Genomic DNA, 229152 nt, shown 5'->3' on the forward strand with positions numbered 1-229152 from the left:
GACCACACGGATCATGGTCGCCACCGAGGCAATGCAGTTCATGTGCGGCGAGGCGTTGCCTTCAGCGCTGAACAGCTGCTCGATGACCGCATACGGCTCGGAGCCGCGCGCAAAGCTCATGATGGGAAAAGCCGCCAGCTCGGCCAGGCTCAGGGTCTCGTCGCCTATGCCCAGCTTGGGGCTGCCCACCCAGGCCATGGCGAACTCGCCCAGCGACAGATTGGCAATGGCAGCGCCGGACACGGGCTTGGCCTGCAGCGAGACATCGAGCTGGCCCTTGAGCAGTTGCTCCGACATATGGATGGTGGTGTCGCAGGCAATCTCCACCTGCAGCCGCGGATAGCGCTGCTGCAGCAGCGCGAGAAAGTCGGGGAACCAGCTGTGCACGATGGATTCGATGGCGCCGATGCGGATCACGCCCGCATAGGCCTGCTTGTCCAGCATGTCCTCGCGCATCTCGCGCATCAGCCTGAGCATGCGCTCGGCATGCACCAGGGCCTTGGCGCCGTCGGCCGTGAGCGTGACCTCGCGCACGCCGCGGTCGAACAGGCGCACGCCGAACTCCTGCTCCAGCGTGGCGATGCGGCTGGAGACGGCGGCCTGTGTGGTGAACAGCCGCTCGGCCGTCATGCGGAAGTTGCGCAGCTCGGCCAGCAGCACAAAGGTTTCCAGAAACCGTAGATTCATGGGCCGATGTTAATCACCGCCTGCGGCCTTGCCCACTTTTCGGGTCATATCGATATAGCCCATTCGCAGAACGCTTGCGTGCACAATGCTCTGTGTCTGCGCAGACCGCCTGCGCTGCGATCCACTGTCCCACCATCCCTTATTCGCGGAGGTCCGATGAGAGCTGACAACATTCTGCAAACGATTGGCGACACGCCCGTCATTCACATCAACCGTCTGTTCGGCAGCAATACCAACGTCTGGATCAAGTCCGAGCGCAGCAACCCCGGCGGCTCCATCAAGGATCGTATTGCGCTGTCCATGGTGGAAGACGCCGAGAAATCCGGCGCGCTCAAGCCCGGTGGCGTCATCATCGAGCCCACCAGCGGCAACACCGGCGTGGGCCTGGCCCTGGTCGCGGCCGTCAAGGGCTACAAGCTGATCCTGGTCATGCCCGAGAGCATGAGCATCGAGCGCCGCCGCCTGATGCTGGCCTATGGCGCATCCTTTGACCTGACGCCCAAGGAAAAAGGCATGAAGGGCGCCATCGCCCGCGCCCAGGAACTGGCCGCCCAGACGCCCGGCTCCTGGATTCCCCAGCAGTTCGAAAACCCCGCCAACGTGGCCGTGCATGAGGCCACCACGGCCCAGGAAATCCTGCGCGACTTCCCCGACGGCATCGACGCCTTCATCACCGGCGTGGGCACAGGCGGTCACCTGTCCGGCGTGGCCAAGGTGCTCAAGGCCAGGTTTCCCAACCTCAAGGTCTATGCGGTGGAGCCCGCCGCCTCGCCCGTGATCTCGGGCGGTCAACCCGCGCCCCACCCCATCCAGGGTATTGGCGCCGGCTTCGTGCCCAAGAATCTGGACGTCAGCCTGCTCGACGGCGTGATCCAGGTGGAGGCCGAGCCCGCACGCGAATACGCGCGCCGTGCCGCTCGCGAGGAAGGCCTGCTGGTCGGCATCTCCTCGGGCGCCACGCTGGCCGCCATTGCCCAGAAGCTGCCCGAGCTGCCGGCCAGCGCCAGGGTGCTGGGCTTTGCCTACGACACGGGTGAGCGCTACCTGTCTGTGGAAGGCTTTCTGCCCAACGCCTGATCGCAACCCTCAGCCATGAAAAAACGCCGCTTGTTTGCGGCGTTTTTTCATTCAAATCGATCTCCAGCCCTTTAGGTACAAGCGCCAGAAGCTATCAATTTCAAGAGACTACCGCTTTACCAAGGGCAGTCATCCAGACGCTCGTAGTCCTGCACGGTGGTGAATTCCGAAGAAGCTTTCCTGCCCGCGCTCTTGTCGGCCGGACCTTTGCTGCTGACCTGGAAATGCGTGGCAGAAAAACGCCGCACCTCGATCACGGCGGGCGGCGCCTTGAACAAGGACTGCTTGGCCGCCGACTTGCGCAGTATCTCCTTGCTGGGCACGGGGCAGCTGAGCTGCAGCACCGCCAGCTCGTCGCTATTGGTCTGCAGCAAGCCCTTGCAGCTCATGCTGTCGTCCTGGGCCAGAAAGGCCTGCAAATCTTCCGCAATGTCCTGAGCCGTCAGGCAGCCCTGCTCAGGCGCGGATGACGCAGCGCCTTGCTTCGGCGCAGGCTCGGTACGGGTCCTGACCTGCCACAAACCCGGCTCTATGGACTGCAAGACCTTGAGCTGGGCCATGCCCCCCCTCGGCCGCAGCACCCGCGGATTGCGCCCACACCGCGCCGGCACAGCAAAGACTTGCCGTCAGCGCGGCGGCTGGAAGAAATCGGGTTGATGTGTTGTACATGGCCGAAGTCCGGGTCCATGCGGGCCTGATCTGCGTCATCTTTTATCCAGCGCCACAGCGGCCAGCATGCGCACGACCTGCGCCATGCGCGCATAGTCCAGGCGATCCCAGGTATCCGTGCTCTGGTGGTAGTGAGGGTTGCGCATGAAAGAGGTGTCCGTGACCATGATGGCCGGATAGCCGAGCCGCCAGTAATTGAGGTGATCCGAAAAATCCACACCCTGCACAAAGCGCGGCGAGTTCAGCGAATACACGCCCAGCGGCTGACCGGCATCGGCCGCCGCGCGCATCACGGACTTGGCGTGACGCATGGCACCAAAATTCTTCAGCTCGCCGATCAGCGCGATGAAATTGGCCTGATCGGGATAGAACCAGCCCAGCGCCGTCAGAGGATAGCTCTGGCTGCCGGGCGCATCGCTGTAGTAGCCAATCATCTCCACCGACAGCATCAGACGCACGGCGCGACCGCTGTCCTGCAGCGACCTGGCATGGCGGTAGCTGCCCATATCGTCAGTGCGAAAGTTGGGCGGCTCCTCCAGCGTGTAGAACACCAGCTCCACCGGCTGCGTCGGCGGGTTCGCTGCCAGCACCCGGGCCAGCTCCAGCAGTCCGGCCACACCGCTGGCGTTGTCGTCGGCGCCTGGGGTGTGCGTCTCCGGCGTGGGCCCGGCAGCAGATGCCGTGCTCACACCATGGCTGTGCTCATGCTCGGTCAAGGCGCTGTCGTAATGCGCCCCCATGACCAGCAAGGGCGCAGCATTGTCCTGCGGGCCAAAGCGGGCGATCAGGTTTTCGTACTCCCGGCCATCCACCTCGAAGCGCTGCCGCTGCGCCGTCACACCCGACTGCGCCAGCTGGGCCGCAATATAGTCCGCGGACTTTTGCAGAATTTGCGGCTGGTCAAAGCTGCGGCCCAGAAAATCCTCGCTCAACACCCGCACATGCGTCTGCAGGCGTTCAGGCGAAATCTGCAGCCCCGCAGGCAGGGAGACGGGTGCAGTCTGCGCCACGGGCTGGGCCAGCATGCAGCCGCCGATACCGCTGACGGCCACCAGCGCGGCAAGCAGGGCCGCCGTGCCTCTCACCCATTTGCGGGATGTGCGGGGCGTGTGGGGCGATGAAGATGCGGGGCGGGATGGGATGGATTGCGGCATGACAGAGGTGGCTGCGGATTCAAGGGCACATTGCATAAGCGGTCATCCACGCCACTTTGCACCAACTGAGCCGGCTCCCCTACCATCGGCGCCAGAAGTGCCACACGCATGTACCGGGAGTATTGCCATCTTGTTCCGATTTTTTGAAAAGCAGGTTCCACCTTATCCAGCACAGGAGCCCAAGGTCCCGCCCAAAGGTTTTTTTGCCTTTGTCTGGGCCTGTACCCAGGGCATGCGCGGCTGGATTGGTCTGATGACCCTTACCTCGGCACTGCTGGCAGCCTACGAAGCAGTGCTGTTCGCCATCATGGGCCGCGTGGTGGATTGGCTCGGCACGGTCTCGCCCGCCAACTTCTGGGCCGAACAGCAGTCCACGGTGCTTGGCATCGCCGCCATCCTGCTGGGCAGCGTGGTGCTGCTGGCCCTGCACACCACCGTCATGCACCAGGTGCTGGCCATCAACTTTCCCATGCGGCTGCGCTGGGTGTTCCACAAGCTGATGCTGGGCCAGAGCATGTCCTTTTATGCGGACGAATTTGCCGGCCGCATCACCACCAAGATCATGCAGACCGCGCTGTCGGTGCGGGAAGTGGTGTTCATGGTGGTGGACGTGTTTGTGGGCGTGGGCGTCTACATGATCGGCATTCTGATCCTGGCCGCCAGCTTCGAGTGGCGGCTGATGATTCCGTTTGCACTGTGGTTCATCGCCTATGCCGCCGCCTGCTTCTATTTCGTGCCGCGCCTGGGCCATATCGGCAAGGAGCAGGCCGATGCGCGCTCCATGATGACGGGCCGCGTCACCGATGCCTATACCAATATCGCCACCGTCAAGCTGTTTGCCCACACGCGCCGCGAAGCCGAATATGCGCGCAATGCCATGGAAGCCTTCAAGGCCACGGGCTATGCGCAGATGCGTCTGGTCAGCCTGTTCGAGATCACCAACCACCTGATGATTGCCCTGCTGCTGCTGGCCAGCGGCGGAACGGCTCTGTATCTATGGACGCAGGCTCAGGCCTCCGCCGGCGTGGTGGCGGCCGTGATTGCCATGGCGCTGCGGCTGATGGGTTACTCGCACTGGGTGATGTGGCAGATGACGGGCCTGTTCGAAAACGTAGGCACCATCCAGGACGGCATCACCACGCTGACCAAGCCTCGTGCCATCGTCGATGCTCCCGACGCCAAGCCGCTGCAGGTCACGCGAGGAGCGATTGCCTTCGAGGATGTGAGCTTTGGCTACAAGGTGGGCGGCAAAAAGGTGCTGGACCATCTGAACCTGCACATCCGTCCCGGCGAGCGCATCGGCCTGATCGGTCGCTCGGGCGCGGGCAAGTCCACGCTGGTCAATCTGCTGCTGCGCTTTCACGAGCCGCAAGGTGGGCGCATCACCATCGACGGCCAGGACATCCGCAGCGTGACGCAGGACAGCCTGCGCAGTGCCATCGGCATGGTGACGCAGGACACCTCGCTGCTGCACCGATCCATGCGCGACAACATCCTCTATGGCCGCCCCGACGCCAGCGAAGCCGAGATGCAGGCCGCCGCCGACAAGGCAGAGGCGTCGGACTTCATTGCCACGCTGACCGACCTCAAGGGTCGCAGCGGCTATGACGCCCAGGTGGGCGAGCGCGGCATCAAGCTCTCGGGCGGCCAGCGCCAGCGCGTGGCAATTGCGCGCGTAATGCTCAAGGACGCTCCGATTTTGCTGCTCGACGAAGCCACCAGCGCGCTGGACAGCGAGGTGGAAGCTGCCATCCAGGAAAGCCTGGACTCGCTGATGGACGGCAAGACCGTGATCGCCATTGCCCACCGCCTGTCCACCATCGCCGCCATGGATCGCCTGATCGTCATGAACGAAGGCCATATCGTGGAGGAAGGCACACACCAGCAACTGCTGCAGCGCGGCGGCATCTACGCAAAGCTCTGGGCGCACCAAAGCGGCGGCTTCCTGGCCGACCAGGACGAAGCCGTGCAATAAGCCGGCCCAGCTGGCATGACTTGTGGCGCTTGATATGCGGCTCATCAGGCTCTTTCTTGAGGGCACCAGCAATTCGAAGGGGAGCCTGGCTCCCCTTTTTTGGCTGCGCTGCAGCAGCCATGCAATGCCCGGCACGGCGCCATGCCTTCGAGCCCTATCCATCGCTGTAGACGCTGCTGCGGATAGCCGACCAGCAGCGGCCAGCCGAACGGCCGGGCGGCTTGTCGGCGGAATGTCTAGTCCTGATCAATGGATTGTGTTGTTGGGCCGAAAGTCTCAGCGCTACAATCGACCGCATGTTGCGTGCAATCCAGAGACTTTCTCTGCGGAGCGCATTGCTGCTGCTGATCATGGCGGCGCAACTGCTGATACCGCTGCTGCACGGCCACTTCGGGACTCCGAATCAATCTGGCCTGCATGTGCACACGACGCCTTCCAGAATTGCTGATTCTCATTTCCATCTGTTCACTGGACACGACTCTCTCAGTGACCACGATGTCCATCAAGCTCAATCCGAGCCTTTTGAAGTTGACGTGCAGAATGCATTGCAACCGCTAGACTTGGTCCCTGTCCCGCTGTTGGCCGTTATTGGCCTCACTCTGCTGACTTGGGGTCTGCGTGCCTCGCTCATGCGTTGCACTGCCGCAAGGCCCACATCCCCTCCCGAGCCGGCGCACAGGCTTTCACGCTGGCAAGGTCGCGTCATACGACCATCCCCGGCCCAAGCTCCGCCTCAGTTTTCCTGACCTCCCAAGCCTTTCACAGGCTTGCCAGCATCCATGCATACGCACGGATGCATGTCTTTTCTTTTTCCGGAGTCAGGAATGCTCTTCCACCAATGGCTGTTGGCCGGCGCACTTGCGCTGCCAGTCGCAGGCATGGCCGCCGAGGCCGTGTCTCTATCCCCTGAGCAGGCGCGTACCTTGGGCGTGCGCTTCCAATCCATCCAGAGTTCTGGCGAGCTCAATATCTCGGCTCATGCGCGTGTGGTTCTGAAACCCGATGCCCAGGTTGTTGTGGCTGCGCCTTATGCGGGGGCGCTGCCACGTGTGCTGGTAGCTGTAGGCCAGTCCGTGCGAGCGGGTCAGCCCGTGGTGACTTTCACCAGCCCTCAGCTTTATGAAGCGCGTCGCGCAGTGGCGGAAGCCGAGTCACAGTCGCGGCTGGCACAGCAATCCCTGACGCGAGACCGATTGCTCCATGAAGACGGCATCATCGCTGCCAGTCGATGGCAGTCAACACAGGCACGAGCCACAGAGGCTGCGGCCATGGCACAAGCCCGACGCGCCGAGCTGGCTGCCAGTGGTGTGAAACTGGCTGGGAATGAGGCGCAGTTGCTGGCAACGCGTGCCGGCATTGTGACTGAAGTAATGGTCCAACCAGGCGCGCGTGTCGATGCATCGGCACCCTTGGTGAGAGTGGCTGATCCCAAGGCGTTGGAACTCGATTTGCTACTGGGTCGAGAGGTCCCACTGCCCGCCGTAGGTGACAGTGTGCAGGTCATCACTCGCGGCGCCGCAGGCCGTGTCGAGGGTATTGCGCCAGTTGGCGACGGTAGCGCAGGGATGCGTGTGCGTGTTGCGCTAACCAAGAGCGGGGATCTGCGCTTGGGAGAAAGTGTTACAGCCCTATTGACGCTGAAGGATTCAGACACGGACAAGGCGCAGTCGAAAGCAGGCAACCGTCTGCGCATCCCCGCCTCGGCACTGGTGTACTGGCAAGGCCAGACCGGTGTGTTCATCCGCACGGACAAGAGCGTGCGCTTCGCCCCCTTGTCGGTGGAAACCAGAGACGAAGCTACAGCCGTGGTGCGCGGAGTGCTTCCAGCAAATGCGGGGATTGCGATTGCAGGTATCGCTGCGCTCAAGAACCTGCTGTCCGGAGGTCAGTGATGCTGGCCAGGCTGATCGATTTTTCGCTGCGTCAGCGGGCTCTAGTGCTACTCGCAGCACTGGCACTGGCACTGGCCGGCGCCTGGGCCTATGTGCATCTACCCATAGATGCGTTCCCCGACATCTCACCAACCCAGGTCAAAGTGATCCTGAAGGTGCCGGGCATGACGCCTGAAGAGGTGGAGCAGCGCGTCTCCACCCCCGTGGAACAGGAGCTGCTGGGTCTGCCGCACAAGACCATCGTGCGCTCGGTTTCCAAGTACGGCATCAGCGACGTGACTGTGGACTTTGCCGAGGGTACGGACGTTTACTGGGCTCGCCAGCAGGTCTCCGAAAGGCTGGCCGGCATACAGCGCGACCTGCCTGCTAGCGCAGAAGGAGGGCTGGCCCCCATCACCACGCCGTTGGGCGAGATGTTCATGTTTACGGTTGATGGCGAGAGCTACTCTCTGGCCGAACGCCGACGTGTGCTGGACTGGGTGATACGGCCGGCCTTGCGCACTGTCGCCGGCGTTGCCGACGTGAATGCCCTGGGTGGCGTGGTACGGGGCTACGAGGTGATTCCCGATCCTGCGAGGCTGCGCGCGCGTGGCGTGGCCTTGGAGCAGTTGCGTCAGGCACTCGACACCAACAATCGCAACGATGGAGCAGGCCGACTGGACCGAGGTGAGGAGCATTGGGTGGTACGCGTGGAAGGTGGCGTGCGCGGGCTCGACGATTTGCGGGCCGTCGTGATCGTTCCGGCCAGAAACGGACAGGCCGCAGCCACGGTAGGTGATGTGGCCACGGTACGCCTGGGCGAGGCCACTCGCAACGGCGCCGTGAGTCGTGATGGCCAGGGCGAGGCCGTCCAGGGACTGGTTCTGGGACTGCGCGGCGTGGATGCTCGCAGTCTGGTCGATGCAGTGCAGGCCAGACTGGACGAGCTGGTACCGCGCCTGCCCAAAGGGATGAGCATCCAGGTGTTCTATAACCGGGGCGAACTGGTTTCGCGTGCCGCCGGCACCGTAGTGCGCGCATTGGTCGAAGCCAGCGTGCTCGTAGTCGTCATCCTTTATCTGTTCCTTGGCGGCGTGCGCGCTGCATTGGTAGTGGCCGCCACACTCCCTCTGTCCATGCTGGCCACATTCCTGCTCATGCGCTACGTGGGCCTGACGGCCAATCTGATGAGCCTGGGTGGTCTGGCCATCGCTTTGGGCATGTTGGTGGATGCCTCGGTGGTGGTGGTGGAGAACATCGAGACAGCACTGGCTCACAGTCAAGAAGATGCGTCTTCGGCAAAGTCCGTGGACCGTTTCGGCCTGATCCGGGATGCCGTATCGGCAGTGTCTGCCCCCATGCTGGCAGGCGTTTCCATCATCGCCATTGTGTTCCTGCCGCTGCTGACGCTGCAAGGCCTGGAAGGCAAGCTGTTCGCGCCAGTCGCCCTGACCATCGTTCTGGCCCTTGGCGCGTCTGTACTCATCGCATTTACTGTGGTTCCGGCGCTGGCTTCACTGCTGCTGCGCTCGCATTCCAGTGATGCCCCCTGGCTGATGCGAAAGCTGTCCGGCGGCTTTGCCTGGCTACAGGCCTGGAGCCTGGCGCACCGGCGCACGGTGTTTGGCATCGCACTGGCGACGCTGGCCGGCGCAGCGGCCCTGTATCTGTCAGTGGGAAAGACCTTTATGCCAACCATGGACGAAGGCGATCTCATCGTGCAGCTGCAAAAAGCCCCGTCAATTTCACTGACCGCATCGCTGGATATGGATCAGCGCGTGCAACAAGCCCTGCTCGAAGGCGTCCCGGAAATCCGCTCCATCGTGGCGCGCACGGGCTCGGACGATCTGGGGCTGGACCCCATGGGCCTCAACGAGACCGACACCTTTCTGGTGCTCAAGCCACGTGCTGAGTGGCGTGGCAGCAAGGAAGATATTGCAGATGCCATCCGCCGCGTGATGGAAGGCTTTCCGGGCCTGATCTACGGCTTTACGCAGCCCATCGAGATGCGCGTGTCCGAGATGCTGACCGGCTCGCGAGGCGACGTGGCCATCAAGATCTTCGGTACCGACCTGACCAAGATCGATGCCGCGGCCCAGGCGATTGCTGCACGCATGCGCACCGTCTCCGGCGCCTCCGAAGTCATTGCCCCCAGCAACAGCGGCGTGCAATATCTGCAAGTCGTTCTCAATCGTGCTGCACTTGGCCAATCCGGCTTTTCCGGTGATGCCTTGCAGGCCCAGTTACGCGCATTGATTGAGGGCGATCGTATAGGCATCGTGCCCGAAGGCATGGTACGTACGCCGCTACTGCTTCGTGGCGGAACGACACTGCGGCAATCACCCGAAGGCCTGGCAAGCCTTCTTGTGACCGCCCCCGACGGGACCACTTGGCCACTCACTTCGCTAGCGACACTTTCCCCTCAGGACGGACCGGTACGTATCGACCATGAGGACGGAGCGCGCTTCGCCGTGGTTCAGGTCAATGTCGAAGGACGCGATCTCGCAAGCTTCGTAAGCGAGGCCCGGGCATCTGTGACTGCCGACCCCGCACTCAAGGATCTGCGCATTGTCTGGGGCGGCCAGTTCGAAAACCAGCAGCGCGCGGCCGCCCGCCTTGCGTTGGTCGTTCCTGTGGCGCTCTCGGCGATCTTCGTGTTGCTGGTTCTCACCTTCCGCTCAATGCGACAGGCCTTGCTGGTCATTGCCAACATTCCGTTCGCACTAGTGGGAGGCATGGCCGCATTGCGCATAAGCGGCGAATACCTGTCGGTGCCCGCCTCTGTGGGCTTTATTGCACTGCTGGGCATTGCCGTGCTCAACGGCGTGGTGCTGGTTTCGCACTTCAACGCACTGCTGGCGTCAGGCATGGAGCTGACCCAGGCTGTACGTCAAGGCGTGCGCGACCGCCTGAGGCCTGTGCTGATGACGGCCTGCATCACGGCCCTGGGCATGGTGCCGCTGCTGCTGGCTACTGGCCCTGGCTCGGAAATTCAGCGTCCGTTGGCCGTCGTCGTGGCGGGGGGATTGATCAGTTCCACGGCTCTGACCCTGCTGTTGTTACCACTGCTGTTTGAGCGCTTTGGCGTAGCACGCAGTGCTAGGGAAGTTCAAAAATGAAAGCTGCAAACGCTTTCTGCAACAGAGCCCACGGTAGCTCCAAATCGTATTTTCGGAGTTTGCCTATGAAAAATCGTCTGCTTCATGCCTGTGCCACAGTTCTACTTTTTACGAGTGCAGCCCAGGCTCAGAGCTACCTGCCTTCGGAGGCGGCGGTGCGCATGGCGGTAGAACAGTCGCCTACCGTGCAAGCAGCCGACGCAGCACGAAGGGGTGCTCAGGCTCGAGCCGACGGTCTGCGCGTGGGCCCCCATGAAACAGTAGTCCGAGCTAGTGGTCAGCGCCGTTGGACCCATGATGGCTCCGGCCAGCGATTCACCGAAGGCCAGATTGCCATCGAGCGACCGCTACGACTCTGGGGCAAGGCAGCCGTCGACGCCGAGCTGGCCGAGGCAACCCGGACCACCGGCCTGCTGGCAGCGCAGGACGCCCGGCACGAGACTGCACGCCAATTGCTGGCCTTGTGGTTTTCGGCTCAGCGCTCTGCTCAGGCCCGCCAGGCGGCGCAGGACAATGCCGATGCCGCTGCAGAGCTTGCAAGCATCACCGAGCGCCGTCTGCGCGCGGGCGATGCGGCCAGGCTTGAAGCCGAGCTGGCAGCCGCCGAACAGGCCCGCATGCAGGCTGCGCTGGCCGCAGCAGAGGCCGCGCGGGCCTCGGCGCAGGCCGAGCTCTGCTCACGCTTTCCCGACCTCTGCCCTCTGGCCGGCATTTCAATCGACGCAAGCGCGCTGCCCGCACTCCCGAACGGATCGGAGGCTCAGCTGCGCTCACGCTACATAGAGCACAGCCATGAGTATTTGCTGGCCCTGTCCGAGGAAACTCTGGCGCAGCACCAGGCCCGCCGCACGGATCTCGAGCGCCGCCCAGACCTCACTATCGGTGTGTTTGCCAGCAGTGAGCGTGGTGGTGCCGAGCGCATTGCAGGCCTCAGCATCAGTCTGCCACTGGGCTCCGCCCACCGGGCTTCCCAGGCTGCGGCCGCGCTGGCCGATGCCGATGCAGCACTGTCGCGTCGCCTGGCGGTAGCCAGACGCCTGGGGGCGGACTTCGATGTGCTCTGGAGTCAGCTGAATGGCAGGCGAGCTGCAGCCGCGGCGCAGGTCCGAGCGGCGACGCTTCAGCGCAGTGCGACCGACCGCGCAATGCGCGCCTATCGTGCCGGCGAGTCCGGCTTGGCCGAGCTCCTGGCTGCGCGCCGTGTGCTTGCCGACGCAGCGCTGGCCGAGCGCATGGCACGCATGGACACGCTGGAGAGCGATAGCCGCCTGCGCCTGGACCTGCATGAGCTCTGGGACTTTGACGATTGATGCCTCGCCAGACAGTGCGATGCCTCCGTGTGCCGGCACCTGCGGCTGCCGGCGCTGATCGGGCCAGGACCGAGAATGTCGGCCCTGCCAATTCCTGCCGGCTCGTCCCGGCCAGCGCCGGAACCAGGGACACCAATGACGCCATGGGTGAAGTCTTGCAAATCGAAGCCGAACAACCAGGCGCTGATAATGCGAGACAGCAAGAGGTCAATGCAATGAGCCCCACCTACGGCAAACTGAAACCCATCGATTACGCACAAGCCTCAATGACTTTTGCTCTCAAAGATGGCTCGATCTCCGGAGTTCAGAACCCTGAGACAACAGAGCTGATCAGTGCGGAGCGCTTCAGCGAATTCATCAATCACCTCTACGATGCGGCTTCTTTGCCGCAGGCCTGGGTTCCCTGCCTGGAGGTGATTCGCACGCATATGCGCAGCAATTTTGCAGTGCTGATCATCCGCCAGACCGAGGGAGACAATATCGGTTTGGTGGTCACCGCATCCGGAGGGCTCGAGGGCTTGCTTACGCACGACGTCTACAGCGAGCACAGTCCTTTCCTTGGCATGCCCAAGGAGCAATTCACGACCATTCCGGACCTCATGTCTGAGCACGAGTGGCGCAGCTGCATCTATTACAAGGACTGGTGCCGTCTGCACAATATTTTCCATGTGATGGCTGCAGATATCGTGACCACGGATGGCAGTGTCTACGGCCTGCGGATCACGCGCCCCGAGTCGGAGCCCGCCTTCAGTCAGCGGGATCTGGATCTGGGGCGCATGCTCATGCCGCACATCCGCCGTGCGCTGAACATGCATCTGGCACTGCACCATGATCGTCAGGTCATGTCGCTGTACAGCACCGTCACGGCTCGCTTGATGGTGGGTGTCGTCATCCTGGACCAGAATGGCCGATTGCTGGAAAGCAATCCTGCGGCCAAAGGCATTCTCGATGCTCAGGATGGACTCAGGATCTCCGGCGGCATGCTGGAGGCTGAATATGCCAGCGACAACCGAAAGCTCCAGCGCTTGGTCAAGGATGCCTTGCTGTCATCCCAGGCATCGACGTCCGTCATGACCGAAGGCATCTCGATTGCCCGCCCTTCGGGTCAGCTCAACTGGGGGCTTGTGGTCCAAAGCATTTCCTCGGGCGAAAGAGCGGAGGGAAAGAGCCGTCCCTGCGTCGCCGTGTTCATGCGCAACACGGATGGCAAAGCCGATCCTTCCACACATCTGGCGCAGCAGCTGTTTCAGCTCACCTCTGCAGAAACCTCGCTGGTGATACAGCTGACCCATGGTTTGACACTGGAGGAGGCTGCCAAAGAGCTGGGCATTCGCCTCAATACCGCAAGAGCTCACCTGCGCTCCATCTTCTCCAAGACCGGCGCACGCCGTCAGAGCGAGCTGGTACGGTTCTTTCTCAATAGCGCGGCCTGGCTGGGAAGCAAGAGCGACTCCTGATCCTCGCGCAGCAACCGCGCCCCAGGCCTTGTGCGGTCCGTCCTCATCGCCCTGAAGCAGCGGGACAGGCAAGGCTCCTCAGCGGTCTGCGGGCCGCCAGGGCGCTGCCGCAAAGGCCTCGGTCACCCATTGCCTGAATGCCTTCATGACGCCGGTGTTGTACCGCCCCGATGGGCGCACCAGGTAGATGCCTCCGGCTTCCCCCAATGTCCATTGCGGCAGTATGCGGACGAGTTCTCCAGCATGGATGGAGGGCATGAGGTGCCAGTCACTGCCGGCGATGATGCCCACACCTTTGAGAGCCGCATGAAGCAGCGCTTCATTGTCGTTACTGAGGATGGAGCCACTGACGCGCACCGATTCGGCAACACTGGCGACCTTCTTTCCTGCCGGCTGAACCAGCCGCCATTGCGGAAAGTCCAGCAGGCCGGTGTAGCCCAGGCAGTTGTGATGAGCGAGATCCGCAGGCCTGCTTGGCGCTTCATGGCGCTCAAGATAGCTGGATGATGCACACAGAAGGCGGTACTGATCACATAGCCGCGTGGCAACCAGCCGGCTGTCCGCCAGATTGCCGATACGTATGGCGGCGTCAAAACGCTCTCCCACAATGTCCACGATGCGCTCGCTGTACTCCACTTCAAGCGCAACCTCCGGGTAGGCCAGGGAAAAATCCGCCAGCATGGGGCTGATCCACCGCCGCCCCATCGTCGCAGGCATGGACAAGCGCAGGCGCCCCCGTATTTCCTGCGCTCCCTGCGCCGCTTCCTGCTCTGCATCCCGAATCAGATGGGCAGCCTGGCGCAGCTTTTCGACAAGTCGCCAGCCCTCGTTGGTGAAATGCAGTTGGCGCGTGGTGCGCTCCACCAGGCGCACGCCCAGTCTGCGCTCGAGAGCCTGCATGCGCTTGGAGAGCACCGAAGGGTGACGCGCCAGCAATCGTCCCGCAGCGGCAAACGAACCCTGGTCTGCCAGTGCGACCAGCGTGGAGAGCTCATCCATGTGCTGGCTGTCGAATATCTCCATGGTGTCTGTAGCGATTCAGGGGGTGAGGATGATCGAGCCTTGCGAGCGTCCTTGCTCCAGGTCTGCGTGCGCCAGGGCTGCGTCCCTGAGCGCGTAGCTTTTCCATATGCGAGGCGTGAGTATGCCGCCTGCGATGGCATCCAGCACGTCCTGCGCACGGCTCTGATACTCCTCTGTCGTTGCCGTATGCGCGGCCAGAGACGGACGGGTCAGAAACAGCGAGCCCTTGGCATTGAGCACGCCCACCTCGACGGCAGGCGGCAGGCCCGATGTGGCACCAAACGACACCATCAGCCCTCTGGGTCGCAGGCAGTCCAGCGAAGCCAGGAAAGTGTCTTTTCCGATGGAGTCGTAGACCACATCCACCTTTTGGCCCTGCGTGGCCTGCATCACCTGGGATGCCAGTGTCTGCGCATCAAAGACAAACACCTGGTCGCAGCCTGCCGCCTTGGCGCGTTCCACGCTGGCGGGCTTGGAGACGACGCCCAGAACCTGGGCGCCCAGATGCTTGGCCCAAGCGCACATCAGTTGCCCCAGAGCCCCCGCTGCGCCATAGATCAGCACTCGGCTGCCCTGCTTCACCTGGCCGGTGGTCTTGAGCAGGTACTGGGCCGTGATGCCCTTGAACAGGACCGATGCGGCAGCTTCGTCCCCAAGTGCGTCCGGAAGCCTGATCAGACGGTCAGCGGGGAACAAGCGCGCGCTGGCATACGCGCCCAGCGGCCCGGTGGCGTAGCCGACCCGATCGCCTGACTTCAGGCCCGACACCCCCGAGCCCACGGCGGCCACAATACCCGCGCCCTCAAGGCCCAATCCCGAAGGCAATGCAATCGGGACCATGCCCTTGCGCTGATTGACATCCAGAGGATTGACACCGATGGCGGTCTGCTCGAGCAGAACCTCGCCCGGCCCCGGCAACGGCAGATCCAGCTCTTCGAGCTGCATCACTTCGGGTGCACCTGAGCTGTAGATTCGAATGGCGAGGGCCATGGCTTTTCCTTGCGAATGATGAAGCAGCCATCGTATTCGTGCCATCTGCGTGCATCAATATGAGCTCATGCACATAATAAGTGCATGTGGTGCAGCAATATCCGCCTCAAACCCTGAGCTTGCTCCGAAGTCTCGAAGCAGAGTGCCACTGTCACGCCGCCTGTTGCGAGACAGGATAGCCAGTCAGCTGAAGAAGAATCAGACGCTTGAAGCGAAAGAAGATTTACAAGAAAGCTTGATCGATGAGCATAGAACTCCCCAAACACGCGCAGCAGCAGGCCATTGCCTCCATAGAACGCTATTTCCGCGAAAACATGGACGAACCCATAGGCAATATGCAATCCGGTGCCCTGCTGAATTTCTTTCTCGCGGAAATAGGCCCCAGCATCTACAACCGTGCCGTGGCCGATGTGCAGGAGAACCTGCAGGCCCGGCTGCAGGAGCTGGACTATGAAGTGGGCAAGGAAGAATTCAGCTACTGGACGGCCAAACGCACAGGCAAGCGCTGAAATGATGCCTGCCCGACGCCTGCAAGCAGCTTTGCGGCCAGGTCAGCCGGCACCGACTGTGGCGGCGTTGGAGAAACTGGCTCATGCCCTCAGGGACGAAGGCATGAGCCAGGCCGCGCTCTACCGCCTGTTCCAGGCCGAGCATGCACGCTCGGACCTCGACGAACTGCGCCTGGATGCTCTGGCCGAGACCATGGATTTGATCTGGGGTGGCGGCTGGGCCAAAGGCCATGCATTGTTCGAACAAGAGCTTTCGCAAGCACGGCTGGATAGCGAATAAGACGGCGCCTGCACCCGCCAGTCGGCCCGGCTGACATACCATCGCCGCATGCGTCTTCTTCATACCTCCGACTGGCATCTGGGCCAGCACTTCATGGGCCGCAGCCGTCAGGCCGAGCATCAGGCCCTGATCGACTGGTTGCTCACCCAGGTCCAGACCCATGCCGTGGATGCCGTGCTGATCGCCGGCGACATCTTCGACACCGGAGCCCCACCCAGCTATGCACGCGAGCTGTACAACCAGCTCATCGTGCGCCTGCACGACGCAGGCACGGCCTTGCTGATGCTGGCGGGCAATCATGACTCGGTCAGCGTACTCGATGAAAGCCGCGAGCTGCTGTCTTACCTGGGCGCCCAGGTGGTCAGTTCGACCGGTGATGAGGCCCGGCATGTGGTCACGCTGCCGCGGCGTGGCACAGCGCAGGAGCCTGGCTGTATCGTCTGCGCCCTGCCCTTCATCCGCCCGCGTGATGTGCAGCAAAGCCAGGCCGGTCAAAGCGCACAGGACAAGCAGCAGGCACTGCAAACCGCGATTGCGTCCACCTACCAGCGCGTGTATGCCGCCGCCCTGCAGCAGCAACAGGCGATGCAGGCCGCCCAAGGCAAACTGCTGCCCATCATTGCCACCGGCCATCTGACCACGGTGGGTGCCAGCAGCAATGAATCGGTACGTGAAATCTATGTGGGCGCACTGGAGGCCTTTCCGACCAATGCCTTCCCGCCGGCCTGCTATATCGCCCTTGGCCATATCCACAAGCCGCAGCTCGTCGGCGGACTCGATCACATCCGCTACAGCGGCTCTCCGATCGCCCTGGGCTTTGACGAAGCCAGACAGGCCAAGCAGGTACTGCTGGTGGATCTGGATGCCGACGGGCTGCAGGCCGTCACCGCCCTGCCCGTGCCGGTGTTCCAGCCCATGGCCTCCATCGCCGGCACTCTGGCGCAGATGCCAGAGCTGCTGAAGTCTGCCGCCGCGCAAACCCGCAACAATCTGCCTGTCTGGCTTGAAGTCACGGTAGAGGAGGACGACTATCTCACCGACCTCACAGCGCGCGTGCAGGCCATGGCCGAGTCGCTGTCCGTGGAGATTCTGCGCATCAAGCGCCAGCGAAGCCAGGCTGCTGCACCGCTGTCCGGCGAGGCCCGCGAGTCGCTGGATGAACTCACCCCGCTCGATGTGTTTGCGCGCCGACTGGCCCAGGAGAGCCTGGAGCCGCCGCTGCAATCGGCGCTGACCGAGCGCTATCGACAGGTGCTGCACGGTCTCCATGACGAGCAAGGAGCAGCGGCATGAGAATTCTCAAACTGCGGCTGAAGAACCTGAACTCGCTCAAGGGCGAGTGGAACATCGACTTCACCGCAGCCCCTTTTGTCGACAACGGCCTGTTTGCCATCACCGGCTCCACGGGCGCTGGCAAATCCACACTGCTCGATGCCATCTGCCTTGCGCTCTATCACCAGACGCCCCGGCTCGACAGCATCAGCGGCAGCAACGACATCATGACGCGCCACACCGGTGAGTGCGAAGCAGAGGTGGAGTTCGAAGTCAAGGGCGTGGCCTATCGCGCCTTCTGGAGCCAGCGCCGCGCGCGCGGCAAGCCGGACGCAGCCCTGCAAGCTCCCAGGGTGGAGCTGGCACTGGTAGCGGACGGCAGCATACTCACCACTCATGTCAAGGACAAAACCCGGCGCATCGCCGAGATCACCGGGCTGGACTTTGCGCGCTTTACCAAGTCCATGCTGCTGGCCCAGGGAGGCTTTGCCGCCTTCTTGCAGGCCACGGCCAATGAACGCGCCGAGCTGCTCGAAGAACTGACCGGCACCGATATCTACGGTCGCATCTCGCAGTCCGTTTTCGAAAGAGCGCGCGACGCCCGCCAGGCCCTGGAAAAACAGCAGGCCCAGGCCCAGGGCATGCAGCTTCTGGATGCCGGCACGCGCGAGCAGCTGCTGTCCCAGGCCGCGCTGCTGCAGACCGGCTTGACGGATCTGCAGGCACGCCACCGGCAACTTCAAACCGTGCAACGCTGGCAGGCACAGACCATGCAGGCCATGGAGGACGTGGAACAGGCGCGCAATGCACAAGCGAACGCCCAGCAAGCGCTGAGTGATGCCGCGCACGATTTGCTGCGTCTGCAGGCCCACGGACCTGCGCAGGCAATCCAGCCCATGCACCATCGCTGGCAACTGGCACAAGACCAGCAAAGCGAACAGGCCGCGCAATTGCAGCAACTGCATACCCTGCGGCTGCAAGCCCAAAGCGTGCAATGGCATCAACACCAGCAGGCCCGGCAATTGGCTGGCGATCAGTTGCAGCAGTCAAGGCTGCAGCTGCAGTCTGCACAGGCCCAGCAGGCTAATTTGGCCGTATGGCTGCAGACCCATGCCAGCCACGCCCTGCTGGGTGAAAACCTCAGCGGCTGGCGCGAGCAGCTGCAGCAAGGCCAGCAACTGCAACGGCAAACCGTTCAGGCAGAAGGCCAGATGACGCAGTTGCAGAAGCTCGCCCGGCAACTACAGCAGCAAGCAGATGAACAGACGCAGCAATCCACGCAGTCGACACGGCAAGTCTCCCTGACGCGGCAACAGCAGCAGGCCGCAGAGCAGGCCCTGCAGCAGCAACTGGTCGCGCACGGCAGCTTGCCTCAGTTGCGCAGCCACTGGCAAAACGCAGAGCGCCAGCTGCATCACTGGCAGCAGTTGCAGGAGCATGCCGCGCTGCGCCAGCCCCTGGACGTGCAGCAGCAGCGCAATGCGCAAGCCTTGAACTCCGTTGGTTCCCGCATTCAGGAGCAGCTGGCGCAACGCGATGACTTGCGTGCGCAGTACAAGGCGCTCAAGGAAAAGGTGGCCGACAAGCAAGCCCTGCTTGACCAGGAGCGCCTCATCCAAAGCCTGCAAGAGCACCGCGCCGCGCTGCAGCCCGGCGAAGCCTGCCCGCTGTGCGGGTCTCAGGATCACCCAGCCATCACCGAATACGCGGCGCTGGATGTATCAGCCACTGGCGCTGCGCTGCAGCAGGCACAGAGTGAACTCGAGTCCCTGCAGCGCCAGGGCGAGCAGCTGAACACCGCGCTGGCCACTGCCCAGGGTCAGCAGCAGCAACAGCAGGAGCAGCACCAGGCCATTGCCCAGCAGATTGAAAAATGGCTGGCACGCTGGGCTGACTTGCGCGCGCAGAGTGTGGTGCCGCCGGACGAGGCTGCATGGCAACAGCCCGATGCACTGCGCACCGCTTGCGCTGAAGCCGGGCAGCAGATTGCGCAGCTGCAGCAGAACCTGGCCGATGCCGAAACTGCCGAACGCCAGCTGCAACAGGCCAAAGAGGCCTTCCAGGCGGCCCTGCAACACCAGCAGCAGATCGAGCATGCACAGGCCGGCACCCGGCAGGCTCTGCAGAGCAATCTGACGCAGCAGGAGCAGACCGCTCAGGCACTGCAAGCCTTGATGCAGCAGGCCTGCGGCCTGCAGACCCGCTTGCAGCATGCCCTGCAGACGGCAGGCTATGCATTGCCCGAGAGCGCGGACACGACAGACTGGCTGGCTGCACGCCAGCAGGAATGGCAACAATGGCAGCGCCAGCAACAGGCAATGCAAGAGCTGAGCCAGCAGATCGACCTGCTGCAACGCCAGGTAGAGCAAGCCGCGCAAGATGCAGAGCACTGGCTGCAACGCGGCCAGGCCCTGCCAGACCTGTCCGCCGACGCCATCGCCTATACAGTGCCAGCCGCCGCCACGCTGCATGACTGCAAAACCATGCTCGAGCAGACAGCGCAGCAGCTGGCCAAGCTGCAAGGTCAGACAAGCCAGGCACAAGCCACGCTCGAGCAGTTGCAGCAATCGACGCGGCAGGCCCAGGCCGAATGGCAGCAAGCGCTGCAGGCCAGCCCGTTTTCCGACGAGGCTCAATACACTGCAGCCCTGCTGTCCGATGCCGAACAGCAAGGTCTGCAGGCACTGAGCAACCAGCTTCAGGGCGCGGCACAACGCACGGCGACCTTGCAGGCAGACGCCAGCCAGCGCCTGACCGTACTGCAAGCACAGGCGCTAAGCGATGAAGCACCCGAAGCCATTACCGAGCAGATTACCCAGCTGGAGACCGAACGCGCCCAGCAGGCCGAGCAACTGGGCGCCCACCGCGCCCGCCTGGCGGACGACGACCAGCGCCGCGCGGGCCAGCAAGCCCTGCTGGCCCGGATTGCCGAGCAGGAACAGGACAGCGATCTCTGGCAACACCTGGACAGCCTGATCGGCTCCGCCAAGGGCGACAAGTTCCGAAAATTTGCCCAGGGGCTGACGCTGGACCATCTGCTGCATCTGGCCAACCGGCACCTGGAGCGCCTGCACGGCCGCTATCTGCTGCGGCGCAAGCCCACGGGCGAGCTGGAACTGGACATCGTGGACGGCTGGCAGGGCGATGTGGCGCGCGACACGCGCACGCTTTCGGGCGGCGAGGCCTTTCTCGTCAGCCTGGCACTGGCGCTGGCACTGTCGGATCTGGTCAGCAGCAAGACCTCGATTGACTCGCTATTCCTGGACGAAGGCTTCGGCACGCTGGACGGCGACACGCTGGAGATCGCCCTGGCCGCACTAGACGCACTCAACGCCAGCGGCAAGATGATTGGCGTCATCAGCCATGTGGAAGCGCTCAAGGAGCGTATTCCGGCGCAGATCCGCGTGGAAAAAGCAGCCGGAATCGGCTACTCCAGACTGGTGATCTGAAGCCTGGCTCAGGTGCCGGGCGGAGGTGGCGGCATCATGCCGCCGGGCCGCCCCGGACCTCCTGGCCCAACCGGGCCGCCTGGCGGCATGGAGCCCTTGACCTGGCAGGGCCTGTGGGCAGTCTCGCTGCGCACCACCACGGTCTTCGATGCCAGCATCACCCCGCCCAGGTTCTGCACATCGAAGACATAAGGCGTCTTGTCCGGCTCCTGCCCGACCACGTTGTCCACATCCAGGCGGGTATCGGGCTGGCCCTTGTCCTTGTAGAGCGGCGCCTGCGCAAAGATCTCGCTGTTGAGCGCATCGCTGAACAACAGCTGGCTGGTCAGCCACGATGCAGCGCTGTCCGCCGGATCGTAGCTGCCTTGCTGAATGCGAAAGTGCACATGCACGGCGCGGCCGCGATACCAGCCGGGGTAGCAGCTGTCGAAGCGCGCCACGCCATTGCCGTCGGTGCGCTGATAGCCGCGAAAGAACTGCTTGTTCACATCGGCGGCATCGTTGTTGCACATGCGGTGAATCTGGCCCGAGTAACCGCCCGTGTGATTGGCATGCCAGATCTCCACAATCGTGCCCGCCACCGGCTCGCAGCGATCGTTGACCACACGGATCTGCATATGCAGCGGGAGGCCATCCCAGCCATCGCTGACATCCATGCGCTCGGGCGACAGCGTGTGGCAGGGGCCTATGGTGGCCTCGCAGGTAAGGCGGCAGCCGCCCGCCAGCCCGGCGGCAGCAAACGGATTGATGCCGCGCACGGCAGCGGTGATGGCCTTGGTGCCGCCGCTGAGCCATGGAACAGCGGCCTTCGCCGTGCCGGCCGTGGCCGGCGCTGCTGCCGAACCGATTGCGGCGGGCGCGGCACGACCGGGCAATGGCATGAAGGGCAGTGCCCCCAGCAGGGCTGCGGATTGCCGCAGCCAGCTTCTGCGCGAGGTTGCGCGCGCGGCCGGTACAAGCGTTTCGGATGAGGAGTGCGGCTGTGTCATGGGCGGCAAGGACTCGTCTGTGAATCGCACCATGCTAGCGCCGCAGCCACCAACGCAGTCAGCGACTGCCTCATCTTTACCGATGCTATACAAAAATACGATCCATGCCTTTACCGTAAAGCGCCATACGCTACGTTTTTTGATGGTTTCACCGATCAGGCGCCAAGGTCACCCCGCCCACGCCGAGCCGGCCCAAGGGCTTTGGCTTACCATCCAGACCCTTGCTTGATAGGTACAAGCCATGATCCGGATCGCAGAACTCAAACTCCCTCTCTCGGCGGTTGAATACCACCCCGAGAACCACACCGAATACCAGCCCACGGACAAGCTCACGCAGCTTGCGGCCGAGCGCCTGGGAATTGCGGCCGCCGCCATTGCCGAGCTGCATGTGCACAAGCGCAGCTTCGATGCGCGCAAGGCAGAACTGCTGGCCGTCTACATCGTCGACATTGCGCTGGCCGACGAGAGCCAGGAGGCCGCGCTGCTGACGCAGTTTGCCGACCATCCCCATGTCAATCCCACGCCCGACATGAGCTGGAAACCCGTGGGCCAGGCCCCGGCGGATCTGGACGAGCGCCCCGTGGTCGTGGGCTTTGGACCCTGCGGCATGTTTGCCGGGCTGGTGCTGGCCCAGATGGGCTTCAGGCCCATCGTGCTGGAGCGCGGCAAGACCGTGCGCGAGCGCACCAAGGACACCTGGCGCCTGTGGCGCAAGCGCGAGCTGACACCTGAGTCCAATGTGCAGTATGGCGAAGGCGGCGCCGGCACCTTCTCCGACGGCAAGCTCTACAGCCAGATCAAGGACCCGCGCCATCTGGGCCGCAAGGTGCTGACCGAGTTCGTGACCTATGGCGCGCCGCCTGAGATTCTCTACGCGGCTCACCCCCATATCGGCACTTTCAAGCTGGTCAAGCTGGTCGAGGGCATTCGCGAGGAAATCGTGCGCCTGGGCGGCGAAATCCGCTTCGAGCAGCGCGTGACCGATGTACAGATCGAAGAGGTCGACGGCCAGCGCCAGTTGATCGGCCTGCAGGTGCTCGACCAGGCCACCGGCCAAAGCTATGCGCTGCCCACCCATCATGCCGTGATGGCTCTGGGCCACAGCTCGCGCGATACTTTTGCCATGTTCTACGAGCGCGGCGTGGCCATGGAGGCCAAACCCTTCTCCGTGGGCTTTCGCATCGAACATCCGCAAAGCGTGATCGACCGCGCCCGCTGGGGCAAGGATGCCGGCCATCCGCTGCTGGGCGCTGCCGACTACAAGCTGGTACACCATGCCAAAAACGGCCGCGCCGTCTATAGCTTCTGCATGTGCCCCGGCGGCACCGTGGTGGCCGCGACCAGCGAACCCGGGCGCGTCGTCACCAACGGCATGAGCCAGTACTCTCGCGCCGAGCGCAATGCCAATGCCGGCATGGTCTGCGCCATCAGCCCAGAAGACTACCCGCAGGACGCCGAAAGCTTTGCCTGGGCCTTTGACGGCAAGACCTTTGGCGTCGAAAAGCTGCAAAAAGGCGAGCATCACCCGCTCTCCGGCATTGTGCTGCAGCGCCAGCTGGAGTCCAAAGCCTATGTGCTCGGCGGCCAGAACTACAGCGCGCCCGGCCAGCTTGTGGGCGACTTTGTGGCCGGCAAGCCATCCAAGGAGTTCGGCGAAGTTCAGCCCTCCTACAAGCCCGGCATCAGTCTCGGCGATCTGCACCAGGCCCTGCCCGCCTATGCCATCGAAGCCATGCGCGAGGCCCTGCCCGCCTTTGGCAAGAAGATTCGCGGCTACGACATGCAGGATGCCGTGCTGACCGGTGTGGAAACCCGCACCTCGTCCCCGGTCAAGATCGGCCGCGGCGCCGACTTCCAGAGCGACAACACGCGCGGTCTGTACCCTGCCGGCGAAGGCGCCAGCTACGCGGGTGGAATTCTGTCGGCCGGTGTGGACGGCATCAAGGTCGGCGAGGCCGTGGCGGCGGCGATCCTGGGCGTGGCCGTTCCCTCGTCGGGTGCGCGCGGCTCGGGCGGCGCGCTGTAAGCCACCCGGCCTGCCTCGTTGCTCCCCAGGCATGCCAGCCCCCGGCTGACTGCCTTTGATGGGCGCGAGCACACCGGCGGTCATGGCTCTTACAAGTTTTTGGACGCTGACTGACATTGCCCGAGGTCTGGCATCGGTACGCTGAGGGCTTCATCGCACGTCAAGCGTCACCATGAAACCTCTGCGACTCGCCCCTGCCTCTGCAACCCTGGGACTGGCCTGCTGGCTGGCTGCCGCCAGTGCCGGCGCACAGACCAGTGATTCCACTGCTGCAGCAGACACTGCCGCCGGCAAGCCCTCTGCGCTGTCGGGCTGGATGTTTGGCTACGCCCCCCTGGACTGGCATTTTTCCGATGCCAAGAAGGAAAACGATTTCGAGCCCGACGAGCAAAAGCATGCCTATGTCTGGCTGATCCAGGCCGAGAAGGAGCTGGACGAACGCCATATCGCGGGCTTTGCCTATTTCAAGAATTCATTCGGCCAGCCCAGCCAGTACGCCTACTACGGCTGGCGCTTCAGGCCGTTTGACAGCGTGCCTGGCCTTTTCTTCAAGGTCACGGGCGGCATCATTCACGGCTACAAGTTTCCGTACAACAAGAAGATCCCGTTCAACAACCGGCATGGCTGGGGCATCACGGCCATTCCGGCCGTGGGCTATGACTTCAATCGGAACTGGGGAGCCCAGATCAATGTGCTGGGCAATGCCGGCGTGATGTTCCAGCTCAACTACACGGTTCGCTAGGTCACCAGGAGCGCCCTGTCAGGCTCCGCGCAGCCTGGCAAAGTCGGGCGCACGCTTTTCCAGAAAGGCCGCAATGCCTTCGCGGGACTCCTCGCCGCCCTGGGCCTCGACCATATGATCGGCCTCCAGCGCCAGTTGCTGCTCCAGGCTGTGGCGGTGGGCCACCCGGCACAGAGCCTTGATACGCGCGGTCGCCACCTCCGGCCCCTGGGCCAGTTGCCGCGCCAGTTCCAGCGCTTGGGCCAAGGCCTGGCCCGGCTCCGCCAAACGGTTGACGCAGCCATGCGCATGCATGCGCTCGCCGCTGATGCGCTCGCCCGTCAGGCAGAGCTCGGTCAGCAACTGACGGGACATGAACTCGGCCAGAAACGAGGTCGCACCACCGTCGGGGGTGAGGCCGACCTTCACATAGGCCACCGAGAAAACCGCCGACCTTGCCGCCACCAGCATGTCGCAAGCCATGGCCAGAGACAGGCCTGCACCCGCAGCAGCGCCCTCCACCGCCGCGATCACGGGCTTGGGGCAGTCGCGTATGGCACGCATCAGATGGTTGAGATCCTCGAGCCTGAGACGGCGTTCGGCCAGCGGCATCTCGCGCCGCGTCGCCAGCTGGTTCAGATCGCCGCCAGCGCAGAAATGACCGCCCTCGCCCGTGAGGATCACGGCGGCCACCGAGGCATCGGTGCCGGCCGCACGCAGCCCTTCCATGACCGCGTGGTAATACTCGGGCGACAGCGCATTGCGCGCGGCCTGGTTGTTGTTGGAGAGAACGAGAACAGCGCCTTCGCGGCGGGTGACAAGAGCAGGATTCACGGCAAGCCTCCTGCACCCGACTCTAGCGGCGCAGGCACGGACCGCCTAGCGGGCCAGTGCCATCTCTTGTCACCTAGCGGACGCCCTCAACGGCGCGGTCCCCAATGGCCGCCGCCATGATGCCAGCCACCAGGGCCATGGTTCCAGCCCCCTTCATGCCAGCCGTAGCCGGGACGTGGCGGCATGGCCCAGCGACCGGGACGCCAGTTGTAGCGTCCGCCGCCCCAGCCCCAGGAGCCGCCGATCCAGACATAGGCCGGCGAGGGAGCCACCGGAATCACCTCGTTGATCAGGGGAGGCGGGGCCATGGGTGCATAGACGTCGCCTGCGACCACCTCGGTTCCATAAGCCGGATAGGCCGGCGCCACCACACAGCCCGTAAGCAGGGCCGCCGAGCCGCCCAGCAGCAAGACCGGCAGCAGGCGGCGGGTCATGGTTTGAGAGATGAAGGACATCACAACTCCTGAAAGTCCGGGGACATGTATATGCTCTTACAACGCAAAAGCCCCTGTCGGTTGTTGACAGGGGCTTGTGAAGCAGCGGTAAAGACCGGCTACTGCCGTTTACACATGTGTACGCTTAGCGGGCGTTTTGCAGTGCAGCAATGCGCTGCTCGATGGGCGGGTGGGTAGAGAACAGCTGGCCAATGCCGCCGGCAATGCCCATGGCCGCCACGCTCTTGGGCAGCTCGCCCGGATGCATGCCGCCCAGACGGGCCAGCGCATTCATCATGGGCTGCTTGCGCCCCATGAGCTGTGCGGCACCCGCGTCGGCACGGAACTCGCGCTGGCGCGAGAACCAGGCCACGATCATGGCGGCGACAAAGCCCAGCAGGATATCCAGCACCACGGTGGTGATCATGTAGCCGATGCCGGGGCCCGAGCTTTGCTCGTCGTTGCGGCGCAGGAAGGAGTCGACCGCATAGCCGATCACGCGCGAGAGGAAGACCACAAAGGTGTTCATCACGCCCTGGATCAGCGTCATGGTCACCATGTCGCCATTGGCGATGTGGGCCACTTCGTGACCGATCACGGCCTCGACCTCTTCACGCGTCATGCCTTCCAGCAGCCCCGTGGACACGGCCACCAGGGCCGAGTTCTTGAAGGCACCAGTCGCAAAGGCGTTGGGCTCGCCCTCATAGATGCCGACCTCTGGCATGCCGATGCCGGCCTTTTCGGCAAAGCCGCGCACGGTGTTGACGATCCAGGCCTCATCGGCGTTGCGCGGCTCGTTGATGACCTGCACACCCGATGTCCACTTGGCCATGGGTTTGGAGATCAGCAGCGAGATGATGGCGCCGCCAAAGCCCATGATGAAGGCAAAGCCCAGCAGGGCGCCCAGGTTGAGGCCGTTGGCAGTGAGGTAGCGGTTGACGCCCAGCAAGCTGGCGACGATGCCCAATACCGCCACCACGGCGATATTGGTCAATAGAAATAAGGCAATACGTTTCATCGAGGGTGTACTCCACACAGGGGACAAAATGGCCAGAACCCCTGAGGCACCGCCTGTGCAGGACGAATGCGCATCAAGCCAGCTCTCTTTCTGGCAGTACCCGTTGTTGTGTTGTTTGTGCGGTACGTGGGGCTCGGAAAACTAGAGAGTCATCATAGAAGGAAAAGTTCTGGTTCTGCAGGCACCAGTCCGGGATTCCCAATATGGGAATTGGTAGATAGGGCTTGCTGGCGAGATTGCAAGACTGGGTCCGCAACTGATCGTCCAGCCAGCCGTCGGCCTCGGCCGGCGACGCCAGGCCCGGAGCCTGCTCCAGCGGCACGCAGATCACATGTGCGGTGATGGCCTTGCGCGGCCGGACCAGCTTTTCCAGCAGGGCATGGCCTATGGGCAGAAAGCGCGCCTGCTGCCACAGCGCACGCCGGGCCACGAACAGCTCCTGCCAGCGCTTGTCGCGCAGCGAATCGCACAGGGCCTGCGGCGCGAGCAGCAAGCCGCCGTTTTCGTCCAGCACCGTGATCGAATCGCGCAGGCGCCCGCGCTGCGCTCCCACGCCCTGGCGCGCGATCTCGGCCGCCTGCAGCGCATTGAGCCGCTGCTTGAGCAGCGGCCAGTGCAGCCAGATCAGGCCGTTGAAGAAGTCATGCAGATTGTCGCGCGTGGGAATGCACTGCTCACGGTGGATGAAGGCCTCATAGGCCTGGCCGGGAGGCAGCTGCAGTTGATCGACGAACCGCCATCCCGGCAGCAGTCCGTGGGCTGCAGCCACCTCCTGCAAGGCCCTGGCCACGCCGGCACCATCCAGCACCTGGTCATGCACCTTGCGCCCCAGCTCTTGCAGCGGTGCCAGCCAGGGCGCCTGCCAGTCAACGGCCCAATCCACCGACTGCATTGCGGCTGGCTGCATCAAGGCAGCACCTCGTCCTGATGCCCACGCAGATCGCGCACCGCCACGCGGGCCGTGCCCTCGTCGCGCAGCTCGAACACCTGGGTCGCGGCCATGAGCTTGGTCAGCGAGGCATAGCCATAGTTGCGTGCATCAAACGACAGCTTGTTGCCTATATGCGTACCCACCGCCGCCACACGCGCCCAGCCGGCCTCGTCCTGGGTGGCCTTGACGGCATCGCGCAGCATGGCGATGAGTTGCCGGTCTTCCTTGAGCATGTGCGAAGGCACGCGCAGCGTGGTGCAGGCGGGTGCGGCCACACCGGTGCCGCCAGCCACCCGGCCATTGCCGGCGTTGGGGCTCGATCCCTGCGGCTGGCTTGCCGCAGGCACTGCACGTGGCACTGCATCGGCCTCCAGAGCCTCGCGGCGTTCGCTGCGGCTGACAATGCCATCGCCCAGCTCCTTGAGCGCATCGAAATACAGAAAGCGCGAGCAGGCGTTGACGAAAGCCCTGGGCGTCTGCTCCGCACCGAATCCATAGACGGCAGCGCCCTTGGCGCGCAAATGCATGACCAGCGGGGTGAAGTCGGCGTCCGAGGAGACGATGCCGAAGGCATCGGGCTTTTCGGTATAGAGCAGCTCCATGGCATCCACCGTCATGGCCATATCGGTCGCGTTCTTGCCCTTGGAGTAGTCGAACTGCTGCATGGGCCGCACGGCGTACTCCAGCAGCTTGCTCTGCCAGCCATGCAGACCGGCCTTGGTCCAGTTGCCATAGGCACGGCGGATATTGATCAGGCCGAAGGTGGACAGCTCGGTCAATATCTCGTCAATCATCTCCGCGGGCGCGTTGTCCGCATCGATCAGCAAGGCAATCCTGGGCTGGACATCGTTGGGCATGCAATCTCCTGAGCGCTGTTTGGCTAAGCCTAACCGAGGCCATGCTCAAAGCCAAATTAAAAAAGGAGCAGCTTGCGCAACTCCTTTATTGATTTCAGACCGAAAACACTTGTGATTCAAGTGAACACAGGCGCTTGCAGCTACTGTTTTTAATCCAGCATCTTCCAGGGCAGGGCTTCGCCGAAACGTAGCGGCTTGAGCTGCGCCCCTTCGCCGTATTCAAAGCTCACGGGCGGCGTCCAGCTTTCCTTGACCAGGGTGATGGTGTCGGTGTTGCGGGGCAGGCCGTAGAAGTCGGCGCCGTTGAAGGAAGCAAAGGCTTCGAGCTTGTCCAGGGCGCCGGCGCCGTCGAACACCTCGGCATACATCTCGATGGCGGCATGTGCGCTGTAGCAGCCGGCGCAGCCGGTGGCGGCTTCCTTCAGGTGCGCGGCGTGAGGAGCGCTGTCCGTGCCCAGGAAGAACTTGCGGCTGCCGCTGGTGGCGGCCTGCACCAGCGCCAGACGATGGGTTTCGCGCTTCAGGACCGGCAGGCAATAGAAGTGCGGGCGCACGCCGCCCAGGAAGATGGCGTTGCGGTTGAACAGCAGATGCTGGGGCGTGATGGTGGCCGCCAGGAAATCATCGGCTGCGGCCACGTATTCGGCGGCTTCCTTGGTCGTCACATGCTCCATGACGATCTTGAGCTCGGGGAAATCCTGGCGCAGAGGCTTGAGCTGCTGCTCGATGAACACGGCTTCGCGGTCGAACAGGTCGATGCTCTGATCGGTCACTTCACCGTGCACCAGCAGCACCAGGCCTTCGCGCTGCATGGCCTGCAGCGTCGGGTAGATCTTGCGCAGGTCGGTCACGCCATGGTCGGAGTTGGTCGTGGCACCTGCGGGATAGAGCTTGCAGGCCACCACGCCGGCCGCCTTGGCTCGCACGATTTCCTGAGGCCCCAGGTTGTCTGTCAGATACAGCGTCATCAGCGGCTGGAACTGGCTGCCTGCAGGCACGGCCGACAGAATGCGGGCGCGGTAGTCTGCAGCCATCTCCGCCGTGGTGACCGGGGGCTTGAGGTTGGGCATGATGATGGCACGGCCCATCTGGCGGGCAGTGTGCGGCACCACGCAGCGCATGGCATCGCCATCGCGCACATGCAAGTGCCAGTCATCGGGGCGGGTAATCGTGATGGTCTGAGTCATGGCCGATATTGTCCCATCTTCGCTGGCGACAGGCCCGCACTCAAACCCATTCGTGCCCTGCCCCGGGCCTGCGCATAGCGCGGTCATGGACCCACCTCTTGGGTATTTCCCAGGCATTTCTCTGGCATTTGGCGCTGAAATCCTCAAAAATGAGGTCAAGGAGGAAGTCTCATGTCTGTTCCTCAAGCTCTGGCCGGGACACCATTCCGGACCGACTTTCTCAGCGCCAGCGATGCAGCCCGGCTGGTAGCGCGCATCGGCATCACCCAGGTGCTGCGCCTGATCAGCCAAGCCCTGGAGGCCGACTTCGGCCGCTGGCAGGACTTCGACAAAAGCGCGCGCACAGCCGCCCATTCAGCCAGCGGCGTGATCGAGCTGATGCCGGTGGCCGATGCGCGGGACTACGCCTTCAAATACGTCAACGGCCACCCGCACAATCCGCGTCTGGGACTGCCCACGGTGATGGCCTTCGGCGCGCTGGCCGATGTCGCCACCGGCATGCCGCGCTTTGTCAGCGAGCTGACGCTGACCACGGCCTTGCGCACTGCCGCCACATCCGCCATGGCCGCGCTCCATCTGGCGCGCGCCGGCAACCGCAGCATGGCGCTGATCGGCAATGGCTCGCAAAGTGAATTTCAGGCTCTGGCCTTCATGGAGCTGCTGGGCGTGCGCGAGCTGCGCCTGTTCGACATCGACCCTGCAGCCTCGCAAAAGCTGCTGCGCAACCTGCAGCCGTTCCTGCCCGGCTTCTGCGCCACGGCCATCGTCTGCACCAGCGTGCGGGACGCAGTGGCCGGCACGGACATCGTGACCACCGTCACCGCCGACAAGACCCGCGCCACCATCATCCCCGGGCATTTGCTGGAGCCTGGCATGCATATCAATGCCGTAGGCGGAGATTGTCCCGGCAAGACGGAGTTCGATGCCAGCGCCCTGCAACGTGCACAGGTCTTCGTCGAGTACGAGCCGCAGACGCGCATCGAGGGCGAGCTGCAGCAAATGCCGGCCGACTTTGCCGTGACCGAGCTCTGGCGCGTGCTGCAGAAGCTGGCGCCGGGCCGGACATCGGATGCCCAGATCACCCTGTTCGACTCCGTGGGCTTCGCACTGGAGGACTACTCGGCGCTGCGCACCATGCACAGCCTGGCACGAGCCGCGGGCCTGCTGTCTCAGATCGAGCTGGTGCCGGAGCTTGCCGACCCCAAGGATCTGTTTGCCATGGTGAGGCAGGCATCGAATCCCCAGATCATCAATCTTGCGGCCCGTAAGACGGCCTGAAGCGGAGCGGCTCATGGCATACACATCGTCCACACTGATCGGTCTGCCCACCGATATCGGCGCCTCGCGCCTGGGCGCGGCCATGGGGCCCGATGCCCTGCGTGTGGCCCAGCTGGGCCCGGCTCTGGAACGGTTGGGCGTGCAGGTCAGCGATCTTGGCAATCTGAGCGGCCCCGCCAACCCGCGTGGCGCGCGCGATGCCCAGGGTCTGCGCAATCTGGCCGAATGCCTGAGCTGGAACCGGATCGCCCATGACACGGTGCTGCAGGTGCTGCAGCAAAACCGGCTGCCCATACTGCTGGGTGGCGACCATACGCTTGCCACAGGATCCATCAGCGCCGTGGCCCGCCATTGCCGCGCCACGGGCAAGCAGCTGCGCGTGCTCTGGCTCGATGCCCACTCGGATTGCAACACCCCCGAAAGTTCGCCCACGGGCAATCTGCACGGCATGCCGGTGTCAAGCCTCTGCGGACTGGGGCCGGCGGAACTGGCCTCGCTGTCCGGCGCGACTCCCGCCCTGCCCGCCTCATCGTTCTGCCAGATCGGGCTGCGCAGCGTGGACGAGAGCGAAAAGCACATGATCCGAGAGCTGGGGCTGGAGGTCTACGACATGCGGGCCATCGACGAGCTGGGCATGCGTGAAGTGATGCGCCGCGCACTGCTCACCTTGCTGGGACGCAACGACAGGGACATCCACCTGCATCTGAGCTTTGATGTGGACTTTCTCGATCCTGACATTGCTCCCGGCACCGGCACACCGGTACGCGGCGGCCCCACCTACCGCGAGGCCCAGCTGTGCATGGAAATGATTGCCGACACCGGCCGTCTTGCCTCGCTGGACATTGTGGAGCTCAACCCGGCGCTGGACCTGCGCAACCAGACGGCGGAGCTCGTGGTGGACCTGGTGCAAAGCCTGTTCGGCCAGAGCACGCTGATGCGCCCCGCGCTGCAAGCGGCGCCGCGCTGAGGCAGGCACAGCACGAGCCACAGGGGGATCAGCCGCCGGCCGCCGGCCGCCTGGCGCAGGGCCTCGAGGTCGTGGATGGTCACGCACCCGTAGGCTGCATTGATCACGCCCATCTGCTCCAGCGTGCGCAACTCCTTGTTCACGGTCTGACGCGAGACCGCCACCATGGCTGCCAGATCGCCCTGCGAGATGCGCAGGTTCAGGGCCTGGCCGCCTTTTCGATGGCCTTGCCGTGGATCAGCGCCAGCCGCGCCAGCGCATCGGCCACATGTTGGCGGTATGGCCCAGAGCCCGGCGTTGCTGGGTGGCGATCTGCTCATGCAGGCGCTCCAGTACCAGCATGCAGACATCGCGCCACAGCGCCGGATGCGCATCCAGCACGGTCATGAACGCCCCGCCCGGTGCACGAGCACCGTGCCCTCCTGCACCACAAAGTGATAGACGAAGCAGGTGTTGCCCAGCATGCGCACCAGGCTCACGATCTCTCCGGGGCCGTGCAGGGACAGCACGAAGCGCACGCCCGCCGCATCCACGCCCTCCACCGCCAGACGCCCCGAAGCCACCACCAGCACCTCGCGGCGCGATCGCTCGCCGACCATGAGAGGCGTTCGCTTGTCATAGCGCCTCAGCCGCGCCACGGCCACCACTTCGTCCAGCACGTCATCCGGCCAGTGCCTCATCAGCGGGCACAGCCTCAGGGCACGCTGTATCAGCGCCACGGAGTCGTCTGCAGGGTGGTGTTTGCGAGGCATGGATCTGCGTGCGCGGGAGAACAGGCTCCGGGTTAGTCCCGGGCTCGAGTGCCGCCAATTGTCAAAGCGTTGACAGAGTGCCAACCGCACTGGTTCGGATAGTAGCAGTCACACCGCAGCGCAAGGCTATGCGCCCGTGCAAAAGCACAAACACAGGAGACATATCGTGAAGCACAAGCAATGGCTGGCCGCCGCAGCCTGGACCATATTCGGCAGTGCCGCCTGGGCGCAGAGCAGCGTGGAGATCTTCGGCGTCATGGACGTTCACCTCAACAGCGCCCGATCCGGGGCCACGCGGCTGACACGCCTGGAGGACGGCGGCAGCGCCGCCTCGCGCATAGGCTTTAGCGGCTCCGAGGAGCTGGGCGGTGGCTGGCGCGCCCGCTTCATGCTCGAGGCCGGGGTCACCGGCAGGGGCACCATTCCCGCCCCTTCCCTGGCCTTTACCCGCCAGTCCTTCATCGGCCTGAGCGCGCCCTGGGGCCACGTCGAGATGGGCCGCATGTACACGCCCATGTTCAGCGCCCTGTTCCGCGCCGATCCATTCAGCATGAATGCGCTGTTCTCTCCCACCAACCTCGGCTATAGCACCGACGGCCAGCCGCACCTGAAGGCCTTTACCGCGCGCGGCAGCAATCTCGTGCGCTACCGCCTTCCCGAAGGCCAGCCCTGGGTGCTGGACCTGGCCTACTCCTTCGGCGAGGTGCCCTCGCCCAACAGCAACAACGCCCGTCTCTACGGCGGCACCGTGGGCTGGAACCAGAAGCCCTTCTTCATGGCCTACAGCGTCCAGAACTCCACAGAAGGCAGCGCTGCAGCGCCCGTGGCCACTCCGCGCACCAGCCGCTACCAGACGCTGGTGGTCAGCTGGGAGGCCATGCCTAAGCTGCGCCTGAGCGGCAGCTACAGCCGAGCCAGCATCAACCAGGCCGGTACGGGCAACGCCCACCTCCTGCAACTGGGCACGGAGTGGCGCGCGACCTTCACGTCCAGGGTGCTGCTGTCGGTGGCACGCCGCAAAGTCGACGGCTCCGAACGCCGCCAGACCGCCTGGGCCCTGGGCTACGACCACTACCTGAGCAAGCGCACCATGCTGTACGCGCGCTGGCTGCAACTGAGCAACGAGGGCGGTTCCTCGGTATCCATCGCCAATGTGCCCGTGGTGGCCGACAGCGGCAACGGCGTGCGTTCGTTGGCACTGGGCGTTCGCCACAACTTCTGACAGAGGAACTTCATGCAGCCATCCATGGACTTCGATTTCGCCGGGCTGGATGCCCTGTTCTCGCCACGCTCCATTGCCGTCGTCGGCGCCACCGACTCGCCGCAGCGCATAGGCGGCATTCCGCTCGACTACCTGCTGCGCTTCGGCTACACGGGCCGCCTGCATGCCGTGAACCCGCGCGTAGCCACGGTGCAGGGCCTGCCCGCCCACGCGCGGCTGACCGACATCCCCGAGCCCGTGGATCTGGCCATCGTGGCCGTACCCCAGGCCCATGTGACTGCGGTGCTCGAGGACGCGGCTGCGGCCCGCGTGCGCTCCATGGTGCTGTTCTCGTCGGGCTTTGCCGAGACCGGCGCTGAAGGCGCTGCGGCCCAGCAGGCCCTGCAGGAACGCGCCCGCGCAGCCGGCATACGCCTCATAGGCCCCAACTGCCTGGGCTTCATGCGCCCCGGCCACCAGACCTATGCCACCTTCTCGCCCGCCCCCAATGCAGGCCGCGTCAAACCCGGACGCATATGCCTGGTCAGTCAGTCCGGGGCCTTTGGAGCCTATGCCTACAGCATGGCGCGCGAGCGCGGTCTGGGCCTGTCCCTGTGGGCGACCACGGGCAACGAAGCCGACGTGCAGCTGGCCGACGGCCTCGCCTGGCTGGCCCGCGATCCGGAGACCGATGTCATCATGGCCTACATGGAGGGCTGCCGCGACGGCGAGCGCCTGCGCGCGGCCCTGGCGCTGGCGCGCGAGCCCGGCAAGCCCGTGATCATGTTCAAGGTGGGCACCAGCGAGCTGGGTGCGGCTGCGGCCGCCTCGCATACGGCATCGCTGGCCGGCAACGATGCCGTCTATGACGCCGTGTTCCGCCAGTACGGCGTGCTGCGCGCACACACCATCAGCGACTTCTTCGCGCTGGCGGCCAGCGCCTCCATCGCGCCGATTCCGCGCAACCGCTCCCTGGGCCTGCTCACCGTCTCGGGCGGCGTGGGTGCCATGATGGCCGACGACGCCTGCGCCGCCGGTCTCGACGTACAGCCCCTGTCCGAGGCCGCACAGCGCCAGTTGCTCGAATGGGTGCCGTTTGCCGCGCCACGCAACCCCGTGGACATCACAGGCCAGGTCACCAACGACGTCACCCTGCTCGAGCGCAGCGCCGAGCTGATGATGCAGGACCGGAACTTCGCGAGCTGGCTGGGATTTTTCGCCGCGGGCGGCCTGTCCGACGCGTTCTGGGCCGTGCTGCGCTGCCTGGTGGAAAAGCTGCGCGCCGCCCACCCCGACACGTTGCTGGCCATCTGCACGCTGTGCTCCGACGCGCGCCGCGCCGAGATGGAAGCCCTGGGCGGCCTGGTGTTCTCGGACCCCAGCGCGGCCATACGCTGCATAGGCGCCCTGGCCTCGCTGGCTGATGCGCCGCGCGCCGCGCCGCTGCAGTCGGCTTGCCCGGCCCCGCCCACGCTGCAGCTGCCCGCGGGCAGCCTGTCCGAAGCCCGCAGCATGGAACTGCTGGCCAAGGCCGGCATGCCCGTAGTGCCCCACCTGCTGGTGCGCACCCAGCAGCAGGCGGCGCAGGCCGTGCAGGCCCTGGGGGGCACCATTGCGCTGAAGGTGGCCAGCGCCGACATCGCGCACAAGTCCGAGGTCGGCGGCGTGGCGCTGAACCTGCACACGGCCGTGGATGCGGGCGCCGCCTTCGAGCGCATTCTCGCCAGTGCGCGCCAGGCACGGCCCGAAGCGCAGCTGGACGGAGCGCTGGCCGCGCGCATGGTGCACGGCGGCGTCGAATGCATTGCGGGCGTGCACCGCGATCCGGTGTTCGGCCCGGTGCTGATGTTCGGCCTGGGCGGCATCCACGTCGAAATCCTGCGCGACGTGTCGCTGCGCGCACTGCCCATCACCAGGGACGATGCCCTGGCCATGGTGCAGGAGCTGCGCACCTTCCCCATCCTGGCCGGCGCGCGCGGCAAGCCGCCCGCGGACCTGCAGGCGCTGGCCGATGCGCTGGTGGCCCTGGCCGACTTTGCCCAGCGCTGCGGCGACACCCTGTCCAGCGCCGAGATCAACCCGCTGATCGCCCTGCCCCGGGAGCAGGGCGGCTGCGTGGCGGTCGATGCGCTGGTGATAGGCGCCGACCGCTGCACAGTCCCAGCCCGCTGAGCGCGGCCCGCATGTCCTCTGCCCCAACCCAAGGATTCGCATGAAGACCCATCACACCCAAGCCCCGGCCGCTGGCGGCCGCAACGACGGCGCCATGCAGGGCCTGCCTGCTGCATCTGGCGGGCCTGGCTCCCGCACTTGCTCCCGTATTCGCCCTGGCTCCGGTCGCCGCACGCGCCCAGGGCAGCTACCCCAGCCGCCCCGTGCGCATCATCGTGCAGTTCGCGGCCGGCGGCTCCTCCGACATCCTCGCGCGCGCCCTGGGCGACGGCCTGTCCAAGCGCCTGGGCCAGCCCGTCATCGTGGAAAACCGCAGCGGCGCGGGCGGCATCATTGGCACGGACCACGTGGTCAAGAGCGCTGCCGACGGCTACACCCTGCTGCTGACCGTGCCCGGCCCCATCGCCGCCAACCTGGTGCTGTACAAGAAGCTGCCCTACGACCCGCGCACCGACCTGCGCATGGTTTCGGACGTGGCCGGCCAGCGCACCGTCATGGCCGTGCACTCCTCCGTGCCTGCCAAGACCTTTGCCGAGCTGATCGAGCTGGTGCGCAAGGCGCCCGGCGACTACGCCATGGGCTCCTGGGGCGCGGGCACGCAGCCGCACCAGATACAGGCCTTCATGGAGCGCAAGTATGGCGTCAAGGTACTTCACGCCGCCTACAAGGGCGAAAGCCCCATGGTCTCCGACCTCATCAGCGGCATGATCCAGATGACCTCGGCCTCCATCTCCACGCTCAAGCCCTATATCGAGTCCGGCCGGCTGCGCGCCCTGGCCGTGCCCGGCACCAGCCGCGCCACCGCCCTGCCCGACGTCCCCACCTTTGCCGAACAGGGCTTCAGGGACGACGTCTACACCTTCATGGCACCCACCTCGCTGATGGCTCCGGCCAAGACGCCCGACGCCATCGTCGAGCGCATAGGCCGCGAAGTGGCCGTGGTGGTCCGACAGCCCGAGATGCTGCGCCGCCTGCAGGAAATGGGGGCCGACCCCATAGGCAACACGCCCGCCCAAGCCGCCAGCGACTACCAGTCCTACCTGCCCGTCGCCATTGCGCTGACCCAGTCCACCGGCGTGCAGCCGAACTGAAGCCCCGCACTCTTTCCCGAACGCCTTCCTGTTCCTTTTGCAAAGGTAGATTCCATGACCCAGTCCATCACGACCCTGCAGCACGCGCGCCAGGCCCTGGCCCGCTCCATAGGCCAGGCCGCCTTCGTCTACGGCTACCCGCTCACCGAGACCTACCGCACCTGCGCCCCGGCAGCTCGGCCGGCTCGGATGTGCGCGCGCCCATGAACACGCTGCACCATGCGCCGCGCCCTTCCACCCACGAGGACCGCGACGTGGTCACTCCGGCCAACGACCTGCTGTATTCCATGGCCTGGCTGAACCTGGAAGGCGGCCCCATGCTGCTGACCATTCCGTCCTCGGCCCGCCATCCAGGGCGCTACTTCGTGCTGCCGCTGTACGACGCCTATACCGAGAACTTCGAGAACCTGGGTCCGCGCAACTGCAATCCCGAAGGCGAGACCGTGGTCCTGCTCGGCCCCGGCGGCCAGGTGCCGGCATCGATGTCCCATCTGCGCGCGGTGCACTGCCCCACCCACCTGGTCTGGCTGATAGGCCGCATCCTCGCGGGCGACGAGAGCGACTGGCCCGCAGCAGCTCGGGGCGGCTGCCGTCCCTGCCCGAGGTGCCCTCCATGACCGAGGCCGGCTACCCATTCAAGAACTACTCGTGGTACGGCATCTTCGCGCCGGCCAAGACCCCGCCGGCCATCGTCGCGCAGCTCAACGAACAGGTGCTGCGCGCGCTGCGCGACCCGGCCCTGATCCAGCGCATGCGCGAACTCAACTTCTCGGACCTGCCGCTGACCACGCCCGAGCAATTCACCCAGACCCTGCGCCAGGACCTGGACGACTGGAGCCAGCTGGTCAAGGAAACCGGCGTGCAGCTCGACTAGCGCGCCGGCCTGGCCCTGCCTGATGCAGGCAAGTTCACATTAAAAAATAGGAGCTGTCATCGCTCACCAACCAATAAATCTGAATACTTTTATATCCATATTTGTTGATTGACAAGCGATTCCAGCTCATCTTTTTTTCAAACCTTCTCATGACCGGACCATGAAAAAAGGCGCTCACGAGGAGCGCCTTGGGCCCAGAGGGCAGCAGCATCAATGCTGCAGGATCTTGTTGAGGAATTCCTTGGTTCGCGGCTGGCGATTTTCGGGATGGCCGAAGAACTCTTCCTTGCTGCAGTCTTCCAGAATCTTGCCGCCCACGTCCATGAAGATCACACGGCTGGCCACCTTGCGCGCAAATCCCATTTCGTGGGTCACGCACATCATGGTCATGCCTTCGTTGGCCAGGCCCATCATCACGTCCAGCACTTCGCCCACCATTTCGGGGTCCAGTGCCGAAGTGGGTTCGTCGAACAGCATGACGATGGGATCCATGGACAGAGCGCGCGCAATGGCCACGCGCTGCTGCTGACCGCCGGAGAGCTGGCCGGGGAACTTGTCCTTGTGAGCGGTCAGGCCCACGCGGTCCAGCATCTTGAGGCCACGGGTCTTGGCGTCGGCAGCACTGCGGCCCAGCACCTTCATCTGTGCGATGGTCAGGTTCTCCGTCACCGACAGGTGGGGAAACAGCTCAAAGTGCTGGAACACCATGCCCACGCGGCTGCGCAGCTTGGGCAGATTGGTCTTGGGATCGTGCACTGCCGTGCCGTCCACAAAGATCTCGCCCTTCTGGAAAGGCTCCAGCGCATTGATGGTCTTGATCAGCGTGGACTTGCCGGAGCCCGAAGGGCCGCACACCACCACCACCTCGCCCTTGTTGATATTGGTGGAGCAATCGGACAGCACCTGAAAGCTGCCGTACCACTTGGAAACGTTCTTGAGTTCAATCATTTTTCACTCCGACTTTTGTCAGTGATCCATCGCAGCGCCTGCAACGGGCTCGGTCAGGCCAGCCCGCAGCCGAGGCCGTCGTCCCCCTTGAGGGGGAGGGCGCGAAGCGACTCAGGGGGTGTTTCATCGAATAATGGCGATCTTCTTGTGCAGACGCTTGACGAACCAAGACAGTGCAAAGCAGATCACAAAATAGGTCACGGCAGCCGCCAGATAGGATTCGATGGGTCGGCCGAAGTTCTTGCCGGCGATTTCGAAGCCCTTGAGCATGTCGTAGGCACCGATCGCATAGACCAGCGAGGTATCCTGAAACAGGATGATGGTCTGGGTCAGCAGCACGGGCAGCATGTTGCGGAAGGCCTGAGGCAGCACCACCAGACGCATGTTCTGACCATAGGTCATGCCCAGCGCCTGGCCTGCAAACACCTGTCCACGTGGAATGGACTGGATGCCGGCACGCATGATTTCAGAGAAATATGCTGCTTCGAAAGCCACAAAGGTGATGATGGCCGAGGTTTCAGCGCCGATGGGCTTGCCGATGAGCATGGGCATCAGCAGGAAGAACCACAGAATCACCATCACCAGCGGGATGGAGCGCATGCCGTTGACATAGATGGTGGCAGGCAGGTCCAGCCACTTCTTGCCTGACAGGCGCATCAGCGCCAGCAAGGTGCCGAAGAAGATGCCGCCCAGCGTGGCGATCAAGGTCAAGGACACGCTGAAATACAGCCCCTTCAGCACAAAGTTGCTGAACAGGTCCCACGAGAAAAACGACCAGTCGAGGTTGAGATTCATATCAGTGGCCTCCACCGCTGGCTGCAATCAGGCCGGGAACGCGAGAACGCTTCTCGATGAAGGCCATGATGCGGTTGATGATGAAGGCTGAAATCACATACAGACCTGTCACAGCCATATAAATTTCGACGCCACGGGCCGTCTCTTCCTGGGCCTGCATGGCGAACATGGTCAGTTCGGCCACGGACACGGCAAACGCCACGGACGAGTTCTTGAACACGTTCATGGCCTCGCTGGTCAGCGGCGGAATGATGATGCGAAACGCCATCGGCAGCAGCACATAGCGGTAGGTCTGGAAGGTCGTGAACCCCACGGCCATGCCGGCATATCGCTGGCCCCGCGGCAAAGCCTGAATACCGGAGCGCACCTGCTCGGCGATACGGGCAGAGGTGAAGAAACCGATAGCGAACACCACCAGCACAAAGCCCGGCAGGGACTTCATTGCAGGGAAGATGGCCGGAACCACGTGGTACCAGATGAACACCTGGACCAGCAACGGAATATTGCGGAACAACTCCACCCAGGCATTGCCCAGGCGCACTATCCACGGACGATCGGGCAAGGTACGCAAGGTACCAATGACTGCGCCCAGCACCAGAGCGATGACCAGCGACAGCAATGCCACCGACACAGTCCAGCCCCAGGCCGACATCATCCAATCCAGATAGGTGATGTCACCGTTCTTGCCAAAACAACTCTGCCCGACCTCTTGGGTAATGGTGTCCTGACAGAACACCTGCCAATCCCAACTCATACGAGCACCTCTTTCATTCTTGGTTTATGAGGGCAAACGCTCACACCGGCCCTCGCAACAAAAAAGCCCCTTCTAACCGCTTGGCAGAAGGGGCGGTACACCTATAGGCGGGATTACTTGACTTCGTAAGCTTCCATGGGCTTGTCGTTGGGGTGAGCCCACGCATCCTTGGTCGCTGCCGACAGTGGCAGACCCACCTTCACGTTGTTGGGAGGAATGGGCTGCAGGAACCACTTGTCGTACAGCTTGGTCAGAGAACCATCCTTGATCTGACGCACGATGGATTCGTCCACAGCCTTCTTGAAGGCGGGATCGTCCTTGCGCATCATGCAGGCGATGGGTTCCACCGACAGCACTTCACCCACGATCTTGTAATCGTTGGGAGCCTTGGACTTGGAGATGTTGGCAGCCAGGATGGAGCCGTCCATGATGAAGGCATCGGCGCGGCCGGTTTCCAGCATCAGGAAGCTGTCGGCGTGGTCCTTGCCCATGACTTCCTTGAAGGTCAGGCCGTCAGCGCGCTTGTTCTTGCGCAGGGTCTGCACGGAGGTCGTACCCGTCGTGGTCACGATGGTCTTGCCGTTCAGATCCTTGATGCCGGTGATGCCGGAGTTGGCACGGGTGGCAATACGCACTTCTTCCACATAGGTGGTGAAGGCGAAGGCTGCATCCTTCTGGCGAGCCGTGTTGTTGGTTGTCGAGCCGCACTCGAGATCCACGGTGCCGTTCTGCACCAGGGGAATACGGTTTTGCGAGGTCACGGGCTGGTACTTCACTTCCAGCGCGGTCAGGCCCAGTTGCTTCTGGATGTCCTTGAGGATGCGCTCACCCATTTCGGTATGGAAGCCTACATATTTGCCATTGCCCAGCGTATAGCCCAGGCCGGACGATTCACGCACGCCCAGAGTGACGCTGCCGGTGGACTTGATCTTGGCCAAGGTGTCATTGGCCTGGGCAAACACGGTGCCAGTTGCCAGTGCGGTTACGGCGATGGCCAACAAATGCTTCTTCATACGGATCTCCTATTGGTAAGGACCAAAAACGCTTGCCACTCCTTAACGCATCGCCCTTTGTGAGGGTAGACAGGTTGCGTTAACAAATGTACTGCACACATTGTGCAGTCATGAAGATGGCTGAAATGCAATCATTTCTAAGACTTTTCCCGTAGGTAATTCAGGATGGCAACCACCTACTCACCGCCTCAATCTTGTATTGCAAAGCAGCACCTCTTTTTGTGCAAGCTGCGAACTCTAATGCTTTCGTGATTTCACAAGCCAATGCCGATGGCAAAAATCCTTATGCGCAACTTGCATATTCAGTATTAACCCGATGCATAACATTAGGGTTTTCACCAGGAAAATGCCTGAAATCACGACAAGCTGGTCACACAAGCAAAAAAAGGGCCAACTGGCCCTTTTGGAAGAAAAGCAACACTCGATCAGGTTACACAGCCTTGACCTCGCCACCCGCAATCTCGCCCTGCTCCTTGAGGAAGTTCCAGAGCGCGGCCGCTCCTCCCTGCGGGGCATCGCCCGTGGGTTTTTCCCGATAGGCCCGTACTTCCATGTCCATCTGAAAACCGGTCACGCCTTCCGGCACGGCACGCACCAGTCGACCGGACTCCAGATCGCCGCGTACTGCGCTGTAGGGCAGAAAAGCCACGCCATGACCTTCCAGCGCCATCGCCTTGAGGCCTTCGGCCATATCGGTTTCATAGACGCGCTCAAGGTGCACGGCCTCGGCCGCCTCCTTGAGGATCAGCTCCGTCACGCGACCCAGATAGGCACCAGCGGCATAGCCCAGGTAAGGCAGCGGCTGCCCCTGGCGGCCGGGCAGGACAAAGATGGGGTTGCCGTTCTCGTCCGGCTTCGAGTAGGGAGCCAGCACCTCATGCCCCAGGCTCACCATCTCATAGCGCGAAGGGTCCAGCTGGAAGGGCTGGGAAGAGTGGTAGTAGGCAATCAGCAGATCGCAGCCACCTTCCACGAGACGCATCACCGCATCATGCACATTGAGTGCAAACAGACGGCTGCGGAAAGGGCCGAACTTCTCGTGCACGGCCGAAACCCAGTTCGGGAAGAACGTGAACGCCAAGGTATGCGGCACGGCAAAGCCCACCATGCCCTTGCCCGCACTGACATGGGCACGCAACATGGTGCGGGTGCTCTGCAAGGACTGCAGTATCTCCAGCGCCTGCTCGTACATGGTCTTGCCTGCTGGCGTCAGGCGCGTCGGATACGAGCTTCTGTCGACCAGATCCGTGCCCGCCCAGGCCTCCAGCGCCTGGATACGGCGCGAGAACGCAGGCTGCGTAACGTGGCGCAGCTGGGCCGAGCGGCTGAAACTGCGGGTTTCAGCAAGGCTGACAAAATCTTCAAGCCATTTGGTTTCCATAGACTCTCATTATCCGCTGCCCTGCACCAAAGCTGTGCAACGGAGGTAATCCTTGTTGGCTAGTAAACGGGACAAAACACGGACTCGACGATGAGCCATGCCTTGGTCAACAGACCCTAGGGTAATGCCTGCCGCCGGACGTAAGTGCTGCGACATAGATACCTTGATAATATTTGTTCACATCTATCCGGTGTGTCTACTCGCTCCAAGCCATCCCGGCGCACAACGCCGTGAAGGTCAAGGAACAACATCAGGACTTACGCAAACAAGAATGCAACAACGGCCTGCCTCCTGAGGCAATCGTCTTGCCTGAACCCGTTTTGCGTAAGTCGTGAACATAAGGGCATTCTCATCGAGTGCGCGCGGATCACGCCATTCAGGCGAGCTGCCCTGACTCCTGTGTGTTTTTCTGACTTTCCGCGTTCATGTCCTCCACTCCTCCCGAGACCGATGGTGCAGCCGATGTCGGCACGCGCCCGGACGAGCCCCGTTCCCTGCGCATTGAAGACTGGCTGACCGTGATCATCATGGCCGCTCTGGCCCTGATCACGTTTGCCAATGTGCTGGTGCGCTACTTCACCAACTCCTCCTTCGCCTGGACCGAGGAAATTTCCGTCTTTCTGATGATTTTGCTGGCCCTGGTCGCAGGCTCTGCCGCCGTGGCCCGCAATCAGCATATCCGCATCGAGTTTTTCTCGGACAGCGGCTCCGTCCAGCGCCGCAAGGCACTGGCCCGCTTCGGCTCTCTGATGGTGGCGCTGCTGTTTGCCATCATTGCCGTGCTCAGCGTGCGCGTGGTCTGGGACGACTTCCGTTTCGAGGAGACCTCGCCCGGCATCGGCCTGCCCCAGTGGTGGTATTCGATCTGGCTGCCCGTGGTCTCGGCACTGATCACCGTGCGCGCCATCGGGCTGTTCATCCGCCAGGGCAAGCCCGGTGCCTTCCCTGACGAGCCCGTGGAAAAAGACCACAGCAAGGAGATCGCATGATCGCCACCTTGCTGTTTGTGGCCTTTCTGGGCCTGATGTTCATCGGCGTGCCCATAGGCGCGGCCCTCGGTCTGGCCGGTGCTGCCGCGATTGCCCTGGCCAATGCAGATACGCAGTGGTTCGGCCTGCTGGCCGTGCCGCAGAATTTCTATGCCGGGCTGGGCAAATATCCGCTGCTGGCCATTCCCATGTTCGTGCTGGTGGGCTCCATCTTTGATCGCTCGGGCGTTGCCTTGCGACTGGTGAACTTTGCAGTGGCCATCGTGGGCCGCGGCCCCGGCATGCTGCCGCTGGTGGCGATTGCCGTGGCCATGTTCCTGGGCGGCATCTCCGGCTCCGGGCCGGCCAATGCAGCGGCCGTGGGCGGCGTGATGATTGCCGCCATGAGCCGCGCCGGCTACCCCAAGAGCTTTTCTGCCAGCGTGGTCGGAGCGGCCGCAGCGACGGACATCCTGATTCCGCCTTCGGTGGCTTTCATCATCTACTCGGTGCTGGTGCCCGGTGCTTCGGTGCCGGCCCTGTTCGCGGCCGGCATGATTCCCGGCGTGCTGGCGGGTATTGCACTCATCATTCCCGCCGTGTGGATGTCGCGCAAGCACAAGATGGGCGCGCTCGAAGCCTCCATGCCGCGCCCGCCGTTCTGGAAGAGCCTGCGCGAGGCTTCCTGGGGTCTGGCAGCTCCGGTGCTGATCCTGGGCGGCATGCGCATGGGCTGGTTCACCCCCACAGAAGCCGCCGTGGTTGCCGTGTTCTACGGGCTGTTCGTCGGCATGGTGATTCACCGCACCATCGGTGTGCGCGATCTCTTTCCGATTCTGCGCGAAGCGGGCGAGCTGTCGGCCGTGATCCTGCTGGTGGTGTCGCTGGCCGGCATTTTTGCCTTCTCGCTGTCCACCCTGGGCGTGATCGATCCGGTGGCCAATGCCATCGTGAATTCCGGTCTCGGCGAATACGGCGTGCTGGGCCTGCTGATCCTGCTGCTGATCACCGTGGGCATGTTCCTGGACGGCATCTCGATCTTCCTGATCTTTGTGCCGCTGCTGCTGCCCATCATGAATCACTACCACTGGGACCCCGTCTGGTTTGGCGTGATCCTCACCCTCAAGGTGGCACTGGGCCAGTTCACGCCGCCGCTGGCCGTGAACCTGATGGTCAGCTGCCGCATTGCGGGCGTGCGCATGGAGTCCACCGTGCGCTGGGTAGGCTGGATGCTGCTGTCCATGTTCGCCGTGATGATTCTGGTGATTGCCTTCCCCCAGCTTGCACTGTGGCTGCCCGCAAAGATGGGCTATTGATTCCGGCAGTTGCGGCCCTGGAGGCCGTAACTGCTCATTCCTGCTTTCCGGTTTTTTCGTTTCTAAAAGGGAGACAAACCAAATGAAACTTCGTACCTTCCTCGCATCCGCCGTGGCGACCGCCGCCGCACTGGCCTTTGCATCGCCCATGGCCATGGCCCAGGCCAAGTACAAGAGCGAATACCGCATGTCCCTGGTGCTGGGCACGGCCTTTCCCTGGGGCAAGGGCGGCGAGCTGTGGGCCGACAAGGTGCGCGAGCGCACCCAGGGCCGTATCAACATCAAGCTCTATCCCGGCACCTCGCTGGTGCAAGGCGACCAGACGCGTGAGTTCTCCGCGCTGCGCCAGGGCGTGATCGACATGGCCGTGGGCTCGACCATCAACTGGTCGCCCCAGGTCAAGTCGCTGAACCTGTTCTCCATGCCCTTTCTCTTCCCCAACTTCAAGGCCGTGGATGCCGTGACCCAGGGCGAAGTGGGCCAGGAAATCTTCAAGACCCTGGAAAAAGGCGGTGTGGTGCCTCTGGCCTGGGGTGAGAACGGCTACCGCGAAATCTCCAACTCCAAGCACGCCATCAAGACGCCTGCCGACCTCAAGGGCATGAAGATCCGCGTCGTGGGCTCGCCCCTGTTCCTGGACACCTTCACGGCCCTGGGCGCCAACCCCACGCAGATGAGCTGGGCCGATGCCCAGCCGGCCATGGCCAGCGGCGCCGTGGACGGCCAGGAGAACCCCATCGGCGTGTACATGGCGGCCAAGCTGCAGTCCGTGGGCCAGAAGCATCTGACCATGTGGGGCTATATGAACGACCCGCTGATCTTCGTCGTCAACAAGGACGTGTGGGCCAGCTGGACACCGGCTGACCAGGCCATCGTCAAGCAGGCTGCGCTGGATGCCGCCAAGGAAGAAATCGCCATTGCACGCAAGGGCCTGGTCGAGGCCGACAAGCCCTTGCTCAAGGATCTGGCCGGCCTGGGCGTGACCGTGACCACACCGAACGCCGCCGAGCGCGAAGCCTTTGTGAAGGCCACGCGCCCCGTCTACGACAAGTGGAAGAGCCAGATCGGCGCACCGCTGGTCGACAAGGCCGAAAAAGCCATTGCCGCCAGCCAGAAATAAGCTCCCCCTGAGCCGCTACGCCTAGGCTGCCCCGCGGCTTCCCCCTCTCTCTTCGGGAGAGGGACGACACCCTCGCTGCGGGGCGGCCCTTGCTTGGTGTCACTGGTTTGGTCCGCGCCAGCTTCATGACGCCGCAGAAAGTCAAAATCCCCGCCAGAGCGATCTGCGCGGGGATTTCTTATTGCTATGCATATCAAAGCTGATAGCGCTTATTAACAAATGATTTCAACAAAAAATTTATCTGAAATCCTTGAAAATCAAGCGCAGAAAGCTTTCAATTTAATAGCACACATTGCTTGCCATCAGATTGGCGAAACCAGCGGTTTGCCGTCCAGGTGGTTCCGCATATTGGCGATGAAGCGATCCACCGAGTTCTGCACCGCCTCGGGCGACCAGCCACCCACATGGGGCGTCAGCACCACGGCGTCAAGGTCGATCAGCTCCTGCGGCGGCAGCGGCTCGCTTTCGTAGACATCCAGCCCGGCACCGGCCAGACGGCCTGCGCGCACGGCGTCGGCCAGCGCTGCGGTATCGACCACCGAGCCGCGTGCGATATTCACCAACACGCCTTTTTCGCCCAGTGCCTCGAGCACCTCGGCATCGATCAGATGGCGGGTAGCCGCGCCTCCCGGCGTGGCCACCAGCAGCACATCGGCCCAGGCGGCCAGCGCCAGCAGGTCGTCGAAGTACTGGTGCTCGACTCCCTCGCGGGGCTTGCGGTTGTGATAGCCGACGGGCATGTCGAAGGCGGCAGCGCGCCTGGCGATCTTGGCGCCGATCTGGCCCAGTCCCACAATGCCCAGACGCTTGCCCGAGACATTGGCGGGCAGCGGCAGGGCCGAGCGCCAGATGCCGGCACGCGTGGCCTTGTCCAGCTTGACGATGCCACGCACCGCGGCGATCAGCAGACCCATGGCGTGGTCGGCCACGCAGTCGTCGTTGGTGCCCACGCCATTGCCGACGGCAATCCCGTGCGCCTTGGCATGGGCCACGTCGATGTTCTCGTAGCCCGCGCCCATGGCGCAGACCAGCGACAGCCCGGGCATGCGCTGCATCTGCGCGGCCGACAGGCCCGTCGCGCCAATCGTGCACACGCATTGCACGCGATCACCGTGGGCGGCGATTGCGGCCTCGGCCTGATCGGCCTCGGGCGCATAGATCACATCAAAGTCGGCAAAGGTCTGCTCCATCTGCTGCAGATGGGCGGGGACCTGGAGATTCAGAACTAGCAGGGCAGGCTTCATGGCGGGAACGCGGCGCTTTCATGGAAAACGCCTATTTTGAGCAGGCTGCGCCAGCCCTGCCCGCGCATGGTCAAAGCCTGCCCAATCCGCGGGTCACAGATCCAGCACCAGACGGCCGGACTTGGCTCGCGAGCAGCAAGGCAGGAACTGGTCGTTGGCCGCCTGCTCGTCTTCGGTCAGATACATATCGCGGTGATCAGGCTGGCCCGAGATGACGCGCGTCAGACAGGTGCCGCAGACGCCCTGTTCGCACGAGGTCTGAACGCAGACGCCTATGGACTCCAGCGCCTGCACCACGGTCTGCGCCGGCGTGACGCGCACCACCTGGCCGCTGCTGGCGACCTCCACCTCGAAGCTTTCGTCGTCGGCCCGGTGCTCCACTTCAGCGGCAAAGAACTCGTAGTGCAGCTGCTCGGCAGGCCAACCCGCCTCTCGCGCCGTGTCGAGCACGGCGTCCATGAAGCCCTTGGGTCCGCACACATACAGATGCTGACCCTGCTCTCTTTGCTGCAGCAATTCGCTCAAACCCAGCGACGACTTTCCATTCACGTCATCCACATGGATCTGCGCCTTGTCAGCCCATTGCGCAGCCTCGATGGTCTGGGCAAACGCCATGCGCTCGCGCGAGCGGCCACAGTAGTGCAAGGCGAACTCCGCACCGTCACGCGCCAGCTTGCGCGCCATGGCCAGAATCGGCGTGATGCCTATGCCGCCTGCCAGCAGCAAATGCTTGCGGGCCGGCGCATGCAACTCGAAATGGTTGCGCGGGTGGCTGATGGTGAGCTGCTGGCCGGCCTGCAGTTGCTCGTGCACAGCGGCCGAGCCACCGCGCGAGGCAGGCTCGCGCAGCACGGCAATCACATAGCGATCCAGCTCGGCGGGATCGTTGCTCAGCGAGTACTGGCGCACCAGCCCTCCGGGCAGGTGCACATCGATGTGCGAGCCGGCGCTGAACGGCGCCAGGCTGCCGCCTTCCAGAGCCCGCAACTCCAGGCAGCAGATACCGGCGGCCTGCTCCTGCTTGTGCGCAATGCGCACCTCGAACGTGGTTTCAGTCTTCATCTCGGGTACTTCTCTTTTGCTTGTGCGTCGCTAGGCCACCGCCTGCGAGGCTTGCGCGCCGGCCTGGCGCAGCCTCTCAATCACGCGCCGCGCACGGTTGGGCCCCACATCCACGTGGATATCCACCACGGCGCGTGAACCAAACCGTTGCTGGTTGCGGAACTGGGCTTCGATGACCACCTTGTCTTCTTCGAAAGTGGCCGCCGTCTGATCGATCACCAACTGTGTCGTGTCCTGCATCTGCGGATGCGGATTGGTCGCAATCGTCCAGAAGTAATGCGCGCTGGTCTCCGTCTCCGGGGTCACGCCGTGAAAGCCGCGCATATGGAATCCTTCGCGCGCCGGATTGTCCAGCCTGTCCTGGCCGGCATCCATGGCACCGGTCCAGATACGCACATGCGAGGGGTGGAATTCCACTTCCTGCCAGCGGTCGATGCGGCCCTGAAAAGGCCAGGCCTGCGCATAGGTGGGCGGGGGATCGGAGTCCGGCATCCAGCGCACGACCTTCACGCTGTCCCCGTCCTGGCTGACCTTGAGATCCGCGTTCATATGGACCCTGGCGTTGCCGCCGATGGTCTTGAGATGCACATAGCCCAGATGGCTCAGATCCAGCAGGTTGTCGTGAATCAGCTGATACGGAGCATCGTAGTGGTACACGCCGCCGCCAAAACGATATTGCGGGTCGCTGTGCACGGCATAGGCCGGCGGCTCGGTGCCCGGCACGGACTCCGGTGTCGCGCCCATCCAGATCCAAAGAATCTGGTCGCGCTCGCGCAGCTCGAAGGACTTCACGCAGGCCTTGGCCGGAATCCGTTCCTGGCCCGGTATTTCCAGGCACTGCCCCTCATGGCTGAAGAGCAGGCCATGGTAGCCGCAGCGCAGACCCGCAGCCTCCACCGTACCGCAGGACAGCGGCAGCTCGCGGTGGCAGCAGCGATCCTCCAGCGCCGCGACCCGGCCATCCGCCGTGCGGAACAAGACCACGGGCTGGCCCAGCAAGGTGCGCGCCACCGGCTGCTCCTTCAGCTCCCAGGCAAAGCCTGCCACATACCATTGATCCAGCGGAAAGGCCGGCACGGCCGCGTTCATGGGTTGAGAAGTCTGGTTCATCGAAGTCTCCCTGGTCAATGAGCGGCTGCAACTGTCTCGGACACAGCGCGCCTGTCTGCAGCCTGCGGGCCGGCAATGCGGTGCATGGACACGATGACGGCAGCCAGGACAAACGCCATGCCATAACCCAGGTACAGCTGATCGGGCGACCAGGCCGCATCCAGCAGGCCGCCGGCCACCAGCGGCGACACAATCGCACCGATGCGGCCGATGCCTATGCCCCAGCCCACACCGGTGGCGCGCACATCGCTGCCGTAGACCACCGGCGCAATCGCATAGAGGCCGGCCACGCAGGCATTCACGAACACGCCGATCAGGAAGGCCAGCGTGTATGACATCCAGAGCGCACCGGAGCTTCCCACCAGAAAGCACAGCAGCACTGCCGTCACCAGCATGAAGACCGCCAGCGCACGGTGAATCGCAAAGCGCGCAGCCAGCAGGCCCAGCAAGGTCGCACCGAGAATGCCGCCCAGGCTCAGCAGCACGCCCGTGGTCACGCCCTGCTCGGGCGTCAGGCCCGAGGCCGCCAGCAGCTTGGGCGTCCAGCTCATCACGAAATAGAAGCCGAACATCACCGAGAAGAAGGACAGCCAGACCAGCACCGTGGGGCGCAGCAACTGGGGAGACAGCAGCTGCAAAGGGCCCATGCGCTTGCTTTCACCACTGCCTGCCACCACGGCCTGAGTCAGGGAGCCCAGTGCGGGCAGGCCCATCTTGCGGATCAGTGCATTGAGACGCTGCAGCGCATTGGCGGGCCGCTTGACCAGCAGAAAGTCCAGTGACTCGGGCAAGGCAAACCAGGCCAGAACCAGCACCGCGAGCGTGGAAAAGCCGCCGAACATGAAGACGGAACGCCAGCCATGGTGCGCGAGCAGCCAGACCGCGATACTGCCGCCGATGGTCGCGCCCAGCGCATAGCCGGTCGATTGCAGCGTGACTGCCAGACTGCGCCAGCGCAGCGAGGCATATTCGCTGGCAATCACATTGCTGCACGCCAGAATGCCGCCCACGCCCAGGCCCGTGATCACGCGCAGCACCGCCAGCTGCGTGGGCGTCTGGCTCCAGGCCGACGCCAGCATGCCCAGCCCGGACACGGCCAGGCACAGCAGGATCAGGGGGCGGCGCCCCAGCTTGTCGGCCATGGGCGCCAGCAGCAGCGAACCTGCGGCCATGCCGAAGAGGCCGGCACTGAGCAAAAAGCCCAGCTCCGAGCCGCTGAGCTTCCAGTGCCCGGACACCGCCGAAGCCGTGAAGGCCATCACCAGCACGTCAAAACCATCAATCATGTTCAGGGCCATGCATACCGCGATGACCGACCATTGGAAGGTCGTCATGGGCCGCTGGTCCAGATGCGCGCGCAAATCCTGTTCCATCGTTGTCTCCTTGTTTCTTATCATTCATTCAGCATACTGAATCACATTCAGTTTACTGAATGAAACCTTGATCCAGCACAAGTGGATTCCCTAGTCGTGCCGGTTCACAGCCGGCGCTGGCCGGCGTGATCGTGGTGAAGCCGCCGCGCCAGAACGGGCTGCTAGCCGTTGATCGCCGCTTGCTCGCCGGTTTCAGTGCTGTCGTGCAACTGCACGAACTTGCGCAGCAGGCGCTTGAACTCCGCCTGCTCCTCGGGCTCCAGCGCGGAAAGCATGCGCTGCTGCAGCTCGTAGACATTGGGCACAAACGCGGCCAGCATGGCTTCGCCCTCGGTGGTCAGGCTCAAACGGCGCTGACGCCTTGGCAGCAGCTCGCGATGAATCCAGCCCTTGCTTTCCAGACGCGCAGCGATATCGGCCGTGGTCGAGTTGTCGAGTGCGACAAGACGCGCCAGCGTCACCTGGTCGATGCCCGGAGACTCTTGCAGCATGCGCAGGATGGCGTACTGAACCGGCGTCACATCGGGGCCCAGCACTTCTCGAAACAGCAGCGCAGCAATCTGCTGGGCTCGTCGAATCAGATGACCTGGCTGGTCGTAGAGATCCAGGGAAAGCGGGTTGGGTGTGGTGGGCGATTCCATGCAGCAGCGTAGCAAGGGCAGCGCTGACTATGGACAGCGCTGACTCCGATTCGGGGAGCTGCAAGATTACTCCATCTACAGACATGATCTGCCCCGCCTGCCGCCGCTCAAGCCAGCGCCGCAACGCCCGACTCGTTTTTTTCCTCGTCGATCAAGCGCTCGATGATCTTGCGCGACTGCACGCCGCCGGCATCGATATTGAGCTTGAGCAGCTGACGCTGCGGATAGTCCTCGAGATTGCGCTGCTGCAGCTCCAGCATCTCCAGGTCTTCGCTGAAGATCTTGTGCTGGCCCTGCTTGATGGCCGCCGTCACCGATGCATCGCCGGGATTGAACTTGCGCGCCATGCCCCAGAAGTACCACATGCTGCCATCGGTCTCGGGCGTGATGAAGTCCACCACCATGCTGTAGACCTTGTGCTCGTCCGCGGCGTCATAGCCGCCCTTGCCGGCATGTGCCACACCCACTTCGATCAGCACATGGCTGGGAGGGGTGAAGCGGCAGACCTGCCAGCGATCCACAGGCACTTCATCGGCCAGGCCATTGCTGCGCAGAGCCATCTTCCAGAACGGAGGCGCCTCGATGTTCTCCATGAAGCGGCTGGTGACCACCTCGCTGTCGCCTATGACCTCGGTCTTGCAGGGCGTCTCGTCGATCTCGGCCTGACCGATGCTGCTGGCATGCACATAGGTCTCATGGGTCAGGTCCATGAGGTTGTCGATCATCAGGCGATAGTCGGCCTTGATGTGGAACAGGCCTCCGTCATAGGCCCACTCGGGGTTGTCATGCCATCGCAGATCCGGGATCAGCGCCGCATCGGCCGCCTCCTTGTCGCCTGGCCAGACCCAGACAAAGCCGTAACGCTCTTCCACCGGATAGCTCTTGATCGCAGGAAAGCCGCGCACGCGCTGACCGGGCATGGCAACCGTCTTGCCGTCGCAGCCCATCTCCAGCCCATGGTAGCCACAGACCAGCTTGCCTTCGCAGACGCGGCCCAGCGACAGCGGCGCGCCGCGGTGCGGGCAGAAATCCTCGACGGCGGCCATCCTGCCTTCCAGGGCGCGGTAGAAAACCATGCGCTCACCACAGATCTGGCGCCCCAGCGGCTTGTCCGTGACTTCGGCAGCCGTGGCAGCGACATACCAGGTGTTGCGAGGATAGGTGGGCTGTGCTTGCTTGCTCATCTTGGGTGTCTCCTTGTATTTATCGTCAGTGTCTGGTGCGGGGGCAGTCTGCTGCGCCGAGCGACGGCCTCGGACCGGCCGTCAGCGGCTGGCGCGAATCAGTTGCGCACCGGGTACGCGCGTGGTCTCGGGCGAGCGCATGGCTTCGCGCAAATTGCGCCGCGCAATGCGCGAGTGCTCTTTCATCAGCGCCTCGGCACGCGCGCCTTCGCGGTGCTCGATCGCGTCTATCACTTCGCGGTGCTGCTCCTGCGCAAGCATCAGGCTGCGCAGGGCGCGCGGCGACTCGGAGTCGGCCACCACAAAGCCCGAAGGGGACGCAAACGGCAGGCGCTTGACCCGCTCCAGCTCGCGCTGCATGAAGCTGCTGCCCGACATCTCCAGCAAGATGTCGTGAAATTCGGAGTTCAGGGCCACATAGGCGGAAAACGCTTCGTCGCCCCAGTTCTGGGCATCCAGCACACGGTCGATGGCATCCAGACAGCGCGTGGCTCGCGCCAGCAGGGCTTCATCCACCCCGCGCTCGGCCGCCATGCGCGCCGCCAGGCCTTCCAGCGTGCCGCGCAGCTCGATGGCGTCCGACACATCGGCCTCGGACAGCACGCGCACCTTGTAGCCGCGCCCGCCAGCCGTGGCTTCCAGCATGCCCTCCTGCTCAAGCCGCATCAGCGCTGCGCGTATGGGAGTACGGGAGATGCCCAGACGCTCCGCCAGCACCAGCTCGGAGATGCGCTCGCCGGCCGCCATCTCGCCGGCAAGAATCATTTCGCGCAGCTGCAACTGCGCCTTCACGACCTGGGAATGGTTTTCTTCCGCTGCAGCAGCGGGGGCAATGGAGGGTGGCATGTCTCGCGGGGTATTTAGTTTTTGGTAGACGGAAGAAATGTATACATAAAAATCAAAAAACAGCGATTTAATTGCAATTACAAGGGTAAACACCTAACAACATGTATACATACAAGCAAAGCCGTCAAAAAAGAAAGCCACCCGAAGGTGGCTTATCAAACGTCTGGCAAAAGGTGACCGCACTCAGGCAGGAATCTCCGATGACTCCGCCTGGTTGAGCTGCATATTCCACATGCTGGAGTAGCGCCCTCCGGCGGCAAGCAGCTCTTCGTGCGTGCCGCGCTCGATGATGCGGCCGCTGTCCATGACCAGGATTTCATGCGCCTCGACCACGGTGGACAGGCGGTGGGCAATGACCAGCGAGGTCTTGCCTTGCGCCGCGCTGCGCAGCTCGTTTTGGATGGCGCGCTCGTTGGCGCTGTCCAATGCCGAAGTCGCTTCGTCGAAGATCAGGATCGGCGGGTTCTTGAGCAGGGTGCGCGCAATCGCCACGCGCTGCTTTTCACCGCCCGAGAGCTTGAGACCGCGCTCGCCCACACGCGTGGCATAGCCCTGGGGCGTGCGCTCGATGAAGTCATGAATGCGCGCAGCCTTGGCCGCTGCAACCACCTGCTCCTGCGTGGCGCCCGGCTGGCCATAGGCGATGTTGTAGGCCACCGTGTCGTTGAACAGCACCGTGTCTTGCGGAACAATGCCCACGCAATGGCGCACGCTGCTCTGGGTCACCGTGCGGATGTCCTGTCCGGCAATGCGCACATGGCCGCCCTGCACGTCATAGAAGCGAAACAGCAGACGCGCCAGCGTGCTCTTGCCCGAACCCGAGGGGCCGACCACGGCCACGGTCTTGCCTGCAGGAATGGTGAAGCTCACATCATGCAATATGGGCCGCGCGCTATCGTAGGCGAACTGCACGTTTTCAAAACGCACCTCGGGCGGAGGATTGGTGATCTGCAAGGGCTGTGCGCCAGGCGCATCGGCCACTTCGCGCTCTTTGTCCATGAGCGTGAACATGCGGTTCAGGTCGGTCAGACTTTGCTTGATCTCGCGATAGATCACGCCCAGAAAATTCAGCGGGATATAGAGCTGGATCATGAAGGCATTGATCATGACCAGATCGCCCAGCGTCAGCCTGCCGTCGACCACGCCCTGCGTGGCCCGCCACAGGATGGCCACCAGCGCTGCTCCGATGATGAGCTGCTGGCCGCAGTTGAGCATGGACAGCGTGGTCTGGCTCTTGAGCCGCACGCGGCGCAGGTTTTCAAGGTTCTCGTCATAGCGCGCGGACTCGAACTGCTCGTTGTTGAAGTACTTGACGGTCTCGTAGTTCAGCAACGAATCAATGGCCTTGGTATGGGCCGCCGACTCCTGGGCATTGGCCTCTTTTCTGAAGCGGGTGCGCCACTCTGTCACGGTAACCGTGAAGCCGATATAGAACACCAGCGCTGCCAGCGTGATGACGGCAAACCAGATGTCGAAACGCACGGCCAGAATGCCCAGCACCAGCGCCATCTCAATCAGCGTGGGCAGGATGGAGTAGAGCGAATACGAGATCAGCGACTCGGTGCTGCGCACGCCGCGCTCGATGTCCCGCGTCATGCCACCGGTCTGGCGCTCCAGATGAAAGCGCAGGCTCAGGGCATGCAGATGCTCGAAGGTCGACAGCGCGATCGAGCGCGATGCGCCCTGCGTGGCCTTGGAAAAGACCAGATCCCGCAGTTCGGTGAACATGGTCGAGGAAAAGCGCAGCAATCCATAGGCCGCCAGCAGACCCACGGGGACCACCAGCACGGCCTGCGCCTGCCCGGGCTTGATATCCAGCGCATCGACCAGATGCTTGAGCAGGATGGGCACGCCCACATTGGCCAGCTTGGCGCAGATCATGAACACCAGCGCTGCCAGCGCATGCCATTTGTAGCGCCAGATATAGGGAAAGAGGCGACGCAGCGTGGCGCCGTCTGACTGGTTTGCCGCTACCGCGGCTTCTTCTGGGGTTGCAGGTAACTGTGAACGCATTGTGGGGCTGTGTCGCCCTGCAGGCAGTCGGAGCCGCGGTAGAGGGCGTCTATTTCTATGACGGGAATCTGGGTACCCGCGAATTCTGCCTGTCCCGTCACTTTTGCGCTCACCCAGACCAGGGTGAAGGGCTGCAGCAACTGTCTGTCATAGGGGCCAGCACCGCAGGCCTTGAAGAAGCTTGCATCGCGCGGCCAGGTCAGAAAGCCCTGCTCGCTGAACTCGGCATGCAGCAGAACCATGCAATCGCGCTGCTCGCTGGCCGACTCTATGGTGCGCAGCCCGCCAGCCCAGCAGACACGCGCATTCAGCGCACCGGCCTGCAGGGCCTGCCTGGGAGTCATTGCAGTGAAAGGACCGGCCAGCGCTGCCGCGCCGGTCAAGGGTTCCGGATGGCAAGAGGGCTGCACGGCCTGCACAAGCGGCTTGAGCGGCGTTGCAGATGTCACAGCGTCTCTGTCCAATATTGGGGCTTTTACCGGATGGCTGCTGCAGGCCGCAAGCACGACACTCAGGCATCCGAAGATCCACCACAAACACCGCTGCATAGTTACCCCCTACTTACTTGCCCGAACCGTCGTTAGTGGCTTTTTCTCGCCAACCTGGTAGAAACCCGATGTTGAGGGACAATTCAATCTTTCCATTCGTGTCACAGATTTCCATGCCCCCCCGTTCGCCCGACCTTCCCAGCGTTGCCCTGCCCGCCGACAAGGAACTGGTTCTCAAAGTCGTGCCCATGCCTGCCGATGTCAATGCCAATGGCGACATCTTCGGTGGCTGGGTCATGGCGCAGGTGGACCTGGCCGGCTCGGTGCTGCCGCAGCGCATCAGCCACACCCGCATGGTGACCGTGGCCGTCAACGAATTCATCTTCAAGCAACCCGTGCGCGTGGGCGACATTCTGTCCTTTTATGCCGGCGTGCAGCATGTGGGTCGCACCTCGGTCGCCGTGGATGTGGAAGTCTTTGCCGAGCGCTTTTCCGACCAAGGCAAATATGTGAAGGTGACCGAGGCTCGCCTGACCTATGTGGCCATTGATGCTACCGGCAAGCCCCAGTCTCTGCCGGATACCGAGCAAACACGTGCCTGGCGTGAAAAAATCCAGGCTCAGGCAGCCGCCAAGAGCTGATACACGTCATCGAGCATGAAAAAAGCGACCCCTGAAGGTCGCTTTTTTCATAGGCTGTGCGCAGAGATTCAGACGACTGCAGCGCTACCCGTCGTTTCGGTGCTGCTGGCCACAGTCCCCACCTGACTGCTGGTGCTGCCGGCACTGCTCTTGCTCCAGGCCGAAGCGGAGGCATTGCTGGCACTGCTGGTGCCGGAACGGGTTCCCGCTTCGATCTGTCCCGTCAGCTCGCCACCCTCTTCGATCACCACCTTGCCATAGCGGATCGTTCCGCTGACCTTGCCGGAGCCATAGATCACCAGCTTTTCACGCACCGTGAGGGTGCCGTCGAACTTGCCGTGGATTTCTGCAATATCGATCTCGGCCGTGCCGTGAAACGCCCCCTGCTCGGCAATCTTGATGACGCGGGAGTTCATGGTCGCCTCGACCGTTCCTTCCACGACCAAGGTGTCGCAGTCCGTGATTTCCACACCCTTGAGCTTGATGTTCGGACCGACGGTCAGCTTGCTGCCTCCGTTTTCCTCAGCAACAGGCGCGGTGGGAGCTGCAGTCGCAGCCGCACGCATGGGGCTGGATGGTGCCGTGCCAAGGCCCGCATTACTCAGGGAGCTGGCGCCCGATGTCGCAGCGCTATTCGCTGTCGAAAGCCCGGTGACGGAACTGCGTGAAGGAAAGTTATCGTTATCGCGTTTGCCGAAGAACGGGTTTTGCACAGCCATGGCAGGAATCTCCTAGTCAGAAAGTGCCATCCTATGCAGCATAAGTAGCAACATTTACCGTCATCTCGCAATAACGGTAAGCAAAGCTTTCACAAGTTTCAGTTACTTGCATGCATTGCCTGATCTCACACAATGAAAGATTTGGCTGCATCCGTGCAGGCGTTCACTTGCCTGTCTTTGAACACTTTTTGCTGCCAGTCCATATTTCGCTGGCGCTCTACGCGCTCGTTTCAGAGATCGTCAAGAGACGATATAGGCCGCTGTGCCGGTAGAGAGCAGTTGGCCATCCTCCGACAGAAACTCCATCTGGGTGTTCGCCACCCGCGAGCCCAGGCGCAGCACTCTGGCAGTGAGCAGAAATTCCCTGCCGATGCCGGGACGCATATAGTCCACACGCAGATCGATCGTGCCCAGTCGGGAAAAACGATGCAGTCTTTGCGCGGGCGTATCGTCCATATGCTTGGCCGCAATGGCCGCCATCACTGCCAGCCCGCCCATGGAATCCAGGCCGGCGCTGATCACGCCGCCATGAATGCGCTGATAGGCCGAATGTCCGATCAGATCAGGTCGCATGGCGATACGCCCCTGCACCAGCGTGGGCGTGATCTCGCCGATCTTGAGCCCTATGGTCTGATTGAAGGCCACGCGCGTTTCAAAGATCTCGCGCAAGCCGGAGATGAACTCCGGCTCGAACTGCACGGCCTCGGCAGCCTCCTGCGCTGAATTGAGGGACGGTACGGGCCTGGATGTCATAGGCAATCCTGAAAAACGGTCAAAGAAAAATCGCCCTGCAACGGGCGATTCTCAGATCGGCACTGGTACAAGCTGGCGAAACTGAGCTGGATTCGGCGCATGCCGAAATCAGGATGACGCTTTGGGTAAAATCGCCACCCATCGCTGCGCTCACCTTGCTGCCGCAATGCCTGACTTCAGCACTGGCTGAAGTCAGGGTGGCGTTTTTCCATGAAGGCCGTCAGTGCTTCCTTGGCCGCAGGCTCGCGCAGCATGCGGGCGAAGACTGCGCCTTCTTCCACGATACGCTCGCCCACTGCCTTGGCCTGGCCGCCCTTCATCAGGCGCTTGGTCTCGATCAGCGAGGACAGGGGCTTGCGCGCCAGCTTCCTGGCCTGGGCCTGTGCCACGGCATTGCATTCGCTGGGCGGCACCACGCGGTTGATCAGGCCTACCTCCAGAGCGGCTTCTGCCATGAAGGGCTCGCCCAGCAGCAAGGCTTCGGCGGCGCGGTGATAACCCAGCATCTGGGGCAAGAGCAGGCTGGATGCAGCTTCGGGGCATACGCCCAGGTTGATGAAGGGCAGCGAGAATGCGGCGTTATCGCCGGCATAGACCAGATCGCAGTGCAGCAGCAGTGTGGTGCCAATGCCCACGGCCGGACCACAGACGGCAGCAATCAGAGGCTTGGGGAAGGACGAGACTTCCTGCAGGAAACGCCACACGGGCGCATCGGCCCCCATTGCACCGGGGGTTGAGGCCTGCTTCAGGAAGTCCGCAATATCGTTGCCTGCGCTGAAGATGGCGATGTCGCCCTGAAACACCACCACGCGCACGCCTGCGTCAACCTTGGCGGCGGCCAATGCATCCGCCATCTGGGTATACATGGCCTCGGTGAAGGAGTTCTTCTTCGCCGCACGGTTGAAGGTGATGGTGCACACGCCCTCTTCGGTGTGCACCAGGATGTCCTGGCTATCCTGGGTATTGCTCATGATCTTGCCTTGTGAATGATGTGAACAGCTTGCCGGTCTCGGCGCGCTATTCCTTGTAGTAAACAATCTGGTGGCTGGTCGCCAGCATCTGGCCGGACTGGCTCCACAGCTGGGCCGTCTGGTCAAAAAAGCCGTTGCGGAACTCCTGCCCGCGCGCCTGCGCCAGCAGCAGTCCGTCGCCCGCCTCGGCCAGTTCCTCGCGTCCGGCATGGAAGTAGACCGTGATGGACACCGTACCCGCTGGCACGCGCTTGGAGCGACGCAGCCACGCCCGCGGAAAGAACACGTCGGAGACCGCAGCCAGCGACGCGAAATCCAGCGGACGCGGCGGATTGTCTCTCACCCAGAGCCGCGTCAGGCTGTCGCGCTCGGCCCCGTCCTCCTCACGCGGCAGGATTCCGTCCACAAATCGCATCTCATAGCGGGTCAGCCACTCTGAGGCCTTGAACAGCGGCGGCACGCGCTCCACCTCGGCGGCAGCCCGGACCTCGGGCATGGGCATATCGCTGACGCTCCAGGTCTGACGGCGTACCGCGGTCACGGCCGTGGCCGTGGTCACGATCTGCGGCTGGCCCTGGGCATCGGACTGGGTAATCGTCAGCAGCCAGTGCTGGGTGGAGCGGTTGGTTCGCACCGGGTTGGCGTCGATCTCGAAAGCACCCGGCCCCACGGCTGCCGCATAGTTGACGGTGATGGACAGCGGATCGCCCAGGCACTGCGGATGTTGCTGAATGGCCTGCACCAGGCTGGCCGCCGTGATGCCGCCGTAAGGGCCGACCATATTCCAGTAATCGGGCGAGGCCGTTCCCTGGTACTGATTGGGCACTCCCGTAGCGCTCAGCGCCACGGCACGATCAAAGGGGTGGAGGTCTGTGCTCATGATTGGCAGTGTTGCCCAAGGGCGGGAATGAAAGCCGTCAAACAGGTGACTCAAGCGGCCCGAACAAGGGTTTGCCTGGGCCACGGTCACCGTCGCGCCAGCTCTGCAGCAATGGCAACAGGGGCTGCCACAGTAGCTCACGCATCTCTTCCTTGAAATACCCCAGATGGCCTATGCGTCCGGCAGGAGCCAGCCTCGGGTCCACTCGCTCCAGCGTGCTGGGCGCACTTTTGTACCAGTCCACCAGCGATTGCACGCTGGCCAGCGACATCATTTCGTCATCCTCGAAATACAGCGCATGCAAGGGGTAGTGGGCTGCCGCATAGGCCTCGGCCGCCCAACGCCCCTCCACCCCCATGGCGTACAGAGGATTCAGGCACCAGCGACGCCATTGCCAGATCACGCCTGCCGGCAGATCGCCCACGATGCCCAGCTTGCGCCCGGGAAACGCGCCGTACAAGGCAGTGACCAGCGGAGCGACGCCCCACCAGAACAGCCGGACCATGCGCTTGGTTGGCGCAGCGTTGTCGCGCCAGTAGCCACTGCCGCTGCCAACGGACAGCAAGCCGTTGATGGGCAGGGGAATGGAGGCCAGGCCCGGCAATTGCGAGCCCACGCTATGACCGATCCAGATCAGCGGCTGCAGGGGAAACTGCTGCTTGAGATGCGCTGCCACCAGTTCGCAGTCCTTGGCCCAGTCCAGCAGGTCGGCCCTGGCGTCGCGCAACGGCACTTGCAGCGACAGGCCATGGCCACGGTAGTCGAAGGTCGTGACGCCATAGCCGTGCTCCGCCAGCCAGCGGGCAAAGGCCTGGTAATAGCTTTGCTGCACGCCCATGGCGCCAGCCACCACCACCTGCGCCAGCGGCGCTGTCGCCCTGGGCTGACACTGGCGCAGCACCAGATGGGCCGAACCCACGGAGATGGGCAAGGCCATCTCCGTCCATTGCACGGCGGCTTGTACCGGAACCTGCACGGAGGCTTGCGACTGGGCGGTCTGCATGGCAGCTGCGGCGTTCAGACGCGCTCGAAAATGCCGGCCGCGCCCTGACCCATGCCCACGCACATGGTCACCATGCCGTACTTGAGCTGCTTGCGTTGCAGCGCATGGACCACGGTTGCGGCGCGGATGGCGCCGGTCGCCCCCAGGGGATGGCCCAAGGCAATCGCGCCGCCCATGGGGTTGACCTTGCTCTGGTCCAGGCCCAGGGTGTTGATGACGGCCAGGGACTGTGCTGCAAAGGCCTCGTTGAGTTCGTACCAGTCGATATCGTCCTGCTTGAGACCCGCATAGCGCAACGCGGCGGGAATGGCCTCGATAGGGCCAATGCCCATGATGGCGGGCGGCACGCCCTTGCTGGCATAGCTGACGAAGCGCGCCAGCGGCGTCAGGCCAAAGCGCTTGACGGCATCCCCGCTGGCAATGATCAGCGCGCCCGCACCGTCGCTGGTCTGCGAGCTATTGCCCGCCGTGACCGTGCCGCGCGCTGCAAACACGGTGCGCAGCTTGGCCAGACCTTCGAGGCTGGTATCGGGGCGCGGGCCTTCGTCCAGACTCACGGTGCGCGTGCTGGCCACGGTCTCGCCCGTGGCGATGTTCAGCGTGCGGTCGGTGACTTCGATCGGCGTGATCTCGGCCGCGAAATCGCCGGCCTGCTGCGCCGCAATCGCGCGGCGGTGCGATTCGAGTGCAAACGCATCCTGCGCCTCGCGCGAGACCTTCCACTGCTGGGCCACCTTCTCCGCCGTCAGGCCCATGCCGTAGGCAATGCCCACATCGCCATCGCGCTCGAAGATGCTGGGCGAGAGGCTGGGCGCATTGCCCATCATGGGCACCATGCTCATGCTCTCCACGCCGGCGGCAACCATCACATCGGCTTCACCGACGCGGATGCGGTCCGCCGCCATGGCTACGGCCGACAGGCCGGAGGCACAGAAACGGTTGACGGTGATGCCGCCGATGCTGGTGGGCAGTCCCGCCAGCACGGCACCGATACGCGCCACGTTCAGGCCCTGCTGGGCTTCGGGAATCGCGCAGCCGCAGACGATATCCTCGATCGCCTTGGGGTCCAGGCCAGGCACCTGGGCCAGCGCCGCCTTGAGCGTGGTGGCCAGCAGATCGTCGGGACGGTAGTTGCGGAAAAAACCCTTGTGCGAGCGACCGATGGGCGTGCGCGTGGCAGCAACGATATAGGCGTCTTGTACTTGTTTCATGACCAAATTCCTTGGTTGTCTCTTAGCTCTTTAACCTGTGTGCAAGGCTTCAATTGCTTCGCGGCGCATATCAGCAGCCAGCGAGCAAGGGCCGCCCCGCGGCGTTGCTGGCGCCCCTTCCCGCAAAGCGAGAGAAGGGGGAAGGCGCGCAGCGACTCAGGGGGATGCTCATATCAATTGCGTACCGGTTTGCCAGTGTTGAGCATTCCGAGAATGCGTTCATGGGTCTTGGGGTGGGCAATCAGATGGCAGAAAGCCTTGCGCTCCAGGCTCATCAGATAGGCCTCATCCACCAGCGTGCCGGCATCGACATCGCCGCCGCAGACCACATTGGCGATCAGGCTCGCAATATGCTGGTCGAACTCGCTGATGAAGCCGCCGTCGCGCATATTGACCAGCGAGCCCTTGATCGTGGCCTGGCCGCTGCGGCCCGCCACGGGGAAGCTGCGCTTGTGCGGCGCACGCCAGCCGCCAGCCGCCATGGACTTGGCTTCGTTGATGGCGACAAACAGCACCTCGTCCTTGTGGGCCACGACGATGTCGCTGTCCAGCAGATAGCCGAGCTTGCGCGACTCCAGCGCGCTGGTCCCCACCTTGGCCATGGCTGCGGCCGTGAAGCCTTCGGTCAGGAAGGGCAGCAAATCCTTGCCGGTGCTGGTGGCGGCATTTTCGGCAGCGCGACGGGCGATATAGGTCAGGCCGCCGGCGCCGGGCACCAGGCCCACGCCGACTTCCACCAGGCCGATATAGCTTTCCATATGGGCCACGCGACGCGCCGAGTACACCGCCATCTCGCAGCCGCCGCCCAGCGCCAGCCCGTGAATGGCAGACACCACCGGCACCTGTGCATAACGCAGGCGCAGCATCAGGTTCTGCAGCTCCTGCTCGATGCTCTCGATGGCGTCCGCTCCACCGATCACAAAGGCAGGCATGGTGGCTTCCAGGTCCGCGCCCACGCTGAAGGGTGCATCGCCGGACCAGATGACCATGGCGTCGAAGTCGCTCTCGGCCGTATCCACCGCCTCCATCAGGCCTTCCATGACTTCGGGGCTGATGGCGTGCATCTTGTTCTTGATGCTGGCGATCAAGATCTTGCCGTCCAGCGTCCAGGTGCGCAGCGCCCTGGTTTCGGCAATCGTCGTGCCAGCCGTCTGCCAGTCGGGCAGATCGGTTTCACCCAGCAGTTTCTCGGGGAACAGCTGGCGCTCGTACACCGGCAGCACACGGCGCGGCACGAACCTGTTCTGCGCAGGACTCCACGAGCCATTGCCCGTATGCACGCCGCCGGCCTCGGCCACCGGACCTTCGAAGACCCATTGGGGCAGCGGCGCCTTGCACAGCGCCTTGCCGGCGTCGATGTCCTCTTGCACCATCCTGGCCACCTCCAGCCAGCCGGCTTCCTGCCACAGCTCGAACGGGCCCTGCTTCATGCCGAAGCCCCAGCGCATGGCCTGGTCCACATCGCGTGCGCAATCGGCAATGGATTGCAGGTGCACGGCGGCATAGTGGAAGCTGTTGCGCAGAATGGCCCAGAGGAACTGCCCCTCCTTGCCCTCGGCATTGCGCAGCAGCTTGAGTCGCTCTGCAGCGGGCTTCTTGAGCATGCGGCCGTAGACCTCATCGGCCTTGCCGCCTGCGGGAATGTAGTCCTCGCTGTCGAGCTCGAACTGGAAGATGTCGCGGCCGACCTTCTTGTAGAAGCCCTTCTTGGTCTTCTGGCCCAGGTTGCCCAGCTCGATCAGCTTGGCCAGCACGGGCGGCGTGCCGAAGCTGCCGTAGAAGGGGTCGGTCTCCAGGCTCAGATTGTCCTGCAGGGTCTTGACGACATGGGCCATGGTGTCCAGACCCACCACGTCGGCAGTGCGGAAAGTGCCCGAGGAAGCACGGCCCAGCTTCTTGCCCGTGAGATCGTCCACCACGTCGAAGGACAGGCCGAAGTTCTCGACTTCCTTCATGGTGGACAGCATGCCGGCAATGCCGATGCGGTTGGCGATGAAGTTGGGCGTGTCATGCGCACGCACCACGCCCTTGCCCAGCGTGCTGGTGACAAAGGCTTCAAGCTGATCCAGCACCTCGGCCTGCGTGGTGGGCGTGTTGATCAGCTCCACCAGCTGCATATAGCGCGGCGGGTTGAAGAAGTGGATGCCGCAAAAGCGCGGCTTGATGGCGTCGGGCAAGGCCTCGGACAGCTTGGTGATCGACAGGCCCGAGGTATTGGACGCCAGCAGCGCATGCTTGGCGACGAAGGGCGCGATCTTGTGATACAGGTCCAGCTTCCAGTCCATGCGCTCGGCAATGGCCTCGATCACCAGATCGCAGCCCTTGAGCAGCTTCATATGCTCTTCGTAGTTGGCCGCCTGGATCAGCTCCACATCATCGGCCACGCCGATAGGCGAAGGCTTGAGCTTCTTGAGATTGGCAATGGCACGCTCTGCAATGCCGCTCTTGGAGCCTTCCTTGGCGGGCAGGTCAAACAAAATGACCGGCACCTTGACGTTGACCAGATGGGCGGCGATCTGCGCGCCCATCACGCCCGCGCCCAGCACGGCGACTTTTTTCACATTGAATCGGGACATGAGCTATGTTCCATTAAGGGCCAGCGGCCTTGCCACGGACAAAACACGGGACTGGGGCGCTGGCTGTTTTTTGTCTTGAGATTTACTGAACGCGAATCCAGGTCTGGGTACGCCAGAAAGGACCGATGGAGCCACGCACCTCCAGCTTCTGGCCTTCATTGACGGGCGTCAGACGCACGGTATAGGTCTTGCCGTTTTCGGGATCGAGAATCCTGCCACCTTCCCAGACCTCCTTGCCCTCGACCTTTTTGACGCCGCTGATCAGCGTCATGCCCACCACGGGCTTGTCCTTGAGCTCGTCCTTGCACTCGGTGCACAGCGCATTCGGGTCTGCGCCCTTGCGCAGCAGGGCCTCGACCTTGCCTGTGACCACGCCGCCGGCCTCGGTGATCTTCACCTGCGCCTTGGGCGTGTTTTCCTTTTCATCCATGCTGCGCCAGGTGCCTACGGGCGACATCTGCGCCCAGGCGGCCGACATGCTGCCCGCTACCAGTACAAGAGCTGCTACCGCTTTGATCTTCTTCATTTCCGAGTCCTTTATATTCAAAACAAGGTATGAATAGGCGCATGAAGCTACTCTTTCGATAGCGAAGCAGCATGCGCCTGCGCAGCATCAGGCCAGGGCCGCGTCGCTGTCCATCAGCGACTGGCTGCCGGCGCGCGCGGTGCGCATCAGCGTCGCCGTCTCGGGGAACAGCTTGGCGAAGTAAAAGCGCGCGGTCTGCAGCTTGCCCTGGTAGAAGGGATCTGCATTGCCGGCCGCGATCTCGCGCAGCGCCACCTGGGCCATGCGGGCAAACAGGTAGCCAAAGACCAGATGGCCGGCCACACGCAGATAGTCCACGGCGGCTGCGCCGACTTCGTCGGGGTTCTGCATGCCCTTGAAACCGATCTCGGTGGTGAACTTGGTCATCTGCTCGCCCAGCACGGCAATGGGCGTGATGAACTCGCTCATCTTCTCGTTGACGCCTTCTTCTTCCACCAACTGGGCGATCAGCTTGCCGAACTTCTTGAGCGTCGCGCCCTGGTTGCCCAGGATCTTGCGACCCAGCAGATCCAGCGCCTGGATGCCGTTCGTGCCTTCGTAGATCATGTTGATGCGCGCATCGCGCACAAACTGCTCCATGCCCCATTCCTTGATGAAGCCGTGGCCGCCGAAGACCTGCTGGCTCAGGGTCGTCGCCGCCCAGCCGTTGTCGGTGATGAAGGCCTTGACGATGGGCGTCAGCAGGGCCACCAGCTCGCCGCTGTCCTTGCGCACCTTCTCGTCGGGGTGGTGCAACTCCTTGTCCAGCAGCAGGCCGCAGAAGGTGGACAGCGCGCGGCCGCCTTCGGCATAGGCCTTGGCCGTGAGCAGCATGCGGCGCACATCGGGGTGGACGATGATGGGATCGGCCGGCTTGTCCTTGGCCTTCACGCCCGACAGGCTGCGCATCTGCAGGCGATCCTTGGCATAGGCCAGCGCATTCTGGTAGGCCACCTCGGTCAGTCCCAGCGACTGGTTGCCCACACCCAGACGGGCCGCGTTCATCATCACGAACATGGCCTGCAGACCCTTGTTGGGCTCACCCACCAGGGTGCCGATGGCGCCGTCGATATTGATCTGGGCCGTGGCATTGCCGTGAATGCCCATCTTGTGCTCCAGCGCACCGCAGAAAATCGGGTTGCGCTCGCCCAGCGAACCATCGGCCTGCACCTTGAACTTGGGCACGACGAACAGGCTGATGCCCTTGGAGCCGACGGGCGCATCGGGCAGACGCGCCAGCACCAGGTGCACGATGTTGCTGGTGAAGTCATGCTCGCCGGCCGAGATGAAGATCTTGTTGCCGGTGATCTTGTAGCTGCCGTCCGCCAGCGGCTCGGCCTTGGTGCGCAGCAGGCCCAGGTCGGTGCCGCAATGGGGCTCGGTCAGGCACATGGTGCCGGTCCACTCGCCGCTGGTCAGCTTGCCCAGATAGGTCTTCTTCTGCTCCGGCGTGCCATAGGCATGCAGAGCCTCATAGGCGCCATGCGACAGACCGGGATACATGGTCCAGGCCTGATTGGCGCTGTTGAGCATTTCATAAAGCGCCGAATTGAGCACGAAGGGCAAACCCTGGCCGCCATACTCCGGATCGCAGGACAGTGCCGGCCAGCCACCCTCGATGAACTGCGCATACGCCTGCTTGAAGCCCTTGGGCGTGGTGACCTCGTGGGTCTCCTTGTTCAGCGTGCAGCCCTCTTCGTCGCCGGAGATATTCAAGGGAAACGTGACATTGGCCGCAAACTTTCCCGCCTCCTCGACCACCGCGTTGATGGTGTCGGCATCAACCTCCGCGTACTTGGGAATCTGCTGATAGGTCTCGGTGACCTTGAAGACCTCGTGCATGAGGAATTGCATGTCACGCAGTGGCGGGTTGTAGCTGGGCATTTGTCGTCTCCTGTGATGGTTGCGCGTTGAACGGTTTGCTTTTGGGGTTGGAACTGACGCGGGTTGTGAATGGCGTCAGGCGGCTGGCGGCTCGCTGGCATAGCGCGCCAGAATGTTGTTGAAGCCTGCATGAGCCCGCTCTATCGAGCCCTCGCTGTGCAGAAAGCGCGCCTCGTAATGCAGGGCAAGAATCAGGCCGTGAATTTCAAACAGCAACTGGCTGGCATCGGCATCGGCACGCAGATCGCCGCATTCCTGGCTTTGCACAATGGTGCGGCGCATGGCGGCCAGCCAGGTGCCGACGGACTCGGCCAGCGCATCGCGCACTGGGCCCGTGCGATCGTCGAACTCCACCGCTCCGCTGATATAGATGCAGCCGGAGTCGATCTCTATGGAGGTGCGCTTCATCCAGTTGCCAAACAGCGCGCGCAGACGCGGAATGCCGCGCGGCGCCTCGATGGCGGGGTAGAAGACTTCCTGCTCGAAACGGTCGTGGTACTCGTGCACCACGGAAATCTGCAATTCCTCACGCGAGCCGAAATGGGCAAACACACCTGATTTGCTCATGCCCGTGAGTTCGGCAATCGCGCCAATGGACAGGCCTTCCAGCCCAATATGGGTGGCCAGATTGAGCGCAGCCTCGACAATCGTGGCCTTGGTTTGCTGACCTTTTGCGAGTGATCGGCCCGCAGACTTGGTGGCAACCCCCTCCACGGCCTTACTGGGGCTAACCGCAGCTTGCGCCTCGGCGTGCAGCTTGCGAGACTTTGCGCTGGTCTTCCTGCTCGCAGTCCCCCCGCGACCAGCCGGGTGCGCCACATCCCGACCTGCGGGCGAAGTTGAAGAACGGGAAGCGGAGAACGAGGCCATGAAACTCTCAATAAAACGAACGTTCGTTCTATTTTGCACAATTTCCGGCCGGTTTTGAATCCATCAAGGGTAAATACTTAGCCCTTCCTGCCCTGGTTTCTCGCGGACTTTCTCCCGGCAGCCGACCACAAAAAACGCCGCCAGTCCAAGGACTGCGGCGTTCCTGAAGGATTGTCCGGGAAGAGACTCAGACCACGACCATCATGGCCAGGCTGGCATCCAGGTGTTCGGTGGGCAGGCGGCGGAAGCCCGAGCGGGCATAGCGCTGCAGACGTCCCAGCGCAAACGAAGTCAGCACACTGGCCGCCACCGATGCTTCGGCCGTCGGTGCAGCAGAGCCCATGGCGCCTGCGGCAGGGCGCAGGCATTGACGCAAGGTGGACTCGATACGGTCAAAGAACTGGTTCATGCGGGTCTGCAGACGCTCGTGCTCGAAAACAATGGCGTCGCCGACCATCACGCGCACCATGCCGGGATTCTTTTCGCCGAACTGCAGCAGCAATGCCACCACGCGGTTGGCATTGCGCACGCCCGTGACCGGATCATGCGCAGCGTCGGGCACATCACGGCCCACGATCTGCTGCACCAGCGTGAAGACGGACTGCTCGATGAACTCGATCAGGCCTTCGAACATCTGGGCCTTGCTGGCGAAGTGACGGTACAGAGCCGCCTCGCTCACGCTCAAATGGGCAGCCAGGGCCGCCGTGGTAATGCGGTCCGCGCCCGGCTTTTCCAGCATGGAGGCCAATGCCTGCAGGATTTGCTCGCGGCGTTCACCGGGCTTGGGACGCTTGCGCGCAGGAGCCATGGCGGGAGCGGCAGGACTGTCCTCCGCGGGATTTTCAATATTGGAAACAGGCGACAGGACTTCAGACTCAGACATAGGCGACTCAGTATTTATTAGCAATTTTCTCACAGCCAGTTGCACTGTTAAGCACACGACTATCCTTACCGGCAGGCGTCAGGTGCGTCAAACCAACCTTAATAAACAGCAGGCTTGCGGTCTCCACCCCAACTTTCACCCCCCGCTCTCACCAACACGCAAGCGTAACCGAGAAATTAACCTTTGAGAGCTTCAGATACCTCATGACTGCCTTCTGAAACTGATTGAACCGGAATTTCAAGTCTTACTAATAAGCCTTTACCGAAACTTCCATCTGCAAAACTCAGTACACCTTGATGCAATTGCGTTATTTCATCGGCAATTGCCAGGCCCAGACCGGTGCCTTCTTCAATCACCCCCTGGGCGCGATAGAAACGCTGGGTAATCTGGCTGCGCTCTTCCTCGGGCACGCCGGGCCCGTCATCGTCAACCTCGACAAAAGCCCATTGCTGCACACCTGCCATCTGCAGCAAGCTGGCGTCGTCCGTGCCCACGGGCCGGGAGCGCAGACCGCAGCGCAAGGTGACGCTGCCGCCTCTGGGCGTGTACTTGATGGCGTTTTCCACCAGGTTGGAAACCAGTTCGCGCAGCAACCAGCTATGGCCCCAGACCGATGCTGGCTCGACCTCGAGGCCAAAGTCCAGATGCTTGATCGAGGCACGATCGATAAAGGTCTCGAGCATGCTCTCGCAGAGTTCCTTGAGGTCCACCTCCTGCAGTGGCTGCACCTCGGCATTGCGCGCATCGGCACGCGACAGGGCCAGTAGCTGACGCGCCAGCTGGGAGGTGCGCCGGGTTGCATCGCGCAGTTGCTCGATCTGCTCCACCGTGAGCACGACCTGCGCCTGCTCACCCGTACGCTTGGCCAGGCGCCTGGCCTCCTGCCCGCTCAGGGCCCAGGCCTCCACCTGGGTCTGCAGGGCCGCCAGCGGCGTGCGCAGTTGATGGGCCGCATCGGCGACGAAACGGCGCTGGCCTTCGGCCTGGGCATTGACCAGGGAGAACAGGCGATTGAGCGAGCGCACCAGCGGGCGGACCTCGGCTGGCGAGGTCTGCTCGTCGATCGGGCTCAGATCGCGCGGCGAGCGGCGCTCCACCGCCTGAGTCAGCTTGTGCAGCGGCTTGAAGGCCCGGCTCACCGACCAGTAAATGGCCACGGCCGCGCCCGCAATCAGCAGCAGATTGGGCAGCAGCACATGCATCAGCAACTGGCGCACCCATTGCTGGCGCACATCGCTGCTGTCGGCCAGCATGACGACCATCTCGCCGGCGCCATAGGTTTCGGCCTTGAGCACGGCAACGCGATAGGTCACACCGTCGTGCTCCTGGCTATGGAATTCCGCCGTGCCGGTCGCCGGCACATCGAAGTTGATCCAGGTATCGCCTGCCACCACATTGCCTTGCAGATCGCCCACGGCATAGCCTGCTTCATCGCCCTGATTGCGCAGAAAGTCTTCGACGCTTGGCGTCAGCGACACCAGCGGCGGCGTACCGTCCGCAATCGAGGGCGCAAGCACCGAATCGGCCAGGGCCGGCAGCAAGCGCAACAAGCGCTGGTCATGCTGGGTGGAGGCCTCATCCGCAGCGCTGTAGCTGAACCAGCCACCCATGGCCGCCAACAGCATCAGCGGCACCAAAAGCAGAACCAGCAGCCGAAAACGCAGATTGGCAGTCATTAATGTTTATTGAATGAGAACTCGGAGTATTCAATTTTTATAGCTTCAAGCGCTCTATTAATAACCAATTCAGATATATAAATAACCAAACTCCATATCAATCAAGCGCTGACAGCTATCAAATAGAGAATCAAACGGATTCAGGCATCAACTCCAGCCGATAACCGAAACCGCGAATGGAGCGCAGGGCCACGCCATGCGGCTCCAGTTTGCTGCGCAGGCGGGACACATAAACTTCCACGGCATTTGGCGTAATTTCACGGTCCCAACCGGTCAGGGCCTGAAGCAGCTTTTCCTTGCTGGCGGGCTTGGGGGCATTGAGCAGCAGATACTCCAGCACCGTCCATTCACGTGGCCCCAGATCGATGGGCAGCAGTTTGCCTTCGGTTTCGCCTTCCTGCGGCAGCTGGCGTGCGCCGGCGCGGCGGCCCGCCGTATCCAGTTCGATACAGCCAAAGTTCAGGACAGCCGAAGTCGCCGCCTGGGAACGACGCATCAGCGCACGCAGGCGCGCCAGCAACTCGGGCAGCTCGAAAGGCTTGACCATATAGTCGTCAGCGCCCCAGTCCAGGCCTTGCACCCGGTCCTGCAGCGCATCCCGCGCCGTGAGGATCAACACCGGCATGGCCTTGCTTTCCACATCGCTGCTGCGCAGACGACGCGTCAGCTCCAGGCCGTTGATGCCCGGCAGGCCGATATCGATCACCGCCACATCGAACGCTTCCTGGGCCAGCACTTCCAGCGCACGCTCGGCACTGCCCACCCAGTCCACCGCATAACCGGCATCGGAAAGACCCAGCTTGATACCGCTGGCCACCATCACATCATCTTCCACCAGAAGCAAACGCATAAAGTCCTACCTCGCTCAAAAACAAAAGCCGCCCAAAGGCGGCTTGCGGCGGAGTCTTGAGCGCGACTCCACCCGGGAAAGCCCTGCGGCGATGTTAACGCCATATGTGAAAAGTCACTCGAGAAGAGCAACCACATGTCAGGGCCAGACAGGCTCATCAATGGCTGCGAATCATCGTGCCATACGCTTGGTCCGTCAAAATTTCCAGCAGCATGGAATGCGGCACGCGTCCATCGATGATGTGCACCGCATTCACCCCCGCCTTGGCAGCATCCAGAGCACCCGAAATCTTGGGCAGCATGCCGCCGGAAATCGTACCGTCGGCAAACAGCGCATCAATCTCGCGCGCCGTCAGATCCGTCAGCAGATTGCCGGCCTTGTCCAGAACGCCCGGAGTGTTGGTTAAAAGCACCAGCTTTTCAGCTTGCAACACTGTTGCGAGTTTGCTTGCAACCACGTCGGCGTTGATGTTGTAACTTTCGTTCTCCTCACCAAAACCGATAGGGCTGATCACCGGAATGAAAGCATCGTCCTGCAGTGCCTTCACCACACTGGGGTCGATGGCAACGATGTCGCCCACCTGACCCACATCGTGCTCGATGCTCGGATCCTTGTTGTCCAGCATCTTGAGCTTCTTGGCACGAATCAAGCCACCATCTCGCCCCGTCAGGCCCACGGCCTTGCCGCCGGCCTGATGGATCAGACCCACGATGTCCTGCTGCACCTCGCCGGCCAGCACCCACTCCACCACTTCCATGGTCTCTTCATCCGTGACACGCATGCCCTGAATGAATTCACCCTTCTTGCCAAGACGACCCAGCGCCGCTTCAATCTGAGGCCCACCACCATGAACCACCACAGGGTTAATACCCACCAGCTTGAGCAACACCACATCTTCCGCAAAGTCGGCCTGCAAGGCAGGATCGGTCATGGCGTTACCGCCATACTTGATGACCATGGTCTTGCCATGGAACTTGCGGATGTAGGGCAGTGCTTGCGCGAGGATTTCGGCTTTGTCGCGGGGGGCGATCTGGGTGGTGGGGTCAATGGTGGTCATAGATCAAGGCTCTGTCCCATGGGACAATGTTCAAGTCAGATGGGCTGCATTGTGCCGCAAATGCTCTTGGAGACGAGCAAGATGCCAACTTCCCCGAGTCAGCCTCCCACGATATAAAACAATTCCACGTCCACTCACTCCATGAATTCGATTATTTTCTCTGTTCAAGAGTTATTCAGGTACGACGCGTTCCTTGCAGGTCTGGCCTCGTTTATTACCTGCGTGTTGCTGGTTACCACCAAGAAATGGCATGGCAGTCTATCCATGGATACAACAGACGGCTTGCAAAAATTTCATACCAACCCCACACCTCGAATTGGCGGTATTGCGATTGCCATTGGGGTATTCGTAGGCTATGCAGTATCCAGCCACGGTATCGCTGCAGCAGAAAAACGCGCTATTCTCAGTGCCATACTGCTTGCAGGCATACCAGCCTTTGTTTTCGGCCTCATGGAAGACATTACAAAAAAAGTCTCCGTCAAGGTGCGCCTTCTCGCCACCATGGCTTCCGGTGTGCTGGGCTGGGGTATTACAGGCACATCACTGACACATGTGGATATCTGGGGGATAGATTGGCTTTTGAGCTTTACACTTATCTCAGTCATATTCACCGCCTTTGCCGTCGGCGGTGTTGCCAACGCCATCAATATCATCGATGGCTTCAATGGCCTAACCGCAGGTACAGCCATTATTATGCTTGCTGCCTTTGGATTTATCGCACGCCAAGTGGGAGATATCCCACTGGCCTTCACCTGCCTCATTATTGCAGGTGCAGTCATGGGATTTTTTTTAGTGAATTGGCCGGCAGGAAAAATCTTTCTGGGTGATGGCGGCGCCTATTTTCTGGGTTTCATGCTGGCATGGATATCAGTTCTCCTACCCGAGCGCAACACCTCTGTTTCACCCTGGACCAGTCTGTTGATCTGCTCCTACCCCATTATTGAGGTCGGATTCAGTTTTGTCAGAAAGACGATTCGAGAAGGCTACCACCCCAGCCAGCCCGATGGCGTGCATCTTCATATGCTGGCCAACAAACGCTGGGCCAAGAAAGCATTCTCCAGCTTTTCCAAACCTATCCAGAATGGCTTGACTTCACCCTTCCTCTGGATGTATGCGGCCGTACCCTGCCTGATGGCGGTATTAACCTACCAAAACAAATGGCTGACGGCCAGTTGCTTTTTCATTAGCGTTATTTGCTATCTGGCGTTCTACAGCAAGCTGGCCTATTTCCGCTGGATTCGAAAAAAATAAAATAATTATAAAAAATAGCAAGGTTACATAACCTTGCTATTTTTTATAATATAGATCAAATAATCCGTTTTCTAATAGCTGAGAATATATAACAAATCATAAAGAAACAGCTATGAAAAAACGATAAACCGACATTCCTTCTATAAATTTTCCATTGCCAGCTCAGGTTCTTTGTTTTTTTCGCAGACAGAGATGTCTTTTGAACCCTATATTCTGCTATCGGACCATCACTCGGCACAAGATAGGCAAATTGGGCCCTCCTAACCGCCTGCAGCCAAAAAATATAATCCTCATGCCCTTGAGGTAGAAACCTCAAATCCTTGACCAGCTCTCGGCTGACCATTCCGGTCAGATTCCCAATAACATTCCCCATCAACAACCGACGATAACTAACTTGTGCCGGAGGATTAACAACATTCAGTAACTCATGATCAGCAAAACGACGATAAGCGCCATAACTCACAAGCGCATTCGTTTCTTCCATGAATGTGGTCTGCTGTTTCAATTTTCCCGAAAGCCATCGATCATCGCTGTCCAGAAAAGCCAAATACTTCCCTTTAGCTTGTTCCAAGCCTATATTACGAGACTTTGCAACCCCTTGATTATATTGGCTCACAAAAACTTTAACTCTTGCATCCTTTTGAGCCCATGATTTTGCGATGTCTTCCGTCAGATCAGTTGCCGCATCTACTATTATTAATAGTTCCCAATTATCAATTGTCTGCTTTAAAACTGATTCCACAGCCTCATCAAGCGTATTTTGCGAATTATACGCCGGCATGATAATTGACACCAAGGTTTTTATATCAGTCATTGCTAGAAATTCTGTTCAACCGATGTAAATATTCTCCGCCAATCGTCTCTTTCGCATAATTTTTATAATATTTTTCCCATAAATTTCTGGCATTCCTTCCTTTAATACGCAAATCGTCAATATCCAATTGATCTGCCCAATTCAGTAAAGACTCAATCCCTTCAGATAGAGCCCATCCTGTATTTTCATTGACAACTTTATTACCCGGGGGGGTTCCATACGTAGTTAGCAATGGGAGCCCCAAGAGCAAATGCTCATAATACTTATTAGGGGATGCAAAGCGATGATTGGGCACAGTTAAATAGTAAAACCCCACAACACAATGCATTCCTGATAGCTTTTCCATTCCTTGCTCATGGTTCAAGGCGCCATAGAATTTAACATTAGAATAAGATCTTGATTTCTCCAAAATTTTCTCTTCAAGAGGTCCATAACCGGCTAAATGCAGTTCGAATTTTTCACTCCCAGCAAATACTTCCAGTAAATTCTCCAAGCCTCTGTGTTGTTTTTCGAGAACTCCAAAATAACCTATTTTAATAGGCTTATTTTCCTCTACGACCAATTCATTAATTGGCCAAGATACATCAGGAACATTCTCAATAATCATCAAATTCTCAGCAGCCTTTAGAGCATGCTGCTCTAACCGCGCCTCATCTGCAAGTATAGTCAGATCGGCACGTTGCGCCAGTTTTCTCTCAATCAATGAAATAAGTTTTCCGGAGACACCCTTGATATTTCTAGTATCGGCATAGTGGTCATAAATATCAAAAACTATCGACTTATTAAAAATACGGCAAAATATATATGCTGAAATGACACTATCCAGATCAATAGCATGCACGATTGAAATACTTTTTCTCAAACTCATAAGAGTTTTGAAAATAAAAACATTCCAAGCCATCAATGCAAATACATTGCGCCAACGCCCCCCAAGAGCAGCGTTACGCCTAAATAGGAAAGTTCTATCAGGGTCAACATCTGAGGATGTTTGACCACGAGCCCATCCGATATAACTGATGTCAAACTCAGATCGCCTAAGTGCCCTAACATACTTCCCCATACGTGCATCTAAATGAGGTAAAAAAGCTCTAACAAAAACAACATTCATACAGATTAATATCCTAGATATTATTATCAATCAAAATCCAAAGATCTTAACATTGGTTAACTTATCTCCAGATTCATCAATAACTCGAAGATAAATCATATAATAATAAGATGCTGTTCCGATGATGACCAATAAAGCTTTCAGAGAAGCTCTATTGAAAGCACTCAATTTATTGAAAACACAACTAAAGCACACAATAAAATAAGGTAAGAAGTAGGCAAAAATCCGCCCTAAATGTTCACCATAAGGAGAAAGAAATGCATATATCACTCCTCCCGAAAACAGCATTACACAAGAAAATTTTTGCTGCTCACTTTCTATTTTTAATTTTTTCATAACAAATATCAAGGCAGCAATCAATAATTCATAGAATAAGAATATTTTCAATCCTGCATTATCTGACAAGTTCTCAAAGTAAGAAAAATAGTATCCTTCAAATCCAAGAGAAGAAATGTAATTAATTACATATGAAGACATCAAGTACGCAATTGCTGAAAATATCAGAAAATTATAAAAATTTAATATTCCAAAGAAAAACTTTCTTAATTTCTCAAATGAAAAGAAAAAATTAATAAATACTAGAAGAATAGCAGGAAAATGAAACCCAACACCAATAAAGGAGTAAATTATATACTTTACCCTTTTTCTCCAGCTGATATCTCCGACTAGAAGACTTGAGGCAAAGAAAACAATAGCCATTGCAGTATATTGACGCACAATATCCAGCGACCTCAGAAAAAGCAATGGAAACGTTAAAAATACAAAAAGAGATACGCCATCCAAAGAATTGAATTTTTTCAAACCCCAAGACATGAAAAATACAAATATAAAAGAATTAAGTATGAAGAAAATTTGCGGCTCTTCGAGATAATTTGATATATCAATAAATAGTTTTGAAAACCTTTCAATTCGATCCGAGTCTTGCACCCCATTTATCAAATCAACATAATTCCAGTAATCAAATCCAACGTTTACTCTTAGGGCAGAAAAGATTAGCAATATAAGTAACACATAATACAAAAATACTTTATTCTTATCATTATTCGTATCAAAAAATAAACCCAGGACACCTAAGAAGTATATTGCATTGAAATATATCATAAGCAATTATTATTGATATTTTTGTTTTATAAAGTCACATATCCTATAGGACGCTTTACCATCGCCAAATGGATTGCATATTTTCCTGAACAGAGTTAAATATTCAGCATCATCCATAATATTTTTTGCGCAGTCGAAAATTCGATCAGGATCTGTTCCCACAATTATCGCGGTCCCTGCATCAACGGCCTCAGGTCTTTCAGTCGTGTCCCGCATTACAAGAACAGGCTTACCTAAAGCCGGCGCTTCTTCCTGTATCCCTCCTGAGTCCGTTAAAATCAATGTACTTCGGAGCATAAGGTAAACGAATGGAAGGTAATCTTGTGGCTCAATCAAATGAATATTTTGCTGATGCGATAGCAATTCTTCGACAGGCTCCTTCACTTGAGGATTGAGATGGACTGGATAAATAAAATCAACATCTTGATAGACATTTGCCAACTTAGAGATTGCACTGCAGATTTTTCTGAATCCATCTCCAAAATTTTCCCTTCGATGCCCAGTGATTAAAACCACTCGTCTTTCAGGAGATAAGAACTTAAATGACTCACTTAGCTCTCTGCTCAACACAGTATCTAGTTCTATTTTCCTCTTAACTTCAAGCAATGCATCAATAACAGTGTTTCCAGTTACCACAACCCTATCGCCCGGAACTCCTTCATTGAGCAGGTTAATTTTTGCTTGCTTTGTAGGTGCAAAATGAATATTAGCCAGATTCCCTGTTAAAACTCTATTAGCTTCCTCAGGCCAGGGAGAATAAATATTCCCAGTTCTAAGACCTGCTTCCACATGGCCAATATCTATTCTTTTATAAAATGCGGCTAATGATGCTGAGAATGCTGTCGTCGTATCTCCATGAACCAAAACCAGATCGGGACGCCATTCTTCAAAAACCTTACTCATTCCGAGAAGGATTTTGCTTGTTATCATTTCCAGCGTTTGATTAGGTTGCATGATGTTCAAATCATAGTCAGGTTTAATATTGAACAGAGATAGCACCTGATCCAACATCTGACGATGTTGACCCGTAACACAGGTTTTAATTTGAAAAGAACTACTCTTTTCAAGAACTTTTATTAAGGGTGCCATTTTTATGGCTTCGGGACGCGTACCAAATACAGTCAATATTTTCATATAGTTAAACAATTAATTAAAGATATAAGACATCATCGGCTCAATAATATTCCGATTTTTTTCTGAAATAAAATTCTCATTTTATTTTTTACACCAAGATCACAGAACCATATTATTCCATCTTTCTTAGCATCTACGGATATACATCTTTCGACAATAGCGGTGACCAGCTTTCTATTCATTTTATCGCGATCTTTAAATCTGCTGGATATTTGAGATGCGTGTAAGCCAGCAAACCCCCTGTAAACTGAAAACTCAGTATCCACATCAAACCCATTATCAACGCAATTTTTGATGATATTTATTTTTGAGTAAATGTTCTTCAAATTAATAAATGCCGAACTATTCAGATAAAATAAGTATGTAGGAACATACTCATCCATTAGTCCCGAAGAAAAAGAGAATTCACTCTTTCCATAAGGACCAACCAATATTGATCCACCCATAGAAAAATTCAGAGATTTATTTATTTTTTCTGAAAACAACTTCATCAAATGAGAACTTCTATGCTTGTTTGAAATAGTATCATTAATAAAAATACATCCCTCAACTGAAGAATCTATTTTCTCAAATCCTGCCGAATAACCGCCAAAATCGAAGTATGTGTCGTCGAAGAATTCAAACTCAAAATCAGTTCTATTCTTTTCATTCATCTTCATAATATCTTCAGCCTTGCAATTCCCAGATGATGAAATCATCACTATCGTTGCAGTTTCGGAGGTGAGATTGCCATTTACAAGTAGTAACGCCTGATATAGGAATGCCAATCTCTTCTTATCATGAGCTACTGCAACTATTTTAATCATATTAAATCTCTATATATGGGCGCCGCTTTTTTTCTAGAATATAGAGTGCTACGAAATCAAAAAAACACCTTACGCTCCATGAAACAGCAGCACCTATTACCCCAAAATTCTTTAATAGAAAATATAAAAATGGAAAATAGAATACAAACTCAGCCAAATGCAAAAGTGCAGTACTTCTTGCATCACCTGATGCCTGGATAGATGCATAAGGAACCATGGCAGCACTATTAAAAAAAACACCAATAACCAAAATACAAAAGACGACCCAAGAATTTTCAGAGAAGTCTCGCCCCAGCCATACATAAAATCCAAATTTTGATCCTAAAACAAGAAACAAACAAACAGGTAGCATCAAAATAATCAGAAATTTAAATGATTTTTTATATATTTCTACCGCAGTCTTGGGATCACTGACAAAAGCAGCTGCCAACCTTGGGAAGAGTGCTGTAGTCAACGCAGTCGGCAATAATAAAACTCTGCTTATAATCTCATAAGGGATTGTATAATATGCAACCAGCCCAGCCCCTAAAACAGATGAGATCACAAACCTATCTGCAGTCACCATTAATGGACTCACGATATTTGAAACGGTCATCCAGGCCCCAAATGACATCAAACTTTTCAGGCTGTTTTTATTAAGCTCTCCTTTTATCCATTTCGAGGACATTTTTTTATTCACAACCCACAAATGGGCGAACATCGAAAAAATTCTGGCTACGATTAAAAGAACCACCATCGCAGCCAATGATTTCCCAAAAAAAATTACACTCAACGCGGGAAGGCCAAAGTTCGCCATTCCTAGAGCAATTCTTAAGATATTGACAATCCTGAAGTCTTCATAGGCCTCAACAACCCCCCTAAGACCTGTGGTTAAGGTTGCGATAGGAATGCCAATAGCTGCAATCATTAAAGAGCAGAAAGCATCACTCTGTAAATCTGGACTTAGCTTCAGCCAATGAAATGCCAAAGGATCTGATATAAGAAGAAGAATTCCTCCGCCAAAAACCCCTGTAAAAAGAGTGAAGAACAATCCAGTTTTAGTCAGTCGATGTAATTCTTTTTTTTCATTAGAGGGCAATATTTCAGCAATTTTCTGAGTTAGAGCCCTTCCCAACCCAAAATCAAAAAGACTAAAGTATCCAATCAATGCCCATACCAGAGTCAAGACTCCAACGCGCTCGACTCCTACAACCCTCATTAGGTAGGGTATTGTTACAGCAGCAAGAAGAAGAGGCAAGCCTGTCCCAATGAGATTCCATAACGTATTCCGCTTTAATGACATGCAATCTAACCGTTTCCTTACCTAGTCTATTAATTAGATGCATATTGCATCCCTCGGGACATTTCGCTTCATATCCTGATGGATACTTGGTTTTAATAAAGCGATGTCTAGCTACTTGCAGTGAAAATAAGCTAATGGCTTCAAACGGATGGGCCCACATGCAGAACCCATAGGCCAGCAGAGAGTTCACAGCCTTTATCGATCAATAATTTTGAAATCTTTATATTCCCAATCTGGAAACTGAAAACTATCCGCTTGGATTTGATATGAATCAGAGCCCAGATGCGAAGAATATCCCCAATCAGGTAACTAATCATTATCTGCATCGTGCCACCTGCGATAGCTAATTCGCATGCATATATGTGGATTTTTATGGATTTGCAGGGCTATGTGATTCAGCGAGAAGGCTGGGCCGCCTGAGCTATTGCGACACCGATACATCCTCAACATCTTCTGCGTATGCTGTAAAAAATAATCTTGCATGCAATTTCACTCCTCCACAGATAGACGATCTACCTCTTCGAGTCATGGTGCATGGCCTGGCTTGTGCGCATACTCGGGAAAATTAGTGTGCCTATCATATGCAGATATGCACCATAATTCCCGGTTGACTGCATTAACTGCCGTGTACAAGCAGAAAATCACGAGCCAGGAACCGATGAGTAGCAAGTAGCAGCCTATGCAATCATCAGGATTGCTGCCATTAAACAGCTAGCTTCGCCAAATCCGCCACCCGGTTCATGGCCTCATGCAGCACCGCCAGCAAGCCCAGTCGATTGGCCCTGAGCGCAGGATCTTCGGCATTGACCATGACCTGCTCGAAGAACGCATCGACCGAGACACGCAATGCTGCCAGGGTTTGCAGACTGGCGGTGTAATCACCTGCTGCAAACTGTTGCTGGGCTTTGGGCGCCACCTGCTGCAGCACGGCATACAGATCTTTTTCAGCTTGCTCCGCCAGCAGCGCCTGGTTCACCTGGGGCTGAACGTCGGTTTCCGCCTTCTTCAGGATATTGCCCACACGCTTGTTGGCTGCGGCCAGGGCCGGAGCTTCGGGCAGCGCCGCAAAGGCACGCACGGCCTCCAGGCGTTTTTGCACGTCGGACAGGCGCTGGGGCTGCAGGGCCAGCACGGCCTCCACTTCCTGGGCGCTGTAACCTTGTTCGCGGAACATATTGGCCAGGCGGTCGTAGATGAATTCGACCAGTTGGGGCGTGGCGTCCTGGATCTTGTCACCAAAGGCAGGCAAGATGCTGACCAGCAGGGTTTCCAGATCCAGCTCCAGATCCTTTTCGACCAGCATGCGGATCACGCCCAGTGCATGACGACGCAGGGCGAAGGGGTCGCGGTCGCCGGTGGGAAGGTTGCCGATACCGAACATGCCGACCAGGGTTTCGAGCTTGTCGGCCAGGGCCACGATGACGCCGACATCGCCGCGCGGCAGTTCGTCGCCGGCGAAGCGGGGCTTGTAGTGGTCTTCGATGGCATCGGCCACGGCCAGATCCAGGCCGTCGTTCTGGGCGTAGTAGCGGCCCATGATGCCTTGCAGTTCGGGGAACTCGCCCACCATGTCGGTGACCAGATCGGTCTTGGCCAGCATGGCAGCCTGGTCGGCCAGACGGCCCAGCTCGGAGTTGCCCAGTTGCTGGGCAATGCTCTTGGCGATGGCGCGTACGCGGGCGATGCGCTCACCCTGCGTGCCCAGCTTGTTGTGATAGACGACCTTGTCCAGCTGCTCGACGCGGCTGGCCAGGGTCTTTTTGCGGTCCTGGTCGAAGAAGAACTTGGCGTCCGCCAGACGGGGACGCACCACACGCTCGTTGCCGCCGACCACGGCCGAAGCGTCCTGGGGCTGGATGTTGCTGACGATCAGGAACTGATGGGTCAGCTTGCCATTGGCATCCAACAGCGGGAAGTACTTCTGATTGGCCTTCATGGTCAGAATCAGGCATTCCTGGGGCACGGCCAGGAATTCCTTTTCGAATTCGCAGACCAGCACATTGGGACGCTCGACCAGGGCTGTCACCTCGTCCAGCAGGGCTGGGTCGTCGATGGGGCGCACGTCGCCGCCAATGCGTTCGGCAGCCGCCTGCAGCTGGCGGGCGATATCGGCCCGGCGCTCGGTGAAGCTGGCGATCACGGCGCCCTCTTCGCGCAGTTGCTCGGCATAGCTGTCGGCGTTCTGGATGACCACGGGGTCCACAGCAGCTTCAAAGCGGTGACCATGCGTGGCAGCGCCGGCGGTCAGGCCCAGGGCCTTCACGCCGATCAGCACCTGGGTGCCATGCATCACGACCAGGCCATGGGCCGGGCGCACAAAGTGCACGCTGGTCCAGCCGTCCTGCAACTGGTAGCGCATGACCTTGGGGATGGGCAGCTTGGCCAGCGCTTCGTCCAGCGCCTTTTGCACGCCATCGGTCAGCAGCACGCCCTTGGCCGTGGATTCGTAGAACAGGGCTTCGGCCTTGCCCTCGCCCTGGCGCTTCAGGGAGGCCACGGCGGATTCGTCGGCCCCCAGGGCCGCCAGCTTTTTCAGCAGTGCAGCCGTGGGCTTGCCCTCGGCATCCAGCGCCACGGAGACAGGCATCAGCTTTTGCGAGACAGCCTTGTCTTCGGCCTGGGGCAGCACTTCGGTGATGTGCGCGGCCAGACGGCGGGGAGAGGCGTATGCGGTCAGGCGCGACTCGGTCGATGCCAGCAGTCCCTGGGCCTTGAGCTGCTCGAAGATGACAGCGGCAAAAGCGTCGCCGAGCTTTTGCAGCGCCTTGGGCGGCAGCTCTTCGACAAACAGTTCAACCAGTAGATTCGATGCGTTCATGATGATTTTGATAGCAACCAGCACTTTCTAGATCAAGGCTGGCCGCTGAAATTTTGGGATATGGGTCGAAATGAAGCCTGAAGCCGCTTAAGCAGCCTTCTTCGCTGCCTGCTCTGCGGCCTTGGCCAGTTCGGCCAGCACCTCGTCGGCGTGGGCCTTGGGGGCCATGGGGAAGCCCAGGCGCGCGCGGCTGTCCAGATAGCTCTTGCCCACGGCGCGCGCCAGGTTGCGGATGCGGCCGATATAGGCAGCGCGCTCGGTCACCGAGATGGCGCCGCGGGCGTCCAGCAGGTTGAAGGTATGGGCGGCCTTGAGCACCTGCTCGTAGGCGGGCAGCGCCAGCTGGGCGTCGATCAGCTGATTGGCCGAGCCTTCATGGGCCGCAAAGGCACTGAACAGGAACTCGGCATTCGAATGCTCGAAGTTGTAGGTGGACTGCTCCACCTCGTTCTGGTGGAACACGTCGCCATAGGACAGGCCGTCGGTATAGACCAGGTCGTACACCGATTCCTTGCCCTGCAGATACATGGCCAGGCGTTCCAGGCCGTAGGTGATCTCGCCCGTGGCGGGCTTGCAGTCGATGCCGGCGACCTGCTGGAAATAGGTGAACTGGGTCACTTCCATGCCGTTGAGCCAGACTTCCCAGCCCAGGCCCCAGGCGCCCAGCGTGGGGTTTTCCCAGTCGTCCTCGACAAAGCGGATGTCGTTCTTCTTCAGATCGAAGCCCAGGGCTTCGAGCGAGCCCAGGTAGAGCTCCAGAATATTGTCGGGTGCGGGCTTGAGCACCACCTGGAACTGGTAGTAGTGCTGCAGGCGGTTGGGGTTCTCGCCATAGCGGCCGTCCTTGGGGCGGCGGCTGGGCTGCACATAGGCAGCCTTCCATGGCTCCGGGCCGATGGCGCGCAGAAAGGTCGCGGTGTGCGAGGTACCGGCGCCGACTTCCATGTCATAGGGCTGGAGCAATGCGCAGCCCTGTTCGGCCCAGTAGGACTGCAGTTTCAGAATGATTTGTTGGAAGGTCAGCATGACTTGTATACGTTCGCGCGTCAGCAATCACTGGCGATTGCGGGCGGCATCTTCATTAAGAGGTGTTCTGGGCGGTATCGACCGCATAAGCGGTAGATTCTAAGTCTGTGCCACTGTTCACGGGCGTAGTCTGTCTGCGCGGCCCCACAGCGGGCATTTTCAAGAAGCGGCCCGGGCCGGTGATTTCAAAATGTGAAAAGCAAAACGCTAGCGCTTACCGCCGATGAATAGACAGATGCAGCATCAATTGCCCCTGAAACTATTGGATATCGGGCGTAGTACGCTCACTTTTTAACAATTTCCGCGCAACTGCCATGCATCCCGGAACCGGCTGCCGCGGTTTGCCTCCTAGAATGATTCCTTTCCCGTCATCCTCTTTCGGAGCTCGTCATGGATTTCATGAAAATCATCACCAAGCAACTGATCGAAATCATCGAATGGACCGATGATTCGCGCGACACGCTGTCGTATCGCTGGCCCGATGAAGACAAGGAAATCAAGAACGGCGCCCAGCTCATCGTGCGTGAATCGCAGCAGGTGCAGTTCGTCTCCGAAGGCCAGTTCGCAGACCTGTTCAACCCGGGCCGCCATCTGCTGACCACGCAGAACATCCCGGTCCTGTCCACCCTTCGCGGCTGGAAGTACGGCTTCAACTCGCCCTTCAAGTGCGATGTCTACTACATCAACACGCGCTTGTTCACGGGCAACAAATGGGGTACCTCCAACCCCATCATGATGCGCGACAAGGACTTTGGCGTGATCCGTCTGCGCGCCTTCGGTACCTATGACTTCCGCATCACCAACGCCGCCCTGTTCCTCAAGGAAGTGGCGGGCACGGACCAGAACTTCCGCATCGACGAGTTTGCCGACACCATGCGCTCGCGCATCGTCAGCATCTTCTCCGAAGCCCTGGCCAAGGCCCAGGTGCCGGCACTCGATGTGGCCCAGCGCTACAGCGAGCTGGGCGACGCGCTGCTTCAGCTCATCAACCCGGCCGTCAGCGAGAAATACGGCCTGGAAATCACCAGCTTCCTGCTGGAGAACGTTTCCGTACCGCCCGAGGTGGAGCAGGCCATCGACAAGCGCTCCAGCATGGGCGCCATCGGCAACCTCAACGACTATGTGAAGTACCAGATGGGCCAGGCCATGGCCAATGGCGGCGAAGGCGCTGCGGCAGCCACCATTCCGGCCACCATGGCCATGGGCTTCGGCATGGCCCAGGAAATGATGAAGGGCATGCAGGGCGGTGGCGCTGCAGGCGCCCCGGCCGCCGCTGTGGCAGACCCCTTCTCGCCGGCCGCGGCGCAAGCCGCACAGACACCTGCCGCCCCGGCTGCCGCTGGTCTGCAGGTGCTGACTCCCGCCCAGGCGGCCCAGGTGCTGGGCGTGGCCGAGGCCGACGTACTGGCCGAAATCCAGGCCGGCAACCTCAAGGCCCGCCAGATCGGCAGCCAGTGGCGCATCGCCCAGGCTGCGCTGGACGAGTTCCTGCGCGGCTGATTCGCAATCCATGGCATCGGGTGCACGTCATGAATGAACACAAACCGGTTTTCATCAGCACCACTCCGGTACTGGCATCGCTGGACATGGCGCGCACCGTGGCTTTCTATGCCCGCGTCCTGGGCGCCAGAACCGTCCACGCCCAGCCCGGCGAGTACGCCATCGTCTCTCTGGGTGGACTGGAGCTGCATTTCTGGGCCTGCCAGGACCCGGAGATTCCCAGGCAGACCAGCTGCCGCATCCAGGTGGCTGGCATTGCCGCCCTGCATGCGCAGTGCCTGGCCGAGAATGCGGTTCACCCCAATGGCGGTCTGCGCCAGCAGCCCTGGGGCACCCTGGAATTCAGTCTTCTCGACGAGGATGGCAACTGCGTGACCTTCTACGAAACCCATCCCGCCGCTGCTGCCGCCTGAACCCTTTTTTGCCGTGGCCACACCCGCTTCCTCCTCTCCCTCTTCCGGATCTGCATTCACCCCTGTCTCCGAGACGGCGCCCCCCTCCATGGTGGGCCGGCATGTCTGCCCCGAATGCGGCGGCAATCTGGAGTGGAATGCCAAGGCACAGTCGCTCAGATGTCCATACTGCGGCACCGTCGTTCCCTGGAGCGAGCAGACACAGCCCGAGCTGGGACGTGCCGTGGTGGAGCAGGATCTGGCCGAGGCCTTGCGCAACCCGGCCAGCGGTCGCGGCTGGGGCTCGGACGAGCGCTACGAGGTGCAGTGCCAGAACTGCCGCGCCATCTCCGTGTTTCTCGGCAAGAACGTGGCCCAGCGCTGCGACTTCTGCGGCTCGCCGGCCATCGTCGCCCATGAGGAGCGCAGCGACGCCATCACGCCGCAGAGCATCCTGCCGTTCAAGATCAGCGACGGCCAGATTCGCGACAAGATCCGCCAGTGGTATGGCAGCCGCTGGTTTGCGCCCAGCAAGCTCAAGAGTGCCGCGCTGACAGACACGCTGCACGGCGTCTATCTGCCTTACTGGACCTTTGACGCCCATGCCAGCGCCCAGTGGTGGGCAGAGGCCGGTTATTACTACTACACCACCGAGTCCTATCGCGACGGCAACGGCAATCTGCAGACCCGCCAGGTCCAGCATGTGCGCTGGGAGCCGGCCTCGGGCAGCCTGCAGCATTTCTTCGACGATGAGCTGGTACCCGGCACCGTGGGCGTGCACGCCCATCTGCTGCGCCAGGTGGAGCCCTTCCCGACCACCACCGATCTCAAGCCCTACAGCCCGGAGTTCGTACGCGGCTGGACGGTGGAGCGCTACCAGGTGGACCTCTCCAAGGCCGCCAGGATCAACGAGGAAGATATGGACAGCCAGCTGCGCAGCATGTGCTCGCGCGAGGTGCCGGGCGACACGCAGCGCAATCTGCAGGTCCAGCGTCAATACTCGGGCCGCAGCTTCAAGCACACGCTGGTTCCGGTCTGGCTGGTCGGCTACACCTATGGCAGCAAGACCTACCAGATCGTGGCCAATGGCTATACCGGCCAGATTGCGGGCGAGCGGCCTTACAGCTGGGTCAAAATCCTATTTGCCGTACTGGCCGCCATCCTGCTCGTCATGCTGATTGCACCGCTGTTCGTGCAACAGTGATCGCCTGCCATACCTGCCAGAGACGCTGAGCAAGGGCCTGAGCCGGCCACGCCGCCCCCTCCCGCGTAGCGAGAGAGGGAGAAGCGGTGGGGCCGCCCAGGTGGGGCCGCCCAGGTGGGGCCGCCTAGGTGGGGCCGCCTAGGTGGGGCCGCCCAGGTGGGGCCGCTCAGGGAGTGACTACCAATTTCCCCAGACTTCCTCGGCCAGGCCAAACGCCGTGCTTGCGCCCGAGCCGCTGGTCACGGCCACCATGCGTGTCGCTGCATCAGGTGCTTTGACAAAACAAGGGGCTTCGGCACTGGAGGGGTAGATGCCCGTCCAGCGCTCCACGACCTGGGCCTTGTCGATATGCAGTGCCTCGTTCATATGTCGCAGCATGAGCCGGTCGACGGCTTCGCTGGCAAAAGGCTGGGGCGCGCTGCCGTAGTGGTGCGAATCGCCCACCACCAGCGAGCCATCGGCGCTCTGAACGGCAATCAGGTGGATGCCGTGCTTCAGGCTTTGCGCCTCCTCGCGCTCCAGCTGAGCGCGCAATGCAGCGGCTTCGGGCAGCGCGCTATAGCCCTCGTAGCGCACCAGGCTCAGATCCCCCATGACCGATCCCTCAAGCTTGAAGCCTGCTTGCGGCTGCACGCGCAGCATCTGCAACTGGCACAGCTGCACCTGGTTGTCAGTCCATTCACTGGCGAACAGCCCGCCTGGATCGGCGTTGTTGCAGACCACCACGCGTTCAGCGTGATAGCGGCCACGCGAGGTGGTGACGCGCGGCGTTGCCACCTCCGTCACGCTTTCACCAAAGCGGAAATCCACTCCCAGTGCCTGCTGCAGCCACAGTGCCAGTTGCGGGATGGCCGTGCGCGACTCCACGCGCAGCTCATGCGGGCTGTAGAGCACGGATTGCAGCCCTTCGGTGCGCAGCGCCGGATGACGCGCTGCGGCCTGGGCGGGCGTCAGCAGCTCGCAGCCCGCGCCCATCTCGGTTTGCATGAATGCCTCAAGCACCGCTGCCGCAGCAGGGCGGCGCGCCGTCAGCCACAGGCCGGCATGCAGGACATCGATACCGGCCTTGGGTGCAATCTCGGCCCAGACATCGCGTGAGCGCATGGCGCGCCGCCAATGGGCACCGGCGCGCTGGCCCGTGATGGTGACAAAGCCGAAGTTGCGAATCGAGGCGCCCAGGCAGGCACCGTCGCGCTCTATCACCAGCACGGAGCGGCCGCGCGTTGCTGCGGCATAGGCATGGGCCAGGCCGACAATGCCGGCGCCGACGACGATCAGATCATAGTTTTTCATAGCGTTACAGAAAAAGCAGACAAGCCAAGTCCCTGCCGCAGCGCCAAGGCGATGCAGCGAGAGACGTTCGGAGAATCAAGTGATGTGGAGAGCGCCTCAGCGGTGGCGCCAGTGCTGGGTACGCCGCTGCAGCCAGGCATCCAGCAGCGCAATCAGCAGGCGGCCGGCGGCTGCGGTCGCGAAGATCAGCGTGGCCATGGCCGCGGCGGGAGCGATATCGCCCGCGTCATCCATGGCCAGCACGGCCACCGAGGCCAGTGTGGTTTCGGGCGAGTACAAAAAGACCACTGCCGACACCGTGGTCATGGCATTCACGAAGAAGTAGCCCGCCACCTGCATCACTGCAGGCAGGCACACAGGCAGGTGCACGCGCCACAGCAGCGTCCAGAAGGGCACGCCCATGGAATCAGCCACGCGCTCGTATTCGGCGTCCAGTTGCTGCAAGGCTGTGAGCTGGGTGATGTGCGCCACCGAGAAAAAATGCGCCACCGAGCACAGCACCAGAATGCCCATGGACCCATACAGAAAGTGCAAGGGATTGCTGCCCGCATTGAAGAACAGGATATAGCCCAGACCCAGCGCCAGCCCAGGCACCGCCATGGGCAGCGTGGCCACCGCGTGCAACCACTGGCGCGCGCGGCCCCAGCCCGTGGGCCTGGCCACCAGATAGGCGCTCAGAAAGCTCAGCACCGCGCCCACCGCCGCCGTGGCCACGGCCATGGTCAGCGAGTTGGCATAACTGGCCCAGCCACCACCATCCATCAGGTCGAACTGATAGTGCTTGAAGCTCAGGCTCAAGTTGTAGGGCCAGAAGCTGACCAGGGATGCCAGCACGGCCACGCCCATCACCACCAGCAGCGCCAAAGCCAACAGGCTGCAATACACCAGCAGCGCGCCGTCGAGCGCTGCGCAGGGCTGCGGCACCAGGGGCACGGCCCTCACGCTCATGGCAGCGGCCTGCCGGGCCCGCAAATGACGCTCGGCCGCAAAGGCCAGGCCCGCGGGCACCAGCAGCAGCATGGCCACCACGGCACCCATGGACAGGTTTTGCTGGCCAATCACCTGCTTGTAGATATCGGTGGCCAGCATCTGCGTGTTGCCGCCGATCACCTTGGGCACGCCAAAGTCGGTGACCACCAGGACGAACACCACTATCCAGGCAATCATCAGCCCATAGCGGCTGGCTGGCAGCGTGACCTGACAGAAGCTGCGCCAGCGCCCCGCGCCCAGGGTGGCGGCGGCCTCATACAGGCGCGCATCGCCCGAGGCCAGCGTGGTGCACAGAATCATCAGCGCATGCGGAAACGTCCACAGCACCGAGCCAAGAATGATGCCAAACGGCCCGTAGGCCGAGTCGCCCGGCAGCCAGCTCTTGAGCAGTCCCTGGGCGCCAAAAAGATAGATCAGGCTGATGGCCATGAGCAGCGACGGCGCCAGCAGCGGCACCAGGGCAATGGCGCGAAAGAACCTGGCCAGCGGCATGCAGCTGCGCATCACGCCATAGGCATAGCCATAGGCCAGGGCCACACACAAGGTGCTGCTGACGGCGGACAGCCACAGGCTGTTGAACAGCGACTGGCCTACGCCCGGTGTTTGCGCATAGGCAAGGTATTGGGCCAGGCCCGAGAACTTGCCATCGGCCGACACAAAGCTGCGGCCCAGCAGCGCCCCCACGGGCAGTGCGATGGCCACCAGCAGCGCCCCCAGCAGGCCCAGCACCGACAGGCCCAGCCACAGCTTCTCCCAATGGAAAAAACGTGTTTGCCGTGGCGCCGCAGGGCCGCTGCCTTGCTGCCGGCGTGCTGCCGCTGCGGGCGCATAGCCCCCCACGCGCATCGCAGAAGAAGAGGCATCCATGCTTATGCCGCCTTTCGCAAGATCTCTGGCGCTGCCAGCGACTGCAGCGCAGCAGCTGGCAACTCAACCAGCACCTCGCCCTGCAGCCAGTCGGGCAGGCGCGCGTCATGGCGCAGCGGCCATTGCACATCGATCTGGCATTGCAGCGTGGGGCTGAACACTCGCACCAGCACCAGCGAGCCCAGGAATGAGGTCTCAACCACCCGTGCGCGAAACAGATTGGGCAGTGCTGCAGGCTGAGCCGGGTGCAGCACCACGCTTTCAGGTCTCACACCTACCAGCAAGGGATCACCGGCCTCAAAGCCGGCAGTACAGCACTCAAGCCGCCCCTCGCCCACGCGCACCGCATTGCCCGACTCGGCCACGGCGGGCAGCAAGTTCATGCGCCCCACAAAACCGGCCGCAAAGTGACTGACGGGTCGGGCATAGAGCTGCTCGGGCGAGCCCTGCTGCTCGATACGACCCTGGTGCATCAGCACCACCCGGTCGGCCATGGAGAGCGCTTCTTCCTGGTCGTGCGTGACCATCACGCAGGCAATGCCCAGCTGACGCTGCAACTGGCGGATTTCGCTGCGCAGCTCGGTGCGTACCTGGGCGTCGAGCGCGGACAGCGGCTCGTCCAGCAACAGCAGACGCGGGCGCGGCGCCAGTGCGCGGGCCAGCGCAATGCGCTGCTGCTGGCCGCCCGACAGTTGCGCCGGGTAGCGCTGCGCCTGCGCGCCCAGGCCTACCAGAGCCAGCATCTCCTGCACCCGGGCCTGCACTTGCGCCGCAGGCTGGCCCATGAGACCAAACGCCACATTCTGGGCCGCCGTGAGGTTTGGAAACAGCGCGTAGCTTTGGAACACCACGCCAAAGCCCCGGCGCGCGGCGGGCCAGCGCGTGATGTCCTCGCCCTGAAACAGGATGCGGCCCGCGTCGGCCTGCTCGATGCCGCACAGAATGCGCAGCAGGGTGGTCTTGCCGCAGCCCGAAGGGCCCAGCAGGCTGACGAACTCGCCGCCCTCCACCAACAGGTCAATGTCGCGCAGCACCGGGGTGTCTTTGTACTGCTTTGCGATATGTTCTATGCGCAGCATCTGCAATCACTTTCAACGTGCAAAAAATTCCAGAGACCTGCTGCGTAGAACTGGCGCTGACCCCGCTCAGAACTGCCGAACCAGGGCCGCCCCGCAGCGAGGGCAGTGTCCCCCTCCGGCGCGCAGCGCCAGAGAGGGGGAAGCGGCGGCGCCGCCCAGGCAAAGCCGCTCAGGGGGTGATTACTTTCTTTCCGCCTTGGCTTCGTACCGACGCGACCATTCGGCCAAGATACGATCGCGGTTAGCCGCTGCCCAGTTGAAGTCGTTCCTGGCCAGGCGCTTTTCCAGATCGGCCGGAATGAACTCGTGCTTTTCCTGGGCCTCGGGCAAGGCCAGCACGGCAAAGTTGGCGGCGTAGAGCTTGTTGGCATCGGGCGTCACCGCCCAGTCGGCCAGGGCCTTGGCCGCGTCCTGCTTTTTGCTGGTCTTCAGAATGGCCGTGGCTTCCACATCCCAGCCCAGACCTTCCCTGGGGAAGACGATGTCTATGGGCGCGCCATCCTTCTTGGTCTTGTTGGCCCGGTATTCAAAGCTCAGGCCCACGGGGAACTCGCCCGCGCCGGCCTGGCGGCAGGGCTTGGAGCCGCTGTGCGTGTAGACGCCGATGTTCTGGTGCAGCGCATCCATATAGGCCCAGCCCCTGTCCTCGCCCATCATCTGCAGCCAGGCTGCCACCATCAGATAGCCCGTGCCGCTGGACGCCGGGTGGGGCATGGTGATCGCGCCCTTGAATTCGGGCCTGGTCAGGTCGGCCCAGCTGGCAGGCGTGGGCAGCTTGCGCTTTTCGCCTTCCACGGTGTTGAAGCAGACGGCGGACGACCACAGGTCCATGCCCACCCAGGTCGGCGTGGCTGCCGCATCGCGCATGGTGGAGCGCACCTTGGTCAGGTTCCTGGGCGCATACGGCTGCAGCATGCCTTGCTTGTCCAGCAGCATCAGCGAAGTGGCGGCCACGCCCCAGATCACATCGGCCTGAGGGTTGGCTTTCTCGGCCAGCAGGCGCGCAGTGATGATGCCCGTGCTGTCGCGCACAAACTTCAGCTCGATCTCGGGATGGGCTTTTTCAAAACCCGCCTTGTAGGCCTTGATCTGGTCGGCCTCCAGGGCCGAATACACCAGCAGATCGGTCCTGGCCTGGGCAGCGGAGGCCAGGCCCAGCAAGGCCGTGGCAAAGGCAATCAGGGTGAAACGGCGAGTGGCGGGTACAAAAGCGTGGCGCATGGATAACAGTCCCTTGGATTGATCGTTGCCGCCCGACCAACGCGGCCGTTTGCGACATGAGGGAACTGTAGAAACTCACTGTGAAACGCTGGTGTCACAGAACTGAAATCTGCCAAGGATGTCATCAGCAAACTTTGTAGTCATCGCGCCGCGCCAGCGTCCGACATCGATATGCTATTGATTCGAAAGCATATTGCGCTTTATCTGCGTCATATTCATAGAGAAAACCATCTAGATACAACCGCATATAAGCGCAAGACGCTATTGAAATTAAAGCAACTCATCCGCATTACCGGCTGCAGCGTTCATGTTGAAATCCGGGTACAGCTTTCTTGAAGACTTGCTCATGTTTGCCACACAGCTCAAATCCTTTTTCTGGGTCGCCCGCCTCGGCAGCATCACCCAGGCAGCACGCCAGCTGGGGCTGAGCCAGCCCACGGTGACGGCGCAGATCAAGGCCTTGGAGGAGCAATATGAGGTCGAGCTGTTCACGCGCCAGAGCGGCAGGCTGGCCATCACCGATGCGGGCCTGAAGCTGCTGCCGGGGATAGAGAAGCTGCTGCTGCAATCGGCCCAGATCGAATCGGCGCTGCGCCAGTCGGGCCATGTCAACCAGGGCCAGCTGCGCATAGGCGCCACCGCCCCCTACTATGTTCTGGACATCGTCAAGCGCTATCAGCAGCAATATGCGCAGGTGGAGGTGAGCATCGTCAATGGCAATTCGCGCCAGATGATTCAGGCACTGGCCGAGTACCAGGTGGATCTGGCAACGTCTTCGCACCTGGACACCGATCCGCGCCTGCTGCGCCTGGAACTGGGGCGCGACCCGCTGGCCCTGGTCGTGCACCGGCAGCATGCGCTGGCCGCGCAGAAGGCCGTCGACATCAGGGATCTGGCAAAGAACACGCTGATCCTGCGCGAGCGCGGCTCCATGACCCGGCAGATGACCGAGCAGATGCTGGAAGCCGCCCAGGTCAGCCCGCAGCGGATTCTGGAAATTGCCAGCCGCGAGTCCATACGCGAAGCCGTGATCCGTCAGATGGGCATCAGTGTTTTTGCGCGGCACGAAGCATCGGCCCACCCTGAACTCGTCGTTCTCGATCTGGAAGGCGAGGTGCCTTGCCTGCCCGAATACCTGTACTGCCTGCGAGAGCGGCGCGATGCGCAGCTGATTCAGCCATTTCTGCAGCTGGCCGCATCAGACCAGACTTAATCGAAAAGTTCGGCCTGCTTGAATGCGGGCTGATTCCGGTCCTTTTCGGACAAGGAAAAATCGATATCGAGCTGGGGCCACGCAATGGCTATATCCGGGTCACTCCAGAGCAGACCCCGATCCGACTCCGGCGCGTAATAGGCCGTGGTCTTGTAGACAAAGTCCGCCGTGTCGCTGAGCACCACAAAGCCGTGGGCAAAGCCCGGCGGAATCCAGAGCTGGCGGTGATTCTCGGCACTCAGCTCCGCTCCCACCCATTGCCCAAAAGTGGGCGAGCTGCGGCGGATATCCACGGCCACATCAAACACCGCGCCAGAGATCACGCGCACCAGCTTGCCCTGGGCATGAGGCGGCAGCTGGTAGTGCAACCCACGCAGCACGCCCTTGCTGCTGCGGCTGTGGTTGTCCTGAATGAACTCGTGGTTCGTGCCCGTGGCCTGGTTGAAGAGATCCTGGCGAAAGCTTTCCAGAAAAAAGCCGCGCGCATCCCCAAACACCTTGGGCTCGATCAGAAAGACATCGGGAATGGCCAAAGGCGTGAACTTCATATGCGCACCTTTTCCTTGAGCACCTGCAGCAGATATTGTCCGTAGCCATTCTTGACCAGAGCCTGGCCCAGCTTTTCCAGCTGAGCGGCATCAATCCATTTCTGGCGATAGGCGATTTCTTCCGGGCAGGCCACTTTCAGGCCCTGGCGCTGCTGCAAGGTGGCAATGAATTGCCCCGCTTCGAGCAGACTGTCATGGGTGCCGGTGTCCAGCCAGGCATAGCCTCGGCCCATCAGCTCGACATTGAGCTTTCCTTGCTGCAGATACATGCCGTTGAGATCCGTGATCTCCAGCTCGCCCCGCGCCGAAGGCTTGACCTGCTTGGCCAGCTCCACCACCTGCTCGTCGTAGAAGTACAGGCCGGTGACCGCATAGTTGCTCTTGGGCTGCTTGGGCTTTTCTTCGAGCGACAGCACCTTGCCGTCGACATCGAACTCGGCCACGCCATAGCGCTCGGGGTCTTGCACATGGTAGGCAAACACCGTGGCGCCGTTCTGCCGCGCATCGGCTTTTTTGAGCAGCGGCTGGAAGTCGTGGCCGTAGTAGATGTTGTCCCCCAGTACCAGGGCGCTGGGAGCGCCGTTGAGGAATTTTTCGCCAATCAGGAAGGCCTGCGCCAGGCCATCCGGGCTGGGCTGCACCTCATACTGAAGATTCAGGCCCCACTGGCTGCCGTCGCCCAGCAACTGCTCGAAGCGCGGCGTGTCCTGCGGGGTGCTGATGATCAGAATGTCCCGGATGCCCGCCAGCATCAGCGTGCTCAGCGGGTAGTAGATCATGGGCTTGTCGTAGATCGGCAGCAGCTGTTTGCTGATGGCCAGGGTGGCGGGGTGCAGACGGGTGCCGGAGCCGCCAGCCAGAATGATGCCTTTGCGCTGTGTCGTCATGATGAATCAATGGATGGCTTCAAACGCCTTGCAGATAGGCAGCGAGTTATTGGAAAATTACAGAATTTCGCGCAGCATGCGCTCCACGCCTTGCTGCCATGCGGGCAGATGCAGTTGCATGGCCGCTTGCAGCTTTTGCGTATCCAGACGCGAGTTCAAGGGCCGCGCGGCCGGTGTCGGGAAGGCCGTGGTCGGCACGGCAGCAATGCTTTGCACCTTCCAGTCCAGATCCGGTCGCAGGCTTTGGGCGCGCTCGATCACATGGCTGGCATAGGCATGCCAGTTGGTCTCTCCTGCCGCAACCAGATGGTAGAGACCGCCATCGCCTTCATGAGCGCTCACATGGCGCACGGCATGGGCCGTGACATCGGCGATCAGATCGGCGCCGGTGGGGGCACCCCATTGATCGTTGATCACGCTGAGCGCTTCACGCTCCTGCGCCAGGCGCAGCATGGTCTTGGCAAAGTTGCCACCACGCGCTGCATAGACCCAGCTGGTGCGAAAAATCAGATGGCGGCAATGCGTGGCCGCAATCCGCTGCTCGCCCTCCAGCTTGGTGCGGCCGTAGACCGATAGCGGCCCGGTCGCATCACTCTCCTTGCGCTCCGCACTGCCGGAGCCGTCGAAGACATAGTCGGTGCTGTAGTGCACCAGCAGGGCGCCCAGGCTTTTGGCCTCCAGCGCCATGACCTCAGGGGCTTCGGCGTTCAGGCGCAAGGCCAGATCCGGCTCGCTCTCGGCCTTGTCCACTGCCGTATGCGCTGCGGCATTGACGATCACATCCGGGCGCACGCTGCGAATGGTCTGCGCCAGTGTCTGCAGATTGCCGATATCGCCGCACAGGCCATTCCCATCCACATTCACGCTCTGGCGGTCCAGCGCAATCACCTCGCCCAAAGGCGCGAGACTGCGCTGCAGCTCCCAGCCGAGCTGACCGTTCTTGCCCAGCAGCAGCAGCTTCATGCCAAAGCCTCGCCGGTGTACTGCTTTTGCACCCAGTCACGGTAGGCACCCGACTGCACATTGGCCACCCACTCGGGGTTGGCCAGATACCACTGCACGGTCTTGCGAATACCGGTCTCGAAGGTCTCGGCCGGCTTCCAGCCCAGCTCGCGTTCGAGCTTGCGCGCATCGATCGCATAGCGGCGATCATGGCCGGGGCGGTCGGTCACATAGGTGATCTGCTCGGCATAGGCCTTGCCATCGGCGCGCGGACGCAGCTCGTCGAGCAAGCTGCACACGGTCTTGACGATATCGATATTGGCCTTCTCGTTCCAGCCGCCCACGTTATAGGTCTCGCCCAATTGGCCGGCCTCGAGCACACGGCGGATGGCGCTGCAATGGTCGCGCACATACAGCCAGTCACGCACCTGCATGCCGTCACCGTAGATAGGCAGCGGCTTGCCGGCCAGCGCATTGACAATGACCAGCGGGATGAGCTTTTCGGGGAAATGCAGCGGGCCATAGTTGTTGCTGCAGTTCGTCGTCAGCACCGGCAGGCCGTAGGTGTGATGCCAGGCTCGCACCAGATGGTCAGAAGCCGCCTTGCTGGCCGAGTACGGGCTGTTGGGCTCGTAATTGTGCTCTTCGGTAAACGCGGGGTCCGTGGGTGCCAGCGTGCCATAGACCTCGTCGGTGGAGACATGCAAAAAGCGAAAGCCGGACTTGGCCTCGCCCTCCAGGCCATTCCAATAAGCGCGCACCGCCTCCAGCAGGCGGAAAGTGCCCACCACATTGGTCTGGATGAAATCCTCGGGGCCATGAATGGAGCGGTCCACATGCGACTCGGCCGCAAAGTTCACCACGGCGCGAGGCTGGTGCTGTGCCAGCAGTTGCGCCAGCTGTGCACTGTCGCCGATATCGGCCTGCACAAACACATGGCGGGCATCGCCCTTCAGGCTGGCCAGATTCTCCAGATTGCCCGCATAGGTCAGCTTGTCGATATTGACCACGGGCTCATCCACATGTGCCAGCCAATCGAGAACAAAGTTGGCGCCGATAAAGCCTGCACCGCCAGTTACAAAAATCATGGAAACAGCCTCAAATCAAAATTCGAATCATCGCGAGGAGCAATGCACTCAAGCCCAGCGCTTTTCAGCCATCACCAGCAAGCCATCAAAGATCAGGTTGTTGATCAGCTCGAAAGGCCTGGTCATGCTGGGAGACATTTTCCAGCCGGCACCGCCAGCCATGATGCACATGGGTTCTGCGCCGCAGTGTTCTGCCAGATGCTGGTACATGCGCTCCACCGCACCTGCGATGGCATAGGTACCGCCGCTGGTCAGTGCATCGCTGGTGTTCTTGGGAAAGCATCGGACTTCACCGGTCGGCACATGCAGGCCCGCAGTGCCGCCTTCCAGGGCCCTGAGCATGATGCCATGCCCAGGAATGATCAGGCCGCCCAGAAAATGACCTTGCGCGTCCATTGCATCGACCGTCACTGCGGTGCCCACCATAACCGTGATCAAAGGCCTGGCCTCGCCCAATTGCAACATGTGGTGACGCGCACCAATCATTGCCACCCAACGGTCCGCACCTAGCCTAGAGGGGTGGTCATAGCCATTGGTCACCCCTGCTTCTGCGATGGAGGGGACTACCCATTGAGGCTCGAGATTCCAGCCCAGCATGAGTTCGATCTGCTCGTGCACACGGCGTCTTGCCGTCTCACCGGCAACCACGCAGCCCAGCATGCGCTCTGGGGCCGGCAGTCCGGCCCAGGCACCTTCTGCCAGGCGCTCGATATGCTCCAGGAACTCCGCTCCATGGGCCAGCAATGCAGCACCTGGGCGATGATCTTCATACATGGCCCACTTCAAACGGGTGTTGCCAATGTCTATGGCCAAAAATGTCATGCGGCGGATTATCAGCACTTTTCCCCGTGCCAGACAGCCTCTTGTCACATTCATTACAGGCGGGCAGGAAATTGTCAAAGAAAGCGCAGAGTCCATATCCTGCAAGGATTCATTTCGATTTCCCGTTAAAGTGGACCGCTTTCTTCCACTACTTTTGAGGAGTCGAAACCATGGGTCTGTTCAGTTTCATCAAGGAAGCCGGAGAAAAACTGTTTGGCGGCAGCGACGCACATGCAGCGGCACCGGCCGAAGACTTGAATGTCAAGGCAGCTCAGGCGATCGCCAGCTATATCAATACCCAGAATCTGGGCGTCTCCGATCTGCAGATTCAATTCGATGCTTCTCAAGGCAAGGTCACAGTCAACGGCACAGCTCCCACTCAGGCTGTCAAGGAAAAAGTGACACTGTGCTGCGGCAATGTGGCCAATGTCCAGTCCGTGGACAACCTGATGGCGGTCACCAACCCCGAGCCCGAAGCCCAATACCACGATGTGGTGCGCGGCGACACCCTGTCGGCCATCTCCAGGAAGTACTATGGCGACGCCAACAAGTACAACGTGATTTTCGAAGCCAACAAGCCCATGCTCAGCAACCCGGACAGGATCTATCCCGGCCAGAAGCTGCGTATTCCGGCGCTGTAAATACGGCCCTGTAAATACAGTTACGCATAAAAGCGCTCCGAGGAGCGCTTTTTTATTCACGAAAAAGCTAGACTGCAGCTTATGAAAACTCTGCTCACAGGCGGTGCCGGCTATATCGGCAGCCATACAGCCATTGAACTGATCAGTCACGGTCATGAAGTCGTGATTTTTGACAACTTCAGCAATAGCCACCCTGAAGCTGTTCGTCGTGTGGAGAAGATCACAGGACGCACCATCCCCGTGATTGACGGCGATGTACGCGATCAAGCTGCACTTGAGAAAGCCTTGCAGGAGCACGGCATTGACAGCGTTGTGCACTTTGCCGGTAAAAAAGCGGTGGGCGAGTCCGTTGCCCAACCTGTGGACTATTACGACAACAACGTCAATGGCACCCTGGTGCTGCTGCGCGCCATGAAAAAGCACAATGTGCGCAATCTGGTGTTCAGCTCTTCGGCAACAGTCTACGGTTCACCACAATATTTGCCTCTCAATGAGGTGCACCCTACTTCGGTCACCAATCCCTACGGCCGCAGCAAACTGATGGTGGAAGAGATTCTGTCGGACCTCTATCACTCCGACTCCCAATGGTCACTGGCCGTGCTGCGCTACTTCAATCCCATTGGTGCCCATGCCAGCGGTCTGATTGGTGAAGACCCTTCGGACATTCCCAACAACCTGCTGCCTTTTGTGGCACAGGTCGCAGTGGGCCGTCGTGAAAAGCTGCAGATCTTTGGCGGCGACTACGACACCGTGGACGGCACCGGTGTGCGGGACTACATCCATGTCGTTGACCTGGCCCGAGGTCATGTCAAGGCACTCGAGAAGCTGGCCGGCCTGGCCAAGCCCGAGTTGCTGACCATCAACCTGGGCACAGGCAATGGCTACAGCGTGCTCGAAGTGCTCCATGCCTTCGAAAAAGCCTGCGGCAAGCCCCTTCCCTATACGATTACAGACCGCCGCCCAGGGGATGTGGCCAGTTGCTACGCCAACCCCGACCACGCCCTGAAAACCCTTGGCTGGCAAGCCGAGCATGATCTGGACACCATGTGTGCCGACACCTGGCGCTGGCAAAGCCAGAACCCCAACGGCTATCGCTCGGCCTAGAAGCTACCGACCAAGCCCTGCGCATTACTGATGCCAGGGCAGGCCGCGCTTGCGCCAGCCACCCAACAGGCCTCGTTGGCCGTTGGCATCAACGTCGCCCTCAAAACCTTCAAGAATGTTGTAGGCCTCGATTCCCAGGCCCGCAGCACGCTGGGCTGCAGCAACAGAACGCACACCGCTGCGGCATAGCAGCACCACTTTCTTGCCCTCGGGTACCGCTGCTCGCAACTCGGCGTCAAAGTTCTGGTTGGCAGCCATGCCGGGCCACTGCTTCCAGGCCACGGCAACAGCGCCTGGCACCTTGCCCACCCACTCGCGCTCGGCATCGGTGCGCACATCGACCAGAACCGCTTCACCAGCCTGCAGCCATTGCCAGGCCAGCTCCGCCGGCACATCGCCAGCATAGCCGGCAGCGGGTTGGATTTGGGTTGTATTGCTCATTTCATTCCTAGTCTCGATCATTGCCGCTATTCCCAAACCGGCAAAGGCCTGTCTCTCAATGCTCTGCGCAAGTGCTTCCAGTCGGGCAGCACCTGAGCCACCACAGCCCAGAACTGCGGGCTGTGATCCATATGATGCAGATGGGCAAGCTCATGCACCACCACATAGTCGATGATTTGCGGGCTGTGCTGCATCAACCGCCAGTTCAGACGAATGATCCCGCTGCTGTTGGCACTGCCCCAGCGCGTGCTGGCACTTGTCAGGCGCAGCGCATTCCAGCGCACGCCCATGAGTGCGGCAAAGTGCAGCATGCGGGCCGTGAAATAGCTGCGTGCCTCGCGCAGTATCCAGGCCTGAACGGCAGCGCGCACCTGGGCTGCCGGTGCCTGCGGCGGCAGGGGAAGATGCAGACTTTGCGACCCATCGATCCCCTGCTCTCGATGCGTCTGGCGAGTAGCCAACGGAGGTGATGCCCCTCCTGTCAGCCGCAAGGTCATGGGCTGCCCCAGATAGTCCAGCACGCCTCCATCCTGCCAGAGAATGCGCGCTTCCTGCTTGATCTGCTGTCGCTGTCCGGCTTCCTGCAGCTTGCGCACAATCCAGCCGGCCTTGGTCTGCAGCGCTGATTCGATCTCGCACATGGCCACCCATTGCGGAGCGGTGACTTCAAGCCCTTGCTGCCCTACGCTGAAGCCGATGCTGCGGCGCGCCGAACGGCGCAGCAGATAAGCCACCTCACACCCTTGCAAGCGGGCGCTGTGGCTGGCTTCTGGATGTACCAGAAGTGCGGGCTCTGCAGGCAGCTCGTCCTCTTCAGAATCAATAGCGCCCACCGAAATACTGACGGGCGCTACAGGCCGACTATTCTCAAATTCCAGCTCGGATTGATCCAAACGCCGTTCAATGGCTTCAGGGCCGCTGGGCCGGCGCTTGCGCGGCACCAACCCGCCCTGCCTATCCCCCACCACAGGCGGCACCAGCCATTGCCAAGCTTGCTGCAAGCTATCGCCTGTGGACATGGGCAGTTTTGCCTTATTTGCGGTAGGCCTCGGGGTCCAGGCGCTGCATTTCGGACTCGATCCAGGCCTCGACCTCGACCATCAGCTCGTCATGCTTGCGGCCCACCGAAGAAATGGGCTTGCCTATGGAAACATCCACCACGCCGGGCCTTTTGATGAAGGCCTTGCGCGGCCAGCACTTGGCCGAGGTAACAGCAATCGGCACCACGGGCGCCCCCGTCATGATGGCCAGACGGGTGGCGCCGGTCTTGTACTCGCCCACCTCTCCGCGATTCACACGTGTCCCCTCGGGAAACATGATGACCCAGATGCCTTGATCGAGCAGGCGCTTGCCTTGCTCCACCACCTTGTGAAAGGCGCGCGAGCGCTGGGCTCGGTCGATGTGGATCATGTCCAGTGCACCGATGGACCAGCCGAAGAATGGCACCTTCAGCAGCTCCTTCTTGAACACATAGGCCAGCGGGCGCGGCATGATGGCAGGCATGAGAAAGGTCTCGTACGTGGACTGGTGCTTGACCAGCAGCACCACCCCCTGACTCGGGTCCGCAGGCAGGTTCTCCATGCCCTGCACCTGATACCGGACCCCCATGATCACGCGGGCGCTGTCCACCGAGAGCTTGAGCCAGGCGCGGGCAGCGCTGTATGCCTTGGCCGATGAGCCGCTGGTCCACTTGGCCAGCAGCACCGCGATAGTGTAGGGAATGACGGTAATAGCCATCCACAACATGTGGAGGACGGAGCGAATCAGGGACATGACAGCAATCGAATGACGTGAGCACAGACCTGAAGCCTGGCCCATTGATTTGGCACGGTTATCAACAAGAAACATAGCAGCTTGCGCCGCTCTTTCCTGCAGTTGAGTCTATTTTGACCTGAAACCCGGGCTCAATGCGGGGCAGGCGCCGAATCCAGGGGTTGAGCATCCTCACCGCCTCCCAGCGGCAGCAGCATATTCACCACGGCCTCCAGATCTGGATAGCGCTCGCTGCCTTCAGGCAGGTCGGCGTCGCTGCTGCACTCGGGCCTGGCGGTGGACTCCACAAACACCAGGTGGGCGCCCAGAGCCTTGCCCGCCTGCAAATGCTCGACGCCGCTGCCAATGGCCCAGATTTCATGGCCTTCCGCACCGTAGCGATCGGCAATCTGCTCGAACAACGCTACGCCTGGTTTACGGCACTGGCAGTCTTCATCGGGAGCGTGCGGGCAAAAAAACACTGCCTCCACCCGCGCGCCGACTGCAGCCATCTCCCTATGCATCTTGGCGTGCACGGCGTTGAGCTCGATCACATCGAACAGCCCGCGACCCAGCCCAGGTTGATTGGTGGCGACCACCACATGCCAGCCGGCACGGTTCAGGCGCGAAACGGCCTCCAGCGCACTGGGGACAGCAACCCATTCATCGGGCCGGCCAATGAAGCCTTGAGCGCCCCACTGGTTCAGGGTGCCATCACGGTCAAGAATTGCGATCTTCATGGGGGAGACAGTAGTCGACGACAGAAAAAAGCCCGCTTACCTCAAGGCCAAGCGGGCTCGCGATCCAAGACTCCGGCGCTTACTGCCCTTCCCAGCGCTTGAGCACCAGGGAGGCATTGGTGCCGCCAAAGCCAAAGCTGTTGGACAGCACGGTCTTGAGCTCGGCATCGCGGGTCTGGGTGACCAGAGGCATATTGCCCAGCAGCGGGTCAGGCGTGTCCACGTTCACCGAGCCGGCGATAAAGCCCTTGTTCAGCATGATCAGGCAGTAAATTGCTTCCTGCACACCGGTCGCGCCCAGCGAATGGCCGGTCAGCGACTTGGTGGACGAAAACGGAGGTACCTGGTCACCGAACAGCTCGCGCATGGCACGCACTTCCTGCATATCGCCCACAGGGGTCGATGTGCCGTGGGTGTTGATGTAGTCGATGGGCGCATCCACGGTTTCCATGGCCTGCTTCATGCAGGCGATTGCGCCGTCGCCCGAGGGAGCGACCATGTCTTCGCCGTCGCTGGTGGCACCGAAGCCCACCACTTCGGCCAGGATGTTGGCACCACGCGCCAGCGCGTGCTCCAGGCTTTCCAGCACCACCGCACCGCCGCCGCCGGCGATCACGAAGCCGTCACGGTTGGCATCGTAGGCACGCGATGCCTTTTCGGGCGTCTCGTTGTACTTGCTGGACATGGCACCCATGCCGTCGAACAGCAGCGACATGCCCCAGGACAGCTCTTCGCCACCGCCGGCAAACATCACATCCTGCATGCCCCAGGCAATCTGCTGGGCTGCTGCACCGATGCAGTGGGCCGAGGTGGAGCAGGCCGAGGTGATGGAGTAGTTGATGCCCTTGACCTTGAAGTTGGTTGCCAGGCAAGCCGACACCGTGGAGCTCATGCAGCGTGTGACCTGGTAAGGGCCCACGCGGCGAATACCTTTTTCACGCAGCGTATCGGCTGCCTCGATCTGATTGGCCGGCGAGCCTCCGCCCGAGCCCATGATCAGACCGGTGCGCGGGTTGCTCACCTGTTCGGGCGTGAGACCGGCTTGCCTGATCGCGTCTTCGAGAGCGATCTGCGAATAAGCCGCAGCATCGCCCATGAAGCGCAACTGCTTGCGGTCGATACGCGCCTCGATATCGATCTCGGGAATGCCTGCCACCTGCGAGCGCATGCCCAGCTCCGTGAACTGGGGCATGGCCTTGATGCCGCTCTTGCCCTCGCGCAGCGAGGCCTCCACCGTTGCCAGGTCATTGCCGATGCACGAGACAATGCCCGCGCCGGTGATCACTACCCGCTTCTTGCTCATGCTGCCGTTCCCTTGGCATCACCTTCACGCAGGAACAGACCCACGCGCAGGTCATTGGCCACGTAAATTTCCTTGCCGTCGGCCAGCAGGCGTGCGTCGCCGATGGCCATGTTCAGCTTGCGCTTGATCACTCGCTTGATATCAATTTCATATGTCACGAGTTTGACATCGGGACCCACTTCACCGGTGAACTTGACTTCACCCGCACCCAGGGCTCGACCGCGACCTGGCAGACGCAGCCAGGTCAGGTAAAAGCCGATCAACTGCCACATGGCGTCCAGGCCCAGGCAACCGGGCATGACGGGGTCGCCCTGAAAGTGGCAATCAAAGAACCACAGATCGGGCTTGACGTCCAGTTCCGCAACAATCTTGCCCAGACCGTGGGCACCGCCGTCCTCGGAGATATGTGTGATGCGATCGAACATCAACATGGGAGGCAGGGGCAGACGTCCGCTATCGGCACCAAACAGCTTGCCTTCGCCGGACGCGATCAGTTGTTCGTAGGAAAAAGATTCAGCCATTCTCTCAATTGCTCCGCGGCAGCCTGTGCAAGCTACCTGTTACTCTGTATTTTGGGTGACGGGACCCGCGCCCGCTGCGCGCGCCCACTGCGGGCGGTACAACCTGGGATTATCAAGGCTCGCGCCCCTACCCGGGACACAATACCCGTTTTCAGGCCCAAGACTCTGCCACAAATGCCACAGCCGCTGATGCCGACGTGGCTTATTCCGTGCGCGCCACTACGCCTTCCCCGGCCTTTTCGAGGACCGCCAGGCCAGCGCACAAAGCGCCAGGCACAACAGCGTCAAAGGCAGCAGGCCCAAGGCATGTACCCAGCGCGCATAAGGTGTCAGCCCGTCGCGCCCCTGCACCCGGCCCTGCAACACTGCACGTTCGAAAGGTGCCAGTGCTTTCACCACTTGCCCTTTGTGATCGATCACCACTGTGGCTCCGGTGTTCGTTGCGCGCAACATGGGACGCTCGAACTCCAGCGCGCGCATGCGGCTGATGGACAAATGCTGATCGATGGCCACGGAGTCGCCAAACCAGCCGATATTACTCAGATTGACCAGCACCGTGGGTGCCGTCGCCGCATTGCCGAAATGGGCCGCCAGCTCTTCGCCGAACAAATCCTCGTAGCAGATATTGGGTGACAGGCGCTCGCCCGCCCAGCTCATGGAAGGCTGGCCCAGTGCGCCGCGATTGAAGTCGCCCAGCGGAATATCCATGAGCTCGGTGAACCAGCGGAACATGGGTGGAATGAACTCGCCAAACGGCACCAGATGGTGCTTGTCGTACTGATATGCCTGAGCCTGCCCTGGCAACCAACCTTCGACCGTATTGGTAAATCCCTGGTCCCAGTTGCCCAGCGGAAGGCCCACCAGAGCCGCACGGCGGGATTCCTTGGCGACAAACGGTGCGCGCACAAAGTCCAGATAGCCTTCAGGAAGCTGCTGGGGCAGCAGTGGAATCGCTGTCTCGGGCGCCACCACCAACTGGGCGCTGGCGTCATGCAACTGCTGGGCATACCAGCGCAGTGCCACCACCACGCCCGAGCCCATTTCAAACTTCTCATCCTGAGGAATATTGCCCTGCAGCAGCTCCACGCTCATGCCGGGCTGCTGACCAGGTGCTTCAATGGCAGCATCACGCGACCACCACAGCCCGCCCCAGACCAGACCCAGTGCCACCGCAGATGCAAGGGCCTGCTTGAATTTCAGCAATGCCGATCTGCTCTGCATGCGCCAGACCAGCAGCGCCAGCCAGGCTGCAGCCCAGGCCGCCACAAACCCCGCTCCGTAGACGCCAATCCAGCGCGGCAGCACGGCCAGCGGGCCTTCCACATGGGCATAGCCGCCTGCCCCCCAGGGGAAACCGGTCCAGAGCCAGCCACGCGCCAGCTCGGCCAGCGTCCATAGTGCAGCAAAGACCATCGCCGACAATGCATCCGGCGCCTTTGCCAAACGCTTGAAACACCATGCAGCCACGGCGTAATAGCCGCCCAGAAAGCCCGCCAGCGCCAACACGGCGGCCACCGCCAATGGCGCCGCCAATCCGCCATAGGTGTGCATGGAGATGAAGAGCCACCAGAAAGTGGCCGCCAGCCAGGCCGTGCCGAACAGCCAGGCCCGGCCCGCCGCCTGAGCGGCGGTACGGGCAGCCAGCAGCGCATGAACCAGCACCGCCAGCGACAGGATCTGCAGCCACCACAGCGGACGGCCATAGCCTCCGACCAAGCTCAGCCAGCCGTCGCCCTGGCCGCGAGCCCAGGGCCAGGCCAGAGAGAAGGCCTGCAGTCCGCCTGCAATCAGCATCAAAAGCCAGCTCATCCAGCCTTTAGGCCTGGCAGCAGCGGTCTGAACGGTAGAGGCAGTGTTGGTCATAGGAATCAGCAGGCACTAACAAAACACCCAACCGGGCGGTTGGGTGAATTCAAGCATACGAAGTATCGCCAAGACTTGTGAAAACCAAGAGGCACAACCAGTATTTCCACCGGCATCACACCAGGCCTGCCCCGAATTTGCGCAGGTCGCGATCAGTTGCGAACCAAGCTGTCTGACGAAGGATCGCGCACCACCTTGAACCAGCGCACCGCGCCGCCCTTGGTATGGAGCACGGTGAACTCCAGCCCGCCCAGATGAATCTGCTCGCCGCGCTTGGGCACATGGCCGATTTCATGGGCAATCAGTCCACCAATGGTATCGAACTCGGCATCGGGGTCGCTGGCATGCAGCGAAGTCTCGAACTCCTCGCTCACATGCTCGATGCTGGCATCGCCCGCAACACGATAGCTGTTGTCGGCCAGAGCAAAGATATCGCCCTCGTCCTCGGGGATGTCGAACTCGTCCTCGATCTCGCCGACGATTTCCTCCAGCACATCTTCAATCGTCACCAGGCCGGCCACACGGCCAAACTCGTCGATGACGACGGCCAGATGATTGCGATTGGCGCGGAACTCACGCAGCAGGTCGTTCAGGCCCTTGCTCTCGGGCACGAAGACGGCAGGGCGCACCAGAGCACGAATGTTCAGGGTGGGAGAGCGCTGCAGCTTGAGCAAATCCTTGGCCATGAGAATGCCAATGATGTTCTCGCGCTCGCCCTGGTAGACCGGAAAGCGCGAATGCGCCGTGGTCAGAACCTGGTGCAGGATTTCTTCATACGGAGCGTCGATATTGATGAGATCCATGCGTGGCGCGGCCACCATGACTTCTCCGGCGCTCATGTCGGCCATGCGAATCACGCGCTCCAGCATGACACGCGACTCGGTGCCGATGACCTGATTGTCTTCGGCTTCGGCCAGGGTTTCGATCAGTTCATCGGGAGACTCCGGTGCTGGATGGATGAACTCAGCCACCTTTTGCAGGAAGCTTCGCTTGTCTTCCTTCTCGGGAAGTCGCGCAGGATGGGGGTCAGACACTGTCTTGGAGTGCAGGACGTGCGGTAGTCGAACAAGTCACCAAGAATAACGGATTGTGTTGACAGACGGCTTGCTAGCTCACAAAAGCCATGAGCGGCTGTCACCGAGCACACTCAGTCAAAGCTCTTTTGATATCTGCTTGCGCTTGTCTTTATTGGGCTGCAGCCTTGCCGGCTTCACCAGACGACTTACTCGCCTGATTTGTGCCGGCCTTCCTGCACGCCCTTGCGCACTTCCTGCACACCGGCCAGGAAAGCCCAGAAATTGACGGCCTGCTTCTTGAGCTGATAGTCCATCTCGCCCAGATGCTCGGTCACCAGGTCGCTGACATGGGTCTCGAAGTCGGCAGGCGGCAGCTCCAGATAGGCTTCGGATTCCGAACCTTCTCGCTTGACCGTGGCACCCGCATTGCGCGCAATCTTGAGCATGGCCGTGTTCTCGGACAGCGCATGGATGAACATCATGCTCACGTTCTTGCTGCGCGCATGCAGCACTGCACGTGCAAACAGACGTGCCCCCAGTCCCTTGCCGCGCGCACTCTTGAGCACGGAAACGCCAAATTCTGCGCATTTCTCATGCTCGGGGTGGCCGGCAAAGGCCAGATGCGCCATGGAGATCAATTCCAGGCGGCGGTTGAAGATGCCGAAGATATCGTCGCGCTCGAAATCGAGCTGCTCGACATAGCGGCGCACCTGCTCGTCGTTGGCCGCATAGCCAAAGCGCAGATAGCGATCACGCGCATCCAGCTTGAGCAGATGCTTGGTGATGCGGTCCCGGTGGCGCGGGCTCAGCGAACGGATGGGGACCAAGGACGGCGAGCGACGCTCGGCGCCATGGGACTTGCCCATGTCTCGCAGCCAGCCGGAGCCGGCCTGCCAGGGCGATGTCAACCAGTCTTTGGGGAGGTTCATAGCCTGAAATATAGGTAAAAACCCGAGGTTTCACAAGCCACATGTTGCATTGCAACAATCCTGTAAGGATTTTCCGCTAATTCAACACCTTAGCGTCTGTTTCCGGCTAGGTCATGGTCCGAATGAAGGACCTCTACGAAGGCCTAGAGCGGCACCGCCGTCGTGACCTTGACCCGGTCCATGACAAAGCTGGTTTTGCAATCCTGCACACTGGGGTGTTTGAGCAGCGTGTCCATGATGAAACGACTGTAATGCTGCATGTCCGCCACCACCACCCGCAGCAGATAATCCATCTCGCCAGTGAGGGAGACGCACTCCACCACCTCGGGCCAGGTCTGCACGCTGGCGCGGAACACATCCATGGGATTGCGCTTGCTGGTTTCGGTGTATTTTTCCAGACGCACATTGATATAGGCTGTCAGCCCCAGGCCCACGGTCTCGGGCTGCACCAGAGCCACATAGCGGTCGATGACACCGTTTTCCTCCAGCCGCTTGACACGGCGCAGCACGGCGCTGGGCGACAGCCCAACCTGTTCCCCGATGACGTCATAAGTTTCTCGGCCATTGGCCTGCAAACGGCGCAAAATCGCCTTATCCAGTTTGTCGATGGTGTGCATGGAACTCATGGCGGCAGATTATAAAAACAGCGCAGTTTTTATTAATGGTTAACCCTTGATAACCATTTAAATTGCACGAAATCAATTTTTTACGCAATTTTCATGCAATGAGCTGTTTGCAGCCAAGGCATTTTTGCATGAAGCTTGTCCGCGCCCTGTCCTACAGTGCATCCATCGTCGACACCTGTTCTTCATGTGTTGCACCCCTACCCGATGGAGACCTCTGCCATGAACGCCCCGCTGACCCAAAGCAACGCCAGCCAGTTCCAGACCTGGGACAACCCCATGGGCACGGACGGCTTCGAGTTCGTCGAATACGCGGCCCCCGACCCCGTGGCCATGGGTCAGTTGTTCGAGCGCATGGGCTTTCAGGCCATCGCCAAGCACCGTCGCAAGAACGTGACCCTGTATCGTCAGGGCGAGATCAACTTCATCATCAATGCAGAGCCAGACAGCTTTGCCCAGCGCTTCGCGCGTCTGCACGGCCCCAGCGTCTGCGCCATCGCCATCCGCGTCAACGACGCCAAGTACGCCTATGAGCGCGCCACTTCGCTGGGCGCCTGGGGCTATGCCCAGCAGGCGGCCCCCGGCGAACTGAGCATTCCCGCCATCAAGGGCATTGGCGACTCCCTGATCTATTTCATCGACAAGTGGCGCGGCAAGAATGGCGCCAAGGACGGTGACCTGGGCAATATCAGCTTCTTCGATGTGGACTTCGAGCCTCTGCCCGGTGCCGACCTGCACCCCGAGGGCCTGGGCCTGACCTATATCGACCACCTGACCAACAACGTCTACCGCGGCCGCATGGCCGAGCTGGCCGAGTTCTACGAGCGCATCTTCAACTTCCGCGAGATTCGCTACTTCGACATCGAAGGCCAGGCCACAGGCGTCAAGAGCAAGGCCATGACCAGCCCCTGCGGCAAGATCCGCATTCCCATCAACGAGGAAGGCAACGACAAGGCTGGCCAGATTCAGGAATATCTGGACATGTACCACGGCGAAGGCATACAGCACATCGCGCTGGGCTCGACCAATCTCTATGACACCGTGGATGGTCTGCAGATGAACGGCATCAAGCTGCTGAATACCAGCGAGACCTATTACGAGCTGCTGCCCAAGCGCATCCCCGAGCTGCAGGAGCCCATTTCCGAGCTGCTGGCGCGCAACATCCTGGTGGACGGCCAGCCCGGCGAGCTGCTGCTGCAGATCTTCAGCGAAAACCAGCTGGGCCCGATCTTCTTCGAGTTCATCCAGCGCAAGGGCAATAGCGGCTTTGGCGAGGGCAATTTCAAGGCCTTGTTCGAGACCATGGAACTCGACCAGATGCGCCGCGGCGTGCTCAAGACCTGAGCCACATCAACGAAGAGCCTGCCATGCGCCACCTCGGCCTGCACCCGCCTCATCTGCTCGCTTGCAGGATGGCCGGCGTGGGCTCCGGCGCTACGCAATACATCAAAAAGATACCAATGGTTACCACTCCATCGAACGGACTATGTGGCAGCCGATTTCCGTCCCTATACTTCCCGTCATGCTGCACTGCCGCATCCACGCCTGGCGTGAGGCGTTGCAGCCAGCTTCAACGCCCGGAAGGATCCAGTGTCGCGACCACATCAGCCACCCGCTACAGCCCCAGAGGACTGCAGATCGCCGGGGATGGACGCGCCTGCCGACACCTGGCGCCTTTCCCGCCGCCAGGCCATGTCCCTGGCAGTGGCCTCAGCGACCTCTCTGATCGCGGACAGCGCGCATGCTGCCAGGGATGCGAGCGCCCTGCCAGCGAATACCAGCCGCAGCCGCAACGAACTCTCGCTGGTAGTGCCCTATGCTGCGGGCGGGCCGCTGGATCGGGCGGCGCGCAAGCTGACGCAGGAAACCACGGTCCTGGGCAATATCAATGTGCTCAATGTCGCAGGAGACGGTGGTGCCACGGGTGCAGCCATGGTGGCCAGAGCGGGAGCGCGCGATCCCATGCTGCTGATGGGCGCCGTGGCCACACATGCCATCCTGCCCTGGCTCAACCCCCAGTTGCCCTACGATCCGCTGCGCGACTTTCAGCCGCTGACACTCGTGGCCCGCATGCCCCATGTGCTGGTCATGCGCAGCGAACTGGCCATGCAGTGGCGCATCTACACACCGGAAGATTTGCTGCGCTTCATGTCCAAGCACCGGCAGCCTCTGCGCTATGCCTCGGCGGGCAACGGCAGCATCGGTCACATCGCGGGCCAGTGGTTCCAGTCGCTGACCCAGGTTCCGTTGCAGCATCTGCCGTTTGGCGGGGCCAGACCGGCTCTGTCGGCCCTTCTCGAGGGCACGGCCGATCTGATGTTCGACAACATCGCATCGGCCCTGCCTCATCTGCGGGCCGGCAGGCTCAAGGCCATTGGCGTGACCTGGCGCTCGCCGCTGCCGGCTCTGCCGGAAGTGCCCAGCCTGGACGACAGCATCAAGGGCATGAATCTGACCACCTGGTTCGGCATCTTTGCCACTGCCGGCATCACGGACAGCCAGGCCAAGCGCTGGTCGGAGGCTTTTGCCCAGACGCTGCAAAGGCCCGATATACAGCAGTACTTCGACGCCATGGGCGTGGTGCGCGACGACCTGCGTCTGCAGGACTTTGCCCGTCTGGTGCAGGCCGAGCATGCGCGCTACGGCCAGCTCGTCAAGCGCGCCCAGATACAGATGCACTGAGCCAACGCCCGGCTCGCATCTCCTTTTCCCTGCTGCGCCCCGGCCACGAGCTCTGGCTGCAGCCTTCGCGACCCCTCATCTCAGGGAGTGCCCTATGAACAGCATCCAGAACAACACCGCCATGACCGGCGGCATCGGCGCGGCCCCCGTCGTCTATGGCCAGTCCGATCGCCCGCCACGCGGCGACTACACGCGTGCCCATGCCGACTACACCTGCACACAGGACTATGCCGCCTATACCGAGGCCGAGCATGACACCTACCACCGCCTCTACGAGCGCCAATCCGCGCTGCTGCCGGGCCGCGCCAGCCAGCATTTCATCGACGCCCTGCCGTCGCTGGGCGCAAAGGAACGCATTCCGCGCTTCGAGGAAGTCAACGAGCGACTGTTCAAGGCCACGGGATGGGAGATCGTCGGCGTTCCGGGTCTGATTCCCGAGGTACCGTTCTTCTCGCTGCTGGCCCAGCGCAAATTCCCGGTCACGGACTGGATACGCAAGCCCGAAGAGTTCGAATACATCGTCGAGCCCGACATCTTTCACGATCTCTTCGGCCATGTGCCGCTGCTGTTCAACCCCGTCATGGCCGATTTCATCCAGGCCTACGGAAAGGGCGGCCTCAAGGCCGCCGAGCTCGGCGCCTGCGAGATGCTGTCGCGCCTGTACTGGTACACGGTGGAATTCGGTCTGATCCGTGAGAGCGGCGGTGTGCGCGCCTATGGCGCAGGCATTCTCAGCTCCGTGGGCGAGCTGGAGTACAGCGTCAACAGCCCGCAGCCGCATCGTCTGCCGCTGCAGCTGGAGCGCACCATGCGCACGCTCTACAAGATCGACACCTATCAGCAGACCTATTTCGTGATTGACGACATGCCCCACCTGCTGAACCTGGCCGATGCCGACTTTGCGCCTCTGTACGAGCAGCTGCGTCAGCTGCCCACCATTGGTGCCAAGGAGCTGCTGCCCGGCGAACAGCTGATTTAGTCAGCGGATGTATACCGGAACGGGCCCCGGCAAGCACGAGGTCAAGAGCCGAATTTTCAGATGGAAATTCGGCTCATGTCCTTTTCCGGAAAGCGCATAAAGCTCCATTTTCAATAGCAATCAACGCAGAATATCCAGGCTGCAAGCCCTGCATGACTTGGCTGCGACCTGAAACCCTGACCGCAGCATTGCACCTATAGTGAGCGCCAGAGGCAAACTGCCGCCCACTCACTTCTTCACAATGCAATACCGCTGCAACCAACTGCTGCGCTGGCTTTTAGCGCTCCAACTTTGCATAGGTCTGGCCGTAGCGGCCGAGCTGCCCGCCAATGGCGATATCCAGACCACGTCCATCGCCCAGATTCAACAAGCATCGAACACCCTGGACAAGGTACGCCAGTCGCTCGATGACGCCGACACCTCCGAGACGCTGCAGGCACTGTCCGAAAAAGCCCTGCAGTCCAAACGAGATGCCGACAATGCCGTCACGGCGCTGGAGCCGCTGCTCAAGCAGCTCGACGCTCGCATTGCCCAGCTGGGGCCGGTGGCCGAAGGCAGCGAGGAATCCCCCGAACTGAGCCTGCAGCGCAAGGATCTGGCGCAGCAGCACAGCGAGCTGGACTCCGCGCTCAAGCGCGGCAAGCTGTTGTCCATGGAGGCCAAGCAGACCACGGACAGCATCGAGAAGATCCGCACCCAGCAGTTCAACGCACAGATAGCCCGCAAAGTGGCATCGCCGCTGTCGCCTTCGCTGTGGAAGCAGTTTGCCGAGCATCTGCCGACTGACCTGCAACGCATTGCAGCCCTGGCACGCCAGGGCCGTATCAGCTTTACTGCAGCCATTGCCGAACATGGCTGGTCGGCGACGCTGACCGGCATCGCCCTGGCACTGTTTGTGATGTTTCCGCTGCGCATCGGCCTGCGCTATGCGGGCCGCAAATTTGCGGCCTCCGAACGCGCGCCCAACGGGCGGTTGCGCCGCACGGGTCTGGCCGTCTGGATGCTGGTAGTGGGCACGGCACTGCCCGGCCTGGCCAGTCTGGTATTCATCGAGAGCCTGCGCTCCATAGACGCGATTGCACCGCGCCTGCAGACCGTGGCCGATGCCTGGATTCAATCCTCATTTGTCGCCGCCTTCTTCCTCTCCGTCAGCGCCTGCCTGCTGGTGCCCAAGCGTCCGACCTGGCGACTGCTCAACATCGACGACATCGCCGCCCCTGCGCTCACACGCTTTGCCTGGGGAGCCGCCGGTCTGACCTGGTTCTCCATGATGCTCAACGCGGTGGACATTGCCGCACGCACCAGCGCCGTCAGCAGCGTGGCCCTGGACGGACTGATTGCGCTCGTCTATGCCTTGCTCATCATGTCGGTGCTGATGGTCATCAACAAGCAACGCAAGCGCCAGCAACTGGCCGAGCGTGAGAAAGCCGCTCACCATGGTGACGATTACCGGCCTGCGACAACCAGCCGCTGGCTGATGCTGGCCTGGCTGGGCGGGCATCTGACGGTGCTGGCCGCGCTCATCGCAGCGCTGATCGGCTATCTGAACTTCTCGGTATTCGCAGCCACGCAAATGGTCTGGATCACCGTGGTGGTTCTGGCGACCTCGCTGCTGATGAAGTTTGCCGACGACCTCTTTACCTGGCTGTGCTCCAACGAGAGCCGTATCGGCCAGGGCTTCGCTGCCGGCACGGGGCTCAGGCCTTCGCGCCTGGAGCAGGTCGGCGTGCTGCTGTCGGCCTTCACGCGTGTCTGTCTGTTGCTGCTGGGGCTGATGGCGCTGATCGCTCCCTTCGGCAACTCCAGCAGCCTGATCGTGCTGGCCGATACGCTGACCAACGGCCTGCCCGTGGGCGACTCCTTCCTGCGTCCCATGACGATTCTGCGCGGCCTGCTGGTGCTGGTGGCGGGGCTGACGCTGTTTGGTGCCTTGCAGCACTGGCTGGTCGAGACCTTTCTGCCCAAGACCGAGCTGGATATAGGCGCACGCAACTCCATCAGCACCGTGGCCCGCTACATGGGCATTTTGCTGTCCGGCCTGTGGACACTGGCGGCCCTGGGCATAGGCTTCGAAAAAGTGGCGCTGCTGGCCAGCGCCTTGTCCGTCGGCATCGGCTTCGGTCTTCAGGCCATCACGCAGAACTTTGTCTCGGGCCTGATTCTGCTGGCCGAGCGTCCCGTGAAGCTGGGGGACCGCGTGCGCATCGGCGATCAGGTCGGCGACATCCGCCGCATCAGCGTGCGCGCCACCGAGATTCAGACCGATGACAAATCCACCGTCATCGTGCCCAATTCGGAGTTCATCACCAAGTCCGTGCAGAACCTGACCATGGATGGCGCGCTGGGCCGCATCTCGATCGCGTTCTCGGTGCCGCTGAACACCGATATCGTCAAGCTGCGCGAGGTGCTGCTGGGCCTCTATGCCGAGCATGAGGCCGTGCTGAGCACCCCGGCCCCTTCAATGTATGTGGACTCCATCAATGGCAGCGTGGTCAACATCACCAGCTTCGGCCATGTCTCCAGCTCGCGCAATGTCTACAGCACGCGCAGCGATCTGCTGTTCGGCCTGCTGCAGCGCTGCGCCGAGCAGAAGATTGCCCTGGTTTCCGCCACCGACATCCACCTGATTCAGGACCCGCAGGCCCGCGCACCCGCATCGGCTGCTGAGGCCCTCCCCTCGGCAACCTGATGCTGCCGCTGCCGCGCCGGCGGTCGCCCCTGCAGTTGCGCCTGCAACTGCAGGCAGTGCTGCCAGACCCGAGGATCAAACAGCAGTTGCATATGCGCTGCATCGTCGACCTGATGACATTGCGCATTCGGCAAGATAGCAAGTTCGGAGGGGAAGACGATGTTGTCGCTGCTGCTGCACCAGCAGCTGAATGACACATCCTCGGGCGGCGGCCCCAGTTGTTGCAGCCAGTCGCTTCCCTCGCGCATGTCCACGGCCGGCAGGCGCTGCGCAAACCGGGCCAGCCAGGCGCCGCCATGCGGCGTGGCCACGGTGACCACATGGGCTGCATGGCGCGCACGCTCGTCGGCATCCAGGCGCTTGAGCCAGGCCCGCACCACCAGACCGCCCATGCTGTGCGCGACCAGAAGCGGCGCGCGATGCGTGCGCTGGACAATCTCCTTCACGCATCTGTCGAGATCGTCCACCATGGCATCGACAGGACTGCCATGCGCAGGCTCCAGCGTCATGGCCATGCAGGGAATGCCGCGTGCCTTGAGCCTGCGCAGCCAGACGGCCCACACGCCACGGTTGCAGAAATAGCCGTGCACCAGTACCACGCCCACCTGTCCTTGCACCTGCTCGCCCTCTCGATCCTCAGGCGCTCCATCGGGCTCTGCATGTTCGCCAAAAGGAATCTGCCAGCCGAACAGCCGCCAGGCCCAGCGCCACTCCGACAGCCAGGCCCGCAGCACGACCATGGCGGGCGGCAGCGGCAATCCACGGCGGCGCAGCACCGCACGCATCATCAGCATCTGCGTGCCCAGTTGCAGCCCGGCCCCGCTCGCAATCAGGCCCGCGCCCAGCAGTGCCACAGCAACTGAGCGCGACCACCAATAGCTGCACCAGAGCAGCAGCGCCAGCCAGCTACCCATCACCACACAGCGCCAGAACCAGGTATTCAAAGCGGCACCTCCTAACGCGCAGCGTAGCAAGCATGTCGTTCAACGCCTAGGACAAGCCCCCGTAGACCCTGACAGAGCGCATCCGCAGAATCAGCCGCAGCGCAGGTTTTGCACGCTGGCCTTCTTTGTTCAACCCGCCGCCCGCTTCCCAGGACGACGTGCGGCTTATGCAAGGTACCTCTTCTATGGACGCTGCCGCTCCCTGGTTCAAGAACTATCCGCCCAATGTGCCGCACGATGTACAGCCCGAGCAGTACCGCTCGCTGGTACACCTGCTCGAGGAAGCCTTTTCCCAGCATGCAGAGCGTCCGTTTTCGGTCTGCATGGACCGCTGGATGAGCTATGCCGAGCTGGACAAGCTATCCGCACAGATGGGGGCCTGGCTGCAGAGCCTGGGCCTGGAGCCAGGGGCACGCGTGGCCATCATGCTGCCCAATGTGCCGCAGTTCGCCGTCAGCATGGCCGGCGTGCTGCGCGCAGGCTTTACCTGCGTCAACGTCAACCCGCTCTACACCGCGCGCGAGCTCGAGCATCAGCTCAAGGACTCGGGGGCCACGGCCATCATCATCCTGGAGAACTTTGCCCACACCCTGGCCCAGGTGCTGGAGCGCAGCCATATCCGTCATATCTGCCTGACCGGCATGGGCGATCTGCTTGGCGGCCTGTATGGAAACTGGATCACCTTTGCCGTGCGCCACCTGGCCAAGATGGTGCCGGCCTTTGACCTGCCCCTTGGCTCGGATTCAGGCGCAGGCAGCCAGCAGCGCCAGGTCACCCAGTTCAGCAAGGCGCTGACCGAGGGCGCTGGACGCAAGCTCATCCCCAGCACGGCCACGCTGGACTCGATTGCCTTTCTGCAATACACGGGCGGCACAACAGGCCTGTCCAAGGGGGCAGTACTGACCCATCGCAATATCGTCGCCGCCACGCTGCAGGCCCATACCTGGTTCACCCCTGCGCTGGAAGGCAGGGTCAAGGCCAATGAGACCCACATTGTTGCGGCCTTGCCGCTCTATCACATCTTCGCGCTCACCGTGAGTCTGTTCGCCATGCGACTGGGAGGCAGCCTGAGCCTGATCCCCAACCCGCGCGATATCCCGAAATTTGTGAAGGTGCTCAAGAAGCGGCCCTTCCATGTGCTGCCTGCCGTGAACACCTTGTTCAATGCGCTGCTCAACAACCCGGATTTCCGCCAGCTCGATTTCTCGCAGCTGTTCATCTCCCAGGCCGGCGGCATGGCGGCGTCCGAAGGCACGGCGCGTCAGTGGCAGCAGACCACGGGCTGCGCCATGATCGAAGGCTGGGGCATGAGCGAGACTTGTGCCATAGGCACGAACAATCCCGTGACCAACAAGGAGTTCACAGGCACCATAGGCCTGCCTCTACCCGGCATCTCGGTCGCCATCAAGGACGAGGAAGGCCGCAACCTGCCCAACGGCCAGGCCGGCGAGCTGTGCATCAAGGGCCCCAACGTCATGCACAGCTACTACAACCAGCCGGCAGAGACCGCCAAGGCCTTCACGGCCGACGGCTATATGCGTACCGGCGATATCGGCGTGCTGGACGACGAGGGCTACACCCGCATCATCGACCGCAAAAAGGACATGATGGTGGTCAGCGGCTTCAACGTCTACCCAAACGAGCTGGAAAACGTCATCTCCATGTGCCCCGGCGTGCTCGAATGCGCAGCCGTGGGCGTCAAGGACGATCAGCAGGGCGAATCCATCAAGGTCTATGTGGTGCGCAGCGACCCCTCGCTGACGGAAGACCGGGTCATGCGCTACTGCCAGGAGCAGCTGACAGGCTACAAACGGCCACGCTATATCGAGTTCCGCGACGAGCTGCCCAAGACCAATGTGGGCAAGATCCTGAGGCGCGAGCTGCGGTCGAACTGAGTTTTTTCAGAAAATTTACGAGTTTTCCCGAAGGTCTCCAAAGTTGCTGCTAGAATTGCGGTCTTCGGGTGATTAGCTCAGCGGTAGAGCACTGCCTTCACACGGCAGGGGTCACATGTTCGATCCATGTATCACCCACCAGTTATTGCGTGATTAGCTCAGCGGTAGAGCACTGCCTTCACACGGCAGGGGTCACATGTTCGATCCATGTATCACGCACCAGACAAAGCCTCTTGAGACAAAGTCCCAGGAGGCTTTTTCTTTGGCCGGCCACATTTAGCGGCCCATTGCATAATGGTTCTTCTGCAGCGGGCCCCGCCTGACAACAAGAAGATCACTATGAGAGAGACACCCACCCTGGCCTGGAGCGACGCACTGCTGATGGGCCATGGCGCCATGGACGAGATTCACGAGGAGTTCGTGCAACTGGCGGGCCGGCTCGAATGCGCCAGCGACGAGCAGTTGCCCGGATTGCTCCAAACCATGGAGGCCCATCTGCAGCACCACTTTGCCGAAGAGGACCAGTGGATGCTGAGCACCGGCTTTCCTCCACGCGATTGCCATATCGACGAGCATGCGGCCGTGCTCAAGTCCGTGGCGGAAGTCCGCGTCAAGCTCGCCGAAGGCAATGTCGCGCTCTGCCGCGATCTGACCAAAGCCCTGGTGGACTGGTTTCCCGGCCACGCTACGCATCTCGATTCGGCCCTGGCGCACTGGCTGTCCAAGCAACGCTTTGGCGGCAAACCCGTGGTGATTCGCCGCAACATCCTGTCTTCGGCCGAATCGCACTGATCAGCACTGAGCAGCCCGTCCGCGCGACAGCTGCATGATGAGCGGCCTGCTAGGCTTGAGCAAAACACAAAGCACCGCACAGGAGACCAGTTCGATGAATGCATCCCCGGCAATGCATGTCCCACTGCCACCCGGCATGACCGTGCTGGAGCGCGGCTGGCTGTCGGCCAACAACATCGTCTTTGCCGCGCAGGCCGGCGATGCCGAAGGCGCTGCCGTCATCGATACCGGCTATGTCACGCATAGCGCGCAAACCCTGGCGCTGATCGAAAGCACACTGGCAGGTCAGCCGCTGACGCGCATTCTCAACACCCATCTGCACAGCGACCATTGCGGCGGCAATGCCGCACTGCAGCAGGCTTATCCACAGGTGCAGACCTTGATCCCTCCGGGTCAGGCCGAACAGGTACGCAACTGGGACGAGGCCGCCCTCAGCTATGCCCCCACGGGCCAGGAATGCCCGCGCTTTGCCATCACCGGTCTGCTGCAGGCCGGCAGCACGGTGCGCCTGTCGGGCCGCGACTGGCAGATCCATGCAGCCCCCGGCCATGATCCGCATTCGGTGATTCTGTTCGAGCCCGACAGCCGCATCCTGATCTCTGCCGATGCACTATGGGAAAACGGCTTTGGCGTGGTCTTCCCCGAGATCGAGGGCATTGCCGCCTTTGACGAAGTCACCGCCACCCTGGACGTGATCGAGCGCCTGGAGCCCCGCCTTGTCGTGCCCGGACACGGCGGCTTGTTTGGCGATGTGCAGGCGGCTCTGGGCATTGCCCGCAAGCGGCTGGCCAGCTTTGTACAGGCACCGGAGCGCCATGCCAGCTATGCCGCCAAGGTGCTGCTCAAATACAAGCTGCTGGAGTGGCAAAGCATCAGGGTGCAAGAGCTGAAGAACTGGGTTCATGCCACCCCCTATTTCGGCACCCTGCACCAAAACTACTTCGATGCCCAAACGGCACAGCAATGGCTGGACAGCCTGATCGAGAGCCTGGTGGCCAGCGGCGCGGCCGAGCTGCGGCGCGATGCAGCCGGTACTCCCATCCTGCTCAACCGCTGACGCGGGTCGGATGACGCACGATCAGTGACGCTCGATGGCGGCAGGAAGAGCATCGAGTGCTCGGCGTCCCAGGACTGCGGATCAGGAAGGCGGTTGCCTCCTCAGTCATTCGCGCTCAGTTCCTCGTGGTGGGCGGCCTCGCCCTGCTTCCAGTAGGACGCAATCCGCATGCGCTTGGGATTGGCACCGGACTTGGCCAGAATGCGCTTGCGCAGATCGGCCATGGCACGATTCTCGCCCGCCGCCCAGACAAAGCCGTCTCCTTCGGGCAGTTCCAGCGCATCCACCGCATCGGCCAGCGAACTCACCCACTGCAGGTCCAGCGCAGCAGCGCTGCTCCAGCGGCGCTGGTCTGCCGGGTTGCCGATCTGCACCCGCACGATGGCGCGGCTGCCGGCCGGCAATTCCGCCAGGCGGCGCTCCATGGCGGGCATGGCGCTTTCATCGCCCAGCAGCACATGCCAGTCCAGATCGGCGGGCACGACCAGGCTGCCGCGCGGGCCGGCCAGACCCAGCCACTGACCGATGGGGGCTGTGCGCGCCCATTCCACGGCGGGGCCAGAACCATGCTCGGCGAACTCCAGCTGCAGCGTGTTGCGGGCGGCGTCGTAGTTCAGCGGCGTGTAGTCGCGCATGGTGGGGCGCTCGCCGGCTATGTGCGGGCGACCGTCGACCATCTGCGGCAGATTGGGCCTATCCATCCCGGCCTGAGGCAGGATGAGCTTGGTGTGGTCGTCAAAGCCCGCGCTGACAAAGCCTGCCAGTTCGGGGCCGCCCAGGGTCAGGCGGATAAAGCCGGGGCTGAGCTGCTCGCGCGCCAGCAGCTGCACATGGCGGGAGCGGAATTCGTGGCGTACACGCTGCATGATGGACACTGTCTCGTTGTTGGACATGATTTTCATTAAGTTGATAAAGTCCACCAAATATCCCTTAATAAGTTGACTAAGTCAACAAACAACCTTTCCCACCATGAGTTCATCCATCGCCGCCGATGTGTTTGAAGTGCTGCACGATCTGCTGCACCTGTTTCGCGCGCGCCTGCTTGAGTCGCTTGAAGCAGTGCAACCGGGGCTGACCTTCAACGAATTCCGCATCCTCATGCACACCGGTCGCCACCCCGGCATCACGCAAAAGGAACTGGTCGAGCACAGCCACACCGACAAGGCCCAGATGGCGCGTACCCTGGCCCAGTTGCAGGACAAGGGCTGGCTGGAGCGCTCGGCCAGCGAAGCCGACAAGCGCGTGCGCTGCCTGCAGCTCAGCGCCCGGGGACAGCAGTTGTTCGATCAGCTCAGACACCGGCGCGAGCAGATAGCCACCGAGCTGCTCAGCGACTTTCCCGAAGCCCAGCAGGGCTTGCTGCATGGGCTGCTGCTGCAGGCCAGGGACAGCGCCCAGGCGACGCGACCGTAAAGACTTTCAAAAAAGGAAGCAGCCAGCGCATGCTGCTCCATGATTTCAATGCTCTAGCACCTTGAAATGCATATAGGAAAGGCGGCAGTAGCTCTCATATCCGAAGTGAAGCGAGTGCCCGCCTACCCCGACCATGTTGCTGTGCAACAACGCCAGACATGATTCTCCGTAAATTTTCGCAAAGTTTTATTAAGAATCATTATCATTCAATGAATTCGTACCCGAGTACGCTTTAGCCAGCCAGGACTTCGCCCGGACGCCACCCGTGTCTGCGGTCGCATCACAAGTGCAGACAGCCCGTACCAGCCAGCCATCTGTCTTCACTCCTAGTCCTTTCAACATGGCTCAATCCAACATCTATATCCAAAGCCGCAAGCATTCCGCAGGCCGCTTGCCTTCCTCCGCCGGCCTGGTCGCCTGCGCCACCGTGCTGGCCGGTGCCACCCTGGCACTGCCGGCTCTGGCCCAGTCTGCGGAAACCGCACTCAAGGAAGTCAAGGTGGAAGGCAATGCCGACACCGGCTACACACCGGGCCAGCTGTCCTCGCCCAAATTCACCCAGCCGCTGGTCAACACCACCCAGACCGTCAACGTCATCAAGGAGCAGCTGCTGCAGGAGCAAGGCGCCACCACGCTGACCGAGGCGCTGCGCAATGTGCCCGGCGCCGGCACCTTCTACGCAGGCGAGAACGGCAACACCAGCACGGGCGACGCCGTCTATATGCGCGGCTTCGACAGCTCCAGCAGCATCTATGTGGACGGCGTGCGCGACATCGGCTCGATCTCGCGCGATATGTTCAACATCGACCAGGTCGAAGTCACCAAGGGCCCGGCCGGCACGGACTACGGCCGCAGCGCGCCCACCGGCGCCATCAACCTGGTGAGCAAGCAGGCCAATCTGAACAACAGCTTCGGTGGCTCGCTGGGCCTGGGCTCGGCCAGCTACAAACGCGCCAGCATCGACCTGAACCGCGTCGTCAATGCCGAGACCGGCACGGCCGTGCGCCTGAACGCCATGGCGCAGGACGCCAATGTGGCGGGCCGCAACGGCATCGAAAACAACCGCTGGGGCATTGCACCTTCGATTGCCTTCGGCCTGAATTCGCCCACCCGCGTGTTCGTGAACCTGCTGCACATCAAGCAGAGCAATGTGCCCGACGGCGGCGTTGCCACCATCGGCCTGCCCGGCTACACCTCGCCCGACGCTGCAGGCTATGCAGGCCGCCGCGCCTTTCTGGATTCGGCAGCACGCGTCAACAGCAAGAACTTCTACGGCACGGCCTCCGATCACGACGATGTGACGGCCACCATGGCCACGCTGAAGGTGGAGCATGACTTCACATCCACCACCAAGCTGCGCAACACCACGCGCTGGGGCGAGACCAAGCAGGACTATCTGCTCTCGGCCATCATGGGCCAGGGATATTCTGTGGGCGGCGTGCTCGGCAGCAATGGTCTGCAGACTCCCAACCCCGCCGATCCATCCACATGGTCGATGGCGCGCCTCATCAACACCAAGGATCAGGTCAACCGCATCCTGACCAATCAGACCAATCTGAGCACCAGCCTTGCCACCGGCAGCGTGCTGCATGATCTGAGCCTGGGCCTGGAGCTGACACGCGAGGAACAGACCAATTACGGCCTGGCCGCCTCGGGCTCGGTACCCAGCCGGGTCAGCGTGTACAACCCCGACGCCAGCGTCACACTGCCTGCCTATGTACGCAACGGCGCCGACAGCAAGGGCAAGACCGACACCGTGGCCCTGTATGCCTTCGACACGCTGAAGTTCAACGACCAGTGGCAAGCCAATCTGGGCCTGCGCCTGGACCGCTACAAGACCTCGTACAACGCCATGGCGGTCTGCACGGCCACCTCGACCACCCAGCCCTGCGGCAGCAAACCTGTTGGCACCGTGGTGCCCACCACCTCGGACGGCCTAAGCAAATCCGGCACCTTGCTGAGCTGGAAGGCAGGCCTGCTCTACAAGCCCGCCCCCAATGGCAGCGTGTACATGAACTACGCCCTCTCGCAGCAGCCCCCGGGCGGCAGCAACTTTGCGCTGTCGGCCGCCGTGAACAATGCCGCCAACCCGAATATGGACCCGCAGAAGGCCAAGACGCTGGAGCTGGGCAGCAAATGGGAGCTGATGGAAAAGAATCTGATGCTCAGCGGCGCGCTGTTCCGCACCGAAGTAACCAACGAGATCGTCACCAACTCCGACGGCACCGTGGGCCAGACCGGCAAGAAGATCGTGCAGGGCCTGGAGCTGGGCGTGATCGGCCAGATCAACAAGGCCTGGGGCGTGAGCGCGGGCTACACCGTGCAGAACACCAAGGTCGACACCGGCGCCCTGGTGGCAGCCGACGCCAGCAACGGCCTGACCTATACGCCCAAGAATGCCTTCAGCCTGTGGAGCACCTACCAGCTGCCCTTCGGCCTGACGATCGGCGGCGGCGCGCGCTATGCGGGCGGCCTCAAGCGCGGCACCGACGGTGCCGTGGGCACGCCCAACCACACGGACGCCTACTGGGTGTTCGATGCCATGGCCAGCTACCGCGTGAACAAGAATCTGGACATCCAGCTCAATGTCTTCAATCTGTTCGACAAGGACTATGTGGCAGCCATCAACAAGAGCGGCTACCGCTACTTCCCCGGCATTGCACGCTCGGCCCGTCTGACGGCAAACTTCAAGTTCTGATTGGAAGTTCTCCCCCTGAGGCGCTCCGCGCCTTCCCCCTCTCTGGCGCTGAGCGCCGGAGGGGGACGACAGCCTCGCTGCGCGGCGGCGCTTGCTCGCTGTCTCTTGCCTGGATCGCGCCGTCTTCAGCGACAGCGATCCACTTTCCGACTTGCAGCCTCGCCCAAGCGGGGCTTCTCCATTTCAAAGAATTCTCACCATGATGCTGCATATCCCCCATGTCCTGAGCCGCGAGCAGGTCGCCAGCATGCGTGCCGCCATCGATGCCGCGGACTGGGTCGACGGCCGCGCCACCGTGGGCAGCCAGGGCGCCCAGGTCAAGCGCAACCGGCAACTGCCCGAGCACTCGCCCGTGGCCCAGGAGCAGGGCCGCATCATCTTGCAGGCGCTGGCAGCCAGCCCGCTGTTCTTCAGCGCCGCCCTGCCCGCGCGCACCATGCCGCCGCTGTTCAACCGCTACAGCGACAGCGAAACCTACGGCCTGCATGTGGACGGCGCGGCACGCCGGGTCGCGGGCTCCGAGCAGTGGCTGCGCACCGATGTGTCCTGCACGCTGTTTCTCTGCGAGCCCGAGGACTACGAGGGCGGCGAGCTGGTCGTGGTCGACACCTACGGCACGCACGAGGTCAAGCTGCCTGCGGGCGATCTCATCCTCTACCCCTCCACCAGCCTGCACCGGGTCGAGCCCGTGACTCGCGGCGAGCGGGTCTGCTCCTTTTTCTGGGCCCAGAGCATGGTGCGCGACGACGCGCGCCGGGCCCTGCTGTTCGAGATGGATCAGGCCATCACCGGCCTGCGCGGGAAATTCGGCGAAACCGGGGAGACCGTGAGTCTGACCGGCCACTATCACAACCTGTTGCGGATGTGGGCCGAAACCTGAGAACGTGTTCTAGAACCGGCTGAACTGCTCAGGGCTTGTGCTTTTCGGCGCAGCCGACCAGGTGGTTGTGCATGCTGGTCATGCACTGGTACATATCGCGCGAGCGTCCCGTGGCGGCCTTGCAGTCGCTGACCGTGGCCTGCGAGCGCAGCTTCACGAAGTTGCCCGCCGAGCTGTCGTACTGGGCCTGGGTGATATAGCCGCCCCTGAGATTTTTCTGGCCGTTTTCCAGCATGGTCTCGATCTGGCTGCGGATGTTGTCCACCGCCAGCGCGCAGTTCAGCGCCACTTCCTTGCCATCGACCTTTCTCAGGCCCTGGGCCAGACCGTCGGCCATTTCCTGAGCGCCCTTGGGCAGCTTCCTGGTGCCGTCTGGATTGCGAGTCTCAGGTCCTTCGCCAAAGCGCCCCGCGCCCGCACCCGAGCTGCCGTTGGGCGAGACCTTGACCCGCGATGCATCCGCCTGCTGCGGAGGCAACTGCGAGCCGTAATGCGTCTGCCCCTGCGCATCCACCCATTTGTAGACTGGCTGTGCCATCAGGGCACCGGCCCAGACCAGTCCCAGCGTGGCGATGAACACGCGGACTCTTGCTGCTGACATTGCGTCTTTCTCCCTCACTCGGTATGGGTCTGCCATGCGCAGAACCGATATTTGTAAAGAAGTGTAACCAATAATCAGGGATATAAAAACAGGAGCTGCCTGCGCTTTTTCACCTTTGATTTCATACATAAAACAGTTTGAAATCGATGAGTGAAAGGCGCTGACAGCTCCTGATTCAAAAGCTCATGTCGCTCGTGAAGCGCTCAGCCTCAGAACTTCATGTTCGCCGTGATCCAGAAGGTACGCCCGGCCTGGGTCACACCGGACACCGAGGAGCCGCCCTGGAAATAGCTGTTCACCCAGGTCGGCGTGCCGTTGATGCTCACCTGCTGGTACTTGCGGAAATCCTTGTCGAACAGATTGAAGATGCTGGCGTTGATGCTCAGGCTCTTGTTGACCTGATAGCTGCCGCCCAGATGGAACAGCGCATAGCCCTTGATATCGCCCACGGCATCGAACACGGCCTTGTTGGCGGAGCTCAGATTGTCGTAGGAGCCGCTGAAGCGCGGGCTCTTGCTGCGGTACTCGCCGCGTGCCCACAGGCGCCACTGGCCGGTCGGCGTCCAGTCCAGCTGGGCGCTGGCTATGTGCTTGGCGGTGTTCGCCAGCTGGCCGTTCTTGCGGCCTCCCTCGATCACCTCGCTGTTGGTCCAGGTGTAGCCGGCCTTGACGGCCCAGTCCTTGGCCAGCTGGACGCGGCTGCTCAGCTCCAGACCCCAGGTCTTGGCCTTGTCCACGTTGATGGAGTAATCGGCCGTGGGGTTGAAGGCGCAGCTGGAGATGGCCGAAGTCAGGCAGGAGCCGCCAGAGGCGATCTTGTCCTTGACATCGTTGTGGAAGAAGGTGGCCGCGCTGGTCCAGCCTGCCTTGTTGTCGAACAGGGCCGACAGCTCCACATTGGTGCTGGTCTCGGGCTTGAGGTTGGGGTTGCCGATATTGATGGTCTGGCCCTGGCCGCTAATGCCGCTGACACCGTCGATCAGCTGATTCAGGCGCGGAGCCTTGAAGCCCTGGCTCACGCCGCCCTTGAAGGTCCAGTTCGTCGTCGCATCCCAGACCAGATAGGCCCGCGGGCTGAACTGGCCGCCAAAGGCGTCATGGTGGTCATAGCGGCCGCCCAGCGTGGCGGTCAGGCCCTGACGCAGGCGCCACTCGTCTTCCACGAACAGCGCCCACATGGTCTGCTTGTGGCTTTGCGGCAGCAGGCCGTCCTTGAGCTTGGCATCCCAGAACTGGCCGCCCACGGTCAGCATATGGGCATCGCCCACGGGCGCCACCAGCTTGCTGTCCAGCACCAGATTGGTGGTCTTCAACTCGCGATCGGCGCCAGCACGCGGGTCGCCCTTGGGCACCGAAGCGCCGGGAATGGTGCGGCCAATGGTCTCGGTTTCGGTGTGCATCAGGCTGCTTTCCAGCGTGCCGAAGCCCAGACGGCCGGTATGACCGATGCTGATCTGATCGCGGTTGAAGCGCAGGGCGTCGCGGTAGCCGGGCAGCTTGCTGGGGTCGGTGATGACCGCATCACGGCTGCCCAGACGGCCATCTTCGTTGTTGTACCAGGTGCGGCCCTGATCCACATCCAGCCAGATGTCGTGATAGCGGTTGGGCGTCAGCGTCAGCTTGACACCCAGGCTGTGCTGGCGGCTTTGAGCCGGCGCGGGGTTGCGTGCCTGTGCGGGCTGGGCGGCGCCAGGGGCCAGCACCCAGTCGGAAGCATCGCGGTTGAAGGTGCTGCCGCGCACGGCCAGGCCCAGCACGTCCTGCTTGATGGGGCCGTTGATGTAGAAGCTGCTCTTGTACTGATTGCCCCATTCGCTGTCTTGCGGAATGCCGGCGCCCACGCTGACTTCGCCGCCCCACTCCTTGCTGACCTTGCGCGTGATGATGTTGATCACGCCGCCCATGGCGTCCGAGCCATAGAGCGTGGACATGGGGCCGCGAATGACTTCAATACGCTCGATGGCCGACATGGGCGGCATGAAGCTGGTCAGTGCGGCGCCGAAGCCGTTGGGCGTGACGTCGCCCGCCACGTTCTGGCGGCGCCCGTCGATCAGGATCAGCGTGTAGTCGCTGGGCATGCCGCGAATGCTGATATCGAGACCGCCGGTCTTGCCGGTGCCGCCCATCACATCAATGCCTTCCACGCCCTGCAGGGCTTCGGCCAGATCGCGGAAGTTCTTGGTCTCAAGCTCCTGGCGCGTCACGACGGAGATGGAGGCCGGGGCATTTTTCAGCTCCTGCTCGAAGCCGGAGGCCGAGACCACCACCTCCTCCATGGTGGACTCCCTGGCTTGGGCAAAAGCATTGCCCGCACATGCGGCGGCAGCGGCCAGGGCCAGTAGACGGGGTTGCCAGCGAATATGGCGGGCGCGGCTGAAAGCTGCGTTGGACATGATGACTCCTCGGCCTGCCTCGGGCAGGTCGTTCACAGATACGGGTAGGAAGCGGCGGCCCGGTGGGCCTTCTGGACAGCTGGCAGGCAGCTAAAGGGAGACAAAGCCGAGGTTGTATGTGACGTTATGGGCTCTGACGGTTGCAATTATGTACTTTTGTAAACGCAAACCAATCTCATTCGCCATCTGTTTGTAGGTTATTTGCCTACATGAGACTTTGCGTGCTATTTCACGCGCGCCTCGGCGCGGGTCTTGTTTGAGCACTTGAAGCATTCAATAAAAAAGCGCTCTGCACCTTTCAGGCAGAGCGCTTTTCACTATCATCAAATGAGCAATCAGCTCATCAAGACACCCGCCTATGGCAAGTCCTTCATGGTCTCGGGATCATTGGCCGGGCGCGGGCCTATGGTGCCCAGTCGGCTTTTGAGCGACTGTGGCTGGCCGGTGATCAGCGCCGCATAGTTGGTGGTGTTGGAGAGCACCTTCTTCACATAGTCGCGGGTCTCGCTGAAGGGTACGTTTTCGGCCCAGATGGCGGCATCCAGCGTGGGGCCGTTGCGCCAGTTGCGCGGGCGGCCCGGGCCGGCGTTGTAACCCGCGGCAGCCAGCGCCATCGAACCCTCGAAGTCGTCCAGCGCCAGCTTGAGATAGGAGGTGCCGATGGTGATATTGGTGTCGCGGTCGTTGATCATGTCGGGGGTGAAGCCCGTCATGCCGATCTTTCTGGCCGTCCAGCGCGCCGTGGCCGGCATCACCTGCATCAGCCCCGAAGCGCCCACGCCCGAGCGGGCATCCATGATGAAGCGGCTCTCCTGACGGATCAGGCCATAGACATAGGCCGGGTCCAGCCCGATATTGCGCGACTTGGCCAGCACCGTATCGTGATAGGGCATGGGAAAGCGCTGCTTCCAGTCGGCAAAGGTCTTGGTGCGCTCGCTGGTGTTGATGCAGCGATCCCAGACCTGGCGCTCGCAGGCCAGATCGGCGGCCGCATACAGTTCGCGATCTTCCATGCCGCCGGGCTGGTGCAGATTGGTGGAATAGTTCCACTCGCGCACGCCTTCGCTGCGCAGTCCCATGCCGATGGCATACAGGCTGCGGCTCAGGCCTGGGTTGCTGCGCGCCGCCGCCTTTTCCTGCGCCGTCAACGGCGCGGGCGCGGGCGGCACGGTGATGCGCTGCCCGATTTCCTCCAGCGCCAGCTGCTCGTAAAAGCTGTGGCTGCCGGCCGTGTCCTCCAGCAGCTGGCGGGCTTCGGCTTTTTCCTCGGCATTGGGGCGGCCCGCCAGCATGGCTTTGGCTTTCCAGTAGGACCAGGTCGGGTCGGTGCGCTCCGGCCCCATGGCGTCGATGGCTCGGCGCACGGCCTTCCAGTCGCCGGCGCGCAACGCGGCACGGGCCTTCCAGCCCAGCAGGTCGTCGCTCAGGTCCTCGTTGCGGCGCACCTTGCCGAAATAGCTATTGGCATCGGGCGAGAGCTTGAAGGCAGCCTGCTTGCCGGCCACGGCCCAGGCCCAGTTGCGCTCCTCGCCGTTGAGCTGGGCACCCCAGCCACCGTCGATCTGCGTGGCTGCCGCATCGGGGTCGCTGGCCGCCATGCGGATCAGCGCCAGCAGGGCCAGCTCCTTGCGCTCGCGGCCGCGCGCCTTGCTCTGGCCTGACAGGTATTTGGCGGGCGAGGCAAACACCTGCGCCACCTGGTCGGCGGCCTCGGGGGCGACTATGGCGACCGCATCACGGGCAGCCTTCTGGCGATTGTTTTCGGTGGCCACACGGGCACGGCGCCAGACATCGGCGTCGGTGATCAGCTTGTTCGCATACAGCTGGCCGGCGGCCGTGGTGCAGCCGTCATCGGCATCCTTCTGTGCCAGCCACAGATCGCGTACCTGCTGGCCCACATTGGGCGCGCCCCGGCCTTGCAAGGCATCGGCCAGCAAGGCGTAGCAGGTGACGGACCTGTCGTCGCGCATGCGGAACCTGGGATAGACCTGGCTGAAGGTGTTCCAGTCGCGCTGCTTGCCCAGCAGCAGCAGCCAGTCGTTGCGCAGGCGGTCTTCCTGGTAGGTACCGGCATAGCGGTTCAGAAAGCCCTGGATTTCATCGGGCGATGCGCTCTCCAGCCGGTTCTTGAGTTCCCAGTAAGCGGCCCAAGGTTCGAGAGGGTGGCCGGCAGCCTGGGGCAGGAGCTGGGTCAGCGCCGTCTGATTGCGGCTGCGGAATGCTTTTTGCATATCCAGCAACACGGCGTCGCCCGGGTTTTGTGCCTGCGCAAACGGAGCAGCTACAGTCAACAGGGAAGCCGCACAAAGCGGTGTCAAAATCTTCAGCCAGTGCATGGAGGAAATTATCCGATGGACAAAGCAGCGTTACGCCGCAAGTTGATTGAACTGCGCCTCAACCTTCCAGATCGCCTGCAACGCGCCGATGCGCTGCAGCAGGTGATGCGCTTTTGGCTGATGGAGCGGCCCGATACCGTGATTGGTGCCTACTGGCCCATCAAGGGTGAATTCGATCCGCTGCCAGCCCTGCATCGCTGGAAGGAAGATGGCGAGCTACAGGGTACTCCACAAAGGCGCAGAATCGGGCTGCCGGTGATAGACAAACAGCGCAAGACGCTGAGTTTTCACGCCTGGTACCCCGGTTGCCCGATGGAGGAGGACGCCTATGGCATTCCCAAGCCCAAGGATACCGAACTGCTGGTGCCCACGCTGCTGTTTGTCCCCTGCGTAGGCTACGCGGCCGGCGGCTACCGCCTCGGCTATGGCGGCGGCTTCTATGACCGCACGCTGGCCGAGCTGAGCCCGCGCCCCTTCACCGTGGGTCTGGGCTACACCAATGGCTATGTCGATGACTTCCAGCCCGAGGCCCATGACCTGCCGCTGGACGCCATCCTCAACGACAACGGCGTGGTCTGGCCTGTCTAACCCTTGAATCGCTTTGATCGCTTTGCCATGAGTCGTCCCCGCAAGAACATTCCCCAGCGCCGCTACCGCCAGCGCCCGCCACTGACCGTGATGCAGCTGCCGCTCACGCACCCCGAGGTGCTGCGGCTGCAAGCACATATGCGCCGCCATGGCGCGCTCGGCCTGACACCGCGCCAGCACGATGCCATCTGGGACTTTCTGTTCGAGCGCCCGGAAAGCCAGGCCTGGCTCAGCCAGATGACGGCACAGATCCAGGCCGGACAGATCGCCACGCGCCCCAGCGCCTGAGTCGGGCCGACATCGTGAATGCTCCTCATTGAGGAGCGTTTACCGCTTTCATTCAAAGGACTTCATAGCTTTTTCAGCCTGAAGTCCTTTTTGATAAAGCACAAGCAGCTATCGATTTCAGGACGCCGACTGGCTGGCGCGCCAGTTCCGCCAGCCCGATGCACGCAGCTCGCAGGCCGGGCAGCTGCCGCAGCCATAGCCCCAGTCGTGCAGCACATCACGCGTGCCCTGGTAGCAGGTGTGGGTCTCGGTGCGAATCAGCTCCACCAGCTCGCTGCCGCCCAGATCATGGGCCAGCTGCCAGGTCTGGGCCTTGTCCAGCCACATCAGCGGCGTATCGATGCGCAGCCGGCGCTCCAGGCCCAGGTTCAGCGCCAGCTGCTGGGCCTTCATGGTGTCGTCGCGACAATCGGGATAGCCCGAGTAATCGGTCTCGCAGACTCCGGTGACGATCACCGTCAGGCCGCGCCGATAGGCCAGCGCGCCGGCCAGCGTCAGAAACAGCAGATTGCGGCCCGGCACAAAGGTGTTGGGCAGGCCGTCGGCCTGCATGGCAAAAGCCACATCCTCGGTCAGGGACGAGCCGCCGATCTGCTTGAGCACGTCGAGCGACAGCACATGGTCCTCGCCCAGACGCGGCGCCCACTGGGGAAAGCGCTGAGCCAGCTGCTCGCGCACGCCGGCGCGCACCTGCATCTCCACGCTGTGGCGCTGGCCGTAGTCAAAGCCCAGCGTCTCCACACGCTCGAACATGGCCAGGGCCTGGGCCAGGCAGGTGGTCGAGTCCTGGCCGCCCGAGAACAGCACCAGCGCGCCCTTGTGGTGACCGGCCCCGGCCACCTGAGCGGCCGGGCTTGCAGAAGAAATCGAAGTATTTGCCATAGTGCTGCAATTACATCATCCGCCGCGCCGCCCAGGCGTGACTGGGGAATCAAAACACACAGACCGCCAGGCCCAAGCTTGATAAGCTGCTCGGCAAATCACACAGGAGTCCGCCATGAAGCTCTATATCGGCAACAAGAATTACTCGTCCTGGTCCATGCGCCCCTGGGTGCTGATGCGCCAAAGCGGCATCAGCTTCGAAGAGCTCACACTGCGCTTTGACAGCTTTGCGCCCGACTCCAGCTTCAAGCTGCAGGCGCTGGCACTCGCACCCACCGGCAAGGTGCCACTGCTGGTCGATGAGGGACTGATCATCTGGGACAGCCTGGCCATCTGCGAATACCTGGCCGAGCGTTTTCCGGAAAAGCATCTATGGCCGCAGACCGTGGCCCAGCGCGCCCGCGCACGCAGTCTGGTGGCGCAGATGCACAGCGGCTTCGGTGCGCTGCGCAGCCTCTGCCCCATGAATATCGAAGCCCAGCTGCAGGAGACGGGCGCCCGGCTCTGGGCCGAGCATGCCGATCTGCGCAGCGATGTCCAGCAGCTCGAAGAACTCTGGACCCCGCTGCTGAGTATCGCCAGCGGCCCCATGCTGTTCGGCCAGTTCAGCATTGCCGACGCCTTTTTTGCGCCGGTCTGCATGCGCATCAACAGCTACGGCCTGCCGACCTCGGCCCCGGTACGCGCCTATATACAGCGCATCACCCAGCTGCCCGCCACCCAGGAATGGATTCAGGCGGCTCTGGCCGAGCAGGACTTTCTGCAGTTCGAAGAGCCTTATCGCCAGCAGCGCTGAGTCCGTAATCCCGCAATCGCGGTATCTGCACGCCGGCTCGCAGCCACTACCATTGCAGCATGAGTGAATTCAAGGTTTTCAAGGTAGGCGGCGCAGTGCGCGATGCATTGCTGGGCCTGCCCGTCAACGATACGGACTGGGTGGTGGTCGGCGCCACGCCGGAGCAGATGAGCGCGCGCGGCTTCGTGCCCGTGGGGCGCGACTTTCCGGTGTTTCTGCACCCCCAGACCCATGAGGAATATGCGCTGGCGCGCACCGAGCGCAAGAACGGCATGGGCTATCGCGGCTTTGTGGTCCACACCGCCGCCGATGTGACGCTGGAAGAAGACCTGGCGCGGCGTGATCTCACCATCAACTCCATCGCCGCTCCCGCAGACTGGACAGGCAACGGCGACCTCAAAGACCTGGTGGATCCCTACCACGGCCAGCAGGATCTCAAGGATCGCGTACTGCGCCATGTGACCGATGCCTTCCGCGAAGACCCGGTACGCATTCTGCGTCTGGCCCGCTTTGCGGCGCGCTTCACCGATTTCTCCGTTGCGCCCGAGACCATGGAGCTCATGCGCGAGATGGTGGCGGCCGGCGAGGTCGATGCCCTGGTGCCCGAGCGCGTGTGGCAGGAAATCAGCCGCGGCCTGTTGGAGCCACAGCCCTCGCGCATGTTCGACATGCTTCGCGAATGCGGAGCTCTGGCCCGGCTGCTGCCCGAACTCGACAAGCTCTGGGGCGTGCCCCAGCGCGCCGAATACCACCCCGAGATCGACTGCGGCATACATGCCATGATGGTGCTGGACATGTCGGCCCGCTTGCAGGCACCGCTGTCCGTGCGTTTTGCCTGCCTCTGCCATGACTTCGGCAAGGGCAGCACGCCGGCCGATGTGCTGCCCCGCCATATCGGCCACGAACAGCGCAGCGCCCGCCTGCTGCTGCAGGTCTGCGAGCGCTGGCGCGTGCCCAACGACTGCAAGGAGCTGGCCGAGGTCGTGGCGCGCGAGCATGGCAACATCCACCGCAGCCACGAACTCAATGCCGCCGCCCTGCTGCGCCTGCTCGAGCGCTGCGATGCCATACGCAAGCCCCAGCGCTTCGAGGAAGCACTGCAGGCCTGCGAATGCGACGCGCGCGGACGCCAGGGCTTTGAAGAGGCTGCCTATCCGCAGCGCCAGCGCCTGGGCAATGCCCTGAAGGCGGCGCTTGCCGTGGAAACCGGTCCGGTCGCCCAGGCCGCAGCGCAGCGCGGCCTCAAGGGCAAGGCCATTGGCGACGCAGTGAGCAAGGCGCGCGAGCAGGCGATTGCCGCCTATCTGGAAAGTGGTACCTAGCAGTCCGCGCACCGAGGTGCTAGGACGTGTTGAGATTTAACGTGAATTGATCACAGCCGATGCCAGCGTGATGACAGCAGCGAAGCTGCTGTCTGTCTTGTCGCTGCGCATTGCAATGCGCTTGAACTCCTTGAGCTTGCAAAAGAAGTTCTCGATCAAGTGCCGCCACTTGTAGACCTCTATATCAATCTGCAAGGGCGCTCGACGATTGGCCTTTTGTGCAATCACCACTTGGCAACCCTGTGCCAGCAAGTGTTGCTTCAGCCAGTCTGCGTCAAACGCTTTGTCGGCCAGCAATGTCCGCAGGTCTATGCCTTCGAGCAGCTGTTCTACACCTTGAAGATCATGCCGTTGGCCTGGCAGCAACACAAATCGGATCAAGTTTCCAAGGGCATCCGTCAGCGCCAATATCTTGGTGGTCAAACCACCTCGACTGCGACCTATGGCCTGGCTCGCAGACCCCCTTTTGCACCCTGTCCATGCCTGTGCACTCGCACAATCGTTGCATCCACCATCACGTATTCCATGTCCGGTTGATCGCTGACCGCGTCAAACAGCTTTTGAAAGACATCAGCTTTGACCCAGTCGCGAAACCGTTTGAAGACGGTGTTCCACTTGCCAAATTCAGGCGGCAGATCTCGCCAAGGGCTACCTGTACGCGCAACCCAAAGCACTGCTTCCAAGAACAGTCGATTGTTGGAGCCACTGCGTCCTCGATCCCCAATCTTCCCTAAACACAATGGGCTCATACGAGCCCATTGTTCATCTGTCAAAACGTATCGCATCACAGCGCGATTGTGACGCCACCCCGGAAGGTAAAAATCAAATCTCAACAGACCCTAGCGACAGGGATGGGCGCGGCTTGAGTTAAGTCAAAGAAGGTAAGCTGCAGCCATTGCACAGTACGAGATGGCCGCGACGGTTCGCTCCGCCAGGGCCATGCAGCGGGTCACGAAACCGGCTGCAACACCCATGCCATACCGGCATGGTTCTTTGACAGGCAAGTGTCCGGCCTACAGGTCTGGGCCTTGCCTTCTACTTCAAGGAGGTGCTCTGATGTCCTTACCCCAGACCATGAAAGCCGCCGTGGTGCGTTCCTTCGGGAAGCCGCTCACGATTGAAGAAATGCCGGTGCCCCGACCGACAGACGATCAGATCCTGGTCAAGATCGCTGCTTCCGGCGTCTGCCATACCGATCTGCATGCGGCCGAAGGCGACTGGCCCGTCAAGCCTCATCCGCCCTTCATTCCCGGCCATGAGGGCGTGGGCCATGTGGCTGCGGTGGGCAAGAACGTCAAGCATGTCAAGGAAGGTGATCGCGTGGGCGTGCCCTGGCTGCACAGCGCCTGCGGCTTCTGCCGCCACTGCATAGGCGGCTGGGAAACCTTGTGCGAATCTCAGACCAATACCGGCTATTCGGTCAACGGCGGCTTTGCCGATTACGCACTGGCCGACCCCAACTATGTGGGCCATCTGCCGTCGAATGTGGGTTTTGTCGATATCGCTCCCGTGCTCTGCGCCGGGGTCACGGTGTACAAGGGCCTGAAAGTCACCGACGCCAAGCCCGGCGACTGGGTGGTGATTTCGGGCATCGGCGGTCTGGGCCATATGGCCGTGCAATATGCCAAGGCCATGGGCTTCAACGTCGCGGCCGTCGACATCGATGACAGCAAGCTCGCTCTGGCACGTCAGCTGGGCGCCACCGTCACCGTCAACGCCATGAATACCGACCCGGCGGCCTATCTGCAAAGAGAGATCGAAGGTGCCCATGGCGTGCTGGTCACCGCCGTGTCCCCCAAGGCTTTCGAGCAGGCGCTGGGCATGGTGCGCCGCGGGGGCACGATTTCGCTCAACGGCCTGCCGCCCGGCGACTTTCCGCTGCCGATCTTCTCCATGGTGCTCAAGGGCATCACGGTACGCGGCTCCATCGTCGGCACGCGCCTGGACCTGCAGGAGTCGCTGGACTTTGCTGCTCAGGGCAAGGTCAAGGCCACCGTATCCACCGACAAGCTGGAAAACATCAACGACATCTTTGCCCGCATGCACGAAGGCAAGATCGAAGGCCGCGTGGTGCTGGACATCGCCGCCTGAGAGTCCGACCGGCCCCTAGCCGGGGCCGGCTCCCGCGAAACCGCCGCTCAGATCACCGAACGCACCCAGCGCACGATCTCCGAGGCCGGCAGGGCCCCGGAGATGCGGGCCAGTTCCCGGCCTTCCTTGAAGATCACCATGGTCGGAATGCTGCGTATGCCCAGCGGTGCTGCGGCCTGTGGATAAGCCTCGGTATCGAGCTTGGCCAGCTGCGCCTGCCCCGCCAGTTGCTGGGCCGCCTGGGCAAAGGCCGGAGCCATCATGCGGCAGGGGCCGCACCAGGGAGCCCAGAAATCCACGACCACGGGCAACTGGCTGCGCCCGGTGTGCCGGGCAAAGCTGTCGTTGTCCAGGGCCACGGGCTCGCCCGTCACCAGCGCCTGATGGCAGTTGCCGCAATCGGGCTGATTGCCCAGCTGGTCGCTGGCGATGCGATTGGTGGTGTGGCAATGAGGGCAGACGTAGTGCAGGGATTCGGACACAGGGGCAACCTTTCTTTGGCAATGCCTGACGGTGCCAGCAGGCACTGCTCGGGCTCAGGTCGTATGTGCAGCCAAAGCCTGCAGATTCAAGTCGGCCCGCCTCAAAACGTGTTTACGTTCTCAGAGCTTCACAAAGCGGGCAATCAGCGCCGCCACCACGCTGAGCAGCACGGTGCTGGCCACGGGCAGAAAGAATTCCTTGCCGAACAGCCTAAAGCGGAAGTCGCCGGGCAGACGCCCCAGCCCTATGCGCTGCAGCCAGCCGTGCAGCCCGTTGACGAGCAACAGGGCCAGAAAAATGACGATCAACCAGCGAATCATGGTGCGAAGTGTACGAGCTGCAGGCTCGCAGCGTGGCGCCTGGCCTGCTCAACGGCGTCACAGCGCGGACATAAAGCCGACCTAAATTGCAACAGTCCGAACGGGAACGGCTTCAAAAACAACATGCAGAGATGCACGCCCGTTTTTCAGCCCCTTTACGACTAAAGACGCATTTCATGCAAAACCCATCCCGGCTTTCCCTGGCACCCACTGTTGCGCTGGCTCTGGCCTTGAGTGCATGCAGCACATCGCCCACTACGACGGCAAACAGCAGCAAGATCGACAACAGCGCACTGGCGAGCACCCAGTTCCGCCAGCATCAGACCACCTATGGGCTGGTGTACCGGCTGCCGGCTGACGCCATGGCCATCATGGACAGCCAGGTCACCCCGGTGGTCAGCGAGCAGTTGCACAAGCTCAAGCTCACGCAAGAAGCCAATACCTTCAATCTGCCCCATATCACCGTAGTGCACATCCACAGTGCAGATCCCGGGACTCCGCAGAAAATGCTGATGGCCCTGCCCGCATTGCCTCCCGTGCTCAAGGACGTGCAGCTCAAGACCTTCTACACCACGGAAGCGGCCAAGGGAGCTGGCAAGCCCTGGTGGCTGGATCTGGGTGTGGTCAAGTCGGGGGCGGCCTATACGTCCATGATGGATTTCAATACCCGCGCCACCACGGCCATGGCTCCGCTGCGAGACGGTCCGCTGCCGCGCGTCACCGGCCCGGTCTATGCCAGGATGAGCGATTCCGCCAAGACCATGGTGCAGACCGCAGGCGTGAGCGGCATCAATCAGCTGCAGAACGACAAGCTGGTCAGCAGCCACAATCCGCACAACACCCTGGTTTATAGCGAAACGCCTTTCACCCCCGAAATCGAACGCGCCATGAACGACACCACCTCTCGTCTCAATCGCGTTTTGCCTGCAGGCTTCACCACCACGCTCGATACGCTGTCTGTGGTGGAGTTGAGCTTTTCCGGCAATGTGCTGCGCGAGATCTATCGCATCAACCTGTCCGACGGCAAAGCCTATGACGTGCGCAACGGCAGCCCGGTCAGCCGCTGATCGCAAAACACAAAGGTTTCAAGCCTCCAGCCCAGAAAAAATAAGCGCCAGTAGCTATCAATTTGATAAAAACTGGCGCACTCCAAGCCAGAGACAACAAGCAAGCGCCGCCGCGCAGCGAGGTTCTCGTCCCCCTTGGGGGAAGCGGCGCAGCCGCTCAGGGGGTTACAACCGATATGTGCGGTCGCCCTGCACAAAGCCCAGCGGCGTCCAGGGCTCCACGCCCTTGGACAGGGCAACGACCTTGAACAGCTCACCCATCTCGTGCTCCATGACCAGCTTGGAGGCCATGGAGCGGGCCTTGATGCCGGCAGCATCGAGCCTGGGCGCAAGTCCGCAGTTGATGAGAAAGTGCGCCTGGTTGGTATAGCCCAGCACGTCGAAGCCCGCATCCTGGGCCGCCACGGCCGTGCCCGTGAAATTGACGTGTGCCGTGATGTCCTTGAGGCCGACCAGCACCAGCGGATCGTTGTCCACCTGATGCTGGTAATGGCAGACCAGGGTCCCCATATGGCGCTGCTCGTGGTAGTACTCGCTCTCGCCGAAGCCGTAATCGATGAAGAAGGCGGCACCGCGAACCAGACGCTCGCCCAGGGTGTGGATAAATGCCTCGCCCTGGCGGTGGATTTCGGTCAGGAAATCATGCGGGCCGCCGATATCCACAGGCGGGCGCAGTTCGGTGGGACGGTCCTCCCAGGCAAAGGCCGCTTCATCGCCGTCACCGCCAAGCACCACGCCGCGCTCATGCCATTGGCCCCTGGTGCGCTGCAACAGCTGCACCGGCATCGCATCCAGCACCTCGTTGCCGATGATCACGCCTTCCATGGCCTCGGGCAGTGCATCCACCCAGCGCACCAGATGCTCGTACCTGGCCAGCGCCAGTTTCTGGCGCGCGCGCAGCGTGCCCGATAGATCGACGATGGTGTAGCGCTCGGGCAACGCGCCCTGAGCCGCCAGCTCATCAAGGATCTGCAGCGCCAGCGCGCCCGTGCCGGCGCCGAACTCCCAGATCTCGCGGGTATTCGTTTTTTGTAGCGCTTCCCGCAACTGGGACGCCACCAGTTGGCCAAAAATAGGTGAAATTTCAGGCGCCGTCACAAAGTCACTGCCCGACTCCGGCATGGCGCCGAACTTGGCCGTTTCGTTGGCGTAATAGCCCAGGCCCGGCGCATAGAGCGCCAGCTCCATGAAGCGGTCGAAAGGCAGCCAGCCGCCCACGGCAGCAATCTCCTTGGCAATGCGGGATTGCAAGGCGCTCGTTAAACTTGAGGGTTCTGTCGTCACAACCCGCATTTTCCACGAATGTCCTCACCCGCCCAACCACGCACAGTATTGGTGACCGGTTCCGCCCGTCGCCTTGGTCGTGACATGGCCCTGGCCCTGGCCCGCGCGGGCTGGCAAGTGGCTGTGCACTATCGCGATTCCCACGAGCAAGCCATGCAGACCGTGGCTTCCTGCGCGCAGTTGTCGGGTGACAGCGCGGCTTTTGACGCGGACTTCTTTGACGAGGACTCGGTGCGCTCGCTGGTGCCGCGTGTGGTGGAGCGCTTTGGCCGCATCGACGCCGTGGTCAATAACGCCTCGCTGTTCGAACATGACGATGCCCAGAGCTTCAGCTATGTGGCGCTGGAAGCGCATCTGCGCAGCAACACGGGCGCGCCCATATTGCTGTCCCAGGCTCTGCACGCCCATGTGCAGGAGCGCGTGGCGGCAGGCGAAGAGTCCGCCCAGGGCGTCGTGGTCAATGTGCTGGACCAGAAGCTCTGGAACCAGAACCCCGATTTCCTGAGCTACACCCTCTCCAAGGCGGCTCTGGAAGCCGCCAACACCATGCTGGCCCTGGCGCTGGCTCCGCGCGTGCGCGTGGTGGGAGTGGCGCCGGGCCTGACGCTGACCAGCCATATGCTGAGCCAGGAAAAATTCGAGGCCCTGCACGCCATGAGCCCGCTGGGACGCTCCTCCTCGCCCGAGGACATTGCCGCCGCCGTGTGCTTTGCACTGGAAAACCGATCCATGACGGGCACCACCATGCTGGTGGACGGCGGCCAACATTTACAGCGCTTCGAGCGCGATTTTTCGATGATGTGAGCCCACCGAGGCCGCACCCTTTTCCATGACTTCCACTTCCGGACAACAGATTCTCACGCTCACCGGCCTGCGCTTTGATGCCAGCCTGGGGATTCTTGCGCATGAGAAACAAGAGCCTCAGCCGATCCAGGTCGACGCCGAACTCAACCTCGGCCCCCAGCCCCTGGCTCCGCGCGATGACGACATCCTCCATGTGCTGGACTACCGCAAGGTGCGCCAGATCATCATCGACGAATGCACCTCCGAGCATGTGAACCTGCTCGAGAGCCTGATCGGCAAGCTGGCCCAGCGCCTGCTGCAGCTGCCCGGCGTGCGCGGCGTGCGTGTGAAAATTGCGAAGCTGGAAATTTTTGACGACTGCGAAGTAGCCATTCGCATCGAAACCGGACAATGGTGAACCCCATGAATGCAGTAAACGACAACCCCTGGATTGCCGAAGAGGCAGAAGCCGCCGATGCTGCGGCCGCAGAGAACGCCAACGGCGACGAAGCCGCCAAGCCCGGCAAGATCAAGATCGAACGCGAACAGATCAAGCTCGAGAAGCGCCTGTGCCGCGAAGTGGGCAAGGCCATCCTCGACTACAACATGATCGAGGAAGGCGACAAGGTCATGGTCTGCATGTCCGGCGGCAAGGACAGCTACACCCTGCTCGACATTCTGCGCAAGCTGCAAAAGCGTGCACCCGTGAAGTTCGACATCGTGGCCGTGAACCTGGACCAGAAGCAGCCCGGCTTCCCCGAGCACGTGCTGCCCGAGTACTTCCAGAGCATCGGTGTGGACTACCACATCGAGAACCAGGACACCTACAGCGTCGTCAAGCGCGTCGTGCCCGAAGGCAAGACCACCTGTGGTCTGTGCTCGCGCCTGCGCCGCGCCATCTTGTACAAGGTGGCCGACCAGCTGGGCTGCACCAAGGTGGCCCTGGGCCATCACCGCGACGACATCGTGCAGACCATGATGCTCAATATGTTCTACGGCGGCCGCATGAAGGGCATGCCGCCCAAGCTGGTCAGCGACGACGGCAAGCATGTGGTGATCCGTCCCCTGTGCTATGTGCCCGAGAAGGACACGACGCGCTGGGCCCAGTACCAGAACTTCCCCATCATTCCCTGCAACCTCTGCGGCAGCCAGGACGGCCTGCAGCGCGTGGCCGTGGGCAATATGCTGCGCGAGTGGGACAAGAAGTTCCCCGGCCGCATAGAGAGCATGTTCCGCGCCATGGGCAATATCGTGACCACGCACATGATGGACCCCCAGCTGCACGACTTCAGGAACGCCAAGGCCACGGGCATTGCCGATCCCAACGGCGACATGGCCTTTGACCATGAAGAGCTGCCAACCATGGCAGCCCTGCCCGGCGGAGTACAAGTGGTACAACTGTCCTGAGCGGACTTTTGAACTAAAACCGGACCCTGCTGTCCAATCAAAGGCCCATTCCATGGGCCTTTGTCGTTTTCAGAGAAATCATCATGAACCTGCGCAAAACCTCCTTACGCTGGATCGGCCTTGTGGCCCTGACTGCGACGGCACTGCTGGCCGGCTGCAGCACGGTGCGCGAGGTCAACAGCACGGTGCAGAGCTTTTCCGCACTGAACACCATCCCCGTGCCAGCCACCTACCGGCTGGAGACCCTGCCCTCGCAGCAAGGCCAGCTGAACTTCGCGGCCGTGGAAGCCCAGGCCCAGCATGCGCTGGCCCGCGTCGGCCTGACGCGCGATGATTCGCGCGCCAGCCTGGTGGTGCAGATCAGCGCCCTGGCCCGCTATGCGCGCGACTGGGCCAGCTGGCCCTATTACGACCCCTACTGGGGCCCGCGCTGGGGCTGGGGCATGAGCTACGGCCGCGGTTTCGGCTGGGGCTTTGGCGGCAGCATGATGTTCAACGAACCGCCGCTGGAGTATTACCGCGCCGTGAGCATCGTCATGCGCGACATCAAGACCCAGCAGATCGTCTACGAAACCTCGGCCCAGCGCCAGGATGTGTGGACCGACGACCCGGCCATCTTCGGCATTTTGTTTGATGCGGCGCTGACGGGCTTCCCCAAGCCGCCGCAGGGCCCGCGCAATGTGCGCACCGTCATCCAGCCACCGGCAGCTCAGCCGGCCAGCGGCACGCCTGCAGCACCCGCGCAGCCCGCCACACCGGCCACACCGGCCACGCCAGCCACCCCGGCCAACGCGGCACCGGCACGTTGATTTGCAATCTTCAACAGTTGCCGGGCCTGCCGCGTGCTAACGTGCTGCTCGGCTTTAACCGGGGCCTCCTGCCTGGGCCCTCGCCATGAAAAGGATGACTGTCATGAAGAAACTTGCTCTCTCCACCCTGCTTTGCGCCACAGTGGCCGCGGGCTCCTTCAGCGCCCATGCCAGCGGCCTCGGCGATGCCTTGCGCGGCCAGTTGGGCGGCGGCGCGGCCGAGAGCAACTCCAGCGCCTCGGGCCTGGGCGGCATGCTCGGCGGCTCCGGAGGCTCTTCGGCACTGTCGGCCCTGGGCCTGGGCAACCTGAGCTCCGGAACGGCCAGCAATGCCGCAGGCGTCCTCACCTACTGCATGAAGAACAACTACCTGAACGCCGACAAGGCCGCCCAGGTCAAAAACCAGTTGCTGGGCAAGCTGGGCCTGGGCCAGAAGGAAGAGCCCAAGGACCAGGGCTACCAGAATGGTCTGATGGGCATGGTCACGGGCGCCGACGGCAAGAGCTTCAGCCTGGACAAGGTCAAGAGCAACCTCAAGGAAAAGGCCTGCGACTTTGTGCTGGACAATGCCAAGTCACTGATCTGACACCAAGACATGGCAGCTGGCGCTTGAAGCGCAAGCGCTGCAATGACCAAAGGCCTGCGACCGTGGTTGCAGGCCTTTTTTCTGGTTCATCGCGCATTACCGGGGAAGGCTGCGCGAATCTTCAGAAAGAAATAGTCCTGATCGCGGTAGCCATAGGCCCGGCGCTTGATGACCTTGATGGTGTTGTTGATGCCCTCGACAACACTTGTGTTCAACGGATGCCGGCATCGGGCGATGATCCCGTGCAGGTAGCTTTGCAAGCGCTGAGCAAAGGTGCTCAGTGCTGTAATACCGCTTTGGCGCGCTTGCTCACACCAGTGCTGCCAGGCGCGATGCGCCCAAGCCGGACGACGGTAAAACCACAGCTGTTTTAGCTCATCGCGCAAGACGTATACCGCCATTAATGGCTCATTGGCCGCCAGCAGCTCCTTGAGCTGCACTGCTTGTTGAGCCCGCAGCTTGTTGCGATTGCGCAGTAGCAACCAGCGGCTGGACTTGAGCACCTTGCGCGCCAAGGGCTGTTGGCGCAGCAAGTTGGCCTGATCGACACGCACTCGGTCGATAACCTCCCGGCCATACTTGGCCACGACATGGAACAGGTCATAGACGATCTCGGCGTTGGGGCAGTTGGCCTGGACCTCCAGCTCGTAGGCAGTAGTCATGTCGATAGCAACCGCGCGAATGCGCTGGGCAACGCCAACGGGCAACTGCTCGAAGAACTGGCGGGCCGTCTCGCGTGAGCGCCCTTGCCCCACCCACAGCACCTGCCGGCTGATGGGGTCGACGACGACTGTGGCGTAGCGATGGCCCTTGTGCAACGCAAACTCGTCCATTGCCAAGTACTCGATCCGCTCCCATTGCGGCTGCGCGGTAGTGGCCAGCAATAAGGTCTTGTCGATGGACTTGACCGTGTGCCACCCAAGATCGAAGAAGGCCGCGACTGCCTTGATGCTGCTGCTGCGAAGCAACTGGCTGCACGCCTGTGCCAGACGGTCTGTGACGCGCTGGTAGCGACCGAGCCAGCTGAGTTTCTCCAGGCGCGGGCCACCACAGCTATCGCACCACAGACGCCGACGCGGCACATGCAGCACCACCTTGTACTCGAACAGTGCCAGATCGCGCACGCGCCGTGTCGTGGTCTCATGGACTTGGCTGCACTGCGCACCGCAGCGTTCGCAATGCATGATGCTGGCCTGCGGCTTCAGATAGATCGACACGGTGCGGCTATCGCCCTGGGGCCACTGCACACGTTCAACCTCGTAGCCCTCCCAGCCGCCAAGAGCCTGCAATAACTTCGAGTCCAGCATTTGATTTGTTCTCCGATGTCAGCTTCGCAGCCGTCAGATTACAAAATGAACGGGCTCATCTCCACGGAATTCCTCGATGAACCTTTTTTCTTGGCGCGCACTCCTGCTGCGCCGTGAATTGCGCACAAGAAGCGAAGTAAAACACGGAGCGCCGGTTCATGCGACAGAGCCATATTGCGCCATGACTCGCTTTATCTGTTGCGCCACGTGCTCTTGCCGCTCCTTGTTCATGCGCGATTTGATGGATGCCACACTGACTCCGCCAATGATGTTTCCCATGGAGTCATGTAACGCGACGCCTACGCCAATCACGCCTGAAACCGCATAGTTGCCGATCACTGCATAACCGTCTGCGCGGGCCTGTGCCACCATCGCCTTCAGCGCCGGCATCGAGAGATCACGGTAATAAGGCAGACGCTCTCTGTTGGTGCGTATCAGGGCATCCGAATCTCGTACGGGCATGGCCGCCAACATGGCCAAGCCGCCAGCGCCGACACCAATCGGCTGCCGATGGCCAACGCTTACAGCCAGGGCCTGGATCGGGTAGGTCCCAACGGCGCGACCAATGCATAGCGTATCGAATCCGCTTTGCACGACAAGAAACGTCGCATCGCCAGTGGTCCGCGCGATCTCCTCAATCAATGGGCCGTATGTGTGCTGCACCGGCATCTCATTGCTTGAGGCTGCGACGAGTTGCTGACAGTACTGGCCGAGCACATAGCGCTTTCCGACTTCGCCTTGCGTGATCAGGCCTTCACGCATCAGACAGGCCATCAACCTATGTACCGTGGGCAGCTCCAAGTCAGAAAGCTCCGCAAGGTCCGTCAGACGCAGTCCCGATGGGTGATGTGCGGCCACCAGCTTGAGTAGCCCCAAGCCTCTTTCCAAAGTTTGTGTTCCGTGTGCCATTTTTCCAATATGTGGAAACTTAGTACTAAATATGGATCTGATCCTATTCTTTGTCCAGAGATAAGTTTTTTGCAAATGGACTTTTTTATTCCATATATTGGAATTTAAGAGTGCCGAAATCTCGGAGACATTCGATGGACGTATTCATTGCTGGTATTTCTCATACGCCGCTGGGCCGGCATCTTGACAGGTCTGTCAAGGCACTCACGCACGAGGCCGTTGCTGGAGCTCTATTGGATGCAGGCCTGCCTCAAGGGGAAGTTGAAGCGGCATGGTTTTCCAATGTGCGGCAAGGACAGATGGAGGCTCAAAACTCCATTCGAGGTCAGTGTGCCTTGACCGCCATGGGGTTCAGCGGCATTCCCATCTTCAATACAGAGAACGCATGTGCCAGCGGCAGTTCCGGCCTCTTTCAAGCCTACGCAGCCATCAAGGCAGGCCTATTTGATGTTGCACTCGTCGTAGGCACAGAAAAGATGTTCTACCCGGAAAAGCGGCAAGCCATGATGCAAGCATTTTTCGGTGGCACCGACATTCATGAAATGCAGAGCACTTGGCAGGGACTTCTGCAAATCGGCGAAGGCGTTGGGCCGGCCCGCGTGGACGGGGGGGACTGGAAGCAGCAAAGCTTCTTTATGGACGTGTATGCATCACTCGCACGCATGCACATGAAAATGTATGGAACCACGCAGGAACATATTGCGCACGCAGCCGCCAAGAACCACACCCATTCGGCACTCAATCCGCTGGCCCAGTACCGTGCACCGATGAACGTCCAGGAGGTGCTTGGTACTCCACTCATCGCCTGGCCTCTCACGCGTGCCATGTGCGCACCAATCTCTGACGGCGCTGCAGCCGCAGTGGTGTGCAGCGAGCGAGCGCTGTCCAGAGTGAACCGGATACGTGCGATCCGAGTACGTGGCATGGGGGTGTCAAGCACCGTGCATCGCGCACCCGAAGCACTTGAATCCCACTGCGTGTCCCTGGCTGCCGATCGTGCCTATGCCGCAGCAGGTATTAGCGCAAAGGATATCGATGTCGTTGAAGTGCACGATGCTTCGAGCTTTGCGGAGGTTTTGCAGATAGAAAACCTCGGGCTCTGTGCTCGCGGTGAAGGAGGGTTTTACACCGTCAGCGGAGCAACCACCCTGGGTGGCGAGTGCCCCGTCAATGTCTCTGGCGGCCTTGTGTCGAAAGGGCATCCCATCGCGGCTACAGGCATCATCCAGTTGCACGAACTGGTTACCCAGTTGCGTGGCGAAGCAGGGGAGCGTCAAGTACAAGGCGCGCGTATCGCAGTCGCAGAGAACGGAGGTGGCTTCATCCGGGTTGAAGATGCTGCAGCCGTGGTCACCGTACTGGACAAGGCTTGAAAAGGCGAAGGCATATGACTCCAATCGACTTTTTTCACGCAGCAGCCTTGCGTTATCCAGATGCGCCAGCAGCCTCAGAACTCAGCGCCGATGGTCAAGCTACGGAACATGTCACATTTCGGGAGCTTGCTCAACGGGTGAACTCTGTCGCGGCGGCTTTTCAGCGCCTTTCCGGCAGCAAACGCCCCAGAGTGGCAATCGCATGCCGAAACAGCATGGCCATGCTGGAGAGCATTCTTGCAATTTATCAGTGTCGCGGTGTGCTGATTCCCTTGACGCCCAAGAACCCCGAGGCCGAACTGCGCCAGCAGATTACGGTGGCATGCCCGGATCTCATCGTGCTGGACCAGTCGGCTGAAATCCTGCGCACCGCTCAGTCTGTGCCGGTGATGTTCATCGGCCAAAGAAAGTCTGATGCGGATTTCGATGTTCATGCACAAATCGCTCAGACGACAGATTCCGTGCCAGAGATTCAGGAGGCAGATAGCGAGGATATCTTCGCCATCAAATTCACAGGCGGATCCTCCGGTCGTCCCAAGGCCGTTCTGCAATCTGCGCGCTGCATCAACACGATGGTTGTGTCACTGCGCCAAGTCTACAAACTACGGAAGTCGGAGCGCTTCCTGCTAAGTCCTCCCATGACGCATGGAGCTGGCACCTTTGTTCTTCCTGTGCTGGCTGCAGGTGGTTGTCTGCTGATCATGGATGGTGCAAAGGCAGGACAACTGCTCGATGCCATGTCTCTACATGATGTCAGCGGCACTTGGGTACCACCCACCTTGCTCTACCAAATGCTGGACGAGCAGGCGATTCGGCCGCGAACGCTTCAAAGTCTCAGGAACCTGCTGTACGGAGGAGCCGGCGCGACCCTCGAGCGCCTGCAGCAGGCACGGGAACTTCTGGGGCCCGTGGTCGGCGTGACCTATGGCCTGACCGAAGCGCCTGTGATCATTGCAGGCATGCCTGGCGACGATGGCGCCTTGAACGAGAACCTTGGCAGCGCCGGCAAGGCTGGCCCGCTGACCAGATTGGCGGTCATGCGGCAAGACGGCAGCCTTTGTGCTGCACACGAGCTCGGAGAAGTTGTTGCTCGTGGTGATTTGCTCATGAGCGGCTACATGGATATGCCGGATGAAACCAGCCAAGTGCTTTCAGGCGGGTGGCTAAGGACCGGCGATATCGGATATCTCGATCAACGCGGCTATCTGTTCATCAAAGGGCGCTCCAAGGACGTGATCATCAGCGGCGGATTCAATGTCTATCCATCTGATGTAGAGGATGTGTTGGCACGCCATGACGACGTGGCTGAAAGCGTCGTCTTTGGAATTCCCGATGCGCATTGGGGTGAACGTGTCGAGGCCGTCGTTGAACTCAAACAAGGGCGCACCAGCAGCAATGACGCGCTGCGCACCCATGTACGTGAGGCACTGGGGGCTGTGCGTACTCCCAAGACCATTCACATCATTGACCAGTTGCCCAGAAGCTCATTGGGCAAGGTGCAAAAGCGCCAGCTCCGGGATGAGCTCATTCAGAAATTCCGCTCGGCTTAAGGCCACTTCACACTAAATCACTGGAGGATGACGATATGAAAAAGCGCACATTGATCCGCATGGCGCTGGCAAGCGCCGCTACAGGAATGGTTGCGCTAGGTTTCAGTGCACACGCGGACACCTACCCAAGCAAGCCCATCAAATTCGTGGTTGGGTTCCCGCCTGGGGGTTCCACAGATCTTGTGACGCGCATTGTTGCCGCACAGATGTCTGAAGAGCTGAAGCGGCCCGTCATTGTCGAGAACAAACCTGGCGCCGGCGGCAACATCGCCTCTCAGTTCATCGCGAATGCGCCTGCGGACGGCTACACCATTTATCTAGGCACCTTGGCTACCCATGGCATCAATCCGGTGTTGCAGAAGAACCTGCCTTTCGATCACATCAAAGATTTCACCATGATCACCCAGTTGGGCTACTACACCAACCTGGTACTGGTGAACCCATCCACGCCGGTGAAGACTCTTGGCGACTGGATAAGCCATGCCAAGAAAGCGCAACACGCGATGAATTTTGGCTCGCCAGGTGCCGGCACTTCACCGCACCTTACCGGGGAGTACTTCAAAATTCTGACCGGCGTGAATCTGACACATGTGCCATACAAGGGCAGCGGCCCTGCGCTCACCGACCTGGTGGGAGGGCAGATCGATGTGATGTTCGACAATCTGCCTTCGGCGCTGGGGCTGGTGAAGGCAGGAAAGCTCCGTGCTCTGGCCATCACTTCTCGCGAGAGGGTTCCGCAACTGCCAGATGTGCCTACCGCAGCCGAATCCGGACTACCGGACATGGTCGTGGATGCCTGGGTTGGCGTGATGGCGCCAGCCCATTTGCCCCGCCCTATCCTGGATAAGCTGCACAGCGCCATTGCCAAAAGCGTTGCCAATCCCCAGGTTCGCGAAAAGCTGGAGGAAAGAGGTGTGACCATCCGGACTTCTCGACCCGAAGAATTTCTGGCCTACGTGAAGTCGGAGAACGCAAAGTGGGCCAACGTCGTGAAAATTTCAGGTGCCGTAGCGAACTAATTCACAAGCCAGGGCCGAGCAAGCGGGGGACGTGCCTGATCCCGAGTTTGATTGCTCACGCCCAGAAATGGAAGATTCACGCGCGTTTCCAAGGAGCAACTAGAAAACCCCCAGGTTTCCCCCTGTGCAAAGCATGCTACTGCCGACATAGGCAATGGCATGCTTTGTTTGCAAGACAATGACTGCCTTACAAGACAACCTACGCTGAACGAGCCTAGACATGCACGCCACGCGCATCATTGCCATCCGGCACGGAGAGACGACCTGGAACGTCGATGGACGCATCCAGGGGCATCTGGATATTCCCTTGAACGACACCGGCCTGTGGCAGGCCGAGCAGGCAGCCCAGGCGCTGGCCGACGAGAGCATTGCCGCCATCTACAGCAGCGACCTGCAGCGTGCCCATGTCACGGCGCAGGCGATTGCCCAGAGATCCGGTGCCCCGCTGCACACCACCACCGGCCTGCGCGAGCGCTGCTTCGGCGATTTCCAGGGCCGCACCTTCAAGGATGTGGAAGCCACCCAGCCCGAGGACGCCCAGCTCTGGCGCACGCGCAACCCGGCCTATGCCCCGCCCGGCGGTGGCGACTCGCTGCAGGCCTTGCGCGAACGCATCTTTGCCACCGTGGACGGGATTGCGCGCCAGCATGAGGGCGAGCAGATCGTGCTGGTCGCCCATGGCGGTGTGATGGACGTGCTCTACCGCCTGGCCACGCGCCAGGACTTCCAGACGCCCCGCACCTGGGAGCTGAGCAACTGCGCCATCAATCGCCTGCTCTGGACGCCTGACGGCCTGTCTTTGGTAGGCTGGGCAGATACCGCACACCTTCAGCAAGGCAGCCGAGATGAAGCACATTCCTGAGCATTTGCAGACCCTGGTCGGCCAGGCCGTCAAACGCATAGACACACCCGCCCTGGTCATAGACCTGGACGCCATGGACCGCAATATCGAGCGCATGGCCCGCTTTGCCCAGCAGCATGGCGTGCTCTGGCGCCCGCATGCCAAGCTGCACAAAAGCGCTCATATCGCCCATCTGCTCGAGCATGCCGGCGCCTGCGGCCACTGCGTGCAGAAAGTCAGCGAGGCCGAGGCACTGGCTCAGGGCGGCATCACCAATATCTTCATCAGCAACGAAGTCATTGGCCTGACCAAGCTGGCGCGCGTGGCGGCTCTGGCCAAGGCACTGAATGCACAGGGCGGCCGGCTGGCCCTGGCCGTGGATTGCGAGGAAGGCATCGCCCGGCTGGCGCGGGCCCTGCAGGATGCGCAGGCAGGCGATGCGGCCATGGATGTGCTGGTGGAAATCAATGTCGGCCAGAACCGCTGCGGCGCAGAGCCCGGCGAAGCCGCCCTGGTGCTGGCACAGGCTATTGCGGCCCAGCCCACGCTGCGCTTTGCGGGTCTGCAGGCCTACCATGGCGGCGCCCAGCATCTGCGCAGCGCCGAGGAGCGCAGGGCAGCCATTGACCAGGTGCTCAAGCTCGTCAACCGCACGCGCCATGAGTTCGACCGCGCCGGCCTGGCCATACCGCTGATCACGGGTGCCGGCACGGGCACCATGGTCAACGAGGCCGCCAGCGGCATCTATGGAGAAATACAGCCCGGCTCCTTCCTCTTCATGGATGCAGACTACGCGGCCAACCAGCGCGACGCGGCCCAGCCCCTGTTCGAGCATGCGCTCTACGTCAAGACCCAGGTCATGTCGCTCAGCAGCGGGCATGCCGTCTGCGACGCCGGCCACAAGGCCCATGCCATAGACTCAGGCCTGCCCAGGCTGCATGCGCTGCCGCCTGAAAACGCGCTGCGCTTTGCCAACGGCGGCGACGAGCATGGCGTGCTGCACCCCGATGCCGATGCCGGCAACCACAGCGGCTGGCTGCCCGCGCTGGGCGAGACGCTGTGGCTGATTCCCGGCCACTGCGACCCCACGGTCAATCTGCACGACCATCTGATCGGCGTGCGCGGCGGACGGCTCAAGGGCGTGGTCGAACGCATCTTCACCGTGGACGGGCGCGGTGCGCTGACCTGATTCGCTCCTGCTCCGGGCCTTGATTGCTATATAAACAAGAGCTTACAACGCATTTCATAAAATGATTTCAAGGCATAAACAGCCTGAAACTCATATATGAAATTCGCCAGCAGCTCTCTTTTTATGAGCCTTCAGGCCACCATCCGTCGGCACGGCGCTCCATGCGCGGGCAGTCGTAGGCCGCGACCACGGGGATGGCGCTGCCATCGGCACGCACCAATTTCTGCTGCCACTGCATGCCCTGGCGCATGGCCACGGCGATGGCGGCCACTTCGGCGCCGCAGCGCTCCAGCAGCTTGAGACCGGACACCATGGTTGTGCCCGAACTCACGGCATCGTCGACCACCAGCACGCGCTTGCCAGTGATCAGACTCAGCTGATTGGGGTCGATATAGAGCAGCTTGCCCTTGCCCGGCGTGGTGATGGAGCTGACGGGCTCGGAGAGCTCGTCGCGGTACCAGTATTTGCGCGAATAGCCCAGCGGCACATAGCGGCGGTGACCCAGGTGGCGCGCCACCAGCGGCGCGAAGGCCAGGCCCAGCGTGGGCAGGCCTATGATCACATCGAAATCATGCGCCCCCGCGCCTTGCGCCATATGCAGCGCCAGCTGCTCCACCACCTCCAACGAGGCCTGATTGGCAATCAGAGAGGCCACGCAGCGGTCCGGTGCCGAGCCATCGGCTGTCGGCATGCCGCGCAGCGGCAGCAGCAGATAGCGGCCGTCGGGCAGTCTGGCCGGGTAGCTCTTCGCATAGGGCGGCAGCGGCGACTGGGGCAGCTCGGCCTCGGTGACGATGGCTTGCCAGTAGTCGGTCGTGGCGTCGAAGCCGGGCAGGTTCTGGCCGCAAAGATCGACCACGGATGCAATTTCACTCATACAAAACTCAGTCGCGGCGCAGATAGCTCTCGGCCAGCTTGACCCAGAACGAGGCCGTGACGGGCAGCAGGTTGTCGTTGAAGTCATAGGCAGCGTTGTGCACCATGCAGCCGCCCTCGCCCATGCCGTTGCCGACGATGAAATAGTTGCCGGGAACCTGGTTGAGCATGATGGCGAAGTCGTCGCTGGCCTGCAGCGGCTGCAGATCGGGAATCAGCCATTGCTCACCCGGAAATTCGCGTGCCACACCGACTGCGAAATCGGTCGCGTTCTTGTCGTTCATGACGGGCGGATAGCGCCATTTGTAGTCCACCTCGGCCGTGGCGCGGTGCACGGCGGCCTGGGCATGTGCCATGGCCGTGATGCGCTCGCGCAGCTGCTGGCGCACCTCGGGGCAACGCGCACGAATGGTCACGCGCAGCTCGCAGGTTTCCGGAATCACATTGGGCGCATCGCCCGCATGGATGGCACCGATGGTGACCACGGCCATGTCGTTGGGGTCGATCTCGCGCGAACGAATGGTCTGCAGCGCCAGCACCAGATGCGAGGCCACGACGATGGGGTCCACGGCCACGTGGGGCATGGCGCCATGGCCGCCCTTGCCGCGGATGGTGATGATGGCCGTGTCCGAGCTGGAATACATCACGCCCGAGCGGAAGCCGAACTGCCCGGCCGGGTAGCCGGGTTCGTTGTGAAACGCGTAGAGCGCATCGCAGGGAAACAGCTCGAACAGGCCCTGCTCCACCATCTTCTGCGCACCGCCATGACCTTCCTCGGCGGGCTGAAAGATCAGATTGAGCGTGCCCTGGAGCTGGTTCTTGTGCCCGGCCAGCACCCTGGCTGCGGCCAGCAAGGTGGCTGTGTGACCATCGTGGCCGCAGGCATGCATCTTGCCGTCGTGACGGCTGGCATAGGGCAGGCCCGTGGCTTCACGGATAGGCAGTGCATCCATGTCGGCGCGCAGGCCCAGGCGCTTGCCATCCAGGTGATCGCCGCAGCGCAGCGTCCCCACCACGCCGGTGTCGCCCAGGCCGCGATGGACCTCGTAGCCCCATTCGGCCAGCCTGGCGGCCACGATATCGCCGGTGCGGTGCTCTTCGTAGGCCAGCTCGGGATGGGCGTGCAGATCATGGCGCAGGGCCAGCATCTCGGCCGCCACGGCCGCCACTTCGGGCAGCACGGGCGGGTGGATCTCGGCATGCACCGGGTTCAGAGGCGCGACCATGGCTTATTCCGCCTGGATGTTGGCCGACTTCACGATCTGGGCATAGCCGGCTTTTTCCTTCTTCAGGAACTGGACGAAGCTGGCCTGGGTGCCGGAGCCGGGCGTGGCGCCACCGTCTTCCAGGCGCTTGCGCACATCGGGCATCTTGAGCACGGCATCGAGCTCGGTGGCCAGGCGCGTGACCACGGCCTGAGGCGTCTTGGCGGGCACGAACAGCCCCGTCCAGGTGTTGAGGTCAAAGCCCTTGAGTTCGGCCGTCTCGCCAAAGGTGGGCACAGCGTGGATGGCATCGATGCGCCTGGCCGATGTCACACCCAGACCTTCGAGCTTTTTCTGCTGGATCATGGGCACGGCACTCACAGTGGTGAGCATGCCCACATCGACCTGGCCGCCCATCACGTCGCTGGTGATCTGGGCGCCGCCGCGGTAGGGCACATGCACCAGCTTGATCTTGGCGCGCTCCTGCAGCATTTCCATGGCCAGATGCAGCATGGTGCCCACGCCCGAAGTGGCGTAGGTCAGCGATCCGGGCTTGGAACGCGCCAGTGCAATCAGCTCGTTCAGATTGTGCGCCGGCAGGCCGGGACGGGCCACGGCGACCACCGGGGCGATGGTGGTCAGCCCCACGGGGGTCAGATCCTTTTCGGCGTCGTACTTGACGGCGGAATTCACCAGCTGGGCAATGCTGATGGGGCCGTCAAAGCCCATGAGCAAGGTGTAGCCGTCGGCCGGCGCCTTGACGGCCTTGCTCACCCCGAGCACACCGCCGGCGCCAGGCACGTTGTCCACCACGATGGACTGGTGCAGGCGCTCGCCCAGCTTCTGGCCGATCAGGCGTGCCGTGGTGTCCACATTGCCACCGGCGCTGAACGGCACGATCAGCGTGATGGGCTTGGTGGCAGGCCAGGCATCGGCGGCGGCAAGAACGGGAGCGGAAAAACCGGCCGCAGCCATCAGGGCGGCGGTCGCGACAAGAGAGCGGCGTGGTATGGACATGTACAGGCAGCAGTGGGTCACGGGCACCTCGCCGCAACATGCGGACGGCGGAGTGCCCGTGCAGGCCGGCGGGTCAAGACAGCTTGCCGACCGGGGATATGCGCGAAATTATCGGTTCGCTTCTCGCGAAATGTCATAAATAAAACTACTTAGCAATCGATGCTTACCCCTGAAAACCTCTGATCCACGATCTCAAAGCATTGCCTGTCGGGCCATCAAGGCACCGGCGGTCTCGGCTACCAGGGCCGCCACCGCCTTGCCTGCCAGAGTGAAAGGACGCTGACTGCTGGTAGCCAGCACCACATGCTGACGAAACACCCGCTCCGCCAGCGCAATGGCTGCGAGGCTGCCACAGGCCAGCTCCTCGCTGACGGCATGGCGCGGCAGCAGCGTGGCGCAGTCGTGCCGAGCCAGCATGCTCTTGAGGATCACCGATGAGCTCCCCTCCAGGATCACGTTCAGGTGCAGCCCCTGCCGGCCTGTCTGCTCATCGAGCAGGTTGCGGATGGCGTTGGGAGGCACCGGCAGCACCAGCGGCAGGCGCTCGAGCGTCTGCAGGGCCAAGCTGACCGGCAGGGCCGTATCCGCCGGCGCCAGCATGCGCTGCAGCACACGCTGGCGGCCCACCACGCAGATCTGCGCATCGGCCAGCTTGCGGTAGCTGTTGCTGCCTCTGGCCCGGTAGCGGTTCAGGATCGCCATGTCGATGCGGCCCTGGCTCAGCGCCACCTCCATGTCTCCGCTATAGCCCTCTATGACGCGCAGCCGGATCTCGGGAAAGCGCTGCGCCACCTCGCCATACAGTGCCGCGGCCATGAAGCCGGCCACACCCGGCACCAGGCCCAGCGTAACCAGGCCGCTGGGCACACCGTTCAGCTCCTTGCCCAGGCGCACCAGCGCCTCGGCCTCGGACAGCAAAGCCGAAACGCGCGGCAGCATCTGCTCGGCCAGTGCCGTGGGCTTGACGCCGCGTCCGGTGCGATAGAAAAGCGCGCCGCCCAGTGCGCGCTCCAGTTCGGCGATCTGCCGGCTCACGGCCGACTGCGCCAGTCCACGCTCGACGGCCGCGCGTGTCAGGCTGCCGCCCTGGATCGCAGCGGCCAGCGTCCTCAGCGACTTCAGTGTCAGCAACTCCAGGGCTTCGGTGGCGTGGGTCATGGCAGCTTCTGCATCCATCTGAAAACGAGATATCTGATTCTCATATTTCTGGTTGGCTCGCGGCTAGCTGTTTCCTACATTGACCTGCAGGAGACATGCACACCATGAACGGACCTCTCACCGGACTGCGCGTCCTGGACATCGCCACCATCATTGCCGCGCCCTCGGCCGCGGCCCTCCTTGCCGACTACGGCGCCAGCGTCGTCAAGGCCGAGCTGCCCGGCGCAGGCGACGGCATGCGCGACTTCCCACCGCACAAGGACGGCAAGCCTCTGTGGTGGAAAGTGACCAACCGCGGCAAACGCCTGGTCACGCTCGACCTGCGCAAGCCCGAGGGCGCCGCGCTGCTGCTGCGCATGCTGCCCCAGTTCGATGTGCTGATCGAGAACTTCCGCCCCGGCACGCTGGACCGCTGGGGCCTGAGCAAAGAGGCCTTGTGGCAGGCCCAGCCCAGCCTGGTGATACTGCGCACCACGGGCTTCGGCCAGAGCGGCCCCTACCGCGACCGGCCGGGCTTTGCACGCTTGTTCGAGGCCATGGGCGGCCTGACCTACATCAGCGGCGAAGCCCAGGGAGCGCCCATGCACTCCGGCTACCCACTGGCCGACAACGTCGGCGGACTGTTCGGTGCGGTAGGCGTGCTGGCTGCGCTGTGGCGCCGCGCCCGCAACCCGCAGGCCCCGGGCGAGGAAATCGATCTGTCGCTGACCGAGGCCACACTCAAGCTGCTCGAGTTCCTGCCCATCCAGCACGAGCAGCTGGGCACCGTGTATCAGCGTTCGGGCAATGCCAACCAGTACTCTGCACCGGCTGCGGTCTACCGCACTGCCGACGGGCAATGGGTATCACTGTCGGGCAGCACCAATGCCATGTTTGCCAACAACTGCCGCGCCATAGGCCGGCCCGAGCTGATAGACGAGCCATGCTTCGCCAACAACCGCGGCCGCGTGCAGCATGCCCAGGAGCTGAACGGCATCTTCGCGGCCTGGTGCGCAGCACATCCGCTGGCGGCGGTGCTGGCCGCCTTCGAAGCGGCGCAGGGCACCATCGCCCCGGTCTACGGCATCGACCAGATCGAGGCCGACCCGCACATGCGCGCTCGCCAGGCCCTTTGCGACGTGCCCGACCGGGACTTCGGCAGCGTGCGCATGGCCAATGTGGTGCCGCGGTTCGCCCGATCGCCCGGCCGCATCCGCCACGCCGGCGGTTCACTGGGGCAGGACAACGAAGCGTTCTACCAGGGCGAGCTGGCAATGCCTGCCGCCGAACTGGCCCGCCTGCGCGAGGCAGGCGTCATCTGAGGCGAATCTGAAACAAAGGAGACCCCATGTCGATTCCCGAATCCCACCACCCGCTTGTGCGCCTGTCGCCCGATGAAGCCGCACTGCTTGAGCGCGTGAAAACTCTGGTGGCCGAGCGCATCGGCCCGGACGCCGAGCGCGTGGCCCAGCAGGACGTCTTCGCCTGGGATACCTTCCGGCTGCTATGTCGCGAAGGCATCGTCGCCACCGCGTTCCCGCGCACGCACGGCGGCAGCGAGGCGTCGATGATGCTGCGCGTGCGCATCATCGAGGAAGTGGCGTCCGTGTGTTCGACAGCCGCTTCGCTGGTCACAGGCACCGACCTGTCATCGCGCCCCATCGTGGCCGGCGGCAGCGAGGCGCTGCGCAGCGCGCTGATCCCCGACCTGGCCAGCGGCGCACGCCAGTCGGCCTTCGCACTGACCGAGCCCGGCGCAGGCAGCGACGTGGCGCGGCTGGGAGCGCACTATGCACCGGCGCCGCAGGGCGGCTGGACGCTCAATGGCCAGAAGAAGTTCATCACGCGCGCCAACGTGGCCGACATGTTCGTGGTGGTGGCGCGCCAGGCGGACGGTCCCGGCGGCGGCCGCGGACTGAGCGCCTTCGTCGTACCGCGCGACACGCCCGGCATCACGGTATCGCCGGTGATTCCCAAGCTGGGCTGGTACGGCGTGCCGATCGCGCTGGTCAGCTTCGACGACGTGCACATCGCGCCGGAGCACCTGCTCGGCAAGGAAGGCGAAGGCATGGCGCTGGCTCAGGACACCTTGCTGCGCGCACGCATCGGCCACGCTGCGATCGCGCTGGGCCGCGCCGCAGGTGCGCTGCAGATTGCCGCCCAGTACGCCAACCAGCGCCAGGTCTTCGGGCAGCCGGTGGGTGCGCACCAGGGCATCCAGTGGATGGTGGCCGAGATGGCGGCCCAGATCGAGGCCGCACGCTGTCTGGTCTACAGCACCGCGCAGCGCTACGACGCAGGCGATGCCGACGTGGCCATCCATGCATCGATCGCCAAGCTGCATGCCACCGACCTGTGCATGCGCATCGTGGTCGACTGCCTGCAACTGCTGGGCGGCAACGGCTACCTCAAGGCCTTCCCGCTCGAGCGCTTCCTGCGCGACGCCAAGATGAACCAGATCGGCGAAGGTACCAGCGAGATTCACAAGACGCTGATCGGCCGCCATGTGCTGCGGCGCGCCGCCGCGCTGCCGCAGCACCCTTGCCTGGACATGGAGCCGGAGCTGTGGACATGAGCAATGCACTGACCAACGACCTCTGCCGGCGGCTGGGCATACGCCTGCCCATCTTTGGTCTGGCCCACCGCATCGAAGTGGCCGCCGCGATCTCACGGGCCGGCGGGCTGGGCGTCTATGCCGCCGCGCGTGACGGCCCGCACGAGCTGCAGAAAAAGCTGCGCCAGCTGCGCGAACTGTGCCCCGACCACCCGGTGGGCGTGGACCTGCTGCTGCCCACCGGCCTGCCCGAACACGACGACCGCGCAGCCGTGGCTGCCGCGCTGCCCCAGGTGCACAGGGATTTCGTGCAGGGCCTGTTCAGGCAATACGACGTGCCGCCCGCCACCGAAGGCAACTTCTTCTCGCAGTACGTACGCTCGCAGAGCCTGTTCGAGGAGCAGGTGGACGCCATTGCGGGCAGCGATATCGAGGTCTTTGCCGCCGGCGTCGGCACGCCGGTGGAGGCGCTGGCACGCATCAAGGCCCGCGGCCTGCACACCATCGCCCTGGTCGGCAGCGTGCGCCATGCGCAAAAGGCGATCGCAGCCGGGGCCGACATCCTGGTGGCCCAGGGCTATGACGCGGGCGGCCACACGGGGCCCATCGGCACCTTCACGCTGGTACCGCAGATCGTGGCGGCAGCCGAGGGCCGGCCAGTCATCGCGGCCGGCGGCATCGGCACCGGGGCGCAGGTGGCGGCCTCGCTGGCCCTGGGCGCGCAAGGTGCCTGGCTGGGCACGCTATGGCTGGGCACGCGCGAGCACGAAATGCCGCAGGCGCTGGCGAAGAAGCTGATCAAGGCCGACAGCGAAGACACGGTGATCACCCGCGCCCACAGCGGCAAGCCCTGCCGCGTGCTGCGCAGCGCGTTCAGCGACGCCTGGGCACAGCCCGGCGCACCCGAGCCACTGTCCATGCCCTACCAGCAGGCTCTCACCGGCGATCTGCTGGCGGCGGTGGAACAGCACCAGATCGGGCCGCTGATGTACGAGGCTGCGGGGCAGAGCGTGCACTGGCTGCGCGGAATCGAGCCCGTGGCCGCCGTGATGGACCGCCTGGTGACCGAGACACGCCAGGCCCTGCAATCAATGGCGGGTTACATCGCCTAGAACCGGAGAGACGAGCATGGACCGTCGGCAATTCCACCTTCACCTTCACCTGTTGCTGGCCGGTCTGGTGCCCGGCATGTCCCGCGCCGGCACCTCGCCAAGCCATGACGGCTACCCCGATCGACCGATCCGCATCGTGGTGCCCTATCCCGCAGGCGGCGTCGTCGACGTGGTGCTGCGCGCCGTCTGCGACCCGCTTTCCAGCGCACTGCCGCAGCGCATCGTGGTCGACAACCGCCCGGGCGCCGACGGGCGCATCGGCATCGATGCGGTGGCCAGGGCCCCGGCCGACGGCTATACGCTGCTGGCGGCGTCCCCGATCCTGACGACAGCCGAGCACCTGATGCCCGACAGCCGGCTGCGCAGCAGGGATTTCGTCGGCATCTGCGGCATCGCCTCCGCGCCGACGGTGTTCGTGGTGCACGACACGGTGCCCGCCAGGACGCTGAAGGAGTTCGTTGCGCTGGCGGCCCTCAGACCGGGCGAGTTCAACGCAGCCAACCCCGGCACCGGCAGCTCTATCCACCTGGCGCAGGAACTGTTCTTCGAGCGCACCGGCATCCGCTTGACCAACGTGAGCTACAAGGGCCAGCCGCCGGCGCTGCTGGACCTGGGCTCCGGCCTGCTGCAGTTCGCGCTGATCTCGCAGAACCTGGTGCTGCCGCTGATCCAGTCCGGCAAGGTACGGGCTCTGGCTGTCAACGCCGCAGCGCGCACGCGCTCGCTGCCCGAGGTACCCACCATCGCACAGGCCGGCTATCCCGATATCCTGGTGCAGTCCTGGTACGGCATTGGCGCACCGGCGAAGACGCCCGTGCCGGTGGTCGAGTGGCTGAGCCAGCAGTTCCAGCGCGCGCTGGCGACGCCCGAAGTGCGCGCGCGGCTGGCTGCCACCGATGCGGAAATCCTGGCGCTGGATGCGGCACGCTTCACCGAGCTTATCGCCGTGGAGACCAGGCGCTGGGGCGCGTTGATCCACAAGCGCGGCATACGGTTGTGAGCGCCCGCGCCAAGAGCCGCAACTAGGGAAGATGCGAGGCGCCGCGCGCCGCGCCCTGCCCACAATCGATGACCATGCTCTCCCCCAGCCAAGTCATCGTTGTGGCCACGCCGGTCTTTTTTGCATTGATTGCCGTGGAATGGGCCGTCAGCCTCAGGCGCGGGCGCAATGCCTATGCGCTGGCCGATGCCATCAGCTCGCTGAACCTGGGCGTCCTGAGCCAGACCAGCGCCGTCTTCACCAAGCTGCTGACGCTGGGCATCTACACCGTCGTGGCCAGCCATGTGGCGCTGATCGAGGCCGATGCCTTCTGGCTCAGCCTGCCGGGCTGGCTGCTGGCCCTGCTGTTCTACGACCTCTGCTACTACTGGCTGCACCGCATGGGTCATGAAGTGGGCGTGCTCTGGGCCGCCCACGCCGTGCACCACCAAAGCCAGGCCTACAACCTCTCCACCGCGCTGCGCCAGACCAGCTCCGGCGCGCTGCTGGGCTGGATCTTCTATCTGCCCATGGCCCTGGCCGGCGTGCCGCCGCTGGTGTTTGCCGTGGTCGGGCTGATCGACCTGCTCTACCAGTTCTGGGTGCATACCGAGCAGGTCAGGAAGCTGGGCTGGTTCGACCGCTGGTTCTGCGCGCCCAGCAATCACCGCGTGCACCATGCCGTCAACGAGCGCTATCTGGACCGGAACTACGGCGGTATTCTCATCGTCTGGGACCGGCTCTTTGGCACTTACAAGACCGAGGACGACGAGGAGCCCTGCGTTTACGGCACGCGCGGCCTGCTCAAGAGCTGGGACCCGCTGTGGGCCAACTTCAGCGTCTACCGCCAGCTGGCGCATGACAGCTGGCACGCACGCAGCTGGATGGACAAGGTCCGCGTCTGGTTCAAGCCGCCGGGCTGGCGGCCAGCCGATGTGGCGCAGCGCTTTCCCAGGCCCGTCTTCGATCTGGACGAGCACCGCATCATCTATTCGCCTCCCATGGGCACTGGGCTGCGCTGGTTTGCCGGCCTGCAGTTCGCGGCGCTGGTTGCAGGCACTTCGGTCTTTCTCTGGCATGCCGACCAGTCGCCGCTGGCCACCAATCTGATCTGGTTCGGCGTGCTGCTCACCGGGCAATGGGCTCTGGGCGCTGCCATGCAGGGACGCATCAGTCTGTGGCTGGCGCTGATGCTGCAAAGCGGCGCACTGGCCACGGCCACGGCGGCGCTCGGTCTGCAGCCATGGCATTGGCTGTTCAAGCCCGCCACCATGGTTTTTGCTCTCATATGCATAGCATCTTGCGCAAGACATGCCTTGCACACAATGCAAAACCTGCCTCAAATACATGTTCAAGTGCTGCTGGCTGCTATTGTTTTTTCCATGGCTGGCGATGTCTTCCTGATGCTGGACGGACAGCTGCAAACCGGTCTGTTCATTCCCGGCCTGATCAGCTTTCTGCTGGCCCATGTCTGCTATGTCGCGCTGTTCAGGTTTGATGTGACCTGGTTTGCCGATCGCCGCGCACTGCTGCTCGTGGCTGCGATCGGCGCCACCATGTATGTCTTTCTCTGGACCCATGGCCTGCCCGCCGCCCTGCGCCTGCCCGTGGCCGCCTATGTCGGCGTCATCGCCCTGATGGCGGCGCAGGCCTGGGGACGCTATCGTCAACTGCGCAGCCGCGCCGCACTGCTGACCGCCCTGGGCGCCAGCTTTTTCATGCTCAGCGACTCCATACTGGCCATCAACCGTTTTGTGCAGCCGCTGCCCTGGTCCTCGGTGAGCGTGCTCGGCAGCTATTACGCCGCACAGGCCCTGATCGTCTGGGGCTGTGTGCGCCAATGGGCCGAGCCTGCAACCCGCCAGACCCCGACGCAATTGCAACTGAAAGCCACCTAGGGTTGACCCTGAACCCGGTCTGGACCGATAATCGGCAGATCGCAATTTCAGGAGTCCCCACGTGGACAGTGCCAGTTCAACCAGTGATTTATCGCACGCCGCAATGGCTGCGAAGCTGGCCGACTGACAGACTCCCCCGGATCGGGAGTCGTCATCGACCGCCCCGCATCCCTTGCCCCTCGCAACTTGCTGTTTGGCTTCCCGACGTTCGGGGCGGCCTGCCGTGCGTAGCACGGGTAGAGCCCTCAAGCTCGCAAGCTCTGCTCATCACTGAGTTTTCGCGTCGCCATCCGCTCCGGCCTCCCGTCGGTTCATGGCCGCGCCAAAACGTTTGTGCCGCGCTGCCGCCTGGCCCGCTCCCTCAACCAATGAGGAGAAAGCCATGAGCAACCGCCTGACCCGCTCTCTGCACCAGCTGCGCCCTCTGCTGCTGCGCGCCCGCGCCACGCCCCGTCCGGCAGCGTCTGCCGCACCGGCAGCCTTGCCGCAAGCGCTGGAACGGACGCTGGAACTCGATGCACTGACCAGTTGGCCCACGCATCGCATCCGCAGCTTTCTGAGCAGCCGCATCGTGCGCTGATCCGACCCATCGCGGACCGGCTCCAACCCGCATTTCATTCACTTTTAACCAAGGAACACGTATGGATCCCGACCCTAGCCGATCTTGCAGCGCGCCCCGTGCGGCGCACTGTCAAGCCATTGGCCTGCGTGTGAGCTTGATGGCTACACGCAGGGACTGGAACCCCGTCCCGGGGCTGGACGCCTGATGCAGTAGCAGCGGCGGGCAGCTCCCGGGCCACCCCAAGGAGTATGCCCATGCAACGCCTCGCCTGGCTGCGCGTGCTGCAACGCAGCCGCCCCGCCCCCCGCTTCAATGACTCTACCCGCCACCATGGCCTGACCCATGCCGTGATCTCGGCACTGACAGAGCGCCGCACCGACGTGCTGCGCCACCTGGTCGACCGCCATGCCGCGCCCATCATGGCCCGCGCCATGGCCAATCTCAGCATCCGCCAGCGCGCCGATGCCCTGTCGCTGCTGACCCAGGAGCAGCGCAGCCGCATCGACAACCAGTTGCGCGCCAGCCAGGCACAGCGGCCCTGGAAACGATTCGGCACCTCCGGCAAGACGCTGCACTGACAGGAGGCCGTGATGCAGACTCTCAAGAACCTGTTCCGGGCCTTTTTGCGCAGCCACCGCCTGGCCGGCCTCTTCGGGCGCCGGCCGATGCCCGCTGGCGGCCCCTCCACCGCCGTCACCGTGCCACCGGCACAGGTACAGGCCCTGCAATCCGCCGCCTGCAGCCCCGTGTCTGGGCTGCTGCAGCAGCTGGACACATCGAGCCGGGGCCTGAGCCCCGAGCAGGCCCGGCAGCGCCAGCTGCGCCATGGGCCCAACGAGGTAGCGCATGAAAAGCCCCTGCCCGCATGGCAGCACCTGTGGCATTGCTACCGCAACCCCTTCAATCTGCTGCTGACGCTGCTGGCCGTGGTCTCCTATGTCACCGAGGACGAGAAAGCCACCATCGTCATCGCCAGCATGGTGCTGCTGTCCACGCTGCTGCGCTTTGTCCAGGAGGGCCGCTCCCGGCGTGCGGCCGCGCGTCTGCAGGCCCTGGTGAGCAACCGCGTCACCGTGCGCCGCAAGACCGATGCATCGGCCGCAGACTTTCGCGACAGCGGCGGAGGCCATGACACCTCGCTGTCCGAGCTGCCCATGCGCGAACTGGTTCCCGGAGACATCGTGGCCCTGTCGGCCGGCGACATGATCCCGGCCGACTGCCGCCTGCTGTCCGCCAAGGACCTGTTCGTGAGCCAGGCAGCCATGACCGGCGAATCGCTGCCCGTGGAAAAGGATGCGCGCACCTTGGCTGCCCTGCAGGCGGGCCAGTTGCTGGAAGCCGGCAACCTGCTCTTCATGGGCACCAATGTAGTCTCGGGCACGGCCATGGCCGTGGTCGTTGCCACGGGCAACCAGACCTATTTCGGCACGCTGGCAGCGCGCATCACCCACCAGGACCGCACGGCCACGGCCTTCGAACAGGGCGTGAACAGCGTCAGCTGGCTGCTGATCCGCTTCGCGGCCGTGATGGTGCCCGTGGTGCTGTTCATCAACGGCTACACCAAGGGCGACTGGGGCGAGGCCTTTTTATTCGCGCTGTCGGTGGCCGTGGGCCTGACGCCCGAGATGCTGCCGATGATCGTCACCTCCACGCTGGCCAAGGGCGCCGTGGTGCTGTCGCGCCAGAAGGTAATGGTCAAGCGCCTGGACGCGATTCAGAACTTTGGCGCCATGGATGTGCTGTGCACCGACAAGACCGGCACGCTGACGCAGGACCGCATCGCGCTGGAGCGCCATACTGACGTGCAAGGCCGTCCCAGCGACGAGGTGCTGCAGTTCGCCTACCTCAACAGCTACTACCAGACCGGGCTCAAGAACCTGCTGGACCGTGCCGTGCTCGAGCATGTGGAGCTGCACACGCGGCTGCATGTCAACGAGGACTACCGCAAGGTCGACGAAATCCCCTTCGACTTCCAGCGCCGGCGCATGTCCGTGGTGGTAGCCGAGCGCGACCACCACCACGAGCTGATCTGCAAGGGCGCGGTCGAGGAAATCCTGCAGGCCTGCACGCATATCCGGGACAGCGGGCCAGACAGCGAGACCGTGCAGGCCCTCACGCCCGAGCGCCGCGAGCAGGTGCGCGCCGTCACCGAAGGCCTGAACAGCGAGGGGCTGCGCGTGGTGGCCGTGGCCATGAAGGAAGTGCCGCCCGACAAGAATACCTACGGCATCGCCGACGAGTCCGGACTGACCCTGATCGGCTATGTGGCCTTTCTCGACCCGCCCAAGGAATCCACCCAGGCCGCCATTGCTGCGCTGCTGCAGCATGGTGTGACAGTCAAGGTGCTGACGGGCGACAACGAGCTGGTGGCACGCAAGGTCTGCCGCGACGTGGGCCTGCAGGTGGACGAGGCGATTGTCGGCAACGACATCGAAGCCATGGACGAGGAGAAGCTGCGCCGCACGGTGGAGTCACACCTGCTGTTCGCCCGCCTGACGCCGCTGCACAAGGAGCGCATCGTACGAGCACTGCGAGCCAACGGCCATGTCACGGGCTTTATGGGCGACGGCATCAACGACGCGCCCGCGCTACGCGCCGCCGATATCGGCATCAGCGTCGACAGCGGTGTGGACATCGCCCGCGAAGCGGCCGACATCATCCTGCTGGAGAAAAACCTGATGGTGCTGGAGCAGGGCGTGCTCGAAGGACGCCGCACTTTCAGCAATATGCTCAAGTACATCCGCATGACGGCCAGCTCCAACTTCGGCAATGTGTTCTCGGTGCTGATCGCCTCGGCCTTCATCCCGTTCCTGCCCATGCTGCCCATGCAGCTGCTGATGCAGAACCTGCTCTACGACCTGTCGCAGATCGCCATTCCCTTCGACAACGTGGATGAGGAAATGGTGGCCAGGCCGCTGCGCTGGGACCCTCAGGACCTGGGCCGTTTCATGCTTTTCTTCGGCCCCATCAGTTCGCTGTTCGACGTGCTCACCTTCGCGCTGATGTGGTTCGTCTTCCACGCCAGCACGGCCGCAGAGCAAAGCCTGTTCCAATCGGGCTGGTTCGTGGTGGGACTGCTGACGCAGACGCTGATCGTGCACATGATCCGCACGCCCAGGATTCCCTTTGTGCAAAGCCGTGCCTCCTGGCCCTTGCTGGCCGCCACGGCGGCCATCATGGCCACTGGCATCTTCCTGCCCATGGGCCCGCTGGCGGAGAATTTCAAGCTGCAGGCCCTGCCGCTCGGCTATTTCCCCTGGCTCATCGTCATATTGCTGGCCTATGCTGTGCTGACCACGCTGCTCAAGCGCGTCTATATCCGCAAGTACGGCTGGTGAGCTCCGAGCCGCTTCGCATCTGCCCCGCAGGGGGATGCAGCAGCCCGGGCCGCATGTTTCATGAACCCAGGCATTGATCAACCGGCAATAACAATCACAACTTCATGCAATCCCTACAGAACTTCAATCTGCTCGCCACGCTGAACACGGTGCTGTGTCTTCTCGTGGCCTTTGTCTGCGGCAGCATCATCGGCCTTGAGCGCCAGATACGCCAGCGCACGGCTGGCCTGCGCACCAATACCCTGGTGGCCGTGGGCGCTGCCGTGTTCGTCGACCTGGCCATGCGCGTCTCGGGAGCGGACGGCGCCACGCGCGTCATCTCCTATGTGGTTTCGGGCGTGGGCTTTCTGGGCGCGGGCGCCATCATGAAGGAGGGCGCCAACATCACGGGGCTGAACACCGCCGCCACGCTATGGGGCTCGGCCGCCGTGGGCGCCTGCGCGGGCGCGGGCCTGCTGCCCGAGGCCGGCCTTGCCACCTTGTTCGTGCTGGCCAGCAACACCTTGCTGCGCCCCGTGGTCAACTACATCAACCGCCATCCCGTGGCCGAGCATGCCAGCGAGGCCACCTACTATGTCTATGTGATCTGCGGCCAGCAAGCCCAGGCCGATGTGCGCGAAGGCATGCAGGAGCTGCTGGAAGCGGCCAACTACCCGGTGCGCACGGTGGAAAAGCACGAGATCCCACCGCACAATACCGAAATCGAGGCCGAGCTGTTCGCCACGGCCGTGCATGCCGAGGAGCTGGACCAGGTGGTCACGCAGATCGAAGCCTTGCCCGGCGTGCTGCAGGCCTTCTGGAACGCCGGACCGCAGAATAATTGACCCCCTGAGCCGCTACGCGGCTTCCCGCTGCACCTCGCCCCCAAGGGGGACGACGCCCTCGCCTCGTGGCGGCCCCGCCTGGGCGGCCCCGCCACGAGGCGGCTCTTGCTCGGCGTCTCTGGCATTGGCCGTGCCAGTTCTTGGCCACGCCGGTTTTAGCGGCAGCGCTTACGTGGCCGAATCGTCTGCGGGGACCTGCAAGCCCAGATGGCGGTAGGCTGCCTGCGTGGCCATGCGCCCGCGCGGCGTGCGCTGCAAAAAGCCTTGCTGGATCAGATAGGGCTCGATCACATCCTCGATGGTGCCCGATTCCTCGCCGATACTCGCGGCGATATTGTCCAGGCCTACCGGGCCGCCGTCGAAGCGATGCACCACGGCCTCGAGCAGCTTGCGGTCCATGATGTCAAAGCCCTGGGGGTCCACATCGAGCATGGCCAGCGCCTTGTCGGCAATCTCGCGCGTGATGCGGCCGTCGCCCTTGACGTCGGCATAGTCGCGCACGCGGCGCAGCAGGCGGTTGGCGATACGCGGCGTGCCGCGCGAGCGGCGCGCAATCTCGAAGCAGCCTTCCTCGTCAATCGGCGCATTGAGCAGGCCTGCGCTGCGCTTGACGATGCGCGAGAGCTCCTCGGAGGTGTAGAACTCCAGCCGCGCCACGATGCCGAAGCGATCGCGCAGCGGGTTGGTGAGCATGCCGGCGCGCGTGGTCGCGCCCACCAGCGTGAAGGGCTGCAGGTCAAGCTTGATGGAGCGTGCGGCCGGGCCTTCGCCGATCATGATGTCGATCTGATAGTCCTCCAGCGCCGGGTAGAGGATTTCCTCTACCACCGGGCTCAGGCGGTGAATTTCGTCGATGAACAGCACATCGTTGGGCTCGAGATTGGTGAGCAGCGCCGCCAGATCCTTGGGTTTTTCCAGCACCGGGCCGCTGGTCTGGCGCAGGTTCACGCCCAGCTCCGCCGCGATGATGTGGGACAGCGTGGTCTTGCCCAGGCCCGGCGGGCCGAACAGCAGCACATGATCAAGGGCCTCGCTGCGCTTCTTGGCGGCGCCAATAAAGATCTCGAGCTGCTCGCGCGCCTTGGCCTGGCCCACATATTCGTCGAGCTGCTTGGGACGCAGGGCGCGCTCCAGCGCCTCTTCGCCCTGGGACGAATGCCCGGCCGAGACCATGCGCGGCGCAACCGCCTCGGGGTCGGCGGCCGCGCTTCTGGGCTTGCGTGCAGGTGCGGGGCTGGCCGCAAATTCGTCCACATGAATCGTCATGGCGGCAATTGTGCCCCAAGCCAGGTCGGAGCACTGATTAAAAATACAGGGTCGAACAAAATCCCACAGTTGCAGCGCCCACATTGATGGCCGGCCCCGGGCTTTGCGCACAATGGCGGCAAAGACCTCAGGAGCTTTTTCATGCGTATTCACACCCTGGCCTGCACGGCCGCCCTGCTTTGCCTGTCCGTCTCGGCCCAGGCCGCGCTCAAGCCCGGCGATGCGGCCCCGAGCTTCAAGACGCCCGCCGCCGTGGCCGGCAAGGCCTTTGACTTCGATATGGCCGAGGCGCTCAAGAAAGGGCCGGTGGTGCTGTATTTCTTCCCCAAGGCCTTCACCCAGGGCTGCACGCTGGAAGCCCATGCCTTTGCCGAAGCCACGCCCCAGTTCGCTGCCATGAAAGCCACGGTGGTGGGCATGTCGCATGACGATATCGACACCCTCAAGCGCTTTTCCACCGAGGCCTGCCGCGACCAGTTTGCCGTGGCATCGGACCCGAAGGCCGTCACCATCAAGGCCTATGACGCGGGAGCTGCCGCCAACCCGGCCCGGGCCGACCGCATCTCCTATGTGGTGGGCCAGGACGGCAAGGTGAAGTTCGCCCTTGTCAGCAGCGACCCGCTGGCCCATGTGGAGCAGACCAAGGCAGCCGTCAAGCAGCTGCATGGGAAGTAAGCCGGCCCTCGATCACTGTGCCAGCCAGTTCCCGATCTGGCTGCTGAAGGTCCGGTCGAAGCGGCTGTAGACGTCGGAGCCGCCGCTGACCGTACACGAGCTGCTGCCGCCTGACAACGTGCCCACGACGCGTCCGCCCGCAAACATGGCCGAGCCGCTGCTGCCGCCTTCGGTCACGCCCTTGCTCCAGCCAACGTTCACAAAATCGCTCTGGGCATTGCCTGGGCTGCAGGTGATGCTGCCGGCGCTCAAGCTGCAGTTTCGGTAGCTCTGCACCTGGCCTTCGCTGTATTTGAGCAAGTCTCCCTGCGGGTGATGCAGGCCGTATATGGCCGTCCCCGTCACCGCCGTTCCTCTCGCATCCCAGCCGGCCAGCGTCGCACCGGCGGGCGCTGCGTCATTGAGCCGCATCAGCGTGGCATCGTGCGCCGCCGTCGCATACAGCAAGGTGGCACCGCGCTGCAGCGCCGTGGTCTGGGCAGTGGGCTCGAAGCTGTTGCAGCTGGCCGAGCGGAAGAACCAGTCCGTGCGCAGCGAGGTGGCCGATGCCTGGGTCGAGATGCAGTGATTGGCCGACAGGAAATACGGCGTTAAATCGCGCCGCGTGTTGTTCAGCAGAGTGCCCGTGCAGTAGTAATAGCGATTGTCGGAGCCCACATAGGTCATGCGCGCCACGGCATTGCGCTCGGTGGCGTACTGATCGGCGCAGCTGGCATCGAGCTCGCAACCCGCGGCATCGCCCACATTTCTGGGCACGAGGCTGTCGCGCAGCTCCAGCTCAGCGGGCAGGGCCAGGTTGACATAGGCATGGGTGAGCGTGGGAATGGCAATGCGCAGCTGCGATGTCGACAATCCTGCAGGCAGTCCAATCTCCAGCGTGACCTCATCGGCTCCCAGATCGGGGGTCCACCAGATGCCGGCCGCCCGGGTGTCGCCGTCGGCGCGGCGGTTGCGCGCAATGGCCTCATTGATGGCCTGGCCCGTGGTCTCGAACCCGGTCTTGCTGCGATCCTTGCGGTACAGCCTGAGTTCGGCGGCGTCGGGCATGGCATCGACCACCAGGCCCAGCCGCAGGCCATGGGCGCCGGCCGAGGTGATGCTGATCGCCGCCACCTGCCCTCCCTCCGGGGTCTGGGACCAGTGCAGCGCGCGCGCCATATCGCCTGTGGACTGCAGCGAAGACAGCTCGCGCGGCGCCCCGATCTGCATGGGCAGGCCGGGCATGGGCATGACCGGCGAAGGTGCGTCACTCCACTGCGGCAATGCCAGGCTGACGGCCTTGGGCCGCACCGCCACGGATGCCACCGCCACGCCCTTGGTCGCCGCCGCAGCCTGGGCAGCAGGTACGACCAGTGAATCCAGCACATTGGCCGTGGGCGGACCCGAAGGGGGACTGACCTCTGGCGAGCCGCCAATGATCGCACCATTGCCGCCTCCGCTCCCTCCGCCAGGGCCGGGCCCGGGGTCCGGAGCACTGCCTCCCCCTCCACCGCCTCCGCAAGCGGTCATCAGCACCACCAGCATCAAGCTGGCGCATCGAGAGGGAATGCGCCTACCCTGTGTCCACCCATGCATAACGTGTTCTCCAAGACCGGCACAGGGCCAGCGATGCTATTTGGTCAAAGCCTTGAGCGCGAGCTTAATGCCCTCGCTCACCCCTACGTCGGTTGGGAGTTTCTTGAGGGCTGCCGAGGCTTCCTTGTCCGAGTAGCCCAGCGCCATCAGTGCCTGCAGGATATCGTTCTGGTCGTTGTTGTTGGCAAACAGCGACTGCGCACCGGTATCCGCGCCGATCTTGCCCTTGAGCTCCAGCAGCAGGCGCTCGGCGGTCTTCTTGCCGATGCCGGGCACCTTGACCAATCGCCCTGCTTGCTGCTGCGATACCGCGTCCGCGAGATCATCGATGCTCATGCCGCTGAGCACGGCCAGTGCCATGCGTGGTCCTATGCCGGTGATCTTGATGAGTTCGCGGAAAGTCTGACGTTCGCGGGCCGTTGCGAAGCCGAACAGCAGCTGGGCGTCTTCCCGCACCACAAAATGGGTCAGCAAGGCTACCTTGGCACCATTGGCGGGCAGGTTGTAGAAGGTGCTCATGGGCACCTGGACCTCATAGCCCACGCCGGCGCAGTCCACCAGGACTTCGGGCGGGTTTTTTTCCAGCAGCGTTCCAGTCAATTTGCCTATCATTGAAATCCTTTGCCGCACCGTGCGGCGATTCTTTTGAGAAATTATCCGCGTGATCCTGCGCCATACCTTCACACCCCACAACAATACGCGCCTGACCCATCTCTGCGGCCCGGCAGATGCGCATCTGCGCACCATCGAGATCGCGCTGGGCGTCAAGATCGCTCACCGTCACGAGCAGTTCAAGATCGACGGCCCCAAGGCCAAGGCCAATGAAGCACTGGAGCTGCTTCAGGCTCTCTATGAGATCGCCGACTATGTGATTGCCGAGGATACGCTGCAGCTCATGCTGGCCGGCGATGTCGAGATGCTGGAAGCCGACCTGACGGCTCCGCAATTGACTACGCGCCGCGCCGATCTGCGCGCCCGCACGCCCAATCAGGCGCTGTATCTGGAAAATATCGCCAATCACGACATCAGCTTCGGCATCGGCCCGGCCGGCACGGGAAAGACCTATCTGGCCGTGGCCTGCGCCGTGGACGCGCTGGAGCGCAGCGCCGTGCAGCGCATCGTGCTGACCCGACCCGCCGTGGAAGCCGGCGAACGCCTGGGCTTTCTGCCCGGCGACCTGACGCAGAAGGTGGACCCCTATCTGCGCCCGCTGTACGACGCGCTCTACGATCTGATGGGTTACGAGAAGGTGCAGAAGGCCTTCGAGCGCAATGCGCTGGAGATCGCACCGCTGGCCTTCATGCGCGGACGCACGTTGAACAACGCCTTCGTGATCCTGGATGAGGCGCAGAACACCACACCCGAGCAGATGAAGATGTTTCTGACCCGCATCGGCTTTGGCGCCAAGGCCGTGGTCACGGGCGACGTGAGCCAGGTCGACCTGCCCAAGGGAGCGCCCAGCGGACTTGTCGATGCCGAGCGCGTGCTCAGGCGCGTCAAGGGCATCTCCATCAACCACTTCACCAGCGCCGACGTGGTGCGCCACCCGCTGGTGGCGCGCATTGTGGACGCCTATGACGCACGCGGCCGCGTGTCCGAAGGCACTTCGGCCCCCAAGCACCGCAGCAGCCCTCGCACGGCACGTCCGCTGCCAACAGCAGACGAGCTTTAATCAAAATTAATAGCTACTAGCGCTTACTATATAAGGGCTAAAAGCCAAAATGACCTTGAATCAACTGCAACTATCGCTGCAATTCGGCCCCAGCGCCGAGGCCGCCGCCCACCGCGAACTGCTGAGCCGCAGCCGCGTCACGCGCTGGATCCGCCATGCGCTGGCCGTGGATGCCGAGATCACGGTGCGCATCGTCGATGCCGAGGAAGGCCGCAAGCTCAACCGCGAGTACCGCCAGAAGGACTACGCGACCAATGTGCTGACCTTCGACTATCAGCAGGAGCCGACCGTGATGGCCGATCTGGTGCTCTGCGCCCCCGTAGTGGAGCGCGAGGCACAGGAGCAGAACAAGAGCCTGGAAGAGCATTACGCCCATCTGCTGGTGCATGGCACGCTGCATGCCCAGGGCTGGGATCACGAGACCAGCGAGGAAGACGCGGAAGAGATGGAGGCTTACGAGACCGACATCATGAAGGAGATGGGTTACGAAGACCCTTACGCCAAGTAAGTCACGACAACTCCGGCCATGATCATCCCCCACTGGAGCCGCCCCCTGGCCTGGCTGCTGGCCTGGGCCCTGGTAGCCATTGCGGGCGCAGGCTGGCTCGTGCATGCGCGGTTGCTGGCCTTGGAGGATGCATTCGTGACGGATGCGCGCATCGTGCACCGGCTGCTGAGCCAGCGCGCCGTGCAACACGATGCGGTGATGGCCATGCTGCCCCTGCTGCAGCCACCTGCGGAAGACCAAAGTGCCAAGGTAGCCCTGCCGCTGCCGCGCCTGCCTGCTGCCTATCCGCAGATCATCGAGGTACTGCGCCGCCTGCCGGACAGCAGTTGGCCGGCTGACTGGCCCCATGACCTGGGTGCCGCGCTGGATATGGCCGAGGCGCGCTCGCTGCAAAGCGGCCATGCCGAACTGGCCCGGGCCGACCTGCCCAGAGGCCGGGTATGGCTGGCGCTTGCCGGCCCAGCCGCCGACCACGCCCTGCTGCTGGATCTGCATGCCACCATTCCCTGGGACGAGTGGCCCATGGATGCCCAGACCAGTCCAGTGCGCGTGCGGCTTCAGTATCAGGGACAGGTCTTTACCGTGCAGGCCGGGCGGCAACTGGAGCGCGGCTGGCATTACGACTTTCACAAGCTGCTGGCCTCGCAGAGCCAGCCTTTCGATGTGATGCTGGAGCGCGACGTGGGCTGGAGCGAGCTGCCCTGGGCCATCATGCTGGCCTGGGCGGCGGCCAGCGCTGCAGCAATGGCCGCGCTGCGCACCCTGCGGCGCCAGCGCGTGGCCACACGCCGGGCAGAAGAGCTGTTGCGTCTGGGCCAGGTCGCCCGCCTCAACCAGCTCGGCGAACTGGCCGCGGGTATGGCACATGAACTCAACCAGCCGCTGACCGCGCTGCTGGCCAATACCCAGGCGGCGCAGCGCCTGCTGGGCGATGAGGAGCCAGATCTGGGCATGGCGCGCCATGCCATGAATCAGGCCGTGGCCCAGGCAAGGCGCGCCAGTGCCGTCGTGGGACGCCTGCGCCGCGTGGTCGAGCGGCCCGATCTGTCAGGTCAGGTCCAGACTCTGCCCCTTCCCACCGCCGTGCATGATGCACTGCACCTGCTAGAGCCCGAACTGCGCCGCCGCAGCATTGCCGTGCAGGTGGATGCTCCCGCAGACCTGCCAGCCGTGCGCGCCGAGCCTGTGGCCTTGCAACAGATCATCCACAACTTGGTGATGAATGCGCTGCAAGCCATGGAGCAGACCGAGCCCGGCCAGCGCCGCTTGCGCCTCACGCTGAGCCCCCAGGGCGCGCGAGTCCTGCTGAGCGTGCGCGACACCGGCCCCGGCGTCGCGCCCGAGGCGCGAGCGCGCTTGTTCACGCCGTTCTACACCACACGCTCCGGGGGCCTGGGATTGGGCCTGTCGCTGTCGGAAAGCCTGGCGCAGGCGATGGGAGGCGAGCTCACGCTGGCGTCCCCCTCTCCTTCGCCAGCCGACTGGCCTGGAGCCGAATTCCATCTGCTGCTCCCGCTGGCCCACCAGCCTTGAACGCGCCATGACCTCTTCCCTCTCGCCCTTGATTCACCTTGTGGACGACGATGCCGCCGTGCGCGACAGCCTGGCTCTGCTCATAGGTACGGTAGGCCTGCGCGTCCAGACCTGGGCCGATCCGCATGCCTTTCTCGCCGAATTCGACCGCAGCGACGTGGGCGCCATCGTGCTCGACGTGCGCATGCCTGGCACCAGCGGGCTGGCAGTGCTGGACAGGCTGGTGGCACAAGGGGTGGATCAGCCTGTGATCATGCTCACGGGCCATGGAACCGTGGAGATGTGCCGCCGCGCCTTCAAGGCCGGGGCTGCGGAATTCCTTGAGAAGCCGGTCGATGACGAGCTGCTCATCGAGGCGCTGCAAGCCTCCGTGCGCCAGCATGTGCGCTCGCGCGATCGCCACCAGGCCGACCGGCAGGCGCGCGAGCGTTATGCACAGCTCTCGAGCCGCGAATGCGAGGTGCTGGGACTGATCGTGGAGGGCCTCACCAACAAGGAGATCGGCCGCGCGCTGTCGCTCTCGCCGCGCACGGTGGAGACCCACCGCGCCAACCTGTTCGCCAAGCTGGAGACCGACTCGCTGGCCATGCTCATCCGGCGCTACGCGGCCCTGGTCGAGGACGCCGCTCCGTAGTTCTACGGAGGTAGGCGCGTAGCCTGCCGCATGGACGCCCGGGTGGCGTTTTTCTACAGTTGCGTTCATACCCATCCACCCGGAAAAACGCATGAAGCACACTCTGACACTTGCCGCCCTGACTCTGGCCACCCTGACCGCCGGCACCGCCAGCGCCCAGGCCGTGCGCACGGAAAAGACTATGTCGCTGGAGCTGGCCAACCAGATCGCCGCCCAGTCCGTCGCGGCCTGCACCGCCAACAGCTATGCCGTGACCGCCACCGTGGTCGATCGCGCCGGCGGCGTGCGCGCCGTGCAGCGTGCCGACAATGCCGGCCCGCACACCGTGGAAGCCAGCCGCGAAAAGGCCTTCACCTCGGCATCGGCCAAGGCGCCAACGCTTGCCATCATGGAAAACTCCCAGAAGAACGCCGGTGCAGCCAACCTCAAGGACATCCCCGGCTTCCTGCTGCTGGGCGGCGGCGTGCCCGTGAAAGTGGGCAATGAGGTGATCGGTGCCGTGGGCGTGGCCGGTGCACCCGGCGGCCATCTGGACGACCAATGCGCACAGGCAGCCCTGGCCAAGGTGCAGGACCTGCTGAAGTAATCGGATCTAGGATTTTTCGTGAAATTTCAACGTATTGTCCCCCTGCTGATCCTGACTGCCGCTGGCAGCGCTTTTGCCGACGATAGCTACTACGGAGCCCTGCGAATCAATTCCGCACGCTATCAAGCCCACGACATGGACTCCAGCGCCCGCCCCGGCCTGGGCCAGTTCGTGCCTGGCGACGAGGCGAATACCGCAACAGGAGGCTCCCTGGCCCTTGGTTATCAGCTCCCGTCGAACTGGCGCGTGGAAGCCGAGTACACCCTGCCCAAGAACAATGAGTTCACCAGCGGCTCCACCCGCTTCCCCACCAGCTTCAACCACCACCAGATCCGCTCGCAGCGCCTGATGGTCAATGCATACAAGGATTTCCCCCTGAGCGCCCGGTTCTCGCTGTACGGAATGGCCGGCCTGGGCCTGGCCCGTGTGGAGTCCAGCGGCTGGCAGGGCAATCCGGGTCGTCAGTACATCAGCGACACCCAGAGCAATCTGGCGTACTCCGTGGGTTTTGGCGTCAGCTATTCGCCTATCCAGACGCTCAGCATCGACCTGGGCTGGCGCTATGTCGACATGGGCAAGGCCAAGAGCGGAGCCAACAACTTCGCCAACGTCCGCGGCCTGCAGGACGAGCAGATGCGTGCCAAGCTGACGGCCAGCGAAATCTCGATCGGCCTGCGTTACAGCTTCTGACCCGGTCCTCTCGAGCAAAAGAAAAGCGGCCTAGGCCGCTTTTCGCTGGTGCCTGACACCGTTACTCCACGCTCAGGCCAATGCTGCGCACCAGTTGGGCAACGCGCACATCTTCGGTCTTGATCTGTTTGGCAAACACTTGTTGGCCCTCACCCACGGGGGTGATGCCTTGCTGCAGCAGGCTCTTGCGCAGCTCGGGGTCCTTGAGCGCCTTGTCCGTATCCTGGGCGATGGCCTGGACCACGGCAGCGGGCGTGCCCTTGGGTGCGAACAAACCGAACCAGGCACCAGCCTCAAAGCCCTTGTAACTCTCGGCCAGGGCCTGCACCTGGGGCAGCAGGGCGTGTCGCTGCAGACCGGACACGGCCAGCGCCGTGAGCTTGCCGCTCTGGATCTGGGTGAGCGCCGGAGCGATTGCAATCAGCATCACATCGACCTGGCCGGCCAGCACATCCTGCAGGCCCTGAGGGCCGCCGCGATAGGGAATATGCGTGGCGAAAAAGCCTGCGCGCTGCTTGAACTGCTCCATGGCCAGATGCTGGGCGCCGCCCGTGCCCGAGGAGGCATAGTTGATCTTGCCCGGGTGGGTCTTGGCATAAGCCACAAAGTCCTGCAAGGTCTTGAAGCCCTTGCGGGGATTGGCCACCAGCACGAAGTCGGACTGGCCCAGCTTGGTCACCGGCACCAGGTCGTTCTTGACGTCATAGGGAAGGTTGCGCTGCACATTCGGCATGATGGTGATGGCGCTGTCGCCGCCCACCAGCAGGGTGTAGCCATCGGGCTGGGCCTTGACTACGGCATCCACGGCCGAGACACCGCCGGCCGCGCCCTTGTTTTCCACCACGATGGCCTGCTTCCAGTCCCTGCCCACCAGATTGCCCACCTGACGGGCCAGCAGATCCGGGGCGCTGCCGGGGCCGTTGGCCACCACCAGCCTGACGGAGCGAGCCGGAAACTCCGGCTGCTGAGCCATGGCTGCGCCCGATACACAGCTTGCAGCCAGCATGGCCCAGGCAGTGCGGGAAAGGAAACGGGGCAGATTCACGGCAAAACTCCTTAACTAAGGAGTTGATTGTCAAAACAATCACTTATTCCTCAAAATACCGTTTTCACATTCTTTTATTTCCAAAAATAATTAACTGCGCAAGAAGCGATACAGGCCATCGCCTAAGATCACGCACACAACAAGGCGCAAAGCCGATTCCCGGAATCAGGAGACAAGAACATGGAGAACCTGGGCCACCTCGCCCTTTTGCTGGCCGCAGCTTTCACGGCCGGCGCGCTCAACGCGGTCGCCGGTGGCGGCAGCTTTCTGACCCTTCCCGCGCTGGTCTTCACCGGCGTGCCGCCCGTGATTGCCAATGCCACGGGAACCGTGGCCCTGCTGCCGGGCTATATGGCCGGCGCCTGGGGCTTCAAGGACGATATGCAGTCCCCGCCGGGCCTGTCCATGAAACAGGTGGTGGCTCTGTCCCTGATCGGCGGCTCCGCCGGTGCGGCGCTGCTGCTGTTCACGCCCGACGCCACCTTCCGCAAGGTCGTGCCCTGGCTGCTGCTGGCCGCCACCGCCATGTTTGCCTTCGGGCCGCAGCTGCGCGCCTGGGCTGCGGGCAAGAACGCAGCCCATGCCACCCCATCGGTGGCCAAGGCCGCTGCAGGCATGCTGATCGTGGCCATCTATGGCGGCTACTTCAACGGTGGCCTGGGCATTTTGCTGCTGGCCTTGTTCGGCCTGCTGGGCCAGACCTCGCTCAACGCCATGAACGGCATGAAGAACCTGGTCTCGGCCCTGCTGACGGCGATTGCCGTGGTGATCTACGCCGTGGGCGGCATTGTGGAATGGAAGCAGGCCCTAGTCATGATGGTGGCCGCCACCCTGGGCGGCTATCTGGGCGCCCGCGTGGCGCGCAAGATTGCACCCCATGTCCTGCGCTGGGGCATTGTGGCCACGGGGCTGGTGATGGCAGGGCTGTTCTTCGCCAAAGGCTGAAGCGCCGCCCAAAGCAAAAAGCCTTCTCGTGACCGAGAAGGCTTTTTTGTGAGCACGCAGCGCTTGATAGATAAACGCTACAGGCCAACTTGACTGATATTTTCAGAGCAGACGAGCCTTGACCGTCTTGCCCTTGACCTTGCCTGCATTGAGCTTTGCGCAGGCCGCCGAAGCAATCTTGCGATCCACGGCCACATAGGTGGAAAAGTCGTTGACGCTGATCTTGCCGATCTGCTCGCGGCTATAGCCGAAGTCGGCGCACATGGCGCCCATCACGTCGCCGGCGCGGATCTTTTCCTTGCGCCCGCCGATGATCTGGATGGTCATCATGGGCGGCAGCAGCTCGCCACCGGCGGCAGGCGTGAGCTCGTCCACGGGGAAGAATTGCGAAGCACGGCCTTGCAACTGCTCGATCTTGCCAACGCTGCCCATCTCGTCCATGCTGACCAGATTCAGCGCCAGCCCTTCGGCATCGCCACGGCCGGTGCGGCCGATACGGTGGATATGGACCTCGGGGTCGGGGGTGACATCCACATTGATGACGGCAGACAGGTCGGCAATGTCCAGACCGCGCGCCGCCACATCGGTGGCGACCAGCACGCTGCAGCTCTTGTTGGCAAACTGCACCAGCACCTCGTCGCGCTCGCGCTGTTCCAGCTCGCCGAACAGGGCCAGAGCGCTGAAGCCCTGGGCCTGCAGCTCGCTCACCACATCGCGGCATTGCTGCTTGGTATTGCAAAAGGCAATGCTTGATTCGGGACGGAAGTGCGCCAGCAGCCTGGCCACCGTGCCCACTTTTTCTCTAGCACCGACTTCGTACCAGCGCTGCGCGATCTTGCCCGCGCTGTGCTGGGTCGCAACCTTGACGGTCTGCGGATCGCGCATGAAGCGGCTGGCCAGCGAGGCAATGCCATCGGGGTAGGTGGCCGAGAACAGCAAGGTCTGACGATCCGCCGGACATTGGCGCACCACGGTTTCGATATCGCCGAGAAAACCCATGTCCAGCATGCGATCGGCCTCGTCCAGCACCAGGGTCTTGAGGTTGCCGATGTCGAGCTTGCCGCGCTCCATCAGGTCCATCACGCGTCCAGGCGTGCCGACGACGATGTGAGCGCCGTTTTCCAGCGAGGCGATCTGGTTGCGCGAGGGCACGCCGCCATAGACGGTGACGACCTTGATATTGTCCTGCGCACGCGCCAGGCGGCGGATTTCGGTGGCGACCTGGTCGGCCAGCTCGCGCGTGGGGCACAGCACCAGGGCCTGGACGGCAAACCAGCGCGGGTTCAGGCGGTCGACCATAGGCAGGCCGAAGGCAGCCGTCTTGCCGCTGCCGGTGCTGGCCTGGGCGATCAGGTCCCTGCCCTGCAGGGTCAGCGGCAGGCTGGCGGCCTGGATGGGCGTCATCTGCGCATAGCCGAGCTGCTGGAGGTTGGCCAGCATTTCGGGGGACAGGGGCAGCGCCGAGAAAGCGGTGGAATCAGAGGCCTGGGCGGCGCTGGTGGAGGTATTCATGGGAGCGGATTATCCCGGGCCTGCGCCACAAAAGCCTTGAGCCATCGCTATTCACGGTGCCATTTGCGGGTTGCCCCTCTTCAATCCGGGGCAGACATGCTCCTAGTCTGAAAGCGCGGTCTTCATGGGCCGCCTCTGTTTGAAGCCAACCACAGACCCTCACATGCACCCTAGCCTTACCCGCAAGTTCTGCGTCGCCGCCGCGCTGGCCGCCAGTCTGACCTCGACCCAGGCCGCAGAGCTGGATCCCCAGCCGCTCAAGCCCCAGCTGCAGCAGCTGATCGCCAAGATATATCCGCAGCTGCGCGGCATCTACGAAGACCTGCATGCCAACCCCGAACTGGGTTTCCAGGAAACGCGCACCGCCGCCAAGCTGGCTGCCGAAATGCGCAAGCTGGGATTTGAAGTCACCGAGGGCATTGGCAAGACCGGCCTGGTCGCCATCTATCGCAATGGCGCGGGTCCCACCGTCATGGTGCGCACCGAGCTGGACGCCCTGCCCATGGAGGAAAAAACCGGCCTGCCCTATGCGAGCAGGGCCAAGGCCCAGTACAACGGCAAGGAGAGCTTTGTCGCCCATAGCTGCGGCCACGACATGCATATGACCAGCTGGCTGGGAACGGCCCAGGCGCTGCTGGGTCTGAAGAATCAATGGAAGGGCACGCTGATGTTCGTGGCCCAGCCGTCCGAGGAAACCGTGACCGGTGCCAAGGCCATGCTCGCCGATGGCCTGTTCCAGAAGTTCGGCAAGCCCGACTATGCCTTTGCGCTGCATACCGGCTCCATGCCTTATGGCATGGTGGGCTATGTGGCAGGGCCGGCGACCTCCAATTCGGACTCGCTGGACATCACTTTCCATGGCCGTGGCAGCCACGGCTCCATGCCGGACAAAGGCATTGACCCGGTGCTCATGGCCTCGCGCTTTGTGGTCGATGTACAGGGCGTGATCAGCCGCGAGAAAGACCCCATGGAGTTCGGCGTGGTCACCGTGGGCGCCTTCAATTCGGGCAGCGCGGGCAATATCATTCCCGACCAGGCGCGGCTGCTGGGAACGATCCGCAGCTACAAGAGCGAGGTGCGCACCAGAATGCACGAAGGCATAGAACGCACAGCCAAGGCCGAGGCCGCCATGTCGGGGGCTCCTGCGCCCGAGATCAAGCTGGTCAAAGGCTCGGATGCCGTGGTCAACGACGCGGCACTGGTAAGCCGCACGGTCAGGCTGTTCAAGGCCGCGCTCGGCGACCGCAATGTGATCCCCATCTCGCCCATCACGGCCAGCGAGGATTTCTCGGACTTCATCAATCAGGGTGTGCCATCCATGTTCTACACCCTGGGCGTGTACGACCCCAAGAAGGTGGCCGAGGCCAGTCAGCCCGGTGGCAAGCCCCTGCCCTTCAATCACTCACCCTTCTTCGCCCCAGAACCCGAACCCACGTTCAAGACCGGCGTGGAAACCATGACGCTGGCCGTCATGAACGTGATGCAGTAACCGCAAGCCAGCCCCGCCATCGGGGCTGCCGTCACTGCATTTGCTGCAGATTGCCGATGCGCACCAGCATCTCGGTGAACATCTGCATGTCCGTGCGCAGATCCGGCAGCTCCTGATACTCCAGCGCATTGTGGGCCGTGTACTTCTTGCCGGGCATCGCCGGACCGAAGTTGATGGCGTTGGGCATGAGCTTGGCCGTGGTGCTGCCTGCGGTAGGCACGGGCCTGGCATCCAGCCCCGTGGTGTCGCCAAAGATATTGAGCAAGGTGCCCAGCCACGCGCCCTTGGGGTCGCGGGCCATCCAGTTGCCCTGGGTGTACTGCACGCTGACCGGCACCTTGGCCGTATCGCTCCAGCGGGCAATGCCCTGCTCCACCTCGGCGCGCAGCTGCTCGGGCGTCTTGCCCCGCGGCATGCGCGCATTGGCCGTCACCTCCAGCCTGCCATCAACAGGCTTGATGAGATTGGGCGATAGCGTGAGCGGCCCCATGAAATCATCGGCATAGGCAATGCCCAGTTGCCGGCCCAGATAGTCCAGGCCAAACACGCCATTGATATAGCGCACGGCCTGACTGTACTGATTGGGCTGCAGCAGCGCCGCGCCCTGCTCCGGCATCAGGCTCTGCTGCAGGAACAGCGCCAGGCGCGGCACGGGATTGACCCCTTCTTCAGGACGAGAGCCGTGGGCCGACGCGCCGGTGACCTTGACCGTGACCTGGCCTTCTGCGCGCTGCACGTCGATGGCGAACTTGCCCTGCGCCTCATGCCGATGCACAAAATCATCCTTCTCCTTCGAGAGCCGCTGCGCGATCAGATCCAGCGCAGCCGCATCGGTGGCGGAGACAGTGGCGGAGGCCGTCTGCGCAATCGAGTTGGCCGAGGCGGCGCCGCTCATGGCGGTGATGGCAGGCTTGGCGGCATCCACGGCGACATCCGCAAACAAGGCCTTGAGCGCGCCCGTGCCCTTTTCAGCGACCACGGCCGGATACTTGCTGTCCAGCACGATGTTGTACTGGGGCAGCGCAGTCTTGCTCTGGTAGTACTTCATGGCATCGCCGCCGGTTTCCTCGGTGGTCTCTATCATCAGGCGAATGCTGCGCGAGAGCGGCAGACCGCTGTCCTTGACCGCCTTCATCGCATACAGGACGGTGGCGATAGAGCCCTTGTCGTCAATCGTGCCGCGCCCATAAAGCCGATCACCCACGCGGGTGACCTGGAAAGGGTTGATCTGCTTGCCGTCCAGTACCCATTCGGCAGACACCACCGGCACCACATCGGCATGGGTCAGAATGCCGAACTCGGTCGCCTCGCTGGCGCGATTCGCCGCATTGGCCGGCAGCGTCACCTCAAAGATGCGGTTATCCACATTGCGAAAGCGCAGCCCGAATTCGGCAGCCATGGATGCAACGAGCTTGCCGAAGTCCAGGATGGCCGGACTTTCATGCGGAGGCACCTTGGGATCGCGCACCGTGGGCAGCGCCACCATGCGCTGCAGGCTCTCCAGTACCGCTGTCTCCTGCGTCAGACGGTTGTATACCCCCAGCAATCTGGCGATATCCGCGAGCTCGCCATCCGACAGCGTCTGGCCGCGCGTATAGCGCTGCACGGCCGTCGCCACGCCAGGCTCGACCCTGACAGCCTGCTGCACAAAGGCCTTGAAGGATTCGTGCGGGGTCGCAGCGGACGATGCGATCAGTGCGTCCAGCACGGGTTTCTTCAAGGTCTGCGCCTGGACGGGAAGGCTGGCGCCTGCCAGACCCAGAATCAGACCGGCGGCGATGAGGGACAAAGAGGGCTTGCAGGATTTCTTCATGGGCAGCTTTTGTTGATCTCGTGGTGATGAATGTGGTCTCAGGCCGGCTTCGCCTATACCTGAGGCTCCATGCGCATGGGGATAGTCACGGGCCCGTCATTGACCAGATGCACCTGCATGTCTGCGGCGAACTCGCCGGTCTGCACCTGAGCGTGGGCCACCCTGGCCTGCTCCACAAAGTATTCGTAGAGGCGTCGGCCTTCGTCGGGCGCGGCGGCGGCGGTAAAGCTGGGGCGATTGCCGCCTCTGGTGTCGGCCGCCAGCGTGAACTGGCTGACCACCAGCAGCCCCCCGCCAATGTCCTGCAGGCTTTTATTCATCTTGCCTGCCTCGTCGCTGAAGATGCGCAGCTTGAGCATCTTGGCCAGCAGCTTGTCGGCCTCGGCCTCGGTATCGCCGCGCTCGGCACAGACCAGCGCCAGCAAGCCCTGGTCGATCTGGCCCGTAATACGACCGTCGACCTCCACGCGCGCCTGCTTGACGCGCTGAATCACACTCATCATGTACTCAAACCTTCCTTGGCCGTGCCTTGTGCTGCGCCGCCCAGCTCTCCGTCAGCCACTTCGCTGACCGTGTTCATGCCCATGGGCAGCAGCTCGATGCGGGCATAGAGGCCGGGAATGGCCTCCAGCAGCGCGACTTCAATCTCCGAGCGCAATTGTGCCGCCCGCTGCACGCTCCACTGGCCGGGAACATGCATATGGAAGTCCACAAAGCTGCGCTCCCCCGCCTGGCGGCTGGAGATGTTGTCAAAGCTCACACCCTCGTTGCGCTTGGCATAGCCGTCCAGCAACGTGTCAATCCTGAGACGCCGCGGCGCGTCCAGCGCCTGATCCATCAGTCCTTGCGAGGACTGCCAGACCAGTTGCACGCCCTGCACGCAGATATGCACGGCCACTGCCAGCGCCACCAGTGCATCCATCCACAGCCACCCCGTCAAGGCTGCGGCCAGCAAACCCACCACCACGCCCACCGAAGTCCAGACATCGGTCAGCAGATGCCGCGCATCGCCCTCCAGCGCCATGGAGCGGTATTTGCGTGAAGAGCGCAGCATGACCCAGGCCAGCAGCCCGTTGAAGACCGTGCTGAGCAGCGACAGCATCAGGCCCCAGCTCAACTGCTCCAGTGGTTGCGGATTCCACAGCCGCGACAGCGCCGCCCAGGCAATCGCCAGGCTGGCGCCTATGACCAGCACTCCTTCGAAACCGGCCGAGAAGTACTCCGCCTTGTAATGTCCATATGGGTGCTCGGTATCCGCGGGTCGCTTGGCCACGGTCACCATGGTCAGCGCAAACATGGCACCGGCCAGATTCACAAAGGACTCCAGCGCATCGGACAACAGCCCCACCGACCCGGTCAGCCACCAGGCCAGTGTCTTGAGCACAATGGTGAGCAGCGCCACCACTACGGAGAGGCGCAGCAAATTGTGCGGCTGCAGCCATTGTGAATGTGTTGGAACGTCAGATTTGGACATGTTCAGGTTCTAGGGCCTCTATATAACCAAGCGCTTTGATGTATCAATAGTCTTTGCAAGTTGTCTATAAAGCAATTCAGAATCCCTTATCGTGATGGACATCTCATGTTCGAGGCTGACCTGATTCCTATATAAATACTCCCAGAAAAAAGGGAGGCGCATGCCTGATACGTTGATAGCACAGCAACCGAGGGATGAGGACGCCATTCTTCGACTGGTGGCCGATACAGCGCCCGCTATGCTGGCTTATTTTGATGCCGACACGCGCGCCTGTCGCTTTGCCAACGCGCGCTATGCAGAGCACTTTGGTCACACCATGCAAAGCATAGTGGGCATGGATGTGCGTGACATTGTGGGCGAGCTGGTCTGGACACAGATCGAACCTTATCTGGACTCCGTGACCGTCGACAACACACAGACGCTGCGCTACACCCGTCAGGTCGAAAACGAGATTGGCCGGCTGCAACACATCGAGGCAGTACTGCGCCCCCATGAAGAAAAAGGCGTACTCAAGGGCGTTGTGGCGCTGATGACCGATGTCAGCCACCACCATCTGGCGTCACAGCAGATACGCGACAGCGAAGAGCGCATGCGCAAATTCGCAGCGATCACCACCGAGGCCATCGTGCTGCATCGTGACGGAATCATCACGGACGGCAATGACGCACTTGCCCGGCTGGTTGGCTACTCGCTTGACGAGCTGCGCGGCACGCCGGTTCTCGATTACGTGGCACCTGAAGCGCGCCTGCGGGCGCTGCAGAACATGCGCAGCGAGCGAGAAGATCGCCTCGAGTCCGTGATCATTCACAAAAACGGCCAGCTCATCCCCGTCGAGATAGAGGCTTCCACCATGCCAGGAGAAAAGGACAGGCATCGCATCGTCCTGCTGCGCGACCTGACCGCAAACCTCCAGACCCGCCAGCGCATGGACTATCTGACCCAGCATGACCTGCTGACACATCTGCCCAACCGGGCACGCCTCAACCATTTGCTGGCCGACGCCATCGCCAGGGCTGCCGGCGAGCAATCGCGGCTGGCGGTGCTGTCGCTGGACCTGGACCAGTTCAAGGCAGTGAATGATTCGCTCAGTCATCAGGCAGGGGATCTGCTGCTGTGCGAGCTTGCAAAGCGGCTCCGAAGCACTGTAGGTGCTCAGGACATCGTGGCCCGCACCGGCAGCGACGACTTTGTGGTCGTGCTGCCCGACAACCCCGGCCTGCTGGAGACGGAGGCCCTGCTGACGCGGCTTCGGGCCACGGCAGAGGCTCCCTACCTGATCGAAGGGACTCAACTGGTGATCTCCGTGAGTGTCGGCATCGCCATGTATCCCAAGGACGGGAAATGTCCGGCGTCCCTGCTGAGCAATGCCGAGGCCGCCATGCAGATGGCCAAGAGTCACGGCCGCAGCTTCTCCCAGTTCTACACTCCTGCGCTCGAAAGCCGGGCCACACGCATGCTGATGCAGGAGCAAATGCTGCGCAACGCCGTGGAACGCGGTGAGTTCGAGCTGCATTACCAGCCGCAAACCCTCATGCAGACGGGCAAGCTTTCAGGCTTCGAAGCCCTGGTGCGCTGGAAGCACCCGCACCGTGGGCTGGTCTCGCCCGACGAGTTCATCGGCTTTGCCGAAAACCGGGGGCTGATCGCAGCAGTGGACCGCTGGGTGCTCTATCAGGCCTGCCGTCAAGCCCGTGCCTGGCAGCAGCAAGGATTCCCCCCCATCCCTGTGGCAGTCAACCTGTCGGCGCAGGAATTCCGCCAGCGCGATGTCGTCAAGGAAGTGGCGCAGGCACTGGCCGACACGGGGCTGGACGCCAGCTATCTGCATATCGAGGTCACAGAAACCACGCTGATGCTCTCGGGCAACCAGATGCAGCAGACTCTGCATGCCCTCAAGGCACTGGGCGTGGGACTGGCGATCGACGATTTCGGCACCGGCTACTCGTCTCTTGCCTATCTGCGCAAGCACCCCATAGACCGGCTCAAGATCGACCGTTCGTTCGTGACCGATCTGCCCCACAACCCGGATGCAGCGGCCATTGTCAATGCCATCGTGCAGATGGGCCAGAGCCTGCATCTGGAGATTCTGGCCGAGGGTGTGGAAAGCACTGAACAGCTGCAACTTTTGAGAGAGATGGGCTGTGCCATGATGCAAGGGTTTCTCGTGTCAGCGCCATTACCTGCCGAGCAGGCTTCGGCATGGATGTCGCAACACTGTCAACTGCTACAAAGACAATAGTGCATGGCCTCGAATACACCGACACCCTCTCATAAAAGCAGCAGCATGTTTCATACAGATGCCCCTCAGGCATTGGCCCATGTTCAGCAGCTGTACCGCGAGCAAATCGACCATCTGCGAGCTGCCATGCAGCGTTTCGTGGCGGGTGAAACTCCGGCTGCGCCCATCCATGCCTACTACCCGTTTGTACGCATCAAGACCACCACGGTGGCGCAAGCCGATACCAAGCTGACCTACGGCTTTGTGGAAGGCCCCGGCACCTACGAGGCCACGCTGACCCGGCCCGACCTGTTTGCCAGCTACTTCGGCGAGCAGCTGCGCCTGCTGATCCTTCACCACCAGGTCCCCATCGAAGTAGGCCTCAGCGACAAACCCATCCCCATCCATTTCTCGTTCGCCGACAACGACCATATCGAAGGCTCGCTCTCGCTAGAGCGCCGCATGCTGATGCGCGATGTGTTCGATCTGCCGGATCTGGAATCCATGGACGACGGCATCGCCAACGGCACCTGGCGCGCGGCGGCCGGCGAGGCCCTGCCTCTGTCGCTGTTCACCGCGCCGCGCGTGGATTACTCGCTGCACCGCCTGCGCCACTACACAGGCACGGCCCCCGACTGGTTCCAGAACTTCGTGCTGTTCACCAACTACCAGTTCTACATCGACGAATTCATCCGCCTGGGCCATGCCGAAATGGCCAAGGAGGACAGCGAATACATCGCCTTTGTCGAGCCCGGCAATGTGGTGACCCGCCGCGCGGGCCTTCCCGCGGAAGCCGTCGACGAGCTCGGGAATGCGCCGCCGCGCCTGCCGCAGATGCCGGGCTACCACCTGGTGCGCGCGGACAACAGCGGCATCACCATGGTCAATATCGGGGTGGGCCCGGCCAATGCCAAGACCATCACCGACCATATCGCCGTGCTGCGCCCTCATGCCTGGATGATGCTGGGCCACTGCGCGGGCCTGCGCAACAGCCAGCAACTGGGCGACTATGTGCTGGCTCACGCCTATGTGCGTGAAGACCATGTGCTGGACGAAGAACTTCCTCTGTGGGTGCCGATCCCGGCGCTGGCCGAAATCCAGGTCGCGCTGCAGCAGGCCGTGGCAGACGTGACGCAGATGGAGCGTGTCGACCTCAAACGCATCATGCGCACCGGCACCGTGGCCAGCACCGACAACCGCAACTGGGAGCTGCTGCCCGACAACCTGCCTCAGCGCCGCTTCAGCCAGAGCCGCGCCGTGGCGCTGGACATGGAATCGGCCACCATTGCCGCCAACGGCTTCCGCTTCCGCGTGCCCTATGGCACTTTGCTGTGCGTCAGCGACAAGCCGCTGCACGGTGAGATCAAGCTGCCCGGCATGGCCAACCATTTCTATCGCGAGCGTGTGGATCAGCACCTGCGCATCGGCATGCGTGCCGTCGACATACTGCGCGAAGGTGGCTCCGACCGCCTGCACAGCCGCAAGCTGCGCAGCTTTGACGAAGTGGCCTTCCAGTAAAGCCCAGCCATGCCGGAGACCGACCAGTTTTCCATGACATTGATGGTGGCCGTCAATTTGATGACGGTCGCTTTTGCACTGCCATGGTTTATGGGTCAGCAAATGAGCCGGGCAACCAGAAATGCTCAGCAATTCCTGCTGTTGCAGGGGCTGGCCTGGCTGCTCGTCTTCTGCGCCGGGCATGTAATACCCTTCACATGGAATGCGCTGCTGTCGATCTCCAGTGCCGCTGTTGCAACCAGTGCGCTGTGGCAGCTGCACAAAGCACTCAAGGGCTGGCTTGGACCTCGCAACAAGATACTCACCCGTTCCCTGGCCGTGCTGTGCCTGCTGACACTTGCGGGCGTGCTGGTTCTGATTGAGAGCAAGCCCTACCGGCTGGCCTGGTTCAATGTCGGCTACGGCTTGAGCCTTGCCACTCTGGTCTGCCTGAGCTTATCGCCGCAAACCAACTCCGCCACTGCCTGGCGATATCTGCTACTGGGTGCAGGCCTTTGCGTCGCAAGCATTCTGGTTATACGCGGCTACTTCACCTTGCACGCTCCCTGGCTGCACAGCTTTGCAGAGGAACCCAGTCCACATATATTGCTTTCGTGGCTGATCCCCATAGGTTCCGCCATTCTTTTCGTATCGATCCTGATGGCCTGCCGTGACGAAGAAGTCCGTCAGCGATCCGCAAACTCACCAGAGGACAGCCTGACCGGCCTGCCGCTGCGCCAGGCCATCAAGAACCAGGCCCGCGTCATGCTTAACAGAGCTCGGCGCGAAGGCCTGCCGCTGGCCTTGATTCTGATCGACATGGATCACTTTTCCCAGGTCAACAGCCGCCATGGCTATCAGGCTGGAGACGCGGCGCTGCAGCTCATGTCACGCACTCTGCGAAAGCAGATGCGCGGCGACGAGGTCGTAGCCAGATGGAAGGGGGAATCCTTTTGCCTGCTGATTCATGCCGACCAGTTGGGTGTCATGTCGCTGCTGACTCGCATCCAGTCCGCATTCCAGATCGGCGCGCAGTACGAACTGCAGATGGATCTGGACTTCAGCGCGGGTTGTGCCCTGGTCCCCTCCGCCTGGAAGAGCCTGAGCCTCAACGAGCTGGCCAGTCATGCCGGCGCCGCCCTGCAACAGGCCAAAAATCAGGGCCGGGGAAGGGTGGAATGCTCCACTCTGACGCCTCCGCCCGACGAGGATCATGCACCCTCCGACCTGGCTCCGCTGACCTGATTCAGCACTCGGCCTTGATCAGATCGGACGCCTTCTCGGCAATCATGATGGTCGGCGCATTGGTATTGCCGCTCACGATGCGCGGCATGACCGAGGCATCGACCACGCGCAGCCCTTGCACCCCATGCACCCGCAACCGTGCATCGACCACATCCTTCGCGCCAGGCCCCATGCGGCAGCTTCCCACGGGGTGATAGATGGTGTCGGCGTAATTGCGGATGAACTGCTCGATCTCCGCATCGCTGCGCGCCTGTGCCGAATGCTCCAGCTCCCGCCCCTCGAAACGAGCCAGCGCAGGCTGCCCGAGAATTTCGCGCATGCGGCGTACACCGCACACCATGCGCTGCATATCGTCGGCCTCGGCAAAGAAGGCCGGGTCTATGAGCGGCATGGCTCTGGCATCGGCACAGGCCAGCTTCACGCTGCCCCGACTTCTTGGCTGCAGCAGACATACATGGCAGGAATAACCGTGGCCCAGCACCGTCTTGCGACCATGGTCGACCAGCTTGCCCACCACAAAATGCAGCTGCAGATCGGGCGCGTGCTCCTGCGGCCGGCTGCGGATAAAACCGCCTGCCTCTGCAAAGTTGCTGGTCAGCATGCCCCTGCGCTCATGGCGCCAGCGTCCTATGCCCTGCCAGACATTCCTGAGGCCGGCAAGCGACAGACCAAAGCTGTCCGTCATCTGCGGGCCGTCCACCACTTGCACCACATCGGGGTGGTCATGCAAATGCTCGCCGACACCGGGAAGGTGATGCACGACATCAACGCCTGTTTGCTGCAGATGCTCGCCCGGCCCTATGCCCGAGAGCATCAGCAACTGCGGCGACTGCAGTGCGCCGGCACAGAGCAGCACCTCGCGCCGGCAGCGCAGTTCCCGGGTCTGACCACCCTGCACATACTCCACTCCGACAGCTCGGCGACCTTCCATCAGCACCCGCAGCACCTGCACTCCGGTCAGGATTTCCAGATTGGGCCTGCTGCCTCGCACCGGGGTCAGATAAGCCTTGGCCGCACTGCAGCGCTCGCCATTGCGGTGCGTGACCTGGTACAGGCCTACTCCCTCCTGAATTTCACCATTGAAATCGTGGTTGTGCGCATGGCCGGCCTGCACGCCCGCCCGCACAAAGGCCTGCGCCAGCGGGTTCGGATCGCAGAGATCGGAGACATGCAAAGGGCCGCTTGCGCCATGCAGAGCATCTGCACCGCGCGTATTGCATTCGGCCTTCAGAAAATAGGGCAGAACATCGCTCCAGCCCCAACCTGGATTGCCCTGAGCGCTCCAATATTCGTAGTCCGCAGGCTGGCCACGCAGATAGATCATGGCATTGATGGAGCTGGAGCCGCCCAGCACCTTGCCGCGCGGCTGGTAGCCTCGCCGACCATTGAGACCGGCCTGCGGCACCGTGCTCATGGCCCAGTTGAAGTTTTTCTGCTTGGCCATCAGCGCCAGCCCTGCCGGGCAATGGATCAGCACGCTTTTGTCTTCGCCACCAGCCTCCAGCAAGGTCACGGTGACCTGCGGGTTCTCGCTGAGTCTGGCGGCCAACACCGCACCAGCGGAGCCGCCTCCCACCACCAGATAGTCACGCATGTCGGCACTCCTTTTGCCGCGAATTCTGACCAGCGGTCTGCAGCAGCGAAACGAGAAATAACACGGTCGTGCAGAAAAACCTGTCACCGTTATGACTCCTAACACGCCAACCATGCCCGACTAGGGTCAAACCCGGTCAGAACCGGGATAACATTTTCCAGTTCAATCGCACTTATCTGAATGGAGACAAAAAATGGCAATCCAAACCGTAGGCATCATCGGCGCCGGCACCATGGGCAACGGCATCGCGCAGGCTTGCGCCGTGTCTGGCATCGACGTGGTGATGGTGGACATCTCCGACGCCGCCGTACAAAAAGGCCTGGCCACCGTGGCCGGCAGCCTGGACCGCCTGATCAAGAAGGAAAAGATCAGCGAAGCCGACAAAAACGCAGCGCTGGCACGCATCAAGACCTCGACCAGCTACGACGATCTGAAATCGGCCCAGTTGGTGATCGAAGCCGCCACCGAGAACTACGAGCTCAAGGTCAAGATCCTCAAGCAGCTCGATACCCTGCTGGCACAGGACGTAATCGTTGCCACCAACACCTCGTCCATCTCCATCACCCAGCTGGCGGCCGCCACCCAGCGTGCCGACAAGTTCATCGGCATGCATTTCTTCAACCCCGTGCCCATGATGGCCCTGGTGGAGATCATCCGCGGCCTGCAGACCAGCGACGCCACCCACGATGCGGTCAAGGCCTTGTCGGAAAAACTGGGCAAGTCGCCCATCACCGTCAAGAACGCTCCCGGCTTTGTGGTCAACCGCATTCTGGTGCCCATGATCAACGAGGCCTTCCAGGTGCTCAGCGAAGGCACGGCCTCGGCCGAGGACATCGACGCCGGCATGAAGCTGGGCTGCAACCAGCCGATTGGCCCGCTGGCCCTGGCCGACATGATCGGTCTGGACGTCTGCCTGGCCGTGATGGAGGTCTACCTCAAGGAATTCGGCGACAGCAAGTACCGCCCCTGCTTCCTGCTGCGCGAAATGGTGGCCGCCGGCCGTCTGGGCCGCAAGACCGGCCAGGGTGTTTACACCTACTAAATCGCCGGCCTTCAGGTCTTGTGCGCGACTGCAGCGGCTGCGACAGCCGTCTAAGGTTGCAGCAGGAGACCTGCCATGCAAATCGACCAGCCCAGCCCTCCACCCGAGGGCTGCATTTCCTGTGAAGTCCGCGGCCATGTGCTGCTGATAGGCATCAACCGTCCGGCCAAGCGCAATGGCTGGACGCCGGCCATGTTCCAGCAACTGGGAGAGGCCTATACCCGACTCGACGACGAGCCTGAGTTGCGCGTAGGCCTGCTCCATGCTTTCGGCGATCATTTCACGGCGGGGCTGGATCTGCCCGTCATCGCCGAATTCATGAAAAGCGGCCAGAAGGTCATCCCTGCAGGTCTCGTGGAGCCTCATGACTATGGCCTGCCCGGCTATCGCCGCCGCACCAAGCCCATGGTCGCCGCCGTCAAGGGCATCTGCTTTACCGTCGGCATAGAACTGATGCTGGGCGCCGATATCGTCGTCGCTGCCGACAGCAGCCGCTTCGCACAGATGGAAGTGCAGCGCTGCATCATGCCCACGGGCGGCGCCACGCTGCGCATGCCCGAGCGCGCCGGCGTGGGCAATGCCATGCTGCATCTGCTGACCGGCGACGCCTTCGATGCGGCCGAGGCCCTGCGCTGCCACTTTGTGCAAAAAGTCGTGCCTGCTGGCCAGGAACTGGACGAGGCTTTTCGCATTGCCGAGCGCATCGCCGCCCAGGCGCCGCAGGCCGTGGTGGCCACGCGCCTCAATGTCCTCAAGGCCATAGAGCTGGGCCAGGCCGCTGCCGTGGCCGATTTCATTCCTGTGCAGCAGCGCCTGGCCAACAGCGAGGACGCCGCCGAAGGCGTGCGCTCCTTCATCGAGAAACGCCCAGCCCGTTTTACCGGTCGTTAATCCCAAGTCCAAGAGGTGATGATGAGTTTGAAGTCTTTTACGCGCAAAACGCTCGCCCCGCTTGCGCTGACAGCTATGGTTTCTGCAGTCCATGCGCAGGCTGCCGCACCCGCGTTGCCCGACCCGGCCAGCACCAGCGTGCAGGCCATGGGCTGGATGCAGGGCTTTCCGCCCGCTGCCGACAAGCTCATCACCTTCGACAATCCCGTGGGCAATACCTTTCCCCGCATACGCTGGACCTTCTCGCATATCCGCGAAATCACGCCCACGGCCAATGTCTGGCGCGGCCCGGGCGCTCCCAGCGCCCTGCGCTCGGCTCCGGTCGACATCGAGCAAGTGCGCTTCAAGGTCATGGGCACAGGCGAGGAGCTGACGTTTGCCCAGGCACTGGAGCGCAACTACACCGACGGCATTCTGGTCATGCACAAGGGCCGCGTGATCTATGAAAAATATCTGGGCGCGTTGGAGCCGCAGCGCCCGCACCTGGCCATGTCGGTCACCAAGTCCTTTGTCGGCACCCTGGCCGCGCTGCTGGCCCATGAAGGCACCATCAAGCCCGAGGCACCGGTGACCGACTATCTGCCCGAGATGAAGAACACCGCCTATGGCGACGCCACGGTGCGCCAGGTGATGGATATGACGATCGGCGTGAAGTACTCCGAGAACTACGCCGACCCCAAGGCCGAAGTCTGGGACTACGCCCGTGCCGGCGGCATGATGCCCCAGGGCAAGGACTATGCCGGCCCCAGGAGCTTCTACGAATTTCTGCAGACCCTGCAGAAAGAGGGCGAGCATGACCAGGGCTTTGCCTACAAGACAGTCAACGCCGAAGTCCTGGCCTGGATCGTGCGCCGCGCCAGCGGCAAGCCTCTGGCCCAGCTGCTGTCCGAGCGCATCTGGAGCCGCATCGGTGCCGAGCAGGACGCCTACTTCATGGTGGATCGCATAGGTACGGAATCGGGCGGCGGCGGCCTCAACACCACGCTGCGCGACCTGGCCCGCTTCGGCGAGCTGATGCGCAACGAAGGCCGCGCCGCCAGCGGCCAGCAGGTGCTGCCCAGGGCCGTGGTTCAGGACATCCGTCGCGGCGCCGACCCGGCCAAGTTTGTCAAGGCCGGTTATGCCACGCTGCCTGGCTGGTCGTATCGCAATATGTGGTGGGTCTCGCACAACCCCAACGGGGCCTATATGGCGCGCGGCATTCACGGTCAGGCCATCTACATCGACCCCAAGGCCCAGATGGTGGTGGTGCGCTATGCCTCCCACCCGATTGCGGGCAATGCGGGCATAGACCCGACCAGCCTGCCCATGTACCAGGCGCTGGCCGATGCGCTGACCGCCCGTTAGGCACGAGACAGCTTCAGCCGCGACAGGCTCCGCTCACGGAGCCTGTTTGCATTGCTCCGAACCTCTGCACTGTCTCCTGCGGCTTGGCGATCTGCAAATTAAATTGCACACAATTTAATTGTCTGCAATAATTCATCCCATGCGATCCGATGACGACCTTCTCCCCGACAGCTCCGAGCTGTTGCGCCTGGACAATCAGGTCTGCTTTGCGCTGTACTCGGCATCGCTGGCCATGACCAAGCTCTACAAACCCTTGCTGGATGCCATAGGCCTGACTTACCCTCAGTACCTGGTCATGCTGGTGCTCTGGGAAGGCGACCAGCTCACGGTCTCGGAACTGGGCGAGCGCCTTTACCTGGATTCAGGCACGCTGACGCCCTTGCTCAAGCGACTGGAAAGCACAGGCCTGCTGGCACGCCAGCGCGATGCACAGGACGAGCGCCGCGTGCGCATTGCCCTCACGGATACCGGCCGGGCACTTCGCGCCGAGGCCGAAAAAATACCTGCCTGCGTGCTGCAGAGCACGCAGTGCACCCTGCCCGAATTGCAGGCTCTTACGGGCCAGCTCGGCACACTGCGCGCAAGGCTGGCACCACGCCGCAGCCACTCCTGACGATTTCCTCCACCCGCCCGCATTGCCGGGCACTCTCGCAAAGGAAGACACCATGGCCCAACTCGACAAGGTTCTCTACACCGCCCACGCCCACACCACCGGCGGCCGCGAAGGCGCTTCGCGCACCGATGATGGCCGCCTGGACATCCAGCTGAGCTCGCCCGGCGGCGCCGGCAAGGGCACCAACCCCGAGCAGCTGTTTGCCGCCGGTTACTCCGCCTGCTTTATCGGCGCCATGAAGGCCGTGGCCGCTCGCCAGAAGCTGGCCCTGCCTGCCGACCTGTCGGTAGACGCAGAAGTCGATCTGGGCCCCGTGGGCGAAGTGTTCGGCATCGCCGTTCGCATGAAGATCAGCCTGCCCGGCATGGACAAGGCTGCGGCCCAGCAACTGGTGGACGCCGCTCACAAGGTCTGCCCCTACTCCAACGCCACGCGCGGCAATATCGGCGTGACGCTGACCATCGCCTAAAGCGACTCAGGCCACAGGGCACCGGGCGCTGCCGCATAGCGCCCGGTGTCCAGTTCGAAGACGCCTTCCAGCGTCAGCGGCCCGGCAATATCGGCCGTCTCATAGCGGGCCAGCGCCAGCTGCCTTGCCTCGAAAACCGGCAAGTCCTGGGTCAGTGCCAGCAACTTGTCCACAGCCTCTCGCAGCGGTAGCCGCCTCGCATAGTGGCCCAGGGTCACATGGGGAACATAGCGCCAGCCCGGCGCGGGCTCCAAGGGCACCAGCGCCGTATGCAGGCGCTGCAAGCATTCTTGCCCCCGCCCGATACCGAGATAAGGCACGGTAGTGAAGCTGCCTGCTCCCGCGAGCTGCACGGAAAACGGACTCATTCCTAAACTTTGCAGCACGGCGACATCGGCGCGCAGCGCCAGCCGGTCATATTCCCGCGCCGCATGCTCGTCCCCGCCCCGGCACAGCCCCCTATAGGCCAGCGTGACATGCGGCTGGCGCGCATGGCGCGGCAGCAAGGCATCACCGAGTCTGGATCTGGCCTGCTGCAGCAAGGACTCCAGACCATGGCCTTGCAGCATCACCACCCAGACGGCGCACCACGGGCAGCCTTTGTGCCACTCGGCAAAATCCCGGTCCTCGCAGGGCTGTGAAAGTGATTCGCTCTCTTGCATGCGGGCAGTGTGCCAGCTTAGGCAACATGCGCGGCACCCGCACGGTTTTCCAGGGATTTCCGGCCGCCAAGATCAACCTGAGAGTCGGCAGCAGCTATCAAATCAAAAGCAATTTTGCCGACGTATGCGCTATGCCGTCCGGTTCGCAAGAGCCTGTTTGAGCCTGACAATGCGGGGATGAGCGATACCCAAGACCCTTCTCACCCCTATGCAGACCTCACGCCGGACTGCGTGATCGATGCGCTGTGCAGCACGGGCCTTATGCCGGACGGGCGGCTGACGGCGCTGAGCTCCTATGAAAACCGCGTCTATCTGGCCCACCAGGACGAGGGCGACAAGGTCGTCGCCAAGTTCTACCGCCCGGGACGCTGGAGCCGTGCCCAGATCGAGGAAGAACATGCCTTCTCCCAGGAACTGGCGGCTGGCGAGGTTCCCGTGGTGGCGCCACTGGCGCTGCAAGGGCGGACCGTGCATGAGCATGCGGGCTTTCTGTTCAGCATCAGCCCCTGGCGCGGGGGGCGCCGCCCCGAGCTGGACGACTGGGAGGTACTGGAATGGATAGGCCGGTTTCTGGCCCGCATCCACACCGTGGGGGCAACCCAGCCCTTCACGCATCGACCGGCGCTGAACCTGAAAAGCTTCGGCTACGAATCCATGCACTATCTGCTCGAGCATGAGGTCGTCGCGCTCGAAGTGCGCAGCCGCTGGCAGCAGGCTTGCGAAAAAGCTCTTTTGTTGATAGCTCCATCCGCACATGGATTAAGCGCTGCAGGCCATTTTGGCTTGCATTCTGCGACGCAGATTCGGCTGCATGGCGACTGCCACCCGGGAAACATTCTCTGGACGCCGCTGGATGACGAAGGCCACGGCGGCCCTCATTTTGTCGATCTCGACGATGCACGCAGCGGTCCCGCCGTGCAGGATCTGTGGATGCTGCTCTCGGGCGACCGCGGCCAGCAGACCCAGCAGCTGTCGGCCCTACTCGAAGGCTATGAGCAGTTCCGCAGCTTCGACCGGCGCGAGCTGGCATTGATCGAGCCGCTGCGCACCCTGCGCCTGCTGCATTACAGCGCCTGGCTGGCGCGCCGCTGGCAGGACCCGATCTTTGCCATCAACTTCCCCTGGTTCGGCAGCACCGACTACTGGCAGGGTCAGGTGGACATGCTGAACGAACAGATAGAAGCCATGCAGCAGGAGCCGCTTTACGCGTAAGGCGGCCGCTAGCAGCGCCCCTGCAAGCGGCATTCGGGCACGAGCTGCCCGCGCGCATCGCGCCATTGCACGGCATCGCCGCTCTGCACCGGGGCAGCGGGTGGCACTGGCTGCACCTCTGGCGTCTGCGGGCGATTGGGATCATGCAGCACGGTGGAGGATCCCACCCCGACACCCACGCTGGCACCACCCACGCCGGTGGAAGCGCCGACACCGGCGCTTCCCAGTACCTGCCCGCGCTGGTTGACGCCTACGCCCACACCGACAGGCCCGACGCCCGTACCGACGCCTGCGCTGAGACCGCCGCTGCCAAGGCCCACGCCCACGGAAAACGGCCCCACCGGAATCCCGACGCCCACGCCAGCTCCTACGGAGCCGCAGGCGGGCAAGGCCAGCACCAGAGCTGCGGCGCAGACCGTGCCCAGGATTCTGTGATGACCGGGCTTGATGGTGACTGGCATGGAATTCATCTCACTGACTCTCACTGACGTTTGACAGCCGCATTGTCACCGGCCGTGCCCGCAAAAAGGTTATCAATCAGCAGCTCGACCAGCGGCTTGAGGGCCAGCTTCTGCGAGCCCTCGGAGGCCAGCAGGTTGTTGTGCACCAGCGCCATCCAGAACGGGCTGGCCAGCAGCTGGGCACTGCGGCTGACCGAGCGGGTCCTGAGCTCCCCCTCTTTCACGGCCAGCGCCAGCAAGTCCTGCACATAGTTCTGCCAGGCATCAAAAGCCAGCTCTTTGTACAGTCTGGCCAGCTCGGGCGCATGCCGTGCCTCGCTGAGCACCAGACGTGCCAGCATGCCGCGCTCGCTGCTGTCCACCGCCTCCAGCGTCGGCAGCAGACTGCGGCGCAGAAAGGCACGCACCGTCTCGCCCTTGCGTCGCCTGAGCGGCTGATAGACGGCCGAGTGCCGCAGTGCGTGCTCCACCACGCCCCGCAGCAGCTCGTCCTTGGATGGGTAGTAGAGATACAGCGTGCCCTTGGCCACCTGCGCGCGGCAGGCAATACGCTCCATGGTGCTGCGTGCCACGCCGCACTCCACGAACTCGGCCAGCGCGGCCTCTGCAATCTGCTGACGGGTCTGCGCTGTCTTGTCGAGACTCGGTCCACGCGTGCGCCGCTGACGCTTTGCCGGTGTGCCGATATCCGGGTCTGCACAAGGGGCAGCCGCCGCACCATCCGCCATGCGCTGACATCCTTTTCTAGAATTCATAAAATTGACCAATTAGTCATTTTTAATAATTCTAGGTCAAGCCGACTAGCCCACACCGGACATGCGGATGACTGCCCCACCCATGCATTTCCCAATGCAATCCCGTCTGAGTCCCTATGCCTGGGTCTGCTTTTCCATGTGCGTCGGCGTCATGGGAACGGCGCTTGCCAGCCCGCTCTACCCCCTCTACCAGCAGGCCTGGGGGCTGCAGCCCAGTCATATCACGCAGATCTTCGTGACCTATATGCTGGGCGCCTTGATCAGCCTGCTGTTCCTGGGCCGTCTGACCAATCTCTTCGGTTTTCTCAAAGTGCTGCGCCTGGGACTGATGGTGATGACCGTGGGGGTCATCGGCTCGGCCCTGTCCTGGAATGCCTGGAGCCTGGGTGCTTCCCGCTTCATCATCGGCCTGGCCTCGGGCCTGATCACCACCTCGGCCTCCATAGGCATGACCCAGCTCAACAATAAGGGGGACCTGCAGCGTGCTGCAGCGACCACCAGCCTGACGATTGCCTTCGGCTTCGGCCTGGGGCCCGTGGTTGGCGGCCTGATGGCGCAATGGGTGCCTTTCCCCCTGGTCAGCAGCTATCTGCCGCCCATCGCACTGAGCTTTCTGGGCATCCATGCACTGTTCAGGATCAAGCTGCCTGCAGCCACTGCGCCCGTTCACAGCACGCCCGGCCTGACGCTGAAAGATGTTCTGCCCAGCATCTCCCAGCCGCGCAAGCCTTTTCTCTACCACTATGCGCTGGGCTGCATGGCGGCGTTTTCCGCCTTCGGCATGTTCAGCCTGTTTGCCGCCATGGCCCCCAGCTTCATGGCCCAGATGCTGCCCTGGCACGGACCTGCGGTCTCGGGCCTGTCCATCGGCGTCATCCTGTTTCTGTCGGCCGGCATCCAGCTCATCGCCCGGCCCTATCCCACCAAGCGGCTGATCATCATCGGCTTCTTCGCCCTGGCGGCGACCAATGCCCTGCTGGTTCTCAATCTGTTTGCCGGCTCGCCATGGCTGTTCGCATTGAGTGTGCTGAGCATGTCCTGCGGTCATGCACTGTGCAATCTGTCGGGCATGGCCGTGGTCAACAAGGTCTCCAAGCCCGTCAACCGCACGGGCCTGCTGTCCACCTATCTGGTCGTGGGCTATGTAGGCACCATCGTCCCCATCCTGGGCATGGGCTGGCTGTCCGACCATATCGGGCTGAGGGGTGCACTGATAGCCTTCTGTGCCTGTCTGGGCCTGCTGTCGACATTGCTGGGCCTCATCAGCACAAGGGCACGCGTGCTGCCCGTGCCGCGCCAGTGAACACGGCTATCTGAAATGCGGGCCGGCCCCCTGCGCCGCCAGACAGTCATGGTCGTTGCGCAGCGGGCAGGCCTGCAGAGACAGGCAGCCGCAGCCTATGCAGGAGTCGAGCTGATCCCTGAGCTGGGTCAGCATGGCAATGCGTGCATCGAGCTGTGACTGCCAATGCAGGGACAGACGGCTCCAGTCGGCCTTGCCGGGCACGCGGTTGGCCGGCAGATGGGCCAGTGCCTGCGCAATCTCGGCCAGGGGCACGCCCATGCGCTGAGCCACCTTGATCACGGCCACCCGTCTCAGCACCGCTCGCGCATAGCGGCGCTGGTTGCCCGCAGTGCGCGCACTCTCGATCAAGCCCTGCCGCTCATAGAAATGCAGGGCCGATACCGCCACCCCGCTGCGGCTGGCGACCTCTCCCACGCTGAGGTCCGGCATTCCCTCGGCCTCGGCCACCAGGCCGTTTCCGCATCCATTCATATCGCCAGTCTCTTCACACTGCACAGTCACCTCCCGCTGCATTCCCGTTGTCCCTGTCTGGCCCGCCATGACCGCAATCCTTTGTGGTCATACAAACCTCTTGACCTCAAGCTTAGTTGAGGTTTAACAATTCCAGCAGCTTCCGGAACAAAGGCCTGCCGCTGACGGGCCCCGCCGGACAAGCCTTGCCTGAAAGACTTTCATGGACGCCAAGCCCAGTTTCATTGCCCAAACCCCTGCCTCGCAAACACACTATCTGCAGCCCGCCGGTCTCTATGACAGCCTGCCCAATGGCTACACCCATGTGGTCACCGTCCAGGAGCCGCTGCGCTGGCTCTTCGTTTCGGGCCAGGGCGGAGAAAACGCCCTGGCAGAGCTGCCCGACAGCTTTGCCCTGCAGGCCGCGCAGGCTCTGTCCAACATCCAGACCGCCCTGGCCGCCGGCGGCGCGGACATGGGCCATGTGCTCAAGCTCACCGTGCTCATCGTCGATCATTCGCTGGAGCGCTTCGAGCACTGGCAAAGCGCCGTGAGACAGCATTGGGGCAGCGGCGAGCCCGGCGACAGGCGGCCGCGCTTTCCGGCCTGTACGCTGATTCCCGTGCCCAAGCTGGCCCTGCCCGGCATGCTGATCGAGGTGGAGGCCACGGCGGCCCTGCCCAAGGAGATGGACGCCAAAGCCGCCATTTCCACCTGACTCCCTTGCATCTGAGCGCCTCATGAAAACCACAACACCAGCGGCCACCACAGTCCTCTCCAGAACCACCCTGCTGCTCATGGCCACGGCCTGCGGTCTGTGCGCGGGAGCCAATTATTTCAACCAGCCCTTGCTCAACTCCATGGTCCAGCATCTGCAGATCAGCGATGCCCAGGCCTCCAGCACCGTGACCATGGCCCAGGTCTCCTATGGCCTGGGGCTGCTGTTCCTCGTGCCGCTGGGCGATATGCTGGAGCGCCGCCGCCTGGTGCTGAGCCTGATGCTGCTGGCCGCCTGCGGCATGCTGCTGTCGGGCATCAGCGGCCTGGCCGGCAGCTTCGCGCTGCTCGCCGCCGGCACCCTGATGGCCGGCGTGTTCTCGGTGGCCGCCCAGGTGCTGGTACCCATGGCCGCCGCCTTTGCCGCCCCCGGCGCCAGCGGGCGTGCCGTCGGCCTGGTCATGAGCGGACTGCTGATCGGCATTCTGGCCTCGCGCAGCGTGGCGGGGATTCTGTCCGATCTGGGCGGCTGGAGCACCGTCTACTGGGTGGGGGCCATCAGCACCGCCTTCATGGCAGTGCTGCTGGCACGGGCCCTGCCCAAGGCGGCACCCGCCGCTCCCGTCAGCTATGGCGAAGTCATGAAGTCCCTGGGGGATTTGCTGCGCCGCCATCCGCGCCTGCGCAGCCGTGCGCTGATCGGCGGCACCGGCTTTGCCACCGTGAGCGTGCTGTTCTCCACCATGGCGCTGCTGCTGGCAGGGCCGGGCTTTGAACTCTCGGACCTGATGATCGGCCTGATAGGCATCGTGGGCATTGCCGGCGCGCTGATGGCCAATGTGGCCGGACGCATGGCCGACAAGGGACTGGAGCAGTCCGCCACACTGGCCGGCGCCATTCTGATGCTGCTGGGCTGGCTGTGCCTGTGGCTGGGCGGCAGCAGCATCTGGTGGTTTCTGCTGGGTCTGCTGGTGGTCGACGGCGCCCTGCAGGCCCTGCACATCAGCAACCAGAACGTGGTCTATGCATTGGCGCCCGAGGCCCGCTCGCGCATCAATGCCGTCTATATGACCACATACTTTCTCGGCGCCTCCCTCGGCTCGGCACTGGGCTCGTGGGCCTGGCTGACCTTTGGCTGGACCGGCACCAGCCTCATGGGCGGCCTGCTGGGCCTGCTCACCCTGGCCATGGTGCTCTGGGATCGCAGCCTGCTTGCACGTTCACGCAGCTAATCAATTTTGATAGCTGGTAGCTCCCTACCCATAAGCGATACAGCCAGAAATCATAAAAAATCCCCGCAGAGCCACCACTCTGCGGGGATTTTTATCGGGGAGAACGAACCGCTCAGGCCAGCAGCGCGTTCACACGCTTGACATAGGCGGCCGGATCTTCGGGCATGCCGCCTTCGGCCAGCACGGCCTGGTCGAACAGAATCTGGGCCAGATCGTTGAAGTGGACGGAGCCGTCCAGCTTCTTGACCAGGGCGTGATCGGGGTTCACTTCCAGCACCGGCTTGGACTCTGGCGCGGCCTGGCCGGCCTGCTTGAGCAGGCGGGCCAGTTGCAGGCTCATTCCGCCGTCGCTGACCACCAGGCAGGCTGGCGAGTCGACCAGGCGGCTGGTGGCGCGCACGTCTTCGGCACGGTCCTTGAGTGCTTCCTTGAGCTTGGCCAGCACGGGCTTGAAGGCTTCGGCTGCTTCCTCGGCGGCCTTCTTCTCTTCCTCGTTCTGCAGCTTGCCCAGATCCACGGCGCCCTTGGCCACGGACTGCAGCGGCGTGCCGTCAAAGTCGTGCAGATAGTTGAGCGCCCACTCGTCCACGCGATCGGTCATCAGCAGGACTTCGATGCCCTTCTTCTTGAACACTTCGAGCTGCGGGCTGTTCTTGGCCGCAGCCAGGGTGTCGGCCGTGATGTAGTAGATCGCGTCCTGACCTTCCTTCATGCGTGCCTTGTAGTCTGCAAACGAGGTGTTCAGGCCTTCATGCGTGGTGGTGGCGAAACGCAGCAGCTTGGCAATGCGCTCCTTGTTGCCGAAGTCTTCGCCCAGGCCTTCCTTGAGCACGGCGCCGAACTCGTTGTAGAACTGCGTGAACTTGCCTTCCTTGGCCTTGTCCTCTTCGCTGACGACATCCTGCACGCCATCCGCAGCATCAGCTGCGGCTTCATGCCTGTCGTGGCGCGCCAGGTCTTCCAGCATCGAGAGCACGCGCTTGGCCGAGCCGTCGCGGATCAGGCGTACATCGCGGCTTTCCTGCAGCAGCTCGCGGCTCACGTTCAGCGGCAGGTCGGCAGAGTCGATCACGCCCTTCACAAAGCGCAGGTATTGGGGCATCAGCGCCTCGGCATCGTCCATGATGAAGACGCGCTTCACATAGAGCTTGATGCCGGCGTGCTTGTCACGCTGGTACAGGTCGAACGGGGCCTTGGCCGGGATGTACAGCAGCTGCGTGTACTCGGTATTGCCTTCGACACGGTTGTGGCTCCAGGTCAGCGGGTCCTCGAAATCATGGCTGATGGCCTTGTAGAACTCCTTGTACTGCTCTTCCGTGATGTCCTTCTTGGCGCGGGTCCACAGGGCGCTGGCCTTGTTCACGGTTTCCCATTCGCCGGTCTTGACCATCTCGCCGGGCTGATCGTTCTCGCCGTCCTTCCACTCTTCCTTTTCCATCAGAATGGGCAGGCTGATGTGGTCGGAGTATTTGGAGATGACCTGCTTGAGCTTGTAGCCGTTGAGAAACTCCTGGGCGTCGTCACGCAGGTGCAGGATGATGCTGGTGCCGCGCTGGGCGCGCTCGATCTGCTCGATCTCGAAGTCGCCCGTGCCGCCGCTGATCCAGCGCACGCCGGCCGATGCCGGAGCACCGGCGCGGCGGGTTTCCACGGTGATCTTGTCGGCCACGATGAAGCCCGAGTAAAAGCCCACGCCAAACTGGCCGATCAGCTGCGAGTCGGCCTTCTGGTCGCCGCTGAGCTTTTCCATGAAAGCCTTGGTGCCGCTCTTGGCAATCGTGCCCAGATTGTCGATGGCCTCCTGCTCGCTCATGCCGATGCCGGTATCGGTGATGGTCAGCGTGCGGGCAGCCTTGTCAAAGGAAACGCGCACTTCCAGCTCGGGCTGATCGCCGTAGAGGCTGGCGTCCCCCAGCGCTTCAAAGCGCAGCTTGTCGCAAGCATCCGAAGCATTGGAGATCAGCTCGCGCAGGAAGATTTCCTGGTTGGAATACAGCGAATGCGTGACCAGGTGCAGCAACTGGGCCACTTCGGCCTGGAAGGAATGAGTTTGCTTTGTCATGTCTTTGTGAGCGAAAAACTGAAATCAAAAGCCGCCCGGAGATCCTCTCAAGGCGATTCGCAGTCATAGCTAGGGCCTGCCCCTGATATTTCAAGGGCTATTCGCGCAAGAAAAAAGCGCAAGCACTAATTCCAAAAGAATAGCTGCTTGCGCCTATCAATAAAGGGCCAGAGGCCAATTTCACTGAAAAACTGGCACACCCCAAGCAAGAGACACCGAGGAAGGGCCTGGGCGACCCCGCTGCCCAGCACCGAGGGTGTCGTCCCCCTCCCATAGCGCGCAGCGCGTAGAGAAAGGGGGGGAAGCCGCAAAGCGGCTCAGGGGGAGCTTAGAAACTCTCGTGTGGAGCCAGATAGCGCCATTGGCCGGTGGGCAGATTGCCCAGGGTCACCCCTCCGATGCGGATGCGCTTGAGGCCCACAACCTTGAGGCCGACCTGCTCGCACATGCGGCGAATCTGGCGCTTCTTGCCTTCGGTCAGCACAAAGCGCAGCTGCTCGGGGTTTTGCCAGTCCACCTGTGCGGGCTTGAGCGGCTGCTCGTCCAGCGACAGGCCGTGGCGCAGCAGGGCCAGCTTTTCCTCGGGGAAGACGGACTGAACATCCACGTCGCGGTCGCCGAAGGTCACGCGCACCAGGTATTCCTTGTCGACTTCCGAGTCCTCGCCAATGATCTGGCGCGCCACGCGGCCGTCCTGCGTCAGCACCAGCAGACCCACGGAGTCGATGTCCAGACGGCCGCAGGGAGCCAGGCCCTTGAGTTGGCTGAAGTTGAAGCGCGTCTTGCTGCGGTCTTCGTTCCAGCGGTTCTCGTTGGTGATCAGCACCACGGCGGGCTCATGTCCGTCCTCGGCCTGACCGCTGACATAGCCCATGGGCTTGTTCAGCAGGATGGTGACCTGCTGGTCCTGCCGCTCCTGAGCCTTCTGGTCGATCTCGATCCTGTCGCCGGGCACCACATTCTGGCCCATGGTTGCGACTTCGCCGTTGACCGTGACCCAGCCGTTTTCCACCCACTCGTCGGCCTCGCGGCGCGAGCACATGCCCATGTCGGCAATGCGCTTGTTGATGCGGATGGCTCCGGGACGATCGTCCTGGCGCGCTTCCACTTCGGGCGCACGCTTGACGGGAATTGCGCGATCCGAGCCATCGGCTGCGGGGCGATAGGTGCGAATACCGGTGGTGGGCCGGCGTGTGGCCTCCGACACAAACGAGCCGGGGATATGGCGCTTTTCAGGCTCGCCACCACGCTCGTCGCGGCGTTCGCCACGGCGCTCGTCGTTGCGGCGGTCGTTACCGCGGCGGTCGTCACCGCGGCGATCGTCACCGCGACGGGCATCCCCGCGACGGTCGTCACGATCAAAGGAACGGCCTTCGGGACGGTCACCGTAGCCACGGTTCTGTGGACGATCACCAAAGTCGCGGCCTTGCGGGCGATCGCCACCACGGCGCTCGCCATCACGGGGCTGGTATTCGCGGCGTTCGCCACCTTGAGAGCGGTCTGGGCGACCAAAACCACGGTTTTGCGGACGGTCACCAAAGTCACGACCCTGAGGACGCTCATCGCGGCGACCTTCAAAGCGATCACCGCCACGACGTTCGCCGTCGCGTGGACGGAATTCACGGCGCTCGGCGCCTTCGGAGCGCTCAAAACGGCCCTGTTCAGGACGGCCAAAACCGGACGAACGTGGACGGTCGCCAAAGTCACGACCGCCTTGCGGACGGTCATCACGGCGGTCGTCACGGGGACGAAATTCACGACGCTCTCCGCCTTCGGAGCGCTCAGAGCGGCCCTGGTCGGGACGGCCAAAACCGGACGAACGTGGACGCTCACCAAAGTCACGGCCGCCTTGAGGGCGGTCATCACGGCGGTCGTCACGGGGACGAAACTCGCGGCGCTCGCCGCCACGCTCGCCACCGCGATCACCATCACGCGACTCGCCATAGGGGCGGAAACCGCGGTCACCGCCGCCAAAGCGGCGCTCGCCGCCTTCGGCAAAGCGGTCATCGCGATCGGCGCGGGGACGGCGCTCGTCGCGCTGCGAGAAGCCGCCTCGACGCTCATCGTCGTCACGAGCAGGACGGCCGCCGTCCGGGCGACCAAAGCCGGAAGTGCGGGGGCGCTCGTCGCGCTCACGCTGAGGGCGGGCGCCACGTTCGCCACGCGGGCCTTCACCGCGCGGGCCGCGATCGGTACCGCCAGCGGGCCTGGAGCCACGGGCTGCCGCAGGCTTTTCGGCCTTGGCTGGCTTGGCCGGTGCACGCAAAACAGGGCGCGCCGACGAGGAATCCGAGGGCGCAGAGGAATTGCCAGCACCAGGGGCGCCGGACTCTTTAGGAGGTTTGACTGACATTTGGACGTAATTGTCTCGCGACGCGCGGGCGCGAGGCGAGAGTTATCCACAATTCCAGCGCGGAGCTAGGTTATAGGACGTCCCTCAGGCAAGCGCCTTGCGAGACGCACAGAACTCACCATGCCGCAGCGCTTCCAGGTCCAGTACGCGCAGGCCGCCATACTCGATCTGTATCACGCGCTCGCGCTGCAGCACGGACAAGGCCTCGTTCACACGCTGACGTGACAGGCCGACCAGATTGGCCAGCTCCTGCTGGGTGATGCGCAGAATCTGCCCCACGCCGGGATAGAGCAAGGGGTTGAACAAGGCAGCCAGAGTGCGCGCCACGCGCAGATCGGGGTTGCTCATGCGGTCGATCTCGCGCGCCGCGATGAACTGGCCCAGGCGCTCGTTGAGCTGGTTCATCACAAAACGATTGAAGCCTATGGAGTGATCAAGCAGCCAGTGGAACATGTCGATGGGCAGGCCTCCCACAACAGTCTTGCGGATGGCCTGCACGTTGTAGCGATAGGGCTCGCGCTTGATGACCGTTCCCTCGCCAAACCAGCCACCGGGAGGCAGACCGGCCAGCGTCATGCTGACTCCGTCGGCGCTTTCGGTGTTCATCTTGAGCAGGCCGTCGACCACGCCAAACCAGTAGGTAGGCGGGCGACCGGTGCGGCAGACATAGTCGCCCGGCTCGGCATCGCCGACAAGCAGCACGCGTGCCACATTTTCACGCTCTATGGGCAACAGAACAGGCCACCAGGGAATGCCATCGAGTTCTGAGCTCAAAGGCTTGCGCCGCCTTTGATGCAGGGACAGTTCTTGACTCATGCCCAGAAGCATTGCCAAAGCCGCGCTGGCGCAACAGCGGGATTTCCACGAGGCAGTAAATGCGCCATTTTCAGCAGCATTTGTTACAGCGGATTTTCACTATGCAGGCTTTCCCTCAAATTGTCGTCAAACAGACATCCTGACGTCAAAGTCGCTCATAGCATGTCTGCAAGACTTTCGTGAAGGGTAGCCGCGGCGGCTCCAACCCCAACCAAGAGGATCAGGCATGACAACCACGTTCCCGCAATTGCTGCTCAAGCACGCGACAGAACGCCCCGATGCGCCCGCCCTGCGCGAGAAAGAGTATGGCATCTGGCAAACCTGGAGCTGGCGCGAAGCCGCACAAACCGTACGCCACATGGCCTGCGGCCTGCGCGCGCTGGGGCTTGAAAGTGGCCAGAATCTGGCGTTCATCAGCGATAACCGGCCCCATGTCTACATGGGCTTTCTGGCCGTTCAGGCCTGTGGCGCAGTGCCCATTCCGCTGTACCAGGATGCCGTGGCCGCCGAGATGCGCTTTGTGATGGAGGACGCTGAGATCGCGTTTGCCTTCGCCGAGAACCAGGAACAGGTGGACAAGCTGCTGGAAGTTCGCGAGAGCGTTCCCGGCATTCGTCACATCATCTATGACGATCCGCGCGGCCTGCGCAAATATGATCAACCCGGACTCATCAGCACCGAGGAGCTGCTGGCCAAGGGCAAGGAATGGGATGCACAGCACGCGGGAGCCTATGAGGCCATGGTCCAGGCCGTCTCGCCAGGCGACGTCTCGGTCATCCTCTACACCTCGGGCACCACAGGCAAGCCCAAGGGGGTGTGCCAGACCCACGCCAGCTTTGGCGAATCTGCCCGCGGCGGCGTGCAGACCGATGGCCTCAATGCCTCGGACAATGTGATCTGCTATCTGCCGCCGGCCTGGGTGGGAGACCATCTGTTCTCGTTTGCGCAATGGCTGGTGGCGGGCTTCACCATCAACTGCCCGGAATCCGCCTCGACCATCGCCATCGACCTGCGCGAGATCGGCCCCAGCTACTACTTTGCTCCGCCGCGCATATTCGAGGGCATGCTGACCTCGGTTTCCATTCGCATGGAAGATGCCTCGCCGCTCAAGCAGTGGATGTATGCCAAGGCCATGGAGGTGGCACGTCGCGTAGGCTCGGACATCCTGGACGGCAAGAACGTCAGTGCCATGGATCGCCTCAAATACCAGTTGGGCAGCTTGTTCATCTACGGGCCGCTGCGCAATGCTCTGGGCCTTTCGCGCATCCGCGTGGCCTATACGGCAGGCGCTGCCATCGGCCCCGAGCTGTTTCGCTTCTTCCGCTCCATCGGCATCAACCTCAAGCAGCTCTACGGTCAAACCGAAACCTGTGCCTATGTCTGCCTGCAGCGCGACCGCCAGGTGGAGCTCTCCAGCGTGGGCCAGGCCGCACCGGGCATCGAGCTCAAGATTGCCGACAACGGCGAGGTGCTGGTCAAGGGTGTGTCCGTGCTCAAGGAGTACTACAAGCGCCCCGACGCCACGGCCGAGGTGATCGACGCCAGCGGCTATTTCCATACCGGCGATGCCGGCGTGATCGATGCCAACGGCCAGTTGCGCATCATCGACCGCGCCAAGGATGTGGGCAAGACCAGCCGCGGCGCCATGTTCGCGCCCAACTACATTGAGAACAAGCTCAAGTTCTTCCCGCATATCAAGGAAGCCGTGTGCTTCGGTCATGGCAAGGACGAGGTCTGCGCCTTCATCAATATCGACTACGAGGCCGTGGGCAACTGGGCCGAGCGCCAGGGCCTGCCCTACGGCGGCTATGTGGACCTGGCCAGCAAGGCCAAGGTGCTGGAGCTGGTGGCCGACTGCATAGACAAGGTCAACGCCGACCTGGCCAGCGAGCCCGGCATGGCCGACACCCAGGTGGCGCGCTTTCTGGTACTGCACAAGGAGCTGGACCCCGATGACGACGAGCTGACCCGCACCCGCAAGGTGCGCCGCAACTTCATCGCCGACAAGTACGGCGTGCTGGTGGAGGCGCTCTACACCGGCAAGCAGCAGCAGTTCATCGAGACTCTGGTGAAGTTCGAGGACGGCCGCACGGGCAGCGTCAGCGCCACGCTGACCATCGTCGAAGCCAAGCTCCACCCGGCTGCCGCCTGAGAGGAATTTTCATGAATACAAGAACCAGCGGCGACGTGATCCTGGACATCAAGAACATCAGTCTGCGTTTCGGCGGCGTCAAAGCCTTGACCGATATCTCGTTCAATGTCAAAGAGCACGAGATTCGCTCCATCATCGGCCCCAACGGCGCCGGCAAGAGCTCCATGCTCAACTGCATCAACGGCGTCTACACGCCGTCCGAAGGCTCCATCACCTTTCGCGGCCAGACCTTCAGTCATATGAACAGCCGCCAGGTGGCCGAGATGGGTGTCGCACGCACCTTCCAGAACCTGGCGCTGTTCAAGGGCATGAGCGTGATCGACAACATCATGACCGGCCGCAACCTCAAGATCAGGAACAACATCCTGATGCAGGCCCTGCGCATCGGCCCTGCACAACGCGAGGAAATGCAGCACCGCGAGTTCGTCGAGCACATCATCGACTTTCTCGAAATCCAGGCCTATCGCAAGACTCCCGTGGGCCAGCTTCCCTATGGCCTGCAAAAGCGCGTGGATCTGGGCCGTGCCTTGGCCATGGAGCCTCAGGTTCTGCTGCTGGACGAGCCCATGGCCGGCATGAACGTGGAAGAGAAGCAGGACATGTGCCGCTTCATCCTTGACGTGAACGAAGAGTTCGGCACCACCATCGTGCTCATCGAACACGATATGGGCGTGGTCATGGACATTTCGGACCGTGTCGTGGTGCTGGACTATGGCAAGAAGATCGGCGACGGCGCTCCCGATGAAGTACGCAACAACGAAGACGTGATCCGAGCCTACCTGGGCGCAGGCCACTGAAGGAGCAGTCATGGGATTTTTCTTAGAGACATTGTTCGGCGGCCTCATGGTGGGCACGCTGTACGCACTGATCGCCATCGGCTTTGTGCTGATCTTCAAGGCCTCGGGCGTCTTCAACTTTGCGCAAGGCGCCATGGTGCTGTTTTCGGCCCTGGCCATGGCGCGCTTCTCGCAGTGGATTCCCGGCTGGCTGGGCCTGGAGCCGGGGCTGCTCGGCAATCTGCTGGCCATCGTCGTCACCCTGGCTCTGATGGTGGGCGTGGCCTGGGTGATCGAGCGTCTGGCCCTGCGCCATCTGGTCAACCAGGAGCCCATCACCTTGCTGATGGCCACGCTGGGCATTGCCTATTTGCTCGATGGCCTCGGCCCCATGGTCTTTGGCAGCGAGGTCTACAAGATTGATGTCGGCATGCCCAAGGACCCGGTCTTCATCATGGACAGCCTGTTTCAGGGCGGCGTGATGATCAGCCTGGAAGACCTGTATGCGGCCTGCATTGCAGCCATCCTGGTGATCTGCCTGAGCCTTTTCTTTCAGAAGACCAAGACCGGACGCGCGCTGCGCGCCGTGGCCGACGACCACCAGGCCGCTCAGTCCATCGGCATTCCGCTGTCGCGCATCTGGGTCATCGTCTGGTCGGTGGCCGGCGGCGTGGCTCTGGTGGTCGGCATCATCTGGGGCAGCAAGCTGGGCGTTCAGTATTCGCTGTCGCTGGTGGCTCTGAAAGCCCTGCCCGTGGTGATTCTGGGCGGCCTGACATCACTGCCCGGCGCCATCATCGGCGGCCTGATCATCGGCGTGGGAGAGAAGCTCTCCGAGGTCTACATCGGCCCCATGGTGGGAGGCGGCATCGAGACCTGGTTTGCCTATGGTCTGGCCCTTTGCTTTTTGCTGGTACGGCCCCAAGGTCTGTTCGGCGACAAGATCATTGACCGCGTCTGAACGGGGAGAACAAGAATATGTTTTATCGTGAAAACGGCCAGTTCAAGACCAGCTACGCGGCAGATCAGCAGATCTTCGGCGTCGCCCAGGACCGCTGGGTCATCCTGCTGGTGCTGGCCTTCGCCTTCCTGGCCATCCCCTTCATTGCCAGCGACTACACCTTCCAGGCGATTCTGATTCCCTTTGTCATCATGTCGCTGGCGGCGCTGGGACTCAACATCCTCGTCGGCTACTGCGGCCAGATTTCGCTGGGTACCGCCGCCTTCATGGCCGTGGGTGCCTATGCGGCCTACAACCTGCAGGCCCGCATTGAAGGCATGCCTTTGCTGTTAGCACTTCTCGGCGGTGGCGTGGTGGCCATGGCGTTCGGCGTGGTGTTCGGCCTGCCCAGCCTGCGCATTCGCGGCCTGTATCTGGCCGTGGCCACGCTGGCCGCCCAGTTCTTTGTGGACTGGCTGGCGACCCGCGCGGCCTGGGTGACAAACAACTCCTCGTCCGGCTCCGTCAGCGCCAAGCCCCTGGCCATTCTGGGCTGGGCCATCGATACGCCCATGGAGAAATACCTGCTCTGCCTGGCAATCCTGTGCCTGCTCGGTCTGGCCGCCAAGAATCTGGTGCGCAGTTCGGTAGGTCGTGAATGGATGGCCATGCGCGACATGGACGTGGCCGCTGCCGTGATCGGCATCCGCCCCACCTACGCCAAGCTATCGGCCTTTGCCGTGAGCAGCTTTATCGTCGGCGTGGCCGGTGCGCTCTGGGGCTTTGTCCACCTTGGTGCCTGGGAACCCGCTGCCTTCAGCCTGGATCGTTCGCTGCAGCTGCTGTTCATGATCATCATCGGCGGCCTGGGCTCTGTGGTGGGCAGCATCTTCGGCGCCGCCTTCTTCGTGCTGCTGCCCCTGCTGCTCAACCAGGTGCCCCACTGGCTGGGTCTGCCGCTGTCCACGGCCACGGCAACCTATCTCGAGCACATGATTTTTGGTGCGCTCATCGTGTTCTTCCTGATTGTGGAACCCCACGGATTGGCCAAGCTCTGGGCCACGGCCCGTCAGAAGCTGCGTGTCTGGCCATTCCCGCATTGATATGAAACACCTCCTGAGTCGCTACGCGCCTTCCTCCTCTCTCGCTTCGCGGGAGGAGGAAGACATCCTCGCGGCGGGACGGCCCTTGCTCGATGTCTCTGAGATGGCTGTTGCCAAATCCAAAGACAGTTTCCAATGCCTGAGCCCTAGCTCTTATTAATCAAGACACCACAGAGTGCCTGTCCGGGACCCCGTCCCATACAACCCAAGGAGACAGTTGATGATGTTCAAGAAGATTGCGATTGCCGCCGCCACCGTGGCAGCCGGCATGGGTGGTTTGATGGCCTCGCCTGCGGCTCAGGCCCAGGAGCAGTTCGTGCCTCTGCTGGTGTATCGCACGGGCCAGTTCGCGCCCCTGGGTATTCCATGGGCGGACGGCAAGCAGGATTACCTCAAGCTGGTCAATGCCAAGGGTGGCGTCAACGGTGTGAAGATCAAATTCGAGGAATGCGAAACCGCCTATGACACGGCCAAGGGCGTGGAATGCTACGAGCGCCTCAAGAACAAGGACGGCGGCGCCTCCGGCTTTGACACTCAGTCCACGGGCATCACCTTTGCCGTGACCGACAAGGCTCCTGGCGACAAGGTGCCGGTAGTCACCCCAGGCTATGGTCTGTCCCAGTCCGTGGACGGCAAGGTCTTCGAGTGGAACTTCCCGCTGCTGGGCAACTACTGGACGGCCGCCGACTCCATCGTGCAGGACATTCTGAAGAAGGAAAAAGGCAACCTCAAGGGCAAGAAGATCGCATTGGTCTATCACGACTCGCCTTATGGCAAGGAGCCGATTCCGCTGCTGGAAAAGCGCGCCGCCAAGGATGGCTTTGAGCTGATCAAGCTGCCCGTGACTGCCCCCGGCGTGGAGCAAAAATCCACCTGGCTGCAGATTCGTCAGAACCGCCCCGACTATGTGCTGCTGTGGTCGGCCGGCGTGATGACGCCTACGGCCGTGCGTGAGGCGCAGGCCACGGGCTACCCGCGCGAGAAGATGTATGCCGTCTGGTGGGGCGGCTCCGACCATGACGTCAAGGACATCGGTGCCGGCGCCAAGGGCTACAACACAGTGACCATCCACAACACGGCCGAGAGCGACAAGGTGCATGGCGACATCAAGTCCATGCTCTACGACAAGGGTCAGGGCACGGCCAAGGACGCCAAGGAACTGGGCCAGCTGGCACATACCCGCGGCATGGTGATCTCCATGCTGCAGGTAGAGGCCATCCGCACCGCTCAGGAAAAGTTCGGCAAGGGCAAGGTCATGACACCCGAGCAGGTGCGCTGGGGCCTGGAGAACCTGAACATGACGCAGGAACGCCTGAACGAGCTGGGCTTCGGCAAGATCATCCGCCCCTTCAAGACCAGCTGCGACAACCACCTGGGCGCCGACTGGGCCCGTATTGCGACCTGGGACGGCGCCAAGTTCAAGGTGACTTCCGACTGGTACCAGGCCGACAAGTCCATGGTCGATCCGCTCTACAAGGAGTTCGCGGACAAGTACGCCAAGGAAAAGAACATCAAGGTAAGGACCTGCACCCCCTGAGGCGCTTGGCGCCTTCCCCCTCACTGGCGCCAAGCGCCTGAGGGGGACGACATCCTCGCTGCGGCGCGGCCAGCCCAGGTCCTTGCTTGATGTCTCTGACCAAGGCTCACTTCGTCGCAACCGGGTTTATAAAAATCAGCCTCAAGCGCTTATCCATGAAGTGCAGACAGCTATCTATTTTGAGTTACCAGGTGACCGCATGACCGATATCGCGCACACAGTTTCCACTTCCGCCCAGACCGCACCGCTGGTGGAAGTCAATGGCATCGAGGTCATCTACAACCATGTGATCCTGGTGCTCAAGGGCGTTTCGCTACAAGTACCCCACCAGAGCATCGTGGCCCTGCTGGGCGGCAATGGCGCGGGCAAGACCACAACGCTGCGCGCCATCTCCAATCTGCTCAAGGGCGAGCGCGGTGAAGTCACCAAGGGCGGCATCACGCTGGAGGGAGAGCAGATCGCCAACCTCTCGCCGGCCGACCTGGTCAAGCGCGGTGTGGTGCAGGTCATGGAAGGCCGGCACTGCTTTGCCCACCTGAGCATTGAAGAAAACCTGCTGACGGGCAGCTACACCCGCACGGACAAGGGCGAGATTGCCGCCAATCTCGAGAAGGTCTACAACTACTTCCCGCGCCTCAAGACCCGACGCACCAGCCAGGCCGCCTATACCTCGGGCGGCGAGCAGCAAATGTGCGCCATCGGCCGCGCACTGATGAGCAACCCGCGCATGGTGCTGCTAGACGAGCCCTCCATGGGCCTGGCACCGCAGATCGTGGACGAAGTGTTCCACATCGTCAAAGACCTCAACAGCAAGGAAAAAGTCACTTTCCTGCTGGCCGAGCAGAACACCAACATGGCGCTCAAATACGCCGACTACGGCTACATCATGGAAAGCGGGCGCATCGTCATGGACGGCTCCGCCAAGGATCTGGCCAGCAACGAGGACGTCAAGGAGTTCTACCTGGGCGTGGGCGGCGGCGAGCGCAAGAGCTTCAAGGACGTCAAGAGCTACAAGCGAAGGAAAAGATGGTTGGCTTGATGGCGGCCCCCTGAGGCGCTTCGCGCCTTCCCCCGAAGGGGACGACCGCCTCGCTGCGTGGCGGCGCTTGCTCGCTGTCTCTGGCTTGGTGCGCGCCAGTTTTTAGCTTGCGCCCATTGACTTCCGTTTTGCTTGCAGATTTTCTCTACAGGATTTGCCATGAGTGATTTCTACGATGCCCTGGAAACCCGCAGCCCCGAACAGCGCGAAGCCGACTGCATGGCCAGCCTGCCGCTGCAGATTGCCCATGCACAGCAGCGCTCCAGCGCTTTTGCCGAAATTCTCAAAGGTGTGGATGCATCCCGTATCACCAGTCGCGCAGCGCTGGCCACCTTGCCTGTGACGCGCAAGAGCGAGCTGCTGGAGCGCCAGGCCGCACAGCGTCCGCAGCAGATTTTTGGCGGATTCAATGCCATAGGCCTGGGGCATGACATGCCCAGGCTGTTTTCCAGCCCCGGTCCCATCTACGAACCCGAAAGCCGCCGCCCCGACTACTGGCGCATGGCCCGCTCCATGTACGCCGCAGGCTTCAGGACTGGCGAGCTGGTGCACAACTGCTTCAGCTATCACTTCGTGCCTGCTGGTTCGATGATGGAAACCGGTGCCCAGGCCCTGGGCTGCACGGTGTTCGCGGGCGGCACGGGCCAGACCGAGCAGCAGGTGCAGGCCATGGCCGATCTGCGGCCCGCAGCCTATGTGGGTACGCCCAGTTTTCTGAAAATCATTGTGGAAAAGGCCCTGGAGATGGGAGTGAAGCTGCCCAGCCTGACCAAGGCCATGGTCAGCGGCGAAGCCTTCCCTCCCTCGCTCAGCCAATGGATGCGCGAGCATGGCATAGATGCCTACCAGAGCTATGGCACGGCCGATCTGGGCCTGATTGCCTATGAGACCAGCGCCCGTGAAGGTCTGGTGCTGGACGAGGGCGTGATCGTGGAGATCGTGCGCCCCGGAACCGGCGACCCTGTGGCGGAGGGCGAGGTGGGCGAGCTGGTCATCACCACGCTCAACCCCGACTATCCGCTGATCCGCTTTGGCACGGGTGACCTCTCGGCCTATCTTCCGGGAACCTGCCCCACGGGTCGCACCAATGCCCGCATCAAGGGCTGGATGGGCCGTGCCGACCAGACCACCAAGGTGCGCGGCATGTTCGTGCATGCCAAACAGGTGGCCGAGGTCGTCAAGCGCTTTCCGCAGATCGTCAGGGCCAGGCTGGTGGTGACGGGTGAGATGGCCAACGACCAGATGCAGTTGCTGGTTGAAACCACGGAAACCGCACCGGGCTTTGCCCTGCAGGTGATCGACGCCTTGCGCGAAGTCACCAAGCTGCGTGGCGAAGTGCAGATGGTGTCTCCCGGCAGCCTGCCCAATGACGGCAAGGTGATCGAAGACGCGCGCTCCTATCAGTGAAGCTCTGGAGAGCTACCGGCATTCGGCTGGCTCTGCGGCCTAAAGGTTTTGCACTGGGACTTGAGCTTGGCCAAGCCCCTGCGCATGTGTCGCCAATACGCGACAGGCAATCGGTTTGCTTTAACGCAAACGCAATGTGATCGCCCGCTCCATCAAGGGATAACACTTAGAAAATAACAAAAACCCCACAGATTAGCGCTACCTAGAATCCGGCTTTACGTCACGACAAGCCAACCGTCTTGGTCTGCTTGCACATTATTCTTAGGGAGACACTATGAAAACTATTTTCAAGATCGCCACCATCGCTCTGGCCGCCACCGCCGCCATCAGCAGCCATGCCGACAGCTACCCTGCCGCTGGCAAGACGATCACGATCATCGTGCCTTTCACGGCAGGCGGCCCCACCGACAAGGTGGCACGCGACCTGGCCGAATCCATGCGCAAGCAGCTGAACAACGCCACCATCGTCATCGACAACGCAGACGGTGCCGGCAGCACGATTGGCACGGCCAAGGCAGCACGCGCACGCAATGACGGCTACACGCTGCTGCTGACGCATATCGGCATGTCCACCATCCCGACGCTGTACCGCAAGCTGTCCTTCAACGTGCTCAACGACTTCGAGTACGCCGGCATCATCAACGATGTGCCCATGACACTGATCGGCCGCCCCACCCTGCCCGCCAAGAACTTCGCCGAAGTCAAGGACTGGGTCAGCAAGAACCAGGGCAAGGTGAATCTGGCCAACGCCGGCGTAGGCTCGGCCTCGCACCTGTGCGGCCTGATGTTCCAGGCCTCGCTGCAGCAGGACATGACGCCGGTGCCCTACAAGGGTGCGGCTCCTGCGATTGCCGACCTGATGGGCAACCAGGTGGACCTGCTGTGCGACCAGACCACCAACACCACTTCGCAGATTGCCGCCAAGAAGGTTCAGGCCTATGCCGTGACCACTGCCAAGCCGCTGACCACGCCTGCACTCAAGGACCTGCCCACACTGCAGTCCCTGGGCCTGAAGGACTTCAACGTGACTATCTGGCACGGTCTGTACGCCCCCAAGGGCACGCCTGCCGATGTGGTGCAAAAGATCAACGAAGCCATGAAGGCTTCGCTCAAGGACCCCGAGTTCATCAAGCGCCAGGAAGCCCTGGGTGCCGTGATTGCCACCGACGACCGCACCAACCCTGCGGGCCACAAGAAGTTTGTGGAAGCCGAAATCGCCAAGTGGGGCAAGGTCATCAAGGCCGCCGGCATCTACGCCGACTGAGAACGCACGATCCGTTCAACGCAAAAAGCCTGCATCTGCAGGCTTTTTTGTTGGGGCGGCCAGAAGGCGACTGGACTTACCAGGTCACTTCCTTGCCATCGGCGGCGCTGCGCCTGAGCATGTCGACAAAAGGCACGATGCGCTGGCCCAGGGCCACGCCATCCTGATTTGCAGGCACGGCATCCTCCTGCGCTTCGTCTTGCGGCTGCGCACGTCTGGCCGCATCTTCGGCGGCGGCAGCCTCCAGCGCGACGATGGCGGCCGGAATCTGCTCCACGGTGATGATTCCATGCACCTCATCGGGCGACTTGCCGATGATTTCCAGCAGCTTGCGGCCGTTGGCGTCCAGCATGATGAGGTCTGCCGTGGCACGCGATTTGAATTTGTAGGGCATGGAGCGGTTCCTTCAACGGTAGATATATTCGCGGTTGAAAGGATAGCCGCTCTGCGCACCCGCCATCGCACCGCTGCGCAGATCGCCATCGGGTTTGCTGCACAGCATCTGATGCAACGCAATCCAACCATGCTCGAAGCCCATGGCCGAGCCCGCCAGATAAAGACGATAGGCACGCAAAGCCTTGGCGGCTTTTTCCTCGTCATACTGGGCTTGCAAAATGATTTGAGCTTCGCCCAGCCTGGCCTCCAACCCATCCGACCAGGCCCAAAGCGTGCGCGCGTAATGCGGGCGCAAGTTCTCGGTATCCACCATTTCCAGTCCGCTGGCCGCCAGATCATGCAGCACGCGGCTGACATGCATGAGTTCGCCCCCGGGAAAGATGTAGCGGTTGATGAACTCGCCCATACCGGCACCCAGCTCCACATTGCTGACACCGCCCGCCGTGATGCCATGGACCAATGCAAGACCGCCAGGCTTGAGCATGGAATAAATGGTTTCGAAGTATCCCTGCAGATTGGCGCTGCCCACGTGCTCGAACATGCCGACCGAGCCGATCTTGTCGAACGGCTCCACATCACCCATTTGCCGGTAGTCGCGCAACTCGACCCGGACCTTGCCCTGCAGGCCCTTCTCGGCGATCAGGTGCTGCACATGCTCGAACTGGTTGCGCGACAGCGTGATGCCATGGGCTTGCACGCCGTAATGCTCGGCCGCCCAGAAGATCAACCCGCCCCAACCGGAACCGATATCCCAGAAGCGCTCGCCAGGCTGGAGCTTGAGCTTTTTGCAGATGTGATCGAGCTTGGCCTCCTGCGCCTGGGCCAGGCTCATGCCCTGCTCCTTGTAGTACGCGCAGGAATAGACGCGGCGCGGATCCAGCCACAGCGCGTAGAAGTCATCGGAAAGATCGTAATGAAACTGAATCTGCTCGGCATCACGCGTCAGCGTGTGCATGGCCAGCGATCTGGCCTTTGAAACCGTCTGCCCCAACCACGAGGGTGTATGGCTGACCGGGTCGCCGCGCAGCAGCCCGGCAGCAGCAGCCATGATGTCGCGGGAACTGCCCTTGACCTCCACCCAGCCTTCGACGATGGCCGAGCCGATCGAGCCGATCTGGCCGTCCAGCAGCGCCGCAACAGCCTTGGGGGAGCGAAAAATGAGTTGAACCGCACTGCGTTCAGACCCGATGCGCTCGCCCGATGGAAGTTCTACCGATGCCGTCACAGGAAGTCTTGCTAGCAGCGGCTCCAATGTGCTCAACAGGTTTTTCATGAAAACCATTGTTCACATCGACTATGGCAGGGTCAAGACGGGAAACTTCTCCAAACCCAGAACGGCCTTGGGTCCGAAAAGACCTCAGCTACTGGCCTTCACCAGTTTTTCATAGGCTTTGAGAGTGCCGGGGGCTATAGACTGCAGCACTTGCTCATAGGCCGTCTTGTGACGCGCCAGCAAGCGCATGGAGGCAACGGTGCGGCTGCGGCAGAACCAGTGGCAGGTGTGTTGCATCAGCATAAGCTCGGCTGTCATGGTGAAAGCTCGGCGCTTGCGCTCTTCCTCGTCAGTCGCATCCCCCACACGGGCAGCCGCCAGTGCCTGGGCATGAAGCTTCATGGTCTCGCGCACATCCATGGTGGCCGACGGCAAAACCCGAGCCATATAGGGCAACGCCAGCGGCAGGGTGCTTGCACGCGTCTGCTCGGCCGGCAAGGTGGCGAATTCATCCGCAAAACGCTGAAACTGGCTCACCAGACTGCTCTCGGTATTGGCCAGCACGGGCCAGATCTGTTCACGCCTTTGCGCATCCTTCTCGCCGATGACACGCAAATATCCCTCCATCAGATTGGCCATGAGCTTCTCGATCTGAAAGCGTGCCAGATGCTGCGCCAGAAGCTGGGTGTGCTGACGCTGCTCCTGCTTCTTGAGCACGTAGAGCACGGTGGTGACAATGATGGCGAGCGTTAGAAAATCCATGAAGCGAAACCAGACAGGCGGACAAGCGCAATGAGAAAAAGGATGAGTGTAGTCAGCCTGAGGGCTTTGCTGGGAATTAGTGCCGCAATTGCAGGCCTGACGGGCTGCAGCAGCGCCGGCTATTACTGGCAGGGTTTCAAGGGACAGATGCAGATTCTTCAGGCCGCACGGCCTATTGATGAATGGCTCGCCGAGGAAAGTACCTCCGCAGGACTGCGTCAGCGCCTGCAGACCGCGCAACAGATGCGCCGCTTCGCCAGCCGGGAGCTGGCTCTGCCCGACAACGCCAGCTACACCCGCTACGCTCAGCTGCAGCGCCCGTTTGCGGTCTGGAACGTGGTGGCGGCCCCGGCCTACAGCCTGGAGATGCACCAATGGTGCTTTCCCGTCACCGGCTGCATTGCCTACCGAGGCTACTTCAGCAAGAGCGACGCACAGGTGCAGGCACTAACGCTTCAGTCCCAGGGTTTGGAAACCAGCGTCTATGGCGTGCCTGCCTACTCCACGCTAGGCTATCTGAACTGGCTGGGCGGCGATCCCTTGCTCAGCACCTTCACCTCCTGGCAGGAGGGTGACTTTGCCGGCCTGCTGTTCCACGAACTGGCCCACCAGTTGCTGTATGTGAAGAATGACACGGCCTTCAACGAATCCTTTGCCACCACGGTGGAACGCATGGCCACCCCCTTGTGGCTGCACAGCCATGCCAGCGCCGCCACGCAACAACGCTGGCAACAGAGCCTGCAGCGGCGAGAGCTATGGCAGCAGCTGACGCGCGAGACCCGTCAGCGCCTGCAACAGATTTATGAGCAGAAAAATACTGAAGCCTTTGATGCCAAAGTGCTGGAAGCCATCAAAAGCAAAGTATTTGACGAATTCCGCGCCACTTATGCGCAGCTCAGGGCGCAATGGATTACCACTGACGAGCCCCTGCTGACCAGCCTCGCCCTGCGCGAGCAGTATTACCGGCGCCTGGCCCAGACCGATGAATGGGTGGCCCAGGCCAACAACGCCAGTTTTGGAGCCCTGGCCGCCTATGACGACTGGGTGCCGGCCATGACTCGCTGGTGGCAGCAACTGCGCGGCGAAGGCCCGGCCACTCCCGAGACCTGGCGCGGCTTCTATGCCCAGATGCGCGAGCTGGCAGCCTTGCCTGCTGAAGAGCGCAAGCTGCGGCTATGTGCCCAATGGGGAGAAGCTGCAAAAACAGCGACTCAGTGCCAATAAATACCTCAAATTGGTATAAAACAATTTTTTACAAGGGTTAACCATGTAGGAGGCTTCAGCGGTTTTTAAGAAAGTCCCGCCAGACTTCTCCGATACCTATTTTTTGCCGTCTGCTGTGGCCACCAAAGACTCCGTTTCTGCCCCATTTTTCAAGGGGCTTTTTCAACCTCGCACGCCTCAGTTCATCGCTCTGGCCCTGGCCATCTGGCTGACACTGACGGCCAACTGGGCCCTATGGCTGCGCCTGCCTTCCCTGGATGGCTATCACGGCAGTCTGGCCCTGCTGGCCCTGCGGGTTGTGCCGCTGGTGCTGGGCGCCAGCCTTCTGCTGACCTCTTTGTTTGCCTGGCCGCGCTTTACCAAGCCGCTCTGGGTTGCGCTGCTGCTGGTGGCGGCCAGTTCCCAGTACTTCATGGTCAGCTACGGCACCGTGATGGACAAGGGCATGATTCACAACATCCTGCAGACCGATGCCCGCGAAAGCTCGGACTTGTTCAACATCAAGCTGCTGGCCGAGGTGTTGATCATCGCCATACTGCCAGCCATCTGGCTGTGGAAAACCCCGCTCAAACGCGCCAACAGCGTCTGGCGCAATATGCTGCGTACCGCCTTGCTGCTGCTGGGCGGCATTGCCCTGATAGCCGCATCGCTGGCCGTTTCGTACCGCGATCTGGCCCCCGTGGTGCGCAACAATCTTTGGCTGCGCTACATGATCAACCCGATCAACCCCGTGCTCTCGGCCGCATCCGTGGCGCTGGACCCCATACTCAACAAGCCCAAGCCCTTTGTCAGCATCACGGGTGGCGCAGCTCTGGGTGCCAGCTATGCCGCAGTCCAGAAACCGCCGCTGCTGGTACTGGTGGTTGGCGAGACGGCACGCTCAAAGAACTTCAGCCTCAACGGTTATGAGCGCGATACCAACCCCGAGCTGGCCAAGCGCGATGTGCTGAGCTGGCGTAACGCCCGCTCCTGCGGCACCAGCACCCGCGAATCGGTGCCCTGCATGTTCTCCAACCTGGGCCGCGAAGGCTTTTACGCCTCCAAGGTCGAGCATGACAACCTGCTCGACGTACTGCAGGCCGCCGGACTGGCCGTGCTTTGGGTGGACAACCAGGCAGGCTGCAAAGGCGTGTGCAAGCGCATCCCCATGGCCGATACCGCCGACAGCGTGAATACGCCGGCCGGCAAGGCGCTGTGCGCCCAGGATGGCGAATGCCTGGATGCCCTGCTGCTCAGCGGCCTGGACGAGCGCATCGCCAAGCTGGACCCCGCACGCCGCGCAAAGGGCCTGGTACTGGTCATGCACCAGATGGGCAGTCACGGCCCCGAGTATTTCAAGCGCTCCACTGCAGATCTCAAGGCTTTCAAGCCCGAGTGCGCCACCAATGCCCTGTCCAGTTGCTCGCAACAAAGCGTGGTCAATGTCTACGACAACTCCATTCGCTATACCGACCACTTCCTGGCCCAGACCATAGACTGGCTCAAGACCCAGCAAAACCAGTTTGAAACCGGCATGTTCTACATGTCCGACCATGGCGAATCGCTGGGCGAGCTCGGTGTCTATCTGCACGGCATGCCTTACGCCATGGCGCCCGACGATCAGAAACATGTGCCCATGATTGCCTGGCTGGGAACGCTGGGGGCTCGCACCGGCTTGAATCAGGCCTGCCTGAGCAAGACGCTGGATCAGCCGCTCTCGCACGACAACCTGTTCCATACGGTAATGGGTTTGATGGATGTCACCTCGCCAACCTACAAGCAGCCTCTGGATGCATTTGCCAGCTGCCGCACGGCCAGCTAGGCATTGACTGCGAAGCACAAAAAGGCCAGCCGGATCGATGATCCGGCTGGCCTTTTTCGTTCTCAGGAGCAGCGTTGACAGCGCTCAGAAACAATGCATCACTCGCCCTGGGAGCCGCGACGCGCCCAGCCCGTGGTGTGCTTTTCCAGCAGATTGAACAGTTCGTACATCACCATGGCCATGGCCCCCACCACGATCAGCCCCGCAAAGGCCAGACCCATCTGCATGGAAGAGCCGGCGGAGACCAGCAGATAGCCGATACCCTCGTTGGCAGCCGTCATCTCGCTGACCGTGGTGCCGACGAAGGCCAGCGTGATTGCGACCTTGAGCGAGCCGTAGAAATACGGCAGGGAACGCGGCAGGCCGACCTTGATCAGCACGTCCCAGCGCTTGGCCCCCAGCACGCGCAGCACATCCTCCAGCTCGGGCTCCAGCGTGGCCAGACCCGTGGCGATATTGACCATGATGGGGAAAAAGCTGATCAGAAAGGCCGTGAGAATGGCCGGGCCCGCGCCGATGCCGAACCAGACCACCAGAATCGGCACGAACGCTGCCTTGGGCAGGGCGTTGAAGGCCGTCATCAGCGGATAGAACGCCGCATAGGCCAGGCGCGAGGAGCCGATCAGAAACCCCAGCAGCACGCCCACCACGATCGCCAGTGCAAAGCCCGCCATCGTCACCCAATAGGTGCGCCAGGCATGCATGGCAATCGTGCCCGCAAACTCATAGAGCTGATGGCCTATGGCCCAGGGGCTGGGGAAGATGAATTCCGAAACGCCGAAACCCGAACAGATGATCTGCCAGAGCAGGACGATCAGCAGCAACAGCAGCCAGGGTGCCCAGCGCTCGGCGGTTTTTTGATGTTTCATGATGCGCCTTATTGAGGAATGGCTGCAGCGGTCTCGGTGCCGCTTTTGCGCAGGGCGCCAATGTGGCCGCGCAGCTCGTAGACGATGTCCGAGAACTCGGGGGTGTAAGTGAGCTCCAGATCACGCGGTCGCGGCAGGTCGATGTCGCGGCGCACCACGAAGCGACCCGGGCTTTTGCTCATCACATAGACGGTATCGGCCAGGAACACGCTCTCGCGCAGATCATGCGTGACCAGAATCACATTGAATTTCTGCTCTGCCTGCAGGTCGCGCAAGATGCACCACAGCTCCTCACGGGTGAAGGCATCGAGCGCGCCAAAGGGTTCGTCGAGCAGCAGCATCTGCGGCTCGTGAATCAGAGCGCGGCAGATGCTGGCGCGCTGCTGCATGCCGCCGGACAGCTGCCAGGGGAATTTGCGTTCATAACCCGCGAGTCCGACCTTGCCCAGCAGCTCTATGGCACGCGACTCGTATTCCTTGCGCTTTTGCTTGAACTGCGAACGGTGCGGCTCCACGATCTCCAGCGGCAGCAGCACATTGTCCAGCGTGGTGCGCCAGGGCAGCAGCGAGGACGACTGGAACGCCATGCCCGATATCTTGAGGGGCCCTGTCACGCGCTGGCCATCGACCGTGATGCGGCCCATGGACGGCATCTTCAGGCCCGTGGTGAGCTTCATGAACGTGGACTTTCCACAGCCCGAGGGACCGACGATGGCGATGAACTCGCCACGCTGTACCGTGAGGTTGATGGCCTCCACCGCAAAGTGGTTGGCCTGCAGCAGCTCTTCGTTATAGGCCAGCCAGACGTCCTTGAATTCGACGAAGGGCCGGGCAGCTTCTGTATCTGATGATTTCATAAAAGCAGGCTGTAGCGCCCGTCAAAAAAGCGCATCCAGCTATCAATCAATGAGCAATTACTTTTTGGGAAATACGTCGAGATCCGCGACTGGCGGCAGAAAGCGGCCGTTCCAGAGCGTCTCGGGGTTCACGCGTGTCTTGGTCGCATAGACGTCCGAGATCTGGGACGCCATCAGGGCCATGCGTGTGGGGCTGACCTGGCCAAAGCCTTCACCACGCGCATCGGCGGTGTTGATCACCGTGTCGATCGCCAGCTGCAGGCGGCGGGTTTCCAGAGCGGTGTTGACGATGCCGTCGCGCTCCTTCACATAGGCGATGGCGGAGCCGGGGTTGGCCATGACTTCCTTGGCGCCCTTGCTAAAGGCCTTGAGGAAGGCACGCACGGCTTCGGGGTTCTCGCGCACCAGCTTGGCGCTGGCGATGATGGCGTTGCCATAGAGCTTGACGCCGTTGTCGGCAAACGGCATGACCGCCACATCGGCCGCCTTGACGCCACGAGCCTCCAGGTTCAGCAGCGAAGTAAAGGTAAAGCCCGTGATGGCATCGATATCGCCGCGCACCAGCATGGTCTCGCGCAGCGGCGGATCCATGGTGGTCCATTGCACATCGCCGACCTTGTTGGCCTTGGCAAACAGCGGGAAACCGCGCCGCCCGGCATCAAACACCGGTGCTCCGAGCTTCTTGCCTGTCAGATCCGCAGGCTTGGCAATGGCGCTCTTCTTGAGTGCCATGACCGAGGCCGGCGTGTTGTTGTAGACCATCATCACGGCCACGGGCTTGTCCTTGACATCGGGGTTGTTGGCATGAAACTCCATGAGCGCGGCCAGATCGGCAAAACCCATGTCGTAAGAGCCCGATGCCACGCGCTGAATCGCACCGCCGGAGCCGCTGCCGGCGTCCACCGTCACATTCAGACCTGCAGCCTGAAAATAGCCCTTGGCGACAGGTTGCAGAAACAGCGCCGCTGGCCCTTCGAAACGCCAGTCGAGCTGGAATTTGATGGGCGTGGCGGCAAAGGCAGCAGTGGCGCTGGCAAAGCTGCCCAGGGCCAGAACGGATTGCAGGAACAGGCGCTTGGTTTGCATGGTGGCTTCCCTCTCTCTATGTCAACGAGTTGTGGTTGGATTCATGTCGGCGCTCAGACCTTCCAGGCGCCCTGGTGCGAGCTGCTGGCCTCTTCGATCAAGGCCGGCCCTATGCATTCGATGGCGTGCGAAGCGGCCTGGAACACATCGCGGCAGGACAGCTCGGCATCCTTCTGGTCGAGCCGCTCGCCGCGGAACACGCGCAGCCGCTCCGCATCGATGCCATAGACCACGCGGCCAATGGCGGACCAGAAGATCGCGCCGGCACACATCACGCAGGGCTCGGCAGACGAGTACAGCGTGGCGCCCACCAGTTCATCGCGTGAATGCAAGGGGCTGGCCAGGCGGATGGCGGACAGCTCGGCATGGGCCGTGCAATCGCCGCTCTCGCCGTTGGCATTGCTGGCCTCGGCCAGAACACGCCCGTCGGCAGCCACGATCAGCGCACCAAACGGCCGGTTGCCGCGCTCGCGCGCCGTATCCGCTAGCGCAATGGCTTCGCGCAAATAGCGACCATCGGTGTCATTCAAGGCCTGGGCTGGAGGCAAGGACATGGTTGATTCCTCCTCAGACCTTGAGCATGCGGGCCGACCTGGCGGGCAGCATGCTGCTGTTGAACAGTGCGTCGGCAGATGGCGTGGTCTTGAGCGCAAAGGTCTGCACCACACTGTCCAGCTGCTGCTCCATCAAACGCTTGCTGAAGTCGCCCAGTCCATGGCTTTTCGTGTCTGCCGCGGCCACGTACTGTGCGGTGATGGACCAGCGCTCCAGCTCCAGCTTTTCATCGAGAATCGACTCACGCTGGCGCACGGCGGCAATGCCTGCTGCGGGGTTGGCAAGGCATTCCACAATCGCACGGTTGGTGGCGCGCAGGAAAGCGGCCACGACCTGCGGCTTCTCGGCGATCAGCTGGCTGGACGCGAGAATCGCATTGCCATACAGATGAACGCCTGCATCGCTGTAGCGCAGTATGGAAAGCTCCTCGGGCCTGAGGCGCGCAAACAGCGACACCGCCGAGTCATGGAAGTAGGTGGCGGCATCCACATCGCCACGCACCATGACGTTGTCTCGTGCCGAGAACTCCGTTGTCGACCAGGCAAACAGATCGGCGGGCAGGTTCTTGCGCCGCGCCACCATGGGCCAGGCACGGCGCGTGGACTCCACCGCCGCTGCGGCAACCTTCTTGCCCTTGAGGCTTCCGAAGTCCGAAGTGATGCCCCGGTCCTTGCGCCCGATGATCACAAAAGGCGCGCGGTTGTAGTACTGGTAGACGGCCTGCACGCGAGGCGTGCCGGCATTCTGCGCATTGAACTCGATCAGCGAGCTGATATCGCCCAGTCCGAGCTGGTAGGCTCCGCTGGCGATACGAGTAATCGAAGCCACCGAGCCCGACCCTACGTCCAGACTCACATCCAGCCCCTCATCGCGGTAGTAGCCGTTTTGCTGTGCCAGAAAGAACGGCGCCGTCTGGCCGTTGACGCGGAAATCCAGCGTGAATTTCAGCGGAGTCAGCGACTTGCCCTGGGCATGGACCCAGGGTGCGCTGCAAAGAGGCAGGGCAGCAAGGAAATGGCGACGTTGCATGGCGGAACTCTCAGGTCTCTGGCGACAGGAACGCCAGCAGCAGCCGCTGCTGACAGGACTTGAGCAATTTCCGGGCACTGCACGCGGATGCAGGCTGAACGCTTCTACTCGTTCAACCATCTAGCAATTGGCGTGCCTGCTTTTGATTTCCGTTTGTCGGGTATCAACAAGGTGCACGCCCGAGCAGCGCATGCATGGATTCATGCACGGCAGTGCACCAGTTTGAAGCCATGCACCAAAACCAAGAGCACCTGTGCCGTGGTGAATGGCTGGCACGCTGCTTGCTGCACTCAAATCAAGAGTAGAAGCGTTCAGCACGGTGCTTCTGACCATCGCCGGTCAGCAGCTTCGCGGGTCATTGCTCTTGAAGTGGGTGCGGCAGACAGCCGCGCCTGGTATCCACACTTCAGATGCCCGCAGCCCCATGCCCCACTGGCAGCGCCGGTGCCTGAAGTCATCGCAAGAGAAATTCTTATGCAGACCATGACCAGCCACTCCTACAGCCTTGACGAACTGGACAAGGAAGCCCGCATGGGCGGGCAAGGCGCAGAAACCTCGGCGCGCGAAGTTCGCGTCATAGACATCAGCGACTTCGAGCAGCGCAAGCAGGAGATTGCCGAGCAGATCTGGAGCGCTTCGGTGGAAATCGGCTTCTTCCAGGTTTCCGGCCACGGCATAGCCCAGGCCGATATCGACGCCGCATTCGGCAGGGCCGAACAGCTATTTGCCCTGCCGCCCGACACCAAGGCGCAATGGCCGCTATCGCGCAACGCAGGCTGGGAGCACAAGGCGCAGATCCGCCCCTCCACGCGCACCCCCGACCAGAAAGAGTCCTATCAGGTCACACGCCCGCGCATGCAGGGCCTTTGGCCCAGCGAGCAGGAGCTGCCCGGCTTCAAGCAGGCCACGCTGGCCTTTGAGCACCAATGCTGGCAGGTGGGCATGCAGCTGCTGTCCTGCTTTGCCTACAAGCTGGGCTTTGACGAGGAGTTCTTCACCCGCGCACATGACCCCGCCGTGCCCAGCTACCAGAGCACGCTGCGCATGCTGCATTACTTTGCCGTGGACCCTGCTCTCAAGGACGAAATCGGCCTGTGGCGTGCAGGCGCACATACAGACTTCGACTGCCTGACACTGTTGTTCCAGCGCGCCGGCCAGGGCGGGCTGCAGGTGCTGCCCGGCAAGGAGGCCGAAGCCCAGCAATGGACGCCCGTGAAGCCCGTGGACGGCGTCATCACCTGCAATATCGGTGACATGCTGATGCGCTGGAGCGACGACCAGTTGCCCAGCAACTTCCACCGCGTGCGCAACCCGCAGCCCCATGAGTACCAGGGAGCCCGCTACAGCCTGGCCTTCTTCTGCCAGGCCAATGAAGATGCGGTGATCGAAGGGCCGGCAAAAAAATATCCGCCTATCACAGGGGCGGAATATTTGCGTCAGCGCATCAGCGCCAATTTCTCGAACAGGTACTGACACCCCCTGGGCCGCCCTGCCGCTTGCCCAAGGGGGACGACCCCTTCGGGGCCGAGCGGCCCTTACTCCGAGTCCCTGACTTGGAGGTGCGTCAGTTTCCAGCCCCCGTCTTTGGCGCAGTGTGATGTGGTCTGAATTGAAACGACAAGGCCCCGGAGTGCAGGGCCTTGTCAGCGATCAGGGGCGGCGCAGATCAGCGCAGCGACTCGATGAGATCGATGTACTGCTGCTTGGCCTCATCCGGCGTCGTGCCTTCCAGCTTGGCCCAGGCATCCCACTTGGCGCGGGCCACCATGTCGGTGAAGC

At 62.1% G+C, this 229152-nt stretch carries 208 protein-coding genes, 2 tRNA genes and 1 pseudogene (2 of these 211 cut by a window edge); 100 read left to right on the forward strand and 111 right to left on the reverse strand.

What is annotated here, in order from left to right:
- Positions 1 to 687, reverse strand: the 5' portion of a protein-coding gene (locus F0P97_RS23930; RefSeq protein ID WP_034373201.1) for a LysR family transcriptional regulator. 255 nt of this gene lie to the left of the window's left edge; the window shows 687 of its 942 coding nt (coding positions 1-687); the start codon lies at positions 685 to 687; the stop codon falls past the left edge of the window.
- A 156-nt stretch (positions 688 to 843) separates the two neighbouring features.
- Between F0P97_RS23930 and cysK the strand changes: the two genes are divergently transcribed.
- Positions 844 to 1764: a cysteine synthase A gene (gene cysK / locus F0P97_RS23935; protein ID WP_182284602.1), complete on the forward strand. Its 921-nt coding sequence runs from the start codon at positions 844 to 846 to the stop codon at positions 1762 to 1764.
- Positions 1765 to 1880: 116 nt separating this feature from the next.
- Here cysK and F0P97_RS23940 read toward each other — a convergent pair whose 3' ends face one another.
- Entirely contained in the window at positions 1881 to 2324 is a 444-nt protein-coding gene (locus F0P97_RS23940) for a DUF3617 domain-containing protein (RefSeq protein ID WP_182284603.1), read from the reverse strand.
- Between the two features lie 144 nt (positions 2325 to 2468).
- Positions 2469 to 3587, reverse strand: coding sequence for a M28 family peptidase (locus tag F0P97_RS23945; protein WP_182284604.1), 1119 nt, complete (start codon positions 3585 to 3587; stop codon positions 2469 to 2471).
- A gap of 130 nt (positions 3588 to 3717) precedes the next feature.
- On the opposite strand from F0P97_RS23945, the gene F0P97_RS23950 reads away from it, so the two are divergent.
- From F0P97_RS23950 to F0P97_RS23970, 5 genes are all read left to right on the forward strand, one after another.
- Positions 3718 to 5562, forward strand: a complete 1845-nt coding sequence (locus F0P97_RS23950; RefSeq protein WP_182284605.1) for an ABC transporter ATP-binding protein — start codon at positions 3718 to 3720, stop codon at positions 5560 to 5562.
- A gap of 824 nt (positions 5563 to 6386) precedes the next feature.
- Positions 6387 to 7454: an efflux RND transporter periplasmic adaptor subunit gene (locus tag F0P97_RS23955; protein ID WP_182284606.1), complete on the forward strand. Its 1068-nt coding sequence runs from the start codon at positions 6387 to 6389 to the stop codon at positions 7452 to 7454.
- Entirely contained in the window at positions 7454 to 10552 is a 3099-nt protein-coding gene (locus F0P97_RS23960; protein WP_182284607.1) for an efflux RND transporter permease subunit, read from the forward strand. Before F0P97_RS23955 ends, F0P97_RS23960 begins: the two co-directional genes overlap by 1 nt.
- Positions 10553 to 10617: 65 nt before the next feature.
- Positions 10618 to 11862 carry a TolC family protein gene (locus F0P97_RS23965; protein WP_182284608.1) on the forward strand — a complete coding sequence of 415 codons (1245 nt, stop codon included), beginning with the start codon at positions 10618 to 10620 and terminating at the stop codon, positions 11860 to 11862.
- A 215-nt stretch (positions 11863 to 12077) separates the two neighbouring features.
- Positions 12078 to 13319 carry a helix-turn-helix transcriptional regulator gene (locus F0P97_RS23970; protein WP_182284609.1) on the forward strand — a complete coding sequence of 414 codons (1242 nt, stop codon included), beginning with the start codon at positions 12078 to 12080 and terminating at the stop codon, positions 13317 to 13319.
- 78 nt (positions 13320 to 13397) lie between these two features.
- Here the strand turns inward: F0P97_RS23970 and F0P97_RS23975 are convergent, their stop codons facing one another.
- Positions 13398 to 14342, reverse strand: coding sequence for a LysR family transcriptional regulator (locus F0P97_RS23975; protein ID WP_182284610.1), 945 nt, complete (start codon positions 14340 to 14342; stop codon positions 13398 to 13400).
- A gap of 15 nt (positions 14343 to 14357) precedes the next feature.
- A complete protein-coding gene (locus F0P97_RS23980; RefSeq protein WP_182284611.1) occupies positions 14358 to 15332 on the reverse strand; it encodes a quinone oxidoreductase family protein in 975 nt (324 codons plus the stop codon).
- Positions 15333 to 15574: 242 nt separating this feature from the next.
- Here F0P97_RS23980 and F0P97_RS23985 point away from each other — a divergent pair, with 242 nt between their 5' ends.
- From F0P97_RS23985 to F0P97_RS24000, 4 genes are read left to right on the forward strand one after another with little or no spacing between them, the layout of a single operon-like run.
- On the forward strand, positions 15575 to 15841 hold the full coding sequence (locus tag F0P97_RS23985) for a DUF2164 domain-containing protein (RefSeq protein WP_003068137.1): 267 nt from the start codon (positions 15575 to 15577) through the stop codon (positions 15839 to 15841).
- A 1-nt stretch (position 15842) separates the two neighbouring features.
- A complete protein-coding gene (locus tag F0P97_RS23990) occupies positions 15843 to 16121 on the forward strand; it encodes a hypothetical protein (RefSeq protein ID WP_182284612.1) in 279 nt (92 codons plus the stop codon).
- Positions 16122 to 16169: 48 nt separating this feature from the next.
- Entirely contained in the window at positions 16170 to 17414 is a 1245-nt protein-coding gene (sbcD, locus tag F0P97_RS23995) for an exonuclease subunit SbcD (RefSeq protein ID WP_182284613.1), read from the forward strand.
- Complete coding sequence (locus tag F0P97_RS24000; protein ID WP_182284614.1) at positions 17411 to 20842, forward strand: SbcC/MukB-like Walker B domain-containing protein; 3432 nt, start codon at positions 17411 to 17413, stop codon at positions 20840 to 20842. The genes sbcD and F0P97_RS24000 overlap by 4 nt, the downstream gene beginning before the upstream one ends.
- A gap of 8 nt (positions 20843 to 20850) precedes the next feature.
- Here F0P97_RS24000 and F0P97_RS24005 read toward each other — a convergent pair whose 3' ends face one another.
- A complete protein-coding gene (locus F0P97_RS24005) occupies positions 20851 to 21864 on the reverse strand; it encodes an intradiol ring-cleavage dioxygenase (RefSeq protein ID WP_182284615.1) in 1014 nt (337 codons plus the stop codon).
- 208 nt (positions 21865 to 22072) lie between these two features.
- Here F0P97_RS24005 and F0P97_RS24010 point away from each other — a divergent pair, with 208 nt between their 5' ends.
- Positions 22073 to 23857 (forward strand): NAD(P)/FAD-dependent oxidoreductase, encoded by a 1785-nt coding sequence (locus F0P97_RS24010; protein ID WP_182284616.1) that lies wholly within the window; start codon positions 22073 to 22075, stop codon positions 23855 to 23857.
- 172 nt (positions 23858 to 24029) lie between these two features.
- Positions 24030 to 24599, forward strand: a complete 570-nt coding sequence (locus F0P97_RS24015; RefSeq protein WP_182284617.1) for a hypothetical protein — start codon at positions 24030 to 24032, stop codon at positions 24597 to 24599.
- Positions 24600 to 24617: 18 nt separating this feature from the next.
- Here the strand turns inward: F0P97_RS24015 and F0P97_RS24020 are convergent, their stop codons facing one another.
- The 6 genes from F0P97_RS24020 to pyrC form a co-directional block, all read right to left on the reverse strand.
- Entirely contained in the window at positions 24618 to 25412 is a 795-nt protein-coding gene (locus tag F0P97_RS24020) for an oxepin-CoA hydrolase, alternative type (protein ID WP_182284618.1), read from the reverse strand.
- Between the two features lie 86 nt (positions 25413 to 25498).
- Complete coding sequence (locus F0P97_RS24025; RefSeq protein WP_003068115.1) at positions 25499 to 25867, reverse strand: YXWGXW repeat-containing protein; 369 nt, start codon at positions 25865 to 25867, stop codon at positions 25499 to 25501.
- 124 nt (positions 25868 to 25991) lie between these two features.
- Positions 25992 to 26864, reverse strand: coding sequence for a protease HtpX (htpX, locus tag F0P97_RS24030; protein WP_003068113.1), 873 nt, complete (start codon positions 26862 to 26864; stop codon positions 25992 to 25994).
- 73 nt (positions 26865 to 26937) lie between these two features.
- Positions 26938 to 27756, reverse strand: a complete 819-nt coding sequence (locus F0P97_RS24035) for a DUF3025 domain-containing protein (protein ID WP_182287306.1) — start codon at positions 27754 to 27756, stop codon at positions 26938 to 26940.
- 14 nt (positions 27757 to 27770) lie between these two features.
- Complete coding sequence (locus F0P97_RS24040) at positions 27771 to 28652, reverse strand: NYN domain-containing protein (RefSeq protein ID WP_182284619.1); 882 nt, start codon at positions 28650 to 28652, stop codon at positions 27771 to 27773.
- Positions 28653 to 28801: 149 nt separating this feature from the next.
- Positions 28802 to 29848 carry a dihydroorotase gene (gene pyrC, locus F0P97_RS24045; protein WP_182287307.1) on the reverse strand — a complete coding sequence of 349 codons (1047 nt, stop codon included), beginning with the start codon at positions 29846 to 29848 and terminating at the stop codon, positions 28802 to 28804.
- 162 nt (positions 29849 to 30010) lie between these two features.
- Here pyrC and F0P97_RS24050 point away from each other — a divergent pair, with 162 nt between their 5' ends.
- Together F0P97_RS24050 and rocF are read left to right on the forward strand one after the other, a co-directional pair.
- Positions 30011 to 31117, forward strand: coding sequence for an ornithine cyclodeaminase (locus F0P97_RS24050; RefSeq protein WP_182284620.1), 1107 nt, complete (start codon positions 30011 to 30013; stop codon positions 31115 to 31117).
- 13 nt (positions 31118 to 31130) lie between these two features.
- Positions 31131 to 32084: an arginase gene (gene rocF, locus F0P97_RS24055; protein ID WP_182284621.1), complete on the forward strand. Its 954-nt coding sequence runs from the start codon at positions 31131 to 31133 to the stop codon at positions 32082 to 32084.
- A gap of 62 nt (positions 32085 to 32146) precedes the next feature.
- Here rocF and F0P97_RS27870 read toward each other — a convergent pair.
- From F0P97_RS27870 to F0P97_RS27760, 3 genes and pseudogenes are all read right to left on the reverse strand, one after another.
- A pseudogene (locus tag F0P97_RS27870) lies at positions 32147 to 32365 on the reverse strand (helix-turn-helix domain-containing protein); the annotation flags it as partial.
- Positions 32322 to 32471 (reverse strand): hypothetical protein, encoded by a 150-nt coding sequence (locus F0P97_RS27755; protein ID WP_232538039.1) that lies wholly within the window; start codon positions 32469 to 32471, stop codon positions 32322 to 32324. The pseudogene F0P97_RS27870 and the gene F0P97_RS27755, both read right to left, overlap by 44 nt.
- Complete coding sequence (locus tag F0P97_RS27760; protein ID WP_232538040.1) at positions 32468 to 32836, reverse strand: cyclic nucleotide-binding domain-containing protein; 369 nt, start codon at positions 32834 to 32836, stop codon at positions 32468 to 32470. The genes F0P97_RS27755 and F0P97_RS27760 overlap by 4 nt, the downstream gene beginning before the upstream one ends.
- 166 nt (positions 32837 to 33002) lie before the next feature.
- Here F0P97_RS27760 and F0P97_RS24065 point away from each other — a divergent pair, with 166 nt between their 5' ends.
- The 6 genes from F0P97_RS24065 (at position 33003) to F0P97_RS24085 (ending at position 38174) form a co-directional block, all read left to right on the forward strand.
- Positions 33003 to 34058 (forward strand): porin, encoded by a 1056-nt coding sequence (locus tag F0P97_RS24065; RefSeq protein WP_182284622.1) that lies wholly within the window; start codon positions 33003 to 33005, stop codon positions 34056 to 34058.
- Between the two features lie 12 nt (positions 34059 to 34070).
- The gene (locus F0P97_RS24070) at positions 34071 to 36209 is read left to right on the forward strand and encodes an acetate--CoA ligase family protein (RefSeq protein ID WP_420093894.1); all 2139 of its coding nucleotides are present in this window, start codon (positions 34071 to 34073) and stop codon (positions 36207 to 36209) included.
- A gap of 107 nt (positions 36210 to 36316) precedes the next feature.
- On the forward strand, positions 36317 to 37300 hold the full coding sequence (locus F0P97_RS24075; RefSeq protein ID WP_182287308.1) for a tripartite tricarboxylate transporter substrate binding protein: 984 nt from the start codon (positions 36317 to 36319) through the stop codon (positions 37298 to 37300).
- Positions 37301 to 37354: 54 nt separating this feature from the next.
- A complete protein-coding gene (locus F0P97_RS28105; protein WP_232538042.1) occupies positions 37355 to 37507 on the forward strand; it encodes a hypothetical protein in 153 nt (50 codons plus the stop codon).
- Positions 37504 to 37917 carry a DUF1254 domain-containing protein gene (locus F0P97_RS24080; protein ID WP_232538043.1) on the forward strand — a complete coding sequence of 138 codons (414 nt, stop codon included), beginning with the start codon at positions 37504 to 37506 and terminating at the stop codon, positions 37915 to 37917. Before F0P97_RS28105 ends, F0P97_RS24080 begins: the two co-directional genes overlap by 4 nt.
- Positions 37914 to 38174: a tripartite tricarboxylate transporter substrate-binding protein gene (locus tag F0P97_RS24085; RefSeq protein WP_232538044.1), complete on the forward strand. Its 261-nt coding sequence runs from the start codon at positions 37914 to 37916 to the stop codon at positions 38172 to 38174. The genes F0P97_RS24080 and F0P97_RS24085 overlap by 4 nt, the downstream gene beginning before the upstream one ends.
- Positions 38175 to 38384: 210 nt before the next feature.
- Here the strand turns inward: F0P97_RS24085 and F0P97_RS24090 are convergent, their stop codons facing one another.
- The 5 genes from F0P97_RS24090 to F0P97_RS24110 form a co-directional block, all read right to left on the reverse strand.
- Positions 38385 to 39122, reverse strand: coding sequence for an amino acid ABC transporter ATP-binding protein (locus F0P97_RS24090; protein WP_003068099.1), 738 nt, complete (start codon positions 39120 to 39122; stop codon positions 38385 to 38387).
- A gap of 123 nt (positions 39123 to 39245) precedes the next feature.
- Positions 39246 to 39917, reverse strand: a complete 672-nt coding sequence (locus tag F0P97_RS24095; protein WP_182284624.1) for an amino acid ABC transporter permease — start codon at positions 39915 to 39917, stop codon at positions 39246 to 39248.
- Position 39918: 1 nt separating this feature from the next.
- Entirely contained in the window at positions 39919 to 40671 is a 753-nt protein-coding gene (locus F0P97_RS24100) for an amino acid ABC transporter permease (RefSeq protein WP_003068095.1), read from the reverse strand.
- Positions 40672 to 40784: 113 nt separating this feature from the next.
- Positions 40785 to 41684, reverse strand: a complete 900-nt coding sequence (locus F0P97_RS24105; RefSeq protein WP_182284625.1) for a transporter substrate-binding domain-containing protein — start codon at positions 41682 to 41684, stop codon at positions 40785 to 40787.
- A gap of 430 nt (positions 41685 to 42114) precedes the next feature.
- Positions 42115 to 43065: a LysR family transcriptional regulator gene (locus F0P97_RS24110; protein ID WP_003081255.1), complete on the reverse strand. Its 951-nt coding sequence runs from the start codon at positions 43063 to 43065 to the stop codon at positions 42115 to 42117.
- Positions 43066 to 43490: 425 nt separating this feature from the next.
- Between F0P97_RS24110 and F0P97_RS24115 the strand changes: the two genes are divergently transcribed.
- The 3 genes from F0P97_RS24115 to F0P97_RS24125 all read left to right on the forward strand — a co-directional run bounded on the left by F0P97_RS24115 (position 43491) and on the right by F0P97_RS24125 (position 46469).
- Complete coding sequence (locus F0P97_RS24115; RefSeq protein WP_182284626.1) at positions 43491 to 44054, forward strand: TRAP transporter small permease; 564 nt, start codon at positions 43491 to 43493, stop codon at positions 44052 to 44054.
- Positions 44051 to 45349 (forward strand): TRAP transporter large permease, encoded by a 1299-nt coding sequence (locus F0P97_RS24120; protein WP_182284627.1) that lies wholly within the window; start codon positions 44051 to 44053, stop codon positions 45347 to 45349. Before F0P97_RS24115 ends, F0P97_RS24120 begins: the two co-directional genes overlap by 4 nt.
- A gap of 82 nt (positions 45350 to 45431) precedes the next feature.
- Positions 45432 to 46469: a DctP family TRAP transporter solute-binding subunit gene (locus F0P97_RS24125; RefSeq protein WP_043008642.1), complete on the forward strand. Its 1038-nt coding sequence runs from the start codon at positions 45432 to 45434 to the stop codon at positions 46467 to 46469.
- A gap of 302 nt (positions 46470 to 46771) precedes the next feature.
- Here F0P97_RS24125 and F0P97_RS24130 read toward each other — a convergent pair whose 3' ends face one another.
- The 9 genes from F0P97_RS24130 to F0P97_RS24170 all read right to left on the reverse strand — a co-directional run bounded on the left by F0P97_RS24130 (position 46772) and on the right by F0P97_RS24170 (position 56391).
- Positions 46772 to 47713: a 2-hydroxyacid dehydrogenase gene (locus tag F0P97_RS24130; RefSeq protein WP_182284628.1), complete on the reverse strand. Its 942-nt coding sequence runs from the start codon at positions 47711 to 47713 to the stop codon at positions 46772 to 46774.
- A gap of 93 nt (positions 47714 to 47806) precedes the next feature.
- Positions 47807 to 48775 carry a PDR/VanB family oxidoreductase gene (locus F0P97_RS24135; protein WP_182284629.1) on the reverse strand — a complete coding sequence of 323 codons (969 nt, stop codon included), beginning with the start codon at positions 48773 to 48775 and terminating at the stop codon, positions 47807 to 47809.
- Between the two features lie 30 nt (positions 48776 to 48805).
- Complete coding sequence (locus tag F0P97_RS24140) at positions 48806 to 49885, reverse strand: Rieske 2Fe-2S domain-containing protein (RefSeq protein WP_182284630.1); 1080 nt, start codon at positions 49883 to 49885, stop codon at positions 48806 to 48808.
- A gap of 14 nt (positions 49886 to 49899) precedes the next feature.
- Positions 49900 to 51258: an MFS transporter gene (locus tag F0P97_RS24145; protein WP_182284631.1), complete on the reverse strand. Its 1359-nt coding sequence runs from the start codon at positions 51256 to 51258 to the stop codon at positions 49900 to 49902.
- A gap of 161 nt (positions 51259 to 51419) precedes the next feature.
- On the reverse strand, positions 51420 to 51899 hold the full coding sequence (locus F0P97_RS24150; RefSeq protein ID WP_182284632.1) for a MarR family winged helix-turn-helix transcriptional regulator: 480 nt from the start codon (positions 51897 to 51899) through the stop codon (positions 51420 to 51422).
- Between the two features lie 107 nt (positions 51900 to 52006).
- Positions 52007 to 53083: an aromatic ring-hydroxylating oxygenase subunit alpha gene (locus F0P97_RS24155; protein WP_182284633.1), complete on the reverse strand. Its 1077-nt coding sequence runs from the start codon at positions 53081 to 53083 to the stop codon at positions 52007 to 52009.
- An 81-nt stretch (positions 53084 to 53164) separates the two neighbouring features.
- Positions 53165 to 53929 (reverse strand): GntR family transcriptional regulator, encoded by a 765-nt coding sequence (locus F0P97_RS24160; RefSeq protein WP_182284634.1) that lies wholly within the window; start codon positions 53927 to 53929, stop codon positions 53165 to 53167.
- 183 nt (positions 53930 to 54112) lie between these two features.
- The gene (locus F0P97_RS24165) at positions 54113 to 55942 is read right to left on the reverse strand and encodes an ABCB family ABC transporter ATP-binding protein/permease (RefSeq protein WP_182284635.1); all 1830 of its coding nucleotides are present in this window, start codon (positions 55940 to 55942) and stop codon (positions 54113 to 54115) included.
- Positions 55900 to 56391, reverse strand: coding sequence for a hypothetical protein (locus tag F0P97_RS24170; protein ID WP_182284636.1), 492 nt, complete (start codon positions 56389 to 56391; stop codon positions 55900 to 55902). The genes F0P97_RS24165 and F0P97_RS24170 overlap by 43 nt, the downstream gene beginning before the upstream one ends.
- A gap of 212 nt (positions 56392 to 56603) precedes the next feature.
- On the opposite strand from F0P97_RS24170, the gene F0P97_RS24175 reads away from it, so the two are divergent.
- Entirely contained in the window at positions 56604 to 57071 is a 468-nt protein-coding gene (locus F0P97_RS24175; protein ID WP_029158370.1) for an acyl-CoA thioesterase, read from the forward strand.
- A 68-nt stretch (positions 57072 to 57139) separates the two neighbouring features.
- On the opposite strand, the gene F0P97_RS24180 is transcribed toward F0P97_RS24175, so the two are convergent.
- The 14 genes from F0P97_RS24180 to argB all read right to left on the reverse strand — a co-directional run bounded on the left by F0P97_RS24180 (position 57140) and on the right by argB (position 72930).
- Positions 57140 to 57790 (reverse strand): bactofilin family protein, encoded by a 651-nt coding sequence (locus F0P97_RS24180; RefSeq protein WP_182284637.1) that lies wholly within the window; start codon positions 57788 to 57790, stop codon positions 57140 to 57142.
- A 240-nt stretch (positions 57791 to 58030) separates the two neighbouring features.
- Positions 58031 to 58543, reverse strand: a complete 513-nt coding sequence (locus F0P97_RS24185; RefSeq protein WP_182284638.1) for a thioesterase family protein — start codon at positions 58541 to 58543, stop codon at positions 58031 to 58033.
- Between the two features lie 176 nt (positions 58544 to 58719).
- Positions 58720 to 59514, reverse strand: coding sequence for an enoyl-CoA hydratase (locus F0P97_RS24190; protein WP_182284639.1), 795 nt, complete (start codon positions 59512 to 59514; stop codon positions 58720 to 58722).
- A gap of 46 nt (positions 59515 to 59560) precedes the next feature.
- Positions 59561 to 60394, reverse strand: coding sequence for an acyl-CoA thioesterase (locus F0P97_RS24195; protein WP_182284640.1), 834 nt, complete (start codon positions 60392 to 60394; stop codon positions 59561 to 59563).
- 37 nt (positions 60395 to 60431) lie between these two features.
- A complete protein-coding gene (locus F0P97_RS24200; protein WP_182284641.1) occupies positions 60432 to 61397 on the reverse strand; it encodes an alpha/beta fold hydrolase in 966 nt (321 codons plus the stop codon).
- 14 nt (positions 61398 to 61411) lie between these two features.
- Entirely contained in the window at positions 61412 to 62608 is a 1197-nt protein-coding gene (locus F0P97_RS24205; RefSeq protein ID WP_182284642.1) for an acetyl-CoA C-acyltransferase, read from the reverse strand.
- Positions 62609 to 62781: 173 nt separating this feature from the next.
- Positions 62782 to 65184 (reverse strand): 3-hydroxyacyl-CoA dehydrogenase/enoyl-CoA hydratase family protein, encoded by a 2403-nt coding sequence (locus tag F0P97_RS24210; protein WP_182284643.1) that lies wholly within the window; start codon positions 65182 to 65184, stop codon positions 62782 to 62784.
- A gap of 82 nt (positions 65185 to 65266) precedes the next feature.
- The gene (locus F0P97_RS24215) at positions 65267 to 65710 is read right to left on the reverse strand and encodes a DUF2147 domain-containing protein (protein ID WP_182284644.1); all 444 of its coding nucleotides are present in this window, start codon (positions 65708 to 65710) and stop codon (positions 65267 to 65269) included.
- A gap of 87 nt (positions 65711 to 65797) precedes the next feature.
- Positions 65798 to 67594, reverse strand: coding sequence for an acyl-CoA dehydrogenase C-terminal domain-containing protein (locus F0P97_RS24220; protein ID WP_182284645.1), 1797 nt, complete (start codon positions 67592 to 67594; stop codon positions 65798 to 65800).
- 75 nt (positions 67595 to 67669) lie between these two features.
- Positions 67670 to 68464 carry a TetR/AcrR family transcriptional regulator gene (locus F0P97_RS24225; RefSeq protein WP_232538045.1) on the reverse strand — a complete coding sequence of 265 codons (795 nt, stop codon included), beginning with the start codon at positions 68462 to 68464 and terminating at the stop codon, positions 67670 to 67672.
- Between the two features lie 187 nt (positions 68465 to 68651).
- Complete coding sequence (gene slmA, locus F0P97_RS24230) at positions 68652 to 69347, reverse strand: nucleoid occlusion factor SlmA (protein ID WP_034362795.1); 696 nt, start codon at positions 69345 to 69347, stop codon at positions 68652 to 68654.
- Between the two features lie 176 nt (positions 69348 to 69523).
- The gene (locus F0P97_RS24235; protein WP_182284646.1) at positions 69524 to 71023 is read right to left on the reverse strand and encodes a sensor histidine kinase; all 1500 of its coding nucleotides are present in this window, start codon (positions 71021 to 71023) and stop codon (positions 69524 to 69526) included.
- A 130-nt stretch (positions 71024 to 71153) separates the two neighbouring features.
- Complete coding sequence (locus F0P97_RS24240) at positions 71154 to 71873, reverse strand: response regulator transcription factor (RefSeq protein WP_003068054.1); 720 nt, start codon at positions 71871 to 71873, stop codon at positions 71154 to 71156.
- A gap of 157 nt (positions 71874 to 72030) precedes the next feature.
- Positions 72031 to 72930, reverse strand: a complete 900-nt coding sequence (argB, locus tag F0P97_RS24245) for an acetylglutamate kinase (RefSeq protein WP_003068053.1) — start codon at positions 72928 to 72930, stop codon at positions 72031 to 72033.
- 141 nt (positions 72931 to 73071) lie between these two features.
- On the opposite strand from argB, the gene F0P97_RS24250 reads away from it, so the two are divergent.
- Positions 73072 to 74181 (forward strand): MraY family glycosyltransferase, encoded by a 1110-nt coding sequence (locus tag F0P97_RS24250; protein ID WP_182284647.1) that lies wholly within the window; start codon positions 73072 to 73074, stop codon positions 74179 to 74181.
- Between the two features lie 55 nt (positions 74182 to 74236).
- Here the strand turns inward: F0P97_RS24250 and F0P97_RS24255 are convergent, their stop codons facing one another.
- From F0P97_RS24255 to glyQ, 8 genes are all read right to left on the reverse strand, one after another.
- Positions 74237 to 74995: a glycosyltransferase family 2 protein gene (locus F0P97_RS24255; protein ID WP_182284648.1), complete on the reverse strand. Its 759-nt coding sequence runs from the start codon at positions 74993 to 74995 to the stop codon at positions 74237 to 74239.
- Positions 74988 to 76103 carry a hypothetical protein gene (locus tag F0P97_RS24260; protein WP_182284649.1) on the reverse strand — a complete coding sequence of 372 codons (1116 nt, stop codon included), beginning with the start codon at positions 76101 to 76103 and terminating at the stop codon, positions 74988 to 74990. Before F0P97_RS24260 ends, F0P97_RS24255 begins: the two co-directional genes overlap by 8 nt.
- A 30-nt stretch (positions 76104 to 76133) precedes the next feature.
- A complete protein-coding gene (locus F0P97_RS24265; protein WP_182284650.1) occupies positions 76134 to 77204 on the reverse strand; it encodes an EpsG family protein in 1071 nt (356 codons plus the stop codon).
- Positions 77205 to 77213: 9 nt separating this feature from the next.
- Complete coding sequence (gene wecB / locus F0P97_RS24270) at positions 77214 to 78338, reverse strand: non-hydrolyzing UDP-N-acetylglucosamine 2-epimerase (protein ID WP_182284651.1); 1125 nt, start codon at positions 78336 to 78338, stop codon at positions 77214 to 77216.
- A gap of 32 nt (positions 78339 to 78370) precedes the next feature.
- On the reverse strand, positions 78371 to 79144 hold the full coding sequence (locus F0P97_RS24275) for a hypothetical protein (RefSeq protein ID WP_182284652.1): 774 nt from the start codon (positions 79142 to 79144) through the stop codon (positions 78371 to 78373).
- Between the two features lies 1 nt (position 79145).
- Positions 79146 to 80426 (reverse strand): flippase, encoded by a 1281-nt coding sequence (locus F0P97_RS24280; protein WP_182284653.1) that lies wholly within the window; start codon positions 80424 to 80426, stop codon positions 79146 to 79148.
- Between the two features lie 703 nt (positions 80427 to 81129).
- Positions 81130 to 83244 (reverse strand): glycine--tRNA ligase subunit beta, encoded by a 2115-nt coding sequence (gene glyS, locus F0P97_RS24285; RefSeq protein WP_182284654.1) that lies wholly within the window; start codon positions 83242 to 83244, stop codon positions 81130 to 81132.
- 87 nt (positions 83245 to 83331) lie between these two features.
- The gene (gene glyQ, locus F0P97_RS24290; RefSeq protein ID WP_087863825.1) at positions 83332 to 84270 is read right to left on the reverse strand and encodes a glycine--tRNA ligase subunit alpha; all 939 of its coding nucleotides are present in this window, start codon (positions 84268 to 84270) and stop codon (positions 83332 to 83334) included.
- Positions 84271 to 84660: 390 nt separating this feature from the next.
- Here glyQ and F0P97_RS24295 point away from each other — a divergent pair, with 390 nt between their 5' ends.
- From F0P97_RS24295 to F0P97_RS24305, 3 genes are all read left to right on the forward strand, one after another.
- Positions 84661 to 85770 carry an SPFH and helix-turn-helix domain-containing protein gene (locus F0P97_RS24295; protein WP_003068040.1) on the forward strand — a complete coding sequence of 370 codons (1110 nt, stop codon included), beginning with the start codon at positions 84661 to 84663 and terminating at the stop codon, positions 85768 to 85770.
- 29 nt (positions 85771 to 85799) lie between these two features.
- Positions 85800 to 86183 (forward strand): bleomycin resistance protein, encoded by a 384-nt coding sequence (locus F0P97_RS24300; RefSeq protein ID WP_182284655.1) that lies wholly within the window; start codon positions 85800 to 85802, stop codon positions 86181 to 86183.
- A gap of 88 nt (positions 86184 to 86271) precedes the next feature.
- Positions 86272 to 87366: a TFIIB-type zinc ribbon-containing protein gene (locus F0P97_RS24305; RefSeq protein WP_182287309.1), complete on the forward strand. Its 1095-nt coding sequence runs from the start codon at positions 86272 to 86274 to the stop codon at positions 87364 to 87366.
- Between the two features lie 177 nt (positions 87367 to 87543).
- Here F0P97_RS24305 and F0P97_RS24310 read toward each other — a convergent pair whose 3' ends face one another.
- The 4 genes from F0P97_RS24310 to F0P97_RS24325 all read right to left on the reverse strand — a co-directional run bounded on the left by F0P97_RS24310 (position 87544) and on the right by F0P97_RS24325 (position 92816).
- On the reverse strand, positions 87544 to 88659 hold the full coding sequence (locus F0P97_RS24310; RefSeq protein WP_182284656.1) for a TIGR03364 family FAD-dependent oxidoreductase: 1116 nt from the start codon (positions 88657 to 88659) through the stop codon (positions 87544 to 87546).
- 96 nt (positions 88660 to 88755) lie between these two features.
- Positions 88756 to 90516, reverse strand: a complete 1761-nt coding sequence (locus tag F0P97_RS24315) for a putative 2-aminoethylphosphonate ABC transporter permease subunit (protein WP_182284657.1) — start codon at positions 90514 to 90516, stop codon at positions 88756 to 88758.
- A 2-nt stretch (positions 90517 to 90518) separates the two neighbouring features.
- Complete coding sequence (locus F0P97_RS24320; protein ID WP_182284658.1) at positions 90519 to 91595, reverse strand: ABC transporter ATP-binding protein; 1077 nt, start codon at positions 91593 to 91595, stop codon at positions 90519 to 90521.
- A gap of 180 nt (positions 91596 to 91775) precedes the next feature.
- Positions 91776 to 92816 carry a putative 2-aminoethylphosphonate ABC transporter substrate-binding protein gene (locus F0P97_RS24325; protein ID WP_182284659.1) on the reverse strand — a complete coding sequence of 347 codons (1041 nt, stop codon included), beginning with the start codon at positions 92814 to 92816 and terminating at the stop codon, positions 91776 to 91778.
- A gap of 346 nt (positions 92817 to 93162) precedes the next feature.
- On the opposite strand from F0P97_RS24325, the gene F0P97_RS24330 reads away from it, so the two are divergent.
- Positions 93163 to 94029 carry a LysR substrate-binding domain-containing protein gene (locus F0P97_RS24330; RefSeq protein ID WP_182284660.1) on the forward strand — a complete coding sequence of 289 codons (867 nt, stop codon included), beginning with the start codon at positions 93163 to 93165 and terminating at the stop codon, positions 94027 to 94029.
- On the opposite strand, the gene rfbC is transcribed toward F0P97_RS24330, so the two are convergent.
- Genes rfbC through F0P97_RS24355 form a run of 5 tightly spaced genes read right to left on the reverse strand, consistent with a single transcriptional unit; the run spans position 94026 to position 98316 of the window.
- Positions 94026 to 94577 carry a dTDP-4-dehydrorhamnose 3,5-epimerase gene (gene rfbC / locus F0P97_RS24335; RefSeq protein ID WP_182284661.1) on the reverse strand — a complete coding sequence of 184 codons (552 nt, stop codon included), beginning with the start codon at positions 94575 to 94577 and terminating at the stop codon, positions 94026 to 94028. The genes F0P97_RS24330 and rfbC overlap by 4 nt on opposite strands.
- Entirely contained in the window at positions 94574 to 95464 is an 891-nt protein-coding gene (gene rfbA, locus F0P97_RS24340) for a glucose-1-phosphate thymidylyltransferase RfbA (protein WP_182284662.1), read from the reverse strand. Before rfbA ends, rfbC begins: the two co-directional genes overlap by 4 nt.
- Positions 95465 to 95521: 57 nt before the next feature.
- Complete coding sequence (gene rfbD / locus F0P97_RS24345; RefSeq protein WP_182284663.1) at positions 95522 to 96427, reverse strand: dTDP-4-dehydrorhamnose reductase; 906 nt, start codon at positions 96425 to 96427, stop codon at positions 95522 to 95524.
- Positions 96424 to 97494 carry a dTDP-glucose 4,6-dehydratase gene (gene rfbB / locus F0P97_RS24350; RefSeq protein ID WP_182284664.1) on the reverse strand — a complete coding sequence of 357 codons (1071 nt, stop codon included), beginning with the start codon at positions 97492 to 97494 and terminating at the stop codon, positions 96424 to 96426. The genes rfbD and rfbB overlap by 4 nt, the downstream gene beginning before the upstream one ends.
- A gap of 48 nt (positions 97495 to 97542) precedes the next feature.
- Entirely contained in the window at positions 97543 to 98316 is a 774-nt protein-coding gene (locus tag F0P97_RS24355) for a type III pantothenate kinase (protein ID WP_182284665.1), read from the reverse strand.
- A gap of 170 nt (positions 98317 to 98486) precedes the next feature.
- Between F0P97_RS24355 and lysM the strand changes: the two genes are divergently transcribed.
- Positions 98487 to 98957, forward strand: coding sequence for a peptidoglycan-binding protein LysM (gene lysM, locus F0P97_RS24360; RefSeq protein ID WP_182284666.1), 471 nt, complete (start codon positions 98487 to 98489; stop codon positions 98955 to 98957).
- Positions 98958 to 99038: 81 nt separating this feature from the next.
- Positions 99039 to 100061, forward strand: a complete 1023-nt coding sequence (galE, locus tag F0P97_RS24365) for a UDP-glucose 4-epimerase GalE (protein ID WP_182284667.1) — start codon at positions 99039 to 99041, stop codon at positions 100059 to 100061.
- 24 nt (positions 100062 to 100085) lie between these two features.
- Here the strand turns inward: galE and F0P97_RS24370 are convergent, their stop codons facing one another.
- The 10 genes from F0P97_RS24370 to F0P97_RS24415 form a co-directional block, all read right to left on the reverse strand.
- Entirely contained in the window at positions 100086 to 100502 is a 417-nt protein-coding gene (locus F0P97_RS24370; RefSeq protein WP_182284668.1) for a rhodanese-like domain-containing protein, read from the reverse strand.
- Positions 100503 to 100528: 26 nt separating this feature from the next.
- A complete protein-coding gene (locus F0P97_RS24375; RefSeq protein ID WP_182284669.1) occupies positions 100529 to 101521 on the reverse strand; it encodes a M48 family metallopeptidase in 993 nt (330 codons plus the stop codon).
- 13 nt (positions 101522 to 101534) lie between these two features.
- Positions 101535 to 102275, reverse strand: coding sequence for a lysophospholipid acyltransferase family protein (locus F0P97_RS24380; RefSeq protein WP_182284670.1), 741 nt, complete (start codon positions 102273 to 102275; stop codon positions 101535 to 101537).
- 131 nt (positions 102276 to 102406) lie between these two features.
- Positions 102407 to 102994, reverse strand: coding sequence for a D-glycero-alpha-D-manno-heptose-1,7-bisphosphate 7-phosphatase (locus tag F0P97_RS24385; protein WP_182284671.1), 588 nt, complete (start codon positions 102992 to 102994; stop codon positions 102407 to 102409).
- 79 nt (positions 102995 to 103073) lie between these two features.
- The gene (gene fabB, locus F0P97_RS24390; protein ID WP_182284672.1) at positions 103074 to 104297 is read right to left on the reverse strand and encodes a beta-ketoacyl-ACP synthase I; all 1224 of its coding nucleotides are present in this window, start codon (positions 104295 to 104297) and stop codon (positions 103074 to 103076) included.
- Entirely contained in the window at positions 104294 to 104818 is a 525-nt protein-coding gene (fabA, locus tag F0P97_RS24395) for a bifunctional 3-hydroxydecanoyl-ACP dehydratase/trans-2-decenoyl-ACP isomerase (RefSeq protein ID WP_003068017.1), read from the reverse strand. The genes fabB and fabA overlap by 4 nt, the downstream gene beginning before the upstream one ends.
- Positions 104819 to 105037: 219 nt before the next feature.
- Positions 105038 to 106627, reverse strand: a complete 1590-nt coding sequence (gene lnt / locus F0P97_RS24400; RefSeq protein ID WP_420093916.1) for an apolipoprotein N-acyltransferase — start codon at positions 106625 to 106627, stop codon at positions 105038 to 105040.
- 206 nt (positions 106628 to 106833) lie between these two features.
- A complete protein-coding gene (locus F0P97_RS24405) occupies positions 106834 to 107715 on the reverse strand; it encodes an HlyC/CorC family transporter (RefSeq protein WP_182284674.1) in 882 nt (293 codons plus the stop codon).
- 188 nt (positions 107716 to 107903) lie between these two features.
- Complete coding sequence (locus F0P97_RS24410) at positions 107904 to 108626, reverse strand: GNAT family N-acetyltransferase (RefSeq protein WP_182284675.1); 723 nt, start codon at positions 108624 to 108626, stop codon at positions 107904 to 107906.
- Between the two features lie 143 nt (positions 108627 to 108769).
- Positions 108770 to 109252 carry an Lrp/AsnC family transcriptional regulator gene (locus F0P97_RS24415; protein ID WP_034354614.1) on the reverse strand — a complete coding sequence of 161 codons (483 nt, stop codon included), beginning with the start codon at positions 109250 to 109252 and terminating at the stop codon, positions 108770 to 108772.
- 219 nt (positions 109253 to 109471) lie between these two features.
- On the opposite strand from F0P97_RS24415, the gene hppD reads away from it, so the two are divergent.
- The 4 genes from hppD to F0P97_RS24435 all read left to right on the forward strand — a co-directional run bounded on the left by hppD (position 109472) and on the right by F0P97_RS24435 (position 115599).
- A complete protein-coding gene (hppD, locus tag F0P97_RS24420) occupies positions 109472 to 110593 on the forward strand; it encodes a 4-hydroxyphenylpyruvate dioxygenase (protein ID WP_182284676.1) in 1122 nt (373 codons plus the stop codon).
- A gap of 303 nt (positions 110594 to 110896) precedes the next feature.
- A complete protein-coding gene (locus F0P97_RS24425) occupies positions 110897 to 111931 on the forward strand; it encodes a Bug family tripartite tricarboxylate transporter substrate binding protein (protein WP_182284677.1) in 1035 nt (344 codons plus the stop codon).
- Between the two features lie 94 nt (positions 111932 to 112025).
- Positions 112026 to 112910: a phenylalanine 4-monooxygenase gene (phhA, locus tag F0P97_RS24430; RefSeq protein WP_182284678.1), complete on the forward strand. Its 885-nt coding sequence runs from the start codon at positions 112026 to 112028 to the stop codon at positions 112908 to 112910.
- A 241-nt stretch (positions 112911 to 113151) separates the two neighbouring features.
- Positions 113152 to 115599, forward strand: a complete 2448-nt coding sequence (locus F0P97_RS24435) for a DUF3772 domain-containing protein (RefSeq protein WP_182284679.1) — start codon at positions 113152 to 113154, stop codon at positions 115597 to 115599.
- On the opposite strand, the gene F0P97_RS24440 is transcribed toward F0P97_RS24435, so the two are convergent.
- A complete protein-coding gene (locus F0P97_RS24440) occupies positions 115539 to 116543 on the reverse strand; it encodes an esterase/lipase family protein (RefSeq protein ID WP_182284680.1) in 1005 nt (334 codons plus the stop codon). The genes F0P97_RS24435 and F0P97_RS24440 overlap by 61 nt on opposite strands.
- A 185-nt stretch (positions 116544 to 116728) precedes the next feature.
- Between F0P97_RS24440 and F0P97_RS24445 the strand changes: the two genes are divergently transcribed.
- The 5 genes from F0P97_RS24445 (at position 116729) to F0P97_RS24465 (ending at position 120287) form a co-directional block, all read left to right on the forward strand.
- Positions 116729 to 118438 (forward strand): AMP-binding protein, encoded by a 1710-nt coding sequence (locus F0P97_RS24445; protein WP_182284681.1) that lies wholly within the window; start codon positions 116729 to 116731, stop codon positions 118436 to 118438.
- Positions 118439 to 118504: 66 nt separating this feature from the next.
- Positions 118505 to 118579: transfer RNA gene (locus tag F0P97_RS24450), tRNA-Val, on the forward strand.
- 6 nt (positions 118580 to 118585) lie between these two features.
- A tRNA-Val gene (locus F0P97_RS24455) sits at positions 118586 to 118660 on the forward strand.
- 117 nt (positions 118661 to 118777) lie between these two features.
- Positions 118778 to 119230: a bacteriohemerythrin gene (locus tag F0P97_RS24460; protein WP_182284682.1), complete on the forward strand. Its 453-nt coding sequence runs from the start codon at positions 118778 to 118780 to the stop codon at positions 119228 to 119230.
- A 94-nt stretch (positions 119231 to 119324) separates the two neighbouring features.
- Positions 119325 to 120287 (forward strand): MBL fold metallo-hydrolase, encoded by a 963-nt coding sequence (locus F0P97_RS24465; protein ID WP_182284683.1) that lies wholly within the window; start codon positions 119325 to 119327, stop codon positions 120285 to 120287.
- Between the two features lie 101 nt (positions 120288 to 120388).
- Here F0P97_RS24465 and F0P97_RS24470 read toward each other — a convergent pair whose 3' ends face one another.
- Positions 120389 to 121189 carry a siderophore-interacting protein gene (locus F0P97_RS24470; protein WP_182284684.1) on the reverse strand — a complete coding sequence of 267 codons (801 nt, stop codon included), beginning with the start codon at positions 121187 to 121189 and terminating at the stop codon, positions 120389 to 120391.
- 67 nt (positions 121190 to 121256) lie between these two features.
- Here F0P97_RS24470 and F0P97_RS24475 point away from each other — a divergent pair, with 67 nt between their 5' ends.
- From F0P97_RS24475 to F0P97_RS24485, 3 genes are all read left to right on the forward strand, one after another.
- On the forward strand, positions 121257 to 121700 hold the full coding sequence (locus F0P97_RS24475) for a MarR family winged helix-turn-helix transcriptional regulator (RefSeq protein WP_039050073.1): 444 nt from the start codon (positions 121257 to 121259) through the stop codon (positions 121698 to 121700).
- A 340-nt stretch (positions 121701 to 122040) separates the two neighbouring features.
- Entirely contained in the window at positions 122041 to 124398 is a 2358-nt protein-coding gene (locus tag F0P97_RS24480) for a catecholate siderophore receptor Fiu (RefSeq protein WP_182284685.1), read from the forward strand.
- Between the two features lie 199 nt (positions 124399 to 124597).
- Positions 124598 to 125278 (forward strand): Fe2+-dependent dioxygenase, encoded by a 681-nt coding sequence (locus F0P97_RS24485; RefSeq protein WP_182284686.1) that lies wholly within the window; start codon positions 124598 to 124600, stop codon positions 125276 to 125278.
- Positions 125279 to 125306: 28 nt separating this feature from the next.
- Here F0P97_RS24485 and F0P97_RS24490 read toward each other — a convergent pair whose 3' ends face one another.
- The 3 genes from F0P97_RS24490 to F0P97_RS24500 form a co-directional block, all read right to left on the reverse strand.
- Positions 125307 to 125879 (reverse strand): DUF4124 domain-containing protein, encoded by a 573-nt coding sequence (locus F0P97_RS24490; protein ID WP_182284687.1) that lies wholly within the window; start codon positions 125877 to 125879, stop codon positions 125307 to 125309.
- A gap of 209 nt (positions 125880 to 126088) precedes the next feature.
- Positions 126089 to 128272 carry a TonB-dependent receptor domain-containing protein gene (locus F0P97_RS24495; protein WP_182284688.1) on the reverse strand — a complete coding sequence of 728 codons (2184 nt, stop codon included), beginning with the start codon at positions 128270 to 128272 and terminating at the stop codon, positions 126089 to 126091.
- Between the two features lie 356 nt (positions 128273 to 128628).
- Positions 128629 to 130608, reverse strand: a complete 1980-nt coding sequence (locus tag F0P97_RS24500) for a lytic transglycosylase domain-containing protein (RefSeq protein WP_182284689.1) — start codon at positions 130606 to 130608, stop codon at positions 128629 to 128631.
- A gap of 15 nt (positions 130609 to 130623) precedes the next feature.
- Here F0P97_RS24500 and F0P97_RS24505 point away from each other — a divergent pair, with 15 nt between their 5' ends.
- Together F0P97_RS24505 and F0P97_RS24510 are read left to right on the forward strand one after the other, a co-directional pair.
- Entirely contained in the window at positions 130624 to 131196 is a 573-nt protein-coding gene (locus F0P97_RS24505) for a 5-formyltetrahydrofolate cyclo-ligase (protein ID WP_054073811.1), read from the forward strand.
- 27 nt (positions 131197 to 131223) lie between these two features.
- Complete coding sequence (locus tag F0P97_RS24510) at positions 131224 to 131484, forward strand: hypothetical protein (protein ID WP_012839944.1); 261 nt, start codon at positions 131224 to 131226, stop codon at positions 131482 to 131484.
- 117 nt (positions 131485 to 131601) lie between these two features.
- Here F0P97_RS24510 and queC read toward each other — a convergent pair whose 3' ends face one another.
- Positions 131602 to 132366, reverse strand: coding sequence for a 7-cyano-7-deazaguanine synthase QueC (queC, locus tag F0P97_RS24515; RefSeq protein WP_182284690.1), 765 nt, complete (start codon positions 132364 to 132366; stop codon positions 131602 to 131604).
- 115 nt (positions 132367 to 132481) lie between these two features.
- Here queC and F0P97_RS24520 point away from each other — a divergent pair, with 115 nt between their 5' ends.
- On the forward strand, positions 132482 to 133162 hold the full coding sequence (locus tag F0P97_RS24520; protein ID WP_182284691.1) for a glutathione S-transferase family protein: 681 nt from the start codon (positions 132482 to 132484) through the stop codon (positions 133160 to 133162).
- Positions 133163 to 133221: 59 nt separating this feature from the next.
- Entirely contained in the window at positions 133222 to 134484 is a 1263-nt protein-coding gene (locus F0P97_RS24525) for a multifunctional CCA addition/repair protein (RefSeq protein ID WP_182284692.1), read from the forward strand.
- A 36-nt stretch (positions 134485 to 134520) separates the two neighbouring features.
- On the opposite strand, the gene F0P97_RS24530 is transcribed toward F0P97_RS24525, so the two are convergent.
- A protein-coding gene (locus tag F0P97_RS24530) for an IS5 family transposase (protein ID WP_420093890.1) occupies positions 134521 to 135269 on the reverse strand; the annotation gives its coding sequence in 2 pieces (ribosomal slippage) (positions 134521 to 134942 and positions 134942 to 135269; 750 coding nt in all).
- Positions 135270 to 135540: 271 nt separating this feature from the next.
- On the opposite strand from F0P97_RS24530, the gene adhP reads away from it, so the two are divergent.
- Complete coding sequence (gene adhP / locus F0P97_RS24535) at positions 135541 to 136575, forward strand: alcohol dehydrogenase AdhP (protein ID WP_182284693.1); 1035 nt, start codon at positions 135541 to 135543, stop codon at positions 136573 to 136575.
- Positions 136576 to 136622: 47 nt separating this feature from the next.
- Here the strand turns inward: adhP and trxC are convergent, their stop codons facing one another.
- Together trxC and F0P97_RS24545 are read right to left on the reverse strand one after the other, a co-directional pair.
- Complete coding sequence (gene trxC / locus F0P97_RS24540; protein ID WP_182284694.1) at positions 136623 to 137057, reverse strand: thioredoxin TrxC; 435 nt, start codon at positions 137055 to 137057, stop codon at positions 136623 to 136625.
- A gap of 120 nt (positions 137058 to 137177) precedes the next feature.
- Positions 137178 to 137378 carry a DUF2905 domain-containing protein gene (locus F0P97_RS24545; RefSeq protein WP_012839950.1) on the reverse strand — a complete coding sequence of 67 codons (201 nt, stop codon included), beginning with the start codon at positions 137376 to 137378 and terminating at the stop codon, positions 137178 to 137180.
- 176 nt (positions 137379 to 137554) lie between these two features.
- On the opposite strand from F0P97_RS24545, the gene F0P97_RS24550 reads away from it, so the two are divergent.
- On the forward strand, positions 137555 to 138445 hold the full coding sequence (locus tag F0P97_RS24550) for a hypothetical protein (RefSeq protein ID WP_182284695.1): 891 nt from the start codon (positions 137555 to 137557) through the stop codon (positions 138443 to 138445).
- A 165-nt stretch (positions 138446 to 138610) separates the two neighbouring features.
- On the opposite strand, the gene F0P97_RS24555 is transcribed toward F0P97_RS24550, so the two are convergent.
- Positions 138611 to 139738: a class I SAM-dependent methyltransferase gene (locus F0P97_RS24555; protein ID WP_182284696.1), complete on the reverse strand. Its 1128-nt coding sequence runs from the start codon at positions 139736 to 139738 to the stop codon at positions 138611 to 138613.
- A 9-nt stretch (positions 139739 to 139747) separates the two neighbouring features.
- Here F0P97_RS24555 and F0P97_RS24560 point away from each other — a divergent pair, with 9 nt between their 5' ends.
- From F0P97_RS24560 to F0P97_RS24580, 5 genes are all read left to right on the forward strand, one after another.
- Complete coding sequence (locus tag F0P97_RS24560) at positions 139748 to 140533, forward strand: SDR family oxidoreductase (protein ID WP_182284697.1); 786 nt, start codon at positions 139748 to 139750, stop codon at positions 140531 to 140533.
- A gap of 25 nt (positions 140534 to 140558) precedes the next feature.
- Positions 140559 to 140930 carry a dihydroneopterin aldolase gene (locus tag F0P97_RS24565; protein WP_003050921.1) on the forward strand — a complete coding sequence of 124 codons (372 nt, stop codon included), beginning with the start codon at positions 140559 to 140561 and terminating at the stop codon, positions 140928 to 140930.
- Entirely contained in the window at positions 140924 to 141919 is a 996-nt protein-coding gene (ttcA, locus tag F0P97_RS24570) for a tRNA 2-thiocytidine(32) synthetase TtcA (RefSeq protein WP_182284698.1), read from the forward strand. Before F0P97_RS24565 ends, ttcA begins: the two co-directional genes overlap by 7 nt.
- An 83-nt stretch (positions 141920 to 142002) precedes the next feature.
- A complete protein-coding gene (locus tag F0P97_RS24575; protein ID WP_182284699.1) occupies positions 142003 to 142728 on the forward strand; it encodes a DUF4136 domain-containing protein in 726 nt (241 codons plus the stop codon).
- Positions 142729 to 142831: 103 nt separating this feature from the next.
- Positions 142832 to 143314 (forward strand): DUF2501 domain-containing protein, encoded by a 483-nt coding sequence (locus F0P97_RS24580; protein ID WP_182284700.1) that lies wholly within the window; start codon positions 142832 to 142834, stop codon positions 143312 to 143314.
- A gap of 86 nt (positions 143315 to 143400) precedes the next feature.
- Here F0P97_RS24580 and F0P97_RS24585 read toward each other — a convergent pair whose 3' ends face one another.
- Together F0P97_RS24585 and F0P97_RS24590 are read right to left on the reverse strand one after the other, a co-directional pair.
- Positions 143401 to 144621: an ISL3 family transposase gene (locus tag F0P97_RS24585; protein WP_182284701.1), complete on the reverse strand. Its 1221-nt coding sequence runs from the start codon at positions 144619 to 144621 to the stop codon at positions 143401 to 143403.
- 156 nt (positions 144622 to 144777) lie between these two features.
- Positions 144778 to 145530, reverse strand: a complete 753-nt coding sequence (locus F0P97_RS24590; RefSeq protein WP_182284702.1) for an IclR family transcriptional regulator — start codon at positions 145528 to 145530, stop codon at positions 144778 to 144780.
- Between the two features lie 134 nt (positions 145531 to 145664).
- Here F0P97_RS24590 and F0P97_RS24595 point away from each other — a divergent pair, with 134 nt between their 5' ends.
- The 5 genes from F0P97_RS24595 to F0P97_RS24615 all read left to right on the forward strand — a co-directional run bounded on the left by F0P97_RS24595 (position 145665) and on the right by F0P97_RS24615 (position 151502).
- Entirely contained in the window at positions 145665 to 146903 is a 1239-nt protein-coding gene (locus F0P97_RS24595; protein WP_182284703.1) for a thiolase family protein, read from the forward strand.
- A 14-nt stretch (positions 146904 to 146917) separates the two neighbouring features.
- A complete protein-coding gene (locus F0P97_RS24600) occupies positions 146918 to 148453 on the forward strand; it encodes a class I adenylate-forming enzyme family protein (RefSeq protein ID WP_182284704.1) in 1536 nt (511 codons plus the stop codon).
- A 35-nt stretch (positions 148454 to 148488) separates the two neighbouring features.
- The gene (locus F0P97_RS24605; protein WP_182284705.1) at positions 148489 to 149472 is read left to right on the forward strand and encodes a Bug family tripartite tricarboxylate transporter substrate binding protein; all 984 of its coding nucleotides are present in this window, start codon (positions 148489 to 148491) and stop codon (positions 149470 to 149472) included.
- Between the two features lie 220 nt (positions 149473 to 149692).
- A complete protein-coding gene (locus F0P97_RS24610; RefSeq protein ID WP_182284706.1) occupies positions 149693 to 150334 on the forward strand; it encodes a histidine phosphatase family protein in 642 nt (213 codons plus the stop codon).
- Complete coding sequence (locus tag F0P97_RS24615; RefSeq protein WP_182284707.1) at positions 150318 to 151502, forward strand: DSD1 family PLP-dependent enzyme; 1185 nt, start codon at positions 150318 to 150320, stop codon at positions 151500 to 151502. The genes F0P97_RS24610 and F0P97_RS24615 overlap by 17 nt, the downstream gene beginning before the upstream one ends.
- A 121-nt stretch (positions 151503 to 151623) precedes the next feature.
- On the opposite strand, the gene F0P97_RS24620 is transcribed toward F0P97_RS24615, so the two are convergent.
- The 4 genes from F0P97_RS24620 to F0P97_RS24635 form a co-directional block, all read right to left on the reverse strand.
- A complete protein-coding gene (locus F0P97_RS24620) occupies positions 151624 to 152379 on the reverse strand; it encodes a phosphoribosyltransferase (RefSeq protein ID WP_182284708.1) in 756 nt (251 codons plus the stop codon).
- A gap of 7 nt (positions 152380 to 152386) precedes the next feature.
- A complete protein-coding gene (locus F0P97_RS24625; protein ID WP_182284709.1) occupies positions 152387 to 153604 on the reverse strand; it encodes a M20 aminoacylase family protein in 1218 nt (405 codons plus the stop codon).
- Between the two features lie 3 nt (positions 153605 to 153607).
- Positions 153608 to 154600 (reverse strand): Bug family tripartite tricarboxylate transporter substrate binding protein, encoded by a 993-nt coding sequence (locus F0P97_RS24630; RefSeq protein ID WP_057093678.1) that lies wholly within the window; start codon positions 154598 to 154600, stop codon positions 153608 to 153610.
- A 192-nt stretch (positions 154601 to 154792) separates the two neighbouring features.
- On the reverse strand, positions 154793 to 155758 hold the full coding sequence (locus tag F0P97_RS24635; RefSeq protein WP_232538047.1) for a LysR family transcriptional regulator: 966 nt from the start codon (positions 155756 to 155758) through the stop codon (positions 154793 to 154795).
- Between the two features lie 104 nt (positions 155759 to 155862).
- Between F0P97_RS24635 and F0P97_RS24640 the strand changes: the two genes are divergently transcribed.
- The 9 genes from F0P97_RS24640 (at position 155863) to F0P97_RS24680 (ending at position 167004) form a co-directional block, all read left to right on the forward strand.
- A complete protein-coding gene (locus tag F0P97_RS24640) occupies positions 155863 to 157059 on the forward strand; it encodes a CaiB/BaiF CoA transferase family protein (protein ID WP_182284711.1) in 1197 nt (398 codons plus the stop codon).
- A 26-nt stretch (positions 157060 to 157085) separates the two neighbouring features.
- Positions 157086 to 158312 (forward strand): acyl-CoA dehydrogenase family protein, encoded by a 1227-nt coding sequence (locus F0P97_RS24645; RefSeq protein WP_182284712.1) that lies wholly within the window; start codon positions 157086 to 157088, stop codon positions 158310 to 158312.
- Positions 158309 to 159403 (forward strand): NAD(P)H-dependent flavin oxidoreductase, encoded by a 1095-nt coding sequence (locus tag F0P97_RS24650; protein WP_182284713.1) that lies wholly within the window; start codon positions 158309 to 158311, stop codon positions 159401 to 159403. Before F0P97_RS24645 ends, F0P97_RS24650 begins: the two co-directional genes overlap by 4 nt.
- Before the next feature lie 16 nt (positions 159404 to 159419).
- Positions 159420 to 160403 carry a Bug family tripartite tricarboxylate transporter substrate binding protein gene (locus F0P97_RS24655; protein WP_182284714.1) on the forward strand — a complete coding sequence of 328 codons (984 nt, stop codon included), beginning with the start codon at positions 159420 to 159422 and terminating at the stop codon, positions 160401 to 160403.
- 74 nt (positions 160404 to 160477) lie between these two features.
- Positions 160478 to 162280, forward strand: coding sequence for a lysoplasmalogenase family protein (locus F0P97_RS24660; protein ID WP_182287310.1), 1803 nt, complete (start codon positions 160478 to 160480; stop codon positions 162278 to 162280).
- Positions 162281 to 162662: 382 nt separating this feature from the next.
- Positions 162663 to 162860 (forward strand): hypothetical protein, encoded by a 198-nt coding sequence (locus tag F0P97_RS24665; protein ID WP_182284715.1) that lies wholly within the window; start codon positions 162663 to 162665, stop codon positions 162858 to 162860.
- A 236-nt stretch (positions 162861 to 163096) separates the two neighbouring features.
- The gene (locus tag F0P97_RS24670; protein WP_182284716.1) at positions 163097 to 163420 is read left to right on the forward strand and encodes a hypothetical protein; all 324 of its coding nucleotides are present in this window, start codon (positions 163097 to 163099) and stop codon (positions 163418 to 163420) included.
- Between the two features lie 12 nt (positions 163421 to 163432).
- Positions 163433 to 166180 carry a magnesium-translocating P-type ATPase gene (mgtA, locus tag F0P97_RS24675; protein WP_182284717.1) on the forward strand — a complete coding sequence of 916 codons (2748 nt, stop codon included), beginning with the start codon at positions 163433 to 163435 and terminating at the stop codon, positions 166178 to 166180.
- Positions 166181 to 166284: 104 nt separating this feature from the next.
- A complete protein-coding gene (locus F0P97_RS24680; RefSeq protein ID WP_182284718.1) occupies positions 166285 to 167004 on the forward strand; it encodes an MgtC/SapB family protein in 720 nt (239 codons plus the stop codon).
- A gap of 168 nt (positions 167005 to 167172) precedes the next feature.
- Here F0P97_RS24680 and ruvB read toward each other — a convergent pair whose 3' ends face one another.
- Positions 167173 to 168270, reverse strand: a complete 1098-nt coding sequence (gene ruvB, locus F0P97_RS24685) for a Holliday junction branch migration DNA helicase RuvB (RefSeq protein WP_182284719.1) — start codon at positions 168268 to 168270, stop codon at positions 167173 to 167175.
- Between the two features lie 141 nt (positions 168271 to 168411).
- On the opposite strand from ruvB, the gene F0P97_RS24690 reads away from it, so the two are divergent.
- Positions 168412 to 168945, forward strand: a complete 534-nt coding sequence (locus F0P97_RS24690; protein ID WP_182284720.1) for a peroxiredoxin — start codon at positions 168412 to 168414, stop codon at positions 168943 to 168945.
- A 12-nt stretch (positions 168946 to 168957) separates the two neighbouring features.
- Here F0P97_RS24690 and F0P97_RS24695 read toward each other — a convergent pair whose 3' ends face one another.
- Positions 168958 to 170454, reverse strand: a complete 1497-nt coding sequence (locus F0P97_RS24695) for a trypsin-like serine peptidase (RefSeq protein WP_232538048.1) — start codon at positions 170452 to 170454, stop codon at positions 168958 to 168960.
- A gap of 102 nt (positions 170455 to 170556) precedes the next feature.
- The gene (gene ruvA / locus F0P97_RS24700) at positions 170557 to 171132 is read right to left on the reverse strand and encodes a Holliday junction branch migration protein RuvA (protein WP_182284722.1); all 576 of its coding nucleotides are present in this window, start codon (positions 171130 to 171132) and stop codon (positions 170557 to 170559) included.
- A 49-nt stretch (positions 171133 to 171181) separates the two neighbouring features.
- Between ruvA and F0P97_RS24705 the strand changes: the two genes are divergently transcribed.
- From F0P97_RS24705 to F0P97_RS24730, 6 genes are all read left to right on the forward strand, one after another.
- A complete protein-coding gene (locus F0P97_RS24705; RefSeq protein ID WP_182284723.1) occupies positions 171182 to 172192 on the forward strand; it encodes a PhoH family protein in 1011 nt (336 codons plus the stop codon).
- Between the two features lie 49 nt (positions 172193 to 172241).
- Positions 172242 to 172700 (forward strand): rRNA maturation RNase YbeY, encoded by a 459-nt coding sequence (ybeY, locus tag F0P97_RS24710; RefSeq protein WP_182284724.1) that lies wholly within the window; start codon positions 172242 to 172244, stop codon positions 172698 to 172700.
- Positions 172701 to 172718: 18 nt separating this feature from the next.
- Entirely contained in the window at positions 172719 to 174233 is a 1515-nt protein-coding gene (locus tag F0P97_RS24715) for a sensor histidine kinase (RefSeq protein WP_182284725.1), read from the forward strand.
- A gap of 7 nt (positions 174234 to 174240) precedes the next feature.
- Positions 174241 to 174867, forward strand: a complete 627-nt coding sequence (locus F0P97_RS24720; RefSeq protein ID WP_182284726.1) for a response regulator transcription factor — start codon at positions 174241 to 174243, stop codon at positions 174865 to 174867.
- A gap of 91 nt (positions 174868 to 174958) precedes the next feature.
- Positions 174959 to 175453 carry a GlcG/HbpS family heme-binding protein gene (locus tag F0P97_RS24725; RefSeq protein ID WP_182284727.1) on the forward strand — a complete coding sequence of 165 codons (495 nt, stop codon included), beginning with the start codon at positions 174959 to 174961 and terminating at the stop codon, positions 175451 to 175453.
- A gap of 18 nt (positions 175454 to 175471) precedes the next feature.
- Positions 175472 to 176143, forward strand: a complete 672-nt coding sequence (locus tag F0P97_RS24730; protein ID WP_182284728.1) for an outer membrane protein — start codon at positions 175472 to 175474, stop codon at positions 176141 to 176143.
- A gap of 61 nt (positions 176144 to 176204) precedes the next feature.
- Here the strand turns inward: F0P97_RS24730 and F0P97_RS24735 are convergent, their stop codons facing one another.
- On the reverse strand, positions 176205 to 177188 hold the full coding sequence (locus F0P97_RS24735; protein WP_182284729.1) for a Bug family tripartite tricarboxylate transporter substrate binding protein: 984 nt from the start codon (positions 177186 to 177188) through the stop codon (positions 176205 to 176207).
- Positions 177189 to 177368: 180 nt separating this feature from the next.
- On the opposite strand from F0P97_RS24735, the gene F0P97_RS24740 reads away from it, so the two are divergent.
- Positions 177369 to 178133 (forward strand): sulfite exporter TauE/SafE family protein, encoded by a 765-nt coding sequence (locus tag F0P97_RS24740; protein WP_182284730.1) that lies wholly within the window; start codon positions 177369 to 177371, stop codon positions 178131 to 178133.
- A gap of 102 nt (positions 178134 to 178235) precedes the next feature.
- On the opposite strand, the gene dbpA is transcribed toward F0P97_RS24740, so the two are convergent.
- Positions 178236 to 179645 carry an ATP-dependent RNA helicase DbpA gene (gene dbpA / locus F0P97_RS24745; RefSeq protein WP_182284731.1) on the reverse strand — a complete coding sequence of 470 codons (1410 nt, stop codon included), beginning with the start codon at positions 179643 to 179645 and terminating at the stop codon, positions 178236 to 178238.
- Positions 179646 to 179808: 163 nt separating this feature from the next.
- Between dbpA and F0P97_RS24750 the strand changes: the two genes are divergently transcribed.
- The gene (locus F0P97_RS24750) at positions 179809 to 181134 is read left to right on the forward strand and encodes an amidohydrolase (RefSeq protein WP_182284732.1); all 1326 of its coding nucleotides are present in this window, start codon (positions 179809 to 179811) and stop codon (positions 181132 to 181134) included.
- 31 nt (positions 181135 to 181165) lie between these two features.
- Here the strand turns inward: F0P97_RS24750 and F0P97_RS24755 are convergent, their stop codons facing one another.
- The 3 genes from F0P97_RS24755 to F0P97_RS24765 are packed head-to-tail and all read right to left on the reverse strand — an operon-like array spanning position 181166 to position 184421.
- On the reverse strand, positions 181166 to 182947 hold the full coding sequence (locus tag F0P97_RS24755) for a dipeptidase (protein ID WP_182284733.1): 1782 nt from the start codon (positions 182945 to 182947) through the stop codon (positions 181166 to 181168).
- Between the two features lie 53 nt (positions 182948 to 183000).
- Positions 183001 to 183450, reverse strand: coding sequence for a D-aminoacyl-tRNA deacylase (gene dtd / locus F0P97_RS24760; protein WP_182284734.1), 450 nt, complete (start codon positions 183448 to 183450; stop codon positions 183001 to 183003).
- Positions 183447 to 184421, reverse strand: coding sequence for a cation diffusion facilitator family transporter (locus F0P97_RS24765; RefSeq protein WP_182284735.1), 975 nt, complete (start codon positions 184419 to 184421; stop codon positions 183447 to 183449). The genes dtd and F0P97_RS24765 overlap by 4 nt, the downstream gene beginning before the upstream one ends.
- Before the next feature lie 160 nt (positions 184422 to 184581).
- Here F0P97_RS24765 and F0P97_RS24770 point away from each other — a divergent pair, with 160 nt between their 5' ends.
- From F0P97_RS24770 to F0P97_RS24780, 3 genes are read left to right on the forward strand one after another with little or no spacing between them, the layout of a single operon-like run.
- A complete protein-coding gene (locus F0P97_RS24770) occupies positions 184582 to 186660 on the forward strand; it encodes a putative bifunctional diguanylate cyclase/phosphodiesterase (RefSeq protein ID WP_182284736.1) in 2079 nt (692 codons plus the stop codon).
- Between the two features lie 45 nt (positions 186661 to 186705).
- Positions 186706 to 188157: an AMP nucleosidase gene (locus F0P97_RS24775; RefSeq protein ID WP_182284737.1), complete on the forward strand. Its 1452-nt coding sequence runs from the start codon at positions 186706 to 186708 to the stop codon at positions 188155 to 188157.
- A gap of 9 nt (positions 188158 to 188166) precedes the next feature.
- Positions 188167 to 189381: a GGDEF domain-containing protein gene (locus tag F0P97_RS24780; RefSeq protein ID WP_182284738.1), complete on the forward strand. Its 1215-nt coding sequence runs from the start codon at positions 188167 to 188169 to the stop codon at positions 189379 to 189381.
- A 1-nt stretch (position 189382) separates the two neighbouring features.
- Here the strand turns inward: F0P97_RS24780 and F0P97_RS24785 are convergent, their stop codons facing one another.
- Positions 189383 to 190975 (reverse strand): GMC family oxidoreductase, encoded by a 1593-nt coding sequence (locus F0P97_RS24785; RefSeq protein ID WP_182284739.1) that lies wholly within the window; start codon positions 190973 to 190975, stop codon positions 189383 to 189385.
- Positions 190976 to 191168: 193 nt separating this feature from the next.
- On the opposite strand from F0P97_RS24785, the gene F0P97_RS24790 reads away from it, so the two are divergent.
- The 5 genes from F0P97_RS24790 to F0P97_RS24810 all read left to right on the forward strand — a co-directional run bounded on the left by F0P97_RS24790 (position 191169) and on the right by F0P97_RS24810 (position 195337).
- Complete coding sequence (locus tag F0P97_RS24790) at positions 191169 to 192017, forward strand: 3-hydroxybutyryl-CoA dehydrogenase (RefSeq protein WP_182284740.1); 849 nt, start codon at positions 191169 to 191171, stop codon at positions 192015 to 192017.
- 75 nt (positions 192018 to 192092) lie between these two features.
- Positions 192093 to 192908, forward strand: a complete 816-nt coding sequence (locus tag F0P97_RS24795; protein ID WP_182284741.1) for a crotonase/enoyl-CoA hydratase family protein — start codon at positions 192093 to 192095, stop codon at positions 192906 to 192908.
- 21 nt (positions 192909 to 192929) lie between these two features.
- Positions 192930 to 194255 carry a serine hydrolase domain-containing protein gene (locus F0P97_RS24800; protein WP_182284742.1) on the forward strand — a complete coding sequence of 442 codons (1326 nt, stop codon included), beginning with the start codon at positions 192930 to 192932 and terminating at the stop codon, positions 194253 to 194255.
- A gap of 139 nt (positions 194256 to 194394) precedes the next feature.
- Positions 194395 to 194868 (forward strand): MarR family winged helix-turn-helix transcriptional regulator, encoded by a 474-nt coding sequence (locus F0P97_RS24805; RefSeq protein WP_182284743.1) that lies wholly within the window; start codon positions 194395 to 194397, stop codon positions 194866 to 194868.
- Between the two features lie 52 nt (positions 194869 to 194920).
- Positions 194921 to 195337 (forward strand): organic hydroperoxide resistance protein, encoded by a 417-nt coding sequence (locus F0P97_RS24810; RefSeq protein ID WP_182284744.1) that lies wholly within the window; start codon positions 194921 to 194923, stop codon positions 195335 to 195337.
- On the opposite strand, the gene F0P97_RS24815 is transcribed toward F0P97_RS24810, so the two are convergent.
- The gene (locus tag F0P97_RS24815) at positions 195334 to 195999 is read right to left on the reverse strand and encodes a 2'-5' RNA ligase family protein (protein WP_182284745.1); all 666 of its coding nucleotides are present in this window, start codon (positions 195997 to 195999) and stop codon (positions 195334 to 195336) included. The genes F0P97_RS24810 and F0P97_RS24815 overlap by 4 nt on opposite strands.
- 177 nt (positions 196000 to 196176) lie before the next feature.
- Between F0P97_RS24815 and F0P97_RS24820 the strand changes: the two genes are divergently transcribed.
- Positions 196177 to 197211, forward strand: a complete 1035-nt coding sequence (locus F0P97_RS24820; RefSeq protein ID WP_182284746.1) for a serine/threonine protein kinase — start codon at positions 196177 to 196179, stop codon at positions 197209 to 197211.
- 8 nt (positions 197212 to 197219) lie between these two features.
- On the opposite strand, the gene F0P97_RS24825 is transcribed toward F0P97_RS24820, so the two are convergent.
- Together F0P97_RS24825 and F0P97_RS24830 are read right to left on the reverse strand one after the other, a co-directional pair.
- Positions 197220 to 197681: a hypothetical protein gene (locus tag F0P97_RS24825; protein ID WP_182284747.1), complete on the reverse strand. Its 462-nt coding sequence runs from the start codon at positions 197679 to 197681 to the stop codon at positions 197220 to 197222.
- 11 nt (positions 197682 to 197692) lie between these two features.
- Positions 197693 to 198400, reverse strand: coding sequence for a TetR/AcrR family transcriptional regulator (locus F0P97_RS24830; RefSeq protein ID WP_182284748.1), 708 nt, complete (start codon positions 198398 to 198400; stop codon positions 197693 to 197695).
- 121 nt (positions 198401 to 198521) lie between these two features.
- Here F0P97_RS24830 and F0P97_RS24835 point away from each other — a divergent pair, with 121 nt between their 5' ends.
- The gene (locus tag F0P97_RS24835; RefSeq protein WP_182284749.1) at positions 198522 to 199730 is read left to right on the forward strand and encodes an MFS transporter; all 1209 of its coding nucleotides are present in this window, start codon (positions 198522 to 198524) and stop codon (positions 199728 to 199730) included.
- Positions 199731 to 199736: 6 nt separating this feature from the next.
- On the opposite strand, the gene soxR is transcribed toward F0P97_RS24835, so the two are convergent.
- Positions 199737 to 200204 (reverse strand): redox-sensitive transcriptional activator SoxR, encoded by a 468-nt coding sequence (gene soxR, locus F0P97_RS24840; RefSeq protein WP_182284750.1) that lies wholly within the window; start codon positions 200202 to 200204, stop codon positions 199737 to 199739.
- A 202-nt stretch (positions 200205 to 200406) separates the two neighbouring features.
- Between soxR and F0P97_RS24845 the strand changes: the two genes are divergently transcribed.
- Together F0P97_RS24845 and F0P97_RS24850 are read left to right on the forward strand one after the other, a co-directional pair.
- Entirely contained in the window at positions 200407 to 200901 is a 495-nt protein-coding gene (locus tag F0P97_RS24845) for a RidA family protein (protein WP_182284751.1), read from the forward strand.
- Positions 200902 to 200923: 22 nt separating this feature from the next.
- Positions 200924 to 202132: an MFS transporter gene (locus tag F0P97_RS24850; protein WP_182284752.1), complete on the forward strand. Its 1209-nt coding sequence runs from the start codon at positions 200924 to 200926 to the stop codon at positions 202130 to 202132.
- A 112-nt stretch (positions 202133 to 202244) separates the two neighbouring features.
- Here F0P97_RS24850 and htpG read toward each other — a convergent pair whose 3' ends face one another.
- The 3 genes from htpG to F0P97_RS24865 all read right to left on the reverse strand — a co-directional run bounded on the left by htpG (position 202245) and on the right by F0P97_RS24865 (position 207363).
- Entirely contained in the window at positions 202245 to 204194 is a 1950-nt protein-coding gene (gene htpG / locus F0P97_RS24855; protein WP_182284753.1) for a molecular chaperone HtpG, read from the reverse strand.
- Positions 204195 to 204522: 328 nt separating this feature from the next.
- Positions 204523 to 206547, reverse strand: a complete 2025-nt coding sequence (locus F0P97_RS27770; protein WP_232538049.1) for a pseudouridine synthase — start codon at positions 206545 to 206547, stop codon at positions 204523 to 204525.
- An 84-nt stretch (positions 206548 to 206631) separates the two neighbouring features.
- Entirely contained in the window at positions 206632 to 207363 is a 732-nt protein-coding gene (locus F0P97_RS24865) for a Crp/Fnr family transcriptional regulator (RefSeq protein ID WP_003068662.1), read from the reverse strand.
- Between the two features lie 226 nt (positions 207364 to 207589).
- On the opposite strand from F0P97_RS24865, the gene F0P97_RS24870 reads away from it, so the two are divergent.
- The 8 genes from F0P97_RS24870 (at position 207590) to F0P97_RS24905 (ending at position 217581) form a co-directional block, all read left to right on the forward strand.
- Positions 207590 to 209515, forward strand: a complete 1926-nt coding sequence (locus F0P97_RS24870) for an AMP-dependent synthetase/ligase (protein WP_182284754.1) — start codon at positions 207590 to 207592, stop codon at positions 209513 to 209515.
- An 11-nt stretch (positions 209516 to 209526) separates the two neighbouring features.
- Positions 209527 to 210312 carry an ABC transporter ATP-binding protein gene (locus tag F0P97_RS24875; RefSeq protein ID WP_182284755.1) on the forward strand — a complete coding sequence of 262 codons (786 nt, stop codon included), beginning with the start codon at positions 209527 to 209529 and terminating at the stop codon, positions 210310 to 210312.
- 10 nt (positions 210313 to 210322) lie between these two features.
- Complete coding sequence (locus tag F0P97_RS24880) at positions 210323 to 211252, forward strand: branched-chain amino acid ABC transporter permease (protein WP_063663698.1); 930 nt, start codon at positions 210323 to 210325, stop codon at positions 211250 to 211252.
- A gap of 17 nt (positions 211253 to 211269) precedes the next feature.
- Positions 211270 to 212334, forward strand: a complete 1065-nt coding sequence (locus F0P97_RS24885; protein ID WP_182284756.1) for a branched-chain amino acid ABC transporter permease — start codon at positions 211270 to 211272, stop codon at positions 212332 to 212334.
- A gap of 220 nt (positions 212335 to 212554) precedes the next feature.
- Positions 212555 to 213871, forward strand: coding sequence for an ABC transporter substrate-binding protein (locus F0P97_RS24890; RefSeq protein ID WP_182284757.1), 1317 nt, complete (start codon positions 212555 to 212557; stop codon positions 213869 to 213871).
- A 199-nt stretch (positions 213872 to 214070) separates the two neighbouring features.
- Entirely contained in the window at positions 214071 to 214910 is an 840-nt protein-coding gene (locus F0P97_RS24895) for an ABC transporter ATP-binding protein (RefSeq protein WP_003068648.1), read from the forward strand.
- A 159-nt stretch (positions 214911 to 215069) separates the two neighbouring features.
- A complete protein-coding gene (locus F0P97_RS24900) occupies positions 215070 to 216317 on the forward strand; it encodes a phenylacetate--CoA ligase family protein (protein WP_182284758.1) in 1248 nt (415 codons plus the stop codon).
- 274 nt (positions 216318 to 216591) lie between these two features.
- Positions 216592 to 217581 carry a tripartite tricarboxylate transporter substrate-binding protein gene (locus tag F0P97_RS24905; protein ID WP_003068642.1) on the forward strand — a complete coding sequence of 330 codons (990 nt, stop codon included), beginning with the start codon at positions 216592 to 216594 and terminating at the stop codon, positions 217579 to 217581.
- Between the two features lie 76 nt (positions 217582 to 217657).
- On the opposite strand, the gene F0P97_RS24910 is transcribed toward F0P97_RS24905, so the two are convergent.
- The 3 genes from F0P97_RS24910 to F0P97_RS24920 all read right to left on the reverse strand — a co-directional run bounded on the left by F0P97_RS24910 (position 217658) and on the right by F0P97_RS24920 (position 219952).
- Positions 217658 to 217975, reverse strand: a complete 318-nt coding sequence (locus F0P97_RS24910) for a DUF1840 domain-containing protein (RefSeq protein ID WP_182284759.1) — start codon at positions 217973 to 217975, stop codon at positions 217658 to 217660.
- A 12-nt stretch (positions 217976 to 217987) separates the two neighbouring features.
- A complete protein-coding gene (locus F0P97_RS24915) occupies positions 217988 to 219259 on the reverse strand; it encodes an SAM-dependent methyltransferase (RefSeq protein ID WP_182284760.1) in 1272 nt (423 codons plus the stop codon).
- A gap of 75 nt (positions 219260 to 219334) precedes the next feature.
- Positions 219335 to 219952, reverse strand: a complete 618-nt coding sequence (locus F0P97_RS24920; RefSeq protein WP_182284761.1) for a hypothetical protein — start codon at positions 219950 to 219952, stop codon at positions 219335 to 219337.
- A 42-nt stretch (positions 219953 to 219994) separates the two neighbouring features.
- Here F0P97_RS24920 and F0P97_RS24925 point away from each other — a divergent pair, with 42 nt between their 5' ends.
- Both F0P97_RS24925 and F0P97_RS24930 read left to right on the forward strand, forming a co-directional pair.
- A complete protein-coding gene (locus F0P97_RS24925; RefSeq protein ID WP_182284762.1) occupies positions 219995 to 221176 on the forward strand; it encodes an aminopeptidase in 1182 nt (393 codons plus the stop codon).
- A gap of 103 nt (positions 221177 to 221279) precedes the next feature.
- Positions 221280 to 222977 carry a phosphoethanolamine transferase gene (locus F0P97_RS24930; protein ID WP_182284763.1) on the forward strand — a complete coding sequence of 566 codons (1698 nt, stop codon included), beginning with the start codon at positions 221280 to 221282 and terminating at the stop codon, positions 222975 to 222977.
- Positions 222978 to 223075: 98 nt separating this feature from the next.
- Here the strand turns inward: F0P97_RS24930 and F0P97_RS24935 are convergent, their stop codons facing one another.
- The 5 genes from F0P97_RS24935 to F0P97_RS24955 are packed head-to-tail and all read right to left on the reverse strand — an operon-like array spanning position 223076 to position 227373.
- Positions 223076 to 223846: an ABC transporter permease gene (locus F0P97_RS24935; RefSeq protein ID WP_003073654.1), complete on the reverse strand. Its 771-nt coding sequence runs from the start codon at positions 223844 to 223846 to the stop codon at positions 223076 to 223078.
- Between the two features lie 8 nt (positions 223847 to 223854).
- A complete protein-coding gene (locus F0P97_RS24940) occupies positions 223855 to 224703 on the reverse strand; it encodes an ABC transporter ATP-binding protein (RefSeq protein WP_182284764.1) in 849 nt (282 codons plus the stop codon).
- Between the two features lie 57 nt (positions 224704 to 224760).
- Positions 224761 to 225789 (reverse strand): ABC transporter substrate-binding protein, encoded by a 1029-nt coding sequence (locus F0P97_RS24945; RefSeq protein WP_182284765.1) that lies wholly within the window; start codon positions 225787 to 225789, stop codon positions 224761 to 224763.
- Between the two features lie 53 nt (positions 225790 to 225842).
- A complete protein-coding gene (locus F0P97_RS24950) occupies positions 225843 to 226343 on the reverse strand; it encodes a nucleoside deaminase (RefSeq protein ID WP_182284766.1) in 501 nt (166 codons plus the stop codon).
- Positions 226344 to 226356: 13 nt separating this feature from the next.
- Complete coding sequence (locus F0P97_RS24955) at positions 226357 to 227373, reverse strand: ABC transporter substrate-binding protein (protein ID WP_182284767.1); 1017 nt, start codon at positions 227371 to 227373, stop codon at positions 226357 to 226359.
- A 474-nt stretch (positions 227374 to 227847) separates the two neighbouring features.
- On the opposite strand from F0P97_RS24955, the gene F0P97_RS24960 reads away from it, so the two are divergent.
- Positions 227848 to 228846, forward strand: coding sequence for an isopenicillin N synthase family dioxygenase (locus F0P97_RS24960; RefSeq protein ID WP_182284768.1), 999 nt, complete (start codon positions 227848 to 227850; stop codon positions 228844 to 228846).
- A gap of 193 nt (positions 228847 to 229039) precedes the next feature.
- Here the strand turns inward: F0P97_RS24960 and F0P97_RS24965 are convergent, their stop codons facing one another.
- On the reverse strand, positions 229040 to 229152 hold the final stretch of the coding sequence (locus F0P97_RS24965; RefSeq protein WP_003050754.1) for an acyl-CoA-binding protein. It continues 142 nt past the right edge of the window; 113 of the gene's 255 nt are visible here — the last part of the coding sequence; its start codon lies off the right edge, out of view — the gene reads right to left on this strand; it ends in the stop codon at positions 229040 to 229042.

It is taken from the genome of Comamonas testosteroni (assembly GCF_014076415.1).
In the GTDB taxonomy this organism is placed as follows: Bacteria; Pseudomonadota; Gammaproteobacteria; order Burkholderiales; family Burkholderiaceae_C; genus Comamonas; species Comamonas testosteroni_F.

Bases quoted from the DNA above. Each gene is read 5' to 3' on its own strand.
- F0P97_RS24560 (WP_182284697.1), top strand. From the start codon at position 139,748: ATGTCCTCACCCGCCCAACCACGCACAGTATTGGTGACCGGTTCCGCC.
- F0P97_RS24715 (WP_182284725.1), top strand. From the start codon at position 172,719: ATGATCATCCCCCACTGGAGCCGCCCCCTGGCCTGGCTGCTGGCCTGG.
- F0P97_RS27760 (WP_232538040.1), bottom strand. From the start codon at position 32,836: ATGCCTCGCAAACACCACCCTGCAGACGACTCCGTGGCGCTGATACAG.
- F0P97_RS24130 (WP_182284628.1), bottom strand. From the start codon at position 47,713: ATGAAGCCTGCCCTGCTAGTTCTGAATCTCCAGGTCCCCGCCCATCTG.
- F0P97_RS24850 (WP_182284752.1), top strand. From the start codon at position 200,924: ATGAAAACCACAACACCAGCGGCCACCACAGTCCTCTCCAGAACCACC.
- F0P97_RS24625 (WP_182284709.1), bottom strand. From the start codon at position 153,604: ATGGTCGCGCCTCTGAACCCGGTGCATGCCGAGATCCACCCGCCCGTG.
- F0P97_RS24870 (WP_182284754.1), top strand. From the start codon at position 207,590: ATGACAACCACGTTCCCGCAATTGCTGCTCAAGCACGCGACAGAACGC.
- F0P97_RS24475 (WP_039050073.1), top strand. From the start codon at position 121,257: ATGAGTTCATCCATCGCCGCCGATGTGTTTGAAGTGCTGCACGATCTG.
- F0P97_RS24800 (WP_182284742.1), top strand. From the start codon at position 192,930: ATGAGTTTGAAGTCTTTTACGCGCAAAACGCTCGCCCCGCTTGCGCTG.
- F0P97_RS24125 (WP_043008642.1), top strand. From the start codon at position 45,432: ATGAAACTTCGTACCTTCCTCGCATCCGCCGTGGCGACCGCCGCCGCA.
- F0P97_RS23990 (WP_182284612.1), top strand. From the start codon at position 15,843: ATGATGCCTGCCCGACGCCTGCAAGCAGCTTTGCGGCCAGGTCAGCCG.
- F0P97_RS24755 (WP_182284733.1), bottom strand. From the start codon at position 182,947: ATGAAGAAATCCTGCAAGCCCTCTTTGTCCCTCATCGCCGCCGGTCTG.
- F0P97_RS24690 (WP_182284720.1), top strand. From the start codon at position 168,412: ATGCGTATTCACACCCTGGCCTGCACGGCCGCCCTGCTTTGCCTGTCC.
- F0P97_RS24910 (WP_182284759.1), bottom strand. From the start codon at position 217,975: ATGCCCTACAAATTCAAATCGCGTGCCACGGCAGACCTCATCATGCTG.
- F0P97_RS24865 (WP_003068662.1), bottom strand. From the start codon at position 207,363: ATGAGTCAAGAACTGTCCCTGCATCAAAGGCGGCGCAAGCCTTTGAGC.
- soxR (WP_182284750.1), bottom strand. From the start codon at position 200,204: ATGAATGGATGCGGAAACGGCCTGGTGGCCGAGGCCGAGGGAATGCCG.
- F0P97_RS24070 (WP_420093894.1), top strand. From the start codon at position 34,071: ATGCAGCCATCCATGGACTTCGATTTCGCCGGGCTGGATGCCCTGTTC.
- fabB (WP_182284672.1), bottom strand. From the start codon at position 104,297: ATGAGCAAGAAGCGGGTAGTGATCACCGGCGCGGGCATTGTCTCGTGC.
- F0P97_RS24825 (WP_182284747.1), bottom strand. From the start codon at position 197,681: ATGAATTCCATGCCAGTCACCATCAAGCCCGGTCATCACAGAATCCTG.
- dbpA (WP_182284731.1), bottom strand. From the start codon at position 179,645: ATGAATACCTCCACCAGCGCCGCCCAGGCCTCTGATTCCACCGCTTTC.
- F0P97_RS24140 (WP_182284630.1), bottom strand. From the start codon at position 49,885: ATGAACCAGACTTCTCAACCCATGAACGCGGCCGTGCCGGCCTTTCCG.
- F0P97_RS23940 (WP_182284603.1), bottom strand. From the start codon at position 2,324: ATGGCCCAGCTCAAGGTCTTGCAGTCCATAGAGCCGGGTTTGTGGCAG.
- wecB (WP_182284651.1), bottom strand. From the start codon at position 78,338: ATGAAAATATTGACTGTATTTGGTACGCGTCCCGAAGCCATAAAAATG.
- F0P97_RS24915 (WP_182284760.1), bottom strand. From the start codon at position 219,259: ATGGTTTTCATGAAAAACCTGTTGAGCACATTGGAGCCGCTGCTAGCA.
- F0P97_RS24415 (WP_034354614.1), bottom strand. From the start codon at position 109,252: ATGAGTTCCATGCACACCATCGACAAACTGGATAAGGCGATTTTGCGC.
- F0P97_RS24380 (WP_182284670.1), bottom strand. From the start codon at position 102,275: ATGTCCCTGATTCGCTCCGTCCTCCACATGTTGTGGATGGCTATTACC.
- F0P97_RS24355 (WP_182284665.1), bottom strand. From the start codon at position 98,316: ATGACATTTTTGGCCATAGACATTGGCAACACCCGTTTGAAGTGGGCC.
- F0P97_RS24315 (WP_182284657.1), bottom strand. From the start codon at position 90,516: ATGGATGCCTCTTCTTCTGCGATGCGCGTGGGGGGCTATGCGCCCGCA.
- F0P97_RS27755 (WP_232538039.1), bottom strand. From the start codon at position 32,471: ATGACCGTGCTGGATGCGCATCCGGCGCTGTGGCGCGATGTCTGCATG.
- F0P97_RS24200 (WP_182284641.1), bottom strand. From the start codon at position 61,397: ATGCAGACCGCCCAGTCGCAAGCCTCCGTGCAGGTTCCGGTACAAGCC.
- glyQ (WP_087863825.1), bottom strand. From the start codon at position 84,270: ATGCTGACCTTCCAACAAATCATTCTGAAACTGCAGTCCTACTGGGCC.
- F0P97_RS24960 (WP_182284768.1), top strand. From the start codon at position 227,848: ATGCAGACCATGACCAGCCACTCCTACAGCCTTGACGAACTGGACAAG.
- F0P97_RS23980 (WP_182284611.1), bottom strand. From the start codon at position 15,332: ATGGCCCTCGCCATTCGAATCTACAGCTCAGGTGCACCCGAAGTGATG.
- F0P97_RS24780 (WP_182284738.1), top strand. From the start codon at position 188,167: ATGCCGGAGACCGACCAGTTTTCCATGACATTGATGGTGGCCGTCAAT.
- F0P97_RS24810 (WP_182284744.1), top strand. From the start codon at position 194,921: ATGGCCCAACTCGACAAGGTTCTCTACACCGCCCACGCCCACACCACC.
- F0P97_RS24275 (WP_182284652.1), bottom strand. From the start codon at position 79,144: ATGATTAAAATAGTTGCAGTAGCTCATGATAAGAAGAGATTGGCATTC.
- F0P97_RS24090 (WP_003068099.1), bottom strand. From the start codon at position 39,122: ATGATTGAACTCAAGAACGTTTCCAAGTGGTACGGCAGCTTTCAGGTG.
- ybeY (WP_182284724.1), top strand. From the start codon at position 172,242: ATGACCTTGAATCAACTGCAACTATCGCTGCAATTCGGCCCCAGCGCC.
- F0P97_RS24000 (WP_182284614.1), top strand. From the start codon at position 17,411: ATGAGAATTCTCAAACTGCGGCTGAAGAACCTGAACTCGCTCAAGGGC.
- F0P97_RS24525 (WP_182284692.1), top strand. From the start codon at position 133,222: ATGAGTGAATTCAAGGTTTTCAAGGTAGGCGGCGCAGTGCGCGATGCA.
- F0P97_RS24040 (WP_182284619.1), bottom strand. From the start codon at position 28,652: ATGCCCAACGATGTCCAGCCCAGGATTGCCTTGCTGATCGATGCGGAC.
- F0P97_RS24785 (WP_182284739.1), bottom strand. From the start codon at position 190,975: ATGCGTGACTATCTGGTGGTGGGAGGCGGCTCCGCTGGTGCGGTGTTG.
- F0P97_RS24255 (WP_182284648.1), bottom strand. From the start codon at position 74,995: ATGACTGATATAAAAACCTTGGTGTCAATTATCATGCCGGCGTATAAT.
- F0P97_RS24945 (WP_182284765.1), bottom strand. From the start codon at position 225,789: ATGCAAACCAAGCGCCTGTTCCTGCAATCCGTTCTGGCCCTGGGCAGC.
- F0P97_RS24280 (WP_182284653.1), bottom strand. From the start codon at position 80,426: ATGTCATTAAAGCGGAATACGTTATGGAATCTCATTGGGACAGGCTTG.
- F0P97_RS24725 (WP_182284727.1), top strand. From the start codon at position 174,959: ATGAAGCACACTCTGACACTTGCCGCCCTGACTCTGGCCACCCTGACC.
- F0P97_RS24185 (WP_182284638.1), bottom strand. From the start codon at position 58,543: ATGACATCCAGGCCCGTACCGTCCCTCAATTCAGCGCAGGAGGCTGCC.
- F0P97_RS24460 (WP_182284682.1), top strand. From the start codon at position 118,778: ATGAGAGAGACACCCACCCTGGCCTGGAGCGACGCACTGCTGATGGGC.
- F0P97_RS24145 (WP_182284631.1), bottom strand. From the start codon at position 51,258: ATGGAACAGGATTTGCGCGCGCATCTGGACCAGCGGCCCATGACGACC.
- F0P97_RS24165 (WP_182284635.1), bottom strand. From the start codon at position 55,942: ATGCGTTCACAGTTACCTGCAACCCCAGAAGAAGCCGCGGTAGCGGCA.
- F0P97_RS24100 (WP_003068095.1), bottom strand. From the start codon at position 40,671: ATGAGTTGGGATTGGCAGGTGTTCTGTCAGGACACCATTACCCAAGAG.
- F0P97_RS24720 (WP_182284726.1), top strand. From the start codon at position 174,241: ATGACCTCTTCCCTCTCGCCCTTGATTCACCTTGTGGACGACGATGCC.
- F0P97_RS24830 (WP_182284748.1), bottom strand. From the start codon at position 198,400: ATGGCGGATGGTGCGGCGGCTGCCCCTTGTGCAGACCCGGATATCGGC.
- F0P97_RS24385 (WP_182284671.1), bottom strand. From the start codon at position 102,994: ATGAAGATCGCAATTCTTGACCGTGATGGCACCCTGAACCAGTGGGGC.
- F0P97_RS24655 (WP_182284714.1), top strand. From the start codon at position 159,420: ATGGACCGTCGGCAATTCCACCTTCACCTTCACCTGTTGCTGGCCGGT.
- F0P97_RS24250 (WP_182284647.1), top strand. From the start codon at position 73,072: ATGAATTCGATTATTTTCTCTGTTCAAGAGTTATTCAGGTACGACGCG.
- slmA (WP_034362795.1), bottom strand. From the start codon at position 69,347: ATGTCTGAGTCTGAAGTCCTGTCGCCTGTTTCCAATATTGAAAATCCC.
- F0P97_RS24150 (WP_182284632.1), bottom strand. From the start codon at position 51,899: ATGGAATCGCCCACCACACCCAACCCGCTTTCCCTGGATCTCTACGAC.
- F0P97_RS24370 (WP_182284668.1), bottom strand. From the start codon at position 100,502: ATGAGCAATACAACCCAAATCCAACCCGCTGCCGGCTATGCTGGCGAT.
- F0P97_RS24190 (WP_182284639.1), bottom strand. From the start codon at position 59,514: ATGAGCAATACCCAGGATAGCCAGGACATCCTGGTGCACACCGAAGAG.
- F0P97_RS24590 (WP_182284702.1), bottom strand. From the start codon at position 145,530: ATGGCACACGGAACACAAACTTTGGAAAGAGGCTTGGGGCTACTCAAG.
- F0P97_RS24565 (WP_003050921.1), top strand. From the start codon at position 140,559: ATGACTTCCACTTCCGGACAACAGATTCTCACGCTCACCGGCCTGCGC.
- F0P97_RS24495 (WP_182284688.1), bottom strand. From the start codon at position 128,272: ATGTCCAACGCAGCTTTCAGCCGCGCCCGCCATATTCGCTGGCAACCC.
- F0P97_RS23960 (WP_182284607.1), top strand. From the start codon at position 7,454: ATGCTGGCCAGGCTGATCGATTTTTCGCTGCGTCAGCGGGCTCTAGTG.
- hppD (WP_182284676.1), top strand. From the start codon at position 109,472: ATGAACGCCCCGCTGACCCAAAGCAACGCCAGCCAGTTCCAGACCTGG.
- F0P97_RS24410 (WP_182284675.1), bottom strand. From the start codon at position 108,626: ATGAACCTCCCCAAAGACTGGTTGACATCGCCCTGGCAGGCCGGCTCC.
- F0P97_RS24135 (WP_182284629.1), bottom strand. From the start codon at position 48,775: ATGAAGACTGAAACCACGTTCGAGGTGCGCATTGCGCACAAGCAGGAG.
- F0P97_RS24265 (WP_182284650.1), bottom strand. From the start codon at position 77,204: ATGATATATTTCAATGCAATATACTTCTTAGGTGTCCTGGGTTTATTT.
- lnt (WP_420093916.1), bottom strand. From the start codon at position 106,627: ATGAGCTGGCTTTTGATGCTGATTGCAGGCGGACTGCAGGCCTTCTCT.
- F0P97_RS24660 (WP_182287310.1), top strand. From the start codon at position 160,478: ATGCTCTCCCCCAGCCAAGTCATCGTTGTGGCCACGCCGGTCTTTTTT.
- F0P97_RS24605 (WP_182284705.1), top strand. From the start codon at position 148,489: ATGAAAAAGCGCACATTGATCCGCATGGCGCTGGCAAGCGCCGCTACA.
- F0P97_RS24550 (WP_182284695.1), top strand. From the start codon at position 137,555: ATGCAAAACCCATCCCGGCTTTCCCTGGCACCCACTGTTGCGCTGGCT.
- F0P97_RS24105 (WP_182284625.1), bottom strand. From the start codon at position 41,684: ATGAAGAAGCATTTGTTGGCCATCGCCGTAACCGCACTGGCAACTGGC.
- F0P97_RS24085 (WP_232538044.1), top strand. From the start codon at position 37,914: ATGACCGAGGCCGGCTACCCATTCAAGAACTACTCGTGGTACGGCATC.
- F0P97_RS24645 (WP_182284712.1), top strand. From the start codon at position 157,086: ATGTCGATTCCCGAATCCCACCACCCGCTTGTGCGCCTGTCGCCCGAT.
- F0P97_RS24940 (WP_182284764.1), bottom strand. From the start codon at position 224,703: ATGAAATCATCAGATACAGAAGCTGCCCGGCCCTTCGTCGAATTCAAG.
- F0P97_RS24330 (WP_182284660.1), top strand. From the start codon at position 93,163: ATGTTTGCCACACAGCTCAAATCCTTTTTCTGGGTCGCCCGCCTCGGC.
- ttcA (WP_182284698.1), top strand. From the start codon at position 140,924: ATGGTGAACCCCATGAATGCAGTAAACGACAACCCCTGGATTGCCGAA.
- fabA (WP_003068017.1), bottom strand. From the start codon at position 104,818: ATGGCTGAATCTTTTTCCTACGAACAACTGATCGCGTCCGGCGAAGGC.
- lysM (WP_182284666.1), top strand. From the start codon at position 98,487: ATGGGTCTGTTCAGTTTCATCAAGGAAGCCGGAGAAAAACTGTTTGGC.
- F0P97_RS23985 (WP_003068137.1), top strand. From the start codon at position 15,575: ATGAGCATAGAACTCCCCAAACACGCGCAGCAGCAGGCCATTGCCTCC.
- F0P97_RS24095 (WP_182284624.1), bottom strand. From the start codon at position 39,917: ATGAATCTCAACCTCGACTGGTCGTTTTTCTCGTGGGACCTGTTCAGC.
- F0P97_RS28105 (WP_232538042.1), top strand. From the start codon at position 37,355: ATGACCCAGTCCATCACGACCCTGCAGCACGCGCGCCAGGCCCTGGCC.
- F0P97_RS24650 (WP_182284713.1), top strand. From the start codon at position 158,309: ATGAGCAATGCACTGACCAACGACCTCTGCCGGCGGCTGGGCATACGC.
- F0P97_RS24205 (WP_182284642.1), bottom strand. From the start codon at position 62,608: ATGAAACAAGTACAAGACGCCTATATCGTTGCTGCCACGCGCACGCCC.
- F0P97_RS24885 (WP_182284756.1), top strand. From the start codon at position 211,270: ATGTTTTATCGTGAAAACGGCCAGTTCAAGACCAGCTACGCGGCAGAT.
- F0P97_RS24465 (WP_182284683.1), top strand. From the start codon at position 119,325: ATGAATGCATCCCCGGCAATGCATGTCCCACTGCCACCCGGCATGACC.
- F0P97_RS24610 (WP_182284706.1), top strand. From the start codon at position 149,693: ATGCACGCCACGCGCATCATTGCCATCCGGCACGGAGAGACGACCTGG.
- F0P97_RS24175 (WP_029158370.1), top strand. From the start codon at position 56,604: ATGCCCCCCCGTTCGCCCGACCTTCCCAGCGTTGCCCTGCCCGCCGAC.
- mgtA (WP_182284717.1), top strand. From the start codon at position 163,433: ATGCAGACTCTCAAGAACCTGTTCCGGGCCTTTTTGCGCAGCCACCGC.
- adhP (WP_182284693.1), top strand. From the start codon at position 135,541: ATGTCCTTACCCCAGACCATGAAAGCCGCCGTGGTGCGTTCCTTCGGG.
- F0P97_RS24235 (WP_182284646.1), bottom strand. From the start codon at position 71,023: ATGACTGCCAATCTGCGTTTTCGGCTGCTGGTTCTGCTTTTGGTGCCG.
- F0P97_RS24320 (WP_182284658.1), bottom strand. From the start codon at position 91,595: ATGCTGCGCATAGAACATATCGCAAAGCAGTACAAAGACACCCCGGTG.
- F0P97_RS24470 (WP_182284684.1), bottom strand. From the start codon at position 121,189: ATGAAAATCATGTCCAACAACGAGACAGTGTCCATCATGCAGCGTGTA.
- F0P97_RS24160 (WP_182284634.1), bottom strand. From the start codon at position 53,929: ATGCCACCCTCCATTGCCCCCGCTGCTGCAGCGGAAGAAAACCATTCC.
- F0P97_RS24300 (WP_182284655.1), top strand. From the start codon at position 85,800: ATGAATGAACACAAACCGGTTTTCATCAGCACCACTCCGGTACTGGCA.
- F0P97_RS24895 (WP_003068648.1), top strand. From the start codon at position 214,071: ATGACCGATATCGCGCACACAGTTTCCACTTCCGCCCAGACCGCACCG.
- F0P97_RS24115 (WP_182284626.1), top strand. From the start codon at position 43,491: ATGTCCTCCACTCCTCCCGAGACCGATGGTGCAGCCGATGTCGGCACG.
- htpX (WP_003068113.1), bottom strand. From the start codon at position 26,864: ATGAAACGTATTGCCTTATTTCTATTGACCAATATCGCCGTGGTGGCG.
- F0P97_RS24880 (WP_063663698.1), top strand. From the start codon at position 210,323: ATGGGATTTTTCTTAGAGACATTGTTCGGCGGCCTCATGGTGGGCACG.
- phhA (WP_182284678.1), top strand. From the start codon at position 112,026: ATGAACAGCATCCAGAACAACACCGCCATGACCGGCGGCATCGGCGCG.
- F0P97_RS24480 (WP_182284685.1), top strand. From the start codon at position 122,041: ATGGCTCAATCCAACATCTATATCCAAAGCCGCAAGCATTCCGCAGGC.
- F0P97_RS24630 (WP_057093678.1), bottom strand. From the start codon at position 154,600: ATGTCCATACCACGCCGCTCTCTTGTCGCGACCGCCGCCCTGATGGCT.
- queC (WP_182284690.1), bottom strand. From the start codon at position 132,366: ATGGCAAATACTTCGATTTCTTCTGCAAGCCCGGCCGCTCAGGTGGCC.
- F0P97_RS24110 (WP_003081255.1), bottom strand. From the start codon at position 43,065: ATGGAAACCAAATGGCTTGAAGATTTTGTCAGCCTTGCTGAAACCCGC.
- htpG (WP_182284753.1), bottom strand. From the start codon at position 204,194: ATGACAAAGCAAACTCATTCCTTCCAGGCCGAAGTGGCCCAGTTGCTG.
- F0P97_RS24740 (WP_182284730.1), top strand. From the start codon at position 177,369: ATGGAGAACCTGGGCCACCTCGCCCTTTTGCTGGCCGCAGCTTTCACG.
- F0P97_RS23975 (WP_182284610.1), bottom strand. From the start codon at position 14,342: ATGGAGATATTCGACAGCCAGCACATGGATGAGCTCTCCACGCTGGTC.
- F0P97_RS24775 (WP_182284737.1), top strand. From the start codon at position 186,706: ATGTTTCATACAGATGCCCCTCAGGCATTGGCCCATGTTCAGCAGCTG.
- F0P97_RS24620 (WP_182284708.1), bottom strand. From the start codon at position 152,379: ATGAGTGAAATTGCATCCGTGGTCGATCTTTGCGGCCAGAACCTGCCC.
- F0P97_RS24015 (WP_182284617.1), top strand. From the start codon at position 24,030: ATGAAACCTCTGCGACTCGCCCCTGCCTCTGCAACCCTGGGACTGGCC.
- F0P97_RS24180 (WP_182284637.1), bottom strand. From the start codon at position 57,790: ATGGCTGTGCAAAACCCGTTCTTCGGCAAACGCGATAACGATAACTTT.
- F0P97_RS24225 (WP_232538045.1), bottom strand. From the start codon at position 68,464: ATGGCCTCGTTCTCCGCTTCCCGTTCTTCAACTTCGCCCGCAGGTCGG.
- F0P97_RS24295 (WP_003068040.1), top strand. From the start codon at position 84,661: ATGGATTTCATGAAAATCATCACCAAGCAACTGATCGAAATCATCGAA.
- cysK (WP_182284602.1), top strand. From the start codon at position 844: ATGAGAGCTGACAACATTCTGCAAACGATTGGCGACACGCCCGTCATT.
- F0P97_RS24905 (WP_003068642.1), top strand. From the start codon at position 216,592: ATGAAAACTATTTTCAAGATCGCCACCATCGCTCTGGCCGCCACCGCC.
- F0P97_RS24505 (WP_054073811.1), top strand. From the start codon at position 130,624: ATGGACAAAGCAGCGTTACGCCGCAAGTTGATTGAACTGCGCCTCAAC.
- F0P97_RS24600 (WP_182284704.1), top strand. From the start codon at position 146,918: ATGACTCCAATCGACTTTTTTCACGCAGCAGCCTTGCGTTATCCAGAT.
- F0P97_RS24575 (WP_182284699.1), top strand. From the start codon at position 142,003: ATGAACCTGCGCAAAACCTCCTTACGCTGGATCGGCCTTGTGGCCCTG.
- F0P97_RS24425 (WP_182284677.1), top strand. From the start codon at position 110,897: ATGGACGCGCCTGCCGACACCTGGCGCCTTTCCCGCCGCCAGGCCATG.
- F0P97_RS24935 (WP_003073654.1), bottom strand. From the start codon at position 223,846: ATGAAACATCAAAAAACCGCCGAGCGCTGGGCACCCTGGCTGCTGTTG.
- F0P97_RS24155 (WP_182284633.1), bottom strand. From the start codon at position 53,083: ATGAGCAAGCAAGCACAGCCCACCTATCCTCGCAACACCTGGTATGTC.
- F0P97_RS23970 (WP_182284609.1), top strand. From the start codon at position 12,078: ATGAGCCCCACCTACGGCAAACTGAAACCCATCGATTACGCACAAGCC.
- F0P97_RS24585 (WP_182284701.1), bottom strand. From the start codon at position 144,621: ATGCTGGACTCGAAGTTATTGCAGGCTCTTGGCGGCTGGGAGGGCTAC.
- F0P97_RS24510 (WP_012839944.1), top strand. From the start codon at position 131,224: ATGAGTCGTCCCCGCAAGAACATTCCCCAGCGCCGCTACCGCCAGCGC.
- F0P97_RS24770 (WP_182284736.1), top strand. From the start codon at position 184,582: ATGCCTGATACGTTGATAGCACAGCAACCGAGGGATGAGGACGCCATT.
- rocF (WP_182284621.1), top strand. From the start codon at position 31,131: ATGGCATACACATCGTCCACACTGATCGGTCTGCCCACCGATATCGGC.
- F0P97_RS24950 (WP_182284766.1), bottom strand. From the start codon at position 226,343: ATGTCCTTGCCTCCAGCCCAGGCCTTGAATGACACCGATGGTCGCTAT.
- F0P97_RS24925 (WP_182284762.1), top strand. From the start codon at position 219,995: ATGAGTGTAGTCAGCCTGAGGGCTTTGCTGGGAATTAGTGCCGCAATT.
- F0P97_RS24670 (WP_182284716.1), top strand. From the start codon at position 163,097: ATGCAACGCCTCGCCTGGCTGCGCGTGCTGCAACGCAGCCGCCCCGCC.
- ruvB (WP_182284719.1), bottom strand. From the start codon at position 168,270: ATGACGATTCATGTGGACGAATTTGCGGCCAGCCCCGCACCTGCACGC.
- F0P97_RS24325 (WP_182284659.1), bottom strand. From the start codon at position 92,816: ATGCGCCACGCTTTTGTACCCGCCACTCGCCGTTTCACCCTGATTGCC.
- F0P97_RS24805 (WP_182284743.1), top strand. From the start codon at position 194,395: ATGCGATCCGATGACGACCTTCTCCCCGACAGCTCCGAGCTGTTGCGC.
- F0P97_RS24635 (WP_232538047.1), bottom strand. From the start codon at position 155,758: ATGACCCACGCCACCGAAGCCCTGGAGTTGCTGACACTGAAGTCGCTG.
- rfbC (WP_182284661.1), bottom strand. From the start codon at position 94,577: ATGAAGTTCACGCCTTTGGCCATTCCCGATGTCTTTCTGATCGAGCCC.
- F0P97_RS24375 (WP_182284669.1), bottom strand. From the start codon at position 101,521: ATGTCCACAGGCGATAGCTTGCAGCAAGCTTGGCAATGGCTGGTGCCG.
- F0P97_RS24890 (WP_182284757.1), top strand. From the start codon at position 212,555: ATGATGTTCAAGAAGATTGCGATTGCCGCCGCCACCGTGGCAGCCGGC.
- F0P97_RS24220 (WP_182284645.1), bottom strand. From the start codon at position 67,594: ATGCCCAGCTACAACCCGCCACTGCGTGACATGCAATTCCTCATGCAC.
- sbcD (WP_182284613.1), top strand. From the start codon at position 16,170: ATGCGTCTTCTTCATACCTCCGACTGGCATCTGGGCCAGCACTTCATG.
- rfbD (WP_182284663.1), bottom strand. From the start codon at position 96,427: ATGAAGCTGCTGCTGCTGGGCAAGAACGGTCAGCTCGGCTGGGAGCTG.
- F0P97_RS24120 (WP_182284627.1), top strand. From the start codon at position 44,051: ATGATCGCCACCTTGCTGTTTGTGGCCTTTCTGGGCCTGATGTTCATC.
- F0P97_RS24835 (WP_182284749.1), top strand. From the start codon at position 198,522: ATGCAATCCCGTCTGAGTCCCTATGCCTGGGTCTGCTTTTCCATGTGC.
- F0P97_RS27770 (WP_232538049.1), bottom strand. From the start codon at position 206,547: ATGTCAGTCAAACCTCCTAAAGAGTCCGGCGCCCCTGGTGCTGGCAAT.
- F0P97_RS24665 (WP_182284715.1), top strand. From the start codon at position 162,663: ATGAGCAACCGCCTGACCCGCTCTCTGCACCAGCTGCGCCCTCTGCTG.
- F0P97_RS24445 (WP_182284681.1), top strand. From the start codon at position 116,729: ATGGACGCTGCCGCTCCCTGGTTCAAGAACTATCCGCCCAATGTGCCG.
- F0P97_RS24875 (WP_182284755.1), top strand. From the start codon at position 209,527: ATGAATACAAGAACCAGCGGCGACGTGATCCTGGACATCAAGAACATC.
- F0P97_RS24195 (WP_182284640.1), bottom strand. From the start codon at position 60,394: ATGAGCACAGACCTCCACCCCTTTGATCGTGCCGTGGCGCTGAGCGCT.
- F0P97_RS24035 (WP_182287306.1), bottom strand. From the start codon at position 27,756: ATGCAGTCGGTGGATTGGGCCGTTGACTGGCAGGCGCCCTGGCTGGCA.
- F0P97_RS24815 (WP_182284745.1), bottom strand. From the start codon at position 195,999: ATGCAAGAGAGCGAATCACTTTCACAGCCCTGCGAGGACCGGGATTTT.
- F0P97_RS24765 (WP_182284735.1), bottom strand. From the start codon at position 184,421: ATGTCCAAATCTGACGTTCCAACACATTCACAATGGCTGCAGCCGCAC.
- F0P97_RS24025 (WP_003068115.1), bottom strand. From the start codon at position 25,867: ATGTCCTTCATCTCTCAAACCATGACCCGCCGCCTGCTGCCGGTCTTG.
- F0P97_RS24820 (WP_182284746.1), top strand. From the start codon at position 196,177: ATGAGCGATACCCAAGACCCTTCTCACCCCTATGCAGACCTCACGCCG.
- F0P97_RS24050 (WP_182284620.1), top strand. From the start codon at position 30,011: ATGTCTGTTCCTCAAGCTCTGGCCGGGACACCATTCCGGACCGACTTT.
- F0P97_RS24520 (WP_182284691.1), top strand. From the start codon at position 132,482: ATGAAGCTCTATATCGGCAACAAGAATTACTCGTCCTGGTCCATGCGC.
- rfbB (WP_182284664.1), bottom strand. From the start codon at position 97,494: ATGATTTTTGTAACTGGCGGTGCAGGCTTTATCGGCGCCAACTTTGTT.
- F0P97_RS24490 (WP_182284687.1), bottom strand. From the start codon at position 125,879: ATGTCAGCAGCAAGAGTCCGCGTGTTCATCGCCACGCTGGGACTGGTC.
- F0P97_RS24545 (WP_012839950.1), bottom strand. From the start codon at position 137,378: ATGATTCGCTGGTTGATCGTCATTTTTCTGGCCCTGTTGCTCGTCAAC.
- ruvA (WP_182284722.1), bottom strand. From the start codon at position 171,132: ATGATAGGCAAATTGACTGGAACGCTGCTGGAAAAAAACCCGCCCGAA.
- F0P97_RS24555 (WP_182284696.1), bottom strand. From the start codon at position 139,738: ATGCGGGTTGTGACGACAGAACCCTCAAGTTTAACGAGCGCCTTGCAA.
- dtd (WP_182284734.1), bottom strand. From the start codon at position 183,450: ATGATGAGTGTGATTCAGCGCGTCAAGCAGGCGCGCGTGGAGGTCGAC.
- F0P97_RS24435 (WP_182284679.1), top strand. From the start codon at position 113,152: ATGCAATACCGCTGCAACCAACTGCTGCGCTGGCTTTTAGCGCTCCAA.
- F0P97_RS24580 (WP_182284700.1), top strand. From the start codon at position 142,832: ATGAAGAAACTTGCTCTCTCCACCCTGCTTTGCGCCACAGTGGCCGCG.
- F0P97_RS24305 (WP_182287309.1), top strand. From the start codon at position 86,272: ATGGTGGGCCGGCATGTCTGCCCCGAATGCGGCGGCAATCTGGAGTGG.
- F0P97_RS24080 (WP_232538043.1), top strand. From the start codon at position 37,504: ATGAACACGCTGCACCATGCGCCGCGCCCTTCCACCCACGAGGACCGC.
- F0P97_RS24210 (WP_182284643.1), bottom strand. From the start codon at position 65,184: ATGTCCCGATTCAATGTGAAAAAAGTCGCCGTGCTGGGCGCGGGCGTG.
- F0P97_RS24640 (WP_182284711.1), top strand. From the start codon at position 155,863: ATGAACGGACCTCTCACCGGACTGCGCGTCCTGGACATCGCCACCATC.
- F0P97_RS24695 (WP_232538048.1), bottom strand. From the start codon at position 170,454: ATGACCGCTTGCGGAGGCGGTGGAGGGGGAGGCAGTGCTCCGGACCCC.
- F0P97_RS24010 (WP_182284616.1), top strand. From the start codon at position 22,073: ATGATCCGGATCGCAGAACTCAAACTCCCTCTCTCGGCGGTTGAATAC.
- F0P97_RS24005 (WP_182284615.1), bottom strand. From the start codon at position 21,864: ATGGTGCGATTCACAGACGAGTCCTTGCCGCCCATGACACAGCCGCAC.
- F0P97_RS24900 (WP_182284758.1), top strand. From the start codon at position 215,070: ATGAGTGATTTCTACGATGCCCTGGAAACCCGCAGCCCCGAACAGCGC.
- F0P97_RS24845 (WP_182284751.1), top strand. From the start codon at position 200,407: ATGGACGCCAAGCCCAGTTTCATTGCCCAAACCCCTGCCTCGCAAACA.
- F0P97_RS24485 (WP_182284686.1), top strand. From the start codon at position 124,598: ATGATGCTGCATATCCCCCATGTCCTGAGCCGCGAGCAGGTCGCCAGC.
- F0P97_RS23955 (WP_182284606.1), top strand. From the start codon at position 6,387: ATGCTCTTCCACCAATGGCTGTTGGCCGGCGCACTTGCGCTGCCAGTC.
- F0P97_RS24790 (WP_182284740.1), top strand. From the start codon at position 191,169: ATGGCAATCCAAACCGTAGGCATCATCGGCGCCGGCACCATGGGCAAC.
- F0P97_RS24240 (WP_003068054.1), bottom strand. From the start codon at position 71,873: ATGCGTTTGCTTCTGGTGGAAGATGATGTGATGGTGGCCAGCGGTATC.
- F0P97_RS24750 (WP_182284732.1), top strand. From the start codon at position 179,809: ATGCACCCTAGCCTTACCCGCAAGTTCTGCGTCGCCGCCGCGCTGGCC.
- F0P97_RS24595 (WP_182284703.1), top strand. From the start codon at position 145,665: ATGGACGTATTCATTGCTGGTATTTCTCATACGCCGCTGGGCCGGCAT.
- rfbA (WP_182284662.1), bottom strand. From the start codon at position 95,464: ATGACGACACAGCGCAAAGGCATCATTCTGGCTGGCGGCTCCGGCACC.
- F0P97_RS24500 (WP_182284689.1), bottom strand. From the start codon at position 130,608: ATGCACTGGCTGAAGATTTTGACACCGCTTTGTGCGGCTTCCCTGTTG.
- F0P97_RS24680 (WP_182284718.1), top strand. From the start codon at position 166,285: ATGCAATCCCTACAGAACTTCAATCTGCTCGCCACGCTGAACACGGTG.
- F0P97_RS23965 (WP_182284608.1), top strand. From the start codon at position 10,618: ATGAAAAATCGTCTGCTTCATGCCTGTGCCACAGTTCTACTTTTTACG.
- F0P97_RS24615 (WP_182284707.1), top strand. From the start codon at position 150,318: ATGAAGCACATTCCTGAGCATTTGCAGACCCTGGTCGGCCAGGCCGTC.
- F0P97_RS24955 (WP_182284767.1), bottom strand. From the start codon at position 227,373: ATGCAACGTCGCCATTTCCTTGCTGCCCTGCCTCTTTGCAGCGCACCC.
- F0P97_RS23945 (WP_182284604.1), bottom strand. From the start codon at position 3,587: ATGCCGCAATCCATCCCATCCCGCCCCGCATCTTCATCGCCCCACACG.
- F0P97_RS24215 (WP_182284644.1), bottom strand. From the start codon at position 65,710: ATGAAGAAGATCAAAGCGGTAGCAGCTCTTGTACTGGTAGCGGGCAGC.
- F0P97_RS24260 (WP_182284649.1), bottom strand. From the start codon at position 76,103: ATGAATGTTGTTTTTGTTAGAGCTTTTTTACCTCATTTAGATGCACGT.
- galE (WP_182284667.1), top strand. From the start codon at position 99,039: ATGAAAACTCTGCTCACAGGCGGTGCCGGCTATATCGGCAGCCATACA.
- F0P97_RS24795 (WP_182284741.1), top strand. From the start codon at position 192,093: ATGCAAATCGACCAGCCCAGCCCTCCACCCGAGGGCTGCATTTCCTGT.
- F0P97_RS24920 (WP_182284761.1), bottom strand. From the start codon at position 219,952: ATGGATTTTCTAACGCTCGCCATCATTGTCACCACCGTGCTCTACGTG.
- argB (WP_003068053.1), bottom strand. From the start codon at position 72,930: ATGACCACCATTGACCCCACCACCCAGATCGCCCCCCGCGACAAAGCC.
- F0P97_RS24310 (WP_182284656.1), bottom strand. From the start codon at position 88,659: ATGAAAAACTATGATCTGATCGTCGTCGGCGCCGGCATTGTCGGCCTG.
- glyS (WP_182284654.1), bottom strand. From the start codon at position 83,244: ATGAACGCATCGAATCTACTGGTTGAACTGTTTGTCGAAGAGCTGCCG.